This is a genomic window from Streptomyces sp. 8N616 (assembly GCF_052246385.1).
GTDB lineage: Bacteria > Actinomycetota > Actinomycetes > Streptomycetales > Streptomycetaceae > Streptomyces.
Map to the genome: position 1 here is coordinate 1 of NZ_JBQQBY010000017.1, position 178,365 is coordinate 178,365.

The window sequence follows — 178,365 nt, forward strand, 5'->3', positions numbered from 1 at the left end:
AACCCTCTGGGGTTGGGGACCCCCTGAGGGGGCCCCCCCCCCCTGGCGGCACGTTTCTTCAATTTCGGCTCAGCTGACGCGCGAGCGTCAGGCGTCTTCGTGCTGGACCGCCCTGCGGGCATCCGCGTCCAACACACCCCAGCTGATGAGCTGTTCGGTCAGCACCGAGGGCGACTGGTCGTAAATGACCGCGAGCGTACGCAGGTCGTCCTGGCGGATCGACAGCACCTTGCCGTTGTAGTCACCCCGCTGGCTCTGGATCGTCGCGGCATAGCGCTGCAGCGGACCCGCTTTCTCGGCCGGCACGTGGGCCAGCCGCTCCAGGTCCAGCACCAGCTTCGGCGGCGGCTCTGCCGCACCGCCGGGAGTGGTGCCCGGCAGCAGCTCCTGCACCGGGACGCCGTAGAAGTCCGCCAGCTCCGCGAGGCGCTGCACGGTCACCGCTCGGTCGCCACGCTCGTACGAGCCGACGACGACGGCCTTCCAGCGTCCCTGCGACTTCTCCTCGACGCCGTGAAGGGAAAGGCCCTGCTGGGTGCGGATGGCGCGAAGCTTGGCCCCGAGCTGTTTGGCGTATTCGCTGGACATATAGCTCCCCGGAAGAAGGCTGGTAACTCACTGTGAGGTTACGCAGCGTAATCTGACTTAGTCAAGCGGAACGGGTCCAGACCGGGGGTCCTCAGTGGTCAGGGGCGGTCCCGGGGGCGCTGCCGGGCACGCATGCGCCCCCTGGTACCGTGGGCGATGCACATCCCGACGTCCTTTAAGGTCCGTCCCGTGAGGCGGAGAAGGAGGTCCGTTTCGTATGGACGCATCCAGCCCCCGGGGTCCGGCTCACGCCCGCCCCGTTCTCGAGGCTCCCGACATCGACCGGGTCCTCACCCGCATCGCCCACGAGATCGTCGAGCGCGCCAAGGGCGCCGACGACGTGGTGCTTCTCGGCATCCCCACCCGCGGTGTCTTCCTGGCCCGCCGACTGGCCGCCAAGCTCGAGGAGATCACCGGCCGCCCCGCGCCCGTCGGCTCCCTCGACATCACCATGTACCGCGACGACCTGCGGCTGCGCCCCGCCCGTGCCCTCGCGCGGACGGACATCCCCGGCGACGGCGTCGACGGCCGCCTGGTCGTCCTGGTCGACGACGTGCTCTTCTCCGGCCGTACGATCCGCGCCGCGCTCGACGCGCTGGGCGACATCGGCCGCCCCCGCGCCGTACAGCTCGCGGTCCTCGTCGACCGCGGCCACCGCGAACTGCCCATCCGCGCCGACTACGTCGGCAAGAACCTCCCCACGTCGCTGCGGGAGACGGTGAAGGTCCAGCTGACCGAGGAGGACGGCCGCGACAGCGTGCTCCTCGGCGTACGCGAGACCGCCTCGGCCGTCGAGCAGTAGCGCCCCGTCCGCGGCCCCCGGTGACCCCGGGACCGTGCCCACGCGCGCCCACCCGCACACCTCACTCCCACCCACGGAGCCACCAGATGAAGCGCCACCTCATCTCGGCCGCCGACCTCTCGCGCGACGACGCCGTCCTGATCCTCGACACCGCCGAGGAGATGGCCAGGGTCGCCGACCGGCCGATCAAGAAGCTGCCGACCCTTCGCGGCCGCACGGTCGTCAACCTCTTCTTCGAGGACTCGACCCGCACCCGGATCTCCTTCGAGGCCGCCGCCAAGCGCCTCTCGGCCGACGTCATCAACTTCTCCGCCAAGGGGTCCTCGGTCTCCAAGGGCGAGTCGCTCAAGGACACCGCGCTGACCCTCGAGGCGATGGGCGCGGACGCCGTGGTCATCCGCCACTACGCCTCCGGGGCCCCGCACCGGCTCGCCACCTCCGGCTGGATCAACGGCTCGGTCGTCAACGCCGGTGACGGCACGCACGAGCACCCCACCCAGGCGCTGCTCGACGCGTTCACGATGCGCCGCCACCTCGCGGGCGCCCCCGACGGCGGCCCGACGCACCACCAGGGCCCCGGGGACGGCACGGGACGCGACCTCGCGGGCCGCCGTATCACCATCGTCGGCGACATCCTGCACAGCCGGGTCGCCCGCTCGAACGTCCACCTGCTGCACACCCTCGGCGCCGAGGTCACCCTCATCGCGCCGCCCACCCTGCTGCCGATCGGCGTCGAGACCTGGCCGTGCGAGGTGGGGTACGACCTGGACGCCGTCCTGCCGAAGTCCGATGCCGTGATGATGCTGCGCGTCCAGCGGGAGCGCATGAACGCCGCGTTCTTCCCCACCGAGCGCGAGTACGCCCGCCGGTACGGGCTCGACGGCGACCGGATGGCCCGTATGCCCGAGCACGCCGTGGTCATGCACCCCGGCCCGATGAACCGGGGCATGGAGATCACCGCCGAGGTGGCCGACTCGCCGCGCTGCACGGCCGTCGAGCAGGTCGCCAACGGCGTCAGCATCCGGATGGCCGTCCTCTACCTGCTGCTCGGCGGTGCCGAGCCGGCCCCCTCGACGACCTCCACCCCTTCGACCGCTCGCACCGAGGAGACCAAGCAAGCATGAGCAAGACCCTGATCCGCGGTGCGAAGATCCTCGGCGGCGAGCCGCAGGACGTCCTCATCACGGACGAGACCATCACGGCCGTCGCCCCCGCCCGCCGGGGCGACAGCGATCTGACCGTCTCGAGCGCCGAGGGCGCCACCGTCATCGAGGCGGAGGGCAAGATCCTGCTGCCCGGTCTCGTCGATCTCCACACCCACCTGCGCGAGCCCGGCCGCGAGGACTCCGAGACCGTCCTCACCGGCACCCGCGCCGCCGCCATCGGCGGCTTCACCGCCGTGCACGCCATGGCCAACACCTTCCCGGTCGCCGACACCGCGGGCGTCGTCGAGCAGGTCTGGCGGCTCGGCAGGAGCCACGGCTACTGCGACGTCCAGCCGGTCGGCGCCGTCACCGTCGGCCTGGAGGGCAAGAAGCTCGCCGAGCTCGGTGCCATGCACGACTCGGCCGCGGGCGTCCGCGTCTTCTCCGACGACGGCAAGTGCGTGGACGACGCCGTGATCATGCGGCGGGCGCTGGAGTACGTGAAGGCCTTCGACGGCGTCATCGCGCAGCACGCCCAGGAGCCCCGCCTCACCGAGGGCGCCCAGATGAACGAGGGCATCGTCTCCGCCGAGCTCGGCCTCGGCGGCTGGCCCGCGGTCGCCGAGGAGTCGATCATCTCCCGCGATGTGCTGCTGGCCGCTCACGTCGGCTCCCGCGTGCACATCTGCCACCTCTCCACCGCCGGTTCCGTCGAGATCGTCCGCTGGGCCAAGTCCAAGGGGTGGGACGTGACCGCCGAGGTCACCCCGCACCACCTGCTGCTCACCGACGAGCTCGTGCGGTCGTACAACCCCGTCTACAAGGTGAACCCGCCGCTGCGCACCGAGGCCGACGTCATGGCCCTGCGCGAGGCCCTCGCCGACGGCACGATCGACTGCGTCGCCACCGACCACGCCCCGCACCCGCACGAGGACAAGGACTGCGAGTGGGCCGCAGCGGCCATGGGCATGGTCGGCCTGGAGACCGCGCTCTCCGTCGTCCAGCAGACGATGGTCGATACCGGTCTCATCGACTGGGCCCAGGTCGCCGACCGGATGTCCTTCCGCCCGGCCGCCATCGGCCGCCTCGAGGGCCACGGGCGGCCCATCGCGACGGGCGAGCCCGCGAACCTGACACTCGTGGATCCGGCTTACCGTGGTGTCGTGGACCCCGCGGGCTTCGCCTCCCGCAGCCGCAACAGCCCGTACGAGGGACGCGAGCTGCCGGGGCGCGTCACCCACACCTTCCTGCGGGGCCGGGCGAAGGTCGTGGACGGGAAGCTGGCGTGACTCCTCTCATCAATCTTGCTGCCGGGCAGAGGTCCCAGGAGGTCACCGAGCTGGCCGCGCGCATCGGCTGGGTCGTGGGCCTGCTGCTCTTCATCGCGCTCCTGTACTGGCTGATGCGCGAGGGCTGGAAGTGGCGCGGCCTGCTGCAGTCCGACCTGCCGGAGCCGCACGCGGCGCCCGACGCACTGTCCGAGGCGAAGCTCTCCATGACCGGCCGATACCACGGTTCGACGACCGCGGGCCAGTGGCTCGATCGGATCGTCGCCCACGGCCTGGGCACCCGCAGCCGCGCCGAGCTGACGCTCACCGACGAGGGCCTGGCCGTCGTTCGCCCCGGCGCGCGGGACTTCTTCGTGCCCGCGGACGCGCTGCGCGGCGCCCGGCTCGACAAGGGCATCGCGGGCAAGGTCCTCACCGAGGGCGGCCTGCTGGTCATCACCTGGCAGCACGGCGAGAAGCTGATCGACTCCGGCTTCCGCTCCGACCGCTCGGCCGAGCACCCCGCCTGGGTCGAGGCCCTGAACCACCTGAACACCACGACGGAAGGCGCACGATGACGACCTCCACCCGGGGGGCCAGGACCCCCGCCGTACTCGTCCTGGAGGACGGCCGCACCTTCCGCGGCCGTGCCTACGGGGCCGTGGGGGAGACCTTCGGCGAGGCCGTCTTCTCCACCGGCATGACCGGCTACCAGGAGACCCTGACCGACCCGTCGTACCACCGCCAGGTCGTCGTCATGACCGCCCCCCACGTCGGCAACACCGGCGTCAACGACGAGGACCCCGAGTCCAAGCGCATCTGGGTCTCCGGTTACGTCGTACGCGACCCCGCGCGCGTGCCGTCCAACTGGCGCGCCGTCCGCAGCCTCGACGAGGAACTCACCGCCCAGGGCGTCGTCGGCATCAGCGGCATCGACACCCGGGCGCTCACCCGCCACCTGCGCGAGCGCGGCGCCATGCGCGTCGGCATCTTCTCCGGCCCTGCGTTGGTCGGCGCCTCCGGCGCGGGGATCGCCGACGAGGCCACGCTGCTCGCCAAGGTCCAGGCCTCGCCCCAGATGAAGGGCGCGGACCTGTGCGGCGAGGTCGCCACCCCCGAGGCGTACGTCGTCCCCGCCATCGGAGCCAAGAAGTTCACCGTCGCCGCCGTCGACCTCGGTATCAAGGGCATGACCCCGCACCGGATGGCCCAGCGCGGCATCGAGGTGCACGTGCTGCCCGCCTCGGCCACCGTCGACGACGTCTACGCGGTCCGGCCCGACGGCGTCTTCTTCTCCAACGGCCCCGGCGACCCGGCCACCGCCGGCCACCCGGTCTCGGTCATGCAGGGCGTGCTGGAGCGGAAGACCCCGCTCTTCGGCATCTGCTTCGGCAACCAGATCCTCGGCCGCGCGCTCGGCTTCGGCACCTACAAGCTGAAGTACGGCCACCGCGGCATCAACCAGCCGGTCCAGGACCGCACCACCGGCAAGGTCGAGGTCACCGCGCACAACCACGGCTTCGCCGTCGACGCTCCGCTCGACCGCGACTCCGACACGGCGTACGGGCGCGTCCAGGTCTCGCACGTCTGCCTCAACGACGGCGTGGTCGAGGGCCTCCAGTGCCTCGACGTCCCGGCGTTCAGCGTCCAGTACCACCCCGAAGCGGCCGCGGGTCCGCACGACGCCGCGTACCTGTTCGACCGCTTCGTCTCCCTGATGGAGGGCCAGCGTGCCTAAGCGCACCGACATCCAGTCCGTTCTGGTCATCGGGTCGGGACCGATCGTCATCGGCCAGGCCGCCGAGTTCGACTACTCCGGCACCCAGGCCTGCCGCATCCTGCGGGCCGAGGGCATGCGGGTCGTCCTGGTCAACTCCAACCCGGCCACGATCATGACCGACCCGGAGATCGCCGACGCCACGTACGTCGAGCCGATCACCCCGGATATCGTCGAGAAGATCATCGCCAAGGAGCGCCCCGACGCGCTGCTGCCCACTCTCGGCGGCCAGACCGCGCTCAACACCGCGATCTCCCTCCACGAGGCGGGCACCCTCGACAAGTACGGCGTCGAACTGATCGGCGCCAACGTCCAGGCCATCCACAAGGGCGAGGACCGCGACCAGTTCAAGGACGTCGTCGAGGCGGTCAACGCCAAGATCGGCCATGGCGAGTCCGCCCGCTCGGTCATCTGCCACTCCATGGACGAGGTTCTGGCGGGCGTGGAGCAGCTCGGCGGCTACCCCGTCGTCGTACGGCCCTCCTTCACCATGGGCGGCGCGGGCTCGGGCTTCGCGCACGACGAGGACGAGCTGCGCCGTATCGCAGGCCAGGGCCTGACCCTGTCTCCCACCACCGAGGTGCTCCTCGAGGAGTCGATCCTCGGCTGGAAGGAGTACGAGCTGGAGCTGATGCGCGACAAGCACGACAACGTCGTGGTCGTCTGCTCCATCGAGAACTTCGACCCGATGGGCGTGCACACCGGCGACTCGATCACCGTCGCCCCGGCGATGACGCTGACCGACCGCGAGTACCAGATCCTGCGGGACATCGGCATCGCGGTCATCCGCGAGGTCGGCGTGGACACCGGCGGCTGCAACATCCAGTTCGCGGTCAACCCCGAGGACGGCCGGGTCATCGTCATCGAGATGAATCCGCGCGTCTCCCGGTCCTCCGCCCTGGCGTCGAAGGCCACCGGCTTCCCGATCGCGAAGATCGCGGCCAAGCTCGCCGTCGGCTACACACTCGACGAGATCCCGAACGACATCACCCGGGAGACCCCGGCGTCCTTCGAGCCCACGCTCGACTACGTCGTCGTCAAGGTGCCGCGGTTCGCGTTCGAGAAGTTCCCGGCCGCCGACGCCACCCTCACCACCACCATGAAGTCGGTCGGCGAGGCCATGGCCATCGGCCGTAACTTCCCCGAGGCGCTGCAGAAGGCCCTGCGCTCGCTGGAGAAGAAGGGCAGCCAGTTCTCCTTCACCGGACACCCGGGCGACAAGGGCGAGTTGCTGAACGCCGCCCGCATCCCGACCGACGGCCGGATCAATACGGTCATGCAGGCCATCCGCGCCGGGGCCGAGCCCAAGGAGATCTTCGACGCCACGAAGATCGACCCGTGGTTCACCGACCAGCTCTTCCTCATCAAGGAGATCGCGGACGAGGTCGCTGCGGCCGACAAGCTCCACCCCGAGCTGCTGGCCGAGGCCAAGCGCTACGGCTTCTCCGACGCCCAGCTCGCGCAGATCCGGGACCTGCGCGAGGACGTCGTCCGCGAGGTCCGGCACGCCCTCGGCATCCGCCCCGTCTACAAGACGGTCGACACCTGTGCCGCCGAATTCGCCGCCCGGACCCCGTACTTCTACTCCTCCTACGACGAGGAGACCGAGGTCGCGGCGCGCGAGAAGCCCGCCGTGATCATCCTCGGCTCCGGCCCCAACCGCATCGGCCAGGGCATCGAGTTCGACTACTCCTGCGTCCACGCCTCCTTCGCGCTGCACGACGCGGGCTACGAGACCGTCATGGTCAACTGCAACCCGGAGACCGTCTCCACCGACTACGACACCTCCGACCGGCTCTACTTCGAGCCGCTCACGCTGGAGGACGTACTGGAGATCGTCCACGCGGAGGAGCAGGCAGGGCCGGTCGCGGGCGTCATCGTCCAGCTCGGCGGCCAGACCCCGCTCGGCCTCGCGCAGGCCCTCAAGGACAACGGCGTGCCGATCGTCGGCACCTCGCCCGAGGCCATCCACCTCGCCGAGGAGCGCGGCGCCTTCGGCCGCGTCCTGAAGGAGGCCGGCCTCCCCGCCCCCAAGCACGGCACCGCCTTCTCCTTCGCCGAGGCACGCGAGATCGCCGAGGAGATCGGCTACCCGGTGCTCGTGCGCCCGTCGTACGTGCTCGGCGGCCGCGGCATGGAGATCGTCTACGACGAGGAGTCGCTGGCCGCGTATCTGGAGCGGCACGCGGGCCTGATCTCCGAACACCCCGTCCTCGTCGACCGGTTCCTCGACGACGCCATCGAGATCGACATCGACGCGCTCTACGACGGCACCGAGCTCTACCTCGGCGGCGTCATGGAGCACATCGAGGAGGCCGGCATCCACTCCGGCGACTCGGCCTGCGCACTGCCCCCGATCACCCTCGGCGGCTTCGACATCAAGCGGCTCAGGGCCTCCACCGAGGCCATCGCGCGCGGTGTCGGCGTCCGTGGCCTGATCAACATCCAGTTCGCGATGGCCGGGGACATCCTCTACGTCCTGGAGGCCAACCCGCGCGCGTCCCGTACGGTCCCCTTCACCTCCAAGGCCACCGCCGTGCCGCTGGCGAAGGCCGCCGCCCGCATCTCGCTGGGCGCGACCATCGCCGAGCTGCGCGCCGAAGGCCTGCTGCCGGCGAGCGGCGACGGCGGCACGCTGCCGCTCGACGCACCGATCTCCGTCAAGGAGGCCGTGATGCCGTGGAGCCGCTTCCGGGACGCCTCCGGGCGCGGTGTGGACACCGTCCTCGGTCCCGAGATGCGCTCCACCGGCGAGGTCATGGGCATCGACTCGGTGTTCGGCACGGCGTACGCGAAGTCGCAGGCCGGGGCGTACGGCGCGCTGCCGACCAAGGGCCGCGCCTTCGTCTCCGTCGCCAACCGCGACAAGCGCTCGATGATCTTCCCGGCGCGCGAGCTGGTCGCGCACGGCTTCGAGCTGCTCGCCACCTCCGGCACCGCCGAGGTGCTCAAGCGCAACGGCATCAACGCGACGGTCGTGCGCAAGCAGAGCGAGGGCGAGGGGCCGCACGGCGAGAAGACCATCGTCCAGCTGATCCACGACGGCCAGGTGGACCTGATCGTCAATACCCCGTACGGCACCGGCGGCCGCCTCGACGGCTACGACATCCGTACGGCGGCGGTCGCGCGCGGCGTGCCCTGCCTGACGACGGTCCAGGCCCTGGCCGCGGCCGTCCAGGGCATCGAGGCGCTCAGCCGCGGCGATGTCGGCGTCCGCTCCCTCCAGGAGCACGCGGAACATCTCACCGCCGCACGCGAGGCGTAAGCCCCTCCCGCCCACTCGCTCCTGAAAGGGGCGGGTGGGCGGCCTCTGGACACCCCCTCACGCCCGCGGAAGGCCGTCTCCACCCATGTACTCCCTCCTGTTCCGACTGATCTTCCGGCGGATGGACCCCGAGCAGGCCCACCACCTGGCCTTCTCCTGGATCCGCCTCGCCGCCCGCACCCCGGTGCTGCGCAGCGCCGTACGGGCCGCGCTCGCGCCCCGCTACGCCGGGCTGCGGACCACCGCGCTCGGCCTCGGGCACGCCGGGCCCTTCGGGCTGGCCGCGGGCTTCGACAAGAACGCGCTCGGCATCGACGGTCTCGCGATGCTCGGTTTCAGCCACGTCGAGATCGGCACCGTCACGGCCCAGCCACAGCCCGGCAACCCCCGGAAGCGGCTATTCCGGCTGGTCCGGGACCGCGCGCTGATCAACCGGATGGGCTTCAACAACGAGGGCTCCGCGGCCGTCGCCGCCCGGCTGGGCAGGCGCAGGGAGATCTTCCCTGTGGTCGTCGGCGTCAACATCGGCAAGACCAAGGCCGTCCCCGAGGAGGAGGCCGTCGCCGACTACGTGACCTCGACCGAGCGACTCGCCGCCCGCGCCGACTACCTGGTCGTCAACGTCAGCTCCCCGAACACCCCCGGACTGCGGAGCCTCCAGGCCGTCGAGCACCTGCGCCCGCTGCTCTCCGCCGTCCGCGAGGCGGCGGACCGCACGGTCACCGACCGCCGCGTCCCGCTGCTCGTCAAGATCGCACCGGACCTCGCGGACGAGGACGTGGACGCCGTCGCCGATCTCGCGGTCGAGCTGGACCTCGACGGGATCATCGCCACCAACACCACCATCGCCCGCGACGGCCTCGGCCTGACCACGGACAAGGCCACGGTCGAGGAGATCGGAGCCGGAGGCCTGTCGGGCGCGCCCCTCAAGGCCCGCTCCCTGGAGGTGCTGCGCCGGCTCTACGCGCGCGTGGGCGACCGGATCACCCTCGTCGGCGTCGGCGGGATCGAGACCGCCGACGACGCCTGGCAGCGCATCCTCGCCGGCGCCACCCTGGTCCAGGGCTACAGCGGCTTCATCTACGAAGGCCCCCGGTGGTGCCGGAAGATCAACGCCGGGCTCGCGGACCGCCTCGCCCGCAGCCCGTACGCCACCCTCGCCGACGCCGTCGGAGCCGAGACCCGTAAGGCGGCCGCCTGATGATCGAGCTCGAGCCCTTCGGCGCCCGGCTGCGCCGGGCCATGGATACCCGCGGCCCGCTGTGCGTCGGCATCGACCCGCACGCCTCGCTGCTCACCGGCTGGGGCCTGAACGACGACGTCGCAGGCCTGGAGCGGTTCACGCGTACGGTCGTCGGCGCCCTCGCCGACCGCGTCGCGGTCCTCAAGCCGCAGTCCGCGTTCTTCGAGCGCTTCGGCTCGAAGGGCATCGCCGTGCTGGAGCGCGCCGTCGCCGACGCCCGCTCCGCCGGAGCCCTGGTGATCATGGACGCCAAGCGCGGCGACATCGGCTCGACCATGGGCGCGTACGCCGAGACGTACCTCCACAAGGACAGCCCGCTGTTCTCGGACGCCGTCACCCTCAGCCCGTACCTCGGCTTCGGCTCGCTGCGCCCGGCGCTGGACGCGGCCGTGATCAACGGCTGCGGGGTCTTCGTCCTCGCCCTCACCTCCAACCCGGAGGGGGCCGAGGTGCAGCGCGCCACGGCCGTGGGCGGCCAGTCCCTCGCCCAGGTGATGCTCGACCACATGGCGGCCGAGAACGCGGGCGCGGAGCCGCTCGGCTCGGTCGGCGCGGTCGTGGGCGCCACCTTGGGGGCCGCCCGTGCCGATCTCGCCATCAACGGTCCGCTGCTCGCCCCCGGCATCGGCGCCCAGGGCGCGACCCCGGCCGACCTCCCCGGCGTCTTCGGCTCGGCAGTCCGCAACGTGGTGCCGAGCGTCAGCCGCGGGGTACTGCGCAACGGGCCGGACGCGGCGGGGCTGCGGGAGGCCGCGGCCCGCTTCGCGGACGAGGTACGGGCGGCCGTATACGGGGGGTAACGCGCGCCGGTCGGCGGCCGCGCGGCGCTCCCGACTCGTCCCTGTTGAACAATTTCGTGCGAAACCGGGGGGTATTTGTCCCAATTGTCCCAGTCAAGCGAGGCTGACCAGGACTTTTCGTTCGTTCTCGCTGACTGGAGCGCCCTCGGCCGCTAGTCTCCGTCGCAGAGCGAACGTGCAAGCGCGTTGCTCGTTGCTCCGCAGGTGTGGGGCGACTAGGTTCCAACCGGTCCGTATCCGACAGTTCGACATCCGAGGTGACGTAGGCGTGGCTCTTCCGCCCCTTACCCCTGAACAGCGCGCAGCCGCGCTCGAAAAGGCCGCCGCGGCTCGCCGGGAGCGGGCCGAGGTCAAGAATCGACTCAAGCACTCCGGCGCCTCGCTGCATGAGGTCATCAAGCAGGGCCAGGAGAACGATGTCATCGGAAAGATGAAGGTCTCCGCCCTCCTCGAGTCCTTGCCCGGCGTCGGCAAGGTCCGTGCCAAGCAGATCATGGAGCGGCTCGGCATTTCCGAGAGCCGCCGCGTACGCGGCCTCGGGTCCAACCAGATCGCGTCGCTTGAGCGCGAGTTCGGCGGCGCCGCCTCCTGATGTTCTCGGGCACCCCCGGGAACCTGGATAATCGCTGCATGAGCGAACGTCCGCGGCTGACCGTGCTCTCCGGCCCCTCCGGGGTCGGGAAGAGCACGGTCGTCGCCCATCTGCGCAAGGTCCACCCCGAGGTCTGGCTCTCGGTCTCGGCCACCACCCGCAAGCCCCGCCCCGGGGAGCGGCACGGCGTCCACTACTTCTTCGTCGACGACGAAGAGTTCGACAAGCTCATCGCCAACGGCGAGCTGCTGGAGTGGGCCGAGTTCGCGGGGAACCGGTACGGGACGCCGCGACGAGCGGTCCTGGAGCACCTGGAGGCGGGCCAGCCCGTGCTGCTGGAGATCGACCTTCAGGGTGCACGGCTGGTCCGCGAGTCCATGCCGGATGCGCTGCTGGTCTTCCTCGCCCCGCCGGGCTGGGAAGAGCTGGTCCGCCGGCTCACCGGCCGCGGCACCGAGCCGCCGGAGGTCATCGAGCGCCGGCTGGAGGTCGCCAAGACCGAGCTCGCGGCCGAGCCGGAGTTCGATACGACCCTGGTCAACACCTCGGTCGAGGACGTGGCGCGCGAGCTGCTAGCCTTGATGCAGAGTAATTGATCTTTTCCACCCTTTCGGAAGGTAGAGCGTGTCCTCTTCCATCACCGCGCCCGAGGGCATCATCAACCCGCCGATCGACGAGCTGCTCGAGGCCACCGACTCGAAGTACAGCCTCGTGATCTACGCGGCCAAGCGCGCGCGTCAGATCAACGCCTACTACTCCCAGCTCGGCGAGGGCCTGCTTGAGTACGTGGGCCCGCTCGTGGACACGCATGTGCACGAGAAGCCGCTCTCGATCGCCCTACGCGAGATCAATGCGGGTCTGCTGACCTCGGAGGCCGTCGAGGGCCCGGCGCAGTAAGTAGCATTAATCTCGGCTTTTCCACAGGCCCGGCGGTACGTCCGCCGGGCCTGTGGTGTGTCATAGACGCATGAGTGAGGCGATGGAAAAGCCAAAGGTCGTGCTGGGGGTCAGCGGCGGGATCGCCGCGTACAAGGCGTGCGAGCTCCTGCGCCGCCTGACCGAGTCCGGGCATGACGTACGGGTCGTGCCGACCGCCTCCGCGCTGCAGTTCGTCGGCGAGGCCACCTGGTCCGCGCTCTCCGGCAACCCCGTCTCCACCGAGGTGTGGGAGTCCGTCCACGAGGTGCCCCACGTCAGGATCGGCCAGGCCGCCGACCTTGTCGTGGTCGCCCCGGCCACCGCCGACATGCTCGCCAAGGCCGCCCACGGCATTGCCGACGACCTGCTCACCAACACGCTCCTCACCGCCCGCTGTCCGGTGATCTTCGCCCCGGCCATGCACACCGAGATGTGGGAACACCCGGCCACTCAGGAGAACGTCGCTACGCTGCGCCGCCGCGGCTCGATAGTCATCGAGCCCGCCGTCGGCCGGCTCACGGGCGTCGACACCGGCAAGGGGCGGCTCCCCGAGCCCGGCGAGATCTTCGATGTCTGCCGCCGCGTCCTCGCCCGCGGGGCCACCGGCGCCGAGCAGGACATGGCGGGCCTCCATGTCGTCGTGAGCGCGGGCGGCACCCGCGAGCCGCTCGACCCCGTGCGCTTCATCGGCAACCGCTCGTCCGGCAAGCAGGGCTACGCCCTGGCCCGTACGGCCGTCGCGCGCGGCGCCCGCGTGACGCTGGTCGCCGCCAACACCACCGGACTGCCGGACCCGGCGGGCGTCGATGTCGTCCCGGTCGGGACGGCCGTCCAGCTGCGCGAGGCGGTGCTCAAGGCCGCGGCCGACGCGGACGCCGTCGTCATGGCCGCCGCCGTCGCCGACTTCCGGCCCGCGCGCTACGCCGAAGGCAAGATCAAGAAGCAGGAGGGCGTGGAGCCCGAGCCGATCGCCCTGGTGCGCAACCCGGACGTGCTCGCCGAGATCTCCGCCGACCGGGCGCGGGCAGGACAGGTGATCGTCGGCTTCGCCGCCGAGACCGACGACGTCCTGGCCAACGGCCGCGCCAAACTGGCCCGCAAGCGCTGCGACCTGCTGGTTGTCAACGAGGTGGGGGAGCGCAGGACCTTCGGCTCCGAGGAGAACGAGGCCGTCGTGCTCGGCGCCGACGGCAGCGAGACCCCGGTGCCCTTCGGGCCGAAGGAGGCCCTGGCCGATAGGGTCTGGGACCTGGTGAGGGCACGCACCAGCTGATGTCTTCGCTTCGCTCCCGGAACGCCCGATTCCGGCCGACACGCCCGACTCGCGCTAGGGGAACGGGCGGCGAATGTCCAGTGAACGGCCGGTGCGCCAGGTCACAAGGCTCCCACGAAGCGAGATGCCATGTTCGTTCGTCGAAGGTGACGGATAAACTGGTGCCGGATCCGCGTCGGGCGCAGCCCCCGCACGGGTCCGCCTATGATCAGCCATGATCAGTCAGCAGCCGCTGCAACCCCAGGGAGCGATGTGTCCCGCCGCCTCTTCACCTCGGAGTCTGTGACCGAGGGCCACCCCGACAAGATCGCTGACCAGATCAGCGACACGATTCTCGACGCGTTGCTCAAGGAGGACCCGACCTCCCGGGTCGCCGTGGAGACCTTGATCACCACGGGCCTTGTGCACGTGGCCGGCGAGGTGACGACCAAGGCCTACGCGCCGATCGCCACGCTCGTCCGGAACAAGATCCTCGAGATCGGCTACGACTCCTCGAAGAAGGGCTTCGACGGCGCTTCCTGTGGTGTGTCGGTGTCCATCGGCGCGCAGTCGCCGGACATCGCGCAGGGCGTCGATGCCGCGTACGAGCAGCGGGTCGAGGGCGACGACGACGAGCTGGACCGGCAGGGCGCGGGCGACCAGGGCCTGATGTTCGGCTACGCCTGCGACGAGACGCCCGAGCTGATGCCGCTGCCGATCTACCTGGCGCACCGGCTCTCCCGGCGGCTGTCGGAGGTCCGGAAGAACGGGACCATCCCGTACCTGCGCCCGGACGGCAAGACCCAGGTCACCATCGAGTACGACGGCGACAAGGCCGTGCGTCTCGACACCGTCGTGGTCTCCTCGCAGCACGCCTCGGACATCGACCTGGACTCGCTCCTGGCGCCCGACGTCCGCGAGTTCGTCGTGGAGCATGTGCTGGAGCAGCTGGTCGAGGACGGCATCAAGCTGGACACCAACGGCTACCGGCTGCTGGTGAACCCGACCGGCCGTTTCGAGATCGGCGGCCCGATGGGCGACGCGGGCCTCACCGGCCGGAAGATCATCATCGACACCTACGGCGGCATGGCCCGCCACGGCGGCGGTGCCTTCTCCGGCAAGGACCCGTCCAAGGTCGACCGCTCGGCGGCGTACGCGATGCGCTGGGTCGCGAAGAACGTCGTCGCGGCGGGCCTCGCCTCGCGCTGCGAGGTGCAGGTCGCGTACGCGATCGGCAAGGCCGAGCCCGTCGGCCTTTTCGTGGAGACCTTCGGCACCGCCAAGGTGGAGGTCGACAAGATCGAGCAGGCCATCAGCGAGGTCTTCGACCTGCGCCCGGCCGCGATCATCCGCGACCTGGACCTGCTCCGTCCGATCTACGCCCAGACCGCGGCGTACGGCCACTTCGGCCGCGAGCTCCCGGACTTCACCTGGGAGCGCGCGGACCGCGTGGACGCGCTGAAGGCGGCGGCCGGTCTGTAGGCCTGACCTGAACAGCGCTGCGGCCCCGGACCGGGAGACGGTCCGGGGCCGCAGCGCTGTCGTACCGGCCGCTACCACGGGAATCCCTGCGGTACGTACGGCACGTTGGCGACTGCCCGGGCCGCGCCCAGGGCCCGACGACGCCGGCTCCACTCACGCGGCGCCCCGACCGTTTCCCCGGATGAGTCCGATTCGTGCCTTGGGGCTCGCGCGGGCCGGCAGAGAGACACGGTGGTGTCCTCAGGCATCGGCAGCTCGGGCCGGGCTGAGGCAGGTGGTTCACCCGCCGAGTATCCGTTCGGTTTCTGCTTCTCTGGGGCGTCGTCGTGTCGGTCCCGTCTGGTAGGACGGTGGGTGTGAGCAGCGAGAAAGGGCGGCCGGAGCGGGATCCGGCGCATGGCGCCCCGGCGGCGGAACCGCACGGGGGCGAGCAGCTCGCGCTCATTCGCGAGACCGTGCGCAAGACGAAGGCGCCGCGGGCCAAACCGCGCACCTGGCGCGGTGCCGCGCTCGCCGAGGAGCGGCCGGTGGCGCGGGTGCTCGTCGACAAGGGCCTGATCCACCTCGACCAGTACTTCGACTACGCCGTCCCCGCCGCGATGGACGCCGAGGCGCAGCCCGGTGCCCGCGTCCGCGTCCGTTTCGGAGCCCGGGTCGTGAAGGGACGGCGCGAGGGCGGGGAGCTGCACGACGGGTTCATCGTGGAGCGCCTCGCGGAGAGCGACTACCGCGGCCTGCTGGCCCCCATCGCCCAGGTGCTCTCCCCCGAACCGGTGCTGAGCCCCGGCCTGCTGGCCCTGTGCCGCGCGGTCGCCGACCGGTACGCGGGGGCGCTCGCCGACGTCGTACAGCTGGCCGTCCCCCCGCGTCGCGTACGCCCCGAGGCCGAGGCCGCCGCCGAACCGCTGCCGCCGCCCCCGGCACCGGCCCCCGGGACGTGGTCGCGATATGCCAGCGGCCCCGGCTATCTCCAGGCTCTGGCGCGCGGCGACTCCCCGCGGGCGGTGTGGACCGCGCTGCCGGGGCCCCACTGGGCGGACGAGCTCGCGCGGGCCGCCGCGGCGGCGCTCGCCTCCGGGCGCGGCGCGCTCGTCGTCGTGCCGGACGGGCGTACGGCGGGGCGCGTCGACGCCGCGCTCACCGCACTGATCGGCGCCGGGCGTCATGTGCTGCTCACCGCCGACAGCGGCCCCGAGGAGCGCTACCGCAGATGGCTCGCGGTCAGCCGAGGCTCCGTGCGGGCCGTGGTCGGCACCCGGGCCGCCATGTTCGCCCCCGTGCGCGACCTGGGCCTCGCCGCCATCTGGGACGACGGGGACTCCAGCCACAGCGAGCAGCACGCCCCGCAGCCGCACGCGCGTGAGGTGCTGCTGCTGCGCGCCGCCCACGAGAAGGCCGCGTTCCTGCTCGGCGGTGTCGGCTGCACGGTCGAGGGCGCGCAGCTCGTCGAGACCGGCTGGGCGCTGCCGCTCGCGGCGCCGAGGGACCAGGTCCGCGCCGCGGCGCCCCTGATCCGTACGGTCGGCGATGCCGATCTGGCGCGCGACGAGGCCGCCCGCGCCGCCCGGCTGCCGACCCTGGCCTGGCAGGTGGTGCGGGAGGGCCTGCGTACGGGCCCGGTGCTGATCCAGGTGCCCCGGCGCGGGTACGTGCCGAGGCTGTCCTGTGAGCGGTGCCGGACCCCGGCCCGCTGTGGGCAGTGCGCCGGTCCGCTCGAGGCGGAGGAGGCGCAGGAGGGGCAGGACGGGGGCGGGCTGCGATGCGGGTGGTGCGGGCGTGCCGAGACGTCATGGCACTGCGCCGAGTGCGGGGGAGCGCGCCTGCGTGCACAGATCGTCGGTGCGCGGCGCACGGCCGAGGAGCTGGGCAGGGCCTTCCCCGCGGTTACGGTACGGACCTCGGGCCGCGACCACGTTCTGGACACCGTCCCGGACCGGCCCGCCCTGGTCGTCAGCACGCCGGGCGCGGAGCCGGTCGCCGAGGGCGGTTATGCCGCCGCGTTGCTGCTCGACGGCTGGGCCATGCTCGGCCGCCCCGACCTGCGGGCGGGAGAGGAGGCGCTGCGCCGCTGGCTGGGTGCGGCCTCACTCGTGCGCGGCCAGGAGGACGGGGGCACGGTGGTCGTCGTCGCTGAGCCGACGCTGCGGCCCGTACAGGCCCTGGTCCGCTGGGACCCGGCGGGCCATGCGATGCGGGAGCTCGCCGAGCGGGCCCAGCTGGGGTTCCCGCCGGTCTCCCGGATCGCGGCGGTGGCCGGGCGCCCCGAGGACGTTCAGGACCTGGTCACCTCGGCCGAACTCCCGGAGGGCACGGAGGTGTTGGGGCCTGTGCCGCTGCCGGTGACGGAGTCGGGCCGCCCGCGCCGCCCGGGGGATCCCCCGCCGGGGGAGAGCTGGGAACGCGCCCTGCTGCGCGTCCGGCCAGGCAGCGGCGCGGCCCTTGCGGCTGCCCTCAAGGCGGGCCAGGCTTCCCGCGCGGTCCGCCGCGAGGGCGACCCCGTCCGCGTCCGCATCGACCCACCGGATCTCGGCTGACGGTGGGGCGGCGCACCGGGGAAGACTCCCGGGTCCGGCCGCCAACCGCCCGTGGCAGCCCACTCGTTCGGGGCTGGGGGCGACATACGGACGCCGGGCCGGTCAGGCCTCGTCAGCCGTGCCGCGGACCAGGGAGGGCCGTGGGGCGGGGTTCTTCGCGGACGGGGGAGGGAGCGGGCCGCGGTGGCATCGAGCGGGCCGCGGGGACGGCGGGCTGTGGCGCGCCGTGCCGGATGCCGGACGGCGCCGGCGCGATCGGCACGGTGGGGCCGTCCGCCGTCGTACGGGCCGGGTTCTCGTTCTCGGGGCCGCTCTGCGCGGTCGCGCGGCGTGAGCCGTAACGGCGGTGCACCGCCTGCTTCGTCACCCCGAGCGCCGAGCCCACCGCGTCCCAGGAGAAGCCCAGTGAGCGGTCGAAGTCGACGGCCGCCGTGACCAGTGTCTCTACGCTGTCGCGCAGCTCCTGGGCGAGCCGCACCGTGGGCGCGGGCGCCCTCCCGTAGACGACGAAGCCCGCGGACGGGCCGGTGCGCCGCGGCCGGTAGACGTTGCCCAGCTGGGCGGTGAGCGTGCGCAGTGCGTCCACCTGCCGGCGGACCCGCTCGATGTCCCGCACCAGCAGGTGCAGGCTGGCCCGAGCCTGGGCGTCGTGGGTTGCGTGGTCGGCCATGAACAAGCCTCTCGAACCGGCGTTGAAAAGGAGCGGGCCGCGACTGCGGCCCGTGCGGTCAATCTCTCTTGACCGGACCAACGCGGGACCTGCCTTCGGGGTCACGGCCCCGGGAGCGTGGACCCGTGGCCGATGGGCGGACGGGAGTGGGTACGGCCTGGGCCGGGCGCGGGCCGTACCGCGGCAGGTTGGGCCCGGGGGCGAGCCCATAGACTGGTGCGCTCCGCACCCGGCCGAACCCGGCACCGGCTGCCCGGCCCGGCACCGGCCGAACCCGCCACCCTGCCACCGTCGTTCTCGCCTGAGAGGCAGCGCACCACCGATGAAGCTCGTCTTCGCCGGCACCCCCGAGGTCGCCGTACCCGCACTGGACGCCCTGATCGCCTCGGAGCGGCACGAGGTCGCGGCCGTCGTCACGCGGCCCGACGCGGCCGCGGGCCGCGGGCGCCGCCTCGTCGCCAGCCCCGTCGCGCAGCGCGCCGAGGAGGCCGGCATCGAGGTGCTCAAGCCCGCGAAGCCGCGCGACGAGGACTTCCTCGCCCGGCTCAGGGAGATCGCCCCGGACTGCTGCCCGGTCGTGGCCTACGGCGCGCTGCTGCCCAAGGAGGCGCTGGAGATCCCCGCCCGCGGCTGGGTGAACCTGCACTTCTCGCTGCTGCCCGCGTGGCGCGGCGCCGCGCCCGTGCAGCACGCCGTGCTGGCGGGCGACGAGGTGACCGGCGCCTCGACCTTCCGGATCGAGGAGGGGCTCGACACAGGACCGGTGTACGGGGTGGTCACCGAGCAGGTGCGGCCGACGGACACCAGCGGGGACCTGCTGACCCGGCTCGCCTTCGCGGGCGCGGGACTGCTGGCCGCGACGATGGACGGCATCGAGGACGGGACGCTCAAGGCGGTGCCGCAGCCCGCCGAGGGCGTCACGTACGCGTCGAAGATCAATGTCGAGGACGCCCTGATCCACTGGTCGGCGCCCGCGCTGCGGGTGGACCGGCTCGTCCGCGCCTGCGCCCCCGCGCCGGGTGCCTGGACGGTGTTCCGCGGGGAGCGGCTGAAGGTGATGTCGGTGGCGCTGCTGCCGGACCGTACGGACCTGGGGCCCGGCGAGCTCGCCGTCACCAAGAACGCGGTGTACGCCGGGACGGGCTCGCACGCGGCCGAGCTGCTGTGGGTGCAGCCGCAGGGCAAGAAGCCGATGCGGGCGGCCGACTGGGCGCGCGGTGTGCGCATCGCGGGCGGGGAGAGGCTGGGCGCATAGGCGTACGGGCCGCGCAGACACAGCAGCCGTCGCGCAGACGTAAGTCCCCAGAGTCACGGGAGACCGGGAACGCCTTGACCTCGACTCTTGTTGAGGTTCTAGGGTCCGTGTCGTGCCGGGAAGCCCACCGCGGCACACCGAGACTCTCGGAGGTGCCCGATGGACATGGAAGTCACCGCGTGGTCGTCGCTCCACCGGGCGACGTACGCCCAGGACGCCGACCGGCGCCCCTTCTCCCGCGCGACGCTCCGCCGCATCGGCGGCTTCGCCCGCCCGCACCGCGCCAAGCTGCTCTGGTTCCTGCTGCTCGGCATCGCGACGGCCATGCTCGCAGTCGCCACGCCCCTGCTCGCCGGCCGGGTCGTCGACGCGATCGTGGACCGCACCTCGAGCGGCGTCGTCATCGGGCTCGCCGCCCTCATCGCCGTCATCGCGCTGGCCGAGGCCGGACTCGGGCTCGTGACCCGCTGGCTGTCCGCCACCATCGGCGAAGGCCTGATCCTCGACCTGCGCACCGCGGTCTTCGACCACGTCCAGCGCATGCCGGTCGCCTTCTTCACGCGTACCCGCACCGGCGCTCTGGTCAGCCGCCTCAACAACGACGTCATCGGCGCGCAGCGGGCGTTCAGCGACACCCTCTCCGGCGTCGTCGGCAACTTCGTGACGCTGCTCCTCACGCTGATCGTGATGATCGGGATCTCCTGGCAGATCACCCTCCTCGCGCTGCTCCTGCTGCCCGTCTTCCTGCTGCCCGCCCGGCGGGTCGGCGGCCGGCTTGCGAAGCTGCGCCGCGAGGCCGCGAACCACAACGCCGCGATGAGCACCCAGATGACCGAGCGCTTCTCCGCGCCCGGAGCGACGCTGGTGAAGCTGTTCGGGCGCCCGGCCGACGAGTCGGCCGAGTTCGCCGCCCGGGCGGACCGCGTACGGGACATCGGGGTGCGTACGGCGATGGTCCAGGTCTCGTTCGTCACCGCGCTGACCCTGGTCTCCGCCCTGGCCCTCGCCCTCGTCTACGGGCTGGGCGGTTTCTACGCGCTGCGCGGCCGGCTCGACCCCGGCGCCGTCGTCGCGCTCGCGCTGCTGCTCACCCGCCTCTACGCGCCGCTGACCGCCCTGGCCGGAGCCCGCGTCGAGGTGATGAGCGCCCTGGTGAGCTTCGAGCGCGTCTTCGAGGTGCTGGACCTGGAGCCGCTCATCACCGAGAAGCCGGACGCCCGGCGGGTTCCGGACGGGCCGGTGTCCGTGGAGTTCGACCGGGTCAACTTCGGCTACCCGTCCGCCGACAAGGTCTCCCTCGCCTCCCTCGAGGAGGTGGCCCAGCTCGACACCCGGGGCGGGGCCGACGTCCTGCACGATGTGTCCTTCCGCGCCGAGCCGGGCCGCATGGTCGCCCTCGTCGGCTCCTCCGGCGCGGGCAAGTCGACCATCGCGCAGCTGGTGCCGCGGCTGTACGACGCCGACAGCGGCGCCGTACGCCTCTCCGGCGTGGACGTACGGGACCTGACCGCCGACTCGGTCCGCGAGACGCTCGGCATGGTGACCCAGGACGGACACCTCTTCCACGACTCGATCCGCGCGAACCTGCTGCTCGCGCGCCCCGGCTCAGGCGACGACGACCTCTGGGACGCCCTCCGCAGGGCCCGGCTCGACGGGCTCGTCGCGGCGCTGCCCGACGGCCTGGACACGGTCGTCGGCGAGCGCGGTTACCGCCTCTCCGGCGGCGAGCGCCAGCGGTTGACGATCGCCCGGCTGCTGCTGGCACGGCCGCGCGTGGTCATCCTCGACGAGGCCACCGCGCACCTGGACTCGACGTCCGAGGCGGCCGTCCAGGAGGCGCTGAGCGAGGCGCTCGACGGGCGCACCGCGGTGGTCATAGCCCACCGGCTGTCCACCGTGCGGGCCGCGGACCTCATCCTCGTCGTCGAGGACGGGCGGATAGTGGAGCGCGGTACGCACACCGATCTGCTGTCGGCGGGCGGCCGTTACGCGGAGCTGTACCGGACCCAGTTCGAGCAGCCGTCCCCGCAGCAGCCGGCGGCGGTCCGGGCCGCGCAGGCGACGTAGGCTGGTCGTCCCAGCCGCGAATCCGTTCAGCCGCGATCCATCTCCGGAGCACATTTCCCGTGACCGACCAGCACCGTCGTCGCCGTCCCGGCGCGCCCTACCGCCGCCCCAAGAAGGACCCGGTCCGCATCCTCGCCTTCGAGGCGCTGCGGGCCGTCGACGAGCGCGACGCGTACGCCAACCTCGTGCTGCCGCCGCTGCTGCGCAAGGCCCGGGAGGAGGAGGGCTTCGACGGCCGGGACGCGGCGCTCGCGACCGAGCTGGTGTACGGGACGCTCCGCCACCAGGGCACGTACGACGCGATCATCGCCGCGTGCGTGGACCGGCCGCTGCGCGAGGTCGACCCGCCGGTGCTGGACGTGCTCAGCCTGGGCGCGCACCAGCTGCTCGGCACCCGGATCCCGACGCACGCGGCGGTCTCGGCGACCGTCGAGCTCGCTCGGGTCGTACTCGGCGACGGGCGGGCGAAGTTCGTCAACGCCGTGCTGCGCAGGATCGCGGACGACGAGCTCGGCGGCTGGCTGGAGCGGGTCGCCCCGCCGTACGACGAGGACCCCGAGGACCACCTGGCCGTCGTCCACTCGCACCCGAGGTGGATCGTCTCCGCGCTGTGGGACGCGCTGGGCGGCGGCCGCGCCGGCATCGAGGACCTGCTGGAGGCGGACAACGAGCGGCCCGAGGTGACGCTCGTCGCCAGGCCTGGCCGGTCCACCACCGGCGAGTTGCTGGAGACGCTGGGGGAGGAGGCCGGGCTGCCGGGCCGCTGGTCGCCGTACGCCGTGCGGCTGGCGGAGGGCGGCGAGCCCGGGGCGCTCGACGCGGTCCGCGAGGGGCGTGCGGGCGTGCAGGACGAGGGCAGCCAGCTGGTCGCGCTCGCGCTCGCGAACGCTCCCCTGGACGGGCCCGACGCCCGCTGGCTCGACGGCTGCGCCGGGCCGGGCGGCAAGGCGGCGCTGCTCGGCGCGCTGGCGGCGGAGCGCGGCGCCGCGCTGCTCGCCTCGGAGAAGCAGCCGCACCGGGCGCGCCTCGTCGACCGGGCCCTCGCCGGGAACCCGGGCCCGTACCAGGTGATCGCCGCGGACGGCACCCGCCCGCCGTGGCGCCCCGGCGCCTTCGACCGGGCGCTGGTGGACGTGCCGTGCACCGGCCTCGGCGCCCTGCGGCGCCGCCCGGAGGCCCGGTGGCGGCGCCGCCCCGAGGACCTGGACGGCTTCGCGCCGCTGCAGCGCGCGCTGCTGCGCGAGGCGCTGAACGCCGTACGCGTCGGCGGGGTCGTCGGGTACGCGACCTGCTCGCCGCACCTGGCGGAGACGCGGACCGTGGTCGAGGACGTGCTGAAGGGGCGGGGCGGGGCCGCGGCCCCCGCGGAGTGGATCGACGCCCGGCCGCTGATGCCGGGGGTGCCCGCACTGGGCGACGGCCCGGACGTCCAGCTGTGGCCGCATCAGCACGGCACGGACGCGATGTATCTGGCCCTGTTGCGGCGTACGGGGTGACGCGGCGCCGGCGATATTTCGTGGAGGTGCGGCCGAGTTCGGCACCGCCGGCGCGCCGCCGTGGTTGAGCGCCGTTGCGGCGGACGATTTTTCCGCCCCGACGGCGAGAAGCCGGACGGCGTGTACCGGCGGTGCCGAACCGGCCGCAACCATGCGCTGCCTTAAGGCGTCCTCGCTGACGACCCGTTCTCGTCAGCGAGCCGGTGCGGCCACCACATGCGGGGTCCGATGTCCAGGAACAACGCGGTGACCAGCACGGACCGTACGACGAAGGTGTCCAGGAGCACGCCCAGCGCGACCGCGAAGCCGATTTCGGCGAAGCCCACCAGGGGCAGGGTGCCCAGCGCGGCGAAGGTGCCCGCCAGGACCAGGCCGGCCGACGTGATGACGGCGCCGGTCGCGGCGAGGGCGGTGAGCGCCCCGCGACGCGTGCCCTGCCTCCGGGCCTCCTCGCGGACCCGGCTGGACAGGAAGATGTTGTAGTCGATGCCCAGGGCGACCAGGAAGACGAAGACGAAGAGCGGGAAGGCGGTGTCCTCGCCCGCATAGTCGAACAGGTAGCGGAAGGCGAGCGCGCTGATGCCGAGCGCCGCCGCGTAGGACAGCACCACCGTCGCGATCAGGACCAGCGGGCCGATCACGGCCCGCAGCAGCAGGCCCAGGATGGCCAGCACCACGACCAGGACCAGCGGGAGCACCACCGCGTTGTCCCGGGTGGAAGCGGTTTCCGCGTCGAGCAGCGCTGCCGTGCCCCCGCCGACCTTGGCGTCCGCGTCCGGGACGGCGTGAGCCGCGTCCCGCACCCGCTCGACCGTGTCCTTCGCGGCCGCGCTGTCCGCGGGGGCGGTCATCGTCGCCTCGAACAGGACCCGGCCCTCGTGCTCGCGCGCGGTTCCCGGCGGAACGCCGATCGACTGCGGCACCACACCGGGCGTGGCCGCGACCGCCCGGCCGACCTGCTCGGCCCGGTCGGCGTTCGCGACGATCACCAGCGGATCGCCGCTGCCCGCGGGGAAGTACCGCGCCGAGACCTCCTGTCCCTTGATCGACTCCTGCTCCTCGGTGAACGCGTCCGTGTTGCTGATGCCCTCGGCACGCAGGGCGAGGATGCCGAGGGACAGCGCGGCCAGGATGACGGCGGTGACCGACCAGACGGCGCGCGGGCGGTGCGAGATGCGGTTGCCCGTACGGGCCCACAGCCCCCGCACGGTCGGCTCGGCGGACCCGTAGTACGGGGTGACCGGCCAGAAGAACCAGCGCCCGACGATCACCAGCAAGGCGGGGAACAGCGTGAGCATCGCGAGCACGGCGATCAGCACGCCGATCGCGCAGACCGGGCCGAGCCCGCTGGTCGAGTTCATCTCGGCGACGAGCAGCACGAGCATGCCCGCGCACACCGTGGCGCCGCTGGCGATGACGGCCGGGCCCGCCCGGTGCAGGGCCAGCGCCATCGCGTCGTGCCGGTCCTCGTGCCGGCGCAGCTCCTCGCGGTACCGGGCGACCAGCAGCAGGGCGTAGTCCGTCCCCGCGCCGAAGACGAGGACGGTGAGGATGCCCGCGCTCTGCCCGTTCACGGTCAGGTCGGCGTAGCGGGCCAGGAGATAGACGATCGCCTGGGCGCTCAGCAGGGACGCGACGGCGGAGACCACCGGCACCAGGAGAAGGGTGGGACTGCGGTACGTGATGAGCAGCGCCACGACCACCACGCCGAGGGCGGCGAGGAGCAGCGTCGAGTCGATGCCCTCGAAGACCTCGGCGAAGTCGGCGTTGGTGCCGGCGGGCCCCGTCACGTACACCTCGAGACCGCCACTGCCGCCACCGCCGCTGCCGACCGTCTCCCGGATGTCGTCGACCGCCTTGGACAGCCGCTCCCAGCCCTCCTCGTCGACGGTGACCGGCAGGTAGATCAGTGCGGCGCGGGGGTCTCCGGGGCGGTTGTAGAGGGGGCCGCGGGCCTCCTCACCGCGGATCCCGTGCGCGCTCAGGCCCTTCAGCTCCGCCGCGTCCTCGGCGATCGCCGCCTGGTCCGCGGCCGTGAGGCCGCTCTCCCGGGCGTAGATCACCACCGCGGGCATGGTCTCGGGCCGGAAGTCCTCGGACAGCCCCAGGACCTGCGTGGATTCGGCACTGCCGGGGAGCCAGGAGGTGGCGTCGTTGTCCTGGGCGCTGCTGAGCTTCTGGGCCAGCGGGGCGAGGGCGAAGATCGCGACCAGCCACAGCAGAAGGACGAGCCACTTGGAGCGACGGCCGCACACCAGCCATGCAACGCCCCGGGATCGTCCTTCCGACATGACGTCCGGCATCAAGGGCTCCCCGGATTGTGTCAACCACGCGTCCGTCAGCAGCCGTCGGCCATGGCAGGCTTAGTGCCATGGCCGTTCAGATCAACCCCAGTATCCTCTCCGCCGACTTCTCGCGCCTGGCGGAGGAGGCGCAAGCCGTCGAGGGCGCCGACTGGCTCCACGTCGATGTGATGGACAACCACTTCGTGCCCAACCTGACGCTCGGCGTGCCGGTCGTCGAGTCGCTGGCCCGCGCCGCGGACACACCGCTGGACTGCCACTTGATGATCGAGGACCCGGACCGCTGGGCCCCGGCGTACGTCGAGGCCGGGGCCGCTTCCGTCACCTTCCACATCGAGGCCGCCCATGCGCCCGTACGGCTGGCCCGCGAGATCCGGGCCAAGGGCGGCCGCGCCTCCATGGCGCTCAAGCCCGCCACCCCGATCGAGCCGTACGAGGACCTGCTGTCCGAGCTGGACATGGTGCTGATCATGACCGTCGAGCCCGGTTTCGGCGGGCAGGCGTTCCTCGACATCATGCTGCCGAAGATCCGCCGTACGCGTGAGCTGATCGCCAAGCACGGTCTGGAGATGTGGCTCCAGGTGGACGGCGGGGTCTCGGCGGAAACGATCGAGCGGTGCGCCGAGGCGGGAGCCGACGTCTTCGTCGCCGGCTCCGCTGTCTACGGCAAGGACGACCCGGCCGCTGCCGTGCGCGCCCTGCGTGCGCGGGCGCAGGAGACCATCGCCAGCGCCGCGTGGGCGTGCAACCACTGAACGTCAGCTCGGTGAACGCGGGGCGGCAAGGGCTGATCAACAACCGCCGGTTCTGACAGGATGAGCAGGAGGGCACCACCCGGCGGGGCCGGGGGTGCCGGCAAGTGCAGCAGTGAGGAGAGTGCGGTGTCTGCTAAGTCGGCGGGTCGGTCTGCCCTGCGGATGGGACCCGCTGAGCTGGTGCAGGCGGCGGCCATGGCCCGCCGCTTCTACCTCGAGGGCAAGTCCAAGATCCAGATTGCGGAGGAGTTCGGCGTCAGCCGCTTCAAGGTCGCGCGGGTCCTGGAGACCGCCCTCGAGCGCGACCTCGTACGCATCGAGATCCGCGTCCCCGCCGAGCTGGACGCGGAGCGCTCCGACGCGCTCCGCGCCCGCTACGGCCTGCGTCACGCGGTCGTCGTGGAGTCCCCCTCCGAGGCCGAGGCGGATGCGCCCGACCCCGAGAACCTCGGCGAGGTCGCCGCCGACCTGCTGGGCGAGCTGGTCGCCGAGGGCGATGTCCTGGGCCTGGCCTGGGGGCGGTCCACCATCCACATGGCCGCGGCCCTGGACCGGCTGCCGCCGTGCACCGTCGTCCAGCTCACCGGCGTGTACGACGCGGGCACCGCCGAGCGCGGCTCGGTCGAGGCCGTACGGCGGGCCGCCCAGGTCTCCGGCGGCGAGGCCCATCCCATCTACGCGCCGATGCTGCTGCCCGACACGGCCACCGCCGCGGCCCTGCGCGGCCAGACCGGGATCGCCCGCGCCTTCGAGTACTTCGACAAGGTCACGGTCGCCTGCGTCTCCATCGGCTCCTGGGAGGCGGGCATCTCCACGGTCTACGACATGCTCACCAAGGAGGAGCGGGAGCACTACGCCTCGCTGGGCGCCGCCGCCGAGATGTCCGCGCACCTCTTCGACGCGGAGGGGCGGCGCATCGGCCGCGACCTGGGGGAGCGGTGCATCACCGTCGAGGCCGACCGGCTTCGCCGGATCCCGGAGGTGGTGGCCATCGCGGGTGGCCACCGCAAGGCCCCCGCGATCGGCGCCGTGCTGCGCTCGGGTCTGGTCACCAGCCTGGTCACGGACACCGCGGCCGCGGACTACCTGCTGCACGAGACCAACCCCGGCCTGCGGCCGGCCCTGGACCGGGCGGACCCGGACGGCGCGTGAGGGCGCCGCCGAGGGGGAACACCTCGGCGACGCCCGCCAGGTCGCCGACTTCGCGGCAGCCGTACGAACTCACTGGAATCTTCCGTCAGTTCACCGGATGAGACCGGGCATCACCTCGCTCGCCGCGGGGGCAGGTGCTCGTTTTCGCTGCGCCGCGGGCGCGTGCGCGGGCATGCTGAATGCATGTCTCGTCACAGTGAGCAAGTGCCCGGTTACCGTACGATCAGGGTCGCCCCGCAGGATGCTCCGGTCGCGGCCCTCGCGGATGTTGAGGCGTGGCAGGCGCGCGACGCGTATCCGGAGATCTACTTCGCCGGTGGCCCGGTCTTCGGCGTGGCGCGGGAGCGCGAGGAGGGCGGCTGGGAGCTGCACCCGTACTTCTCCGGGCTCGCGCCGCAGGACGCCCGCGACAGCATGGGCCCCCACTTCCGGCGGCTGGCGCAGGAGGCGGAGCGGTCCGGGGACCAGGCGGCGCACGAGGAGTGCATGCGGGCGGCCGAGCGGATGGACTGGGAGGCCGTCGACGAGGTGACCGTCCGGGGCGACCGGTACCGGGTGGTCCGTGCGGAACCGTTCATCCGCATGGGACCGGCAGGGCCCGAGCCCCCGCGCCCGACGGATCCCGATCCGGGTGAGCCCGGACAGGCGCGTGAAGTCCCTGACCCCACGGCGGGTTTCGTGATCGATCCGATCACCGCCACGGGCATGTCGGAGGGAATCCTGAAACTTGAGTTGCTGTCCGGCGGCCGCAAGAAGGGCACCGTGCCGCCGGATGTGCGCGCCGACTCGCTGCGCGCCGCGGAGACGCACCCGGGAGGCGTGCTGCTGCCGGCCACGTTCATGACGGCCGAGTACCTGGACGGGCGCTGGCGGCCCGAATCGACCGTCAACTCGACCACGCCGCAGGCGGCCCGAGACGGGCTGGCGATGCGCCTGCGGGTCATGGCGCCGTGGAAGCTCAAGCTCGGAGCGGAGGAGCGCGCGGAGTACGCGAGGGCCGCGGATCGCCTCGACGAGGAGCGGGGCGACGAACTGGAGGTGGCGGGGCGGCGCTTCAGGGTGGTGCGGGTCGAGCGGCTGGTCCGGCTCGGGCCGGACGGCCCCGAGGGACCGCGCCCCTCCGATCCGGACCCGCAGCCGCCGGTCATGGTGCAGAACCAGCAGCTACGGGAGCAGGGGCTGCTGGAGGACGATGACGAGGACGGTCCTGCCGAACTCGACGAGGAGACCCAGGAGCTGGCCCGGCTGTTCCACGAGGAGGAACGCCGGCGCAACGCCCGCCGCGAGCGACGCTGAGCGGCCCGTCGCGGCGGCCTGCAGGCGCCCGGCACGATGCCGTTCCCCTGCCCCGCCCCTCCCCGAAACTGGGGGCTCTGCCCCAGACCCCGAGGCGTCGAGGGGCCCAGCCCCCTGGTAGCGCGCTGGGCTCCCAGCCCCGCACCCGAGGCTCCACCCCCCGAGGGGCCAGGCCGCCGGCCGCTGGTGACGGCTGGCGGCCCTCAGCAATCGCTGGCCCCACCCTGGGGCTGGCGCTTCGCCCCCGGCCTCCGGGGGTTCAGTGGGCGGAGCCCCCGGACCGGGGAGGTGCGGGGCAGAGGCGGACGCACCGGGGGGCCGTCCGCGGCTTGGGCGAAGACACAGGGGAAGCGCGTATCTCCTGGCGGAAGGCACAGAGCCGGGGCGCGGGTTCGCCAGGATCTGCTGCGATCGGGGACAATGACGTAGGAGCCGCAGCCGACCCGCGCTGGGTTCTGTGCTGACTCCCCACCCGCCGACAGCGTAAAATTGCAGGTGAGAGAGTTAGTATGCGTTTCCTCAACGATCAGAAGCCGCCGTACGACCTGACGTACGACGACGTGTTCATGGTGCCGAGCCGCTCCGCGGTCGGCTCCCGGCAGGAGGTCGATCTGTCCTCCCACGACGGGAGCGGCACGACCATCCCGCTCGTCGTGGCCAACATGACCGCGATCGCCGGCCGCCGCATGGCCGAGACGGTCGCCCGCCGGGGCGGCCTCGTGGTCATCCCGCAGGACATCCCACTGGACGTCGTCGCCGACGTCGTCGGCTGGGTCAAGCAGCGGCACCTCGTCCTCGACACCCCGATCGTGCTCGCGCCGCACGCGACCGTGGCCGACGCGCTGTCCCTGCTGCCCAAGCGGGCACACGGGGCGGGCGTCGTGGTCGAGGACGGCCGCCCGGTCGGCATCGTCACCGAGTCCGACCTGACCGGCGTGGACCGGTTCACGCAGCTGACCGAGGTCATGTCGAGGGAGCTGCTGCTCCTCGACGCGGACATCGACCCGCGCGAGGCCTTCAACCGCCTTGACGCCGCGCACCGCAAGATCGCCCCCGCGGTCGGCGAGGACGGCAGGCTCGTCGGCATCCTCAACCGCAAGGGCGCCCTTCGCGCCACCCTCTACACCCCGGCGACCGACGCGAACGGCAGGCTCCGTATCGCCGCCGCGGTCGGCATCAACGGCGATGTCGCGGGCCGCGCCAAGGCGCTGATCGAGGCCGGTGTGGACACGCTCGTCGTGGACACCGCGCACGGCCACCAGGAGTCGATGGTCAGCGCGCTGAAGGCGGTGCGCGGCATCGACCCGCAGGTTCCGGTCGTGGCGGGCAACGTCGTCGCCGCCGAGGGCGTACGCGACCTCATCGAGGCAGGCGCCGACATCGTCAAGGTCGGTGTCGGTCCCGGCGCCATGTGCACCACGCGGATGATGACCGGCGTCGGCCGGCCGCAGTTCTCCGCCGTTCTCGAATGCGCCGCGGAGGCGCGGAAGTTCGGCAAGCACGTGTGGGCCGACGGCGGCGTGCGGCACCCGCGCGACGTCGCCATGGCGCTGGCCGCGGGCGCGTCCAACGTCATGGTCGGCTCCTGGTTCGCGGGTACGTACGAGTCCCCCGGCGACCTCCAGCACACCGCCGACGGGAGGCCGTACAAGGAGAGCTACGGCATGGCGTCCGCGCGCGCGGTGCGCAACCGCACCTTCGACGACTCGGCGTACGACCGGGCGCGCAAGGGCCTGTTCGAGGAGGGCATCTCGACCTCGTGGATGTTCCTCGACCCGGCCCGCCCGGGCGTCGAGGACCTGATCGACTCGATCATCGCGGGCGTGCGCAGCTCCTGCACCTACGCGGGCGCAGCCTCTCTCGAGGAGTTTCACGAGCGGGCCATCATCGGCGTCCAGAGCGCCGCGGGCTACGCCGAGGGCCAGCCGCTGCACGCCAGCTGGCAGTGACGGGCGGCGGGTCGGCAGGAACGGTCCTGCGGTCCGCGCCGCCCCCGTCCCGCCCGCCCCGGTCGGCGGTCAGCGGGGGGCGACGCGGTCGGGCCGGGTCTGTCCACCCCATGGCCTGAACGGCATGGGGATACCCCATCCCTATCGCCCCGCGGAACGCATGCCCACACCGTGACCGGACGCCCGCGCGCGTGCCCCGCAGGCTCCTGACCAGGCCTCCTGACGCCAGAATTTGCTGATCCATGCGGTGACCTGCAACGATCTCCCGTGCCCGCAGCCTACGCGCAACGATGGTGCGTGGATGCGCAAGGTTCGTGCATTACGGGCCCATGCGCCCGGCTCGTAGGGTCGTGCGCTGAACGTGGAGTGGCGGAGACCGCTTGCTCGGCGGTCCCCCTCTCACCGGGCTCTTCTCCCATGCCCGCCGGGGGCGCCGATGGTCCCCGCCCCTGACAGGCATCGAAGAAGGAGCCCACCCAGTGTTGGACCACGGCGCAGCCCCACCGGCCGCAGACAGTCAGACACAGTCCCCCCGGCCGCCCGCCGGCGGGCTCGGTGCCCGTCTCATGCGGCGCAAGCCCGTCGAAAGGCTCGTCGCGGAAGGCGGCCACGGCCAGGGCGGCACCTTGCGCCGCACCCTCGGCATGTGGCAGCTGACGATGATCAGCATCGGTGCCACGCTGGGCACCGGCATCTTCGTCGTGCTCGGCGAGGCGGTGCCGGACGCGGGCCCCGCGGTCATGGTGTCGTTCGTGATAGCCGGTCTGACGGCGCTCTTCTCCGCCCTCTCGTACGCCGAGCTGGCCGGCACCATTCCGGTCTCCGGCTCCTCGTACTCCTACGCCTACGCCACCATGGGCGAGCTCGTCGCCTGGGTCTGCGGCTGGTGTCTGATCCTCGAGTACGGCGTGTCGGTCGCGGCCGTCGCCGTCGGCTGGGGCGAGTACCTCAACGAGCTCCTCGGCGGCACCATCGGCTTCACCATCCCCGACGCGCTGGCCGCGCCGCCCGGTGACGGCGGCCTGTTCAACCTGCCCGCGCTGCTGGTCGTGCTGCTCTCCATGGCCTTCCTGCTCGGCGGGGCCAAGGAGAGCGCCCGCGCCAACACGATCATGGTCGCGGTGAAGATCGGCGCGCTGCTGCTGTTCTGCGCCATCGCCTTCATGGGCATCAGGGCCGGGAACTACCAGCCGTTCATGCCGCTCGGCATGGCGGGCGTCAGCGCCGCGGGAGCGACCCTCTTCTTCTCCTACATCGGCTTCGATGCCGCCTCCACCGCAGGTGAGGAGGCCAAGAACCCCAAGCGCGACCTTCCGCGCGCGATCATGCTCTCGCTGCTCATCGTGACCGCCCTGTACGTCCTGGTGGCGGCCGTCGCCGTCGGCGCGCAGCCGTGGAAGAAGTTCGAGGGCTCCGACGCCGCCCTCGCCGGGATCATGAACAACGTGACGGGCCAGAGCTTCTGGGGCGTGCTGCTCGCCGCGGGCGCCGTCATCGCCATCGCCAGCGTCATCCTCACCGTGCTCTACGGCCAGACCCGGATCCTGTTCGCGATGTCCCGCGACGGCCTGGTGCCCAAGGTCTTCTCGAAGGTCCACTCGCGTTCCGGCACCCCGCGCGCCAACACCGTGATCGTCTCGCTCTTCTGCGGTGTGCTCGCGGCCGCGGTCCCGCTCGGCCAGCTCGCCGACGCCACCAGCATCGGCACGCTCTTCGCCTTCGCGCTGGTGAACATCGCGGTCATCGTGCTGCGCAGGACCCGCCCCGAGATGCCCCGCTCCTTCCGGGTGCCGCTCTCCCCGCTCCTGCCGGTCATCGGCTTCGGGCTCTGCGTGTGGATGATGGGCAGCCTCGACGTCATCACCTGGACGGTCTTCGGGGTCTGGATGGCCACCGGCCTTGTGATCTACTTCGGTTACGGCATGCGCCGCTCCCGCCTGGAAGCGGCACCCGCAGACGCCACCACGTCAGGCTCCGTAGAGAAGTGATCCACCCGCAGTGCGACTGAACGATCTCGACGAACGCATCGTCCACGCCCTCGCCGAGGACGCCCGCCGCTCCTACGCGGACATCGGCGCCGAGGTCGGCCTGTCCGCGCCCGCCGTCAAGCGGCGCGTGGACAGGCTCCGGGCGGAGGGAGCCATCACCGGCTTCACCGTCCGCGTCGACCCGGCGGCCCTCGGCTGGGAGACGGAGGGTTATATCGAGATGTACTGCCGCCACAACACCTCACCCGAGGACATCCGCCGCGGCCTGTCGCGCTACCCGGAGGTGGCGTCCGCGTCGACCGTGACCGGCGACGCGGACGCCATCGTCCAGATCTTCGCCGCCGACATGCGCCACTTCGAGCAGGTGCTGGAGCGGATCGCGGGCGAGCCGTTCGTGGAACGCACCAAGTCGGTGCTGGTCCTCTCCCCGCTGCTGCGCCGCTACAGCTCGGGCGCGCCGGGCTGACGGAGTGTGAACTCGCCTGTGGTCCATGGGAAGGAGGGCCGGCGGCGGGCCGCATGAACCCCTGGGGGATCCTTGGTGTTTCCCGGGGCCTCACTTGCAGGTCGTTGTTCGCCGACTCGGCATCTGCCAGCTTGGACTGGCAGGTGGCGTGAACAGTCTGCAGAAAGAGGTGGCGGGATGGACGGCGCGCTGTGGATGTACGCCGTGCTGGCACTCGCCACCGCGCTGCCGTTGCTGCCCAACTCCGCGATCCTGGCCGGCGCGGGAGCGCTGGCCGCCGTAGGCAGGCTCCAGCTGTCTCTCGTACTGCTCGTACCGCTGGCCGGCGCGATAGCCGGTGACCTGGCCGTGTACTGGGCCGGAACCCGGGCCCGCGGCCGTGTGCTGGGCTGGGTGGTACGCAACCCCAGGCGCCGCGCGGCGATGGGGTGGGCGGCGAGCCGCGTCGGGCGGCACGGTGTGCCGGCCGTGATAGCGATGCGCTTCGTGCCCAGCGGGCGCTTCGTGGGCGGGCTGACCACCGGCATCGTGGGCTTCGGCCGGCGCCGGTATCTGCTCGGTGCCGGCGTCGCCGAGCTGATCTTCGTCTCCTACACCGTCGGTCTCGGCTATACCGGCGGGCTCGTCGCCGCGAGCAGTGGATCCGCGCTGATCATCGGGCCCGGTGTCTCCCTGCTCGTCGCAGGCGTGGCGGCCGCGGCGCAGGGGATGTCCTGCAGGCGTGCCGCGCGTGTCCGGAGGGTGTCGGCGGCTGTGTGAGGCGGCCCAAGCCGCCTTACGGACGCTGCGGTTGAGGCAGCCGGCCCGACCAGATGCCGCAGGCCGGATCCGGCCCCGGCCGCCGCCCGGGCCCCGATCGCGACGGGCCTCGTGACGCTCGCTCCGCCGAGGTGGGAACCGGCCCCCGCTGCGGGCCGCTCAACGCTTCATTAGTTCTCGTCACCCTCGAATGAGGCACCCGCGCATGTTCCTGGGCATGTGCGGTGCGCTGTGGTGACGCCCGAGCTTACTGGCCGGACGTCGGAACCATGTGAGCCGGCCGGCCCGGGAAAGGGGTCGCTTTCCTGACCAACTCGCCCTGCGCTACGTGCTGTTCGCGGGGTGATGTACGTCATTTTCCTCCTACTTGCGAGTAACCTTCGGGGCTCCGACCACTAGCGTGCAGAGGCATCCTGTCCCTCTGCCCCCCGGGGAGACCATGCGCCGGCGACCTGGCCGAAGCACGATCCGCACCCGGATCGTCGCCCTCACCCTGATCCCGATCGTCGCACTGCTCACCCTCTGGGCCTCCGTGATGGTCTCGATGACCGGTGACCTGCGGGCGCTGATCCGGCTTCAGGAGGTGTACAAGCACTTCGGCAGCCCCGTGGACACCGCCGTCGGGGAGATCCAGGTCGAACGGCGCCTGGCCGCCGCGTATCTCGCATCCCCCGCCGCCACCGCCCGGGTCGCAGATCTGGCAGCCCAGCAGCGCTCCACCGACGACGCCGTACGGGCCATGCGTACCGCGGCGGAGGACTCCGAGCACCAGGACGACCTCTCCGGGGAGCAGCGCGGCGCCCTCGACGCGATGCTCGACGCCGCAGCTGAACTGCCCGCGCTGCGCGACAAGGTGATCGCCCGGAAGATCTCCTGGGACCGGGCCGTCGACGACTACACCGCCGTCATCGAGCCGACCTTCGCAGTCGGGTCGGCGCTGACCGCCCTCCAGGCGGGACACCTCGCGCGGGAGGCGCAGGTCGTCGTGGACCTCGTACGGGTCCGGGAGTTCGTGTCCCGGGAGGATGCGCTCGTCGCCGGGGCCAGGGCGGCCGGGGGATTCGAGGCGGCCCAGTACCGCGCTCTGACCGGCGCGATCGAGGACCGGCGGGTCTTCCAGCGGACGTACGTGCCGTCCCTCCCCGCCGACTCCCGCGCTCTCTTCCAGGACTTCGAGCGGGGCCGCGAGTACCGGGCGCTGACCGAGGGCGAGGACGCGCTGCTGAGCGCAGGGGCGAAGAGCGCGGGGAAGGCGGTCGCGGCGGACTCCTGGCGCACCACCATGGACCGGGCGGTCAAGCGCTACATGGTGCTGTGCACCGAGGCCGCCAGGAACTCGGCGGCCCGCGCCCGCGACTTCGCCCGGGGCGAGCTGCTCCGGTCGGGGATCGCGGGCGGCGTCGGCCTCGTCGCGGTCTGCGGCTCGGTCTGGCTCTCGGTCCGCGCAGGCCGGCGCATCTCCCGCAGGCTCGAGGAGCTGCGCGACGCCGCCGACCTGGCCACCCAGCAACTGCCCGAGGTGATGCGGCGGCTCAGCACCGGCGAGCCGGTGGACGTGGACGGGGCGGCTCCGCCGCTCGCGTACGGCGACGGCGACGGTGACGGTCACGGCGACGGCGACTCCCGGGGCTCGGCGGCACAGGACGAGATCGGCCAGGTCGGGCAGGCCCTCAACACCGCGCGCCGGGCGGCCGTGGAGGCGGCCGTGAAGCAGGCGGGCCTGCGCCGGGGCGTATTCGCCGTCCTCCTCAACATCGCCCGGCGCAACCAGGCGTTGGTGCACCGCCAGTTGAAGCTGGTGGACACCCTGGAGCGGCGCACCGACGACCCCGACGTCCTGGAGGACCTGTTCCGCATCGACCACCTGACGACGCGGATGCGGCGCCACGCCGAAGGCCTGATCATCCTCTCCGGCGCGACACCGGGCCGCCGCTGGCGCAACCCGGTGCCCGTGGTCGAGGTGGTCGGTTCGGCGGTCGGCGAGATCGAGGAGTACGCGCGCGTGGTCGTGCCACCGATGCCCGCCGTCGGCGTCACCGGCCAGGCGGTGGCGGACGTGGTGCATCTGATCGCCGAACTCGTCGAGAACGCCACCGCCTTCTCCCCGCCCCACACCCAGGTGACCATGCGGCCGGAGGAGATCAGGGGCGGCTTCGTGCTGCGGATCGACGACCGCGGTCTCGGCATGGCCCCCGCGGAGCTCGCGGAGGCCAACCGGACGCTCGCGCTCGAGGGGGACTTCGACCCGGCGCAGACCGAGCGGCTCGGCCTGTACGTCGTCGGGCGGCTCGCCGGCCGCCACGGCATCGAGGTGACCCTCACCCGGTCCCCGTACGGCGGCACGACGGCCGCCGTCCTGCTGCCGAGCGCGATCCTGGCCGAAGCCTCCCCCGCGGCCGAGGCGGCTCCCGCGGACGCCGGAACCCCCGCGCACGCCATGGGGTCCGCCCAGGCCGCGGCCCCCTCGAACGGGGGGACCGCCCACCGCGCGCCTGAACCACCCGGCCCTCCCGCACGTACGAAGAGGGTGCCGGAGGCACATGCGACGGGGGAGGAGGCGCGTACGAGTGAGCCGGAAGCGGAGACCACGGCGCCGAGCGAGGCGGGCGAACGGCCCGAGCTGCCCACCCGCGTGCGCCAGGCGAGCATCGCGCCCCAGCTGCGCACAGCCCACCCGGACCCGTCACCCGCACCCTCCGGTCGCGCCGCGGACGAGGGCCGCAACGGCCATGACGCCCACGGCGCCCACGAGGCCGAAGACGACGTCACGCCCGAGCGGATGGGCGCGATCTTCGGAGCGTTCCAGCGGGGTCTGGAGCGCGGCCGCCGCGTCGAGCCGCACGATCCGGACACCGACCACGACTCAGGGAGCGGACGATGACACGCGAGCACCGCACCGGCGGCGGCGCCCAGGAGCGGTCCGGCGCATTCGACTGGCTGCTCGAGGACCTGGTCGCCCGCACCGGCAACGTCCGGCAGGCGATCCTGCTGTCCGCGGACGGCCTCGCGACGAGTGCGTCCGAGGGCATGCGACAGAAGGACATCGATCACCTCGCCGCGGTCGCCGCGGGCTTCTACAGCCTCGCCAGGGGCATCGGCGAGCGGTTCGAGGCCGGTGGCGTGCGCCAGACCATGGTCATGCTCGACGACGCGTACCTCGTCGTCACCGAGGCGGGCGAGAGCAGCCGCCTGGCCGTGCTCGCCGATGCCGAGACGGACATCGGTCAGCTCGCCTACGAGATGTCGCTGCTGGTCAAGCGGGCGGGACGGCATATGGCCGCCGAGGCGCGCGCCGAAGCCGCGGGCGGATGACAGGGCACGACGACGAGGACGCGCACTGGTACGAGGACGAGTCAGGCCCGATGGTGCGCCCCTACACCGTCACCCACGGCCGCACCCGGTCCGCCACTGCACGTGACGTCGACCTGATGGCCTGGGTCACGGCCGTGGACGGCGCGGTGGACGCGGCCGACCCGCGGCGGGCCCTCGACCACGCCAGGACGGCCCTCCTCGATCTGATCCGCCGGGGCCCGCGCACCCTCGCCGAGCTCGCCGCCGGCGCCGACCTGCCGCTCACCGTCGTACGAGTCCTGCTCGGGGACCTGGTGGACGCCGGTCTCGCGCACGTCAGCCGCCCGCCCACCGCCGGGGGCCGTCCGGAACCCGAGCTGCTGCGCGAGGTCGTCGCCCGGCTGCGCGAGCTGTGAATCCACCCCCGGGACAACAATTCGCCGCAGGTGCCGGACATCGCGCAACACATCGCTCACCGGTGCGCAATGGACGCGCCTTGTCCGCCCGCGACCGCGGATCGTACCGTCGTGGAGACCCCGGAAATGCCCGCAACGTCCACCGCGAAGAGGTTCCATGGCGCCGCTGCGCACCGCGCTGTTCCAAGGCCCCGGCGGCGTCCCGCACTCCCGTGAGGACAGCCTCGCCGCGCTCGACGGGGCCGCCCGCAGGGCCGCCCGCGCCGGCGCAGTCCTGCTGCTCACCTCCGAGCTGTTCCTCACCGGCTACGCCGTCGGCAGCGCCCTGCCCGAGCTGGCGGAGACCGCGGAGGGGCCCGGCGCCCGGCGCGTCGCGGAGATCGCCGCCGAGCACGGCCTCGCCATCGCGTACGGCTACCCCGAGCGCGACGGCTGCGCCCTCCACAACTCGGCCCAGCTGATCGGCCCCGACGGCGCCCGCCTGGCGAACTACCGCAAGACCCACCTCTTCGGCGAGTTCGAGACGACCTACTTCACGCCCGGCGACGAGCCCGTCGTCCAGGCCGACGTGGACGGCGTCCGGATCGGGCTGCTGATCTGCTACGACGTGGAGTTCCCGGAGACCGTACGGGCCCACGCGCTGGCCGGCACCGAGCTGCTGCTGGTCCCCACAGCGCTCATGCGCCCGTACGAGATCGTCGCCGAGACCGTGCTTCCGGCCCGCGCCTGGGAGAGCCAGCTCTACATCGCGTACGCCAACCGCTGCGGCCCCGAAGGGGACTTCGACTTCACCGGGCTGAGCTGCCTCGCCGCGCCCGACGGGACCGCGCGCGCCCGTGCGGGCACCGCCGAGGACCTGGTCGTCGCCGACGCCGACCCCGACTTCCTCAAGGCCTCCCGCGCCGAGAACACCTACCTCGGCGACCGCAGGCCCGAGCTGTACGGCTCCCTCGTCTGAGCCTCCTCACTCCGCCGCACCGCCCGCATGTCCCGCAAGGAGAGCCAAGCCGATGACGTCCGTGCCCACCGCCGTCCATGACGAGCAGCACGCCGAGGCCCAGGAGCAGCCGCCGATCACCATGTTCGGCCCGGACTTCCCCTACGCCTACGACGACTACCTCGCCCACCCGGCCGGGCTCGGCTCGATACCCGCGACCGAGCACGGCACCGAGGTCGCGGTCATCGGCGGCGGCCTGTCCGGCATCATCGCCGCGTACGAACTGATGAAGATGGGCCTCAAGCCCGTCGTCTACGAGGCCGACAAGATCGGCGGCCGGCTCCGTACGGTCGGCTTCGAGGGCTGCGACGGGGATTTGACGGCCGAGATGGGCGCCATGCGCTTCCCGCCGTCCTCCACCGCCTTCCAGCACTACATCGACCTGGTCGGTCTGGAGACCACGCCCTTCCCCAACCCGCTGGCGCCCGGCACCCCTTCCACGGTGGTCGACCTCAAGGGCGAGTCGCACTACGCCCGCACGGTCGAGGACCTGCCCGAGGTCTACACCCAGGTCATGAACGCCTGGAACGCCTGTCTGGAGGAGGGCGCCGACTTCTCCGCGATGCAGCGCGCGCTGCGCGAGCGCGACGTCCCGAAGATCCGCGAGATCTGGTCGCAGCTGGTGGAGAAGCTGGACAACCAGACCTTCTACGGCTTCCTGTGCGACTCCCCGGCCTTCAAGTCCTTCAGACACCGGGAGATCTTCGGTCAGGTCGGCTTCGGCACCGGCGGCTGGGACACCGACTTTCCCAACTCCATCCTGGAGATCCTGCGCGTCGTCTACACCGGCGCGGACGACGACCACCGCGGCATCGTCGGCGGCAGCCAGCAGCTTCCGCTGCGGCTGTGGGAGCGGAAGCCGGAGAAGATCGTGCACTGGGCGCAGGGGACGTCGCTGGCCACGCTGCACGGCGGCGAGCCGCGCCCGGCGGTGACCCGGCTGCACCGCACCGCCGGCAACCGGATCACCGTCACCGACGCGAGCGGCGACATCCGTACGTACCGGGCGGCGGTCTTCACCGCGCAGAGCTGGATGCTGCTCAGCAAGATCGAGTGCGACGACGCGCTGTTCCCCATCGACCACTGGACGGCGATGGAGCGCACGCACTACATGGAGTCGTCCAAGCTGTTCGTGCCGGTCGACCGGCCGTTCTGGCTCGACAAGGACGAGGACACGGGCCGGGACGTGATGAGCATGACGCTCACCGACCGGATGACCCGCGGGACGTACCTCCTGGACAACGGGCCGGACAAGCCCGCCGTCATCTGCCTCTCGTACACGTGGTGCGACGACAGCCTCAAGTGGCTGCCGCTGAACGCGAACGAGCGGATGGAGGTCATGCTGAAGTCGCTGTCGGAGATCTATCCGAAGGTCGACATCCGCAAGCACATCATCGGCAACCCGGTCACCGTCTCCTGGGAGAACGAGCCCTACTTCATGGGCGCGTTCAAGGCGAACCTGCCGGGCCACTACCGCTACCAGCGCCGTCTGTTCACGCACTTCATGCAGGACCGGCTGCCCGAGGACAAGCGGGGCATCTTCCTCGCGGGCGACGACATCTCCTGGACCGCGGGCTGGGCGGAGGGCGCGGTGCAGACCGCGCTGAACGCGGTGTGGGGCGTGATGAACCACTTCGGCGGCAGCGCGGACGCGGCCAACCCGGGCCCGGGGGACGTGTACGAGAGCATCGCGCCCGTGGAGCTTCCCGAGGACTGAGCCCCCCGGAGCGCCTCGGCAGTGCCTTCTACGAGGATCTCAAGCGCGCCTGCGCGCTCAGCCCAGGGGCGTGAGCAGGAAGCGGCCGACCAGGCCGACCCCCTCGTCGATCCGCTCCGCGAACTCCCCGTACAGGTCGTCCGTATGCCGCAGACCCCACAGCACGCGGGACGCCGCCCACGCGGCGCTCCGTGCGCGGTCCAGGCTCCACGACCCCGCGAGGTGCGTGAGCGGATCGGCGACGTCCAGCAGATCGGGCCCCGGCATCAGGTCCTCGCGGATCCGCTCCTCCAGCGCGGCCAGCACATCGCCCACGCGCTCGAAGTCCGTCTCGAGCGAATCGGGGCCGCAGGCGAGGCTGCTGCAGGTGTCGACCAGGGCCAGCGCGAGATCGTGCCCGACATGGGCGTTGACGCCGGCCAGGGCGAACTGCAGCGGGCGTACGCCCGGGTGGCGGCGCTGCTGGAACAGCGGCCGCCAGCAGGCCGGGGGCCGCTGACCGGTCGCGGCGGCGTCGACGGCGGCGAGGTAGCGGGCGCCGAAGCGCACCGCCAGCTCGGAGGCGGCCTGCGGGTCCTTGAAGAAACCTTCCGACTCACGCCGGGTGATCTCCTCGGTGACGGCCAGGTAGACCCGGTTGAAGACCGCGACGCCGTCCTGCTCGGGCAGCGCGGCGCCGATCGCGCGCATCCGCTCCGCCACGTGGTGCAGGTCCGCCAGCGGAGTCGGGTGCCGAGTCGTCGTCATGCGCTCAGGGTGGCAGGGCACTTCGGAGAAGTACGGGGTGCAGCGCGCCGGATGACCGGAACGGCGTAATCGGATGCGTGGTGAAGCAAGGGGGGCGCGCGGAGCGCGCCCTCAGTCACTGCGGCCGGGACCGCTCCCGTAGGAGTAGCACGATCAGCGCGCCCGCCATCGCCGGCCCGGCGGAGACCGGCAGCGCCAGATCCGTGCCGTGCGCCAGATCCCCGCCGGACGACGTCGCGACGGCGATGGTGAGCGCGACCCCGGCCGCGGAACCGATGTACCGGCGGTGTGGTTGGCGCCCGAGCCCATCGCGGCACGTTCAGCAGGCACGCTCTCCACAGCGAGGCGGGGGAGCGCGGCCTTCAGCAGGCCGCTGCCGATGCCGGAGATCACCAGGCCGGGCAGCAGCCGCGGCCAGGAGCCCGCTGACACGGCGCCCAGCATCGCGAGCACGCCCGCGGCGGACAGGACGAAGCCGAGGGCGAGCTGATGGCGGGCCGAGATGCGGTTCGCCAGCCGCCTGACCTGGAGTGCCACCACGAATGCCGCGCCCGCCCAGAGGGAGAACGGCCAGGCCGTGCCGAGCGGGCAGCCACGCCACGTGCGGCACCGACCTGGGCGAGTACGAAGAGTGCCCGCGGTGCGCCGTCCCGGTGCCGCCGCAGGATGTGGAGATGCGTCCGGGGCCCGGCAGCCCGGCGAACCCCGGCCACCTCGTCAGCCGCGCGCTGCTGAAGCCGCACCGGCTGCTGGAGCCCCTGATGACCGAGGAGGCTCAACGGGCGGCCGCGGCACCAGAGGACGGCTGACCCGCGCTGCCGGGCCCGTCGGTCCGCCCCGTCACAGCGCTCCTGCCGCGCGGGCGGACCACACCGATGGATACAGCGGCCGGAAGCCCAGTTCGTCGGTGATGCGGGTGGTCGTCACCACGCCCTCCCACGGGTCCGCGAGCGGACGGTCCGCCATACCGTCCGGCACCGGCAGGCCGTTCAGGGCGTGCAGTTCGACCGCCGTGACGGGGGCGTCGTCGGCGATGTTGTACGCGCGTCCCGCGGACGACACGGCGGCGGGCGCGCGCAGCAGCCGCAGCAGGCCCCGCGCCACATCCGCGTGGTGCACCATGTGCAGCCGCTGATGCCCGGCCCAGCCGCCCGCCCACCGGATCGCCTGCGCCAGATGCGGGTCGCCTTCCCCGTAGACGAAGGCCAGCCGCCCGATCCGCACATCGAGACCCCGAGCCCTGCCCAGCTCCATCAGGCCCCGCTCGGCCTCCGCCTTCGACGCCGGATACGCGCCCCACATCGAGGAGCCCGGAAGCGGCTCGTCCCCTTCCACCGCGGGCCGCCCGCGCCCCGCCCCGTACACCAGGTTCGTGCTGACCTGAACGAAGCGGCCGGCGCCCGCCTCGGCCGCCGCCCGGCCCAGGAAGAGCGCCGCGTCCCGGTTCACGGCCCAGGCCTCCTCGTCCGGCACCCCGCGGAAGGCCGCCGCGACGTTCACCACCGCGTCCGCCCCGTCGACCGCCTTGCGGACATCGGCCTCCTCGCGCAGACCGCCCACCACCACCTGCGCGCCCCGCGCCGCGAACGGCTCGCCGCGCGCCGGGTCGCGGACCAGGACGCGTACGGCCTCCTCCCGGCCGAGCCACTGCAGCAGCCGCGGTACGAACCGCTGCCCCACCTGGCCCGTCGCCCCTGTCACCAGCACCGTCATCGCGCTCTCCTCACTCCTGCCCTGCCCCTCGCGCCCAGCCTGCGACCGTGCGGGACCCGGCGGGAGAGACCCGCCGATCCCGGGACCGGCAGTCCCTGGTTGCACGCCGCCAGCCCGGCGATCCTGAAGTCATGGACCGCACCGAACTCGCCGACTTCCTGCGCCGCAGCCGCGCCCGCCTCGCGCCGGGCGACGTCGGCCTGGCCGAGGGACCGCGGCGCCGTACGCCCGGACTGCGCCGAGAGGAGGTCGCGCACCTCGCCGGGATGTCCACCGACTACTACACGCGGCTCGAGCAGGGGCGCGGCCCGCGCCCGTCCCGGCAGATGCTGAGCGCCCTGGCCCGCGGCCTGCGGCTCACCGAGGACGAGCGCGACCACCTCTTCCTGCTGGCGGGGGAGGAGCCTCCGCGCGACCGGCGCGCGGGCGGGCACATACGCCCCGGGCTGCTGCTGGTGCTCGACCGGCTCGACGACACCCCGGCCCAGGTCGTCAGCGACTGCGGGGACGTCCTCGCGCAGAACGCCATGGCGAAGGCGCTGACCGGGGACGTCTCGTCCCGGCCCGCCGCGCAGCGGAACATCGTCCGCCGCTGGTTCATCGAGCCCGGCGCCCGCGCGTTGTTCCCACCGGAGGACCACGACGAGCTCGGCCGCTCGCAGGTGGCGAACCTCCGGTCCGTGCTCGCCGCCCGCCCCGACGACGCGCGGGTGACCGGCCTCGTGCTCGAACTCCGCGCGGCGAGCGAGGAGTTCGCGGCGCTCTGGGACGAGCACGAGGTCGCGGTGCGCCGCTCGGCGGTGAAGCGGTTCCGCCATCCCGTGGTCGGGCTGCTCGAACTGGACTGCGAGGTGCTGCTGAGCAGCGAGCACGACCAGCGGCTGATCATCTACACCGCCCGCCCCGGCAGCGAGTCGTACGAGCGGCTGCGCCTGCTGCGCGTAGTCGGCCTCCAGGACCTCGGCAGCCCCGCGTCCGCGCAAGAGCACTTCTGAGATCGGTGGGGCACTCGGCGGGCCGCAGACACGAGACGGCGGAAGGGGCCGGGGCGGGGTGGTCCCGGCAGGGGCGTAAAGCGTGATGTGTGGGCCGGCTTGCGACGGACCCGCAGAGGGCGAACAACCGTGCCGGCCCGTAAATCATGCAGCCCCAGAGGGGCCACCCCGCCCCGGCCCCGACCCACGCACCGCCGCCGCCGACCAGCCGCTTCGCACCCGGTTTTGCGAGCGCCTGCATGTCCCTGGCAATGCGGTGAAACCGGGCCTACGGTTGATATATGGGCAGTGTCGAGGAGCACGAGGGCTGGAGTTCCGCCAGCTTCACCTGCCCCGTGTGCAAGCAGCAGGTACCGGCGGTGGCGACGAAGCGCCGCAAGGTCTTCGGCGCGTACGTCCCGGTCTGGGAGCCGGGGCCGTGCGAGAACCCGGACTGCCCGCTGAACGCCGAACCGCCGAGCCCCGGATCGGACGACGAGCGCGAGGACGACGTCACGGACGGCCCGAAGGAGCCTCAGCGCGGCTAGCACCCTGCCCCGCCACGCCCGCCGCCGCGCTCCGCCCCGCCGAGCGCAGCACCCCCGCGCCCACCACAAGACCGAAGGCCAGCACCGTGACCAGGCCGAACGACGCCGTGAGCGAAGTGGCGTCGGCGATCGAGCCGATCGCGGAGGGGGCGATCAGGCCGGAGGTGTACGTGATGGTGGCGACCCCCGCGATCGACTGGCTCGGAGCGGGACCGCTCCGGCCCGCCGCGGCGAAGGCCAGCGGGACGACCACGGAGACGCCGAGACCGATGAGCGCGAAGCCGCCCATGGCCATCACGGGGTGCACGGCCGTCACGACCAGCACGCCGCCCGCCGTCGCGAAGACACCGCCCGCGCGCACGGTCCGTACCGGCCCGAAGCGCTCCACCACCGCGTCGCCCGCCAGCCGCGCCGCCGCCATCGTGCAGGCGAAGGCGGTGGTGGAAGCGGCGGCCAGGCCCGCGGATGTGCCGAGGGAGTCGCGCAGATAGACCGCAGACCAGTCCAGGCTCGCGCCCTCCGCGAAGACCGCGCAGAACCCGACCGCGCCGATGACCAGGGCGGACTTCGGCGGCAGCGCGAAGCGGGGCGGCGGGTGCTCGTCCGGAGCGCTGCGCAGGTCGAGCACGCCGTGGCAGGCGATCGCGCCGAGCGCGGTGAGGACGGCCGCCGCGATGGCCAGATGGGCGCGGGCGTCCAGATCGGCGTGGGCCGCGACCGTACCGGCCGCCGAGCCCGCCAGCGCGCCCGCGCTCCACATCCCGTGCAGCCCCGACATGATCGACCGGCCGAGCCGCTCCTCGATCTCGACCCCCAGCGCGTTCATCGCGACGTCCGACATACCGGCCGTGGCGCCGAAGACGAAGAGCGCACCGCACAGCGCGAGGAGGGTGGGGGAGAAGGCGGGCAGCGCGAGCGCGGCCGTCCAGAGCGCGAGCAGCCCGCGGAGCGCGGCCCGCGCGCCGAAGCGGTGGCTGATACGCCCCGCCAGCGGCATCGCCACGGACGCGCCGATCGCCGGGAAGGCGAGGGCGATGCCGAGCTCGCCTGCGCCGATGCCGGTGTGGTCCTGGATCCAGGGGATGCGGGTGGCGAAGTTGCCGGTGACCGCGCCGTGAACGGCGAAGACGGCGGCCACGGCCACGCGCGCCCGGCGCAGCCGCTGCTCGGAGAAGGCGCTCCCGCCCCCCGCTCTGCCCATGGCGCCCGTGCTCTCCATACAGCCAGTCCTCCCCGACAGCACCCCGGCCCGTCAAACCCGCAAACTATCAGGGACCCTGCCTGATAGATAGCAATCCACGGGGGACAGCATCTGAAAGGATCCCGGCGTGACACCGACACGCGTGCACCCGGCCGGCCGCACCGCCTCTCCGAGCACGGCCCGGGCCATCAACGACCGGCTGGCGCTGCGGCTGCTTCAGGAGGAGGGCCCGCTGACGGCCGGTCGGCTCAAGGTGCTGACGGGGCTGTCCCGGCCGACCGTCGCCGACCTGGTCGAACGGCTGCAGGGCGCCGGGCTGATCGCGGTGGTGGGCGAGGCGGGCGCGGAGCGCCGCGGCCCCAACGCCCGGCTGTACGGGATCGTCGCCGACCGCGCGTACCTGGCCGGAGTGGACGTCCGTACGCACGGGGTGGCCGTCTCGGTCGCCGACCTGCTCGGGCGCACGCTCGCCGAGGCGTCCCTGCCGGTCGACCCGGCGGGAGACAAGGCGCTGACGGTCGAGAGCGCGGCCGCCCTGCTGGAACGCACGGCGGCCGAAGCCGGGGCGCCGGAGCTGCACACGGTCGGCGTCGGCGCGCCCGGCCTCGTCGACCCCGCCACCGGAGCCCTCCGCGTCACCGGCACCCTGCCCGCCTGGCACGGCGAGCTCGTCGCAGTACTGCGCCGCCGGCTGGGCATCCCCGTGCTGCTGGAGAACGAGGTCAACCTCGCCGCCGTCGCAGAACAGCGGCTCGGTGCCGCCCGCGACCGCGACACCTTCGTGCTGCTGTGGCTGGGCCACGGCGTCGGCGCGGCCGTCGTACTCGATGGCCGCCTGCGCCGGGGCGCCTCGGGCGGCACCGGCGAGATCGGCTTCCTGCCGGTGCCCGGCACGGGCGGTCTGCCGAGCGCGACCGGGTGCGAAGGGGGGTTCCACTCACTGTCGGGCAGCGCGGCGGTGTGCGCGCTGGCACGCGAGTACGGGCTGGGGGCGGCCGCGCCGGGAAGCCGCGGGCCCGCCGCCGAGAACGGAGCCGGAGCAACGCCCCTGGCGGACACGTCAGTTGCGCCCGGTCCGTCCTCCGACGCCGCGGCGGCGGACGTCCCGACCGCGCCTTCGGCGCGCTCTTCCCACGCACCCGCCCTAGAAAGGCCGGGTGGCGATGGTGCGGACGACGATGCCTCGGCGGCAGCCGCGACCGTACGGGCCGCGAGGGTCGCGGGGGAGCGCGGCGAGGCTTTTCTCGATGCGCTGGCGGCCCGTATCGCCCTGGGCGCGGCCGCGGTTGCGGCCGTCCTCGACCCCGGCTGCGTGGTCCTCGGCGGCGAGACGGGCCGCGCGGGCGGCGATGACCTCGCGCGGCGGGTGGGTGAGCACCTCGTCCGGCTGTCCCCGCTGCCCACCGAGGTCCGAGCGGGCACGGTCGGCGGCGGCGGGGTCCTCCGCGGCGCGGTCCTGACCGCCATGGACGCGGCCCAGGACGCTCTGTTCACGACGGGCGGCTGGCCACCGACCGACGCGGGCGGCACCACCCCTTCGGGCACCTGAACACCCATGGCGTGGGCGAAGCAGCCGCGGGCCGGGGGGAGGCCGCGATGCGCGCCGTGATCGGGCCTTGCGGTCCCTGCGGCCTGAACGGCAGCGGGAGAGAGGGCTACCGCCGAGACGGCCGCGGCGGAGCAGCTCCTCGCCTTCATGGACGCGAGCGGGTTCGATGCGGTGGCGGACCCGTTCCGGACAGTGCGGCGAGCCGGGCGGCTCCGTCGCACCGGGTGACGTCCGTACTGCACCCTGTGAGGCAGCCCACAGGCCCCCGCCCGCATGGCCGCCGACCGGCCGTGGCAGACTGGACCCGTACCAGTGACGTCAGCGCACTCCGGGGTCGGTGAAACTCCGAACCGGCGGTTAAAGTCCGCGACCCGTCCGCATCCAGCGGCCGGTTGACCAGGTGAAACTCCTGGACCGACGGTTAAAGTCCGGATGGGAGGCAGTGCGCGGCGGGCAAGCACCGGTGCGCCGCCGCCCCGGCGGTCCGTCCGTTACCGCGGACAGTCCGTACGATCCGGCCTCGGCGTCCCCGATGCGCTGTTCCCGCTCATGTCATCTCGACAGCCCCGGAGTCCGTGCCCGAAGAGGCAGGAGGACCCGGTGGCCACCACCACGGCCGAAGCCGACGCGATGCGCCGCGCCGTCGCGCTCGCGGCCCGCGGTCTCGGATCCACCAGCCCCAACCCCGTTGTCGGGTGCGTGATCCTCGACGCCGCCGGACAGATTGCGGGCGAAGGCTGGCACCGGCGCGCCGGAGGCCCGCACGCCGAGATCGAGGCCCTGCGCGACGCGGGGGACCGAGCCCGCGGCGGCACCGCCGTCGTCACCCTCGAACCCTGCAACCACACCGGCCGTACGGGCCCCTGCGCCCAGGCGCTCATCGACGCCGGTACCGCCCGCGTCGTCTATGCCGTCGCCGACCCGCACGCCGTCGCGTCCGGTGGCGCCGCCACGCTCGCCGCGGCCGGGATCGACGTGGAGGGCGGGCTGCTCGCCGGCGAGGCCGAGGCGGGCAACATCGCCTGGCTCACCTCCGTACGCCGCGGCCGCCCCTTCGTGCTCTGGAAGTACGCCGCCACCCTCGACGGCCGGATCGCCGCCGCCGACGGCACCAGCCGCTGGATCTCCTCGCCGGAGTCCCGCGCCGATGTGCACCGGCTGCGCGCCCAGGCGGACGCGGTCGTCGTCGGCTCCGGCACCGCCCGCACCGACGACCCCCAACTCGGCGCCCGCGCCCGCGAGTCCGGCCTGCTGGACTCCGAGATCACACAGCCGCTGCGGGTCGTCGTCGACAGCAACGCCGCCGTCGTCAAGCCGGGCGCCCGCGTCCTCGACGGCACGGCACCGACCCTGATCGCCGTCGCCGAGGACGCCGACGCCACGCCCCTGGAAGGCCTCGCCCCGGTCGTACGGCTGCCGCGCGCGCCGCTCGGACGCCAGGGCCTGAGCATCCCCGCCCTCCTCGATGCCCTGCACGAGCGCGAGGTGCGCTCCGTGCTGCTGGAGGGCGGTCCCACCCTCGCCGGGGCGTTCTTCGCCGTGGGCGCCGTCGACCGGGTCGTCGGCTATATCGCCCCCGCACTGCTCGGCGCGGGCCCGGCGGCGCTCGCCGACGCCGGAATCAGCACGATCGCGCGGGCGTTGCGGCTCGACGTGACCGAAACCGCCCGGCTCGGCCCCGACCTGCGTATCACCGCCGTCCCCACCGCCCCTTCCTCCGAGGAGAGCTGACGTGTTCACCGGAATCGTCGAAGAACTGGGTGAGGTCGTCGCCATCGACGACCTCGGCGACGCCAGCCGCTTCCGACTGCGCGGCCCGATCGTCACCGAAGGTGCCAAGCACGGCGACTCGATCGCCGTCAACGGCGTCTGCCTCACCGTCGTCGACTCCGGCGGCGGCGAGTTCACCGCCGATGTGATGGCCGAGACCCTGAACCGCTCCAGCCTCGGCGCCCTCGCCCCCGGCTCCGGCGTCAACCTCGAACGCCCCATGGCGCTCGGCGGACGCCTCGGCGGCCACCTCGTCCAGGGCCACGTGGACGGCACCGGCACCATCGTCGAGCGCAAGCGCGCCGAGCACTGGGAGATCGTCAAGATCTCGCTGCCCGACGACCTGACCCGGTACGTCGTCGAGAAGGGCTCCATCACCGTCGACGGCATCAGCCTCACCGTGGTCGACGCCGGGCCCGACTACTTCACCGTCAGCCTGATCCCTACGACGCTCTCCCTCACCACTCTCGGCATCAAGGAGCCCGGCGACCCGGTCAACCTCGAAGTCGACGTGATCGCCAAGTACGTGGAGCGGATGCTCGCCACGGGCGAGGGCCCTGCCGCGAGCGCCGCCGCGGAGACCGCCAAGTGAGCGCCCTCGACTGGCTGAACGGACAGGCCTTCGAAGCCTTCGACCAGCGCGTCATCTGGTCCGACATGATCGGCAACACCATCGGCCTGATCGCCCTCGCGCTCGGCTGGCGCCGCTCCATATGGACCTGGCCCGCCCAGTTCCTCGCCGGTGTCATCCTCGTCGCCGCCTACGCGTCGGCGCAGCTCAGCGGAGGGGTCGGCAAGCAACTCCTGGTCATCGGCGTCGCGCTCTGGGGCTGGTTCCAGTGGCAGCGCGGCCGCCGCGACCAAGGCGGGGAGATCGCCGTACGGTTCGCCACCTGGCGGGAGCGCGGGGTGCTCGCCGCCGCCACCGCCGCGGGCACGCTGGCCGTCGGCGGCCTCTTCACCGCCATCCCCGAACTGTCCTGGAACCCCTGGCCCGACGCGTACATCTTCGTCGGCACCCTCGCCGCGATGGTCGCCCAGGCCCGCGGCCTCGTCGAGTTCTGGTTCGCCTGGATCCTCGTCGACCTCGTGGGCGTACCGCTCGCGTTCAGCAGCGGACTGGCCTTCTCCGGCCTCGTCTACGTCGTCTACTTCGTCCTCGTGCTGTGGGGCATGCGCGCCTGGTGGCTGCGTACGCGCAGCGCGGGGCCCGCCCTGGAAGGAGCAGCGGCATGACCGCACTGCAGAGCTGGTACGACGTCGGGGACGAGGAGGAGCTGCGGCTCGACCCCGTCGAACTCGCGATCGCCGAGATCGCCGCCGGGCGGCCCGTCGTCGTCGTGGACGACGAGAATCGCGAGAACGAGGGCGACCTCATCCTCGCGGCGGAGAAGGCCACCCCCGAGATCGTCGCCTTCATGATGAGCGAGTGCCGCGGCCTGATCTGCGCGCCCATGGAAGGCGACGACCTCGACCGGCTCGACCTGCCGCAGATGGTCGAGGAGAACACCGAGTCGATGCGGACCGCCTTCACCGTCTCCGTCGACGCCTCCGCCGAGCACGGCGTCTCCACCGGCATCTCGGCGGCCGACCGGGCCACCACCCTCCGCCTCCTGGCCGCGGGCACCGGGCCCGAACCCACCCGCGCGCCCGGCGACTTCGTACGCCCCGGCCACATCTTCCCGCTGCGTGCCCGCCCCGGCGGCGTGCTCGTCCGCAACGGTCACACCGAGGCCGGCGTCGACCTCGCCCGCCTCGCGGGCCTGCGCCCCGCCGCCGCGATCGTCGAAATCGCCGCCGAGGACGGCACCATGATGCGGCTGCCCGAGCTGGTCCCCTTCGCTCGCAAGCACGGCCTGGCGATCATCTCCATCGAGGACCTCATCGCGTACCGGAAGGCCGCGGAGCCGACCGTACGGCGTGAGGCCGAGACCCGGCTGCCGACCGAGTTCGGCGACTTCCGGGCGTACGGCTACCGCTCCACCGTCGACGGCGTCGAGCACATCGCCCTCGTCCAGGGCGAGATCGGCGACGGCGAGGACGTCCTGGTCCGGGTCCACTCCGAGTGCCTGACCGGCGACATCTTCCACTCGCTGCGCTGCGACTGCGGTCCGCAGCTGCACGCGTCCCTGGCGCGGGTCACCGCCGAGGGGCGTGGCGTGGTCATCTATCTGCGCGGGCACGAGGGGCGCGGCATCGGCCTGCTGTCCAAGCTGCGCGCGTACGAGCTGCAGGAGCGCGGCCGCGACACCCTCGACGCCAACCTCGAACTCGGCCTGCCCGCCGACGCCCGCGACTACGTGGCGGGCGCCCAGATGCTGGCCGACCTCGGCGTGCGCAGCCTGCGGCTGATGACCAACAACCCGGAGAAGAGCGAGGCCCTGATCCGGCACGGGCTGCGCGTCACGGGACGCGAGCCGATGCCCGTCAAGGCCGGCGAGCACAACCTGCGCTACCTGCGCACCAAGCGGGACCGGATGGGGCACGACCTGCCGTGGCTGGACGCCGAGCGCGTCTCGGCCTGCAGCAACCAGTGAACCCCCGGCAAGAACCGAACCACCAGCACAGAACAGCACCAAGGAGAGACGTGAGCGGTAAGGGCGCCCCAGAACTGACCGTGAAGAACTGCCGCGACCTGCGCGTGGCCGTGATCGCGGCGCAGTGGCACGAGAAGGTGATGGACGGCCTCGTCGACGGCGCCATGCGCAAGCTGCACGAGCTGGGCATCGACGAGCCGACGCTGCTGCGCGTGCCGGGCAGCTTCGAGCTGCCGGTCGTCGCCAAGGTCCTCGCCGGGCGCGGCTACGACGCGATCGTGGCCCTCGGCGTCGTCATCCGCGGCGGCACGCCGCACTTCGACTACGTCTGCGAGGGCGTCACCCAGGGCCTCACCCAGGTCTCGGTCGACACCGGTGTCCCCGTCGGCTTCGGCGTGCTGACCTGCGACAACGAGCAGCAGGCCCTCGACCGCGCCGGCCTGGAGGGCTCGACGGAGGACAAGGGCGACGAGGCGGCCACCGCCGCCGTCGCCACCGCGGCCCTGCTGCGCTCGGTGTCGGAGCCCTGGCGGTGAGCGCCCGGGCGGAGAGCGGGTCCCGCGACCCCGTAGGCTAGGGCCACCATGGCGAACAAGACTTTCGAGGAGCTCTTCGCCGAGCTCCAGCACAAGGCCGCCACCGGCGACCCCGGCACGTCCCGCACCGCCGAGCTGGTGGGCAAGGGCGTGCACACGATCGGCAAGAAGGTCGTCGAAGAGGCCGCCGAGGTGTGGATGGCCGCAGAGTACGAGGGAGCCGACCGTACCGCCGAGGAGATCTCCCAGCTGCTCTACCACCTTCAGGTGATGATGGTGGCCCGGGGGATCTCGCTCGACGACGTATACGCTCATCTCTGAGCGCCGCAAAGCGCCCGGGCTCGTACCGGTACCACCCCAGCACCCCGTCACCCGTACTGATCCGAAGGAATGTCACCCCATGCTGCGCATCGCCATCCCCAACAAGGGTTCACTGTCCGAGCCTGCGTCGGCGATGCTGCATGAGGCCGGATACAAGCAGCGCAAGGACCGCCGCGAACTCGTCCTCGTCGACGCGGAGAACGAGGTGGAGTTCTTCTTCCTCCGCCCCCGGGACATCGCCGTCTACGTCGGCTCCGGCCGGCTCGACATCGGCATCACGGGACGCGACCTGCTGCTCGACTCCGGCGCCGACGCCGAGGAGATCCTGCAGCTCGGCTTCGCCGGCTCCACCTTCCGCTACGCGACCCGGCCCGGCACCGCCACGGACGTCAAGGAGTTCGGCGGCATGACGGTCGCCACCTCCTTCTCGGGCCTGGTCACCCAGCACCTCGCCGACAACGGCGTCGACGCCTCCGTCGTCCGCCTGGACGGCGCGGTGGAGACCGCCATCAAGCTCGGCGTCGCCGAGATCATCGCCGATGTCGTCGAGACCGGCACCACCCTGCGCAACGCGGGTCTGGAGATCATCGGCGAGCCGATCCTGGAGTCCGAGGCCGTCGTCATCCGGCGCACCGGCGAGAGCGCGGACGACCCCAAGGTCCAGCAGTTCCTCCGCCGCATGCAGGGCGTCATGGTGGCCCGGCGGTACGTGATGATGGACTACGACATCCGCGTCGAGCACGTGGATCGAGCCGTCGCGCTCACCCCTGGCCTGGAGTCACCGACCGTCTCCCCGCTGCACCACGAAGGCTGGGTGGCCGTCCGCTCGATGGTCCCGTCCAAGGACGCACAGCGGATCATGGACGAGCTCTACGACCTCGGCGCCCGCGCGATCCTCACCACCGGCATCCACGCCTGCCGCCTCTGATGTCCGAGCCCTTGTCTCCGCTCGCCGGTCCCCCCGGCCTCCCCGCCCTGCCCGTCACCTTCCGGCCGACCCGCACCCGGGTCGTCCTGCTGACCACGGGCGCGGCGCTGTTCGCCGTGCTCACGGTCATCGCCGTGCTGCTGCCGTCGCTGAGCGGCGGGGAGCGGGCCGGCTTCGTCCTCACCGGGCTGCTGTTCTTCCTGGTCCTGCTCCTGCTCAGCCGCCCCAAGGTGGTGGCCGACGCGGGCGGCGTCACCGTGGTCAACCTGACCACCAAGCGCCGCCTGGAGTGGGCCGCGGTGCTCCGCGTAAACCTCCGCCCCGGCGACCCCTGGGTCCTCCTCGACCTGGCCGACGGCACCAGCCTCCCCGCCATGGGCATCCAGCCGGGCATCGCCAGGGCACAGGCCGTCAGCGACGCCCGTACGCTCCGTGCCCTCGCCGAGACGTACGGTACGGGGACGCCCGCCATGTGAGACCGATCGCCCGCTGCGGGAGCCCGGCGTCGGCCGGGTGTCTTCGCAGAGAAATCTCCAGTGATTACTCTTGTCGCGGCGGCGCCGAAGGCGCCGTCGCCCCGTACCGCGGAGCCGCGCGCAGCGCGGCTCGCGGGGCCACCCTGCTCATCGAGGAGTGACACCCTCCGCACATGGACGGATCGTCCTGTAGTACCTGCGCCGCCCCCTCCCACGAGGCGGCGGCATCATGACCATCCCGCTACTTTTGCTCGGCGCGGCCCTGCTGCTGATCCTCGCCAACGGCTTCTTCGTCGCGGCCGAGTTCGGCCTGGTGACCGTCGAGCGCCCCGAGGCCGAGCGCGCCGCCGCCGAGGGCGACCGCCGCGCCCGCACCGTGGTGAAGGCCCTGCGCGAGCTCTCCTTCCAGCTCTCCGGCACCCAGCTCGGCATCACCATCACCTCGCTGGTGGTCGGCATGCTGGCCGAGCCCGCCCTCGCCCACCTGCTGGCCGGGCCCTTCGCCGCCACCGGCCTCCCGGAGGGCGCCGTCCCCGGCGTCGCCGTGGTCGTCGGCATGCTCACCGCGTCCGCCGTCCAGATGGTGATCGGCGAGCTCGTGCCCAAGAACTGGGCGGTCTCCCGGCCGTTCCAGGTCGCCCGCTTCGTCGCCGGACCGCAGCACGCGTTCTCCCGCTTCTTCCGCCCGGTCATCGCGCTGCTCAACGCCGTCGCGAACCGGCTCGTACGGGCACTCGGCGTCGAGCCCACCGAGGAACTGGCCTCCGCCCGCACCCCCGACGAGCTCGTCTCCCTGGCGCGGCACTCCGCCCGCGCGGGCGCCCTCGAGCCGGACACCGCCGACCTGTTCGTACGCACCCTGTCACTCGGCGAGCTGACCGCGCAGCACGTGATGACCCCGCGGGTGCGGGTCAGCGCCCTGCAGTCCACCGCGACCGCCGAGGACGTCCTCAACCTCACCCGCGCCACAGGCCTGTCCCGCTTCCCCGTCTACCGGGAGCGGCTCGACGAGGTCGTCGGCATGGTCCACCTCAAGGACGCGCTCGCGGTCCCCGCACACGAGCGGCTCCGCACGCCCGTCGGCCGGGTCGCCGTACCCCCGCTGCTGGTCCCGGAGACCCTGCCCGTCCAGCCGCTGCTCGAGCAGCTGCGCAGCGAGCAGCCGATAGCCGTGGTCGTCGACGAGTACGGCGGCACGGCCGGGGTCGTCACCCTGGAGGACATCGTCGAGGAGCTCGTCGGCGAGGTGCGCGACGAGCACGACGGCGACGATCTGCCGCAGCTCGCCGCGGCCCACCCGGAGGACGGCCGCCCGGCCTGGGACGCCGACGGCAGCTGCCGGGTCGACGCCCTCCGCCGGATCGGGCTCGAGGCGCCCGAGGGTCCGTACGAGACGGTGGCCGGTCTGGTCGCCGATCTGCTGGGGCGCATCCCGGCGCCCGGCGACACCGCGGAACTGCCGGGCTGGCGGCTGCGGGTCCGGATGGTCGAGCACCACCGCGCCGAGCGGGTCCGTATCGTCCTGGCGGACAGCGCGATGGTGGCCGTCCGATGAGCGCGTTCCAGCTCCTCTTCGCCCTCCTCCTGGTGCTGGGCAACGGCCTCTTCGTGGGCGCCGAGTTCGCGCTGGTGTCCGTGCGCCGCAGCCAGATCGAGCCGCTCGCGGCCGAAGGCTCCTCCCGCGCCCGGACCGTCCTCCAGGGCCTGGAGAATCTGCCGCAGATGATGGCGGCCGCCCAGTTCGGCATCACCGTCTGCTCATTGACCCTCGGCGCGGTCGCCGAGCCGACCGTCGCGCACCTCCTGGAGCCGGTGTTCCACGCCGCGCACGTGCCCGGCGGGCTGATCCACCCGCTCGGGTACGCCATCGCGCTCGCCGTGGTGGTCTTCCTGCACCTCGTCGTCGGCGAGATGGTGCCGAAGAACCTCGCCATGGCCGCGCCCGAGAAGACCGCGCTGTGGCTCGGCCCGACCCTGGTCGGCTTCGCCCGGCTCTGCCGGCCGGTCACCGCGTTCTTCGGCGCCTGCGCCCGGTTGGTCCTCCGGGTCTTCCGGGTGGAGCCGAAGGACGAGGTGGAGGCGGTGTTCACCAGCGAGCAGCTGACCCACCTGCTGGAGGACTCCCGGCAGGCGGGCCTGCTCGACCCCGGCGAGCAGGAGCGGCTCGCCGACGCCCTCGAGCTGGGCAGCCGCCCGGTCACCGAGGTCCTGCTCGACCGCGCCGGTCTCGTCACCGTCGATGCGACGGTGACCCCGCGGCAGGTCGAGGAACTGACCGTGCGGACCGGCTACTCCCGCTTCCCGGTGGTCGCCTCGGGCGCGTTCATGGGCTATCTGCACGTGAAGGACGTCCTGGACCTGGAGGAGGCGGACCGGGCGGTGCCGCAGCGGGTGTGGCGGCCGATGACGACGCTGCGGGCGGAACTCCCGCTGGACGACGCGCTCACCGTGATGCGGCGGGCGGCCAGTCACCTTGCGCAGGTGGCGGACGCGTCGGGCCGGGTGCTCGGGCTCGTCGCCCTCGAGGACGTGCTGGAGATGCTCGTCGGCGAGGTCCGCGACCCGGCGCACCGGGCGGTGCCGGTCCGCCAGCGGCAGCCGGACATGGCTCCGGCCGCGGAGCCGGAGCCGGTGACGGTGAACTAAGACAAGGGTGTGGGCATGCGTTCCGCGGGGCGCATGCCCACAACGCGCGCGTCAGAGCGGGGGGTCCTGGTGGGGGCCGGGGTCCTTCGGGCCGCGGCCCGAGAGGACCTCCCCGTACGCCTGCATCAGATCCGGCAGCCGCAGCGTCGCGAGGTCCTCCCGGTTCGGCGTCCCCGCGTACCCGGACAGCCGCAGATCCCGGTACGCACAGCTCTTCTCGTACAGCGTGCGCAGAAAGCGCCCGTTGCCCAGCTCGTCGATCCACCCCTGGTCCACCACGTGCCCGCTGATGCTGCGCAGCTCGTCGACCGCCTCCTCGTCCCAGCAGTCGCCGTTCTCCGCCGCCAGCACCTCCCCGATCTTCGTCAGCTCCAGCGGGCGGTAGCTGGGGAAGTCGACCCGGGTGGTGAAGCGGGAGCTCAGTCCCGGATTGGTGGCGAGCAGCCGGTCCATGCCCTCGGGGTAGCCGGCGAGGATGACCACCAGCCGGTCACGGTTGTCCTCGGCCCGCTTCAGCAGTACCTGCAGCGCCTCGTCGCCGTACGCGTCGCCCTTGCTGTAACCGGTGTTGGAGAGGCTGTACGCCTCATCCACGAAGAGCACCCCGCCGAGCGCCGAGTCGATCAGTTCGTTGGCCTTCACCGCGGTCTGGCCGAGGAACTCGCCGACCAGGTCCGCGCGCTGCGCCTCGACCAGGTGGTCCCCGCCGAGCAGCCCGAGCGCGTAGAACACCCGGCCCAGGATCCGGGCCACCGTGGTCTTGCCCGTGCCCGAGGGGCCCGAGAAGACGAAGTGCCGCTTGGGCGGCTGCACCGGCAGGCCCTGCGAGGCGCGCAGCCGCGCCATCCGCAGCTGCGCCGACAGCGCCTTCACCTGGCGCTTCACCGGCTCGAGCCCGACCATCCGCTCCAGCTCCGCCAGCGCCTGCTGCAGCAGCACGGGGTCGGAGGGGCCCGCGGGCAGCGGGGGCTGCGAGGGCTGGACCGGGATGACCGCCTTCTCGCGTACGGCGCTGTCGGCGTCCACCGGGGCCGTACCGGGCAGCAGTTCGTCCGGGTCCCCAGGAATGGCGGGAAGCTCCCGGCCGTCGCCCGCACCGTCCGGCGAGAGCAGGTCGGGATCGGCCGTCGCGTCCAGCATGTCCTGCCCGATCCCGGCGATGGACACGGCGGCCAGGCCGCCCGGCTCGTCCAGGCCATCCCCCTCGGAGATCGCCGCGAGCCGGGCCGCGGTGTCCATGAAGGCCGGGTCGACCCGGTGCACGGCGCGGTAGAGCGGCAGTGCTGCGGCGCTCCGGCCGGTGCCCTCGTGGGCGCGGGCGAGCCAGTAGCGCAGCTCCTTGCGCTGCGGCTGCTCGCTGCGGCAGCGCATCAGGGCGGCCGAGAGCAGCGGTTCCGCCTGCCCGTACATCTCCAGGCGCACCCTGGCCATCCCGCCGAACAGGCCCGCCTCGATGCCCAGCAGCGGGTCGTTGAGCAGCGGCTCGGTATGCCGTACGAGCTGCTCCCAGTCCTTGACGAGATAGGCGCGGCAGGAGTGCAGGAAGCGGACCTGCGGGTCGGTGTCCACGGGCGGGCAGCCGGCCAGCGCCCGGTCCAGCTCGGGCACGTGCCGGCCGTCGAGCCAGTGCGAGGCGTGCGCGAGCAGCAGATCGCGCGAGCTCTCCAGGACGGGCTGGACCCACCAGCCCAGCCAGTACCAGGAGTTGAGTGCGCGGCGGTGGCGGGCGCGCTGCTCGCCGAAGCGGTCCCGGTGGCGGTACATCCGCAGCAGCGCGGTCGTGGTGTCGACGCGCAGCGCGTGCAGGCCGAGCCATCCGTCGGCCATGCCCGGGTCGAGCCGGACCGCGGTCCTGAACTCCTCCTCGGCCTGCGCGTACGCGCCCATGGTGTAGGCGTCGACGGCGCGCAGCCAGGCGAGATCGGCAGGGGCTTCCGAGCCCTGCGAGCCGATGTCCATCACGTCCCCCACCCACCCGTGCCCCCGTGACGCCGGGCGTCTGCCGGGCGGCGGCCATCCGGAACCGCCGCATTCTGGACGGGAGTTGCCGCGCCGCGCCTCCCGCAACGCATCGTACCTGCGACATCGTCGGTCGCCGAGGTGCGGCGCGCTGACGATCGTTGAAGGAGACGCTATCCGGTCAGCCACGAGCGGGGGAACGAAGGCGCGGAAAGGGCGGTGACCTAGGGTGAGCGAGCCTCCGTGCCAAGCGCCCGAAATGGGCTTCCTGTGTGGATCCCGGGCCGGGTCCCGGCAGTACGAAGCCCCCGATCACGGGGGAACAACCGGGGGCTTCGCATCTATGGGGCGGCCTTCGAAGACCGCACATTGAGAACGTAAGACCTGTATGGCCCCCAGGTCAAGCCGAGTTGAGTGAGGTGACCGGCGCGCCGGACAGGCGGCCCGGCGGGCTTTGCGGGCCATGCTCACCCAGGGTGAGGAATTGGGGCCCTCACGCGGTCGCAACAGGGCCCGTGAGCATCACGTAACCCTCATTTCTCTGCTGTACCAGGAGATTGGCGTACGGTCGCGAAGGGTCGGCGGCGAAATGCAGCCGTTCCGCTTCGGCCCAGCCGTCCCAGAATCCGGTGAGGTCCGGTCCGTCGCGCCGGCGGCCGCGTTCCCACGACGTGTGCTCCGGCACTTCCAGCCACAGCAGGCAGGCCAGGTGCGGACGCAGGGCGCGGCGTCCGGCACCGACACCCTCGACGAGGACGACCGGCGCGGGCCGGAGTTCCTCCTGGCGGGCGAAGCGGCGCCGCACCCAGTCGTACGTGCGGTAGCGGGCGGTACGGCCGAGGGAGAGCGGGGTCAGGACCTGCTCGCGGAACCGGTCGGTCCACGCGAACATCTCGTCGTGCGTCGCCAGATCGTCCAGGTGCACCACCGGCGCGCCGCCGAGTGCGGCGGACAGGCGCCCGGCGAAGGTGCTCTTGCCGGAGCCCGCGTGGCCGTCGACGGCGACCAGCCGCACCGGTCCGCACGACGGCGGCAGGGCGCGCAGCCGGCGGGCGAGCGCGTCGAGCGAGGCCGGGGGAGGGGCGGAGGGAGGTGTCGGCGTCGCAGGGTCCACGCGGCTCACCCTACGGTCCCTTCGGCGGACGCCGCGGGGCGCGTCCCTGGTCACGTCAGTGGTCTTCACCAATATTGGTTCGGCGACGCGCGGACTATCTCTGGCCGAAGCGCATCCGGACCGGAGATAGTTGAGCATCTGTCGTGCAACTGTCCCACTTGATGACGATGGGGGACCTACCGTCATGACCAGACCCACCCCACGGCGCACCGTGCTGGCCGCCGCGCTGGCGGCCGCGGCGGGCACCGCGTCCGCGTCGTCCGCGCACGCCGGCCCGCCTGCCGCCACCGGCTCCGGCACCGCTTCGGACTCCGGCACCGCTTCCGGTTCCGGAGGCTCCGGAAGTGCCGGAAGCACCGGATCGGGAAAGGGGGGCGCCCGCGTGGACTACCACGGCTGGACCACGTACACCGACTGGCGCTGCGGCACCGCCCGCGGCACCCGCGCCGAGGCGGGCTCCCGGGCCGGCCTTGTCATCGGGACCCCGGCCGGCCGTACCGACTACGCCGACCCCCACACCGGCAAGACCAAAACCTGGGAGTACGCGACCTGGACCGCCCCGGTCCGCAAGCTCGGCACGCCCGCGAGCGAGCTCGTCGCCTCCTGGAACGCCCGCACCCCGGCAGGCACCTGGCTCCAGGTCGAGCTCCTCGGCACGTACACGGACGGCAAGGACACGCCGGCGTACGTGCTCGGCCGCTGGGCCGCTGGCGACGCGGACATCAAGCGCACCTCGGTCGATGACCAGACCGACGGCAAGAGCACCATGTGGACCGACACGTTCTCCATCGACGACACCGCGAGCGGCCTGCGCCTCGCCTCGTACCGGCTGCGGCTCACTCTCTACCGCAAGCCCGGCAGCGACCTGACGCCCAAGGTGTGGCGGCTCGGCGCCATGGCCTCCGACGTCCCGGACCGCTTCGAGGTGCCCGCCTCGACGCCGGGTGAGGGCGCTGGGCGCGAGCTGAAGGTCCCGCGCTACTCGCAGAACACCCACGTCGGCCAGTACCCGGAGTACGACAACGGCGGCGAGGCCTGGTGCAGCCCCACCTCCTCGCAGATGGTCATCGAGTACTGGGGCCGCAAGCCCACGAAGGAGGATCTGGCCTGGGTCAACCCGGACTTCGCCGACCCGCAGGTCTGCCACGCGGCCCGCTTCACGTACGACTACCAGTACGAGGGCTGCGGCAACTGGCCCTTCAACTCCGCGTACGCCGCGACGTACAAGGACCTCCAGGGGATCATCACGCGGCTGGGGTCGCTGGGCGACGCCGAGAAGCTGATCGCCGCCGGAATCCCGGTGATAACGTCCCAGTCCTTCCTGGAGTCCGAACTCGACGGCGCGGGCTACGGCACGGCGGGTCACCTGATGTGCGTCATCGGCTTCACGGCGGACGGTGACGTCATCGCCAACGACCCGGCGAGCGCCAACAACGACGCGGTCCGCCGTGTCTACAAGCGACGGCAGTTCGAGAACATCTGGCTGCGGACGAAGCGCCACGACGCGAACGGGAAGGTGAGGAGCGGTACAGGGGGCGTCGCGTACCTGTACTGGCCGGCGAAGCCGACGCCGGGGCAGGCAAGGGTGCTGCGGGAGCTGGGGATTCGCTGAGCATCTGCACCCTGTAGATCATGCCTCCGGTCTTGTGCCGGATGGGAAGCCGCTCGATGCGCCGGGCTCCAGCCGCGGTCCCATTTCCTTCGGCAGGGCGGCGATCTCATCAAAGCCTGGAAGGCTCCTCTCATCCACCCGCATCACTGGGTTGTCGGGCCGACAGCGCAGGCTGCTTCCGCTGCCCGTCGCGCCGCACGTGGTGCTGACGCTGGCCGTACCGAGTCATGCCCCGCGGCTTGAACACCGACAGGGTCGCGGCAACAACCAGCACCAGGAGGGCCGCGCCGGCGTCAGCCACGAGTTGGATCCTCATCCCCGTCAGGTCGGCGCTGGACAGGGTCTTCCCGGCAGCGGCGCCTGCTACGTGGCTGACCACCTGCATGTGCACCAGCAGGAGGACGGTCGCGACGACGTTGATCAGCAGTTTGAACAGGATCCAGTAGTGCCGGAACAAGCCCCACGTGGTGCCCAGCGCCTGGATAAGCCCGGTGAGCAGCGAGGCGAAGCTCAACGGGACGAGAACGAACCAGCCGGTCACCTCCATCGCGACATACGCGCCACGGACCGTCTGAGGATCCTGGCCGGCCAGGCCGGCGATGGCGAGGGCGAGGAAAGCGGCGACCGCGCCGAGCCAGCCGACCGAGGAGGTGACATGCGCCGTGAGCGCGACCTTGCGGAGAGGCGGTGTCATGGTCATCGCCATCAGTGGCCGCCCATGCCGCCGCCGATGGTGTGCATGAGAACGAACGCCACGATCAGGGCTGCGATGAAGGCGACCCCGAACACCTTCACCCAGCGCGGTGCGCCGGTGGTCGATCCGCGGTCGGGTCCCACGCCGGTGCCGTCGTCGGTCGCGCCCTGGGGCTCCGGGTGGGGAGGTCGGACATCCATGTGAGTGATCTCCTCTGCCGCGCGCGGTTGCCGAGCTCTCTTGAAGGCCAGTGTTTGCGAGACACTCTGTCGCTGTCAACTCAGACTGTCGTGCTTCCGTCGCCACGTATAGTGGTGTGGTGCCGAAGCTGTGGAACGAGACGATCGAGGCGCACCGTAACGCCGTGCGCGACGCGATCATGGAGACGACTGGGGCCCTGGTGACCGAGCACGGGCTCACATCGGTGACGATGTCGCAGATCGCCGAGAAGGCCGGTATCGGACGAGCGACGTTGTACAAGTACTTCCCGGACGTCGAAGCGATCCTGGACGCCTGGCACCAGCGCCACGTCACCGGCCACCTCGAGCAACTCGCCCAGATCCGGGACCAACCCGGCGCCGCCGCCGAGCGGCTCCGAGCCGTGCTCGAGGCCTACGCGCTGATCTCCTACCACCGTGAGCACCACGGCGCAGAACTCTCGGCGCTCCTGCATCGAGGCGAGAACGTCGTCCGAGCCCAGCAGCAACTCCTCGAATTGATCAGGGACTTGCTGGCCGAAGTCGCAGAGACCGGCGAACTCCGGGACGACGTCGCGCCTGAAGAACTCGCGAGCTACTGCCTCCACGCCCTTACGGCAGCCGGCAGTCTGCGGTCCAAGGCCGCGGTCCAGCGGCTCGTCGTGGTCACGCTGGCCGGCTTGCGTCCCCCGCGCTGAGCCGTCACCGTGTTCGAGCGAGTCGGTACGGCATGCCCGCGGGGGCGCGGTACGGCATGCGGGGGGAGTCGTACGCGGCCGTTCCGGGTCTTCGCGGGGAAGGCCCGGAACGGCGTGGACGCACGGGAGGTGATCAGAGCCGGTCGACGATGCCCTGCATCTGCTTGACCTCTGCGGACTGGGTCTTCACGACGTCGCCCGCGAGCTTCTTGGCGGCGGCGTTGCGGCCGTTCTTCTGCTCGTCCTTCGCCATCTCGATCGCACCGTTGTGGTGCTCGATCATCATCTCCGCGAACTTGCGGTCGAAGTCCCTGCCCTTGGCGGCCATGAGGTCCTTCATGTCCTGCTCGGACATCATCCCGGGCTTATCGCCGTCACCGTGGCCCATGTCGCCGTGATCCATGCTGGGCGACTCCGGCTTGCCCCAGGACTTGAGCCAGGACTGCATCGTCTTGATCTCCGGGTCCTGGGCCTTCTCGATCTGCCCGGCCAGCGTCTTGACCTCTTGGTCGGACGCCCGGCCGTCGGCCCGCTGCGACATCTCCAGTGCCTGCTGGTGGTGCACGATCATCGACTGGGCGAAGGTCACGTCCGCGTCGTTGAATGCGCCCTTGGCCGGCGACGTGCCGGCTTCCTGCGAAGCGGAGGAGCTGCTGCCGTGATCCATGCCGGACATGTCATCTCCGCCGCCGCAGGCGGCGAGCACCAGGGCTCCAGCGGTGACGGCTCCCACCACCGCGATGCGGTGGTCAATTGGGCGGTGGAGGGCACGCTTGAAGGCGTTCATGTTCTGTGTACCTCGTGTATGTCGGTTCTGCGGGTGGATGCACAGGCGGCGTACGCGGGCAGCCCTCAAGGGGCCGCCCCGCGCAGGGAGAACGGCCTATATCCGCAGAATCGACAGTCGCGCGAGGTCGGGGGGATGTGGCGGCGGGGAATTGGGTCGTACGGCCGCAAGAGCCCTCGCGATGAGATGCGCGAGCCACTCGCGCCGACTGGCCAGTGCCGCGCGCAGCAGGGAGACCAGGGCCCAGGCGCCCAGGACTGCCAGGCACAGCGAGGCCATGTCCATGGCCATGCCCGGCCCATGCGGTGCGGAAGAGACGTCCACCGCCTTGGAGCCATGCACCTCGCCTTCCGCGACCGGGGGCGTGTCCATGGCTGCGACTGTGCCTGGTTCACCGGACATCGGATGCGCGCCGACGGCGTGCGCCGTTGCGGACATCTCCGAGCCGGGGGTGTCGCTGGGGTGACCGATGGTGTGCATCACGAATACGCCGAGTGCAGAGACCACGACAAGCAGGAGGCGTGCTGCCACGCTCCCTGCTCGCGTATGCCTGTGCACCGTCACCGTCACGCTGTACCTCCGCAACGACCATAACGGAAGCACGGGCAAGGGCTGCGCGCGGCTTCAGCCTCATGAGCGAGCCCCGCATCCGCTACGTACTAAGGGCATAGCGGAAGTCGGTAAGGCCGAGGTCTCGTGATGCAGCCCGCCGCGCCACCCACGCCGTCCGAAGCGCGCCGACCGGCGTGCGGTGATGCCGCGGGGGTCACTGAGACCGGGGAAGCCAGTGGGTTCCTTCGAGAGGTGGCAAGGCTATGGGTCTGATGCTGGGCTGGGCATTGGCGGTCGTTGCCGCCGTGGTGGCTGCGGCAAGTCTGGTTCGGCTGGCGTCGGCCGACGGCCTGGAGCGCTATGAGGCGGCCGCCGAGGGAACGATGGCCGCGGGCATGGCCGTCATGTCCGCACCTCCGACTGCTGGCGCATATGGGGAGCAGGGCATCTGGTGGGCCGCGGTTTTCGCGGCATTCGGACTTGGCGGAGTGGCTCTTTCCGCGCGCCATGCGGTCCGGGGCGGCGGTTGGCGGCATCTCCGCCGCCACGGCGTCCATCACGCGATCGGCAGCGTCGCCATGGTGCTGATGACCCTGGCTATGCCCGGAGCCACGTCGGGAGCCTCCTCCGGGCCGGCGCTTGCCCTGGCGGGTTCCTCTGCGCACGGCATGCACGGCATGGGGTCCATGCACGGATCCGGCATGGGGTCCATGCATGACATGCCGGGGACGGAAGGGATGCACGCTCACGGCATAGCGGGAGTCGCCGAATCATCAGGTGCCGTCCTCGCATGGCGCACGGCCTTCGGCCTTCTGGCTCTGTACTTCCTGGTGTCCACGGTCTTGGTCGTGCGGGCCCGTTTGCGAGGCGGTGGCCGACCGGTGCCTACGGCTGGTGGCAGGGGGCCCCGGCACCGTCGGCCCCGCCGGAGCCGCATGGGACTCTCCGCACCGAACGCCGCCCTCGCAGGACACGTCGGCATGGGCGGTTCCATGGCGACGATGCTGCTGATGATGGCTGCGTGACAGACCCGCAACCAAGGCTGGACGGGGCGCACTTCGCACATTGGTATCTCCGTTGGGGTGCGCTGCCAGATTGACGGGGGCGGAAGCCCTGGCGGCTTCGGGCCCGGGGCGCAGTGACGCGGGAATGTCCCGCGGTAGCCGGGCCCCCGGCTTCCGGTCACTGTGCGGGGCGGTGACCAGCCAATCCGACGATGCGGCGGCCGGGCCGGGGACGAGGATCGCGGTGGCCAGTCCGTACAACGGCAGTCCGGCGCAGCCCCGGCGCAAGTCGAAGAAGGACCAGGCCAGTACGCATTGTGGGGTGGCGGGAACGACGAGGCCGTCGGACTCATGGCAGAGCCACCATTTCTCGTGAGGCCGAGACATCCAGGACCGCTGCAATGACCCGTACGGGGTAGGGGCCCCTTATCCTGATATAGATACATGCGCACCTAGATGCTTGGCTGGGTTGGGGCGAGGGCGTTCCGTTCCCGGTGCGCACCCCAGAGCGCCGACGTCCTCGGCCGAAGGCGGCGGAGGTGCTCGCCGAGCGGTTCGCCGGGAGCCCATCATCATCCTGGCCCTCACCACGGTGTTCCCTGAGGGATCGCCGAGCGCCGGTCGGAGACGAGGTCCCGCCACCGGCCCTCACCACCAGCTGTCCACCCGACAGCTCTCCAGGGCTCACCTGTCCAAGGAGGAGTGACCGTGCATCACCACGCAGAACGTCATGGTGGAGGCGCGCCTCGTCGCGAGGTTCCTGATAAGGAGCGCAGCACAGTCGTTCTCGATGTGCGCGGTCTGGCGTGGGCGTCGCAGCAGAGCACTGTGGTCGCCGTCCTGGGGCGGCGGCCTGGCGTACTGGAGGTCGAGGTCAATCCGGTCGCGCAGGCGGCGACGGTGGTCTTCGACCCACGGCGTACGTCGCTTGCCGAGCTGCGCCGCTGGGTGGAGGAATGCGGCTACCACTGTGCGGGCCAGTCCGTGCCCTCTCATGTCTGCGACCCGATGGCCGAGCCGGACCCGGCCGCCGAAGTCGCCGGGGATCGGCACGCGCCTCACGGGCCTGCCGCGCGGGTGGTCGCTCCGGTCGCGTCGGCGGAACGCGCCGAGCACCTCGAGCAAGCCGCGCCCGAGGTCCCCGCCGAGGCCGAAGAGCAGCCGTCGCCGCACGAGCCGATGGGGCGCGGCCACGAGGCCATGTCCATGGCTGCGATGGTGACCGACATGCGCAACCGCTTCCTGGTGGCGCTGCTGTTCTCCATCCCCATCGTCATCTGGTCGCCGATCGGCGAGGACGTCCTCGGCATCGACGCCTCCGTCCCCTTCGGGCTGCGCCAGGACGTGTGGGCTCTCCTGCTGAGCCTGCCGGTGATCTTCTACTCGTGCTCGATCTTCTTCGACGGCGCCGTACGGGCCCTGCGCGCCCGCACCCTGGACATGATGGTGCTGGTCGCGGTAGCCGTCGGCTCCGGCTGGCTGTACTCCCTGATCATCACGCTCACCGGGGGCGGGGACGTCTTCTACGAGGCGGCCACTGTGCTGGCCTCGTTCGTGCTGCTGGGCCACTGGTTCGAGATGCGTGCCCGGGGCGGCGCCAACGACGCCATCCGCGCCCTGCTCGATCTCGCCCCGCCTCAGGCTCTCGTCGTACGAGACGGGGAGCCGGTCGAGGTGCCCACCGCCGAGGTCGTGGTCGGCGACCTGTTGCTGGTCCGCCCCGGAGCCAAGATCGCCGTCGACGGGATCGTGGAGGAGGGGGAGAGCGAGGTCGACGAGTCGATGGTCACCGGTGAGAGCCTGCCGGTGCACAAAGCCCCCGGGGCGCAGGTCGTCGGCGCGACCATCAACGCCAACGGCACGCTTCGCGTGCGCGCCACCAAGGTCGGCTCCGACACCGCGCTGGCACAGATCGTCCAACTCGTTCAGGAAGCCCAGAACTCCAAGGCCCCCGGTCAACGACTCGCCGACCGGGGCGCGTTCTGGCTGGTGTTCGTCGCCCTGGTCGGCGGCGCCGCGACGCTGGCGGTCTGGCTGCTGGCCACCAACCGCCCGCTGGGCACTGCCATGCTGTTCGCCATCACCGTCGTCGTCATCACCTGCCCGGACGCCCTGGGTTTGGCCACTCCCACGGCCATCATGGTGGGCACGGGACTGGGAGCCAGACGCGGCGTGCTGTTCAAGAACGCGGTCGCCCTCGAGGATTCCGCACGTATCCAGACCGTGATCATGGACAAGACCGGCACCCTGACCAAGGGCGAACCGGAAGTCACCGACGTGGTCACGGCACCTGCCATGGACGAGCGCGAGTTCCTGCGGCTGGTAGCGGCGGTCGAGCGCGAGTCCGAGCACCCGCTGGCCGAAGCCGTCGTACGGTACGCCGAGGCGCACGCCGTGGACAGAGTGAGCGCCCGGCACTTCGAGAACGTCCCCGGCCACGGCGCGATCGCCGTCGTCGACGGCCACCGGGTCGCGGTCGGCAACCGCAGACTGGCCGAGCGCGAAGGCATCGACCTCGGCCAACTGGCCGCTCGCCGTGAGGAGCTGGCCGCCACCGGCCGTACCGTCGTCATCGCCACCGTCGACGGACAACCGGCAGGCCTGATCGGCATCGCCGACGCGCCCCGCGAAACCTCGGCGACCGCCGTAACCGAACTCCACGCCCTCGGCGTCGAAGTGGTCATGCTCACCGGCGACAATCAGGCAACCGCCGAGCGCATCGCGGAACGCCTCGGAATCGACACCGTCATCGCCGAGGTTCTGCCCGCCGACAAGGCGGCCAAGGTGGCCGAACTGCAGAGCGGCGGCCGCAAAGTCGCCATGGTCGGCGACGGTGTCAACGACGCCCCGGCCCTCGCCCAGGCCGACCTCGGCATCGCCATCGGCGCCGGCACCGACGTCGCGATCGAGACCGCCGACCTCGTCCTGATGCGCTCCGACCCCCTCGATGTCCCCACAGCGCTGCGCATCGGCCGCGGCACCTTGCGCAAGATGCGGCAGAACCTCGGCTGGGCCATCGGCTACAACGCCATCGCCCTGCCCATTGCCGCGGGCGTCTTCGAACCCGCCTCCGGCCTGGTGCTGCGACCGGAGATCGCCGCCGTCTCCATGTCCGGGTCCAGCATCATCGTCGCCGTCAACGCCCTTGCTCTGAAAGGGCTACGCCTGCCGGGCGCGGCGCCGTCGCCCGCCGACCAGCCTCTCGCCCGAGCCCTGTGACTGGCCACGAGCACAGGCTTGAGCCTCACCCGGCTTCTTTGCGGGCAGCCGGGATGCGAGCCGGTGACCGGCGCCGAGCTGCTGAGCTGAGCTGATCGTCGAGGCCGGGGCCGGACCTGCGTTACCGCGCTGGCCGCTGCGCCTGCGATACCGCCTGGATGCCAAATACCTCTCCCGTTACCGAACTGGTCCCGGAGCCACACGCCCCTCCCGGAAGAACCTCTACCACCGTTTTCGGAGCGCCGATCGGATCGCGCATGGATGCGGGCGCGGTCAGCCGGAGGGGCGGGCGTTGGGGGTCTCGCCCGACCCTCCGGCGCGTAACCGTCCGTCAGGCCGTCGCGGGCTGTGCCTCACGCACAGGCGGTGCCAAGCGGCCGGTGCGGTGCAGCCCGTACAAGGCCGCGGCGCAGGCCAGGCCGAGCGTGAACAGCGCGATCCACGGGAGTGCGGACATGCCCGCCGCACGGGCGGCGTCGAGGGCCGCGCCGGTCAGCAGGTTCCCGAGCGTGATGCCGACACCGCAGATGGTGTTGTACAGCCCGTAGTGGGTGGCGACGAGGCGGTCACCCGACAGACGGACGATCATGTCCATCTCGAACGGGTAGGCGATCATCGTGCCCACGGCGAGCAGAAATGCCGCCAGTGTGGGCGGCACGGCTGCCAGCAGCCATAGGCCCGCTCCGCCGCCGGGGACGGGCACTGCCGTGGCCACCAGCATGGGCACGAACGCCACGCCCATGATCAGCAACCCCCAGGTGAGCGCCCGGCCCGGCTCCATCCGCGCCTTGCACCAGGCGGTCACCCTGGTCTGGCCGAGGATCGTGCTCAGCCCGGAGACGCCGAAGAGCGCTGCCATCGCGGCAGTGCCGAAGTCCCCCTCGCCGCCCACGCGCCGTACTTCAAGCGGCAGGGCCAGATAGACCTGGAACATCATGACGTAGGAGCCGATCATGGCCCCGGAGAACAGCAGGAACGGCCGGTTGGCCACGACGCCGCGCCACTGGGACAGCACGCTTTCCCGCTCGCCGTCCTTCCGCTCCTTCGCGTCGTCACCCCGGCGGGACGGGAGCGCCCGGATCTGCACGATGCTCAGCAGAGCGAAGATTCCGGCCGAGACCAGGCAGGTGACGCGGAAGTCGACGCCGGTCAACACCATGCCCACCAGCGGGCCGAGAAGGATTCCGGCCTGGTAGAAGACGTTGAACAGTGCGAACGCCTCGACCCGCCGCTCTCCTGCGTCCGCGGCGAGGTAGGCCCGGACGGCCGGGTTGAACAGCGCTCCGGCCAGTCCGGTCGCCGCGGACGCGGCCAGCAGGGCTGGCAGCGAATCGACGAGCCCCAGGGTCGCGAAACCGACGGTGCGCAGCACACACCCCGCGACGATCAACGGCTTGTAGCCGAGCCGGTCAGCCAGCGTGCCGCCGACGAGGAACATGCCCTGCTGGCTGAAGTTGCGCACGCCGAGCACGAGCCCGACGAGCCAGTCGGCCAGCCCGAGCGTTCCTGAGAGGTGTGCTGCCAGGTAGGGCATCAGCATGTAGAAGCCGAGGTTGATGGTGAACTGATTCACCATCAGCAGCTGGACGCTGCGGTCGTACGAGCGCACCTGCGCGACAGTCCCCTTCACCGGCCCTCCCTTTCCGGCACGTTGGACTGAGCGAGCTGCCCGACGGCGCCGCTCTCCACCGGCCCGTCGGATTCCGCTTTGGATTCAGCGAGCAGATCGACCACCTCGGCCTCCTCACAGGCGTCGGACAGGGTGAGTGGGTCGACGACGTTCTCGCACCGCGTCCAGCGGCTGACTTCTTTCTCGTCCAAGCGGCCGATCACCTCTGGTTCGAGGGCCGGTGGCGAGTCGAGGAGGCCTAAGGCGGCGCAGTAGTCGTCGTCGTAGACCGTGCCGAGATAGCGCTGAGGGCCGTCGGGGAAGATCGCTGCGATCTTCGTGTCCGCGGGCAGGGTACGGGCCAGCCATCCGGCGACTGCGGCGACCGCCCCTACGCTCCACCCACCGGTGGCGTAGTGGGATGTGGCGAGCCGGCGGCAGGTCCACACGGCCTCGGCCGGTGCGACCCAGTGGACCTCGCTGAAGTTCTCGTAGGCGACGTTGCGAGGGTAGATGCTCGAGCCCAGGCCGCGCATCAGCCGGGTACGGACGGGCTGCCCGAAGATGGTCGAGCCGATGGTGTCGACGCCGACGAGCTTCATCTCCGGGTAGAGGTACTGCAGGACGCGGGATACTCCGGCAGAGTGCCCGCCGGTTCCCACGCTGCACACCAGTACATCGATGGGGCCCAGTTCGGACGCAAGCTCCAGCGCCAGCGGGGTGTAGGCGGCCACGTTGTCGGGGTTGTTGTACTGGTCCGGGCACCACGAGCCGGGGTGCTGCTCCATGAGCTGGGCCACCCGGTCGCGGCGCGCCTGCTGCCAGCCGCCGGCGGGGTGGGGCTCCGAGACGACGTTGACCTGGGCCCCGTACGCAGTCAGCAGCCGGGTCATGGACAGTTCCAGACCGGGGTCGGTGACCAGGGTGACCGGGTGGTTGTAGACCATGCTCGCCAGGGCCAGGCCGAGGCCGAGGGTGCCGCTGGTGGATTCGATGATCCTGCCGCCCGGGCGGAGGTCGCCGCGGGCACGGGCTTGCTCGACCATGTGCAGACCGGGGCGGTCCTTGATCCCGCCGGGGTTGAAGCCCTCCAGCTTCGCCCAGAACCCACGACCAGCGGGGGCGAAGGGCTCGGAAATCCGGAGAACGGGGGTCTTGCCGACGAGCCCGGAAAGGGCAGAGCGGGCGGGGGGTGTGATGTCAGTGGTGGTATGCGAGTGCATCGATCCGCTCTCGTTCATTGGTGGCGTGACGGGAGCTCATCTCGCGTGCTGTCCCGCGGAGGACGGGGCAAGCGCCTCCGCCTCCGTGGCAGCGCGCGGCAGCCGCTGTCGCAGGGCCGCGAAAGCCCCGGTCTAGATCCGCCACCGACAGACGAGGGAGAGAGTGGACCGGCCTGAACGCCGTATCCGGGATCTGCCGGCGTCCGGCCGTGCTGCCTGCAGCGGAACGGCCGAGGCGGCGATCACTCCCGATGCCACTCCGGCCAAGGCCGCCTCGTCCGTGAACACATGCCTCCCTTGCGGCAGCACTTGGCCGACTGAGTACGCAGCGCAAGCAACGCCGGGGTGTGGATGCGGCCCGTGGGACATCTCCCGCTCGACGCCTTCTGCCGCAACCCGGAGGTGGCCGGACGACGCAGGCGTCCGGCCGTGCGTATGGCTGTCATGGTCATGTACGACAGAGCAAAGGAACGCCCACAGCAGCAGACCGCCCAGGACGAAGGCCATCAGCCGGAGCAGCCACGAAGCGTCGGCGGCGGAGCGGCCGATGTAAGGGCGAGAAAAGGGGTGGAACGGCATCGTCCCTCCGGGTAGCAGCCGCTTCCCGTGGTGGGGGAGAGGCGGCAGACAGAGATCAGCAAGTCCCAGGCAGGGACCGGGAAACAGATCCCGCTCAGCGCTCGGAAGCACGGCGTACGGGGTCTGGGTGCCGGGAACTGGCCGCACTTGGCCGACCCACCTGGCCGGCGGGGGCTGTCGATTCTCGGGAGACGGCGACCAGTCGGGGACGCCGGAATCTAGACCTGCTGAACTACCGAGTCTCTTGAACCCGTCAATGGAGGAACGCCCGACTCGGGCCGGGACGGGCCTGATTTCCCCACCGCGTCGGCGTGCGTGGGCGGTGCCCAACCCACGGTCGCCTGGCATGGAGCGTCCAGATCGGGGCCTTGCTGAGGCTGGCCGGACACGCATTCCTGAGCCGGATGGGAAGAGCCGTCACCATGGCGATCGTGGCGGTCGTCGGCTGCCGCGGCTTCGGGCGGCTCGTACGCGACAGCATCGCCGTGCCGCCGAGGTAGCCGGCGTCGCGACAGGTGACGGCCTCGCCGCGCAGCAATTTCGCAGAGGACTTGATTCCGGACTGGGCTTCGGTATCAGCATGATGGGCCGTGTGCGCGGATGCGAATGGCGCCTCGGGTGCCGAGAACGGGAGGGCGAGCAGGACGGCGGCGAGGACCACAAGCGCGGTCCGGGCCCTCGCACCTCGGAACATGCGCCGCTCCAGGAAGTTTGCTCCTCTTGTGCGTGCCAAGTGTTAGGAAGTGCTCTTGCGGTATCCGCCCTTCGGCGTCTCAGCTCTGATCAGCTCGTCGAAGGGCAAGTCCGAGGCCAGGACGGACACTCCACGGTCGCAGAGCCGGTCCGCGAGCACGACGAGCCGCAGAACCTCGGCTGGCCGGCACCGGGCGACGTTGGTGCTCCCCGGCATGGTTGCGGCCCGGCCGATCCTCAGCGTGTTGCGGTCCCGTTCTCCTGTGCGCTACTCCTCGCGTTGATGTACACGCACGGGTCAGTGGAGAGAGCGCCGCGGGCCATACGTACGCCCATGCGTCCACCTCGGTGGCCCTGGACTCTGAGGAGGCCGTTGTGGCCGGGCACAGCTACGACAGGCCCGACTCGCACTCCGGCCAGTGGCACGCCGATCGTCACGATGTCCCGGTGCCCGACAGCAGACTGCTGCGTTGCCCCGTGCGACGCTCCGGCGGTTCGGCCTCCGCACCAGCGAGGAGCCCGGGTCACGAAGACGGTCACCACCATTGAGCCGAGGGGCCCCGCTCGGTGAACACCCTCGGCGCCGCGGATGGTGCGTGCCGCTCTCTGCCTCCAGCAGTGAGGTGAGGGTTGCCCCGCCGTCATCGGGTCCGTGGATACCGCTGGCCGCACGACGGCCTTGGTGTCGCCGGTCCAGCCTCGAAGGCCGCGCGGTGGGCGCGGGCGAGAGAGGCGTACAGCGGGTCTCGGCGGGCCACGGTGGTGGCGTGTTGCGGCTGCGGCGGCGGCCAGGGCGTCGGAGGGCGCGGGGGCGATCGACGCCGCGTAGAGACTGCCGCTCCGCCGAGGACGACAGCTGGCCTCGGGGCGGCCCTGGGCTCTCCTCCCCGGCTACCCCCGACGGGGAGGAGGAGCCCAAGTGAGAACGACCCGCGCGGATAGGAGGTCGACTCCCCGGAGGCGTTCGTCGCGGGCCGGCATCACCTGCTTCTCCTCCGGACCGGTGGTCTTCTCCTCCGGACCGGTGGTCTTCTCCTCCGGACCGGTGGTCTTCTCCTCCGGACCGGTGGTCCTCGGCCTCCCGGCCCAGGGAGATCCAACCTGACGGCCCGCGCCCGGCCCTGGAGAGCTGGCAACCCGGGCAAGTGCGCGTCGCTGAGACTCTCGACCCGCGACCGGTCCTGGAACGCTCTGGCGGGCTGTGGACCGCCGTGGACCTCAGTGAGCCGTGCACCGTGCGCATTCGGGCGTGGACATGGACTGAATCACGCTGACGCGCCATGGCAAGTATTAACATACCGGACGTCTCGCGTTCCCCGTGTTCTGTATCAATGACCTGCGTGCGAGGGAGAAGCGCATGACCGAGACACAGTCCGCAAGGAATGGGAAAACCACGACCGGGTCGGCGAGTGCCCCGCACCGATTGCCTCGTCATCATTCCGGGGCCACGGCTGACCTTCGGCGTACCGGGATCAATCCGAATTTCTGGTACCCGGTCGCTGTATCGGGGAGCGTACCGAAGACCAAGACGTTCGCTGCCACGTTCGCGGGTGAGCGGATCGCGTTGTATCGCGGTGAGAGCGGCACGGTCTACGCATTGGAGGACCGGTGCGCCCACCGCCAGGTACCGCTGAGTATGGGCGTCGTGGAAGGTGAGGCGCTCCGCTGTTGCTATCACGCCTGGGCCTACCGCGGGAACGGCCGCATCTCGCAGATCCCATATCTCCCCAAGGGCGTCGACCGGCCGCCGCGCGGTGTGCGCGCCTATCCGATCCGCGAAGCCTACGGACTGGTGTTCGTCTTCCCGGGCGACCCGGAGAAGGCGGCCACGACACCGCTGCCCGAGTTGCCGGAGTTCGATTCCGTCAGGCATAAAACCATGACGTTTTCGCGCACCGTGCACTGCCACTACTCATTCATGCACGAGAATTTGCTCGATATGAACCACCAGTTCCTGCACCGGGGCATCCTCGGCAGGATCCAGCCCAAGCTCCTCGGGTACGACACCGGTCCGCAATCCGTAGAGGCCCGGTATCTGTTCACCCACGTCGGCGGGAAAAAGAACCGCGGCGCTGGTCTGCTCGCCGCCGGTGGTGCCGGGGGCGGCAAAAGGCCCGACCTCGTCACCATCCGTACCGAGTACCCCTACCAGACCCTCCAACTGGTCCCCGAAGACGCCGAACTCCCGGCGTTCTCCCTCTGGGCGGCCTACGTACCGGAGGACGTCGAGCAGCGCACCAATCACGCCTACGGTCTGCTCATGATTGAGAAGCCGCCGATCCCCGGCGCCCTGCACCTCGCCTGGCCGTTCATCCGGCGCTTCACCGAGCGGGTGTTCGCCGAGGACCGGATGGCGGTTGAAGCCGAGCAGCTGGCCTGGGACGAGCAGGGCGAGGACTGGAACCAAGAGGTCTTCCCACTGATCGTCGATGTCCGCGATGTGTTGCGCACCAACGGCGTCCCCATCCGTCCGGAATCCGCCCTGTGCGGCGCCGCCGCGTTCTGCAGCAACTCACCGCCGGCCAGCGCGGCACCACACGTCGAACCGAACCAGCCGGGCTGACCCGGCTGCACCACCGCCACCCTGCGATCCAGCCGGCTCACCGTACGATCCGTGGTCCGCTTCGGGGACCGCGACTCCGATCGAGTATGACGCGCGCCCAGCCGCTCGGCGGCCACCCGGCAGCCCTGGGAGCGTTGAACTGCATGCGCTGCACAGTGGGCCGTCGAGGCAGACACGGCCACCCTTCCCCTGCGTCAGACGTGCTGAGCGCAGCTTCACTGATGCTTCCTGGCAGCCAGTTACGTGACCTTGGAGATTCCCCGTACACTTAGGCTCACCTAAGTTCGCGATCACCACGATCTCCGTCACGTCGGAATGGATGCGATGTCAGCTGCCACAATCAGCAGCCCAAGAGGTGCTCTGATCAGCCGCCGCATCGGCTGGACGGTCGCGGCCGTCGTCGCGCTGCTGCTGGCGGTGCTGCTCAGCCTTGCTGTCGGTGCGCGCCAGATCGCCCCGAGCGAAGTCTTCGAGGCCTTGCTGTACGGCGGTACGAGCGAGGCTGCCGAGGTCGTACGGTCCCTGCGGGTGCCCCGGACCCTTATCGGCCTGATAGTCGGTGCGGCGCTCGCCCTGGCGGGCACGGTGATGCAGGGCATCACCCGCAACCCCATCGCCGACCCCGGTGTCCTCGGCATCAGCCAGGGCGCGGCGGCGGGCGTGGTGCTGGCGATCGCGTTCGCCGGGGTGCACACCCTCACCGGCTACGTGTGGTTCGCCTTCGTTGGAGCCGGAGTTGCGTCGGTGGCCGTCTATGCCGTCGCCTCCAGCGGGCGCGGCGGGGCGACCCCGGTGAAACTGGCCCTGGCCGGTGCCGCCATCAACGCACTGCTCATCTCGGTCATCCAGGGAATGTTGACGACGGACGCCGCCACGCTGGACGAGTTCCGCTTCTGGCAGGTCGGCTCGATCGCCGGGCGGGACGCGGTGGTTGCCGGTCAGATCTGGCCGTTCCTCGTCGTGGGTGCGGTACTGGCGCTGTCGGTGGCGCGAGGGCTGGACGCCCTGGCGCTGGGCGAGGACGTCGCCAAGGGGCTCGGGCAGAAGGTGGCGAACGTACGGATCGTGGGCGGCATCGGCGCGACGGTACTCACCGGCGTCGGGGTCTCGGCCGCCGGGCCGATCGCGTTCGTGGGCCTCGCGGTACCGCACATCGCGCGCGCAATCGTGGGCACCGATCACCGCTGGGTGCTGCCGATGGCGGCACTGCTCGGCCCCGTCATGCTGCTCGTGTCGGATGTCATCGGCCGGGTCGTCTTCCCGCCGAGCGAGGTTCCGGCGGGCGTGATGACGGCCCTGATCGGGGTGCCGTTCCTTATCGCCATGGTCCGCCGCAAGGCGGTGAGCGCATGACGGCCTCTCTTACCGGGCGCCCGGCGGCAGTACGCCCCGCCGGATACGGGCTCGTCAGGCGCGGACGTGGATCCTTCCTCGTCCATCGGCGCGCGGCAGTCGCCGCGTGTGCCCTCGCCGTGCTGACGGCGGCCGTGTCCTTCGCGTACCTGTGCCTCGGCGAGACCTCCGTCGCACCGGGCGAGGTCGTGAACGTGCTGGCCGGCCGGCCCTCGTGGGGCGAATTCCTCGTGCGCGAGCTCCGGCTGCCGCGGCTCGTCCTCGGGTTGATGGTCGGTGCCGCCTTCGGCGTCGGCGGCGCGCTGATCCAGACCGTCGCCCGCAACCCGCTCGCCAGCCCCGACATCATCGGCGTCTCCCAGGGCGCGAGCGCCCTGACCATCGGTGCGCTGACTTTCGGCATCGGCTCGTTCAGCATCCTGCCGTACTTCTCGGTCGCGGGCGGGGTGGCCGCCGCCACGCTCGTCTACCTCTTCGCCTGGCGCAGCGGGCTGCATGCGGCGCGGTTCGTACTCATCGGCATTGGCATCGCCATCGCACTGCGGTCCGTCACCCACCTTTTCATCACCAAGGGCGAGTATCTGGTCGCCCATCAGGCGCAGGTGTGGCTGACCGGCTCACTCAACGGGCGTGGCTGGGACGAGGCCACACCGCTCGGCTGGACGCTGCTCGCCCTGGTGCCCTGCGTGGTGTGGGCCGCGCGGGCGCAGCGCAGCGTCTCCTTCGACGACGACACCGCCACCGCGCTGGGCGTACCGCTGCAGCGAACCCGGTTCGGGCTGGCGCTGCTGGGCGTCTTCCTCGCGTCGGTGGCGACGGGCGCGGCCGGTCCGGTGGACTTCGTGGCGCTGCTCGCCCCGCAGATCGCCCGTCGGTTGACGGGCACGGCGCAGATCCCGCTGCTGTGCTCGGCGCTGCTCGGTGCGCTGATCGTGGTGGCCGCCGACTTGCCGGCGCGCCTGCTGTTCGCGCCGGTCGAGCTGCCCGTGGGAGTGCTGACCGCCGTCATCGGTGCCCCGTATCTGATCTGGCTGATCGTCCGCGGCCGTACTGGAGGAAGAGCGTGACCGAGAGCAGGCTCACAGCCCGCGACCTGACCCTGGCCTATGAGGAGCGCACGGTCGTGGAGGACCTCGACCTGGAGGTCCCGCACGGCCGGGTCAGCGTCATCGTCGGCCCGAACGCCTGCGGCAAATCAACGCTGTTGCGGGCGCTCGGACGGCTGCTCAGGCCCCGGCGCGGCTCGGTGCTGCTCGACGGTACGGAGTTGGGCCGCATACCCACCCGCACGATCGCGCAGTCCATCGGACTGCTTCCGCAAACCCCGGTCGCGCCGGAGGCGATCACGGTCGCCGATCTCGTCTCGCGCGGCCGCCAGCCGCACCAGCGCTGGTGGCAGCAGTGGTCGGAGGAGGACGAGCGGGCGGTCACCGACGCCATGGACCGCACCGATGTGACGGCGCTCGCCGAGCGGCCGGTTGACGAGCTGTCCGGCGGCCAGCGGCAGCGCGTGTGGATCGCCATGGCGCTCGCCCAGGAGACCGACCTGCTGCTCCTCGACGAGCCCACCACCTATCTGGACATCTCCCACCAAGTGGAGGTGCTGGACCTGGTGCGGCAGCTCAATCGCGAGCGCGGCCGGACGGTCGTCGCGGTGCTGCACGACCTCAACCAGGCGGCGCGTTACGCCGACCATCTCGTGGCGATGAAGGCGGGACGGATCGTTGCGCAGGGATGCCCCTCGCAGATCGTCACGGTGGATCTGGTACGCGACGTCTTCGGTCTCGAATCGGTCGTGGTTCCGGACCCGGTGACCGGCAGCCCGCTTGTCGTCCCCGGCAGCCCGTGGCAGGCGGACGCCCCTGCCCCTGCCGTCGCGGCCTCGGCAGAGGTGGGCTGAACTCTTCAGACGCCGGCCGTCGGTGCGGCACCGGTCTCCGCCAGGTCACCGCCGCCGGTGCCGCTCGGCGAGGACGACGGGGCGGGCTGGGCCGGCCGCGCCGTCCGACGGTCCGCCGGTTCCTTGCAGGGCGTCCTGGTGACTTACGAGGAGGCTTTCTCGCCTGCCTCGGCGCACGGCTCTGTTCCGCCGTCGCCTAGTCCGAGTTGTGATCCGCACAGGACTTGCCCCCACTCCCACATAAGGTTAGCTTTACCTAAGTTCACCCCCCGCGCTGAACTGTGCTCCCGTCAGGAAAGGCCTTCCACTCATGTCCCCATCCCTCAATCGCCGCGCCGGAGTCGTTGCCGTCGTTGCCGCCCTCGCCATCACGGCCACCGCATGCGGGTCCGGCAAGGACGACGCGAAGTCGTCCGCTGAGGGGGGCAAGCACACCGTCCAGACGGCCATGGGCAAGGTCAATGTCTTCGACAGCCCCAAGCGCGTGGTCGTCCTGGACACCGACGCCCTCGACTCGGCCATCACCCTCGGCGTCAAGCCGGTCGGTGCTGTCACGGCCGAGGCGGGCGCGCCGATGTCCACCTACCTCCCCAAGGACCAGATCAAGGGCATCAAGAACGTCGGCCTCATCATGGAGCCCAACCTCGAAGCGATCAGTGGGCTGAAGCCGGACCTGATTCTCAGCAGCAAGGAGCGCGACGAGAAGAGCTACAAGGAGCTGTCGAAGATCGCGCCGACCGTCTTCACCGAGACGACCGGTCCCGCATGGCGGGAGAACTTCGAGCTGCACGCCGACGCGCTCGGAAAGAAGGACGAGGCCAAGAAGGTCGTCGCCGACTACGAGAAGCACGTGGCCGAGGTGACCGACGCGCTCGGTGGCGCGGAGAAGGCAGAGAAGACCAAGGTCGGTTTCGTGCGCTTCGTCGAGGGTGCGGACACCCGCCTGTACATGAACGACACCTTCGTCGGCAGCATTCTCAAGGACCTGAAGGTCGGCCGCCCCGCCAACGTCGACAAGACCGGCTTCTCCCTCGACGTCAGCCCCGAGCGGATCGACGAGGGCAACTCCGACGTCATCTTCTACTCCACCTACGGTGACCCGAAGAAGGCCAAGGAGACCAGCATCACCGGCGGCAGCCTGTGGAAGAAGCTGGACGCCGTGAAGAACGGCAAGGCGTTCAAGGTCGACGACAACCTGTGGATGCTCGGCATCGGCTACACCGGAGCCGACCAGATCCTCGACGAGATGGACAAGCACCTCAAGTAACAGCGGTGCGAGACCGTACGACTGCGGCCCCGGTCACGGAACATCCGTGGCCGGGGCCGCAGTTGTATCGGTTGGTCCTGCGCATCGCAGGAGGACCTCAGGATGTCACAGGCGTTCGAAGCCGCGGACCCGCTCCCAGTCCGTGACCGCCGTCTCGAAAGCGGCCAGTTCGGTACGGGCGGCCTGCGCGTAGTGCCCGACGACCGCCTCGCCGAACACCTTGGCCGCGATCTCACTGTTCTCCCAGCGGTGCAGGGCCTCGGTGAGTGTGGTGGGCAGCCGCGGCACTGACGGATCGGCCAGGGCGTTGGCAGCGTGCGGCTCCGGCAGCGGCAGTCGGTTCTCGATGCCGTGCAGTCCGGCGGCCACCGCGGCCGCGACGGCGAGGTACGGATTGGCGTCGCCGCCGGGCACCCGGTGCTCGATGCGCAGCGAATGCCCCGAGCCCACGACGCGCACCGGGCAGGTGCGATTGTCCCGGCCCCAGGTGATACCGGTGGGCGCGAACGAACCCGGCTGGAGGCGCTTGTACGAGTTGATGTTCGGCGCCATCAGCAGCGCGAAGTCGGCGAGGCAGGCGAGCTGGCCTGCCACGAAGTGCCGCATGAGTTCCGACATGCCGTCGCCGGCCGCCGGATCGGCCAGCACCGCCGAGCCGTCGGTGCCGCGCAGCGACAGGTGGATGTGGCAGGAGTTGCCTTCGCCCTCGTCGTACTTGGGCATGAAGGTGAGTGCGACGCCCTCCTGCGCGGCGATCTGCTTGGCGCCGTTCTTGAAGACGACGTGATTGTCGCAGGTGGCCATCGCCTCGTCGTAGCGGAAGACGATCTCGTACTGCCCGGCGTGGCACTCGCCTCGGGCGGTCTCCATGGTGAGCCCGGCGCGCACCATCTCGCGGCGGATGCGGCGTACCACCGGCTCGATCTCGGCAAGCCCCTGGAGGGAGTAGTCGACGTTGTAGGCGGTGCCCGTTTCCAGGCCGTGGTAGCGGCGGTCCCATGCCTGACGGTACGACCCGCGGAAGATCAGGAACTCCAGCTCGGTGCCGGCGAACGCGGTCAGTCCGCGCTCGGCCAGCCGGTCGAGCTGGCCGCGCAGCACCTGGCGCGGGGCCACCTCGACGGGATCGCCGCCGGGCCATACGGCGTCGGCGAGGACCAGCGCGGTGCCCGGGTCCCAGGGGAGCGTGCGCAGCGTGGTCGCGTCGGGGCGCAGCTCGAAGTCGCCGAAGCCAATGTTCCAGGCGTCGATGGCATAGCCGGGTCCTGTGCCCATCTCGACGTCGGAGGCAAGGAGGTAGACGCAGGCGCCGAAACCGCCCCCTGACTCCGTCGGGGGGATCCCCAGCCCCACCACCTCGTCCAGGAAGTACGGCACGGACAGCCGACTGCCCTGGAGCCGCCCCTGGAGGTCCGGGACGCTGACGATCACTTCCTCGATGCGTCCGGCGCCGGCCTCGGCGCGCAGCCGTTCATACGGCGAGGTGTCCGGTGACGTGCTCACATCTGCTCCTGCGGAATGGCGGCGGTGGCGAGAGGATTGGAGAGGGTGCCGTGGACGACGTCGAAGCCCTCGTCCTTCTCGGCGCGGTCGTGGAAGCCCCCGCCGAGCAGCTGTTCACGGTTGAGCGCCACCCGGTCGAACTCCGGGGCGAGCAGGCCGAAGTCCTCGAAGCGCTGTGCCAGTTCTGGGAAGCGGGCGTGGTAGCGCTCGATCTCGGCCCGGACCATGGCCCAGAACTCCTCCTCCGGTACATCGAGGTGCTCGGCGACCAGAGGGGCGAAGAACCGGAAGTGGCCCGCAAAGATGGCGCTGAGCAGCGAGTGGGCCAGCTCGCCGGCGGGCCAGCGCAGCAGCAGTGCGTCGGCACGCTCGGAGAGGGCGGCGTACTCGGGGTGGCTGCCGGGCAGCAGGTTCACGTCCTCGGCAAAGTCCTTGACGGCAATGCCGATGGGGATGTCGGCGGCGTCGTAGAGGACGACAGTGTTCTCGCCGTGCGGGCAGTAGGCCACGCCGTACCGGTAGAGGTAGTGCAGCAGGCCGGGCAGCAGTGCGCGGAAGAAACGATCCAACCAGGCGCGGGGGTCGAGCCCGGACCTGTCGGCCAGCTCCCTGACCAGAGCGCGGCCGTCCGAGCCGACCTTGAGAAGCGCGGCCATGGTGCGGGCCTGCTCACCGTCCCGCAGCAGTGCTGCGACCGGCTCGCGCCAGACTGCGCCGAGGAGTTCGTGGTAGCGGTACGGGGCGTCCTTCACGGACTCGTACAGCGGGTGGTGCACAGCCACGCCCGCCACCTCGCCGAGCGGGTGGAAGCGCAACGCGTCGCGGAGGTACGGATCCGCGTCGCGGACGGCGTGCAGCCAGGCACTCACATCCGGGGCGGCCTCGGTCGGCTCGGTGGACAGGCCGCGCCAGACGAGGGTGTTGCGGATGAACAGCGGCACCTTCACATTGCGGCGGTGCGGATGGTCCAGGTTGGCCAGGGTGCGGATGGACTGCAGCGGCCGGTAGCGGTCCGGGCCCTCGCCGAGCAGCACGATCCGGCCGTCGGCGAGATAGGGGGCGAAGAGCGTCGCGACGGCCTCGTCCCAGTGAAAGGGGTGCACCGGCAGCCAGCAGAAGTCGGCCGTGTCGTAGCCGGTTTCGGCGCACGTCTCCTGGAGGGCGGCCGCGAACTGCTTGCGGGTGTCCTCGCCCAGCTCCTCGGCCAGGAGGGTGTCGGCGTCCAGGCCGGGAACGCCGGAGTAGGAGGCGAGGGTGGAGTGGACAGCGGCCCAGAGCAGGTGCACCGAACCGGCCGCCTCGGGGGCGTAGGCGGCGGCGTCGGAGGCGGAGAAGCCCAGCCGTCCCTTGTTGAGCAGCATGCAGGGGTGGCCGTCCTGATGGGCCTCGAGGTCGAGGTGGTCCAGGTCGGCGAGGTCGGCGGCGGGTAGGCTGCGGGCCATGACCTCCGCCTCGGCCCTTCGGGTGGCGGTGAGTTCGCGCAGGACCTCGGCCGTGGTGGGTCCGTCCCAGCCGAGAGCCGGGCGGGCGTCGAGCAGCAGTTGCTCGGGCCCGGCCCCGTCGCCGTCTCCGGAGGCGGGGTGCCGCCGCAGGGTGCCGGGTACGAGCCGCCAGGTGCCGAACGTGCCGCGCGTGGCCCGGAAGGTCCAGTGGACCCCGTCGGCGAGGTCCAGCCGGTACGCGTCCGGGGCACCGGCCGACAGGTCGGGCCCGGGGACGAGCAGCTCCTCGTAGGCGAACTCCTCGACAGCCTTGACGAGCAGCCGTCGGCCCGCCTGCGCCCAGGCGTCACGTGTGGTGCGGTTCATCGGTGGTTCTCCTCGGAGTACGCGGGGGAGCCATGGGAGGCGTGGGCTGCCAGGGCGGGCGCGGAAGACCTCGTTTCCGATGGCGTCGGAGCGGGTGCCGCGGGCGTCGCTGCTCCGGCCCCCGGCTCCGGCACGTCGGCACTCCGGTCAACCGACGCTCCCGGGGCGGCCGCACCCGGCCCGGTCTGCCTCGGGATGGCCGACGCGCTCCCCCCGGGTTCCGGGGCGGCGGAACCGGGTGCGCCGGATGCCGGCACTGCGCTCCGTGTCCACTTCAGGGACAGGACGGCGGCGCAGACCTGTACGGCCGCGGCGACGGCCAGCGGCAGCGCCAGGTCGACGGAGACCGCGGCCGTGGCGGCCAGCGGCGCGGCGAGCAGACCGGCGGAGCGGGCGGTCTCCACAGCGGTGAACGCCGGGCCCTTCGTGCCGGTCGCGCGGAACATCCGCAGCTCGACGGCGACCTGGCCGAGTCCGAGGCCGACGCCGTAGAGCAGTCGGCTGCCCACCAGTCCGGGCAGGGTATCGGCCAGCCAGGTCCAGGCCAGCCCGGCCGTGCCCACGGTCAGGGCCAGCGGCAGCAGCCGGTCTCCGAGCAGGTCGTAGAAGCGGCGCACCGCGGGCAGTACGGCCAGCGCGGAGACGCTCGGCAGAAAGAAGAGCACCGCGGACCCGACTGAGCCGCTGCCGAGGCTGTCGGAGAACTCGGTGAAGAAGGGCCGCGCCACGTTGACCGAGAAGTCGAACGCGACCCCGATCAGGGCGGCGTAGGCGAGCATCATGAACCATGAGGCGCGGCTCGAAGAACCTGCACCCGGGGCGGTGGCTGCGCCGGGCTCGGGAGGCGAGGGGGCCGATGCGCCATCGGCGACCGGGGTGTCGTCGTCAGCGGAGCCTTCGGGCTTCATGTCCGCGCGTCGGCCCAGGATGCGGTATGTGAGCACGGCCAGGGCCGTGTCAAGCACCGCGAACGCCGAAATACCGATGCGCGGCTCCGGCAGGGCGAGCACCCCGGCTCCCACCATCGTCGAGACCACGACCGACAGGTGGAAGACGATCACGAGGGAGCAGATTCCGGCCAGTCGCCCCTGCACACCCTCCGATTCATCGCCGTGCTCGGCGATGAACGCCGGATAGGCCAGCAGCAGTGCGCTGTTGGTCGCCACGATGAGGGTCGACAGCACCGTGTATGCGGCATAGCTGGGTGCCAGCCCGAGGAGCAGGTCGAGGACGGCGGACCCGCACAGCCCGGCCAGCACCAGCTTGTGGAGTGACCAGCGCCGGGCCGCCAGCCCCCACAGCGGGAGGGCGGCGAGCCCGACGATGCGGCAGATCCATATGTACAGCCCTGTCGCCTCCGGATCCTCGATACCGTACAGCCGCTCGAACAGCTGGGGGAGGAACGGCGTCAGAGCGGTTTCGGCGACGAGGTGGAGGCCGATCACGGATATCAGCACCGACTTGGCGTGCCGCGCCGACCCGCCCGCGGCCGATGCGCCGGCCTTCTCCGTGACCGTCATCGCGGCGTCCCCGCCCGGGCGGTGACAGCTGCGGACGGGACGGCCGGCGCGGGCTCGGTGGACTCCGGCGCCTGCGGTGCTCCGAAGGTCGTAAAGGCCTGCCGCGGAGCGACGGGCAGTACGGTGCGTCCGGCGACGGCGTTGAGGATGGTCGCTGCGCGCCAGGCGCCGAGGGTGAGGTCGGGGGCGCCGACGCCGTGCGTGTGCATCTCGGCGTTCTGGACGTAGAGCGTGCCGGAGACCCGGGGGTCCAGCGCGACGCGGTAGTCCCCGTCGATCTGATAGCGGCCCCTGTCGTCCCAGTCGACCAGGTCGTCCATCGTGTCCAGGAAGGCGGGGCGGGAGGCCGCGTAGCCGGTGGCGGCGACGACGGCGGAGGTACGGATCTCGAAGACCGACTCCTGCTGCTGATGCCGGCAGGTGAGCAGGTAGCCGTCGCCGTCGGCCGCCGCCGCGACGATCTCCACACCCGGCTGCAGGGCGGCGCGCGGCTCGCCACCGCCGATGGTGCGCTCGTACAGCTCGTCGTGGATCTCGCCCAGCGTCTCTTCGCTCACGCCCTTGTAGAGCTGCCACTGCTCGCGCACCAGCCGCTCGCGCGTGGCCTCCGGGAGGTGGCGGAAGTAGCGGATGTAGTCCGGTGTGAAGTGCTCCAGGCCGATCTTCGAGTACTCCATCGGCGCGAAGGCCGTGGTACGGGCCAGCCAGCGGACGTACGGACCGCCCTCGCCGTCGCCGTCCTGGTGGCGGAGCAGGTCGAGCACGACCTCGGCGCCGGACTGCCCCGAGCCGATGACCGTGACGTCACCGGCGGCGGCGAGCCGCGCGCGGTGGTTGCGGTAGTCGGCGCTGTGCAGCACGCGGCCGGCGTGGGTGTCGGCCAGCAACGGGCGCAGCGGCTCGGGAATGACCGGGTTGGTGCCCACGCCGAGCACGATCTGGCGGGCCAGCACGCGTGTCCGGGCGCCCGCCGCGGAGCGGTACACGACGGCGAAGGCGCCCGCGCCCTCGTCCCACTCCAGCGCGGTGACCTCGGCGTCGAAGCGGCAGGACGCCAGCCGCTCGGCGACCCAGCGGCAGTAGTGGTCGTACTCACGGCGCGGGATGTGGAAGCGCTCGGAGAAGAAGAACTTGAACATCCGCTCGTGGGAGCGGAGGTAGTTCAGGTACGACCACGGGCTGGTCGGGTCGGCCATCGTGACCAGGTCGGCGAGGAACGGCACCTGAAGCGTCGTTCCCTCCATCAGCAGGCCGGGGTGCCAGGAGAAGGCCGACTTGGCGTCGAGGAAGAGGGAACGGAAGCCGGGGACGCCGTCGGCCAGCGCGGCCAGGGACAGGTTGAACGGGCCGATTCCGACGCCGACCAGATCGTAGGGCAGGTTCTGGTCAGGGGAAGTCGAGGGGGCGGTCACCGCTGTGCCTCCGTGAGTGGGTTGGACAGATTGACGTAGACGGACTGGGTGTGGACGTCACCGACAAGTTCGTCGAGACCGTCCACGCAGGTCAGGTAGTTCCCCTTGCAGCGCAGCACGGGCGCGTCGAGCAGCAGGTCGAGCAGGCCTCTGGCCGCGGGCTCGGCCGTGCGCAGCCGCTCCAGTGCGCTGCGCAGCACGCGCAGCAGGCCGCCCTCGTCGGCGAGTCCGAGTGCGCCGAAGGCTCCGACGAGGCCGAGCAGGTTGTTGATACCGAGGTAGTAGGCGACCCGCTCGTCGACGAAGGTGTCGTCGAAGACCAGCTCGACGCCTTCGGTCGCGCCGGGTAGCAGCCGCTCGACGTCGGCGGCGCGGGAAGCGGCCAGGTAGTAGCCCTGGCTGTCGCGGTACCAGCCCGCGCAGGGCAGTCCGTCACCATCCAGCGCGACGAGGGTGTTCTGGTGGTGCGGCTCCAGGGCGATGCCGTACCGGGCCTGAAGCCGGATCAGGGGAACGGCCAGCACGTCCAGATAGCGGGTCAGCCAGCGCTCCGACGCCTCGGCGGTGGACACACCGAGAGCGCGGGCGGCCCGCTCGACGGCCGCGCACAGCAGGGCGCGGTGCCGGGGCGGGGTGCCGTCGCCGGGGCCGGTGCGCTCGGCCAGCAGACCGGCCACGCACAGGCCCTGGAGCCCCTCACGGTGGAACGGATTGTCGCGGATCGCTGTCTCCAGGCCGGTTTCCGGCCCGTCGGCGCCGACCGACACCCAGGCGAAGTCGCGCAGGATACCGAACTCGGGGTGCTCGGCCCGGAGCCAGTCCCCGGGGCCCGCGGCCAGCAGTTGTGCGGCCCGTACGCCGAGGCGCATCTCGCTGCGCAGGTTGTTCCGCCGGGAGTTGGTGATCCGCATGCCCAGCGACAGCTTCAGCATCACCTCGGCGTCCGGCCGTTGCACGGTCCGTACGGAGGAGGTGGGATACCAGGCCGGTCCGGCCGCGCCGAGCGGACGCAAGCGCCCGGCGTCGACGAGCGCGGCGACCTGGGGTCGGGACAGCACGTCGCGGGCCTGCCAGGGGTGGGCAGGCACCGGGACCATGCCGTCCGGCAGGTCCAGCCCGGCGGCGAGCGGGCGCAGCAGTTCGGCCGGGGTGCGGCCGTCCGCGCTCTCGCCGACGACGACGTCGGGGTGCGCGGCGAACCAGTGCAGCGGGAAGGAGCCGCGCAGCTCGGGTGAGTACGCGTCCAGTTCGGCGTCGGACGCCTCCTCGCGGCTCTTGGGCGCGGGATGGAAAGGGTGCCCCAGCAGCAGCGCCTGCTCGCTGTCCAGGAACGGCGTCGGACCCTGGGCATCTTCTTCGGCGCGCCGCCGGGCGATGTGCGTGGTGGTACGCCGGGCGGAGTTCAGCACCCGGGCGGCGGCGTCACCGCCGTGGTGCGGGAGCACCCCGCGGCCGAGCGTCGTCTCCCGGATCAGCGCCGCCGCCACCAGTGCCGCGTCGGCCGGGAGGCTGCCACCGTCCCCGGCGGTGACCAGGCGGGGGCCGCCGAAGCGGTGCCAGCCGGTGGCCGACCGGTATCGCACAGGCACCAGCAAGGTCAGTTGACTGGCCGACAGATTCAACAGGAGCGCCTGACCGGTCGCCGGGACCTCCGTACCGGTCTCGCGTACGTACGCGCGCAGCAGCGTCTCCATCGCCGCGGCGTCGCCCGCGCGGAGCGCGTCCGGGTCGTCGAGCGGATCCGGACCGCTGGTGGATGCCTGCGGCGCGGCCACGTCGGCGCCCTCGCGGGCGGCAAGGTCCGTGGCGGGGCGTTCGGCCGGCGGCAGTGCCACTTCCGTCAGCCGGTGATCGGAGGGCAGGTTCACCATGCGTCCTCCTCGGCCTGGCCCGCTGCGGCCACCGCGTGCAGCAGCCGCTCGACCTCGGCGAGGGTGGTATGCGGGTTGAGCAGCGTGAGCTTGAGGCGGACCCGGCCCGGGCCCTCGCCCGGGAGTTCGGTGCGGCCGACGACCGCCCGACCCTCGCGCAGCAGTCGGCGCCGCAGCGCCGCGTTCACCCGGTCGGTGTGCGCGGGGTCGGCGTCCTCGGGCAGGTATCGGAAGAGGAAGGCCGTCAGGACAGGCTCGGCGTGCAGCTCCAGGCGGGGATGCGCTCGTACCGCCTCGGCGCCGTCGCGCGCCAGGACGTGGCAGGCGTTGACGAGCCGGCCGAGGCCCTCGCGGCCCAGCGTGCGCAGCGTTACGGCGATCTTGAATGCGTCTGCGCGGCGCGTGGTGCGCAACGAGAGGCCCAGCAGGCTGGGATAGCCCGCCTCCTCGTCGTCCTGGGGGTTGAGGTACACCGCCCGCCGGGCGAGGGAGGCGTACGTCTCCGCCCGCCGGACGAGGAAGATGCCCGCGGCGACCGGCTGCCAGCCCAGTTTGTGCCAGTCCAGGGATATGGAGTCGGCCAGCGCGATGCCGTCCACCAGGTGGGCGAGTTCGTCGGAGAGCAGCGCGCCGCCGCCGTAGGCGGCGTCCACGTGCAGCCAGGCGCCGTATTCGGCGGCCAGCGCCGCGCAGGTGCGCAGGGGGTCGACCGCACCGGTGTCGGTGGTGCCGGCGGTGGCCACGACGGCCACCGGCCGCTCACCGCGCTCGACGCAGTCCCGCAGAACGGCGGCCAGGGCGTCCGGCTTCATCCGCAGCTCGTGGTCGACCGGGACGGGGATGACCGCGTCCTCGCCGAGACCGAGGAGGGCCGCCGACCGCTGCACCGAGAAGTGGGCGGTGGCGGAGGCGAAGATCCGCGGGCGTGGCCCGGCGCCTGGTACACCGCTCAGCTCGACCTGACGCCCCGCCGTCCGGCCGAGCACGCGGTCGCGGGCGAGCATCAGCCCCATGAGGTTGGACTCGGTGCCGCCGGAGGTGAGCACTCCGGCTGCCTCGGCCGGGTCGTAGCCCACCAGCTGCGCCAACTCCTGCAGCAGCAGGGTCTCCAGGGCGGTCGCGGCCGGCGCCTGGTCCCAGGAGTCCTGGGAAGGGTTGAGCGCGGAAACGGCAAGGTCGGCGGCGACGGCGACGGCCAGCGGCGGGCAGTGCAGATGGGCGGCGCAGGACGGGTCGGCGGGGTCGGCGCTGCCATGGGCCAGCAGTTCGGTCAGATGGTGCAGCGCGTCGTCACCGTCCGCCTCGGCGAACACCCGCGTGACCTCCGTGGCCAGCTCCTCGGGCGTCCCGGCGGGAAGCGGACCGCCCCGCCGCACAGCGCCCTTGGCAAGCGCCTCCAGCACGGCGTGCAGCAGCGGCTCGAGTGCGCCGGGTCCGCCGGGCCCGCCGGACAGCGCGGTCTTCCGGTTGCCGATCTCTGATGATGCGGCACTGCGCAGTAGTCCGGCCATCTCCTCATCGAGGGGATCCGGACCCGCGGAAGCGTGCTCCGGAGCGAGTCGCGTTCCGTGCCCGGCATGAGTGCCGTCGGCCTCCGTGTCGTACATATCGAGCGCAGCGCCGGAGCCGTCCGAGGCAGGAGCGCTCGTGCCGCCGGTCACCGCGGACACACCGGTGGCCGGCCGCAGTTCGTGGATCTTGCCCCTCATACCTGCACTCCCGTGAACTGCGATGCCGTCACCGCGGCGATGGCGTCGGTCAGCCGGTCCAGCACCGCTTCGACCTGCTCGTCGGTGATGACCAGCGGCGGCAGCAGCCGGACGGTCGAGTCGAAACGGCCGCCCAACTCCACGATGAGGCCGCGGTCGAGGCAGGCAGCCCGCACCTGCGCGGCCAGCTGCGGGGCGACCGGCCGGGCGCCGCACGCGTCCGGCGCGGTTCCGGGGTCGACCAGTTCGACCCCGATCATCAGGCCGCGGCCGCGGACGTCGCCGATCGTGGGCAGTTCGGCACGCAGGCCCTCCAGCCGCGCCGTCATCCGGGCGCCGACGGAGGCTGCTCGCTCGGCCAGGCCCTCGCGTGCGACGTACCGCAGGGTGGCGGTGCCGGTCGCCATGGCCAGGGTGTTGCCGCGGAACGTCCCCGTGTGGGCGCCGGGCAGCCAGCCGTCGTAGTCCTCGTGGTAGACAAGCACCGCCAGCGGCAGGCTGCCGCCGATCGCCTTCGACATCACCATCGCGTCCGGCACGACCCCGCTGTGCTCCACGGCCCAGAAGGCGCCGGTGCGCCCAACGCCGGTCTGCACCTCGTCGACGATCAGCGGTATCTCCCGCTCCGCCGTGATCCGCCGCATCTCGCGCATCCAGGCGTCCGGGGCCGGTACGGCGCCGCCCTCGCCCTGCACCGCCTCGAGGATCATCGCGGCGGGCGGTACGACACCGCCGTTGGGGTCGTCGAGCAGCCGCTCGGCGTACGACGCGGACAGCTCGGCGCCGCGCTCCCCGCCGATCCCGAACGGGCAGCGGTACGCGTACGGGTACGGCAGCCGGGTCACGTCCGCGGCGATGCCGGGCACCGGCTCCTTGGCGGCTACCCCACCCGATGCCGCCAGGGCGCCCGCGGTCATGCCGTGGTAGGCGCCGGTGAAGGCCAGCAGGCCCCTTCTCCCGGTGGCGGTCTGCATCAGCTTGAAGGCGGCTTCCACCGCGTCCGTGCCGGCGGGCCCGCAGAAGTGAATGCGGGCCTTGTCGGCGAAGCCGCTGGGCAGAGTGGCGAACAGGGCGTCGGTGAACTCGTCCTTCTCCGGGGTCGCGAGATCCAGGACGTGCAGCGGCGCCCCGCTGCTGACAATCCGCTGAATGGCCTCCAGCACCACGGGGTGGTTGTGGCCGAGGGCCAGGGTGCCGGCGCCGGACAGGCAGTCGAGGTAGTGGCGGCCGTCCGTGCCCTCGACCGTCATGCCTTGGGCACGGGCCGGGACGATCGGGAACGAGCGGGCGTACGTACGAGCCGAGGACTCCCGGGCGCGCTGACGCTCCAGTATGGCGTCCGCCTTCCCCGCGATGTGATCGAGGCCAGGGAGGGCGGTGGGGTGCACGGTCATGACTTACGGCTCCAGGGAGGGGAGGGGCACGAGGGCCGACGACGGGCAGGGAGGAGTCGGTGCGGCCCGGGCGCGGTGCGGCTCATGGGCCTTGCGCTTCAGAGCAGGACGCGGTCGGCGACGGGGTGGCCGAGGAAGTGGTGCATGGCGAACTCCCAGCCGTAGGAGCCCGCGTACGGGAAGACGACGAGGTCCCCGGCGCGAACCTGGTCCACCAGGACATCGCGCAGCAGGGTGTCCTCGGGCGTGCACAGCTCGCCGACGACCGTCACGCGCGCCCGCCCGGCGGCGGGGCGAGGACAGCCCTCGGGCCAGTCCTCGACGGGCAGTACCGCGACGTTGTGCACGATGTCCCAGGACGTGGGGAGTTGGAAGTGGTTGATGCCGCCGCGCAGCACCACGAACCACTCGCCGTATGACGTCTTCACGTCCGTCACCTCGGCGGCGTACCAGCCGCAGTCGGCGACCAGGAAACGGCCCGGCTCCAGCACGACCTTGACGCCTTCCGGGGGCTCGACCTGTGCGGCCAGCTCTCCGAAGCGGGCGATGTCGAAGGGCTTCTCGCCCTCGAAGGCGACGCCGATGCCGCCCCCGATGTCGACGTGCCGCAGGTTGATCCCGTTCTCCCGGGCGGTTCGCACGCTCCACTCCACGCACCAGCGCAGATATGCGGCATGTGCCTCGGCGTCGAGGTTGTTGGAAGCGGCGTGGATGTGGAACCCGACCAGGTCCAGGCCGGGTAGCCGCAGAGCGTCACGCAGCACGCCCGGGACATCGGGCTCGGCGACCCCGAACTGGGAGGGGACACCGCCCATGTGCAGCGATCCGGTGACCGGGATCGACGCGGGGTTGACGCGGAGGGCGACCCGGGCCCTCACGCCCTCGGCGACCGCGATCCGGCTGATGCGGTGGAGCTCGAGCAGGCTCTCCGCGTTGATCGCCTCGACTCCGGCCCGGACCAGGGCGGTCAGGACGGGGACGGACTTCGCGGGGCCGGCGGCGACCACCGGGGCCGGAGTGTCTCCGGCCGGCGGTTTGGCCGAAACGGCGAGTTCGAGCTCCGAGCGGGAGGCGACCTCGAACCCGTCGACGTGCGGGGCCAGAGCCTCGACGATCCCCCGGAAGGAGTTCGCCTTCACGGCGTAGTACACGGCCGCCCACTCCGGGAGCGCACTGCGCAGTTCGCGTGCGCGCTCGGCGGCGACCGCACCGTCGTACACGTAGGCCGACACCGGTGCCTCGGCCGGCGCGAGCTCCAGAAGGCGGCGGCGGACCGCCTCGGGGAGCACGTCCACGGGGTAGGCGGATCGCGGGGCTGCGGACGGCGGCAACTGAATGGACACGGCTCTGCCTCGGGTCGGGGGTGGTAGGGGGAAAAGGATTCTCAGCTGTGACCGAGGTGGCGCACGATCATCACGTGGGGCCGCCACCCGGGGTCCGGCTCCATCCGGCCGATGGGGCTGAACCCGAGCGCCGCCACTGCGGGCGCACCAGCAAGTCGCACACGGGGACTGTGCGTTCCGGGTATTCGCGGGTGAACTCGGCCTCGGGCGTGGGCGCGGGATCCTCCCGCCACGGCGAGTCGGCAGGCAGCGTGTAGCCGTGGACCAATCCGTAGACGTCCTCGTGGGCCCGCGCCCACCGCTTCGGATGCGCAGAGACAGCGGCTCCGTCGTTATGCTCGATCAGGAGTCCGGTCGGCGACGCAGTTGACGTCGGCGCGACTGCAGTGTTCGAACGAGACACGGCTTCCCCAGAGTACAGACGGACTGGCGGCTCACCCGGCCCGACCAGCAGCTTAGGTGAGGCTAACCTAATACCCTGCTCTTTCCAAGTGCGCCTGACTGTCTGTTCGGTCCTTTCAGGCCACAGGGTGGTCATGCCAACTTGACGCGCTCTGAGCAGCAGCAGGTGGAGTCGAACCCTCGCCGCAGGGCCGGGCATCCAGTCACCGCCGGGCGCCCGACCCCATCGCTCCCGACCTCATCGCTCCCGACCTCATCGCTCCCGGCCGCACCGAATCACGCTGCCCGGCCCCGCGTGAGCTCCTCCTGCAAGCGCCGATTACGGCGGCCAAAGAGCAGGGTCTCGCTACTGGCCGCAGTTGACGGCGAGACCGATGCCCGCGCCTCGATGCTGCGGTCTGCAGATGTGGATAGTTTCGACTATGGAGGCCGCACCATGCGAGATCTGATCGTCACGGAGAACATCACGCTCGATGGCGTCATCGACACGGCGGGTGGTTGGTTCAACCCGGTCGGCGGCGATGCCGGCGTCGATCAGTCCGATCTCATTGCCGCCTTGGGAGAGCAGATGGCTGCCGCCGATGCGTTTCTCGTGGGGCGGGTGACATTCGAGGAGATGCGCGGTTATTGGCCGTATCAGACGGACGACACGACGGGCGTGGCCGACTATCTCAACACGGTCCGCAAGTACGTGGTCTCCAGCACTCTGCAGAATCCTCGGTGGCAGAACACGACGGTGCTGCGGGGTGAGCTGAGGCAGGAGATCGAGTCGCTGAAGTCCCAGCCGGGCAAGGACATCGTCACAACGGGCAGCATGACACTGGTCCACGCGCTCATCGCCGCCGGGCTGGTCGATGAGTACCGATTGTTCGTGTATCCGGTCGTTCTCGGCCATGGCACGCGCTTGTTCACAGAAACGGTCGACGGCATGGGAACGCTGCGCATGGTCGAGACCAGGCTCTTCAACTCGGGCGTCGTGCTGCTCCGTTACCGGGTCGTGTAGCTCCGACAACGCGCCGACCGTCAGAGACCGTACTCGGCGTACGTCAGGTATGGCTCCGCCAGGCGTCGCTCGGCGCGGGGCCAACGACGTCATCCAGGGCAAACTGCCGAGGACTTCCTTCGGATGTCTTGGAGTCGGTGGTGGCGCGACCGTGGCTGTCGAGGCACACCGTGCCGGCCTTCCTCAGCTCCATTCCGGGCGTCGCAGCATCCGGTGGCGTCGCGCGACTCGTTCGAGTGAGTGGCGCGGCGGTAATGGGATCGCCGGCGATATCCGGCGCAGTACGGTGGCCGCTTCCGACGAGGTGGGAACCGGCTGCAGGATTTGCAGGCCGGCATGAGCTGCGTCTGGAGATCCTCGTACGTCGACTGATGAATCCGAGAGGACCGGGGTCTACTCATGAGTCCAGATATCGACTCCCGAGAGTCGGAGACGGCCGACTCGGGAGGCAGTCAGTTGAGGATCGCCGGCGGGCTCATGGTCGTGGGCCTCCTTCTGAATGTCATTTTGACGGTGATTCACCCGTCGGGAGAGGAAGACGACCACCAGGCGATCTTTACCGAGTACGCCGAAAGCGGCGCCTGGGTTGCGATTCATCTTGGCCAGTTCGTTGGCGTCCTCCTCGCGCTGGGTGGTCTACTTGTTCTTTACCGCGCCATGGGCGGTGCCGGCCGGGCTCCTCTGCCGGCGCATCTCGCGGCCGCGGCGACCGTTGCGACCGCTGCAATCTGGGCCGTTCTGCAGGGCCTCGACGGCGTGGGGCTGAAAGAGGCCGTCGATGCCTGGGACAGCGCGTCCGGGGCGGAGAAACCGATCCGCTTTGCCAATGCCGAGACTGTGCGCTGGCTCGAATGGGGGTTCCAGAGCTATTTCCGCGTCCTGCTCGGGTTGACCTTCGCGCTTTTTGGGACTGCGATTCTCGTTGGTCATCTGGTCGCCGGCTGGCTGGGCTGGGCGGCCGTTCTCGCGGGCCTCTTCTATGTGGCGACTGGGGTGGACGTGGGCTACAACGGTCTGGCGAGCGGGCTTCAGGATGCCCTGGGAATCGCCTCCTTGGTCGTCGTCTTGACCTTCGCCTTCGGGGTGCTCGCCACCGGAATGCGCGAGCGCGGCCGGCACCCGGCTTGAATCCGTCCAAGCGCCGGTGGTCGCCCGTGCACCTCATGGCGACCGTGCGCTCGAATGATTGAGGCGATCGCAGCGGGCGCCCCGCCGGCGAGGCGAATACCGTTCCCGGCGCTCCTGTGCTGCAGCATGCGCATCCCGGGGGTCGCGTCGGGGGTCGCATCGACGGCCGCCTGATCACCCACCGACAGATCCCGTCATGACGCCAGGAGCACTAGGACGCCTGCTCGCCCGCCCGCCACTCCGGGGCGAGCACCGACCAGACTTCCACGTCATGGCGCTTCCCCCGGTACGGGTAGCTCTCCCGCAGCACGCCGTCCTTCGTCATCCCCAGCCGCCGGGCCACGGCGATGCTGGCCTCGTTCGCCGCCCAGACCTGCCACTCCACGCGGTGGATCCCCCGTTCCTCGATGGCCCAATCGATGATCATCCGCCCTGCCCTGGTCACCAGCCCCTTGCCCACCGCCGAAGGCTCCAGCCAGCAGCCTGCCTCGGCGTTGCCGTGCTCGACGTCCATCGTCCGGAAGAGGACTCCGCCGACCAGCGTGCCGTCCGCCCGGATGCCGTAGATCCGCCCGGTGTCGGCAGCTGCCTTCTCCGCGTACGACTGGAGGAACGAGCGGCTCGACTCCAGGTCCGTGACGAGGTCCGGTAACCCGATGTGTTGCCCGATGAACTCCCGTCCTCGGTCCATGTGGGTCAGGAACTCCTCGGCCGGCCACGGCTCGAGCGGGCGCAGCTCCGCCCCGTCGTCGCCCCAGGGATACGCGTACATCGTTGCCCTCCACCGTCGAAACCGGCACACACTGCGGCGGGATTTTCCCACCGTGGGGTCATGGGCGTCTGCGGCGGGATGGCAGACGCCTCATGGCGGTAGGGCCTCTGAGCCCTCCTGAGGAGACGCGCTTGCGGATCGTGCGGTGTCTCGGCAGTAAGCGGGGATTCGACGGTGTCGGCAGCCCGTGACTGATCAGCTCCCACGCTTCACCCGCCCTCGGATCGCGAGTACTGCAAGGCCCAAGAGCACCGGCTCCGAGAGCCGTGACGCCATCTCGATGTATGTGCCCGCTGTCGTCAGGTCCTGGCCACTGGAGCGGAACACCACCGAATTGAGCGTGACGTTGAGGGCCTTCTCGAAACGCTTGCTGGTGAAGCGGTCGTCAGTCGGGTTTTCCGGGTCGGGTTTATCAATAATGGTCCTCCACTCGCTGTCGATCTTCTCCCGGGTGATCTCCTGCTTCGGGGGCTCGTCGGGCAGGCCGTAGCCCGCCATCAGCAGGATCGTGCTCATCATGGCGAGGGCCAGCCAGATGAGTGCCCGTGACGCCCGCAGACCGTAGCCTGACAAAAGCCAGTAGGCCTGTAATAGCCAGCGTTCGGCTCGGCGCCAACCGTTGCTATGGCGGCGCATCTCCATCTCGCCGTAGTAGAAGTCCGCTGCTCCTGGCTCGTCCTTTGCGTCTTCGCGTGCCTTGCGTAGTTGTCGGTAGGTCGTTGTGAGGGTGGCGAGCCCAGGAACCTGATGATGGTCCTGGGGAGGTTCTCCCCATCCAGCGCGGTGTGTTCTAGGACGGCTGGGAAGGGCTCGCCACTGACGTTCCTCTGCGATGACTTGGCGTTGAGTCCACCGGAATACGATTCCGCTGCCCCAGGTACTCCTGGGTGGTGTGGTAAATTCCCATCTTCCCTCGAAACGCAGCTGGTCCAAGTGGAATGCTTGGGAAAATTTGCACTCCGTCAGATTCATGTCGGTCAATGTCACCATTGCGCAGTCGACGCCACGTATTGAGGACAGCCTTGCCCCCGGAGTCCGTGTCGAGAGGGTGGATTCATCGACGGGCCAATTCAGGGACCTGAAGGGGGAAGGATAGGACGTGATCGCCAGAGGCTGGACGATGACTGCATCCGTGAGATCCATTGTGGCGTAGCGCAGGCGCAGTGCGGCAGTCGCTTCCCAACGGGTTCTGTTGCAGAGGATTCGAGTGGCAGCTATCTCGGCAACTGTCGGCGCGGCAAATGTGCTCGTCGACAGATTCACAGTTCCGGCGCAGACCAGAGGGCCTATGGTGACCGTGGGGCCGAAGCGGGTTCCCTCGAAAGTGACATCGCCGTCGAATGTCACAGACTCCAATTCAATGCCGGCCGCGAATTGGCAATCTCGGAAACTCGCCTCCCGGGCGAAGGTGGCGCCGTTGAACGCCACCCGTTCGGCGAAAGTGCCTTCTTCGAAAGCTGTGTTCTGGTAAAACTCCGCCAGGGCGAACTCGGCTTCCGCTTGGAACTCCGCAAACGAGAAATCGACGAACCGTATGAATTTTGTACCGATGAAAGTGGCGTCACCCTCGAAGGTCGCCCCGATGAAGTCGGCCGAGCCGTCGATGATCGCTTCGCAGAGATTCGCGTACCCGAATCGAGAGCTTTCTCCTTCGGATAGGGCGCCGAGGATTCTGTTGAGTAATTCCTTGGTGAGTGTGGTGCCGGGCAGCATGATGTGTGAGCCCGGTCGGAGTGCTGACAGATAGGCTGTTCTGACGACTTCATCAGCGTGGGTCAGGCACCTGCCGCTTTCACCGATTCTTATTCCTCGACAGCCGACACGGTCGGAGCTGGGATCGACCCCTAGCCCGCAGTACGGCCAGTCCGGAGCGCTGGGCGTGGTCATCCAGGGATGCCATCAGAGTCTGGCTGCGTTGTCAGTCGCACGTCAGTTTGCGGGACCCTGCATCCACGGGTCGGGGCCGGGGTCGCCGCCTTCGGCTCGTACGGTGAGCCGGTCCATGTAGTGGTTCCAGCCCTCCGCGTGGGGGGCGCGCGCCTGCGGAGGAAGGTCGCGGTGGACCAGGCGCAGCAGGGTGCCGTCGCCGTCGGGCTCGAGGTTGATCTCGACGGTGGTCGAGCCGGGCGGAACGGCCATGCCGCCGCCCTCCCAACCCCAGGTGAACACCACGCGTTTGGGCGGGTCGATCTCGAGGAAGCGGCCGGAGGCGTGGTTGTCACCGGTCACGTGCGTCCGGTACGGGCCGCCCGGCTCGAAGGCGAACTCGCCGTCCGCGCCCATCCAGGACAGCCAGCGATCGCGGTCGGTGAAGAAGGAGAACACCGTCTCGGGGCGGGCGGCGATCCGCCGCTCGACCGTCACCACGTCTGCACTCACGAGGCCGTTCCCTTCCGCTGCTCGGCTTGCCCGGCCTGGTCGGACTTCTCACCGTGCGCGCCCTGTTCCTGTCCGGCGTTCTCGCCGTTCTCGGCGTTCTCGGCGTTCTCGGCGTGTTCGGCATGTTCGGCCAGGTCGGCGAGGACGTCGAGCTTGCTGGTCCACATCGCCTGGAGGTAGTCGGCGAGCGGGCCCATTCCGTCGCGGTCCGCCCGGTAGAACCGCTTCCTGCCCTCCTGGCGGAGCGTAACCAGCCCGGCGTCCCTGAGCACCTTCAGGTGCTGCGAGACCGCACCGAAGGTGACGTCGAACCGTCCGGCGATCTCGCCCGCGGACAGCTCGGCCTCCCAGACCAGCCGCAGGATCTCGCGCCGTCTGGGCTCGGCGACCACTTGCACCGCTTCCATGCTCTCATTTTAGTCACCACTTGAGCTTGCCTTCTTGGTGCTCGATATTTTAGTCTTTACTTAAGCAACTGAGGGCCAGGGCGAGGGGGCGAAGGGCACCGACATGGCGGACATCGCGATGCAGCTGCACATCGAGGCCGGACCCGGCAAGCGGCTCGTCCTGGAGGGTGAGAACAGCCTCTGGACGGGCACCCAACAGGCGTACGAGGTGCTGTCCCGGCCGAGGGGACGTCATCGTGCGGTTCACCCACAGCGGCTTCCCTTCCGAAGACGACGCCTACCGCGACTTCACCTACGGCTGGGCGACGAAGTTCCTGAAGCTCAAGGCCTACGCCGAGACCGGCAGGCCCGCTCCGTTCTTCACCGGCTGTTGCCATTGGGAGAAGCGAACTCATGAACACCCCGCACAGCACTCTGCACACCGCCATCCGGGAATGCGCCGACGCGGTCGCCGCGACCGCCTCGGGTATCCGTGCCGATCAACTCGGCGACCGCACCCCGTGCGAAAAGTTCACCGTCGCCGAGCTCCTCGACCACCTGGGCGAGACGCTGGTTTCCTCCGCTCGTGCCGCGCGGAAGGAGCCGCAGCCCGCCGGGCCCGCTACCTCGGGCACGTCCCCGGCGGTCGTCGCCGAGTCCGCGAACAGAGCCGCGGAGGCCTGGAGCAACCCGGCCGCGTTCGAGGGCAGCACCGAGTTCGGCCCGGGAGAGATGCCCGCCGGCTTGGCCGCCACGATCACCCTTGAGGAACTCGCCATGCACGGCTGGGATCTCGCCCGCGCCACCGGCCGGGCCTTCGCCATCAGCGAGGATGCCGCACGGGTCGCGCTCGGCGCGGTCGGAGAGATCGCGGAGGGCGCCCGGGCCTCCGGGCTCTACGGCCCGCCCATACCCGTATCCGCCGATGCGCCCGCGTTCCACAGGGCGCTCGCAGCCAGCGGCAGGAATCCTGAATGGAGCGCCTGACCGCCTCAACGGGAAGCATCGGGAGGCGCCCTCGGGGAGAACGAGGCACCGGATGACGATCGACGAGACGGCAGAACGCCTCATCCCGCTTCCAGCCGAGCTGGTGGCGGGCTACGCGATGGACTGGCGCAACGACGCCGAGTGGACCCAGGGCATCCGCACGGCGGAACTGACCCGGGAAGCGGACGGGGGCGGGTTCGGAGTCGGCGCCGAGGTCACCCGCACCGCGTACTTCCTCGGCAAGCGCATCGACTATGTGCTGCGCGTGGCCGATTACGAACGCTCACGGCTGCTGGACATGGTCTCCGTGGCGGGCCCCATGCCCATGCACGTCACGTACACCTTCACCCCGCACCCGCGGGGCACGCTCGCGCGCATCCGCGTCCGGGGCGGCACAGGCGGCTACTACCGACTGGCTGCGCCGATCATGGCCCGCAAGGTCCGCTCATCCATCGCCAAGGACCTGCGCGACCTCGAGCACAGGCTGAGGGCACCGCGGTGAGACATGAGGGATGAGGTCTGTCATGGCATTCGACGAAGGACTGGCCGAGCGGATTCGCGATCGCCTGGGTGCGGATCCTGCCATCACCGAGAAGCGCATGTTCGGCGGTCTCGCCTTCCTCTGCCGCGGCAACATGGCCGTGGGCGTGCACGGCGGTGAACTCATCGTCCGCGTGGGGCGCGAGGGCGCCGACGCGGCCCTGGCCCGGCCCGGTGCGCGCGTCTTCGACATGACGGGTCGGCCGATGCGCGGCTGGATCATGGTGGACTCGTCGGCTCTCGCCGAGGAGGCCGTGCTCAGCGGCTGGATCGAGGAAGGGCATGCCTTCGCCGCGAGCCTGCCACCCAAGTGAGGCCGTGCCCCACCGCCGTCCCGGATGCCGGGCGACTGACCTCGTCTCACGCGCCACGCGCCGCCGTCGGCTGCGGAGTTCTGGCCGAGGGCGTGGGCGGGCGCCGTTCGACTGGCGCTCCTGCCGGACGACGGCCCCACCGGCGAATTCTCATCGGCCCGCCACGGCCGGGCTAAGGTCAGCAGACGTCCGGACCACCATCAACGGCGCGTCAGGTGCTGCGATGGTCGCGCCGGATGGTCGCCGTTGTGGTCAGCATCTGCGCGCTGGTGGGTGCGGTGCGGCTGGTCTGCCCTGCCACCACGGGTACGACCGGTGAGCCGGCCGGGGTCCAGCGCCAGCTGGCCTTCATACGCCCGGCGTTGGACGGCGGCCGGCGAGGAAGCGCAACAGCAGTTTCCGGAGGGGTACTTCTTCCTGCACCAAGCGCCGCCGTCCCACTCCGGTGCAGCCAACCGAGCCCGGCCGGTGACCGGGACCTTCGGGGGATGGTCGATGATCCGGTCGGCGGGTATGCGGGCCGGTGCGATGCCGACCGATCCCCCGAGTTGCTGGGCGGTCGGCAGCATGCCGGAGGCCGAACCGGTGGCCTCTGGGCCGGCTCCGGCGACTACCAGGGAGACTCTGCGTTCATCGCCGTCCCCTGAACACCAATGCGCGCAGGCTTAGAGCTGCCCCACGTCCGTGACCCGGACGACCGCGCGGCCCTCCTCGTCGGAGGCCGCGAGGTCGATCTCCGCGCTGATGCCCCAGTCGTGGTCGCCGCCCGGGTCGGCGAAGGTCTGCCGGACCCGCCACAGGCCGTGTTCCGGCTGCTCCTCGATCCGCAGCAGTTTCGGCCCGCGGGCGTCGGGTCCGGTGCCCAGGTCGTCGTACTCGTCCCAGTACGCGTCCATGGCATCCGCCCATGCGTTCTCGTCCCACCCGGATTCGGCGTCCATCTCGCCCAGTTCGCCGACCTTGTCGAGAGCCGCCAGCTCCACCCGCCGGAACATCGCGTTCCGTACCAGCACCCGGAAGGCACGGGCATTCGCGGTGACCGGCCTGACCTGGTCCGCCCGGTCCTGGGCCTCTTCCGCGGACTCCTCCTCCGGGTTGGCCAGCTGCTCCCACTCGTCGAGCAGGCTGGAGTCGACCTGGCGGACCATCTCGCCCAGCCAGGCGATCAGATCCTGGAAGTCGTCGGACTTCAGATCGTCGGGAACGGTGTGCTCCAGGGCCTTGTAGGCGCTCGCCAGATAGCGCAGCACGATGCCCTCGACCCGGGCGAGCTCGTAGAAGGAGACGAACTCGCTGAAGCTCATGGCCCGTTCGTACATGTCGCGGATGACCGACTTGGGGGAGAGCGGGTGGTCGCCGACCCACGGGTGGCTCTTGCGGTAAACGCCGTACGCGTGGAAGAGCAGCTCCTCCAGCGGCTGCGGATACGTCACGTCCTGCAGCCGCTCCATCCGTTCCTCGTACTCGACGCCCTCCGCCTTCATCGCGGCGACCGCCTCGCCCCGCGCCTTGTTCTGCTGCGCCGCGAGGATCTGCCGCGGGTCGTCGAGCGTGGACTCCACGACCGACACCATGTCCAGGGCGTACGACGGCGACTCGGGGTCCAGCAGCTCGAAGGCGGCGAGCGCGAAGGTCGACAGCGGCTGGTTGAGCGCGAAGTCCTGCTGCAGATCCACCGTCAGCCGTACGATCCGGCCTTCCGCGTCGGCCTCGTCCAGCCTCTCGACTACCCCGCCGTCCAGCAGCGAGCGGTAGATCGCGATGGCCCGCCGGATGTGCCGGAGCTGCGAGCGCCGGTCCTCGTGGTTGTCCTCCAGCAGTCGCCGCATCGCGTCGAAGGCGTTGCCCGGCCGGGCGATCACCGACAGCAGCATCGCGTGCGTGACGCGGAAGCGGGAGGTCAGCGGCTCGGGGTCGGAGGCGATCAGCTTCTCGAAGGTGTTCTGGCCCCAGTTGACGAAGCCCTCGGGCGCCTTCTTCCTGACCACCTTGCGGCGCTTCTTCGGGTCGTCGCCGGCCTTGGCGAGCGCCTTCTCGTTCTCGATGACGTGCTCGGGAGCCTGGGCCACGACGAAGCCCGCCGTGTCGAATCCCGCGCGCCCGGCACGGCCCGCGATCTGGTGGAACTCCCGGGCCCGCAGCGTCCGCACCCGGTTCCCGTCGTACTTCGTCAGCGCCGTGAACAGCACGGTGCGGATGGGCACGTTGACACCGACGCCGAGGGTGTCCGTGCCGCAGATGACCTTCAGCAGACCGGCCTGGGCGAGCCGTTCGACCAGTCGGCGGTACTTCGGCAGCATCCCGGCGTGGTGCACCCCGATGCCGTGCCGGACGTAACGCGAGAGATTCCGGCCGAACTTGGTGGTGAAGCGGAAGTTCCCGATCAGCGCGGCGATCTCGTCCTTCTCCTCACGCGAGCACATGTTGATGCTCATCAGCGCCTGCGCCCGCTCCACCGCCGCGGCCTGGGTGAAGTGCACGATGTAGACCGGCGCTTGGTGCGTCTGCAGCAGCTCGGTCAGGGTCTCGGTGAGCGGCGTCGTCCGGTACTCGTACGACAGGGGTACCGGCCGGGTGATGGACCGTACGACCGCGGTGGGGCGGCCGGTCCGGCGCGTGAGGTCCTTCTCGAACCGCGTCATGTCGCCGAGCGTCGCGGACATCAGGATGAACTGCGCCTGGGGCAGCTCCAGCAGCGGAATCTGCCAGGCCCAGCCGCGGTCCGGTTCGGCGTAGAAGTGGAACTCGTCCATCACGACCTGGCCGATGTCGGCGTCCCTGCCGTCCCGCAGCGCGATGGACGCCAGTACCTCGGCCGTGCAGCAGATCACGGGAGCGTCCGCGTTGACCGACGCGTCGCCGGTCAGCATGCCGACGTTCTCGGTGCCGAAGAGCTTGCACAGGTCGAAGAATTTCTCCGACACCAGCGCCTTGATCGGTGCGGTGTAGAAGGTCACCCGGTCGTTCGCGAGGGCGGTGAAGTGGGCGCCGGCCGCGACCAGGCTCTTGCCGGAGCCCGTCGGTGTCGACAGGACGACGTTCGCCCCGGAGACCACCTCGATCAGCGCCTCCTCCTGGGCGGGGTAGAGGGCGATGCCCCGCTCCTCGGCCCACGTCGAGAACGCTTCGAAGAGGGCATCGGGATCGGCGTCGTTCGGCAGATGATCGATGAGGGTCACGCCCTCCATACTGCCTGCCTCCTGCCCCGATCCGGGAACCGGCCGCTCAAGCGAAGATCGCGGGGCGGTACGCTGTGCCGCCAACTCGGCGTCACCGCACGACAATCGCACAACAACAAGGGGTGGGGAACGACCATGATGGGACCGGCGCACTCGCTGTCCGGGGCGGCCGCCTGGCTGGGGGTGGGCGCCGCGGCTGCCGCGGCCGGCCGTCCGATGCCCTGGCCCGTCCTCGTCGTCGGCGCCCTGATCTGCGCGGGCGCGGCGCTCGCCCCCGACCTCGATCACAAGTCGGCGACCATATCCCGTGCCTTCGGCCCCTTCTCGCGCGGCCTGTGCGAGGTGATCGACAAGATCTCGTACGCCGTCTACAAGGCCACCAAGATGCAGGGCGACCCGCGGCGTTCGGGGGGTCACCGCACGCTCACCCACACCTGGTTGTGGGCCGTACTCATCGGCGCGGGGACGGCGGTGCTGGCGATGACGGGCGGCCGCTGGGCGGTGCTCGCCATCCTCTTCGTGCACATGGTGCTGGCGGTCGAGGGCCTGCTGTGGCGGGCGGCCCGGGTCTCCAGCGACGTCCTCGTCTGGCTGCTCGGCGCGACCAGCGCCTGGATCCTCGCGGACATTCTGCACAAAGCGGGCAATGGCTCGGACTGGCTCTTCACCGCGCCGGGCCAGGAGTACCTGTGGCTCGGCCTGCCGATCGTGCTCGGCGCGATCGTGCACGACATCGGGGACGCCCTGACCGTCTCCGGCTGCCCGATCCTGTGGCCGATCCCGATGGGCCGCAAGCGCTGGTACCCGGTCGGCCCGCCCAAGGCGATGCGCTTCAGGGCGGGGAGCTGGGTGGAGCTGAAGGTCCTGATGCCCGTCTTCATGTTGCTCGGCGGGGCCGGCTGCCTGGGGGCGCTCGGCATCATCTGAAGCGCCGAATCCACACCTGCGGAGAGAGGGCCGGGAACGACAGCCGTTCCCGGCCCTCCGCGGTGTCTGTGGGTTTGTCCTGCGCAAACCGTTGACGCCATACCGCCCGGTCGGTACGTTCACTCGCACCTTACCCCGGGTTCCCCGCTCACCTTGTCGGCCGACAGCTTCATCCTTCCCCACGTCCCTTCCGAAGGGCGGCACCATGGACACATCCCCGACCACCGTTACCGCAGCCCCAACCTCCGCCGAGACCTCTCGCCGCCGGCGCACCGCCGGCGCGGCCGCCCTGGCCGCGGCCGTCGAGTGGTACGACTACTTCATCTTCGGCATCGCGGCTGCCCTGGTCCTCGGTGACCAGTTCTTCCCCTCCGCGAGCCCCGTCGCGGGCGTGCTGGCGGCCTTCGCGACGTTCGCCGTCGGCTTCATCGCCCGCCCCTTCGGCGGTGTCATCGCCGGCCACTTCGGTGACAAGCACGGCCGCAAGCCCATGCTCGTCCTCGCCCTCACGGTCATGGGCCTGGCCACCACCGCGATCGGCCTGCTGCCCTCGTACCAGACGATCGGCATCCTCGCGCCGGTCCTGCTGGTCCTCCTCCGCATCCTGCAGGGGATCGCCGTCGGCGCGCAGTGGGGCGGCGCGATGCTGATGGCCACCGAGTACGCTCCGCCGGGCAAGCGCGGTCTCTACGGCAGTCTCGTCCAGCTCGGCGTCCCCATCGGAGTCGTGACCGCCAACTTGGCCTTCCTCGTCTCCGGGTCCGCCACGGGCGGGGCCTTCGCCTCCTGGGGTTGGCGGCTGCCGTTCCTCGTCGGTGTCCTCGTCATCCTCCTCGCCTGGTACATCCACGCCCGCGTCGAGGAGACCCCGGAGTTCCGGGAGGCGGAACAGCGGCTGGCCGAGCAGGAGAAGGCACAGCAGACCGGGCGTTCCCCGCTGCGCGAGATACTCCGCAACCACCGGCGGACCGTGCTGCTCGCGGGCGGATCCTTCACCGTCAACACCGCGGCCTTCTACATCATGATCACCGGGGTGCTCGACTACACGACCCGCGAACTCGGCATGAACCGCAGCTCTGTGCTGGGTGTCTCCCTGCTGGTCAGCTGTTTCCAGCTGCTGATGATCCCTGCCGCCGCCGCGCTGTCGGACAAGATCGGGCGCATCAGGGTCTACGAGATCGGCGCAGTGGGCCTGCTGGTGTGGGCAATCCCGATGTTCCTGCTCATCGACACCGGCTCGCTCCTCAGCCTGGCCATCGCAACCTTCGTCTGCAGCGTCTTCCTCAGCATCATGTACGGGCCGCAAGCGGCGCTGTTCGCCGAGCTGTTCTCGGCGGAGATGCGCTACACCGGTGCCTCGCTGGGCTACCAGCTCGCCGCTGTCCTCGGCGGCGGGCTCGCGCCGTTCGTGATGGTGCTCCTGCTGGAGGGCACCGGCACCTCGATGTCGGTCTCCGGCTACATCATCGCCCTCGCGGTGATCGCCCTCGCATCCATCGCCGTCCTCAAGCGCCGCGCGAAGGAGGCGGACGCGTCAGGATGAGAAGCCCGGCGTACGGGTTCGGGCCCCATGGGGGGAGCCTGGACCCGTACGCCGTCCCCCCGTATCACCCGTGCCAGGAGCGCCAGAGCGCGGCGTACGCCCCGTCCGCCGCGACGAGCGCGTCATGGCTGCCGGACTCGCTGATCCGCCCGTCCTCCACGACCGCGATCACATCCGCGTCATGCGCGGTGTGCAGCCGGTGCGCGATCGCCACGACCGTACGGCCGTCGAGGACCCGGGCGAGCGACCGCTCCAGGTGCCGGGCCGCGCGCGGGTCGAGCAGCGAGGTCGCCTCGTCCAGCACCAGCGTGTGCGGGTCGGCCAGCACCAGGCGGGCCAGCGCGATCTGCTGCGCCTGCGCCGGCGTGAGCGCGAGGCCGCCCGAGCCGACCTCCGTGTCCAGGCCGTCTTCCAGCGCCCGCGCCCAGCCGTCCGCGTCGACCGCGGTCAGCGCCGCCCACAGCTCGGTGTCCTGCGCGCCCGTGCGAGCCAGCAGAAGGTTGTCCCGCAGCGAGCCCACGAAGACGTGGTGCTCCTGGTTGACCAGCGCCACATGCTCGCGCACTCGCTCCGCGGGCATCCGGGCCAGCTCCGCGCCGCCGAGGGTGACCTCGCCCGCCCGTGCCGCGTAGATACCCGCCAGCAGCCGGCCCAGGGTGGACTTGCCCGCGCCCGAGGGGCCCACCAGCGCCAGCCGCGTGCCCGGCCGGACATCGAGCGACACGCCGTGCAGGACGTCGGCGCCCGTGCGGTAGCCGAACCGCACCTCGTCGGCCCGGACGTGCCGGCCGTCGGGCGAGACCCGGCCGTCGGTGTCCCCGGCCTCGATCTCGCGCACCCCCACCAGGCGGGCCAGCGACACCTGTGCCACCTGGAGTTCGTCGTACCAGCGCAGGATCATCCCGACCGGCTCGACCAGCATCTGCGCGAGCAGGGCGCCCGTCGTCAGATCTCCGACCGTCATCCAGCCCTGCAGCGCGAACGCTCCGCCGATCATCAGCACCGAGCCGAGGATCAGCACGTGGGCGGCGTTGATCACCGGGAAGAGGACCGTGCGCAGCCACAGCGTGTAACGCTCCCAGGCCGTCCACTCGCGGATCCTCCGCTCCGACAAGGCGGTCCGGCGCCTGCCGAGCCGGTGCGCCTCGATGGTCCGCCCGGCGTCCACGGTCTCGGTGAGCGCCGCGGCCACCGCCGCGTAGCCCGCTGCCTCGGAGCGGTACGCGGCGGGGGCCCTGCGGAAGTACCAGCGGCAGCCGACGAGCAGCACCGGCACCGCGACCAGCACGGCCGGCGCGAGCGGCGGCGCCGCCACCCCGAGCGCGCCGAGCAGCAGACCGGCCCACACCACGCCGATGGCCAGCTGCGGCACGGCCTCCCGCATCGCGTTCGCCAGCCGGTCGATGTCGGTGGTGATCCGTGACAGCAGGTCGCCGGTCCCGGCCCGCTCCAGCACACCGGGCGGCAGCCCCACGGACCGTACGAGGAAGTCCTCGCGCAGATCCGCGAGCATCTCCTCGCCGAGCATCGCGCCGCGCAGCCGCACCAGCCGCACGAAGGCGGTCTGGACCGCGAGCGCCACCGCGAACAGCGCGACGGTGCGCTCCAGAGGGAGGTCCCGGGCCCCGTCCGCCAGGCGCTCCACGAGGCCGCCGAGCAGGTACGGGCCGGCCATCGACGCGATGACCGCGACCGCGTTCACCGTCACCAGCAGCGTGAAGGCACGTCGGTGCCGCCGCAGCAGCTCGCCCACGTAACGGCGCACCGTCGCGGGCGAGCCGACCGGCAGCGTCGCCGCCGTCTCCGGTGCCGCGGGGCCGTACGCCGGTGGCGCTACGCCGATCATGCCGACTCCTCGATTCCTGCCATGGGTGTCACGCCGGTCAATCCGGCCCGGCCGGCCTGCCGTTCGCGCTGTTCCTCGTCCGTCTCACGGGTGACGACAGCCCGGTAGGCGGCGTTGCCGCGCAGCAGCTCGCGGTGCAGGCCGACCGCGGCCACCTCGCCCTCGGGCACGAACGCCACCTGCTCGGCCCGGTCGAGCAGCAGCGGACTCGAGGCGAACACCACGGTCGTACGGCCCGCGCGGATGAGGCGCAGCCCGTCCGCGATCCGCGCCTCGGTGTGCGCGTCGACGGCGCTCGTCGGCTCGTCGAGCACCAGCACCTCCGGGTCGGCGACCAGCGAGCGCGCCAGCGCGAGACGCTGCCGCTGACCGCCGGACAGCGACCTCCCGCGCTCGGTGATCCGCGTCCGCATCGGGTCGCCCCCCTCTTCACGATCGTCTGCGGCACCGGCGGAGGACTGCACGAGCGCGTCCAGCACGTCGCCGCACTGGGCCGCGGCCAGCGCCTCGTCGCGCGACACCGCGCCGGACGACGGGATGTCGAGCAGCTCGGCCAAGGTCCCCGAGAGCAGCACCGGGTCCTTGTCCTGGACGAGCACCGCGGCCCGCGCCGCATCCAGCGGCACCTCGTCGAGCGCCACGCCGCCGAGCAGAGCCGAGGGCGCGCTCTCGCCGTCCGCCGGCAGCGGGGCGTGGCCGCCGAGCCGTTCGGCCAGCCGCCCGGCCGCGTCCGGATCGCCGCACACCACGACCGTCAGCCGTCCCGCGGGGGCCAGCAGCCCGCTCTCGGGGTCGTACAGGTCGCCGGTCAGCGGCTCCTGCGCACGGCCGGCCTTCTCGGTCGTGGTGCGCCGCAGGCCCAGCACCCGCGCGGCCCGCTTCGCCGAGGGCCGGGAGAAGGAGTACGCCATCGCGATCTCCTCGAGGTGCCGCAACGGGAACAGCAGAAAGGTGACCGCCCCGTAGACGGTGACCAGTTCGCCGACCGCGACCCGGCCGTCCAGGGCGAGCCCGGCGCCGTACCGCACCACGGCGATCAGCAGCAGACCCGGCAGCACCACCTGGACGGCGCTGATCAGCGACCACATCCTGGCGCTGCGCACCGCCGCCCTCCGCACCTCCTGCGAGGCCCGGCGGTAGCGGCTCAGAAACAGCTCCTCACCGCCGATGCCGCGCAGCACGCGCAGCCCCGCGACCGTGTCCGAGGCGAGCTCGGTGGCCCGGCCGGCCTTCGCCCGCTGCTCGTCGGCGCGGCGCGTGGCGCGCGGCAGCAATGGCAGTACGGCCAGCGCGAGCACCGGCACGCCGATGGCCACGACACCGCCCAGCGCGGGCTCGTACACCACCAGGGCCACGCAGACGGCCATGGTCGTGACGGCGGCCGCGGCGAAGCGCGAGAGGGCCTCGACGAGCCAGCCGATCCTCTCCACGTCGCCCGTCGACACCGCGGTGATCTCGCCTGCCGCGACCCGCCGGGTCAACGCGGCGCCCATCTCGGCCGTTTTGCGGGCGAGCAGCTGCTGTACGCGGGCCGCGGCGGTGATCCAGTTGGTGACGGCGCTGCGGTGCAGCATGGTGTCGCCGAGGGCGATCAGCGTGCCCAGCAGAGCGATCAGCCCTCCGGCCAGTGCGAGCCGCGCGCCGGAGCCGTCGACGACGGCCTGCACCGCGATGCCCACCGCGGCGGGGAGCAGGGCGACACCGGACATGTGCAGGGTCCCCCACAGCAGAGCCTTGAGCTGGCCGCCCAGCTGCTGCCTGCCCAGCCACACCAGAAAACGCAGGCCCGACCGGGCGTCCGGAACGCCTGGATCGGGATACGGAAGATCGCGAATCTGCATGACGTCCCAGGGACCGTTCTTGTCGATTTCGTCGCATTCCTTGCTGAGCCGTGCAAGGTTCGCGCCGCTCGACCGTCCGAATCAACCGATTTTTCTGGCCCACCGTCAGCGGGGCGTAACGGGATGGGACCATGGGGTCCATGCACATTTCGGGGACTTTGCGGGCAGCGGCCGTTGCCGCGGCGGGCATCGCGCTCCTCGCGGGCTGCGGCGGATCGGGCGGCGGCAGCGGCGGCGGGGAAGCACGTCACGATGACGCGGGCGCGCGGCACGGTACCCGGGGCGCACGACCCACTCCAGGCGCCGCGCCCGCCTCCGGCCTGAAGCGCATCCCGGACGTGGGGGAGCGGCTCCGCTCCCGGATCCCGGCGGCGTCGCGGCAGGTCCTCGCCGTGTACGGCCGGGACGCCGACTCCGCGGAGTCCACCGTCGTGCTGTGGACCCGGCGTGGCAACACCTGGGACCGTACGCACAGTTGGGCCGCGCACAACGGCAAGCGCGGCTGGACCACGGACCACCGCGAGGGCGACAAGCGCAGCCCCGTCGGCGTCTTCACGCTCTCGGACGCGGGCGGCGTCCTGCCGGACCCGGAGCCCGGCGCCGGGCTGCCGTACGACCAGTCGCCCGGATACGCGGCGCCGCACTACTGGCCCAGGACCCACTGGCACGACTTCGACTACGTCATCGCCATCGACTACAACCGCGTGAAGGGCACGTCGCCGAACGACCCGACCCGCCCGCAGGGCCAGTCCAAGGGCGGCAGCATCTGGCTGCACATGGACCACGGCAGCGGCACCTCGGGCTGCGTGAGCCTCCCCAAGTCCGCGATGGAGTACCTGCTCCGGACGCTGGAACCGGCCCAGCACCCGGTCGTGGTCATGGGCGACACGGCCCACCTCGGGGCCTGAACCGCGCCCGCCCGCGGGCCCGAAGCGCCTGGCTGCCGGCGCCTGAAACGCTCGGCCGCGGGCCGGCCCTGCAGCACGGCGCGCCTGGCTCCCCAGGCGACGGCGCTCAGCAGCGGGTGTCCGGCGCGCCCACCAGATCCGCGAGGAGCTCGCCGAGCACCTTGCGCTGATCCGCTGTCAGGGGGGCCAGAATGTCCTCCGCGGCGGCCCGGCGCGCCGTGCGCAGCGCCTTGAGCGCTCCCCGTCCCTGGTCGGTCAGCTCGATGCGCACCACCCGGCGGTTGACCGGATCGGGCACGCGGCGCACGGATCCGTTCGCCTCCAGCGCGTCCACCAGCGTCGTGACGGCCCGCGGCACGACCTCGAGCCGCTGGGCCAGATCGGCCATCCGCGGCGGCTCCGGAAAGTGGGTCACGGTGCGCAGCAGCCGGGACTGGGCCGGGGTCAGCCCGAGCGGCTCCAGATGCCGCTTCTGCGCGCGGTGCATCCGCCGGGTGAGCCGCAGCAGCTGCTCGGCGAGCGGACCATCGGTGTCGGGCCCGGACCTTTCGGGCCCGGACCTTTCGGGCCCGGACCTTTCGGGCCCGGACCTGTCTGGGCCGGACAGGTCGTGGCCGGAGCCGTCGTGGCCGGAACTGTCGTGGGAGGAGCGCATGTCCGCGAGAATAGCAGGACAGAGTTCATTGTGAATATAGGTAACAATGAGCTAGGCTCTCTTCGTCACTGCCGAACGAAGACGAATCCGCCCGTAGGAGCCCATGCATCCCGACGGACCCGACTGGACCCCACCGCCCCCCGACCCCGAACAGCCCGCGCAGGTGCGGCGGATCCTCCGGCTCTTCCGCCCCTACCGCGGCCGCCTCGCCGTCGTGGGGCTGCTGGTCGCCGCATCCTCGCTGGTCACCGTGGCCTCGCCGTTCATGCTGCGCGAGGTGCTCGACACCGCCATCCCCCAGGGCCGTACGGGGCTGCTGAGCCTGCTCGCCCTCGGCATGATCGCCGCCGCGGTGGTGAGCAGCATCTTCGGCGTCCTGCAAACCCTGATCTCGACCACCGTCGGCCAGCGCGTGATGCACGATCTGCGCACCGCGGTCTACGCCCGCCTGCAGCGCATGCCGCTGGCCTTCTTCACCCGCACCCGCACCGGCGAGGTGCAGTCCCGCATCGCCAACGACATCGGCGGCATGCAGGCCACCGTGACCTCCACCGCCACCTCGCTGGTCTCGAACCTCACCAGCGTGGTCGCCACCGTCGTCGCGATGCTCGCCCTCGACTGGCGGCTGACCGCCGTCTCGCTGGCCCTGCTGCCGCTGTTCGTCTGGATCAGCCGCAGGGTCGGCCGCGAGCGCAAGAAGATCACCTCGCAGCGGCAGAAGCAGATGGCCGCGATGGCCGCCATCGTCACCGAGTCGCTGTCCGTGAGCGGCATCCTGCTGGGCCGGACCATGGGCCGGGCCGAATCCCTGACCAAGGTATTCGCCGACGAGTCCGAGCGCCTCGTCGACCTCGAGGTGCGCTCCAACATGGCGGGGCGCTGGCGGATGTCCGTCATCGGCATCGTGATGGCCGCCATGCCCGCCGTCATCTACTGGGCCGCGGGGGTTGCGCTGCAACTGGGCGGCCCCGCCGTCTCGCTGGGCACCCTGGTCGCCTTCGTCTCCCTCCAGCAGGGCCTGTTCCGGCCCACGGTCAGTCTGCTGTCCACGGGCGTGCAGGTGCAGACCTCGCTCGCGCTCTTCCAGCGCATCTTCGAATACCTCGACCTCTCGGTGGACATCACCGAGCCCGCCGAGCCGGTGCGGCTGGAGAAGGTGCGCGGCGACGTCCGCTTCGAGGATGTGCACTTCTCCTACGACGCCGGTGCCGAGGCCCACGCGGGCGGTGCCGCGACACTCGGCGGCATCGACCTCGCCGTGCCTGCCGGCGGAAGCCTTGCCGTCGTCGGGACCACCGGTTCCGGGAAGACCACGCTCAGCTATCTGGTGCCCCGGCTCTACGACGTGACGAGCGGTCATGTCCGGCTGGACGGAGTGGACGTGCGGGACCTGGACTTCGACACGCTCGCCCGCACGGTCGGCGTCGTCTCCCAGGAGACGTATCTCTTCCACGCCTCTGTCGCCGACAACCTCCGCTTCGCCAAGCCCGATGCGACCGACGGCGAGATCGAGGCGGCGGCGAAGGCCGCGCAGATCCATGACCACATCGCGGGCCTGCCCGACGGGTACGACACCCTGGTCGGCGAGCGCGGCTACCGCTTCTCCGGCGGCGAGAAGCAGCGCCTGGCGATCGCCCGCACCATCCTGCGCGACCCGCCCGTCCTCATTCTCGACGAGGCCACCAGCGCCCTCGACACCCGTACCGAGCAGGCGGTGCAGCAGGCCATCGACGCCCTGTCCGAGGGCCGGACGACGATCACCATCGCCCACCGGCTCTCCACGGTCCGCGGGGCGGACCAGATCGTCGTGCTCGACGGCGGGCGCATCGCCGAGCGCGGGACGCACGAGGAACTGCTCGCCCTGGCTGGGCATTACGCGGCGCTCGTCCGCCGCGACGCGGAACTCGCCGACCAGGCGCGGGAACGGGAGCCCCTTCCGGAGCGCGACCCGGTGGGTGTCCTCGGCCAATGAGGTCCAGCGCGATGGCCTGGAATGCCGAGTGTCACGCGGGCACGGAAAGCGAGCCAGGCAAGGGAGGCACGTCAGGCACCGCAGTCCGCTCGTCGTACTCGAGCAATGCCTGGATCTCGCGGACCGCGGCGCGCCCGAAGCGGTTGGCGCCGATGGTGCTTGCCGACGGACCGTAGCCCACCAGGTGGACGCGCGGATCACGGACCGCCCGCGTGCCCTCGACACGGATGCCGCCGCCCGGCTCGCGCAGCCGCAACGGCGCCAGATGGCCGACCGCCGCCCGGAACCCGGTGGCCCACAGGATCGCGTCCGCCGCGACCGTACGGCCGTCCGCCCAGACCGCCCCCTCCGGAGTGATCCGCTCGAACATCGGCAGCCGGTCCAGCACACCGCGCTCCCGGGCCTGCCGCATCGCCTCGGTCATGGGCAGCCCGGTCACCGACACCACGCTCTGCGGCGGCAGCCCGCTCCGCACCCGCTCGTCGACCAGCGCGACGGCAGCCCGCCCGCGGTCCTCGTCGAACGGGCCCTCGCGGAAGGCCGGCGGGCGCCGAGTCACCCACGTGGTCTCCGCCGCCACCTCCGCGATCTCCATGAGGTGCTGTACGGCCGAGGTGCCGCCGCCGACGACGATCACACGCAGGCCCGCGAAGTCCTGCGGCTCCCGGTACTGGGCGGTGTGCAACTGCCGCCCGCGGAAGGTCTCCTGGCCGGGGTAGCGGGGCCAGAAGGGCCGGTCCCAGGTGCCCGTGGCATTGATCAGCGCGCGGGTGGCCCAGGATCCGGCCGAGGTCTCGACCAGCAGCCTGCCGCCCCCGCGCTCCCGTACCGCCCTGACGTCCACCGGCCTGCGCACCCGCAGACCGAAGGTGCGCTCGTACGAGTCGAAGTACGTGCCGATGACCTCCGCCGAGGGCCGGGTTTCGTCGGCCCCGGTCAGCTCCATGCCCGGTAGGGCGTGCATGCCGTGCACCCTGCCGTAGGTGAGCGTCGGCCAGCGGAACTGCCAGGCGCCGCCGGGCCGCGGCGAGTGGTCCAGGACCACGAAATCCCGGTCCGGCTCGTAACCGGTCCGCCGCAGGTGATACGCGCTGGACAGCCCCGCCTGCCCAGCCCCTATGACCACGACCTCGACGTCTCGCACCCCGCTGTCATTCACGCCTCTGCCAACTCGCCCGGAAGCGGGAATCTTCCCGTCCGACCCCGGGAGGCTTCAGCCCCACCGCCACCAGCAGCGGCCCCCACGCACAGTCAACGGCGTCCCGCCACGTGGACGCGTCTCCCCGTGCCTGGGCCAGGATGGAGGTATGTCCGATGCCTTCACCACCCGCATGATCGACGTCGCCACCGGATCCTCCGAGACGGTGCACGACCTGACCGCGGTCTGCGCGGACTTCCTGCGCGAGGCGGCGGGCGGCCGCGACGGGCTGCTCAACGTTTTCGTACCGCACGCAACCGCCGGCGTCGCCCTGATCGAGACCGGCGCGGGCAGCGACGACGACCTGCTGACCGCGCTCCACCAACTGCTGCCCGCCGACGACCGCTGGCAGCACCGGCACGGCAGTCCGGGGCACGGGCGGGACCACGTCCTGCCCGCGATCGTGCCGCCGCACGCGACGCTGCCGGTCGTCGGCGGACAGTTGCAACTCGGCACCTGGCAGTCCGTTTGCCTCGTGGATACGAACAGGGATAATCCCAACCGTCAGGTTCGCTTGTCGTTTATCGGGTAGCCCTGGTGCGGCCACGACTGTAGGGCCGATTTCCGGCCGCACCAAGTGAGAGGGTGCGGGGTCGACGACACCGTGGGGTGCGGGGCAGTTCCAGCTCCGTGACGGTTATGTGGCGACGGTCGGTGTGGATGTGAGGGAGACGGGACTGCTGTCGCCCTTGACGTACCGGCTCACCGTCTCGACCCCGGCGGAGAGGAACACCAGGTGCCGGTGCCCGCCGTGCTGGGTCACGAGGGCGCGGGTACGGTCCTCGCCGTCGGCGAGGGCGTCACGCATGTGGCGCCCGGCGACGGGGGGCGTCCTCAACTGGGCGCCGCCCTACGGCCGTTGCCACGCCTGCTCGCTCGGCGAGGTGTGGCTGTGCTCCGAGGCGCTGACCGGCGTGGGCGCCGTCTACGCGAAGAGGGCCGACGACGGCACCGACCTCCATCCCGGTCTGAACGTCGCCGCCTTCGCCGAGGAGACCGTCGTCGCCGCGGCCTGTGTGCTGCCGGCGCCCGCCGGGGTCCGGCTCACCGACGCGGCGCTGCTCGGATGCGCGGTGCTCACCGGATACGGCGCCGTCCACCACTCCGCGCGCGTCCGCGAAGGCGAGTCCGTCGCGGTGTTCGGCGTGGGCGGCGTGGGGTTGGCCACGCTGCAGGACGCCCGGATCGCCGGCGCGTCGAAGATCATCGCCGTCGACGTGTCGCCGGCGAAGGAGGAGCTCGCCCGCCGGGCGGGCGCAAGCGCAACCGACTATGTCCTGGCCTCCGACACCACCGCCCGCACGATCCGCGGGCTCACCGGCAGGCAGGGCGTGGACGTCGCCGTGGAGTGTGTGGGCCGCGCCGTGACCATCCGCACCGCATGGGAGTCCACCCGGCGCGGCTGCCACACCACCGTCGTCGGGATCGGCGGCAAGGACCAGCAGGTCGCGTTCAACGCGCTGGAGATCTTCCACTGGGGCCGCACGCTCTCCGGCTGCGTCTACGGCAATTCCGACCCCACCCAGGACCTGCCCGTCCTGGCCGACCACATCCGCTCGGGGCGTTTGGACCTCGGCGCCCTCGTCACCGAGCGCATCACACTCGACGGCATTTCGGCTGCCTTCGACAACATGATCGAGGCCAAGGGAGGCCGCGCGCTGATCGTCTTCTGAGTCCACGCGCCCAGCCCGCTCAGCCCAGGCTCTCCGAGCGGTGCCGTCCTGCGGTCGTCTCCGGCTCCGGCCCGGCGTCCCATGACGCCGGCCCACAGTGCTGGCCTGGCCCGAACTACCTGTACCGCACAGGTGAAAGATCTGCTGCACAACCCGTTGACGTACATACCGTCCGGTCAGTACGTTCCCCGCAATCGCGATGCCGCCCCCCCGTCGCCGCACCCACCGGAGTGTGCACCCATGGACACGGCGTCTTCCGCAGCATCCGCTCATCCCCTCCCCACCACGGCCGCGGCCGACAATGCAAGGAGACGGCGCAGGGTGGCCACGGCCGCCACCCTCGCCTCGGCCGTCGAGTGGTACGACTACTTCGTCTTCGGCATCGCCGCGGCGCTCGTCCTCGGCGAGCTCTACTTCCCCGCGGGCAGCCCCACCGTGGGGGTGCTGGCCTCCTTCGCGACGTTCGCCGTCGGCTTCCTGGCCCGCCCGCTCGGTGGCGTCATCGCCGGCCATCTCGGTGACAAGCGCGGAGGCAAACCGATGCTGGTGCTCGCGCTGGCCTTGATGGGCGTCGCCACGACGGGCATCGGGCTGCTCCCCACGTACGCCACGATCGGCATCGTGGCCCCCCTGCTGCTCGTCGTGTACCGCGTCATGCAGGGCATAGCCGTCGGTGCCCAGTGGGGCGGCGCGATGCTGCTCGCCACCGAGTACGCCCTCGAGGGGAAGCGCGGGCTCTACGGCAGTGTCGTCAAGCTCGGCGTTCCCATCGGCGTCGTGACCGCCAACTCGGTCTTCCTGCTGGCCGGCGCGTTCACCAGTGAAACCGCCTTCGTCGCCTGGGGCTGGCGCGTGCCGTTCCTCGTCGGCTTCTTTGTGCTGGGCCTTGCCTGGTACATCCACACCAGGGTCGAGGAGACCCCCGAGTTCCGAGCCGCCGAACGGGCCCTGGCCGAGAAGGAGAAGAGCGAGCAGAGCTCCCCGCTGCGGACCATCCTGCGCGGGCATCTCGGCACGGTGCTGGTCGGTACGACGGCGGCCAGTCGGCTCGCCGGGTCGGGTGCCCGACCCCGACCTGGCGATCATCTGTGCCCACGACCCGGCACCTTACGAAAAGAGATGTGCGCAGGCGTGTAACTGACGCCATGTTGGGCGCCGTACGCAGCGCGCCCACTCATGCTGGAACGGCCGACGGCCGTGTCGACCAGGTGCGTATGTCGGTTCCGGGTACACGTCGCCTGCAAGACGCCGACTGGCCCGGCGCGACCACGATGCGGGTGCGCGCTGGATGTCGCCAGTGAGGGCAGACTTCTGGGTCGCCTCCGTGACCCGGTGTTCCTCGATGCCCGCGGGCCAGTGTGTACCTCGAGTCGTGGGAGACCGAAATCGGGCTCGTGACTGTTCGTTGACGCGACCAGGTCCGCTACATAACTTGCCGGCCCCCAAGCGATTTAGTTCACCGGCCCCCAAGCAATTTAGTTCAACAGTGTAGTTGGACTAGCCAAGGAGACAGATGTCCACTCTCAGCAGTCTCGGCGCCGGGTTCGCCGCGTCGTGCGCCGTGGTCCTCAGTGCGGCCGCACCGGTCAGCGCGGCGCCCGCCGATGAGCCGGGCCCCTCCATCGGAGGAAAAGTTTCTCAGGCGGGTTGGTGGTGGAAGAGCAACGACGAGAACGAGGTCGATAAATCGGGCCTCGTCGCTCGCCCTGAGCCGACGTCGCCGAATGTGCCGGCCGGTGCGATGACCGTGGCGGCGGTCAATGGTGCGGAGGAGATGGTCGCGGCCATCGAGTTCGCGCTGAAGTACGGCCCGGGCGCGGATGTTACCTCGTTCGATGTGGTGCTGAGGGAATCGTCCGCCCCCGACTCGAACGTGAACTCCGACGGCAAGGGCGTCAAGGTCGTGGCGTGCCCTGTCACGGATGCGTTCTGGACCAAGGCCGAGGGTGGAAAGTGGTCGTCGCGGCCGGCTTACGACTGTGAACGCGCCGCTGTTGCCGGCAAACGCGGCAAGGACGGGCTCTGGCACTTCGACCTCACGTCGATCGCGCGGCTCTGGCTAGCGGAGGACAGTCAGCTACCCACCTCGATCGCCCTCGTGGAGCAGGTCGAGGCGCCGATGAGTTTCCAGGTGACCTGGGACGGGCCGTCGGACAAGGGCATCGGCATGAAGCTGGTGGCGACTGGGGGAGCGACATCCCAACCGCCGGCTGACACACCCGCGGGCAGCGGGACGACGGGCGATTCGGGCGCGGTCGACACAGGTGCCGGTACGGACTTTTCCGGGGAAGCACCGGCGGATGCGGGAACCATGCCAGATGCCGCCCCGGCGCCGGACGCCCAGGCGCCGGCCGCCACGGAAGCCCAGGACGTAGCCCGTAGTAGCGGGCCGCGGTCGCCGGTTGCGGCCACCCCGGTGACGCACGTGGGCTCAATGCTGGAGGACATCCCCGGCGGAGTTCTCTTCCTGATCCCGGTCGGGCTCGGGCTCGCCTATGCGGTGATGTTCGCGCTCGGCCCGAACGGTGAGCCGGTGCTGTCAGGTGCGCGTCACGGTGTGGGCCGCGCGCTCGACCAACTCCGGGCGATCAAGACGTATTTCAAGGAGGCGCAGTGATCCGGCGACGGTCGAGGCAGATCGGTATCGCAGCGGTGGCGCTGGCGTTTGGGGTGGTCTCGGGCTGCGGGCAGAAGCCGGGCGTGAGCGGGCTTTACGCCGGGCCGAATGGAGCGAGTGGACAGGGCACCGCTGCAGGTGCGGTCGGAGGGGTTGGTACGGACGGTCAGCCGGTTGACCCAGGCGCCGTGGACACCGGCGCGCCGGACGCGGGTGCGGGCGCCGGCACAGACGCCACCGGGACCGGGACCGGGACTGGGACCGGGACGGGCGCTGAGGGTAGCGGTGACAGGGGCGGCAGCGGTGGCGGTGGCGGTGGGCCGGTGCCGCCGGGAATCGGCGATCCCACGCCGCTGAAGCCGGGCGCGCCGATCAAGATCGGCGTACACGCACCGGTGACGGGCGCGGCGGCGATCCCCCAGAACTCGATCGCGCGCGCGGTGGGCGTGTACGCCGACTACGTCAACAAGAAGGGCGGGATCAACGGGCGGAAGCTCGTTGTCAGGCTCGAGAACGACAACTTCGACCCGTCGACTGCGGTAGCGAAGTGCAAGAGCTTCATCGAACAGAAGTACTTCCTGGTCATCGGTTCCGCCGGTGCCGACCAGATCGACGCCTGCGCGCGCTACGCGAACTCCCGGCAGTGGCCCTACATCTCGGGCGGTGTGCATGAGGCCAATCCGCGTCTCGGATCGCTGAACGCGCTGCGGACCTACTTCGCGGCCTACCTCACCTACGAGCAGCAGGCGCCGATGATCACACGTGAGATGAGGGCGGCCTTCTCCGGGAAGAAGGTCGGGCTGATCGTGGCGGAGAACGATAATTTGGACAACTATGCCAGGGCGCAGGGCAATTCGCTGAAGCAGGCGTTCGGAAGCAAACTCGTGCTGAACGAGCGCGCTCCGAAGAAGATCCAGTCCGAAGCAGCGTCGATCGCGGCGAAGATTTGCAACAGCGGTGCGAAGGCGGTCGTGTGGAACGCGAGCCCTGGCGGCCTGGTGAATGTATCCAAGGCGCTGACGTGCAGCGTGAAATTCTACGGTCCCGGGAACACGAGCGGGCTCAACCTGGTTGCCGCGGGTGGATGCCCGCAGATCGACGGCGCCCGATTCTTCTCGTCGTTCCCGCAATTGGACAGGATAGACTCGATCGACTCCGAGTTCCGGAAAGCGTATCGGGCGAAGAACGGCGGAGCTGATCCGGACGATATCGCAATCAATGCCTGGGGCCTCGAGAAGCTGGTCGGTCAGATGCTCCAGGCGGCCGGCAAGAACCTGAGCCACCGCACGTTCATGGCGACGCTCAACAGCGGCAAGACCTTCGACTCCGGGGTGTTCCCGGCGGCCAGGTTCGCACCGAACAAGAAGTTCGGTGGCAGCGCTATGTACCTGCTGGAAGCCGACTGTGGTTCGCGGCAGTACAAGACCCGGCCCGGGAGGTACAAGCCGTGAGCCAGGAGCTGGTCGTCGCCCTGGCCAATGGGTTGTTCCGGGGCAGTGTGTACGCGTTGGTAGCCCTGGGCATCGTGCTGGTGTACCGCGCGACCGGTGTGTTCAACTTCGCGCAGACGGAGTTCGGCACCACCGGCTTGTTCGCAGCCTTCGTGGCCGTGGAAATGTGGCACTGGGACTACGCGCTGGGCCTGCTGTTCGGCATGTCCGTGGCCGTCGTCATGGGGCTGGTGACGGAGCGAGTGGTGATCCGCCCGTTGCGGCACAGCTCGAAGGTGACGCTGCTGGTAGGTACCGCCGGTGTCGCGACGACCGCGATCGGCATCCAGTTCTGGCTCACCAACGAGCAGCCGATCCGGGAGATGCCGCCGATCGTCGAGGGCTCGATCGCCACGGTTCTGGGGGTCGCCATCACCTACCAGAAGGTGATCACGGTGCTGGTACTGATCGTGGTGGCGCTGGCGCTGGCGGCGTTCTTCCGGTCGCCGTCCGGGCTGGCGATCCAGGCCGCGCAGCAGGAGGCCACCGCCGCCGAGCTGGTGGGCATCAGCGTGCGCCGGGTGTCGATGATGACGTGGGGAATCGCCGCGGCCCTCGGTGGGCTGGCGGGGATCCTGTCGGGTCCCAACGACACCTTCACCGCGGCGTTCCTCACCTTCGGCGGCGGTGCGGCGCTGCTGCCTGGCCTCATGGCCGCGGTGCTCGCCGGGATGCGCAGCATGCCCGGGGCGCTGGCCGGCGGCCTTCTGGTGGGCTTCGTGGAGCAGTTGGGTGCGCTCAGCGCGCTGGCCGGCCTGCCCGGGCCGAAGGCGACGATCCTCTTCCTGTTCCTGCTGGTAGTCCTGCTGCTTCGCCCGGAGGGCCTGTTCACGCGAAAGGTGGTCGGCGTATGAGTGCGGTACAGGCATCGCCCGGCAAGGAGGCGTCCGCCGAGAGCACGCTCGTTCTGCCCAGCGTGGTGGGGGAGCCCGAGTCACGGTTCCGGCCGACCACCGCCGGGTGGTTCGCCCGCGGTGTGGCGTGGGCAGCCCTGGCGTGGTTCGTGTTCGCGGTCCCCGGCAACTTCCTGTCGCCCTTCGACCTCGATGGCGAGGACATCGGACATCTGATCACTGCTGCCGTGTTCGTGATCATCGGCCTCTCGCTCAACATCCTGATCGGATACACCGGCACCATCTCGCTCGGCCACCAGGCGTTCGTGGGAATCGGGGCGTTCATGGCGGCCTACATGGAGGTCGACCTGGGCATCGACTTCTGGTTTGCGGTGCCGATCGCGGCGATCGTGGGTGGCTTGCAGGCAGCGGTGCTCGGTGCGATCTCGCTGCGGCTCACCGGGTTGTACTTCGCGCTGGTCACCTTCGCCTATGGCGTGTTCACCGAGGAGAGCATCTTCGGAATCATCAGCTTCACGGGCGGTGACGCCGGCAAGGCGGTCACGCGGCCGATGGGGTTCCAGAGCCCCATGGCCTACTACTACCTGTGCCTCGGGTTCGTGGTCGTGGTGCTGTGGCTGGATTGGCGTTTGACCAGAACCAAGGGCGGACGGGCACTGCAGGCCCTGCGGGAGAACCCGAGGGTGGCGTCCTCCTATGGGATCAACGTCAAGGCCTACACGTTGCTCGCGTTCGTCACCTCGGGAGTGTTCGCGGCCGTGGCCGGAGCGCTGTTCGCGCACGGCAAGGACCTGATCGTCCCGCAAAACTTCGGCTTTGAGCTGGCGCTGTCGTTCATCTTGATGACCGTCGTGGGCGGCTTGCGGAACCGTGCGGGAGTAGTGATCGGCTCGGTGTTCTTCGCACTCATGGAGGGCGGCTGGCTGTTCAAGACCTGGCTGTTGGACTCCGTCGGCGTGGACTGGCTGATTGAGGACGGCATCGGGTTGCCGCTGAGCTTCGTACCCCATGTCCTCGGCCCCATCCTGCTGATCCTGACGCTGACCACCCACCCAGGCGGTATCGGGCAGCAGATCGCGCCGATCAAGGAATGGATGCTCGGCCGGAAATTCGACATCCACACCGGGAAGGTACGGGACGTGGAGGTCACCGATGTCCGTGCTTGAGGCCTGCGACGTCAGTATCAACTTCGGCGGCGTGAAGGCGCTGCAGCACATTGACCTGAAGGTTGGGGAGTGGGAGATCGTCGGCATCATCGGCCCGAATGGGGCCGGCAAGACGACGCTGTTCAACTGCATCACCGGGTTCTACAGCCCCACCAGTGGCAGTGTCCGCTACCGGGGCATGAACATCACCGGCAAGCCGGTGCACGAGCGCACCAAGCTCGGGATCGGCCGCACGTTCCAGAACGTCGGCCTGGTGAAGAACACCACCGTGCTGGAGAACCTGGTGACCGCCCAGCACCTGGAGACCGACTACGACCCCTTCGCCGGCATCCTCGGTGGACCGGCCACTTTCGCCGAGGAGCGCAGGCTCGCCGACCGGGCGCACCAGATCCTCGAGCTGATGAACCTCGAGGGAGTCGCGCAGGCCCGAGTGGCCGACCTGCCCTACGGCGTGCTCAAGAAGATAGAGATCGCCGCGGTGCTGGCCACCGACCCCGACCTGCTGCTTCTGGACGAGCCGGGTTCGGGCATGGGCCCGGAGGAAGCCCACCAGCTCGGCGACACGCTGCTCGAACTGCGCAAGGAGTTCGGCGTGACGATCGTGATGATCGACCACCATGTGCCGCTGGTCACCAGGGTGTCCGACTACGTCTACTGCCTTAACTTCGGCGAGGTGCTGACGGAAGGCAAACCGGACGAGGTGCGGCGGCATCCCGAGGTCGTGCGCGCCTACATGGGCGAGGACCCGGAGGAACCTGAGGCACCCACGGTCGCCGCGGCCGACGCGCCGGCCACCGAGCGGACGAGGGAGGAGTACGTCTGATGGCGCTGCTCGAAGTGCGCGACCTTGTGGTCGGCTACGACCAGTACCCGGTGCTGCACGGCGTCAGCTTCGACGTCGAGCAGGGCGAGTGCTGCGTGCTGCTCGGCCTCAACGGCGCGGGCAAGACCACCACGGTCACCACAGTCGCGGGGATGCTGCAGCCGCAGTCCGGATCCATCACCTTCGACGGCAAGGAGCTGCGCAAGGGCTCGCCGTCACAGCGGGTGGCCGGCGGCATCTCGCTCAGCCCGGAGGGCCGGCGGCTGTTCCCCCGGCTGACGGTGAGTCAGAACCTCAAGCTCGGCGCGTGGTCCCGCCGCCGCGACTCCAAGACGCTCAAGCGGCAGATGGACCTCGTGTTGGACTACTTCCCGCTCCTGGCCGAGCGGGAGAACCAGTTCGCCGGCACGCTGTCCGGCGGCGAGCAGCAGATGCTGGCGGTGGGGCGCGCGATGATGTCCCGCCCCAAGCTGCTCCTTATCGACGAAGCCTCGCTCGGCCTGTCGCCCACCGTGGCGCGAACGGTGTGGGAGGTCACCTCGCGGATCAAGGCCGACGGCACCACGGTGCTGATGGTGGAACAGAACGCCGGCGCGCTGCCGTTCGCGGACCGCGCGCTGATCATGGAAAAGGGAACGTTGGTGTACACCGGCGTGGGAGACGAGTTGCGGACCGTCAACCTGCGCGAGGCGTACCTCGGATCAAGTGCATAGGAGTACATGATGCAGATCAACTTCGGTCGGCTGGGCGGGCAGCTCGGTGTGCTGCTGTGCCTGATCGGTTTCGTCCTGATGTCCCTCGGCTGGAACGGCGCGGCGAGCTACAACTCCCTTCCGGCGCAGTTCCCCTACCTGATCTCCGGCGGCGTCATCGGCCTGGCGATCGTGGTGGTGGGCGCCGCGATGCTCATCGTGCAGAACCATCGGGTGGACCGGGTGCGTTTGGAGGCGGCGATCGACCGTCTCGCCGCCGCCGTAGACAAGCAAGGGCTCGGCGGTCCCGGCGCGCAGGGTCCGGGCTTCAGCGGCTATGTGGTGGCCGGTGCCGCGTCCTACCACCGCGTCGATTGCCAGCTGTCGGAGGCGCGGGACGAGGCCGAGCTGATCGGCATCGAGGCGGCGATCGATCGCGACCTCGCGCCCTGCCGGGTCTGCGCGCCGCCGCGCGTGGCGATACCCGCCCGGCAGGGTTGAGGCGGGCCCTGCCACCAGTGCGCAACACGAGAGCCTCGTGAGGAGAGACGCTGACGTGCTTCTGACCAAGTGGCCGCGGTTGCGGATCAAGATCACCCCCGCGGTGGCCGGGGCGGTCGCCGCGACCACCGCGGCGACCGGTGTGGCGGTGTACCAGGTCGCCCAGCCGGCCGAAGCCAGCCAGGTCTTCGCGGGAGCGGTTGACGGCGGAAGACCGCTGTACCCTGAGCCGCCACCGGTGGGCGCCCTGGAGCTGGAGCCCTCACCGGCTCCGTCGGCGACGCACGCCGACGAGCGTGATCGTACGGATCGGATGCGGCCGGTAGGGGCCGTCGCGATCCCTGCGCGGGTGCTGGCCGCCTACCGGAATGCGGTGGCCGTGCTGAACGAGCGGCGACCTGGTTGTGGGCTCAGATGGCCGCTGCTGGCGGCGATCGGCCGCGTGGAATCGGGTCACGCCCGCGGTGGCCGGGTCAATGCGGATGGCAGCACCATCACCCCCATCCTCGGCCCCCGACTGGACGGCGGGCCCGGTGTGGCGGCGATCCGCGATACGGACAACGGGGTCTATGACCGTGACACCGCATGGGACCACGCAGTCGGTCCTATGCAGTTCATTCCCTCGACGTGGCACCGTTGGGGAGCCGATGGCAACGGCGACGGCACCGCCGACCCGCACAACGTGGGCGACTCCGCGCTCGCGGCGGCCCACTACCTGTGCGCCGCGGGAGGAGACGTGAGCCGGGACGGCGGCCTGCGCCGAGCCGTGCTCGCGTACAACCACTCCGAGCAGTACCTGCACCTGGTGCTGGCGTGGATGCGCGTCTACGCGGGCGTCGCGGCGGCGGTCGCCCCCTCGCCGGCCACGCAACCGACGCACACTGCGCCGCCGGAACCGCGCCCCAGCGATGAGCCCTCACGGCGGGACAAGGAACCACCACGACAGCCTCCACGGCAGGGCAAGGAACCACCGCGACAGGAGAGCCCGTCCCCGAGCTCAGACGGACCACCTGAGCGGCATGGGCCGGACGAGCCCGCTCCGTCGGATCAGCCATCCGAGCCGGAGGTACCGGATCTGCCGCTGACCACTGATGAGTAGCCGGTATGGAGGCAACAGGCGGCGGAGCCGCGGGGCCGGCTGGCAAGAAGAGGGTGCCCGCTCTCCCCGGCCGCGTCGACGCCGAGTCGCTTTACGGTCGCTGCGCGAGCGGTGACCCGACCGGCTCGACCGGGCCAGAGAACAGCGGCCACGGGGCCGGCCCGGGACGAGTACGGGAAACCGCTACACCATCAAGAAGTAAGCCCCGCATGCAATGAGCGCGGGTCACCACCGAGACGGCCTACCTTGCCGACCCACATGTGCAGGTCGGGCTGGTCGCGGCCGACGGCGGCCCGCTCACCTGGCTCCTGCACACCAGCCTGCTCCTCGCTCAGGAGTAGGAACTCACGCCCACGCATCCCGGCCGAGCGCGCCGTCGCGATGGGGCTCGCCAACCATGTGGTGGCCGATCCTTTGGCCGGGGCCATGGCATGCGCGAAACGGATCGCGGGGCTGCCGCGGCAGGCGGCCGAAAGCACCACAACGACTATGCGGCCGCACGCCGTTGACAACCGGTCATGCCGGCGGTGCGGGTGCTGGTTCGTGATGAGAACGAACAACGGAAAGTGAGTTGCCCCGCAGGGCGACCGCCTGATGTGCCGGTAGCCGACCGAGTGCCCTGAGACGTTTGAGAGGTTGACCATGCAGAAACCCGGAAAACAGCAATCCAGTCATGACGACCGCCTCGGACGCCCGGTGACGTCGCTGTCCGATCCCCACGCGAAACGGCCGGAGCGCCACGTCCGCACGGTGCGTTGGAAGAAGTTGGCCAGAGCGCTGTCGACGATACTGGTGGTGCAGCATGTCGTACCTTCCTCGGCAGCTCTCGCTCCGGCCGCTGCTGAGGAGAGAGTCGTCACGGGCCCGGGTGCTGACGGGGGAAGCACCCCTCTCTATCCGGCTTACCCCGATCTCCTGTCACTTCCGGATCTGCCGAGTGTGACCGACAGCCCTGCCGTGCGGAACGGGAGAGGCCGGGGGCAGGAGCGGCCTGTTGTCCAGGGGATTCCGGTGACGGTCCAGGGGATTCCGGCGACGGTGCTGCAGGCCTATCAGCGGGCGGTGGACAACACCAGGGCATCGGAGCCGGGTTGCCACCTGCCGCTGCCGTTGCTGGCGGCGATCGGGAAGGTGGAGTCCGGGCATGCGCGGGGCGGTGATGTCGACGCGCAGGGCACCACTCGGACGCCGATTCTGGGACCGCGGTTGGACGGCAGTCCCGGTGTGGCGGCGATCGCCGACACGGATCACGGGGTCTACGACGACGACACCGTCTGGGACCGCGCGGTCGGATCCATGCAGTTCATCCCGTCCACCTGGCGCAGCTGGGCCGCCGACGGCAATGCCGACAGGAGGGCCGATCCGAACAACGTCTTCGACGCTTCGCTGGCCGCAGGCCGGTACCTGTGCGCGGCCGGCGATGATGTGGCCACACCGGAGGGGCTGCGCCGGGCCGTGCTCGCGTACAACCACTCAGAGTCCTATCTCAACCTGGTACTGGCCTGGATGCGCGCATATTCCGGCGGCCCCGTCGCGGTGCCCGACACACCGGGCTCGGACTCTGACACCGCACCGGATGCACCCCGCCACCACGCACGGCAACCGGAACCCACACCGCCGCCACGCAGGGCGGACAACACTCTGGAACGGGGGCGGCCCGCCGGCAACCAGCCCGCTCCGGCGCCATCCCCGGGCACGAGTACGCCGGGCGGTGACGGGGGCGGCGCCCCCGGTGGTGCCCCGCCTTCGTCGCCCAACGCACCGACCCTGCCGACTCCCGTCCCGACCCCGTCGGCACCTCCGTCGACTGTGCCAACCGTCAACACTGGGACCACCGGTTGATGTGTTGGGAAGTTGATGAGACGCCACCTGACCACCGCTTCCCGTTGCGCGTCTGCCCGCGCCTTGACCGCTGTGCCGGCGGGCTGCGGATTGCGCGACGGGAGCGGCACCAAGCACATCGAGGGTAGCGGGCCGAGTGAGATCGCGGTCGCGGCCCTGGCGGGCGAACCCTGAAGACGGGCACAGGCGGTCGGGGTGGGCGTGGCAGCGTTGATGGCCAGGAGCGTTCCACTGTCAAGTCGGCTAGGGGCGGGGTTGCGCCTAACGGAGGTTGGCGGATACGAACCGCGACAATCCGGACCGCCAGGTGCGGCTGACCTTCCTGGGCTGACCTTCCTGGGCTGACCTTTCCCGGGCCGGCCGTTCCAAGGGCCCACCCGGGGAAGGGGCGTATGAGAGAACGGCCGGGGCGGGAGGGTCGGTTCAGCGGGGATCCCGGCTCGCGGCCGTGACCCAGTCGAGGGCGGCACCGGCGTCGAACTCGCCCTGGCCACCGGCGAAGAGCAGCCCCGCGGTGCCGAACGCCGGGTCGGCAGCGGTCCCCGGCACGTACGGGATGGCGATGCAGCGCATCCCGGCGCGGTGCGCGGCCTCGGCCCCGGGCGGGGAGTCCTCGAGCACCACGCAGTCCGCCGGGTCTGCGGCCAGCCGCCGGGCCGCCTCCAGAAAGACATCGGGCTCCGGCTTGCCGCGCTCCACTTCCTCGGCGGACACGGCGACGTCCATCAGCGGGGCCAGACCGGTCGTGTCGAGCACCGCCTCGATCGCCGCGCGGGAGGACCCGGACGCCACCGCCGTACGGATCCCGGCCGCGCGGAGGGCGTCCACGAACTTCCGCATCTGCGGGAACACTTCGGTGGAGGCCGAGGCGAGCGCGAGGTAGTGGCGGTTCTTCCCGGCGAGGAGCTCGTCGACCGGCGCCTCGATGCCGTACTCGCGGCTCAGCACCTCGAGCGTCTCGCGCGTGCCGATTCCGATGAAGCGCTCGTGCTGTTCCCAGGTGAAGCCGGTGACGCCGTGCTCGGCGAGCACTCTGCGGCCCGCTTCGTAGTAGTTCGGCTCGCTGTCGACCAGCGTGCCGTCGAGGTCGAAGATCACGATGGGGGCGCGGAGAGTGCGGGGGGTGTGGGGAGAACGCATGCACCCAGCATGCAAGAGGGGGCGAGGCGGCAGAATCAGCGGGCCGGGGTGGAGGCCCGGCCCACCGCCTCGATGAGCGGCAGCATCCGGTGCGGTACGCGCTCGCGCAGCGCCACCTCCGTACGGGTCCGCACCACCCCCGGCAGCTGGATGAGCCGCTGGATGACGTCTTCCAGGTGCTCGTTGTCCCGCGCCACGACCCGCGTCATCAGGTCCCCGCCCCCGGTGATCGAGAACGCCTCGATGATCTCCGGCACTTCGGCGAGCGCGTCTCCGACATCGTCCAGGTGGCCCTGCGTGACTTCGATGTGCACGAACGCGAGGACCGGGTGGCCCAGCGCGGCGGGGGAGAGCCTGGGGCCGGAGCCGGTGATGACGCCGTCCCGCTCGAGCCGGTCGATCCTGGCTTGCAGGGTGCCCCGCGCGACGCCGAGGATACGGGCGTACTCGCGCGCGCTCGTGCGCGGCTGCTCCAGCAGGAGCCGCAGGATCCTGGCATCCAGCGCATCCACGGCTGCCATGGGCCGACGGCCTCCTCCTGGTCGGGGTATCCGGGCCTCGACCGTACCAATGGCTCGGCCTGCGGGGCGGTAGGTGAGCCACCGCTCCGTACGGCCCTCGCGGGCGGCGGATTCAGTCAGAGGGCCAGCACATGACCGGTGCGCGGGGCGGTCCGCCCCGACTGAACCTCGTGCCAGACCTTCTCCAGGGCCTCCGGGCCGTGGCCGTGGACGACGTCGACCCACCCCTCGACCACGGGTGCGAACCGCTGCCATGCGTCGGCGAAGCGGTGATCCAGCCCTTCGCGCCCCCAGTCGCCGATGCGCTTGCGCATCTGGTCGGGTGCGAAGAACATGCCCGGTCCCGTGTCGGCCAGTGTGCCGGCGGGGCCGGGCTGCTGGCTGGTGACGCCGACGACCACTTCGTGCACCAGGGCGTCGCCGAGGTGGGCGCGCAGCGCGGCGGTCAGGGCCTCGTCGCCGGCGAAGTCGGCGTACAGGGTGGGCACGGCCGGGGAGAGACGGGGCGCGTCCTCGTACGCCAGCACCCGGTCGTAGCAGCCCAGGCTCTCGGTAAAGGCCAGGTTGCGCCGGGACGTCAGGCCCACCACCTCGCACCCCTGCCCCCGGAGCAGGAAGGCGGCACCGTAGGCGGTCTTGCTCGACGCGGACGACAGGACGGCGGTGCGGGCTCCCAGCCAGGCGTTGTCGACGAGCCAGTCGGCCAGCATGAAGGAGGTCCAGAAGAGCGGGCGGTAGAGGATCTGGAGGTCCTCGCGGTCCGGCTCGTACGCGAGGTCGCCCGTGGTGAGGGCGTAGGCGTTGTAGGGCGAGGGCAGCGTCTTCCGGTGGGGGCTGGCGTCCCGGAAGCCGCGCTCGTCCACCCGCCCCGGGCGCACCAGCAGGTGGCTGCCGGACGGGTAATAGCCGTAGAGGCGGCTGCCCTGTTCGACGCCGTCGACCCGGGATGCGACGACCTCGGCGAAGCCCCAGAGCGGGACGATGCCCCAGCCTGGCCGGGCCGGGAAGAACTCCCAGTAGCGGAAGGAGTCGCCGAGCGCGGCGTAGGTGACGTTGTTGGCGGTGAGGCCGACCCGGTCGACGCGCAGCAGCGCCTCGCCGTCCTGGACCTCCGGGACCGGTGCGTCGACGAGTGCGGCATTCGACAGGTCATCGCGGGCTATGAGCAGGTTCCAGCCGCTGGGCGTGGCAGTGGTGTCCATGGCCCTGGAACGTACTTGAATCCGGATTCAGATTCAATACTGGGCTAAGATGCGGCCCATGTCCGCCCCCGACCACTCAGCCTCCGACCACGCCGCCCCCGACCACGTAGCCCACGAGTCCACGGCACCCCGGCGCACCCGGCGCGGGATCCGAACCAGGGATGCCCTCGTCACCGCAGCCCGGCGGATCTTCGAACGAGACGGTTACCTGGACGCCCGGATCGTCGACATCGCGGCCGAGGCCGGTGTCGCCACCGGCAGCTTCTACACGTACTTCGCCTCCAAGGACGACGTCTTCGCCGCCGTTCTGACGGAGCTGCAGGACGAGATGCTGCACGCGGGAGTCAGCGGCGGCAAGCGCGGGGAGCTGCGCCGCGGGGTGGAGGAAGCCAACCGCGCCTACCTGGAGTCGTACCGTCGCAACGCGGCGCTGATGGCCGCCATGGAGCAGGCCGCCGCCGTGGACCAGCGGTTCCTGAAGCTGCGGCTGCAGCGGTCCCAGGCGTTCATCGAGCGCAGCGCCGCAGCGATCACCCGCCTCCAGGAAGCCGGCCTGGCCGACCCCGCACTCGACCCGGCGGTCACCGCTCGGGCCCTCAGCGCCATGGTGAGCCGCATGGCGTACGTGACCTTCGCCGCCGATCAGCCCGTGCCCTTCGAGACGCTGGTGGAGACGCTCACCCGGCTCTGGATGAACGCCTTGCGCATGCCGCAGGATTAATCCTTTTCTGGGGTTGAGAACTCTTGCTACGTTCGGCCGTGACGCGATCCCGAACGGACAGGAGTGCTCGTGTCACGTACGAGGATCGCGTTGGTCACGGCCAGGCCGCACCCGGACGTCGGCGTCGACCGCGACTTGCCGCTGTTGCAGCAGGCACTCGACGCCGAAGGCGCTGACGCCGTCGCCGTCTGCTGGGACGACGCGGAAGCGGACTGGGAGGCATTCGATCTCGCGGTGGTCCGGTCCACGTGGGACTACAGCTGGCGGCCTGCGGAGTTCCTCGCCTGGGGCGACCGGTGCGGAAGCCTCACCTCGTTGGCCAACAGGCCGTCCGTCCTGCGCTGGAACGCGGACAAGCGTTACCTGGGGATGCTTGCCGACCTCGGTGTCCCGGTCGTGCCCACCCGCTACGTGTCGCCCGGGAGTCCGGCCGATCTGCCGCACAGCCATGAGTACGTGATCAAGCCGACGTCGGGCGCCGGAGCCAGGTTCGCCGCCCGTTACCGGCCCGAGGATCACGACGAGGCGCTGCGGCATCTTGAGCGCATGCAGGCCGAGGGTCTGACCGCGATGGTGCAGCCGTACATGCGCCGGATCGACACCACGGGTGAACGCGCCCTGATCTTCGTCGCGGGCAGGTTCCTGCACGCCGTCCGGAAGAACGCGGTGCTGTCCCCCGGGACTCCCTACGACCAGCGGAAGGTGCCCCATCCGGGGCTGCGGCCGTGGTCGCCCACGCGGGCCGAGCTGGCGGCGGCCGAACGGGCGCTGGCCGCCGTGCCCGGCAGTCGGGATCTGCTGTACGCCCGGGTGGACCTCGTCGAGGATGAGGACGGGAACCCCCAGGTCATGGAAGTCGAGCTGGTGGAGCCGAACCTGTTTCTGACGGTGCACCCGGGTTCGCTTCCCGCTGTCGCGGGCGCGATCGTCCGGACCGCCACGGATGCGCGGTAGGCGTTCAGTTGGTGGTGGGGCGGCCTGCCGCGAAAACGTGCTGGATTCGCCGGAGGGCGTCCAACTCGGTCAGGGGGTCGCCGTCGACGACGATGAGGTCGGCGCGCAGGCCGGGGGCCAGGGCACCGGTGTCGGTCAGCCCCATGGCACGGGCGGAGTTGGTGGTGGCCATGTCGAGGATTTCGGTGTGCTTGAAGCCGAGGGAGGCGAAGAATTCGAGCATGCCGACGTAGTCGCCGAACCCGGCTCCCGGCACGCCGGCGTCGGTGCCGGCGATGAACCGGACACCGGCCTCCCGCATATTCCGGATGACCTCGACCATGGCGTCGGCCCGTTCGGGGCCCAACTTTTCAAGGAAGAGCGGCCAGTTCCCCGAGACGCATCGACAGACGGCGATGTCGTTCTCGACCATCCGGCGGGTGATCTCCGGGTCGTAGACGGTGCTGTCGGCGGTGCGCCAGGAGCAGTGCTCGACCGTCCGGACACCGGCTTCCACGCAGTGGGCGATGGCGTCGGTACCGTGTGCGTGCGCGGCCACCCCCAGGCCATGGCGGGCGGCTTCCTCGACGATCAGGCGCAGTTGGGCGGGGGTGAACTGCGACTCCCACATGCGCGGCCCACTCGGGGTGAGGGCGCCACCCGAGGCCATCACCTTGATCAGGTCGGCTCCGGCAGCCGCGTTGCGGGCGATCTGTGCGCGGATGTCGTCGTCGGTGGTGACCTCGCCGCCGAGGAACCCGCAATGGCCACCGCGTGAGGTCAGCGGCGCGGTTGCGGAGAGGATACGCGGCCCGGCCGCCGTTCCGGACTCGATGGACGTACGCAACCTCACGGCGAGCGCGTCGCGGTCACCGAGATCCCGTACGGTCGTCACCCCGGCGTCCAGCATCTGCTCGGCGCGGCCCGCCATGGCGGCGGCGAGCTCGCCCGGGTCGGCCTGGGCCACCTCGCTGATCGGGTCCGGACCCGCGTCGAAGGCGAGGTGGACATGGCAGTCGATCAGCCCGGGCATGACGGTCGCCCCGGGACACCGCAACCGGGACGCCGACGCATCCACCGATGGGTCCAGCTCGGCCGCTGTGCCGACAGCGGTGATCATGCCGGCGTCCACGAGCACGGCACCGTCGTCGATCACCTGATCCGCGGGCCCGGTGATGACGCGGTCTGCGGTGATCAGAATCTTGTTCACGATTGCCTTTCGTGGAGGGCGTGGGATATGGCGATGAGTTCACGGGCGTCGGCGCCCAAGTCGTTGCCGGAGGGCAGCGCGATGCGGGCGGCGGACAACTCGGTGTCGGGGTCCTCGGTGGCCGGCTTCAGGGCGAGTGCCTCGGTGATGTGCCGGGCGAGTTGATCGGCCGGGCCGCGGGCGAGATCGACATCGGGCGCGACGCGTGTCAGGTACGGGCTCAGGCGCACCAGTCCGTCGCGGCATTCGATGAGCCGGCGATAGAACCGCTCGTCGGTACGGCGCAGCCGGAAGCGGTTCCACGCGGAACCGGCCGGTGCCCGGTTCAGGACGAGTTCCGGATAGGCGGCGGCGAGGGCTGTCCACAGGGGAGTGAGCTCGTGATACATGCGGCGGTGATGGACAACCGACCGCCAGCGTGTGATCAGTTGCACGCCGGCCGAATAGCAGATTCCGATCAGAACGATGCCCATGGACCAGTCGGTCATGGACCAGTTCACCGTATTGAACGCCTCATGCGATCCGGGCTCGTTGATGCGCAGACATACCCAGACCACTCGGTTGACCGACGTGATCGTCAGTCCGAACAGGCCGACTGCCATGGTCCGCAGACCGAGCGCCAGGTGCCGGGACGCCATGTGCGCGTAGCGCAGCGCCCACAGGCCCGATGTCAGATAGGCGTAGACGAAGTAGGCGTTGCCGATGACGTAGAACCCGGCGATGGCCGGCTTTGCCATGTCCGGAGTGCTCAGCGTGTGGGCGCGCATGTCCGCGGGTGTGGCGATCATGGCGATGACCAGAGCGATCAGGACACCGGCGAGCAGGCCGGTGTTGATCCGCAGGTGTCGCCGGTACTCGTCGTTCGCGCCACGTGTGGAGGAGACGAAGAACAGGATGAGCGCGTACAGGCCGGACATGAAGATTGCGTTGAACGCGACCTTGCCGACACCGGCTGCCGTGAACCCGTCCACCGCACGGTTGGCTTCGGGAAAGCTGAGGACTTCGCCGGCGAGCAGCAGGAGCAGACACGCGACCAGGATGCGCAGGACCCGGTCGTGGGGGGCGCGCGCCAAGTCGACGATCTTCCATACCGCCCCGACGATCAACATGACGACCACTGTTTCCTGGAACATCACATCCACCCCCAGCGGGGGTTCAGCGCGGAACGCAGCGGACCAAGGGCGGGATCCTCGGGTATGCGGGGGGTGACGTAGTCGATGACCACCGCCCACTCCTGGATGATCGTCGCGACCAGTTCGGCCTCGCGTTCGTAGTCCTCGGTGTAGCAGGTGCGACGAAAGCCCCGCGTGATCGAGTCGCGGGGGAAATCCGGTCCCATATCGGGAAGGTCTTCGTCCGCGTTTCCATCGTCGTGATGATCGGCGAGGATGTGGCCGATCTCGTGCAGGATGATGTGATCCTGATGAACGCGGGTCGTCTCCTCCTGATAGAAGATGCACTCCTCGCTCGGTCGGGACATCCACAACCCGAACGGTCCCGGGATCGGCAGCGCCCAGGGAATCAGCCGGATCGGTTTCCCTCGGTGTTCACCGAGCCTGCGGCATAACTCGTCCACCCGCAGCGGAGGTTGAATGTCGAGATGCCGCAGCAGGCGCTTGCAGTAGCGGCGGAGCTCGCGTTCGCGTACGGCCACGGTGTCCCTTCTCATGCCCCGGCGCCGGGACCTGGGGTGTCGTCCTGGTCGAAAATAGCGATCATCTTGAGCAGTTGCTTGCGCATCGCGGGCGTCATCGCGCCTGCCCGCATCGCGATCGTCCGCACCTGGTGATCGGCGAGCCGCTGCCGCAACAGTTCGTCCTCGGGGTCCTCCTGTGCGACCAGCCACTGCACCGTGATGGGCGGCGATCCCGGTTCGCGGTGGTCGTCGAAGAACTTCGCAAGTGCCTCGAGCACGCTCAACGTCGGGTTCGTGTGCGACCCGTTGCGGAGCATCGCCAGGTAACTCCGCGACAGCGTCGCCGGATGCGACGGGTCCGCGGTGACCGCCTTGGCCACTTCGGCGGTCGAGTACTCTCGCTTCCGGCCATGGGCATCGGTCCATCGCACGGTCGCGAACAGCGCGTTCAACCGCTCGGCCAGCGACCGCCCATGACTCCGGCCGTCGTCTGCCACTATGCCCACGCTCCCCGCACCGGATGGCCCCGTCGTGCCGCCACGATGCTACATCGGCCCCCCTGTGCCGTCTGTTGGACGGTAGCCAGGATGCCTTGACCCGATGCCCCAACAGGTGCCAATATCTTGGACACTTGGCCAGTGGCGGAAGCGACGTCTGAGGCATGAGATGGGCGTGTGGATCAGGCAGCTCAGGTTCGGCTGCACCGGTGTGGCCCACACCGATGAACAACTCCGGCGCTCCCAGGGCGGGCGGAGCCGCAGGATGGCCCCGCTGCTGTGGGCCTCGCCGGAGCGGGACGGAACGGGGGTTCGGCCCGCTCCGGCGGGACAGAAGGCGGGCACGCACTCAGAAGAGGGCGGGGCGTCGTCCTCGCTCAGGCTGCTCTGCATGCGGTCCAGCATCTGCGCTGCTCGAGGATGCGCTCGACGCGCTCCTCGATACGACGGTGTTCGTCGTGCATGAAGAAGCTCCTACTTCCGGTTCAGGTAGGCGAGGCCGGGGTGCTCGCTCGTGTAGGCGTCGAGGAGACGGCGGGCGACGGACACGGAGTCGACGAGGGGGTGCAGGGCGAAGGCCTTGACCGCGGTGGCGCGCGAGCCGCTCTCGGCGGCGGCCATGACCTCGCGCTCGACGGCCTTGACGCTGCACACGAGGCCGGTGGCGTGGTCCGGCAGGGGGGCCACGGAGGCGGGGTGGGCGCCGCCCGCGTCGACGAAGCAGGGCACCTCGATGACGGCATCCTTGTCCAGAAGCGACAGCGTGGTGCCATTGCGGACGTTGAGGATGAGCGTGGTGCGCTCGTTCCTGGCGATGGCTCGCATCAGGGCGAGGGCGACCTTCTCGTAGCCGCCGGACTCCAGGTCGCAGGCGTCACGCTCGCCGACGCCTGCGACCTCGCGGTTCTCCGCCATGTACGTGGCCTCGCGCTCGGCGCGGGTACGGTCCCAGGTCTCGAGGGCGGGGGCGTCCGCCCGCCGCATCTCCTCGTAGAAGCGTGCCTGCTGGTCGCGGAGGAAGGCGCCGCGGGTCTGCTTGGCCTCCTGGTAGGCGCGGACCGCTTCCCTGTTGAAGTAGTAGTAGTGCAGATACTCGTTGGGAATTGCGCCCAGCGACTGCAGCCAGTCGGGGCCGAACAGCCTCCCCTCCTCGAAGGAGCCGAGCAGGCCGGGGTGCCCGAGCAGGCGGGGGAGTTGGTCGCGGCCCGCGATGTGCAGGCCGCGCACCCAGCCGAGGTGATTGAGGCCGACGTAGTCGATCCACGCCTCGTCCGGATGCGCACCGAGCACGCGCGCGATGCGGCGGCCCAGGCCCACCGGCGAGTCGCAGATGCCGATGACGCGGTCGCCGATGTGGCGGGACATCGCCTCGGTGACCAGGCCGGCCGGGTTGGTGAAGTTGATGACCCAGGCGTCGGGGGCGAGACGGGCGACGCGCCGCGCGATGTCGACGGCTACCGGAACCGTGCGCAGACCGTACGCGATGCCGCCCGCGCCCACCGTCTCCTGGCCCAGGACGCCCTCGGCCAGGGCCACGCGCTCGTCGGCCGCCCGGCCTTCGAGGCCGCCGACGCGGATCGCGGAGAAGACGAAGTCGGCGCCGGTGAGGGCCTCGTCGAGGTCGGTGGTGACGGTGACGGCCGGGGCGCCCGGGTCGTCCCCGGCCTGCTCGGCGAGGACGCGGGCGACGGCGCCCAGCCGGCCGGCGTCCAGGTCGTGAAGGGTGACATGGGTGACGCGGCCCTCGGCGTGGTCGCCCAGCAGGGCCCCGTACACCAGCGGCACCCGGAAACCCCCGCCGCCGAGAATCGTGAGCCTCATACCTGAACCACCTCTACGCCGGCCTCTTCGAGTGCGGCGCAGGTGGCCGGGTCCGAAGGGGCGTTGGTCACCACCACGTCGAGTTCCTCGGGCCCGCAGACTCTGGCCATGCCGGTGCCGGGGAACTTCCCCGCGTCGGCGAGGAGCACCACCTTGTCGCTGGCCGCGATCATCGCCCGCTTGACCGGCACCTCGACCACCGTCATGTCCATGATCTGGCCGCTCGGGCGCACCCCACTGGTGCCCAGGAAGAGCCAGTCCGCATGCAGTTGACGGAGATTGTCCTCGGTGAGGAACCCGGCCAGGGAGCGGTACTCGCGTCTGACCATGCCGCCGAGGAGAACCAGTTCTATGCCGTGGTCGTCGGCCAGCTCCTCGTACACCACCAGATTGCTGGTGATCACGGTCAGTCGGCGGCCGTGCAGCTGCCGGGCGAGGCGGTACGCGGTGGTGCCGATGTCCAGCAGCACGGACTGGCCGTTCTCGATCATGGTCGCCGCCCGCACGGCTATCTCGTCCTTCTCGGTCACGCGTACCTCGGCGACCTCGGCGGAGGGCTGGTCGCCCTCCTCGATGACCGCGCCGCCGTGGACGCGGGAGAGGAGGCCCGCCTCCTCGAGCTTCAGCAGGTCGCGCCGCACGGTGGCGGCGCTGACGCCCAGTTGCTCGGAGAGGTCCGCGATGGCCGCGGGGCCGCCGGATCGCAGGGCGCGCAGGATCAGTTGATGTCGCCGCTCAGCCAGCACGCGATGAACACTACGCGGCAATCTCCATCACTTCTATGCTCGCTCTTGCTCAACTCTTGCCAAGTCCGCCCGCGGCGCACACGATCCTGTGCACGTTCTTGCAGACATATGAGCCGCACTACCCGCTGGTCCCCGGCACCTTTCGCTGGTCATGGGATTCACGTGCTGTGAGGGCGCCCGCCGGGAGCGGTACCGGTGGATCCAGCGGGAGCTCGGCACTGAGCCCCGGCTCGACTCCGTGGTCCGTTGGCCCGTTGGCCCCCTCAGCAAACGCGGCTACGGCAGCTGACTGGGCCAATGGCCCAGTGTTTCGAGCCTCACTTGAGTCATTGGGGCTAAGGATGCTCTCATGGAGCCTCAATGGCGCTGCGGATTCCGCGGCGCCTTTTCCATGCCGGGATGCCGAGGGGACGGGAAGCAGTGCTGAAGAGGGTGTTCGTGGCTCCGGATCCGGGGCGGCTGCGACTGCGCAGCGGCCTGCGGTCCGTCCTCGGCGTCGGGCTGGCGGTGGCCTTGTGCGGGCTGACCGGGCACACCCTGACGGCGGTCATCACCGGCGGGCTCGCCGCGCTCCTCGCCCTCTTCGCGGTCACGGACGCGACGGTCCGTGGCCAGGCCGTCACGACCGCTCTGCTGCCCGCGGTCGGCTTTCCGGTGCTCGCTCTGGCGGCCGTGCTGTACGACCAGCCGCCGGCGCGTGACGCGGCGTTCGTCGCCGTCGCCGCCGCGGGCGTGTACGCGCGTCGCTGGGGGCCGCGCGGCCACGCCCTGGGCGTCTTCGGGTTCATGACCTTCTTCGTGACGCAGTTCCTGCGTACGGTGCCCGAGCAACTGCCCGAGCTGTACTCCGCCGTCGTGCTCGCGTTGCTCGCCTCGTCGGCGGTCCGCTTCGCCATCTGGTGCTACGAGCGACGGCTGTCACCACCCGTCGTATCGTCCCTGCCCAACGGGTCGGGGCTTGCGCGGACGACCACCCGCCAGGCGGTCCAGGTGGCCGTCGCAGCTGCCTTCGCCCTGGCCGTCGGTCAGCTGCTCTCGCAGGACCGCTGGTACTGGGCCGTCGGCGCCGCCTGGTGGATCTTCGTGAACACCGACTCGCGCGGTGAGACGCTGGTCCGCGGTTTCCGCCGGGTCCTCGGTACGGTCGCCGGCATCGTCGTCGGCGTGATGGTCGTCGTCCCGCTGCACGGCGCGGTGGTGCCCGCCGCCGCCCTCATCGCCGTCTGTGTCTTCGTGATCTTCTACACGGCCCCAGTGTCGTATACGTGGATGATGCTGGCCGTGACGTTGATGGTCACGCTGCTGTACGGACTCCTCGGGGTGCTGGAACCGAGCCTGCTCGCGCTGCGTCTCGCCGAGACCGGTGTCGGTGCGATGGGCGCTGTGCTGGCCGTGCTGTTCGTGCTGCCCATCACGACACACGCCGCCACCCATGCCTGGATCCGGAGCGCTGTGCAGTGCGTGCACGACTGCACCACGGCCGCTGCGCGCCGGCTCGCCGGTGATGCGGAGGCCGACCCGGCGCCGCTCGCCGCCGAGCTTGAGCTGCTGCTCGGCCGGGCGCGGACGTCCCTCGGCCCTCTCGTCCACCCGCTCAGCCCGCTGCGCGCCCGCAAGGTCCGTGCGCGTCAGGTCCTGGAGCTGCTCGACGCCTGTGCCCGGGAGGTTCGCGGCCTCGCCTCAGTGGCGGCCGACCCGTACGCCTCCCACGATGCCCGGCTCGCCGCCGCCTGCTGGCGGGTCGAGGCCGCCGTACAGGCCCTGGTGGAGCCCGGTGGGGAGCCGGCGGGGCCGGTGCCTGACGAAGCCTACGCCGTACAGCGGCACGGGGGCGCCCAGGAGGCGGCCCTGAACCACCTCCACGGGTTGGAGAAGGCGCTCGCTGAACTCGCCGCACCCTTCCACAGCTCTCCGCGCGCCCCCATGGTCGGCTCCTGATACCGCGTATCGCGGCCGGGGAACGCTCACGTTCGTCCGTCAGGTCACATTCTCCGTCGTGGGGTGTCATGGAAGCAGACCCCCGAAACCGAGCCGACGCGTCCGGAGATCGACTCCCGGACGAGGGAGTGGGAGATGACCGTGACCTCAACCCTTCTGGTCACCGGCGGCACGGGCACGCTCGGGCGCATCGTCACGCCGCTCCTGCGGGATGCCGGCTGTGACGTACGGGTACTCAGCCGGCGCGGCCATGAGTCCGGGGACGGCATCGAGTTCGTGACCGGCGACCTGGCCACCGGCGAGGGCATCGATGCCGCAGTGGACGGGACCGAGACCGTCGTGCACTGCGCCGGCAGCGCCAAGGGCGACGAGGACAAGACCCGGAACCTGGTGCAAGCGGCGGCCGCGGTCGGTGTCCAACACCTGGTCTACATCTCGGTCGTCGGTGCCGAACGAATCCCGGTCATCAGCGGCGTCGACCGCGCCATGTTCGGCTACTTCGCGTCCAAGCGGGCCGCCGAGCGCATCGTGGCCGACTCCGGACTGCCGTGGACCACGCTGCGCGCCACCCAGTTCCACGACCTGATACTGACGACGGCGCGGCAGATGGCGAAGATGCCCGTGATACCGGCCCCGTCCGGCGTCCGATTCCAGCCGATCGATGCGGGCGAGGTGGCGACCCGGCTCGTCGAGCTCTCCCTCGGCAAGCCGTCCGGCTTCGTGCCCGACATCGCCGGGCCACGCGTGTACGAGATGAAAGAGCTCCTCCGCAGCTACCTGCGGGCCGCTCACCGAAACCGGCTGATCATGCCGGTCAGGCTCCCCGGCAAGGCCGCCAGGGCAGTCCGGGCCGGTGCCAACCTCGCCCCCGAACACGCCGTCGGCCACCGGACCTGGGAAGACTTCCTGGCCGAGCGGCTGCGCTGAACCCGCCGCGCAGCGGCGGCGCGGCGGTGGCGGATGCCGCCCTCCATCGGAGACAGGGGGATGGTCTAGACCTACTGCTACCGTCAGCTCGGCACGCGTAACAGCGGAACCGCCGTACCGCGGAAGGGGAGCACAGTGGGCAGCAGCAGAGCCGCACGGCCAGTACGGGCGTACATCGGGTCCTTCACCTCGGCCGGCGGTCACGGAATCACCACCGCGGCCGTCGACCCCGGCTCCGGCGCGCTCACCGTGCTGCACGTCACCGACGAGGTCGCCGATCCATCCTTCCTCGCCCTCGCGCCCCGCGCGGACCTGCTCTATGCGGTCAGCGAGACCGCGCACGGCGCCGCGGCGGCGCTGAGCCTCGCCGCCCACCCCGACCGCCGGGCCGTGCTGAGCGCCGCCGTGCCCGTACGCGGCCACGCCCCCACCCATCTCGCCGTCGCCGACGGCAATCTCCTCACCGCCAACTACGGCTCGGGCAGCGTGACCACGATCCCGCTCCGCCGCGACGGCACCCTCACAGGCCCCGGCCATGTCCTGCGGCACGAGGGCAGCGGCCCGCACCCGGAGCGGCAGAAGGAGCCGCACGCGCACGCCGTGCTGCCCGACCCCACGGGGCGCTGGGTCCTCTCCGTGGACCTGGGGACGGACTCGGTCCGCGTCTGCGCGCTGGACCCCGCGGGCAGCGCGCTGAACCTGCACCGCGAGGTGCCGCTACGGCCCGGCTCGGGACCGCGCCACCTCGCGTTCCACCCGCGGGGCGACCGCGCGTATGTGATCAACGAGTTGGCGCCGACCGTGACGGCCTGCCGCTGGGACGCGGAGGCGGGGGAGCTGGAGCCGCTCGGCGAGACGGCCGTCCTGCCGGACGGGGACGGCGCCGGCAGCTACCCGTCGGAGGTGGTGATCGCGCCGGACGGCCGCTTCGCCTGGGCCGCCAACCGCGGCCACGACTCCCTTGCGGTGCTCGCCCTCGACACCTCCGGCGACCGGGCGCGTCTCGTCGGCCAGGTGCCCTGCGGCGGCCACTGGCCGCGGCATCTGACCCTCGACCCGTCGGGGCGGCGCCTCTACGCGGCCAACGAACGGTCCGGCGACGTCACCTGGTTCGACGTGGATCCCGCGACAGGCCTCCCGCGCCGCGCGGGCTCTCTGGCCGCGCCTGCGGCGTCCTGCGTGGTGTTCGGCTGAGGAACCCACGACTCCGCCCGCCCCGACGCCTTGCGTGGGGACGGGCGGGAGGCAGCGCGTCAGCGGACCGGAGAGCCCTGGAGCTGCGGGTGCTGGATGCCCAGCGCCGTCGCGTACTTCGAGAGCACCAGCCTGCCGATCGTCGAGTACGCGCCGAGCGGTTCGGACGCGGCGCACTGGGCCTCGTCCGTGGCCGCCTTCAGCAGGCCGTCGGCGACCTCGGGGCCGATCAGGTACGGCGCGAGCGCCAGTTGAGCCGAGCCGGAGCCGCGCAGCTGCTCGGCGGTACGGGCGATGGCGCCGTCCACGTCCAGGGCGGCCGCCAGCACCGGCACGGCGAGCCGGGCGGCGAGCAGCATGCCCGTTATCCCCGCGGCCTGCACGGCCTCGTCGCCGCCGACCGTCGCGAGGATGATGCCGTCGGCCGCGGTGGCCACGGTGAACAGGCGGGCGCGGTCCGCGCGCGCGAGACCGGCCTCCGACAGCCGTACGTGCAGGGCCTCCGCGAGCAGCGGGTGCGGACCGAGCACGTCGGTCAGCTCGGCGGCGGTGCGGCTGTCCATCACGGCCTGGCGTATCCGGCGCATGAGCGCGCTGTCCGGGCCGGCCAGCAGGGGAACGACGACCGCCACCGGGCCGTCCTGCCGGGGCACCTCCGGAAGCGCGGCGGCCTCCTCCTCGGAGAGCTGCTCGCGGATCAGGGCGGCGCGCTGTGCCCGCTCGGCGCGCTCGGTGGCGGCCTGGGTCAGCACCGCTCCCAGCGACGGGAAGTCCTGGTCGTCACCGTCCACATAGCCGATGCGGGCCTCGAGCCCGGGCAGCTCGGAGCGCGCGATGCTCACGACCTCCTCGGCCAGGCTGCGAGTGTTGGAGCCGGGAGTGCCGGGCACGGCGAGGACCAGCGCGGGCGCACCCTCAGGAGCCGCGAGCGGCTCCGGTCTGCGGTGCCGCCCAGGCTGGCGGGGACGCGGCATTCGTACGGGCAGGCCGGTTTCGGGCCCTGTGGGGTGGCTCATGCGGCCGCATGTTAATGCCTTTGGGGGTCAACGCGTTCGGTCAGGGGGCAGCTGTGCGCCATCCGTCCCGTTTTTTCCGATGAACAAACGGTTGAACGGACAATTGTCAATCGTTCGCCCGATCCGGAGGCCCCGAATCCGGATGCGGCGGATGCGAGTGGTCCGGGTGCGACCGGTCCGGAAGCGGCACGTCCGGCAGATGCAGCAGCCGGGGGTCGGCAGGCAGCAGCAGATCGTCGGTGGCGAGGGCGGCAGCGATACGCAGTGCGCCGGCCAGCGGGTCTCCCGCGGCCGCGACCTGCCGCGCGTACGGCAGCTGCCGCGCCAACTCGTCGCGCAGCGGGGCCAGCAGCGGCTCGCCCAACCCGAACAGGCCGCCGGTGAGCGCCACTTCGCTGCCTTCGACGGCCGGGCAGACGGCCGCCGCCGACTCCGCGATGCCGCGCGCGGCATCCCGCAGAATGCCCGCCGCAACGGGGTCGTCAGCGGCGCAGCGGCCGACCTCCGGGGCGAACGACGCCAGCACGGCAGGCCGGTCGGGGCGCGGGTACAGCAGCCCCGGAAGCCCGGGTGCCGGGCCGAACACCGCCTCCAGCCTGGCCAGCAGCGCGGCCGACCCCCCGCTGCGGCCGTCGTACGCGCGCAGGGCGGCATCGAGACCGGCCCTGCCGATCCAGGCACCGCCGCCGCAGTCGCCGAGGAGATGGCCCCATCCGTCGGCTCGCCGCCACGCTCCGGGTTCGCCCGCCGCGCCGAGCGTCACGCCGAGGGCGATCATGCCGGTGCCCGCGGCCACCACGGCGCCGGGGCGCTGGCCCAGCGCCCCCGCGTACGCGGTCACCGCGTCGGCCGCGAGGGCCAGCCGCCGCACGCCGAGCGCCTCGGCCAGCGCCCCGGGGAGCGTGGCGCGCAGATCGTCGCCGAGGGTGGCCATGCCGGCGGCGCCGATGGCGACCGCCGCCACTCCGGAGGCTCCCGCCCGGCCGAGCAACGCCCGGGCGGCGGGCAGGAGTTGGTCCAGCAGATGCCCGGCATCGATGCCGGACGGGCCCGTACGCACCGGCTCGCGGGATACGACGGTGTCGACGGCTCTCGCATCCCCGGCGCGGGCGAGGCCGATCCGCAGGCCGGACCCGCCGGAGTCCGCCCCCAGCACCCACGCGGGCGCGGACCCGGCGGTCACGGCAGCTGCCAGTCCACCGGCTGCGCCCCCTGCCGTACGAGCAGGTCGTTGGCGCGGCTGAAGGGGCGGGAGCCGAAGAAGCCGCGGTCGGCGGACATGGGGGAGGGGTGCGAGGACTCGACCACCGGCAGTCCGCCGAGCAGCGGGCGGAGATTGCGGGCGTCCCGGCCCCACAGGATCGACACCATGGGCTTGCCGCGCGCGGCGAGCGCCCGGATGGCCTGCTCGGTGACGTCCTCCCAGCCCTTGCCCCGGTGGGCCGCGGGCTTGCGCGGGGCCGTGGTGAGCGCCCTGTTGAGCAGGAGCACCCCCTGCGAGGTCCACGGCGTGAGATCGCCGTTGGACGGCCTGGGCAGCCCGAGGTCGCTGTTCAGCTCCCGGAAGATGTTCTCCAGGCTCCCGGGCAGCGGGCGGACCTCCGGCGCCACCGAGAAGCTCAGGCCCACCGCATGGCCGGGCGTCGGGTACGGATCCTGACCGACGATCAGCACCCGTACATCGTCGAACGGCTGCTGGAAGGCGCGCAGCACATTCGGTCCTGCGGGCAGATAGGTCCGGCCCGCGGCGATCTCGGTACGCAGGAAGTCGCCCATCGCGGCGATCCGTTCGGCAACCGGCTCCAGGGCCTTGGCCCATCCCGGCTCGACGATTTCGTTCAACGGTCGTGCAGCCACGGGGCGTCACTCTACTGGTTCAGCAGTGGCTCAGCTGACCGCCTCCTCACGCGAAGTGACCGGACCGGTACGGCACCGGCATACGGGACCGGCATGGCACCGGTACGGCATCAGTATGGGCGGGGCTCAGGCGACCACGGCGGCCCGTACGCACAGCACATCCGGCAGGTGCGCGGCGATCAGCTGCCAGCTGTCCCCGTCGTCCGCGCTGGCGAAGAGCTCGCCGTTGCGGTTGCCGAAATACACCCCGGCAGGGTCGGCGTCGTCCGTGCAGAGCGCGTCCCGCAGTACCGTCCCGTAGTGCGCGCCCTCGGGAAGACCGGTGCCGAGCTCCTGCCAGCTCGCCCCCGCGTCCTCCGTGCGGTAGACGCGACATCGCCGCCCGGCGGGCACCCGGTCCTCGTCGGCGTTGAGCGGGAAGACGTAGGCCACATCGGCGCGGTGCGGGTGGGCGGCGACCGGGAAGCCGAAGTCGGAGGGCAGTCCCTCGCCGATCGACGTCCAGGTGGCCCCCGAGTCGTCGCTGCGGTAGACGCCCCAGTGGTTCTGCAGATACAGCCGGTCCGGGTCCCCGGCGTCCTGGGCGATCTTGTGCACACACTGCCCGAAGTCCGGGTACGGATCGGGCAGGAAGACCGCCTGCACACCGGAGTTGGACGGCGCCCAGCTCGCCCCGCCGTCCAGCGAGCGGTACACCCCGCCGGTGGAGACCGCGACCGTCACCGCGTCCGCGTCGCGCGGGTCGGTGATCACCGTGTGCACGGCGAGACCGCCGCCGCCCGGCTGCCACTTCTCCCGCGTCGGGTGGTCCCACAGCGGCCGGACGAGCTCGAAGGTCTCACCGCCGTCCTCGGAGCGGAAGAGCGCGCCGGGCTCCGTGCCCGCATAGACGACGCCGGGCGCCGCGGGCCCCGCGGGCTGCAACTGCCAGACGCGTTCGAGCGAGGCGCCGGTGTCCTTCGGGAACTTCACCGCCGGCTGCTGCGGCTCCTCCCACGTCTTCCCGAGGTCGTCGGAGTGGAACACCGAAGGCCCCCAGTGTGAGTTGGTCCCGCCGGCCAGCAGCCGGGGCGTGGTGCTTCTGGTGTCGATGCCGGCGGAGTAGACGGCCTCCGCGTTGAAGTACGGTCCTTCGAAGTCCCAGCCCCCGCCGCGCCGTCTGCCGACGAAGAGCCCTTTGCGTGTGCCTGCCGCGAGTAGTACGTCGGTCATCGCCGACCACCTCCGGGACGCCGTTGTCTCCATTACGGGCCAGTCTGCACCCGCCCACTGACAACGGCGCCCGGGTGTGCGTTCCCGCGCGGGTCAGGCGGCGCGGTGGTACTGCTGAGGGCTGCCGACCTCGCCGCCCAGCTCGCGCGCCGCATGCCGAGCGAAGTACGGGTTGCGCAGCAGCTCGCGGCCGAGCAGCACGGCGTCCGCCTGGCCGTCCTCGACGATCTTCTCCGCCTGCCGGGCCTCGGTGATCTCCCCGACCGCCGCGACCGGCAGGCCGGTCCCGGTCCTGACCCGCTCGGCGAACGGCACCTGGTAGCCGGGCCCGGTGGGGATCCGCACCCGCGGTGCGTTGCCGCCGCTGGAGACATCCAGCAGATCGACGCCGTGGGCGAGCAGGTCCGCCGCGAAGCGCACGGTGTCGTCGGCCGTCCAGCCCGTACGGTCGTCCTCCGCGTTCTCGGTCAGCCAGTCGGTGGCCGAGATCCGGAAGAAGACCGGCAGTTCCCCGGGCCACACCGCGCGCACCGCGTCCACGACCTCCAGGGCGAAGCGCGTCCGGTTCTCGTACGACCCGCCGTACGCGTCGGTGCGGTGATTGGTGTGCGGGGACAGGAACTCGCCGATCAGATAGCCGTGCGCGCCGTGCACCTCGACGACCTCGAATCCGGCCGCACGCGCCCGCCGCGCCGCGTCCGCGAACTGCCCCACGATCTCCGCGATCTGGCCGGTCGTCAGCTCATCCGGCACCGGGTGCCCGTCGTTGAAGGGCAGCGGGCTCGGGGCGACGGGCTGCCAGCCGTGCTCGCCGGGCCCGACGGGCGCGCCGCCGCGCCACGGCCGGTCGGTCGACGCCTTGCGCCCCGCATGCGCGATCTGGATGCCGGGCACCGTCCCCTGCCCCTTCAGGAAGGACGTGATCCGGCGGAACGCCTCGGTCTGCGTGTCGTTCCAGATCCCCAGGTCGGCGGGGCTGATCCGGCCCTCCGGGCTCACGGCCGTGGCCTCGACGAGGATCAGCCCGGTGCCGCCCGCGGCGCGCGAGGTGTAGTGCGAGAAGTGCCAGTCGTTAGCGACTCCTGTGTCCGGACCGGACACGTCGGCGGAGTACTGGCACATCGGGGCCATCCAGACCCGGTTGGGGATGGTCAGCGACCGCAGGGTGAAGGGCTCGAACAAGGCGCTCACGGCACGCTCCGTTTCGCGATGGGGAGGGTTGAGGATGCTTGAAGCGCTCGTACGATACCCATCGTAGTACGCCATGTGTCAAACTACGATGGCCATCGTACAATGGAGCTCCCGAGAGACGAGGAGCCGCCGTGACGACCGCGACCAGCGCAACGCCGGGCCGCACGCTGGATCATCCGGCGCGCGATCAGATCCGCCTCGAGGACGTGCTGCACGCGCTCGCGGACCCCATGCGGATGCGCGTCGTCCGCGAGCTGGCGGACGCCGAGGGCGAGCTCTCCTGCTCGGTCTTCGACCTGCCCGTCAGCAAGTCGACGACCACGCACCACTTCCGGGTGCTGCGCGAGAACGGGGTGATCAGGCAGGTCTACCAGGGGACGGCCAAGATGAACGGACTGCGCAGGGCCGACCTCGACGCGCTCTTCCCCGGCCTGCTCGACAGTGTCCTCGAGGCGGCCACCCGCCAGGCGGCCCGCCTCGGCGAGAACGAAGAACCGAGAAGGCAGAACTGAGTACCGAGGACTGAGTACCGAGTACTGAGAACTGAGGACTGAGGACGGAGAACTGAGAACTGCGGCCTGGGAACTCTGGACTGAGGGCTGAAGGGCCTCAGTCCTCGGCGTCCGCCGCGGCCAGCAGCCCCGCCCAGTCCGGGATCTTCACGACCGTACGGCCCAGCGACTGCCCCAGTGCCGCCTCCGCCGCCTCGATGGCCTGCCAGCCCGACCACTCCACCGGCTCCTGGCCCAGCCGCCGCAGCGCCTCCCGCGGATCCTCCGGAATCTGCCGCTCCGCCAGCGCCGCCGCATCGGCGAGCACGGCGGCCGCGGTCTGCTTCGCGCACGGCCGGTTGCTGCCGATCACCCCGGTCGGACCGCGCTTGATCCACCCGGCGACGTACTCGCCGGGCGAGGGCGCGCCGTCCCGCAGCACGCGTCCCTCCGCGTTCGGCACCGTCCCGCGCTCCGCGTCGAACGGCAGCCCGGGCAGCGGCACGCCCCGGTAGCCGACGGACCGCAGCACCAGCCCGGCGTCGATCTCCTCGTACTCGCCGGTCCCCGTCACCCCGCCGCGCCCGTCCGGCGCGGTGCGCTCGAACCGTACGCTCGCCACACGGTCGCCTCCCGGCCCCGCGAGCACGGCCACAGGGCGCAAGAAGAAGCGCAGATGGATGCGGCGCGTCCGGCCGAGGGGCGCCGCCCGCCGCTCCTCGGACTGGGCCGCCCAGCCCCGCAGCACCTCCACATTGCGCCGGTTCACCGCAGGAAGCCCCGAGGGATCGTGGAACGCCGGGTCGAGCGCCAGCTCCTCCGGCCGCACCACGACCTCCGCGCCCGCCAGGGCCCCGAGCTCCCGGAGCTCCTTGGTGGTGAACTTCGCCTGCGAGGGGCCGCGCCGCCCCACCATGTGCACCTCCTGGACACCGCTGTCCGCGAGCGCGCCGAGCGCCGCATGCGGCATGTCGGTCGGTGCCAGCTCCTCCGCTCCGCGCGCCAGGATCCGGGTCACGTCCACCGCCACGTTCCCCACCCCGATCACGACCGCCGAGCGGGCATCGAGCAGGAAGCCGTCCGCCGCGGCGTCCGGATGGGCGCTGTACCAGGCGACGAACTCGGTGGCCGAGTAGCTGCCCGGCAGGTTCTCGCCGGGCACGCCGAGGTGCCGGTCGGTCGCTGCGCCCACGCAGTAGACCACCGCGTGGTACAGCTCGCGCAGCCGCTCCGGGCCGAGACCGCCCTCGCCGACGCGCACATTGCCCAGGAAGCTGATGCCCGGGTGCTCCAGGACGGCGCGGAGGTTGTTCTGCAGCGACTTGATCTTCTCGTGGTCGGGCGCGACGCCGTAGCGCACGAGGCCGTACGGGCAGGGCAGCCGGTCGAGCACGTGCACGTGCACGTCCGGTACGGCCTGCTGCTCGACGAGCGACTGGGCGGTGTACACCCCGCTCGGTCCTGAACCGACGACGGCGACGCGAAGCACAGTGGCTCCTTTCCCGCAGAGTGTCTCCAGCATCGCACCGGTGCGGGCCCGGCGGGAGGTGCCCTGCCGCCGAGCCCTAGGACATCCCCCGCATGCGGTTGATCTCACTCGTCTGCTGTGCGATGACGTCGTTCGCCATCTCCTCGATGCGGATGTTGTCGCCGTCCGACAGCACCTCCGTGGCCATGCTCACCGCTCCCTGGTGATGGGTGATCATCAGCTTCAGGAAGAGCTCGTCGAAGGCGCCGCCCCGCGCCGCGCGGAGCTCGGCGAGCTGCTCGTCCGAGGCCATGCCGGGCATCGCCCCGTGGTCGTGCCCCGCGTGCTTCCCGGCCCCGCCGTGCTGCTTCAGCCAGCTCTCCATGGCCTTGGCCTCCGGACCCTGGGCCGCCGATATGCGATCGGCGAGCCGCTTCACCTTCTCCGTTCCCGCCCGCTCCGCGACGAGGGAAGTCATCGTCAACGCCTGCTTGTGGTGCAGGATCATCCGCTGCGCATAGGCGAAGTCGGCCGAGTTGGGGGTGTCGTCGCCGACGGCCTTCTCCGCCTCCTCCGGGGACAGCGTCTTCGCGGCCTCACCCGGCTTGCCCGGCGCCACCACTGACGGGCGGTCATCGCCCTGCGCGGCGGAGGCCTCCGTACCCGACTCGCAGGCGCCCAGGGCCAGTACGGCCGCGGCAGCTGCCGCAGCGGCGGTCAGCGCGCGGACGCGCGGTCTCGTACGGAAGTGATCCACAGCGACCTCCTGAGAAGTGCGGACCGGTCGGGCACTGTCGTAGCACGTCAGTGACCACAGATGATCGAAGTCCTTTATTACATGTTCACTGCCATCTGTTGTTGTGTACATGGGAGCAGCGATACTGCCGGGGTCCAAGAACCGTTCAACTCCGAACGGATACAAGGGAGGACGCAGTGACGTCGTTGCACAACCCACGCGCGCGGCGCAGACGCCTCGGCGTGGCGGCGGCCGCCTTCGGCCTGCTCGCCTCGTTCCTGGCGTCGACCCCTGCGGTCGCGACACCCGACCCAGGTGACGCGCCCACCAGGGAGCGAGTGAGCAAGACCGAGGCGGCCGACACCAGGGCCGCCATCGAGGACGGCGAGATACCCGCCGTGGACGAGGTCGTCACGAGCGACAACGTTTCCCACCTCGCCAACATCCCCAAGGACACGCTCCCGGGGACCAATTCCGACCTGGCGTTCCAGGGCAGGTACGCCTTCGCCGGCAACTACGACGGCTTCCGGATCTTCGACATCAGCAACCCCAGGGCCCCGAAGACGGTGAGCCAGGTGCTGTGTCCGGGATCGCAGAACGACATCACGGTCTCCGGCGACCTGCTCTTCCTCTCCACGGACTCCTCGCGAAGCGACAACTCCTGCAACAGCACCACGCAGCCCGCGACCGAGAAGTCCTCCTGGGAGGGCATGAAGATCTTCGACATCAGCGACAAGCGGAACCCCAAGTACGTCGCCGCTGTCGAGACCGCCTGCGGCTCGCACACCCACACGCTGGTGCCCGAGCGCCGCAACGTCTACATCTACGTCTCCTCGTACTCACCGAGTGAGACCTTCCCCGACTGCCAGCCGCCGCACGACGGCATCTCGGTCATCAAGGTGCCCCGGTACGCGCCCGAGAAGTCCGCGGTCGTGAACTTCCCGGTCCTCTTCCCGGACGGCGGCAACCCGGGTGCGCCCACCAACCCGGGCGTCTCCAAGACCACCGGCTGCCATGACATCACCGTGCTGCCTTCGAAGGACCTGGCCGCCGGTGCCTGCATGGGTGACGGCATTCTCTTCGACATCGAGGACCCGGCGCACCCGAAGGTCATCGACCGGGTGCAGGACAACGTCAACTTCGCCTTCTGGCACTCGGCCACCTTCAACCAGCGTGCCAACAAGGTCGTGTTCACCGATGAGCTCGGCGGTGGCGGGGCGGCGACGTGCAACGCCGCGATCGGCCCGAACCGCGGCGCCGACGGCATCTACGACATCACCGGCCAGGGGGACGAGCGCAAGCTCGTCTTCCGCAGCTACTACAAGATCCCGCGCTACCAGGCCGACACCGAGAACTGCGTCGCCCACAACGGCTCGCTGATCCCGGTGAAGGGCCGCGACATCATGGTCCAGGCGTGGTACCAGGGCGGCGTGTCCATCTGGGAGTTCACCGACTCGTCGGAGCCGAAGGAGATCGGCTACTTCGAGCGCGGCCCGATCTCCTCGGACACGCTGGTCGGCGGCGGATCGTGGTCGGCGTACTACTACAACGGCTACATCTACTCGAACGACATCGCCAAGGGCTTCGACGTCGTGCGGATCGACGACCGGCGGACCGACGGAGCCACGTGGGTCCGGCTCAAGGAGCTCAACGTCCAGACGCAGCCCGACTACCGCTGATCGGCCTGCTTCACCACGCGTACCTGCTTCACCGCGCGTACCGGCGTCCCGCCGGGCGGCTCTTCGCCCGGCGGGACGCCGAGCTCCCAGGGCAGCCCGTACCGCTGGAACAGCTCGGCGCGCAGCCGCGCCTGGGGCATCGGGGCGCCCGGGATGAGCAGCGCGAACACGGCGCCCATCAGCAGCGCGCGCAGCATGGGGTAGTCGGCGTCGGGGTCGGTCGAGCCGTAGCGGGCCACGGTGTCCTTCAGCAGCGAGGCGAGCCGCTGCTGCTCGGGGCCCTGGACGAAACCATCCGCGGTGAGGATGCCCGCCATGTGCGTGCGCATCAGCGTGGGCTGGTCGCGGGCGATACCCAGGATGGCGTCGATCGCGCGCGCCAGCCGCTCCTGCCCGTCGTCGGTTCGCGGCTCGCACTCCAGCGCGGCCTCCAGCGTCAGGTGCATGAGCCGGTGCACGGCCGCCTGCAGCAGCTGCCGCTTCCCCGGGAAGTAGTACGACACCAGGCCGCGGGCCGAGCCCGCCCGGTCGGCGATGTCACCGAGCGTCGTCGCCTCGTATCCGCGTTCCCCGACCAGGTCGACTGTCGCCTGCAGCAGCCGCTCGCGGGAACGTCGGCGCAACTCTTCATTGACCGATGCGCTGCGCGGGGACATTCTGTAACTCCTGCGTTGACTGGCTCAGAGCCAATATACTCAGCGGGTCTTCGGAGGCGGCCCTCATCAGGGGCCTGCTTTCCGGAGGTGCCGCCGCCTCGGGCGACGCGGGGGATCGTCCGAGGCGGCGGTCTCCCTGCCGGTACCGAGCGACATCGTTGTCAGACTAGCCCTGCTCATCCCCGCTCCCAGCTCCCAGGTCCAGCACCGGCCGCAGGGCGGCAGGCCGGACCCTGCCTGCTCGAGCGGAACAGCGTCCCGGAGAAGTCGAACAGCACGTTCTTGATCACCATGTCCGTGATCCTCTCCACGTCACCCCCGGCCCGACAAGGGCACATCGCGCCCCGGCCTGGCCGGTCCCCACCGGGTGCACGCGGCCGCCGCCAGCGCGGCGAGGGCCACCCCGAACAGCCAGCCCCCGAGCACGTCGGAAGGCCAGTGCACCCCCAGATACAGCCGTGTGAAGCCCACGCCGACGACCGAGGCCACCGCCACGGCCGCGGCGGCCCGCAGCCACCACCCCCGCAGCCCTGCGCGGAGCCCGAGCCACAGCAGCAGCGAGCAGGCCAGGGCCGCCGTCATCGCGTGGCCGGAGGGGAAGGCCGCGTAGTGGGCGGTGTCGACCGGGTCGGGCCATCGTGGGCGCTGCCGCCCGACCGCCGCTTTGAGGCCGTTCTGCACTCCGGTGGCGACCACGGCCGTCACCGCGACCCACGCGGCCGTCACCCAGTCGCCGCCCCACAGCAGGAGCAGCGCCGCCAGCGCGAGCAGAGCGCGCATCGTCCACGGATCCCACACCCAGTCCGTCAGCACCTCGTTCGCCCCGACCCAGCCGGGGTGGCCGACGGCCGAGCCGTGCAGGCCGTCGGCGACATCCCGGTCCCAGGTCAGCAGCGGTTGCCACGGGACGGCGACGAGCACCAGCACGAAGATTCCCAGCAGGCCGCAGACCGCCGCCGTCCACAGACAGCGGGCCGGTGAGCGCGGTGGTGGCGCATCCATGCGGAGATCCTCGCCGACTGCTGCGGCGGGTGCCCGTCCTAGCACGCGCGGCCCCTTCCCCGTACCGCTACCGCAGCACGCTGAGCGCGGGCACCAGGGCGACCAGCAGCGGCACCACGGGGACGCACGCCGCCGCGGCCGTCAGCTGCAGCCTGCGGGCCGGGGTGAGGCGGGGCGCCGCGGTCAGCAGCCGGTCCACCCGTCGCGGGACCTCGGCGTGCGGCGCGGGGCAGGGGCCGAACACCCCGCGGTCCTCGTTGAGTTCGACCAGGGCCAGCGCGATCGTCAGCCGCCCGAAGCGGCGCGAGGCCACGTCGTCCGCTGCCAGCTCGACGAGCCGGTGCATCTCATCGCGGAACGCCGCGAACACCGGCACCTGCGGAAACCCGGTCGCGAGCGCCGACGAGCAGTGCAGCAGCCAGTCGTGGCGGGCCCGCGCATGGCCCTGCTCGTGCGCCAGTACGGCGTCCAGCTGGCGACGGCCCAGACGCCGCAGCGCCGCGGTCGTGATGACCAGCCGGGGCGCCGGGCCCGGCAACCACCAGGCGCCCGGCCGCTCGCCCTCCAGGACGACGAGCCGGCCCTCGGTCTCCACCTCGCCGGGCAGCCGGGGGGAGCGCACCAGCAGCTCCGAGCGCTGCCGTCTGCGCTGGGCGCGCGCCGCCCGCACCTCGCGGGTGAGCATCGCCGCGGTCCACGCGGCCCCGCAGGCGAGTACGGCGGCCACCGTCCCGGCCCACGGGCCGTAGCCCTGCAGCGCGTACGCCTCGACGACGCCGCGTGGTGCGGGCGCGAACACATGCCCCCGTACGGCCTCCCAGGCCGCGGCCGCGCTCAGCGCCATCGCCAGCGCACAGCACAGCAGCACTGCCGCCACCGCGCACTGCCATACCCACAGGGCCAGCACGGGTTCACGGTCCGCCCACTCGGCGCGCGCCAGCAGGCGGGGGGCAACGGCCGCGGCGAGCCCGCCGAGGACGAGCAGCGCGAGCGGGAGCATCATGCCCGCCAGCCTACGAGCGGGTGGCTACCGGCAGGTATGGGCTCGACGGCGAAGTGACGCAGACCACGGAATCCGTAGGGCCTGGGCGGAGGCGCAGGTCCGGCGCGGGCGGTTCAGACGGTCAGGAGCGCGGGCGTTCAGGCGGTCGGGAACGCGGCCTGTCACGCGCTCGGGAGCGCTGCCGTTCAGACGGTCAGGAGCATGGCGAACATGCCCATGCCCATCGACACCCGGCACGCCGTCGCCAGCTCCGGGCGGTGGACCCAGCCCGGGCCCGCGGCGGCAGGTGCGGCAGGGGACACCGGGGACGGCGCCGCGGCGAGCGGCACGATCCCGACGCCCGTGCGCAGTACGTACACCGCGAAGTACGCGAGCAGAAGCCCCGTCAACACGGTTGCTCCAGCCGCCGGTTGAGCGGCCACCCCCTCCGCGTGATCCGCGTGTGCCGGCGCGAGCGCCATGTGGACCATCGCCAGCGAGCCCACGGCGTGGTGCAGATGATGGCGGTCACCGCGGGCGAGCAGCAGGGCGTGCAGCGCGGCCGCGGCGAACACGGCGGCGAACACCGGCGCGGCCCACGGCTGCGGCTTCAGTGTGGCGGCCGGTACCGCCATCGCCGCCATGCCGAGCCCCATGAGCGCCTCGCCGCCCGCGCCGCGCCGCTGCTCCCGGCCGCCCCCGCGCACCCGCATCCGCAGCAGGCAGAGCGCGCCCGCCGCGCCGCACAGCGCGACCGTCAGCCAGCCCACCAGCGGCGGTCCGTGCACAGCGCACCTCCCGGTACGGGACGGGTTCCGCCGGGAGGCTGCCCGCGCCGGCCGCCGGGCACGGGAGCGCACAGGTGCACATCAGGGAGCGCGTCGACGCCCCGGTGAGCCCCGCCCCGCCCCCGCAGCTGCCCGCGCGGCACTCCTCCTGTCACCGGTCAGGGGCGGTAGCGCATCGGGTGGTCCTCCGGGACTTCGACGACCGCGATCCGCACCCCGTCCGGGTCGGCGATCCACATCTCGACCAGCCCCCACGGCTCCTTGACCGGCGGGCGCAGGATCTCCACCCCGCGCTCCGCCAGTTCCTCGTGCGCGGCCGCCGCGTCCGCGACCTGCAGCCACAGCTGGAGTCCGGGGGCCGGCGGCACCTCGGAGCGCCCCGACACCTCGAGGAAGCCGCCGCCGAGGAAGTACACCGTCCCGCGCTCGGGCCCTGTCCCGAACTCGCGGAAGACGGCGAGTCCCAGCGCCTTCCCGTAGAAGGCCCGGGACCGTTCCGGATCGGTGGGCCGCAGAAGAACCCGGCTGCTCAATACGTGCACCATGACCGGGACCCTATGCAGTGGTGCACGCGATAAACCCGTACGACGGGGCTTGTTAGCCTCATGGTCCGCACGCAGCCGCTGCCCTGCGCAGCCGTACGAGAGGAGCCCGTGCGCCATGGACACCGCCCCGCCGCCCCCCGCCGCCGTCGAACCGATCTTCAGGGACGCCACCGACGCCGACATCCCGGCCCTCGTCGCGCTCATCGAGTCGGCGTACCGGGGCGACGCGAGCCGTACGGGGTGGACCACGGAGGCGGACATCCTCGACGGGCAGCGGACCGACCCCGCGGGGGTCGCCGCCGTGGTGAAGAGCCCGGACAGCCGGATGCTCGTCGTCGAGCAGGGCGGCGAGCTCGTCGCCTGCTGCCAGCTCGAACACCGCGGTGAGCACGCGTACTTCGGGATGTTCGCGGTGCGCCCCGAGCTGCAGGGCGCCGGGCTCGGCAAAGTGATCATCGCGGAGGCGGAGCGGACCGTGCGCGAGGGATGGGGGACGCGCGAGATGCACATGACGGTGATCTCGGCCCGCGAGGACCTCATCGCCTGGTACGAGCGCCGCGGCTACCGCCGTACCGGGCAGATGAGCCCGTTCCCGTACGGCGACGAGCGCTTCGGCATCCCGCGCCGCGACGACCTGCAGTTCGAGCTGCTGGTGAAGGAGCTCGCCTGACGGGGGAGGGCCAGGGGAGGGCCAGGAGGCGCGGCGGCCGTCCGGCGCGTCCGCGCCGGACGGCGACGCCTAGGCCGTGAAGCGGCAGGTGCGCTTGATCTCGGGGAAGTCGGTGGTCGCGCCGTCCAGGCCCAGGGCGCGGACCAGCCGCAGGTGATCCTGGGTGTTGACGACCCAGCCGACGACCTTCAGCCCGGCCGCGCGGGCCTGCTCCACGACCTCCAGGGTGAGCCGCCGGATGTTCAGGACGAGCATGCCCGCGCCCACCGCGACCGCGCGGTCGACGACATCCGTGCCGTACCGGCTCGCGACCAGGGCGGTACGCACCCCCGGCAGCAGCCGGTGGATCTCGGCGAGCGCCGCGTCGTGGAAGGAGATCACCTCGACCCGGTCCACCAGGTCGCGGCGGATCATGACCTCGGCCAGCGCGCGTGCCGCGGCGACGTCCTTGATCTCCGCCTGAAGCGGCGCCTTCACCGCGTCGAGGACCTCCTCGAACACCGGGACGCGCTCTCCGTCGCCCGCGTCCAGCTCGCGCAGCTCCGCGAGCGTGAAGTCGGCGATCGGTCCCGTGCCGTTGGTGGTCCGGTCCACTTCGGCGTCGTGCATCACCACGAGCGCGCCGTCCTTGCTGAGGTGGAGATCCAGCTCGATGACGTCCAGGCCCTCGTGGTCGGCGCGGACGAACGACCGAAGGGTGTTCTCCGGCTCGACGCCCATCAGTCCGCGGTGTCCGATGGTGAGAAATGTCAAGGATGTCTCCGTTCGGTGCGGGTCGACCGGCGGTGCCGCAGCCTAACGGCTCACACCGTTCCGCGGACCATGCCGCGCCAGAATCTCCCTGGCAGGAAAAAGGCCGGTGAAGGCGGGGGTGGGCAGGATAATTTTCGGCAACCCCGCTTGAGCGGGAGATCCTCGTATGGATACGGTGTCTTAACGCGAGGTTCTCCCGTGGAGGGTGAGTTATGACGGAAATTCTTGCGCAGGACCGCAGGGGCGGTGACGCCGGCTCCGCGGAGCGCGTGATCGACCACCCGGCCTGGCCTGCCCTCAAGGATGCCGTGGAGGAGATCCGGCCCTGGCAGTCCAAGGACGGTTCGATCGACTTCGGCGCCGAAGGCGCCCCCACCCGCGCCACGGTGGAGCTCGCCCTCGGTCGCGTCATATCCGCCGTCGAGGAGCTCTCCCCGCTGCTGTCGCACGACGCGGCCTATCACCGGGCGCTCGTCGCCGACCTGCGCCGCTGGGCCGACGGCGGCTTCGAGGTGCCCGACTTCCTCGACTCGCTGCTCGCCTTCCAGCCGGCGCAGGCGCGCGCCGACGGCCTCCAGCACCTCGTCGTCTTCCCGATGTACACCCAGAACGGCAACCCGGACCGTAACCTCGAGGCCGTGGTGCTGCGCGTCGTCTGGCCCGACTGGCTCGCCGAGCTGGAGCGCACCCGCTTCGACAACCCGCTCTTCCTCGGCATCACCTTCGAGGACTTCACCAGCGGCTACGACACCAACTCCGCGGTGCTCTTCCCGGAGACCATCGCCGTCCGCGAGGCCCCCGAGCGCTTCACCTGGGGCGCCATCTTCTGCGACCGCGAGGCCGCCCGCTTCCGCAAGGTCACCGAGGCGGCCGTGGACATCCTGCGCCTGGGCCTGCCCGAGGACGTCCGCGCGATGATCGGCGACCAGGCCCGCTGCCAGCAGGCATTCGTCCTCTGGGACATGATCCACGACCGCACCCACAGCCACGGCGACCTGCCGTTCGACCCCTTCATGATCAAGCAGCGCCAGCCGTTCTGGATGTACGGCCTGGAGGAGCTGCGCTGCGACCTCACCGCCTTCAAGGAGGCCGTGAAGCTGGAGGCCGAGGGGGTCGCGCAGGCCCGGGACGTGCAGTACGCGGTGATCTTCGACCGGATGTTCCGCTTCCCGGTCACCGGCGAGCGGGTCCGCAACTACGACGGCCTCGGCGGGCAGCTGCTCTTCGCCTACTTGCACCAGCACGACGTCGTACGCTGGACGGACAACACCCTGCACATCGACTGGGACCGCGCCCCGCAGGTCACCAACCAGCTCTGCGCCGAGATCGAGAAGCTGTACCGCGACGGCATCGACCGCCCCAAACTGGTCCACTGGTTCGCCGCGTACGAACTCGTCTCGGCCTACCTCGCCCCGCACCCGGGTTCCACCTGGGCCAAGGGCCCCGACGCGCTCGACCTGACGCAGCCGCCGCGCAAGCTCGTGGACGACGTGCTTCCGGACGAGTTTCCGCTCAGCATGTTCTACGAGGCGCTCGCCAAGAAGCTCAAGGGTGTGATCGCCTCCACCAAGGGCATCACTGCTCGGAGTGCCAGGAGCGCCGAGTCGATGAGCGCGGCGAAAGACGCATCAGTGGAGCCGACGCTTGCGGCGGGGGCCGCGTGAGCGAGGCCGGAGAGGCGGCGAGCATGACGAGCAACGGTACGGGGTCCCTCGACGGCGCGGTGATCGCGGTGGCCGGTGCGGCAGGGCCCGCGGGACGCGCGGCGCTGCTGCGCCTCGCGGAGGCGGGCGCGACCGTCGTCGCCTGCGACGCCGACCCCGCGCGGCTCGCCGAGGCCGTCGACGCGGCGCGCTACGCCCACGGCGGCGCTACTGTCACCGGCGAGACCGTCGACCTGCTCGACCTCGACGCGACCCGCCAGTGGGCGGACCGCACCGAGAAGGAGTTCGGCCGGGTCGACGGCCTGGTTCACCTCGTCGGCGGCTGGCGCGGCAGCAAGACTTTCGCCGACGCCCCGCTCGCCGACTGGGACCACCTGCACAACCTGCTGATCAGGACCGTGCAGCACACCTCGCTCGCCTTCCACGACGCCCTGCGGCGCGGCGGCCGCGGACGCTACGTCCTGATCAGCGCGGCCGGGGCCAGCAAGCCCACGGCCGGCAACGCCGCGTACGCCGCGGCCAAGGCCGCCGCCGAGGCCTGGACCCTCGCGCTCGCCGACGCCTTCAAGAAGGAGGGGGGCGAGAAGGGCCCGCAGGCGGCTGCTGCGATCCTGGTGGTGAAGGCGCTGGTGCACGACGCGATGCGCGCCGAGCGACCCAACGCGAAGTTCGCGGGCTTCACGGACGTCAAGGACCTGGCCGAGGCCATCGCCGGCGTCTGGGACCGGCCCGCCGAGGAAGTGAACGGACACCGCCTGTGGCTGACCCCGCAACCGTGACCACCGACGCCAAGCGGCGCCATGATCCCGAGCTGCGCGGTTTTGCCAGCGACAACTACGCGGGTGCGCACCCCGAGATACTGGCGGCGCTTGCGCTGGCCAACGGCGGTCACCAGATCTCGTACGGCGAGGACGAGTACACGCAAGCTCTGCAGCGCGTCATACGCAGCCACTTCGGGCAGACCGCGCAGGCGTTCCCGGTCTTCAACGGGACCGGCGCCAACGTCGTCGCACTGCAGTCGGTCACCGACCGTTGGGGCGCGGTGATCTGCGCCGACAGTGCGCACATCCACGTCGACGAGTGCGGGGCGCCCGAGCGCGTCGGCGGGCTCAAGCTGCTCCCCGTGCCGACGCCGGACGGCAAGCTCACGCCCGAGCTGATCGACCGGGAGGCGTACGGCTGGGACGACGAGCACCGTGCCATGCCGCAGGTCGTCTCGATCGCCCAGAGCACCGAGCTGGGCACCGTCTACACCCCCGACGAGATCCGGGCGATCTGCGAACACGCCCACCAGCGCGGCATGCTGGTGCACCTCGACGGGTCCCGGCTGGCCAACGCCGCGGCGTCGCTCGACCGGCCGATGCGGGCCTTCACCAACGCCGTCGGCGTCGACATCCTCTCCCTCGGCGGCACGAAGAACGGCATGGTGTTCGGTGAGGCCGTGGTCGTCATCAACCGGGACGCACCGCGGGCGATGAAGCATGTGCGCAAGCTCTCCATGCAGCTGCCCTCCAAGATGCGCTTCGTCTCCGTGCAGTTGGAGGCCCTGCTGGCCGGGGATCTGTGGCTCCGCAACGCCCGGCACGCCAACACCATGGCGCGGCGTCTCGCCGACGGCGTGGGCGGCGTGGGCGGCGTGGGCGGCGTGGAGATCGTCCACCCCGTGGAGTCCAACGCGGTCTTCGCGAAGCTGCCGCACGATGTCGCGGAGCGGCTGCAGAAGCGCTTCCGCTTCTACTTCTGGGACGAGGCGGCGGGCCTCGTCCGCTGGATGTGCTCCTTCGACACCACGGAGGCGGACGTGGACTCCTTCACGGCCGCCCTGGTCGAGGAGCTGGGAAGGCAGTAGGCCCGGGCTTCGCATAGGTATGCGCTCGGCCGTAAATCAATTGACCGTGGCCGAACGCCGCCCTACCGTCGTGACATGCAGCTGATCCAGGACACGCCTGATCTGTCCGCCTATCTGGCGGCCGACGAGGTCATCGACCACGAACACCCGCTGGTACGCGAGACGGCGGCCCGGCTGCGGACCGGAGCCCCGGACGCGCCCGCCTACGCCAGGGCCGCCTTCGAGTTCGTACGCGACGCCGTCCCGCACTCCGCCGACGCCGGGGACCCGCGCGTCACCTGGCGCGCCTCCGATGTCCTGCGGCTGCGCACCGGCATCTGCTGCGCCAAGGCCCACGCCCTCGCCGCCCTGCTGCGCGCCGAGTCCATCCCCACCGGACTCTGCTATCAGAGACTCGACATGGTGCACGGGCTCGTGGCGATCAAGCTGCCGGGGCGGGAGAGCTGGGCGCGCCAGGATCCACGCGGCAACAAGCCGGGCGTCGACGCCCAGTTCAGCCTGGACCGCGAGCAACTCGCCTGGCCCGTACGCCCCGGACTCGGCGAGGCCGATTACCCGACCGTCCATGCCGCGCCACACCCGGCCGTCCTGAACGCGCTGCGGCAGGCCACCGACCGGCCGCACCTGTGGCAGCTGCTCCCCACCGCGCTCTGAGCAGTTCAGCGTCGCTCGACGCGGCCGCCGGCCCTCTCGTTGTTGGTCGCTTCGGCCGGGGCCGGGGCCGTGCCGCCGAGGTGGGCCGGGATCCACCACGTGTCGTCCGGGCCCTTCGGGCGTACGGGATAGGCGCGCTGGCAGGCCTCGAGCAGCTCCTGGACCCGGCCCCGCACCCGGTCGGTGACGCTGAGCGCCGTCTCGGCCGGGTCCGCGGCGATCGGCTCGCCGACGCGCATCGTGATGGGGACGTGGTGGCGGCCGAGGTTGCGCGGACGGCCCTTGGTCCACAGCCGCTGGGTGCCCCACAGGGCCATCGGCAACAGCGGAACGCCCGCCTCCTGCGCCATGCGCGCAGCGCCCGACTTGAAGTTCTTCAGCGTGAACGACGGCGAGATGGTCGCCTCCGGGAACACGCCCACGATCTCGCCCGCGCGCAGCGCCTTGACCGCGTGCGCGTACGCGTGCTCGCCCTGCGCCCGGTCCACCGGTATGTGCTTCATCGCCCGCATCAGCGGACCGGAGATCCGGTGCCGGAAGACCGACTCCTTCGCCATGAAGCGCACCAGCCGCTTGGCCGGCCGGGCGGTCAGGCCGCAGAAGACGAAGTCCAGATAGCCGATGTGATTGCTCACCAGAACCGCGCCGCCCCGCTGCGGAACGTGCTCGGTGCCCTGGATGTCGAAGCGCAGGTCGAGCGCCTTGAACATGGTGCGGGCGAGACCGATGACCGGCGGATAGACGAGTTCTGCCATATCGGGGGGCCCTTCTGCGCGGCCTGGGGAGGGTTCTCCCGGCGAAGTTACGCGGCCGTAGGTAGGCCGCTGTGGCCGATCGTGCCTGATCGCACGTCCGTCGGCCAGACACCGCAGGCGCTTGTGCGGGAGATCCTCGTCACGTCGGTGCGCGGACCGGTGCCCCGGTACCGTCCGGCCTGACGCACCATCAACCCACGGCTCGGCGCAGCAAAAGGTACATTTCGCAGCCAAGGCAGTAGCCGAACGCCGCGTTGAGGAAGGCCGCCGCCAGGGCGCACGCGGTGGCCGCCAGGCCCAGCCACTCCGGACCGACGAGGTACCCGATGACGCCGACGACGGCGAAGAAGAGGCCGACGGCCTGGGCGAAGCGCGGCGGCGCCGGGTCCTCGAACTCGGTCGCCGGCCCGAGCTGCGGGCGCACCGCCGTCCGGAACAGCCAGCCGTACGGCGAGCTGCCCACGCCGGCCGCCGCCCCCGCCGCGAAGGCCAGCGCCTGCCACACCAGCAGCCACCCGCTGCCGGTGATGAGGACGGCGGCCAGGACGACCGTCGTCACCGCTGCCGCGAACCTCGGTCCTCGTGCGTCGATGCCCTTGCCCGCGCCCGTACCTGCGCCCGTACCCGTACCCGTGCCCTCGCTCATGGCGCCCAGCATGCCGCAGCGCAGGGGATTTGCCGCCACGGGAATTCTTGCGGTCGCGTGAACGCTGTCCCTGGGCGATGACCGGACTCATGGTGTGCGTGGTGGTGCTCGCGGTGGCGGGCGTCTTCGGTCTGCTGCACACGCGGCGCGGCGGGAGGCTGAAGGTGCGCGGTCGTGACGGCGAGGTGCGGCTCGGTGAGGACCTGCTGGGCGCGGAACTGGGGGAGCGTGCGACGCTCGTGCAGTTCTCCAGCGCCTTCTGCCAGCCGTGCCGGGCCACCCGTCGGATCCTCGCCGACGTCGCCGGAATGGTGGACGGCGTGACCCATGTCGAGGTCGACGCCGAGGCGCATCTGGATCTCGTACGGTCCCTGCACATTCTGCGCACGCCCACCGTGCTCGTGCTCGACGCGGACGGCCGGATCGTCCGCCGCGCTTCGGGTCAGCCGCGCAAGGCCGATGTCATCGCGGCCCTCGGCGAAGCCGTCGGACCGGCGGCGTGAGCGGCATGACCGGTGCGCGTGACCGGGCACGCGGCCGGCCGCGTGATGCATCTCCCATCGGCTTGACCGCACTTGACGTGGAGCTTTGTCGGTCGTCAGGCTGACGGCATGCGGTCGGGAATCCTTCTCTTCTGGCGGGTCCACGTTGACCTGGTCCGGCATGCGAGCGCGCGCTGTCCGGGTCACGACTGAGCAGCAACGTCTCCTCGCTCGGCCCGACCCAGAGAAGGACAACTCCATGACGGCCACGCACGATTTCGTTACGCCCAGGCTCGCCGCGGCACCACCCGCCGCCACCGACCTGCTGCGCTCCGCCTTCCGCCGCCACGCCGCCGGCGTCGCCGTGATCACCGCACACGGCACCCGCCCCGCCGGATTCACCGCGACCTCCCTCACCTCCGTCGCCGCGGAGCCGCCGCTGCTCTCCTTCGGCGTCGGCGCCGGCTCCTCCAGCTGGCCGGTGCTCGCCGACGCCGAGCACATCGGCGTCCACATCCTCGGCGAGCACCAACAGGAGCTGGCCGCCACCTTCGCGCGCAGCGGGGCCGATCGCTTCGCTCCGCCCACCCGATGGCGCACCGGACCGCACGGCGTGCCGGTACTCGACGGCGTACTGGCGTGGCTGGTCTGCCGCGTCGTGGCCCGGATACCCGCGGGGGACCACCGGGTGGTCCTCGGCGAAGTGCTCTTCGGTGACCCGGACGGCGCGGGCCGTCCGCTCCTTTACCACCAGGGGACCTTCGGTGCGCTCCGCGACTGAGGATGCGCAGGGGCAGCCTGCCCGGTTACGGAGCGTTGTCAATGTCACAGTCCAAAGCGCTTGCTTACCGGGGAAACGGCCACTGTACTGACAAGTAATAATTCGGGTCGGAGAGCAGGTCGGAGACAGGGCCGCCCCAACCGGGATCCGCCCCGAAGGGCGCCTATGCTGCCAACACAAGGCAGCTTCGAAATGACGATGCAAGTAGGAGAGCCGGCGTGAGCTTGAGGATCGTTGTCTGTGTGAAGTACGTGCCCGACGCCACCGGCGACCGGCACTTCGCCGAGGACCTGACCACCGACCGCGAAGCGGTCGACGGCCTGCTGTCCGAGCTCGACGAATACGCAGTCGAGCAGGCCCTCCAGATCGCCGATGACGCCGACGACGCGGAGATCACCGTGCTGACCGTCGGCCCGGAGGACGCGCGCGACGCGCTGCGCAAGGCGCTCTCCATGGGTGCGGACAAGGCCGTGCACGTCGAGGACGACGACCTGCACGGCACCGACGCGCTCGGCACCTCGCTCGTGCTCACCAAGGCCATCGAGCACATCGGCTACGACCTGGTGATCTGCGGTATGGCCTCCACCGACGGCACCATGGGCGTCCTCCCGGCGATCCTCGCCGAGCGCCTGGGCGTGCCGCAGGTGACGCTGCTCTCCGAGGTCTCCGTCGAGGACGGCAAGGTCAGCGGCCGCCGTGACGGTGACGCCGCGACCGAGCAGCTCGAGGCGTCGCTCCCGGCCGTCGTGTCCGTGACCGACCTGTCGGGCGAGGCCCGTTACCCGTCCTTCAAGGGCATCATGGCTGCCAAGAAGAAGCCGGTGGAGTCCCTGGACCTGTCGGACCTGGGTCTCGAGGCGGACGAGGTCGGCCTCGAGGGCGCCTGGACCAAGGTGGACGAGGCCGCGCAGCGCCCGGCCCGTACCGCCGGAACGATCGTCAAGGACGAGGGCGAGGGCGGCAAGCAGCTGGCCGAGTTCCTTGCGGGCCAGAAGTTCATCTAAGGCCTGAGCTTCGGCAATCACCTCAACCTCCCCCAGATCCTTCGCAATCGCAGGAGAGCAATCCCATGGCTGAAGTTCTCGTCTACGTCGACCACGTGGACGGCGCCGTCCGCAAGCCGACCCTCGAACTGCTGACGCTGGCCCGCCGGATCGGCGAGCCCGTCGCCGTCCACCTCGGCTCCGGTGCCGACACCGCCGCCCCGACCCTCGCCGAGTACGGCGCGGTGAAGGTCCTCGCCGCCGACGCGCCCGAGTTCACCGACTACCTCGTCGCGCCGAAGGTCGATGCGCTGCAGGCCGCGTACGACGCAGTGTCCCCGGCCGCCGTGCTCGTGCCGTCCTCGCCCGAGGGCAAGGAGATCGCCGCCCGCCTCGCGGTGCGCATCGGCTCCGGCATCATCACCGACGCCGTCGACCTGGAGGCCGGCGACGAGGGCCCGGTGGCCACCCAGTCGGTGTTCGCCGCCGCCTTCACCACCAAGTCCCGCGTCACCAAGGGCACCCCGGTCATCACCGTCAAGCCCAACTCGGCCGCGCCCGAGGCCGCTCAGGCCGCCGGCACCGTCGAGCAGCTCGCCGTGACCTTCGGCGAGAAGTCCACCGGTACCAAGGTCGTCTCCCGGACTCCGCGCGAGTCGACCGGCCGCCCCGAGCTGACCGAGGCCGCGATCGTGGTCTCCGGTGGCCGCGGCCTGAACGGCGCCGAGAACTTCTCGATCATCGAGGAGCTGGCCGACTCCCTCGGTGCGGCCGTCGGTGCCTCCCGCGCCGCCGTCGACGCCGGCTGGTACCCGCACACCCACCAGGTCGGCCAGACCGGTAAGTCCGTCTCGCCGCAGCTCTACCTCGCGGCGGGCATTTCCGGCGCGATCCAGCACCGCGCCGGTATGCAGACCTCGAAGACCATCGTGGCCATCAACAAGGACGCCGAGGCCCCGATCTTCGACCTGGTCGACTACGGCGTGGTCGGCGATCTCTTCCAGGTCGTCCCGCAGCTGACCGAGGAGGTCAAGTCCCGCAAGGGCTGACCCCAGCTGGAGCCGACCCGGTTCCGATCCGGTTCCGACCTGATTCCGGTCAGGTTCCGACCTGGTTCGTGAGGCCCCCGTACGCCGTGCGTGCGGGGGCCTCACGCGTTGCCCAGGAGGTGTTGACCTGCGGCAGAGCCGAAAGATAGCTTCGCTCTACGGATTGTTGATTCCGTAACGCGGAAAACGGAGGGTGTCGAATGGGGCAGCACGAGTCGGTGGCCACCAGCCTCGCGAGCGCGGTGCGCGAGGAGATCGGGGCTTCACTGGCCCGCGTGGACGCGGAACTCGCGCGCCGCTACCCCGGCGACCCGGGCAGCCGCCAGCCCGTGCACACCGTCTACGTCCCCGGTGACGTCTTCGCCGCCGGTACCGTGCGCTCCTGGGGCGACCAGGCCCTCGCCGCGCTCGACGAGCACGCCCCCGACGCCGCCTCCCTCGCCGCCGTCCTCGACCTGAGCGGCGACCTCGCAGGCCCGGTGTACGCGCGCGTGCGCGCCAAGCTCGAGCGCGAGCCCGTCGAGGACCTGCGCATCGACTTCGAGGACGGCTACGGCCCGCGCCCGGACGCCGAGGAGGACGCCGCCGCCGCGCGCGCCGCCCGCCTGGTCGCCGACGCGTACGCCGACGGCACCGCGCCTCCGTACATGGGCATCCGCATGAAGTGCATGGAGGCCGCCGTCCGCGACCGCGGCATCCGCACCCTCGACGTCTTCCTCACCGGCCTGATGGAGGCAGGCGGCCTGCCCGGCGGCCTCGTCCTCACCCTCCCCAAGGTCACCTACGCCGAGCAGGTCACCGCGATGGCCAGGCTCTGCGCGGAGTTCGAGAAGGCCCGCGGCCTGGAGCCGGGCCGGATCGGCTTCGAGATCCAGATCGAGACCACCCAGTCGATCCTCGGCCCCGACGGCCGGGCCACCGTCGCCCGCATGATCGACGCCGCCGGGGGGCGCGCGACCGGGCTGCACTACGGCACGTTCGACTACAGCGCCTCCTGCGGCGTCAGCGCCGCCTACCAGTCCATGGACCACCCGGCCGCCGACCACGCCAAGGCCGTCATGCAGGTCGCGGCCGCGGGCACCGGCGTACGGCTCTCCGACGGCTCCACCAACGTCCTCCCCGTCGGCCCAACTTCGCAGGTCCACGACGCCTGGAGGCTCCACCACCGCCTCGTACGCCGCTCCTTGGCCCGCGCCTATTACCAGGGCTGGGACATGCACCCCGGCCACCTGCCGACCCGGTACGCCGCCGTCTACGCCTTCTACCGCGAGGGACTCGAGCAGGCCGCGGCCCGGCTCGCCGCGTACGTGGGCCGGGCGGGCGGCGACGTCATGGACGAGCCCGCCACCGCCAAGGCCCTCAGCGGCTACCTGCTCCGAGGCATCGACTGCGGAGCCGTCGACGGCGACGAGGTCACGGGGCTCACCGGCCTCCACCGCGCCGATCTCGACCGGCTGGCCGGGCGGCCTGTCACGCCTTAGGGTCTGCACCGCCGTGATGGAGGCGAGGCGGTACGGGCGCCCAGCACGAGGCCGGGACGGCCACGCGTCCAGAGTGTTTCGCCCCGATATGATGCATTCTGTGATCACGCTCGGACGGCTGCGGGGCCGTCGTCCTCCTTACCGTGGCCGGTGGGAAGCTGCCCTGCTGGCACCGATGGTCCTTACCGTCGTCATCGCCGGCCTGGCGTTCTCCACGCCGAGGGAGATCGCCTTCAGCCGCCTCCTACCCGCCGCACCCGCCCTCGCCGCCGCGATGTGGCCCGTGCTCCCCACGATCCTGCTGGGGGCGCTCTGCCTGCTGGTCATGATCGGCCTCAGCTTCGTCTACACCGACCTGGGGACGCCGTACACAGCGGCCGCGATCGTCGCGGTCACCTTGGCGGCCGCATATGCGAGCCATATCCGACTCCAGCGGGAGGAAATGCTCTTCCACGTCCGGCTCGTCGCCGACGCAGCCCAGAAGGTGCTGCTGCGCCCTCTGCCGCCCCGCATCGAGGACGTCGAGATCGAGTCGCTGTATCTGGCGGCCCAAGAGCAAGCCCGGATCGGCGGCGATTTCTATGAGGCGGCTGACACACCGTACGGGGTCCGGCTGCTGATCGGCGACGTACGCGGCAAGGGCCTGTCCGCGGTGGGGGCGGCCTCGGCGGTGATCAGCTGCTTCAGGGAGGCCGCGTACGACGAGCCCGACCTGAGGGGCATCATCCATCGTCTGGAGACCAGCATCACCCGCTACAGCGCTGCGTTCCCCGCCCAGGACTTGCCGGAGCGCTTTGCCACCGCTCTTATCGCCGAGATCCCGCACGGCCGCGGCAACGTCAGACTTCTCAACTGCGGGCACCCCCCGCCGATGCTCGTGCACCGCGGGGAGATCCGCGCCCTGGAGCCCACCACCCCTTCGCCTCCCCTCAACCTTGCGATGCTCATCGGAGACCAGTACTGCGTCGACACCGTCGCGTTCGCCCCGGGCGACCAGCTGCTGCTCTACACCGACGGGGTAACGGAGACCCGGGACCGCACGGGCGAGTTCTTCCCGCTGCCGGACTGGATGCGGCGGCAAGGCCCGGCGCCGCCCGGCGAGCTGCTCGCCCGGCTTCACCGGGACCTGCTCCACTACAGCGGCGGAAGGCTCGACGACGACATCGCGGCCCTCGCGGTGCGGTGCCCGAACACCCGGACCCAGGAGCATCCCGCGTACGGCAACTCCTAGGACGGGCCCCTTCCGCGGCCCAACGGCCGGGGCCGGGACGCCTGGGCCGGGACGCCGGGGCTGGAAGGCCGGGGCTGGAACGCCGGGCTCCACCGGGGCACCGCCATGCGGCTCCAGCGCCGGGGCGCCGCAGCCGAGTCGCGGTGCTCTCGGGGGATGGGTGGCGGAGACACCGAACGAGCCGCCGCGTCCGACACGTAGGCTGTGCCCGGGAATTGGCGAAGCCGAAGGACAGGTCGAGGGACGGGGCAGCGGTGTCGACGGGGGAGCACGGACAGGACGGGGCGGGGCGGCTGCTCGCGGGGCGCTACCGCGTGGTGCGGCAGCTCGGCCGCGGCGGCATGGGCGTGGTCTGCCAGGCCGTCGACGAGGTGCTCGGCCGCGAGGTCGCGATCAAGGAGCTGCGCACCTACAGCGACGCAGGGGCCCGCGAACTCACCGATCTGCGGCTGCGGATGCAGCGCGAGGCCCGCGCGGCGGCCCGTATCAAGCACCCCGGCGTCGTCGCGGTCCACGACATCGCGGAGGACGAGGGGCGTCCGCTCATCGTCATGGAGCTCGTCGACGGCCCCTCGCTCGACGACGTCCTCCAGGAGCGCGGCGTGCTCGACCCCCTCGAGGCCGCCGCGATCGCCGCGAAGGTCATGGACGCACTCGACGCCGCCCACCGCGCGGGCGTCCTGCACCGCGACGTCAAGCCGGGCAATGTGCTGCTGGATCGCAGCGGCAGGGTCGTGCTCACCGACTTCGGCATCGCCACCATGGAGGACCCCGGCGACGGCGCCACGACGCGGCTCACGCAGAGCGGCGACATCGTCGGCTCGCTGGACTACCTGGCCCCGGAGCGTGCGCAGGGGCAGCTCCCCGGGCCCGCGTCCGACGTGTGGTCGCTCGGCGCGACGCTGTACGCGGCCGTGGAGGGCTCGTCGCCGTTCCGTCGTACGTCCACCTGGTCCACGCTCACCGCGATCGTCGTCGAGCCGCTGCCGGAACCGCAGCGCGCCGGGCCCCTTGCGCCGGTCCTGCGCGAGCTCCTGCACAAGGACCCTCAGGCGCGGCCGGACGCGCAGCGCGCCCGTGAACTGCTGGAGGCGGTCGCGGCGGGGAGGCCGTACGACGGTGGCGCCGGGCGTGATGCGGATACGACCGACCTCGGCGGCCCTGTGGCTCCGCGACCGGGGGCGGGCGGGGCCGCGGTGTCCCACGGCCCCGGCTTCGGCCCGGCACCCGGCTTCCCTGCGGAGCCCGGGGCCCCGCAGGGCGGCGCTGTGCCGGGCGAGGCTGCGCAGGGTGGACGCGGGCCGAGCGGGGCTGTGCCGGGCGGAGTTGTGCCGGGAGGACCCGGGCCGGGCGGGGCTGTGCCGTCGGGGCAGGCGATGCCGCCACCCGACGGTGGACCGTTGGTGACCGGCGGTCCGTCGGGGCGCGGCGGGGGCCGGCGCCGTGGCCGTACCGCCGTGGCCGCCGCGGTGGCGACCGTCGTGCTGGCCGGCGCCGGAGTGGCCGCCGCCGTTGTGCTGAACGGCTCGGGGGACTCCGACAAGGTGGCTTCCGGCAGCAGTTCACCCGCCGCCGGGGCCTCGGAGAAGGAACAGGACGACGAGGGCAAGGCCGCGGGCGAGAAGGCCGAGCGTGCGAAGTCCTCGGAGAAGCCGTCGAAGTCGCCGCCCGGTAGCGCGCCGGCGGGCGGCGTGGATGACGGGAAGGGCACCGGCGGCGGCACGACCGGCGGGGGCGACAGCGGTGGCTCCACGTCGACGAGCGGCGGCGGTTCCACCGGCGGCACCAGCACCGGCGGGAGCACCGGCACCAGCACCGGCACCAGCACCGGCGGAGGCGGCGAGGACCCGGCTCCGGCGCCGGTGTGCCACGGCATCGGCGCGGGCAAGTACAACTGCGAGGTCTGGCGTACCGCCAAGTCCTACGACGGAGCGGGCAACGAGGTCGGTCTGCTCAACGCGGGCACCAACTACTTCTACTGCCAGACGCAGGGGCGCAGGGAGACGTACGGCCAGTGGACCAACATCTGGTGGGCGAAGACCGACGACGACAGCGGCAACGCGGGCGTCTTCATCAGCGATGTCTACATCAAGGGCGGGGACAACGACCAGCCCGTCCCCGGCCTGCCGATCTGCTGAGCCACGCATGTCCTGCATGAGCCGCATGTCCCGCACGAGCCCTGTGATCCCTGTGATCCATGTGATCCCTATGAGACGCAAACGCGCGGGACGTTGGACGGATGACGGTGCGTCAGGCCGCGTCCGCGGGCGGTGGCAGTTCACCGGAGCCACGGGGGATCAGCCGGGTCGGCAGCAGGAACCTGGCCGGTTCGTCGGCCCCGCCTTCGAGCCGCCGGAAGAGCTGTTCGGCCGCCATACGCCCCAACTGGGCGGAATCCTGGGCGATGACGGTGACGGCGGGGGAGAGCAGATCGGCCAGCTCGAAGTCGTCGAAGCCCACCAGGGCGACCTGCCGCGGCCACCCATTGAGCACGCGCACGGCCGTGACCGTCACGCGGTTGTTCCCGCAGAAGAGCGCGGTGACCGGCGCCGGCCCGTCGAGCATCGCCAGGGCCGCGGACCGCACCCGCTGCGGCTCCGTGGAGCCGAGCGCCACCCAGGACTCGTCGACCGGCAGCCCGGCCGCGTCCATGGCGGCGCGGTAGCCGCGCAGCCGCTCGGACGCCGTGTGGATGCGCGGCTGGTCGCCGATGAAGCCGATCCTGCGGTGGCCGTGGGCTATGAGGTGAGCGACGCCGTCGCGGGCGCCGGTGAAGCTGTCGGTCAGCACCGCGTCGGCGTCGATCCGGCCTGCCGGGCGGTCCACGAAGACCGTGGCCACGCCCGCCGCGATCTCCGGCTCCAGGTAGCGGTGGTCGTCGCTGGCGGGCACGATCACCAGACCGTCCACCCGGCGGGCGCACAGGGCCAGCACCAGCTCCTGTTCGCGCCCCGCGTCCTCCGCGCTGGAGCCGTGGATCAGCAGGGCGCCGTGGGCCCGCGCGGTCTCCTCCACGGCGCGGCTCATCGGCCCGTAGAACGGGTCGGCGAGGTCCTCGAGGACCAGTCCGATGCTGGCTGTACGGCCCTTGCGCAGCACGCGGGCGCTGTCGTTGCGCCGGAAGCCGAGGGCTTCGATCGACTCCTGCACGCGGCGTACGGTGTCGGGCGTCACGCCTGGCTCGCCGTTCACCACCCGCGACACCGTCTTCAGGCCTACGCCCGCGCGTGCGGCGACGTCCTTCATGGTCGGCCTGGTGCCGTATCGGCGCTTGGTGCGAGGGGCGGTATCGGCCACGGTGGCGGGGTCCTGTTCGTCCATGGGCGGGTGCGCTACGAGCATAGAGCCTGGACAACGTTGTCAAAACCAGTGAGACTGAACCGCTGGAACCGCCGCCCACCAGGAGATACAACGCCGATGCAGAACGACCTCGTCGCCGCCCTCGACATCGGTGGTACCAAGATCGCTGGGGCGCTGGTCGACGGCGAGGGCCGTCTTCTCGTGCGGGCCCAGCGGCCCACTCCCGCGCGTGAGGACGGCGAGACCGTCATGGCAGCCGTGGCGGCGGTGCTCGGGGAACTGGCGGCGGACGCGCGGTGGGCGGCGGCGACCGCCGTCGGCATCGGCAGCGCCGGGCCCGTCGACGCCTCCGCCGGGACCGTCAGTCCGGTCAACGTGCCGGGGTGGCGGGACTACCCGCTGGTGGAGCGCGTACGAGAGGCGGCCGGGGGGTTGCCCGTCACCCTTGTGGGGGATGGGGTTGCGATGACCGCCGCCGAGCACTGGCAAGGTGCGGCGCGCGGCCGCGACAACGCGCTCTGCATGGTCGTGTCGACCGGTGTCGGGGGCGGGCTCGTGTTGGGCGGGCGGCTGCACCCGGGGCCCACGGGGAACGCCGGGCACATCGGGCACATCAGCGTGGACCTGGACGGGGATCCGTGCCCGTGCGGGGCGCGGGGGTGCGTCGAGCGCATAGCGAGTGGGCCGAACATCGCGCGGCGGGCGCTGGAGAGTGGGTGGCTGCCCGGGGCCGACGGTGACGCCACGGCGGCGGCGGTGGCGCGGGCGGCGCGGGCGGGTGACGCGGTGGCCCGGGCCTCCTTCGAGCGGGCGGCGCAGGCGCTGGCCGCGGGGATCGCGGCGACGGCGACGCTCGTCGAGATCGAGGTGGCGGTGGTCGGTGGGGGAGTGGCGGCGGCGGGGGACGTGCTGTTCGCGCCGCTGCGGCGGGCGCTGCGGGATTACGCGACGCTGTCGTTTGTGCGGGAGTTGAAGGTTGTGCCGGCTGAGACGGGGACGGACGCGGGGCTGATCGGGGCGGCGGCTGCGGCGAGGTCGCCGTCCGGCGCGGGGCGGTCTGCGGTTGTGGTTTCGCCTGCGGGGTCGTAGTGCGGGTTTGCGCCTCGTTGTCTGCGGGGGCGGGGCCGGGGCGGGGTGGTCCCTCTGGGGCTGCATGATTTACGGGCCGGCCTGGTAGTCGGTCATCTGCGGGCGGCCGCAAGCCGGCCTACACATCACGCTTTGCGCCCGCGGCGGGACCACCCCGCCCCGGCCCCTCCTGCCGTCTCGCGGCTGCGGGCTCCATGCCCGAAGGGCCCTATCGGCAGGTGAGTTCGGCGTCCGCCCAGTCCGCCCAGTCCGCGTGGTCCGAGTCGATGCCGTCGCCGGCATCCGTGATGACGAGGCGTACGACGCTTGCGTCTGTCACGTCGGCCGAGAGTGCTTGCGCGGGCCCTCGCCTGCCCTGCTCTCGCCGACGGTGGTGTCCGAGGTTCCTTCGAGGCCGAGTTCGGCGGCAGGTGGGTACGCGGCCCACTCGCTGTCGGTCGAGACGCGGACCAGGACCGTGCCGTGTGCGGGGACGGTCGCCGCGATCGTGCCGGCGGTGTTGTAGTCCTTGTGCTGCCACAGGTCGCGGACCTTGTACGCGTCGGCGGCGGGAAGGCCTGCTTCCTGGGCGGTGGTGGCGATGCGCTGGGCGCTGTCGGACTCGTTGAACAGCGCGATGGCGCGGCTGCCGTCGGCCATCTCCTTGACGACGACCCACCGTCCGTTCGAGGAGGAGAGGACCGTGCCTTGTCTGCCCAGGGGGTCCTGGTCGACGGCGATGACCTCGCGGTTGCCCAGGATGTCGAAAGTGGCGGTGTTGGCCTTGCGCAGGTCTGAGCCGATCAGGAGGGGGGCCGCCATGATCGACCACATCGAGAAGTGAGTGCGGTACTCGGTGTCGGTCATGCCGCCGTTGCCGACCTCGAGCATGTCCGGGTCGTTCCAGTTGCCCGGCTTGGCGTACGGAGCCAGCGGCAGGTTCTTCTTCATGATCGAAACCATGCTGGACCAGCTGTCGCTGATGTCGCCCGTGGTGCGCCAGAGGTGGCCGACGTCCTGGGCCCACTCCCACGGCTTGTTCTCGCCCCACTCGCAGATGCTGTAGACGACGGGCCTGCCGGTGGCCCTGAGGGCGTCGCGCATGGTCGTGTAGCGCTTCTTCGCGTCCACGCCCTGGTTGTTGCAGTTGTCGTACTTGAGGTAGTCGACGCCCCAGTCGGCGAACTGCTGGGCGTCGCTGTACTCGTGTCCGAGGCCGCCGGGGAAGCCCGCGGTGTTGCAGGTCTTGGTGCCCGCGCTGGTGTAGATGCCGAACTTCAGGCCCTTGGAGTGGACGTAGTCGGCCACGGCCTTGATGCCGTTGGGGAAGCGGACCGGGTCGGGGACGAGCTTGCCGTCGGCGTTGCGCTGGGGGAGGGCCCAGCAGTCGTCGAGGTTGACGTACTGGTACCCGGCGTCCTTGAGGCCCTTTTCGACGAAGATGTCCGCGATGGCCTTGACCATCGCCTCGTTGAACTCGGCCCGGCAGTGGGTGGAGTTCCAGTTGTTGAACCCCATGGGCGGGGTCAGGGCGAGCCCGTCGCCGGGGGCTGCCGGCTGGGCTGCGGCGGGAGCGGCGAGACCTGCCGCGCAGAGAAGCGCGGTGGTCAGGGCTCCGATCACTCTTCGGCTGGTCGTTCGGGCAGCTGAATGGCACATCGTTCCGGTCCTCCGTCTTCGCTCTATGTCATGTACTCGACACTAGAGCGTTTACGGTAGGCCGTGTTGAACTATGTTGGAAGAGATGCGGTAACGATTGGCGAATGGCGTGCCAAACCCCTTGACGGCCGGAACCCACCGGGGTGAGATCCGAGCACTCGCGTTCGGTTGTGTTGAGTTGCACCTCGAAGGAGAGGGACATGGCGCAGTCATCGTTCAGCGGTCCTGCCGTGGCAGGAGGTCGGATGTCCCGTCGGACCCTTTTGCGGGGTGCGGCCATCGGCGCGGGAGCCGTCGCGCTTCCCTCGGTGCTCGCGGCCTGTGGCAGCGGTCCGGGCGACGCCGGCACGATCAAGATGGGCTCCAACGCCTCGGACGCCGTGCCGAAGAAGGCCTTCGCCCAGGCCTTCGACGCGTACGAGAAGAAGTCGAAGAAGACGGTGAAGGTCAATACCGTCAATCACGAGGCGTTCCAGGAGAACATCAACCGGTATCTGCAGGGCACGCCGGACGACGTGTTCATGTGGTTCGCGGGCTACCGGATGCAGTTCTTCGCGAAGAGGGGGCTGCTGACCGAGATCAGTGATCTGTGGCAGGGATTCGACGGGTTTTCCGATGCGCTGAAGAAGCAGTCCACCGGGGAGGACGGCAAGCAGTACTTCGTGCCGTACTACTACTATCCGTGGGCCGTCTTCCACCGGAAGAGCGTCTTCGAGGAGCGCGGCTACGAGGTGCCGGAGACCTTCGACGAATACCGTGCCCTGGCGAAGCGGATGGAGAAGGACGGGCTGGTTCCGTTCGCGTTCGGGGACAAGGACGGGTGGCCCGCCATGGGCACCTTCGACTATCTCAACATGCGGGCCAACGGCTATGACTTCCACATATCGCTGATGAGCGGCGAGGAGTCGTGGACCGACCCCAAGGTGAAGAACGTCTTCGACCTGTGGCGCGGCCTCATGCCGTACCACCAGAAGGGCGCCAACGGCAGGACCTGGCAGGAGGCCGCCCAGGCGCTGCAGCAGAAGAAGGCGGGCATGACCGTCTTCGGACTGCCGCACCCGGGCCAGCAGTTCAGTGCCGCCGACCGCGAGGACCTCGACTTCTTCCCCTTCCCGGAAATCGACTCCGCGCACGGCCAGGACGCGGTCGAGGCGCCGATCGACGGGTTCCTGATGGCGAAGAAGGCCAGGAATGTCGAGGGGGGCAAGGATCTGCTGAAGTATCTGGCCTCGCCGGAGGCCGAGCTGATCTACCTCAAGAGCGACCCGAACAACATCGCGGTCAACGAGAGCGCGGACACCTCCTCGTACAACGCCCTGCAGAAGAAGGCCGTCGAGCTGGTCGCAGGGGCGAAGCAGATATCCCAGTTCATGGACCGCGACACACGGCCCGACTTCGCGTCGACCGTGATGATCCGGGCGATCCAGGAGTTCATCAACAACCCGAACGACATCGACGGCCTGGTGAACGACATCGAGCGGCAGAAGAAGGACATCTTCGCCGCCGAATAGCCGATCAGCCCGACCGATCGACGAGGAGTCACCTTCCGTGCCGTTTTCGACCGCGCGGCCCGCAGCACGCGCAGGACGGCGGGGCCCGCGCCGTTTCACCCGCCGCGACCTCGCCGTCCTCGGCGTGCTGCTGGGCATACCCGTCCTGCTCGACATCGCCCTGATCTGGGGCCCGACCTTCGCCTCCATCGGGCTGTCCTTCACCAGCTGGGACGGGCTCGGGGACATCGAATGGGTCGGGGGCAAGAACTACGAGACGCTCTTCACCGACTATCCGCAGTTCTGGCCCGCGGTCCGCAACAACCTGCTGTGGCTGGGCTTCCTGGGCCTCGTCGCCACGCCGCTCGGGCTGCTGCTCGCCGTCCTGATCGACAAGGGCGTCCGCTTCAGCCGCTTCTACCAGTCGACTCTCTATATGCCGGTGGTGCTGTCGCTCGCCATCGTCGGCTTCATCGCCCAGCTGGTCTTCTCCCGCGACCAGGGGGCACTCAACGCGCTGCTCGGCAACCAGAACAACCCGGTGGACTGGCTCGGCGACCCCGACCTCAACATCTGGATGGTCCTGCTGGCGGCGGGCTGGCGGCACACGGGCTACGTGATGATCCTGTATCTCGCCGGGCTCAAGTCGGTCGACGCGTCGCTCAAGGAGGCCGCGGCCATCGACGGCGCGAGCGAGACCCAGGCGTTCTTCCGGGTCGTGCTCCCCACCCTCCGGCCGGTGAACATCGTCGTCGGCGTCATCACCGTCATCGAGGCGCTGCGCGCCTTCGACATCGTCTACGCCATCAACCACGGCAGGAACGGCCTCGAGCTGCTCTCCGTCCTGGTCACCGACAACATCATCGGGGAGGCCAGCCGGATCGGCTTCGGCTCGGCCATCGCGGTCGTCCTGCTCACCGTCTCCCTGGGGTTCATCATCACGTACCTGGTCCAGGAGCTCCGAGGGGAGAAGAAGGGATGACCGTGGACACCGCACCCGCGCCCGCCGCCTCCTCCTCCGCACCGGCGGCTTCGCAACGTCCCCGCGGCCGGCGGCGTATCCGACCGGGGCGGCTCGGGCTGCACGCCTTTCTCATGGCCGTCTCGCTGGGCTTTCTCGCGCCGCTGCTGCTGGCCGTGTACGCGTCCCTGCGGCCGTACCAGGAGACCGCGGAGCACGGCTACTTCTCGCTGCCCCGCAGCCTGTCCTTCGACTACTACCGGCAGGCGTTCAGCGACTCCGGGATGAGCACGTACTTCGTCAACTCGCTCATCATCGCGGTCCCCGGCGTGCTGCTCGCGCTCTTTCTGGCCTCTTTCGTGGCCTTCGCGGTGGCGCGGCTGCGGATGCGCGGCGGCATCGTGCTGCTGATGCTCTTCACCGCGGGCAACCTGCTGCCCCAGCAGGTCATCGTCACGCCGCTGTACGTCCTCTTCAACCGCGTCCCGCTGCCCTACTGGATGTCCGAGTCGATGACGATGTACGACTCGTACTGGGCCGTGATCGCCGTCCAGGTCGGCTTCCAGCTGGGCTTCTGCGTCTTCGTCCTCGCCAACTTCATGCGCACGCTGCCGCAGGAGATCCTGGAGGCGGCGCGGGTCGACGGCGCCGGCGTGTGGACGCAGTACTGGCGCATCACCCTGCCGCTGTGCCGCCCCGCCCTGGCGGCCCTCGGGACCCTCCAGTTCACCTGGATGTACAACGACTTCCTGTGGGCGCTGGTCTTCATCTCCGACGGAGAGAAGCTGCCGATCACCTCGGCGCTCAACAACCTCCGCGGCCAGTTCTTCACCGACTACAACCTGCTGGCCGCAGGCTCGGTGATCGTCGCCCTGCCCACGATCCTCGTCTTCCTCATCCTCCAGCGGCACTTCATCGCGGGTCTGACGCTCGGTTCCAGCAAGGGCTGACGACCGGCCGGGCTGGCCATTCGCCGACCTTGCCACGGCCGGTTTCCGTGGCAAGGTGTAGCGGGCAGTCCACTGGGGGCTACCGAAGAGGGGGAACCGTGATCGTCTGGCTGAACGGTGCGTTCAGCGCGGGGAAGACCAGCGCGGCTCGTGAACTGACCGGTCTGATACCGGGCAGCACCCTGTACGAACCGGAAGTGACCGGCGGAAGTCTGCGGTATCTGCTCCCGCAGAAGCGGCTGGGCGAAGTCGGCGACTTCCAGGACCTGACCATCTGGAGACGGCTGGTGGTGGACACCGCGGCGGCGCTGCTGGCCGAGCTCGGGGGCACGCTCGTCGTCCCCATGACCCTGCTGCGGCAGGACTACCGCGACGAGATCTTCGGGCGCCTGGCCGCCCGCCGGATTCCCGTACGGCATGTGCTGTTGTCACCTGACGAAACGATCCTGCGCCAACGGATCGCGGCGCGCGAGGAGTTCGGGAGCGGCCGGGAGCGGAGCGCGAGCGTCCGGCGGTGGGCGCTGGACCACATCGCCCCGTACACCGCTGCGCTCTCCTGGCTCGCTGCCGACGCCCACGTCATCGACACGAGCCGGCTCACGCCGCGGCAGACCGCCGAGCAGATCGCCGAGGCCGTACGGAGCGGCGCAGCCGCGGCCTGCGAGATCGTGCAGACACCGGAACCCACGGGCGAGACCCTGGCCGCAGGGGTGCTCCTCTTCGACGAGCAGGACCGGGTGCTGCTGGTCGATCCCACCTACAAGCCGGGCTGGGAGTTTCCCGGAGGCGTCGTCGAACCCGGCGAGTCGCCCGCCAGGGCCGGGATGCGGGAGGTCGCCGAGGAGCTCGGCATCGAACTCGAGCGCGTGCCAGGCCTGCTCGTCGTCGACTGGGAGCCGCCCATACCCCCCGCCTTCGGCGGCCTGCGCCTCCTCTTCGACGGCGGGCGGCTCGGCGGCGGTCGCGCGGACCGGCTGCTGCTGCCGGGTTCGGAGCTGCGGGACTGCCGCTTCGTCAGCGAGGGCGAGGCGGCGGAACTGCTCCCCGCCGTCCGTTTCAAGCGCCTCCGCTGGGCGCTCCGCGCCCGCGAGCGCTCTACGGTCCTCAACCTGGAGGAGGGGGTTCCGGTGGGCTGACGAGGAGGGGGTTCCGTTGGGCTGACTCCTGTGCGGGCTCCGGCACGGGAGAGCAGTGCTAGACGATTAGTTCCGATGTGGCTCAGTGGTCGTAGGCGATCAGCGAGCGGGTGACGGGTGCGCCGATGGTGCGGTTGTGCCAGATCGCGCAGGTCATCGCCAGGATCCGCTGAGCCACGCGGACA

General features: G+C 71.1%; 154 protein-coding genes, 6 pseudogenes and 1 riboswitch. Of the genes and pseudogenes, 97 read left to right on the plus strand and 63 right to left on the minus strand.

The annotated features are described in order from the left end of the window. Positions 1 to 87: 87 nt before the first annotated feature. The gene (gene bldD / locus ACTWQC_RS17235) at positions 88 to 588 is read right to left on the minus strand and encodes a transcriptional regulator BldD (RefSeq protein ID WP_004948690.1); all 501 of its coding nucleotides are present in this window, start codon (positions 586 to 588) and stop codon (positions 88 to 90) included. Between the two features lie 217 nt (positions 589 to 805). Here bldD and pyrR point away from each other — a divergent pair, with 217 nt between their 5' ends. From pyrR to ACTWQC_RS17305, 14 genes are all read left to right on the plus strand, one after another. Then, positions 806 to 1,390, plus strand: coding sequence for a bifunctional pyr operon transcriptional regulator/uracil phosphoribosyltransferase PyrR (pyrR, locus tag ACTWQC_RS17240; protein WP_443316583.1), 585 nt, complete (start codon positions 806 to 808; stop codon positions 1,388 to 1,390). 86 nt (positions 1,391 to 1,476) lie between these two features. Continuing rightward, entirely contained in the window at positions 1,477 to 2,514 is a 1,038-nt protein-coding gene (locus ACTWQC_RS17245; RefSeq protein ID WP_443316584.1) for an aspartate carbamoyltransferase catalytic subunit, read from the plus strand. After that, positions 2,511 to 3,824, plus strand: coding sequence for a dihydroorotase (locus ACTWQC_RS17250; protein ID WP_443316585.1), 1,314 nt, complete (start codon positions 2,511 to 2,513; stop codon positions 3,822 to 3,824). The genes ACTWQC_RS17245 and ACTWQC_RS17250 overlap by 4 nt, the downstream gene beginning before the upstream one ends. Further along, on the plus strand, positions 3,821 to 4,381 hold the full coding sequence (locus tag ACTWQC_RS17255) for a PH-like domain-containing protein (protein ID WP_443316586.1): 561 nt from the start codon (positions 3,821 to 3,823) through the stop codon (positions 4,379 to 4,381). Before ACTWQC_RS17250 ends, ACTWQC_RS17255 begins: the two co-directional genes overlap by 4 nt. Further along, entirely contained in the window at positions 4,378 to 5,541 is a 1,164-nt protein-coding gene (gene carA / locus ACTWQC_RS17260; RefSeq protein WP_443316587.1) for a glutamine-hydrolyzing carbamoyl-phosphate synthase small subunit, read from the plus strand. Before ACTWQC_RS17255 ends, carA begins: the two co-directional genes overlap by 4 nt. Continuing rightward, positions 5,534 to 8,845, plus strand: coding sequence for a carbamoyl-phosphate synthase large subunit (carB, locus tag ACTWQC_RS17265; protein WP_443316588.1), 3,312 nt, complete (start codon positions 5,534 to 5,536; stop codon positions 8,843 to 8,845). The genes carA and carB overlap by 8 nt, the downstream gene beginning before the upstream one ends. 85 nt (positions 8,846 to 8,930) lie before the next feature. After that, on the plus strand, positions 8,931 to 10,046 hold the full coding sequence (locus ACTWQC_RS17270; protein ID WP_443316589.1) for a quinone-dependent dihydroorotate dehydrogenase: 1,116 nt from the start codon (positions 8,931 to 8,933) through the stop codon (positions 10,044 to 10,046). A gap of 2 nt (positions 10,047 to 10,048) precedes the next feature. Beyond that, complete coding sequence (gene pyrF, locus ACTWQC_RS17275; protein WP_443316722.1) at positions 10,049 to 10,888, plus strand: orotidine-5'-phosphate decarboxylase; 840 nt, start codon at positions 10,049 to 10,051, stop codon at positions 10,886 to 10,888. A 268-nt stretch (positions 10,889 to 11,156) separates the two neighbouring features. After that, on the plus strand, positions 11,157 to 11,480 hold the full coding sequence (locus tag ACTWQC_RS17280) for an integration host factor (RefSeq protein WP_055492888.1): 324 nt from the start codon (positions 11,157 to 11,159) through the stop codon (positions 11,478 to 11,480). Positions 11,481 to 11,518: 38 nt separating this feature from the next. Continuing rightward, positions 11,519 to 12,076 carry a guanylate kinase gene (gene gmk / locus ACTWQC_RS17285; RefSeq protein ID WP_443316590.1) on the plus strand — a complete coding sequence of 186 codons (558 nt, stop codon included), beginning with the start codon at positions 11,519 to 11,521 and terminating at the stop codon, positions 12,074 to 12,076. Positions 12,077 to 12,104: 28 nt separating this feature from the next. Continuing rightward, positions 12,105 to 12,377 (plus strand): DNA-directed RNA polymerase subunit omega, encoded by a 273-nt coding sequence (gene rpoZ, locus ACTWQC_RS17290; RefSeq protein ID WP_003982715.1) that lies wholly within the window; start codon positions 12,105 to 12,107, stop codon positions 12,375 to 12,377. A gap of 82 nt (positions 12,378 to 12,459) precedes the next feature. Continuing rightward, positions 12,460 to 13,671, plus strand: coding sequence for a bifunctional phosphopantothenoylcysteine decarboxylase/phosphopantothenate--cysteine ligase CoaBC (gene coaBC, locus ACTWQC_RS17295; protein ID WP_443316723.1), 1,212 nt, complete (start codon positions 12,460 to 12,462; stop codon positions 13,669 to 13,671). 252 nt (positions 13,672 to 13,923) lie between these two features. Then, the gene (metK, locus tag ACTWQC_RS17300) at positions 13,924 to 15,132 is read left to right on the plus strand and encodes a methionine adenosyltransferase (protein ID WP_443316591.1); all 1,209 of its coding nucleotides are present in this window, start codon (positions 13,924 to 13,926) and stop codon (positions 15,130 to 15,132) included. Between the two features lie 356 nt (positions 15,133 to 15,488). Beyond that, on the plus strand, positions 15,489 to 17,666 hold the full coding sequence (locus tag ACTWQC_RS17305) for a primosomal protein N' (protein WP_443316592.1): 2,178 nt from the start codon (positions 15,489 to 15,491) through the stop codon (positions 17,664 to 17,666). Between the two features lie 112 nt (positions 17,667 to 17,778). Here ACTWQC_RS17305 and ACTWQC_RS17310 read toward each other — a convergent pair whose 3' ends face one another. Next, positions 17,779 to 18,336 (minus strand): hypothetical protein, encoded by a 558-nt coding sequence (locus tag ACTWQC_RS17310; protein WP_443316593.1) that lies wholly within the window; start codon positions 18,334 to 18,336, stop codon positions 17,779 to 17,781. Positions 18,337 to 18,658: 322 nt separating this feature from the next. Here ACTWQC_RS17310 and fmt point away from each other — a divergent pair, with 322 nt between their 5' ends. The 3 genes from fmt (at position 18,659) to ACTWQC_RS17325 (ending at position 23,154) form a co-directional block, all read left to right on the plus strand. Continuing rightward, the gene (gene fmt, locus ACTWQC_RS17315; protein WP_443316594.1) at positions 18,659 to 19,591 is read left to right on the plus strand and encodes a methionyl-tRNA formyltransferase; all 933 of its coding nucleotides are present in this window, start codon (positions 18,659 to 18,661) and stop codon (positions 19,589 to 19,591) included. Between the two features lie 159 nt (positions 19,592 to 19,750). Beyond that, positions 19,751 to 21,658, plus strand: a complete 1,908-nt coding sequence (locus ACTWQC_RS17320) for an ABC transporter ATP-binding protein (protein WP_443316595.1) — start codon at positions 19,751 to 19,753, stop codon at positions 21,656 to 21,658. A 59-nt stretch (positions 21,659 to 21,717) separates the two neighbouring features. After that, positions 21,718 to 23,154 carry an RsmB/NOP family class I SAM-dependent RNA methyltransferase gene (locus ACTWQC_RS17325; protein ID WP_443316596.1) on the plus strand — a complete coding sequence of 479 codons (1,437 nt, stop codon included), beginning with the start codon at positions 21,718 to 21,720 and terminating at the stop codon, positions 23,152 to 23,154. Between the two features lie 161 nt (positions 23,155 to 23,315). On the opposite strand, the gene ACTWQC_RS17330 is transcribed toward ACTWQC_RS17325, so the two are convergent. Then, positions 23,316 to 25,445 carry an MMPL family transporter gene (locus ACTWQC_RS17330; protein ID WP_443316597.1) on the minus strand — a complete coding sequence of 710 codons (2,130 nt, stop codon included), beginning with the start codon at positions 25,443 to 25,445 and terminating at the stop codon, positions 23,316 to 23,318. 80 nt (positions 25,446 to 25,525) lie between these two features. Here ACTWQC_RS17330 and rpe point away from each other — a divergent pair, with 80 nt between their 5' ends. The 12 genes from rpe (at position 25,526) to ACTWQC_RS17390 (ending at position 40,243) form a co-directional block, all read left to right on the plus strand. Next, entirely contained in the window at positions 25,526 to 26,212 is a 687-nt protein-coding gene (gene rpe, locus ACTWQC_RS17335; RefSeq protein ID WP_443316598.1) for a ribulose-phosphate 3-epimerase, read from the plus strand. A gap of 162 nt (positions 26,213 to 26,374) precedes the next feature. Further along, the gene (locus ACTWQC_RS17340) at positions 26,375 to 27,364 is read left to right on the plus strand and encodes a sugar-binding transcriptional regulator (protein ID WP_443316599.1); all 990 of its coding nucleotides are present in this window, start codon (positions 26,375 to 26,377) and stop codon (positions 27,362 to 27,364) included. Positions 27,365 to 27,547: 183 nt separating this feature from the next. After that, on the plus strand, positions 27,548 to 28,660 hold the full coding sequence (locus tag ACTWQC_RS17345) for a DUF5954 family protein (protein ID WP_443316600.1): 1,113 nt from the start codon (positions 27,548 to 27,550) through the stop codon (positions 28,658 to 28,660). 509 nt (positions 28,661 to 29,169) lie between these two features. Then, positions 29,170 to 30,609: a GuaB1 family IMP dehydrogenase-related protein gene (locus ACTWQC_RS17350; RefSeq protein WP_443316601.1), complete on the plus strand. Its 1,440-nt coding sequence runs from the start codon at positions 29,170 to 29,172 to the stop codon at positions 30,607 to 30,609. Between the two features lie 479 nt (positions 30,610 to 31,088). Further along, positions 31,089 to 32,597: an amino acid permease gene (locus ACTWQC_RS17355; RefSeq protein ID WP_443316602.1), complete on the plus strand. Its 1,509-nt coding sequence runs from the start codon at positions 31,089 to 31,091 to the stop codon at positions 32,595 to 32,597. A gap of 10 nt (positions 32,598 to 32,607) precedes the next feature. Next, positions 32,608 to 33,063 (plus strand): Lrp/AsnC family transcriptional regulator, encoded by a 456-nt coding sequence (locus ACTWQC_RS17360; protein WP_443316603.1) that lies wholly within the window; start codon positions 32,608 to 32,610, stop codon positions 33,061 to 33,063. Between the two features lie 177 nt (positions 33,064 to 33,240). Then, positions 33,241 to 33,822 (plus strand): DedA family protein, encoded by a 582-nt coding sequence (locus ACTWQC_RS17365; RefSeq protein ID WP_443316604.1) that lies wholly within the window; start codon positions 33,241 to 33,243, stop codon positions 33,820 to 33,822. 439 nt (positions 33,823 to 34,261) lie between these two features. Continuing rightward, complete coding sequence (locus tag ACTWQC_RS17370; RefSeq protein WP_443316605.1) at positions 34,262 to 36,703, plus strand: nitrate- and nitrite sensing domain-containing protein; 2,442 nt, start codon at positions 34,262 to 34,264, stop codon at positions 36,701 to 36,703. Beyond that, positions 36,700 to 37,134: a roadblock/LC7 domain-containing protein gene (locus tag ACTWQC_RS17375; RefSeq protein WP_443316606.1), complete on the plus strand. Its 435-nt coding sequence runs from the start codon at positions 36,700 to 36,702 to the stop codon at positions 37,132 to 37,134. The genes ACTWQC_RS17370 and ACTWQC_RS17375 overlap by 4 nt, the downstream gene beginning before the upstream one ends. Further along, positions 37,131 to 37,529, plus strand: coding sequence for a DUF742 domain-containing protein (locus ACTWQC_RS17380; protein WP_443316607.1), 399 nt, complete (start codon positions 37,131 to 37,133; stop codon positions 37,527 to 37,529). Before ACTWQC_RS17375 ends, ACTWQC_RS17380 begins: the two co-directional genes overlap by 4 nt. Before the next feature lie 157 nt (positions 37,530 to 37,686). Then, the gene (locus tag ACTWQC_RS17385; protein ID WP_443316608.1) at positions 37,687 to 38,487 is read left to right on the plus strand and encodes a carbon-nitrogen hydrolase family protein; all 801 of its coding nucleotides are present in this window, start codon (positions 37,687 to 37,689) and stop codon (positions 38,485 to 38,487) included. A gap of 52 nt (positions 38,488 to 38,539) precedes the next feature. Then, on the plus strand, positions 38,540 to 40,243 hold the full coding sequence (locus ACTWQC_RS17390; protein ID WP_443316609.1) for a flavin monoamine oxidase family protein: 1,704 nt from the start codon (positions 38,540 to 38,542) through the stop codon (positions 40,241 to 40,243). 57 nt (positions 40,244 to 40,300) lie between these two features. On the opposite strand, the gene ACTWQC_RS17395 is transcribed toward ACTWQC_RS17390, so the two are convergent. Both ACTWQC_RS17395 and ACTWQC_RS17400 read right to left on the minus strand, forming a co-directional pair. After that, the gene (locus ACTWQC_RS17395) at positions 40,301 to 40,990 is read right to left on the minus strand and encodes a DUF5995 family protein (protein WP_443316610.1); all 690 of its coding nucleotides are present in this window, start codon (positions 40,988 to 40,990) and stop codon (positions 40,301 to 40,303) included. A gap of 115 nt (positions 40,991 to 41,105) precedes the next feature. Beyond that, positions 41,106 to 41,578 (minus strand): annotated as a pseudogene (locus ACTWQC_RS17400) (MFS transporter); the annotation flags it as partial. An 86-nt stretch (positions 41,579 to 41,664) separates the two neighbouring features. On the opposite strand from ACTWQC_RS17400, the gene ACTWQC_RS17405 reads away from it, so the two are divergent. Then, a complete protein-coding gene (locus ACTWQC_RS17405; RefSeq protein ID WP_443316611.1) occupies positions 41,665 to 41,799 on the plus strand; it encodes a hypothetical protein in 135 nt (44 codons plus the stop codon). Between the two features lie 31 nt (positions 41,800 to 41,830). On the opposite strand, the gene ACTWQC_RS17410 is transcribed toward ACTWQC_RS17405, so the two are convergent. Then, on the minus strand, positions 41,831 to 42,703 hold the full coding sequence (locus tag ACTWQC_RS17410; protein ID WP_443316612.1) for an NAD-dependent epimerase/dehydratase family protein: 873 nt from the start codon (positions 42,701 to 42,703) through the stop codon (positions 41,831 to 41,833). A 131-nt stretch (positions 42,704 to 42,834) separates the two neighbouring features. On the opposite strand from ACTWQC_RS17410, the gene ACTWQC_RS17415 reads away from it, so the two are divergent. Together ACTWQC_RS17415 and ACTWQC_RS17420 are read left to right on the plus strand one after the other, a co-directional pair. Continuing rightward, positions 42,835 to 43,698 carry a helix-turn-helix transcriptional regulator gene (locus ACTWQC_RS17415; protein WP_443316613.1) on the plus strand — a complete coding sequence of 288 codons (864 nt, stop codon included), beginning with the start codon at positions 42,835 to 42,837 and terminating at the stop codon, positions 43,696 to 43,698. A gap of 281 nt (positions 43,699 to 43,979) precedes the next feature. Further along, complete coding sequence (locus ACTWQC_RS17420; protein WP_443316614.1) at positions 43,980 to 44,225, plus strand: hypothetical protein; 246 nt, start codon at positions 43,980 to 43,982, stop codon at positions 44,223 to 44,225. On the opposite strand, the gene ACTWQC_RS17425 is transcribed toward ACTWQC_RS17420, so the two are convergent. Continuing rightward, positions 44,191 to 45,444 carry an MFS transporter gene (locus ACTWQC_RS17425; RefSeq protein ID WP_443316615.1) on the minus strand — a complete coding sequence of 418 codons (1,254 nt, stop codon included), beginning with the start codon at positions 45,442 to 45,444 and terminating at the stop codon, positions 44,191 to 44,193. The genes ACTWQC_RS17420 and ACTWQC_RS17425 overlap by 35 nt on opposite strands. Before the next feature lie 109 nt (positions 45,445 to 45,553). On the opposite strand from ACTWQC_RS17425, the gene ACTWQC_RS17430 reads away from it, so the two are divergent. The 11 genes from ACTWQC_RS17430 (at position 45,554) to ACTWQC_RS17480 (ending at position 56,189) form a co-directional block, all read left to right on the plus strand. Further along, on the plus strand, positions 45,554 to 46,975 hold the full coding sequence (locus tag ACTWQC_RS17430) for an ROK family transcriptional regulator (RefSeq protein WP_443316616.1): 1,422 nt from the start codon (positions 45,554 to 45,556) through the stop codon (positions 46,973 to 46,975). Between the two features lie 319 nt (positions 46,976 to 47,294). Then, positions 47,295 to 47,425, plus strand: a riboswitch (FMN riboswitch). A gap of 180 nt (positions 47,426 to 47,605) precedes the next feature. Beyond that, entirely contained in the window at positions 47,606 to 48,706 is a 1,101-nt protein-coding gene (gene ribD / locus ACTWQC_RS17435; protein ID WP_443316724.1) for a bifunctional diaminohydroxyphosphoribosylaminopyrimidine deaminase/5-amino-6-(5-phosphoribosylamino)uracil reductase RibD, read from the plus strand. 1 nt (position 48,707) lies between these two features. Continuing rightward, positions 48,708 to 49,337 carry a riboflavin synthase gene (locus tag ACTWQC_RS17440; RefSeq protein ID WP_443316617.1) on the plus strand — a complete coding sequence of 210 codons (630 nt, stop codon included), beginning with the start codon at positions 48,708 to 48,710 and terminating at the stop codon, positions 49,335 to 49,337. Further along, positions 49,334 to 49,981 (plus strand): nicotinamide mononucleotide transporter family protein, encoded by a 648-nt coding sequence (locus ACTWQC_RS17445; protein WP_443316618.1) that lies wholly within the window; start codon positions 49,334 to 49,336, stop codon positions 49,979 to 49,981. The genes ACTWQC_RS17440 and ACTWQC_RS17445 overlap by 4 nt, the downstream gene beginning before the upstream one ends. Further along, positions 49,978 to 51,282 carry a bifunctional 3,4-dihydroxy-2-butanone-4-phosphate synthase/GTP cyclohydrolase II gene (locus ACTWQC_RS17450; protein WP_443316619.1) on the plus strand — a complete coding sequence of 435 codons (1,305 nt, stop codon included), beginning with the start codon at positions 49,978 to 49,980 and terminating at the stop codon, positions 51,280 to 51,282. The genes ACTWQC_RS17445 and ACTWQC_RS17450 overlap by 4 nt, the downstream gene beginning before the upstream one ends. A gap of 50 nt (positions 51,283 to 51,332) precedes the next feature. Beyond that, the gene (ribH, locus tag ACTWQC_RS17455; protein WP_443316620.1) at positions 51,333 to 51,818 is read left to right on the plus strand and encodes a 6,7-dimethyl-8-ribityllumazine synthase; all 486 of its coding nucleotides are present in this window, start codon (positions 51,333 to 51,335) and stop codon (positions 51,816 to 51,818) included. A gap of 48 nt (positions 51,819 to 51,866) precedes the next feature. Continuing rightward, positions 51,867 to 52,139: a phosphoribosyl-ATP diphosphatase gene (locus ACTWQC_RS17460; protein WP_443316621.1), complete on the plus strand. Its 273-nt coding sequence runs from the start codon at positions 51,867 to 51,869 to the stop codon at positions 52,137 to 52,139. Positions 52,140 to 52,218: 79 nt separating this feature from the next. After that, the gene (gene hisG, locus ACTWQC_RS17465; RefSeq protein ID WP_443316622.1) at positions 52,219 to 53,067 is read left to right on the plus strand and encodes an ATP phosphoribosyltransferase; all 849 of its coding nucleotides are present in this window, start codon (positions 52,219 to 52,221) and stop codon (positions 53,065 to 53,067) included. After that, positions 53,067 to 53,543 (plus strand): PH domain-containing protein, encoded by a 477-nt coding sequence (locus tag ACTWQC_RS17470; RefSeq protein WP_443316623.1) that lies wholly within the window; start codon positions 53,067 to 53,069, stop codon positions 53,541 to 53,543. The genes hisG and ACTWQC_RS17470 overlap by 1 nt, the downstream gene beginning before the upstream one ends. A gap of 229 nt (positions 53,544 to 53,772) precedes the next feature. Beyond that, positions 53,773 to 55,098 (plus strand): hemolysin family protein, encoded by a 1,326-nt coding sequence (locus ACTWQC_RS17475; protein ID WP_443316624.1) that lies wholly within the window; start codon positions 53,773 to 53,775, stop codon positions 55,096 to 55,098. Further along, complete coding sequence (locus ACTWQC_RS17480; protein WP_443316625.1) at positions 55,095 to 56,189, plus strand: hemolysin family protein; 1,095 nt, start codon at positions 55,095 to 55,097, stop codon at positions 56,187 to 56,189. The genes ACTWQC_RS17475 and ACTWQC_RS17480 overlap by 4 nt, the downstream gene beginning before the upstream one ends. A 51-nt stretch (positions 56,190 to 56,240) precedes the next feature. Here ACTWQC_RS17480 and ACTWQC_RS17485 read toward each other — a convergent pair whose 3' ends face one another. Next, on the minus strand, positions 56,241 to 58,148 hold the full coding sequence (locus ACTWQC_RS17485) for an AAA family ATPase (RefSeq protein WP_443316725.1): 1,908 nt from the start codon (positions 58,146 to 58,148) through the stop codon (positions 56,241 to 56,243). A 493-nt stretch (positions 58,149 to 58,641) separates the two neighbouring features. Further along, a complete protein-coding gene (locus tag ACTWQC_RS17490; RefSeq protein WP_443316626.1) occupies positions 58,642 to 59,262 on the minus strand; it encodes a uridine kinase family protein in 621 nt (206 codons plus the stop codon). Positions 59,263 to 59,446: 184 nt separating this feature from the next. Between ACTWQC_RS17490 and ACTWQC_RS17495 the strand changes: the two genes are divergently transcribed. Then, the gene (locus ACTWQC_RS17495) at positions 59,447 to 60,874 is read left to right on the plus strand and encodes a peptidase C39 family protein (protein WP_443316627.1); all 1,428 of its coding nucleotides are present in this window, start codon (positions 59,447 to 59,449) and stop codon (positions 60,872 to 60,874) included. 130 nt (positions 60,875 to 61,004) lie between these two features. Here ACTWQC_RS17495 and ACTWQC_RS17500 read toward each other — a convergent pair whose 3' ends face one another. Together ACTWQC_RS17500 and ACTWQC_RS17505 are read right to left on the minus strand one after the other, a co-directional pair. Beyond that, positions 61,005 to 61,568 (minus strand): hypothetical protein, encoded by a 564-nt coding sequence (locus ACTWQC_RS17500; protein ID WP_443316628.1) that lies wholly within the window; start codon positions 61,566 to 61,568, stop codon positions 61,005 to 61,007. Positions 61,569 to 61,579: 11 nt separating this feature from the next. Beyond that, positions 61,580 to 61,768, minus strand: coding sequence for a hypothetical protein (locus tag ACTWQC_RS17505; RefSeq protein ID WP_443316629.1), 189 nt, complete (start codon positions 61,766 to 61,768; stop codon positions 61,580 to 61,582). A gap of 119 nt (positions 61,769 to 61,887) precedes the next feature. Between ACTWQC_RS17505 and ACTWQC_RS17510 the strand changes: the two genes are divergently transcribed. Further along, positions 61,888 to 62,463 carry a TetR/AcrR family transcriptional regulator gene (locus tag ACTWQC_RS17510; RefSeq protein WP_443316630.1) on the plus strand — a complete coding sequence of 192 codons (576 nt, stop codon included), beginning with the start codon at positions 61,888 to 61,890 and terminating at the stop codon, positions 62,461 to 62,463. 133 nt (positions 62,464 to 62,596) lie between these two features. Here the strand turns inward: ACTWQC_RS17510 and ACTWQC_RS17515 are convergent, their stop codons facing one another. After that, positions 62,597 to 63,250: a DUF305 domain-containing protein gene (locus ACTWQC_RS17515; protein WP_443316631.1), complete on the minus strand. Its 654-nt coding sequence runs from the start codon at positions 63,248 to 63,250 to the stop codon at positions 62,597 to 62,599. A 96-nt stretch (positions 63,251 to 63,346) separates the two neighbouring features. Further along, positions 63,347 to 63,781 carry a DUF6153 family protein gene (locus ACTWQC_RS17520; protein WP_443316632.1) on the minus strand — a complete coding sequence of 145 codons (435 nt, stop codon included), beginning with the start codon at positions 63,779 to 63,781 and terminating at the stop codon, positions 63,347 to 63,349. Between the two features lie 293 nt (positions 63,782 to 64,074). On the opposite strand from ACTWQC_RS17520, the gene ACTWQC_RS17525 reads away from it, so the two are divergent. Continuing rightward, on the plus strand, positions 64,075 to 64,827 hold the full coding sequence (locus ACTWQC_RS17525) for a DUF5134 domain-containing protein (protein WP_443316726.1): 753 nt from the start codon (positions 64,075 to 64,077) through the stop codon (positions 64,825 to 64,827). Between the two features lie 687 nt (positions 64,828 to 65,514). Beyond that, complete coding sequence (locus ACTWQC_RS17530) at positions 65,515 to 68,025, plus strand: heavy metal translocating P-type ATPase (RefSeq protein WP_443316633.1); 2,511 nt, start codon at positions 65,515 to 65,517, stop codon at positions 68,023 to 68,025. A gap of 331 nt (positions 68,026 to 68,356) precedes the next feature. Here ACTWQC_RS17530 and ACTWQC_RS17535 read toward each other — a convergent pair whose 3' ends face one another. The 3 genes and pseudogenes from ACTWQC_RS17535 to ACTWQC_RS17545 all read right to left on the minus strand — a co-directional run. Beyond that, complete coding sequence (locus ACTWQC_RS17535) at positions 68,357 to 69,655, minus strand: MFS transporter (protein ID WP_443316634.1); 1,299 nt, start codon at positions 69,653 to 69,655, stop codon at positions 68,357 to 68,359. Then, positions 69,652 to 70,857 carry a PLP-dependent cysteine synthase family protein gene (locus ACTWQC_RS17540; protein ID WP_443316635.1) on the minus strand — a complete coding sequence of 402 codons (1,206 nt, stop codon included), beginning with the start codon at positions 70,855 to 70,857 and terminating at the stop codon, positions 69,652 to 69,654. The genes ACTWQC_RS17535 and ACTWQC_RS17540 overlap by 4 nt, the downstream gene beginning before the upstream one ends. A gap of 1,327 nt (positions 70,858 to 72,184) precedes the next feature. Beyond that, positions 72,185 to 72,301, minus strand: a pseudogene (locus tag ACTWQC_RS17545) (cell division protein ZapE); the annotation flags it as partial. A 1,185-nt stretch (positions 72,302 to 73,486) separates the two neighbouring features. On the opposite strand from ACTWQC_RS17545, the gene ACTWQC_RS17550 reads away from it, so the two are divergent. From ACTWQC_RS17550 to ACTWQC_RS17570, 5 genes are all read left to right on the plus strand, one after another. Continuing rightward, complete coding sequence (locus ACTWQC_RS17550) at positions 73,487 to 74,692, plus strand: Rieske 2Fe-2S domain-containing protein (protein WP_443316636.1); 1,206 nt, start codon at positions 73,487 to 73,489, stop codon at positions 74,690 to 74,692. A gap of 324 nt (positions 74,693 to 75,016) precedes the next feature. Beyond that, a complete protein-coding gene (locus ACTWQC_RS17555; RefSeq protein ID WP_443316637.1) occupies positions 75,017 to 76,045 on the plus strand; it encodes a FecCD family ABC transporter permease in 1,029 nt (342 codons plus the stop codon). Beyond that, the gene (locus ACTWQC_RS17560; RefSeq protein ID WP_443316638.1) at positions 76,042 to 77,112 is read left to right on the plus strand and encodes a FecCD family ABC transporter permease; all 1,071 of its coding nucleotides are present in this window, start codon (positions 76,042 to 76,044) and stop codon (positions 77,110 to 77,112) included. Before ACTWQC_RS17555 ends, ACTWQC_RS17560 begins: the two co-directional genes overlap by 4 nt. Continuing rightward, the gene (locus tag ACTWQC_RS17565) at positions 77,109 to 77,945 is read left to right on the plus strand and encodes an ABC transporter ATP-binding protein (RefSeq protein ID WP_443316639.1); all 837 of its coding nucleotides are present in this window, start codon (positions 77,109 to 77,111) and stop codon (positions 77,943 to 77,945) included. The genes ACTWQC_RS17560 and ACTWQC_RS17565 overlap by 4 nt, the downstream gene beginning before the upstream one ends. Before the next feature lie 310 nt (positions 77,946 to 78,255). Then, a complete protein-coding gene (locus ACTWQC_RS17570) occupies positions 78,256 to 79,212 on the plus strand; it encodes an ABC transporter substrate-binding protein (RefSeq protein ID WP_443316640.1) in 957 nt (318 codons plus the stop codon). Between the two features lie 105 nt (positions 79,213 to 79,317). Here the strand turns inward: ACTWQC_RS17570 and ACTWQC_RS17575 are convergent, their stop codons facing one another. The 8 genes from ACTWQC_RS17575 to ACTWQC_RS17610 form a co-directional block, all read right to left on the minus strand. After that, the gene (locus tag ACTWQC_RS17575; protein WP_443316641.1) at positions 79,318 to 80,715 is read right to left on the minus strand and encodes a glutamine synthetase family protein; all 1,398 of its coding nucleotides are present in this window, start codon (positions 80,713 to 80,715) and stop codon (positions 79,318 to 79,320) included. Beyond that, complete coding sequence (locus ACTWQC_RS17580) at positions 80,712 to 82,523, minus strand: IucA/IucC family protein (protein ID WP_443316642.1); 1,812 nt, start codon at positions 82,521 to 82,523, stop codon at positions 80,712 to 80,714. The genes ACTWQC_RS17575 and ACTWQC_RS17580 overlap by 4 nt, the downstream gene beginning before the upstream one ends. Continuing rightward, positions 82,520 to 84,043, minus strand: coding sequence for a hypothetical protein (locus ACTWQC_RS17585; RefSeq protein WP_443316643.1), 1,524 nt, complete (start codon positions 84,041 to 84,043; stop codon positions 82,520 to 82,522). The genes ACTWQC_RS17580 and ACTWQC_RS17585 overlap by 4 nt, the downstream gene beginning before the upstream one ends. Further along, the gene (locus ACTWQC_RS17590; RefSeq protein ID WP_443316644.1) at positions 84,040 to 85,455 is read right to left on the minus strand and encodes a lysine N(6)-hydroxylase/L-ornithine N(5)-oxygenase family protein; all 1,416 of its coding nucleotides are present in this window, start codon (positions 85,453 to 85,455) and stop codon (positions 84,040 to 84,042) included. The genes ACTWQC_RS17585 and ACTWQC_RS17590 overlap by 4 nt, the downstream gene beginning before the upstream one ends. After that, entirely contained in the window at positions 85,452 to 87,326 is a 1,875-nt protein-coding gene (locus tag ACTWQC_RS17595) for an IucA/IucC family protein (protein ID WP_443316645.1), read from the minus strand. The genes ACTWQC_RS17590 and ACTWQC_RS17595 overlap by 4 nt, the downstream gene beginning before the upstream one ends. After that, positions 87,320 to 88,837, minus strand: coding sequence for a pyridoxal phosphate-dependent decarboxylase family protein (locus ACTWQC_RS17600; RefSeq protein WP_443316727.1), 1,518 nt, complete (start codon positions 88,835 to 88,837; stop codon positions 87,320 to 87,322). The genes ACTWQC_RS17595 and ACTWQC_RS17600 overlap by 7 nt, the downstream gene beginning before the upstream one ends. 194 nt (positions 88,838 to 89,031) lie before the next feature. After that, the gene (locus ACTWQC_RS17605; RefSeq protein ID WP_443316646.1) at positions 89,032 to 90,429 is read right to left on the minus strand and encodes a diaminobutyrate--2-oxoglutarate transaminase; all 1,398 of its coding nucleotides are present in this window, start codon (positions 90,427 to 90,429) and stop codon (positions 89,032 to 89,034) included. Positions 90,430 to 90,527: 98 nt separating this feature from the next. Further along, positions 90,528 to 91,724, minus strand: a complete 1,197-nt coding sequence (locus tag ACTWQC_RS17610) for a type III PLP-dependent enzyme (protein ID WP_443316647.1) — start codon at positions 91,722 to 91,724, stop codon at positions 90,528 to 90,530. 886 nt (positions 91,725 to 92,610) lie between these two features. Between ACTWQC_RS17610 and ACTWQC_RS17615 the strand changes: the two genes are divergently transcribed. After that, positions 92,611 to 93,177, plus strand: coding sequence for a dihydrofolate reductase family protein (locus tag ACTWQC_RS17615; protein WP_443316648.1), 567 nt, complete (start codon positions 92,611 to 92,613; stop codon positions 93,175 to 93,177). Positions 93,178 to 93,576: 399 nt separating this feature from the next. After that, a complete protein-coding gene (locus ACTWQC_RS17620) occupies positions 93,577 to 94,305 on the plus strand; it encodes a hypothetical protein (protein ID WP_443316649.1) in 729 nt (242 codons plus the stop codon). 211 nt (positions 94,306 to 94,516) lie between these two features. On the opposite strand, the gene ACTWQC_RS17625 is transcribed toward ACTWQC_RS17620, so the two are convergent. The 4 genes from ACTWQC_RS17625 to ACTWQC_RS17640 all read right to left on the minus strand — a co-directional run bounded on the left by ACTWQC_RS17625 (position 94,517) and on the right by ACTWQC_RS17640 (position 97,863). Further along, a complete protein-coding gene (locus tag ACTWQC_RS17625) occupies positions 94,517 to 95,077 on the minus strand; it encodes a GNAT family N-acetyltransferase (RefSeq protein WP_443316650.1) in 561 nt (186 codons plus the stop codon). Between the two features lie 195 nt (positions 95,078 to 95,272). Next, positions 95,273 to 96,964, minus strand: a complete 1,692-nt coding sequence (locus ACTWQC_RS17630) for a pentapeptide repeat-containing protein (protein WP_443316651.1) — start codon at positions 96,962 to 96,964, stop codon at positions 95,273 to 95,275. 42 nt (positions 96,965 to 97,006) lie between these two features. Further along, a complete protein-coding gene (locus ACTWQC_RS17635) occupies positions 97,007 to 97,456 on the minus strand; it encodes an SRPBCC family protein (protein ID WP_443316652.1) in 450 nt (149 codons plus the stop codon). Further along, on the minus strand, positions 97,453 to 97,863 hold the full coding sequence (locus ACTWQC_RS17640; RefSeq protein ID WP_443316653.1) for an ArsR/SmtB family transcription factor: 411 nt from the start codon (positions 97,861 to 97,863) through the stop codon (positions 97,453 to 97,455). The genes ACTWQC_RS17635 and ACTWQC_RS17640 overlap by 4 nt, the downstream gene beginning before the upstream one ends. 393 nt (positions 97,864 to 98,256) lie before the next feature. On the opposite strand from ACTWQC_RS17640, the gene ACTWQC_RS17645 reads away from it, so the two are divergent. From ACTWQC_RS17645 to ACTWQC_RS17655, 3 genes are read left to right on the plus strand one after another with little or no spacing between them, the layout of a single operon-like run. Next, entirely contained in the window at positions 98,257 to 98,829 is a 573-nt protein-coding gene (locus tag ACTWQC_RS17645; protein WP_443316654.1) for a TIGR03086 family metal-binding protein, read from the plus strand. A gap of 52 nt (positions 98,830 to 98,881) precedes the next feature. Further along, positions 98,882 to 99,331, plus strand: coding sequence for an SRPBCC family protein (locus ACTWQC_RS17650; RefSeq protein WP_443316655.1), 450 nt, complete (start codon positions 98,882 to 98,884; stop codon positions 99,329 to 99,331). A 22-nt stretch (positions 99,332 to 99,353) separates the two neighbouring features. After that, on the plus strand, positions 99,354 to 99,683 hold the full coding sequence (locus ACTWQC_RS17655) for a TfoX/Sxy family protein (protein ID WP_443316656.1): 330 nt from the start codon (positions 99,354 to 99,356) through the stop codon (positions 99,681 to 99,683). A 211-nt stretch (positions 99,684 to 99,894) separates the two neighbouring features. Here the strand turns inward: ACTWQC_RS17655 and ACTWQC_RS17660 are convergent, their stop codons facing one another. Both ACTWQC_RS17660 and ACTWQC_RS17665 read right to left on the minus strand, forming a co-directional pair. Further along, positions 99,895 to 100,035, minus strand: coding sequence for a hypothetical protein (locus ACTWQC_RS17660; protein WP_443316657.1), 141 nt, complete (start codon positions 100,033 to 100,035; stop codon positions 99,895 to 99,897). A gap of 313 nt (positions 100,036 to 100,348) precedes the next feature. After that, positions 100,349 to 102,862 (minus strand): DEAD/DEAH box helicase, encoded by a 2,514-nt coding sequence (locus ACTWQC_RS17665; RefSeq protein ID WP_443316728.1) that lies wholly within the window; start codon positions 102,860 to 102,862, stop codon positions 100,349 to 100,351. 135 nt (positions 102,863 to 102,997) lie between these two features. On the opposite strand from ACTWQC_RS17665, the gene ACTWQC_RS17670 reads away from it, so the two are divergent. Then, positions 102,998 to 103,789 carry a metal-dependent hydrolase gene (locus ACTWQC_RS17670; RefSeq protein ID WP_443316658.1) on the plus strand — a complete coding sequence of 264 codons (792 nt, stop codon included), beginning with the start codon at positions 102,998 to 103,000 and terminating at the stop codon, positions 103,787 to 103,789. Between the two features lie 205 nt (positions 103,790 to 103,994). Further along, entirely contained in the window at positions 103,995 to 105,332 is a 1,338-nt protein-coding gene (locus ACTWQC_RS17675) for an MFS transporter (RefSeq protein ID WP_443316659.1), read from the plus strand. A gap of 64 nt (positions 105,333 to 105,396) precedes the next feature. Here ACTWQC_RS17675 and ACTWQC_RS17680 read toward each other — a convergent pair whose 3' ends face one another. Next, positions 105,397 to 107,178, minus strand: a complete 1,782-nt coding sequence (locus ACTWQC_RS17680) for an ABC transporter ATP-binding protein (RefSeq protein WP_443316660.1) — start codon at positions 107,176 to 107,178, stop codon at positions 105,397 to 105,399. Beyond that, complete coding sequence (locus tag ACTWQC_RS17685) at positions 107,175 to 109,019, minus strand: ABC transporter transmembrane domain-containing protein (RefSeq protein WP_443316661.1); 1,845 nt, start codon at positions 109,017 to 109,019, stop codon at positions 107,175 to 107,177. Before ACTWQC_RS17685 ends, ACTWQC_RS17680 begins: the two co-directional genes overlap by 4 nt. 140 nt (positions 109,020 to 109,159) lie before the next feature. Here ACTWQC_RS17685 and ACTWQC_RS17690 point away from each other — a divergent pair, with 140 nt between their 5' ends. Continuing rightward, entirely contained in the window at positions 109,160 to 109,927 is a 768-nt protein-coding gene (locus tag ACTWQC_RS17690; RefSeq protein ID WP_443316662.1) for a L,D-transpeptidase family protein, read from the plus strand. 106 nt (positions 109,928 to 110,033) lie between these two features. Here ACTWQC_RS17690 and ACTWQC_RS17695 read toward each other — a convergent pair whose 3' ends face one another. Further along, positions 110,034 to 110,414: a MarR family winged helix-turn-helix transcriptional regulator gene (locus tag ACTWQC_RS17695; RefSeq protein ID WP_443316729.1), complete on the minus strand. Its 381-nt coding sequence runs from the start codon at positions 110,412 to 110,414 to the stop codon at positions 110,034 to 110,036. 271 nt (positions 110,415 to 110,685) lie between these two features. On the opposite strand from ACTWQC_RS17695, the gene ACTWQC_RS17700 reads away from it, so the two are divergent. Further along, positions 110,686 to 112,554 carry an ABC transporter ATP-binding protein gene (locus ACTWQC_RS17700; protein WP_443316663.1) on the plus strand — a complete coding sequence of 623 codons (1,869 nt, stop codon included), beginning with the start codon at positions 110,686 to 110,688 and terminating at the stop codon, positions 112,552 to 112,554. 31 nt (positions 112,555 to 112,585) lie between these two features. On the opposite strand, the gene ACTWQC_RS17705 is transcribed toward ACTWQC_RS17700, so the two are convergent. Then, complete coding sequence (locus ACTWQC_RS17705) at positions 112,586 to 113,698, minus strand: NAD(P)-binding domain-containing protein (RefSeq protein WP_443316664.1); 1,113 nt, start codon at positions 113,696 to 113,698, stop codon at positions 112,586 to 112,588. A gap of 163 nt (positions 113,699 to 113,861) precedes the next feature. Here ACTWQC_RS17705 and ACTWQC_RS17710 point away from each other — a divergent pair, with 163 nt between their 5' ends. Further along, positions 113,862 to 114,284, plus strand: a complete 423-nt coding sequence (locus ACTWQC_RS17710) for a YjbQ family protein (RefSeq protein ID WP_443316665.1) — start codon at positions 113,862 to 113,864, stop codon at positions 114,282 to 114,284. 105 nt (positions 114,285 to 114,389) lie between these two features. Here the strand turns inward: ACTWQC_RS17710 and ACTWQC_RS17715 are convergent, their stop codons facing one another. Beyond that, entirely contained in the window at positions 114,390 to 114,560 is a 171-nt protein-coding gene (locus ACTWQC_RS17715) for a hypothetical protein (protein WP_443316733.1), read from the minus strand. Here ACTWQC_RS17715 and ACTWQC_RS17720 point away from each other — a divergent pair. The 11 genes and pseudogenes from ACTWQC_RS17720 to ACTWQC_RS17770 form a co-directional block, all read left to right on the plus strand. Next, positions 114,486 to 115,425: pseudogene (locus ACTWQC_RS17720) on the plus strand (zinc-binding dehydrogenase); the annotation flags it as partial. The gene ACTWQC_RS17715 and the pseudogene ACTWQC_RS17720 sit on opposite strands and share 75 nt — an antisense overlap. 240 nt (positions 115,426 to 115,665) lie before the next feature. Then, positions 115,666 to 116,451 (plus strand): annotated as a pseudogene (locus ACTWQC_RS17725) (MFS transporter); the annotation flags it as partial. A 487-nt stretch (positions 116,452 to 116,938) separates the two neighbouring features. Then, positions 116,939 to 118,042, plus strand: coding sequence for a hypothetical protein (locus tag ACTWQC_RS17730; protein WP_443316666.1), 1,104 nt, complete (start codon positions 116,939 to 116,941; stop codon positions 118,040 to 118,042). A gap of 188 nt (positions 118,043 to 118,230) precedes the next feature. Beyond that, positions 118,231 to 119,493 (plus strand): ABC transporter substrate-binding protein, encoded by a 1,263-nt coding sequence (locus ACTWQC_RS17735; RefSeq protein WP_443316667.1) that lies wholly within the window; start codon positions 118,231 to 118,233, stop codon positions 119,491 to 119,493. Beyond that, positions 119,490 to 120,386: a branched-chain amino acid ABC transporter permease gene (locus ACTWQC_RS17740; RefSeq protein WP_443316668.1), complete on the plus strand. Its 897-nt coding sequence runs from the start codon at positions 119,490 to 119,492 to the stop codon at positions 120,384 to 120,386. Before ACTWQC_RS17735 ends, ACTWQC_RS17740 begins: the two co-directional genes overlap by 4 nt. Positions 120,387 to 120,508: 122 nt before the next feature. Further along, positions 120,509 to 121,552 (plus strand): branched-chain amino acid ABC transporter permease, encoded by a 1,044-nt coding sequence (locus ACTWQC_RS17745; RefSeq protein WP_443316669.1) that lies wholly within the window; start codon positions 120,509 to 120,511, stop codon positions 121,550 to 121,552. Next, a complete protein-coding gene (locus tag ACTWQC_RS17750; RefSeq protein WP_443316670.1) occupies positions 121,539 to 122,375 on the plus strand; it encodes an ABC transporter ATP-binding protein in 837 nt (278 codons plus the stop codon). Before ACTWQC_RS17745 ends, ACTWQC_RS17750 begins: the two co-directional genes overlap by 14 nt. After that, on the plus strand, positions 122,372 to 123,088 hold the full coding sequence (locus tag ACTWQC_RS17755; RefSeq protein ID WP_443316730.1) for an ABC transporter ATP-binding protein: 717 nt from the start codon (positions 122,372 to 122,374) through the stop codon (positions 123,086 to 123,088). Before ACTWQC_RS17750 ends, ACTWQC_RS17755 begins: the two co-directional genes overlap by 4 nt. Before the next feature lie 6 nt (positions 123,089 to 123,094). Next, a complete protein-coding gene (locus ACTWQC_RS17760; RefSeq protein ID WP_443316671.1) occupies positions 123,095 to 123,568 on the plus strand; it encodes a hypothetical protein in 474 nt (157 codons plus the stop codon). A gap of 55 nt (positions 123,569 to 123,623) precedes the next feature. Next, positions 123,624 to 124,667, plus strand: coding sequence for a lytic murein transglycosylase (locus ACTWQC_RS17765; protein ID WP_443316672.1), 1,044 nt, complete (start codon positions 123,624 to 123,626; stop codon positions 124,665 to 124,667). A 1,011-nt stretch (positions 124,668 to 125,678) separates the two neighbouring features. Continuing rightward, positions 125,679 to 126,509: a lytic transglycosylase domain-containing protein gene (locus ACTWQC_RS17770; protein ID WP_443316673.1), complete on the plus strand. Its 831-nt coding sequence runs from the start codon at positions 125,679 to 125,681 to the stop codon at positions 126,507 to 126,509. 423 nt (positions 126,510 to 126,932) lie between these two features. Here ACTWQC_RS17770 and ACTWQC_RS17775 read toward each other — a convergent pair whose 3' ends face one another. The 3 genes from ACTWQC_RS17775 to ACTWQC_RS17785 all read right to left on the minus strand — a co-directional run bounded on the left by ACTWQC_RS17775 (position 126,933) and on the right by ACTWQC_RS17785 (position 129,372). Next, a complete protein-coding gene (locus ACTWQC_RS17775; RefSeq protein WP_443316674.1) occupies positions 126,933 to 127,649 on the minus strand; it encodes an HAD family hydrolase in 717 nt (238 codons plus the stop codon). Positions 127,650 to 127,684: 35 nt separating this feature from the next. Further along, the gene (locus ACTWQC_RS17780; RefSeq protein ID WP_443316675.1) at positions 127,685 to 128,170 is read right to left on the minus strand and encodes an Lrp/AsnC family transcriptional regulator; all 486 of its coding nucleotides are present in this window, start codon (positions 128,168 to 128,170) and stop codon (positions 127,685 to 127,687) included. A 116-nt stretch (positions 128,171 to 128,286) separates the two neighbouring features. Next, on the minus strand, positions 128,287 to 129,372 hold the full coding sequence (locus tag ACTWQC_RS17785; RefSeq protein ID WP_443316676.1) for a DUF2855 family protein: 1,086 nt from the start codon (positions 129,370 to 129,372) through the stop codon (positions 128,287 to 128,289). Between the two features lie 58 nt (positions 129,373 to 129,430). Here ACTWQC_RS17785 and ACTWQC_RS17790 point away from each other — a divergent pair, with 58 nt between their 5' ends. Beyond that, complete coding sequence (locus ACTWQC_RS17790; RefSeq protein WP_443316677.1) at positions 129,431 to 130,093, plus strand: TetR/AcrR family transcriptional regulator; 663 nt, start codon at positions 129,431 to 129,433, stop codon at positions 130,091 to 130,093. 69 nt (positions 130,094 to 130,162) lie between these two features. Next, on the plus strand, positions 130,163 to 131,047 hold the full coding sequence (locus ACTWQC_RS17795) for an ATP-grasp domain-containing protein (RefSeq protein WP_443316678.1): 885 nt from the start codon (positions 130,163 to 130,165) through the stop codon (positions 131,045 to 131,047). Between the two features lie 4 nt (positions 131,048 to 131,051). Here ACTWQC_RS17795 and ACTWQC_RS17800 read toward each other — a convergent pair whose 3' ends face one another. The 6 genes from ACTWQC_RS17800 to ACTWQC_RS17825 form a co-directional block, all read right to left on the minus strand. Beyond that, on the minus strand, positions 131,052 to 132,236 hold the full coding sequence (locus ACTWQC_RS17800; protein WP_443316679.1) for an amidohydrolase family protein: 1,185 nt from the start codon (positions 132,234 to 132,236) through the stop codon (positions 131,052 to 131,054). Next, the gene (locus ACTWQC_RS17805; RefSeq protein ID WP_443316680.1) at positions 132,233 to 133,369 is read right to left on the minus strand and encodes an MAB_1171c family putative transporter; all 1,137 of its coding nucleotides are present in this window, start codon (positions 133,367 to 133,369) and stop codon (positions 132,233 to 132,235) included. Before ACTWQC_RS17805 ends, ACTWQC_RS17800 begins: the two co-directional genes overlap by 4 nt. After that, the gene (locus ACTWQC_RS17810) at positions 133,369 to 133,890 is read right to left on the minus strand and encodes a hypothetical protein (RefSeq protein WP_443316681.1); all 522 of its coding nucleotides are present in this window, start codon (positions 133,888 to 133,890) and stop codon (positions 133,369 to 133,371) included. The genes ACTWQC_RS17805 and ACTWQC_RS17810 overlap by 1 nt, the downstream gene beginning before the upstream one ends. 11 nt (positions 133,891 to 133,901) lie before the next feature. Then, entirely contained in the window at positions 133,902 to 134,369 is a 468-nt protein-coding gene (locus tag ACTWQC_RS17815) for a helix-turn-helix domain-containing protein (RefSeq protein ID WP_443316682.1), read from the minus strand. 474 nt (positions 134,370 to 134,843) lie between these two features. Beyond that, positions 134,844 to 136,190 carry a 6-phospho-beta-glucosidase gene (locus ACTWQC_RS17820; RefSeq protein WP_443316683.1) on the minus strand — a complete coding sequence of 449 codons (1,347 nt, stop codon included), beginning with the start codon at positions 136,188 to 136,190 and terminating at the stop codon, positions 134,844 to 134,846. Beyond that, the gene (locus tag ACTWQC_RS17825; RefSeq protein ID WP_443316684.1) at positions 136,187 to 136,957 is read right to left on the minus strand and encodes a DeoR/GlpR family DNA-binding transcription regulator; all 771 of its coding nucleotides are present in this window, start codon (positions 136,955 to 136,957) and stop codon (positions 136,187 to 136,189) included. The genes ACTWQC_RS17820 and ACTWQC_RS17825 overlap by 4 nt, the downstream gene beginning before the upstream one ends. Before the next feature lie 399 nt (positions 136,958 to 137,356). Between ACTWQC_RS17825 and ACTWQC_RS17830 the strand changes: the two genes are divergently transcribed. From ACTWQC_RS17830 to ACTWQC_RS17840, 3 genes are all read left to right on the plus strand, one after another. Continuing rightward, positions 137,357 to 138,874, plus strand: coding sequence for an FUSC family protein (locus tag ACTWQC_RS17830; protein WP_443316685.1), 1,518 nt, complete (start codon positions 137,357 to 137,359; stop codon positions 138,872 to 138,874). A 141-nt stretch (positions 138,875 to 139,015) separates the two neighbouring features. Beyond that, a complete protein-coding gene (locus tag ACTWQC_RS17835; protein WP_443316731.1) occupies positions 139,016 to 139,801 on the plus strand; it encodes an SDR family oxidoreductase in 786 nt (261 codons plus the stop codon). Between the two features lie 135 nt (positions 139,802 to 139,936). Further along, on the plus strand, positions 139,937 to 140,995 hold the full coding sequence (locus ACTWQC_RS17840; RefSeq protein ID WP_443316686.1) for a lactonase family protein: 1,059 nt from the start codon (positions 139,937 to 139,939) through the stop codon (positions 140,993 to 140,995). A 59-nt stretch (positions 140,996 to 141,054) separates the two neighbouring features. On the opposite strand, the gene ACTWQC_RS17845 is transcribed toward ACTWQC_RS17840, so the two are convergent. From ACTWQC_RS17845 to ACTWQC_RS17865, 5 genes are all read right to left on the minus strand, one after another. Beyond that, the gene (locus tag ACTWQC_RS17845; protein ID WP_443316687.1) at positions 141,055 to 142,011 is read right to left on the minus strand and encodes a sirohydrochlorin chelatase; all 957 of its coding nucleotides are present in this window, start codon (positions 142,009 to 142,011) and stop codon (positions 141,055 to 141,057) included. A 106-nt stretch (positions 142,012 to 142,117) separates the two neighbouring features. Next, a complete protein-coding gene (locus ACTWQC_RS17850; protein ID WP_443316688.1) occupies positions 142,118 to 143,194 on the minus strand; it encodes an N-acetylglucosamine kinase in 1,077 nt (358 codons plus the stop codon). Continuing rightward, complete coding sequence (locus ACTWQC_RS17855) at positions 143,191 to 143,868, minus strand: uracil-DNA glycosylase (protein WP_443316689.1); 678 nt, start codon at positions 143,866 to 143,868, stop codon at positions 143,191 to 143,193. The genes ACTWQC_RS17850 and ACTWQC_RS17855 overlap by 4 nt, the downstream gene beginning before the upstream one ends. Positions 143,869 to 143,994: 126 nt before the next feature. Then, positions 143,995 to 145,080 carry a WD40/YVTN/BNR-like repeat-containing protein gene (locus ACTWQC_RS17860; protein WP_443316690.1) on the minus strand — a complete coding sequence of 362 codons (1,086 nt, stop codon included), beginning with the start codon at positions 145,078 to 145,080 and terminating at the stop codon, positions 143,995 to 143,997. Positions 145,081 to 145,173: 93 nt separating this feature from the next. Further along, positions 145,174 to 146,271, minus strand: a complete 1,098-nt coding sequence (locus ACTWQC_RS17865) for an NADH:flavin oxidoreductase/NADH oxidase (RefSeq protein WP_443316691.1) — start codon at positions 146,269 to 146,271, stop codon at positions 145,174 to 145,176. Positions 146,272 to 146,402: 131 nt separating this feature from the next. Between ACTWQC_RS17865 and ACTWQC_RS17870 the strand changes: the two genes are divergently transcribed. Further along, positions 146,403 to 146,783, plus strand: coding sequence for an ArsR/SmtB family transcription factor (locus ACTWQC_RS17870; protein WP_443316692.1), 381 nt, complete (start codon positions 146,403 to 146,405; stop codon positions 146,781 to 146,783). 97 nt (positions 146,784 to 146,880) lie between these two features. On the opposite strand, the gene ACTWQC_RS17875 is transcribed toward ACTWQC_RS17870, so the two are convergent. Next, on the minus strand, positions 146,881 to 148,251 hold the full coding sequence (locus ACTWQC_RS17875) for an FAD-dependent oxidoreductase (RefSeq protein ID WP_443316693.1): 1,371 nt from the start codon (positions 148,249 to 148,251) through the stop codon (positions 146,881 to 146,883). A 76-nt stretch (positions 148,252 to 148,327) separates the two neighbouring features. Then, positions 148,328 to 148,987: a DUF305 domain-containing protein gene (locus ACTWQC_RS17880; protein ID WP_443316694.1), complete on the minus strand. Its 660-nt coding sequence runs from the start codon at positions 148,985 to 148,987 to the stop codon at positions 148,328 to 148,330. Between the two features lie 176 nt (positions 148,988 to 149,163). Between ACTWQC_RS17880 and ACTWQC_RS17885 the strand changes: the two genes are divergently transcribed. Next, positions 149,164 to 150,645, plus strand: a complete 1,482-nt coding sequence (locus ACTWQC_RS17885) for an LVIVD repeat-containing protein (RefSeq protein WP_443316695.1) — start codon at positions 149,164 to 149,166, stop codon at positions 150,643 to 150,645. Here the strand turns inward: ACTWQC_RS17885 and ACTWQC_RS17890 are convergent. From ACTWQC_RS17890 to ACTWQC_RS17910, 5 genes are all read right to left on the minus strand, one after another. Further along, on the minus strand, positions 150,636 to 151,301 hold the full coding sequence (locus tag ACTWQC_RS17890) for a TetR/AcrR family transcriptional regulator (RefSeq protein WP_443316696.1): 666 nt from the start codon (positions 151,299 to 151,301) through the stop codon (positions 150,636 to 150,638). The genes ACTWQC_RS17885 and ACTWQC_RS17890 overlap by 10 nt on opposite strands. Before the next feature lie 312 nt (positions 151,302 to 151,613). Then, the gene (locus ACTWQC_RS17895) at positions 151,614 to 152,303 is read right to left on the minus strand and encodes a phosphatase PAP2 family protein (protein ID WP_443316697.1); all 690 of its coding nucleotides are present in this window, start codon (positions 152,301 to 152,303) and stop codon (positions 151,614 to 151,616) included. 67 nt (positions 152,304 to 152,370) lie between these two features. After that, entirely contained in the window at positions 152,371 to 153,306 is a 936-nt protein-coding gene (locus ACTWQC_RS17900; RefSeq protein ID WP_443316698.1) for a M56 family metallopeptidase, read from the minus strand. Between the two features lie 185 nt (positions 153,307 to 153,491). Continuing rightward, positions 153,492 to 154,073, minus strand: a complete 582-nt coding sequence (locus ACTWQC_RS17905; RefSeq protein WP_443316699.1) for a DUF5134 domain-containing protein — start codon at positions 154,071 to 154,073, stop codon at positions 153,492 to 153,494. Positions 154,074 to 154,231: 158 nt separating this feature from the next. Next, on the minus strand, positions 154,232 to 154,618 hold the full coding sequence (locus tag ACTWQC_RS17910) for a VOC family protein (RefSeq protein WP_443316700.1): 387 nt from the start codon (positions 154,616 to 154,618) through the stop codon (positions 154,232 to 154,234). A gap of 115 nt (positions 154,619 to 154,733) precedes the next feature. On the opposite strand from ACTWQC_RS17910, the gene ACTWQC_RS17915 reads away from it, so the two are divergent. After that, positions 154,734 to 155,288, plus strand: a complete 555-nt coding sequence (locus ACTWQC_RS17915; protein WP_443316701.1) for a GNAT family N-acetyltransferase — start codon at positions 154,734 to 154,736, stop codon at positions 155,286 to 155,288. 69 nt (positions 155,289 to 155,357) lie between these two features. Here ACTWQC_RS17915 and ACTWQC_RS17920 read toward each other — a convergent pair whose 3' ends face one another. Further along, positions 155,358 to 156,041, minus strand: a complete 684-nt coding sequence (locus ACTWQC_RS17920) for a glycerophosphodiester phosphodiesterase (RefSeq protein ID WP_443316702.1) — start codon at positions 156,039 to 156,041, stop codon at positions 155,358 to 155,360. Between the two features lie 212 nt (positions 156,042 to 156,253). On the opposite strand from ACTWQC_RS17920, the gene ACTWQC_RS17925 reads away from it, so the two are divergent. From ACTWQC_RS17925 to ACTWQC_RS17940, 4 genes are all read left to right on the plus strand, one after another. Next, positions 156,254 to 157,705, plus strand: coding sequence for a DUF6421 family protein (locus ACTWQC_RS17925; protein WP_443316703.1), 1,452 nt, complete (start codon positions 156,254 to 156,256; stop codon positions 157,703 to 157,705). 23 nt (positions 157,706 to 157,728) lie between these two features. Beyond that, complete coding sequence (locus ACTWQC_RS17930; protein ID WP_443316704.1) at positions 157,729 to 158,484, plus strand: SDR family NAD(P)-dependent oxidoreductase; 756 nt, start codon at positions 157,729 to 157,731, stop codon at positions 158,482 to 158,484. Then, on the plus strand, positions 158,463 to 159,554 hold the full coding sequence (locus ACTWQC_RS17935; RefSeq protein ID WP_443316705.1) for a threonine aldolase family protein: 1,092 nt from the start codon (positions 158,463 to 158,465) through the stop codon (positions 159,552 to 159,554). The genes ACTWQC_RS17930 and ACTWQC_RS17935 overlap by 22 nt, the downstream gene beginning before the upstream one ends. Before the next feature lie 75 nt (positions 159,555 to 159,629). After that, the gene (locus ACTWQC_RS17940; RefSeq protein WP_443316706.1) at positions 159,630 to 160,208 is read left to right on the plus strand and encodes a transglutaminase domain-containing protein; all 579 of its coding nucleotides are present in this window, start codon (positions 159,630 to 159,632) and stop codon (positions 160,206 to 160,208) included. 5 nt (positions 160,209 to 160,213) lie between these two features. Here ACTWQC_RS17940 and ACTWQC_RS17945 read toward each other — a convergent pair whose 3' ends face one another. Continuing rightward, on the minus strand, positions 160,214 to 160,963 hold the full coding sequence (locus ACTWQC_RS17945; protein WP_443316707.1) for a lysophospholipid acyltransferase family protein: 750 nt from the start codon (positions 160,961 to 160,963) through the stop codon (positions 160,214 to 160,216). Between the two features lie 190 nt (positions 160,964 to 161,153). Further along, complete coding sequence (locus ACTWQC_RS17950; protein WP_443316708.1) at positions 161,154 to 161,609, minus strand: DUF4395 domain-containing protein; 456 nt, start codon at positions 161,607 to 161,609, stop codon at positions 161,154 to 161,156. Between the two features lie 77 nt (positions 161,610 to 161,686). On the opposite strand from ACTWQC_RS17950, the gene ACTWQC_RS17955 reads away from it, so the two are divergent. The 7 genes from ACTWQC_RS17955 (at position 161,687) to ACTWQC_RS17985 (ending at position 169,754) form a co-directional block, all read left to right on the plus strand. Next, complete coding sequence (locus ACTWQC_RS17955) at positions 161,687 to 162,112, plus strand: thioredoxin family protein (protein ID WP_443316709.1); 426 nt, start codon at positions 161,687 to 161,689, stop codon at positions 162,110 to 162,112. A 238-nt stretch (positions 162,113 to 162,350) separates the two neighbouring features. After that, the gene (locus ACTWQC_RS17960) at positions 162,351 to 162,872 is read left to right on the plus strand and encodes a flavin reductase family protein (protein WP_443316710.1); all 522 of its coding nucleotides are present in this window, start codon (positions 162,351 to 162,353) and stop codon (positions 162,870 to 162,872) included. A 218-nt stretch (positions 162,873 to 163,090) separates the two neighbouring features. Then, a complete protein-coding gene (locus ACTWQC_RS17965; protein ID WP_443316711.1) occupies positions 163,091 to 163,876 on the plus strand; it encodes an electron transfer flavoprotein subunit beta/FixA family protein in 786 nt (261 codons plus the stop codon). A 65-nt stretch (positions 163,877 to 163,941) separates the two neighbouring features. Next, the gene (locus tag ACTWQC_RS17970; protein WP_443316712.1) at positions 163,942 to 164,904 is read left to right on the plus strand and encodes an electron transfer flavoprotein subunit alpha/FixB family protein; all 963 of its coding nucleotides are present in this window, start codon (positions 163,942 to 163,944) and stop codon (positions 164,902 to 164,904) included. A gap of 200 nt (positions 164,905 to 165,104) precedes the next feature. Beyond that, a complete protein-coding gene (locus tag ACTWQC_RS17975; protein ID WP_443316713.1) occupies positions 165,105 to 166,385 on the plus strand; it encodes a DUF6986 family protein in 1,281 nt (426 codons plus the stop codon). Between the two features lie 175 nt (positions 166,386 to 166,560). After that, complete coding sequence (locus ACTWQC_RS17980; RefSeq protein ID WP_443316714.1) at positions 166,561 to 167,616, plus strand: PP2C family protein-serine/threonine phosphatase; 1,056 nt, start codon at positions 166,561 to 166,563, stop codon at positions 167,614 to 167,616. A gap of 254 nt (positions 167,617 to 167,870) precedes the next feature. Next, the gene (locus tag ACTWQC_RS17985) at positions 167,871 to 169,754 is read left to right on the plus strand and encodes a protein kinase domain-containing protein (RefSeq protein WP_443316715.1); all 1,884 of its coding nucleotides are present in this window, start codon (positions 167,871 to 167,873) and stop codon (positions 169,752 to 169,754) included. 112 nt (positions 169,755 to 169,866) lie between these two features. Here ACTWQC_RS17985 and ACTWQC_RS17990 read toward each other — a convergent pair whose 3' ends face one another. Then, on the minus strand, positions 169,867 to 170,913 hold the full coding sequence (locus ACTWQC_RS17990; RefSeq protein ID WP_443316732.1) for a LacI family DNA-binding transcriptional regulator: 1,047 nt from the start codon (positions 170,911 to 170,913) through the stop codon (positions 169,867 to 169,869). Between the two features lie 120 nt (positions 170,914 to 171,033). Here ACTWQC_RS17990 and ACTWQC_RS17995 point away from each other — a divergent pair, with 120 nt between their 5' ends. Beyond that, positions 171,034 to 172,005 carry an ROK family protein gene (locus tag ACTWQC_RS17995; RefSeq protein ID WP_443316716.1) on the plus strand — a complete coding sequence of 324 codons (972 nt, stop codon included), beginning with the start codon at positions 171,034 to 171,036 and terminating at the stop codon, positions 172,003 to 172,005. A gap of 208 nt (positions 172,006 to 172,213) precedes the next feature. Here ACTWQC_RS17995 and ACTWQC_RS18000 read toward each other — a convergent pair whose 3' ends face one another. Together ACTWQC_RS18000 and ACTWQC_RS18005 are read right to left on the minus strand one after the other, a co-directional pair. After that, complete coding sequence (locus tag ACTWQC_RS18000; protein ID WP_443316717.1) at positions 172,214 to 172,324, minus strand: NPCBM/NEW2 domain-containing protein; 111 nt, start codon at positions 172,322 to 172,324, stop codon at positions 172,214 to 172,216. A gap of 44 nt (positions 172,325 to 172,368) precedes the next feature. After that, positions 172,369 to 173,643 (minus strand): annotated as a pseudogene (locus ACTWQC_RS18005) (glycoside hydrolase family 27 protein); the annotation flags it as partial. A 245-nt stretch (positions 173,644 to 173,888) separates the two neighbouring features. On the opposite strand from ACTWQC_RS18005, the gene ACTWQC_RS18010 reads away from it, so the two are divergent. The 4 genes from ACTWQC_RS18010 (at position 173,889) to ACTWQC_RS18025 (ending at position 178,180) form a co-directional block, all read left to right on the plus strand. Continuing rightward, positions 173,889 to 175,154: an ABC transporter substrate-binding protein gene (locus tag ACTWQC_RS18010; RefSeq protein ID WP_443316718.1), complete on the plus strand. Its 1,266-nt coding sequence runs from the start codon at positions 173,889 to 173,891 to the stop codon at positions 175,152 to 175,154. A 37-nt stretch (positions 175,155 to 175,191) separates the two neighbouring features. Continuing rightward, a complete protein-coding gene (locus ACTWQC_RS18015) occupies positions 175,192 to 176,115 on the plus strand; it encodes a carbohydrate ABC transporter permease (RefSeq protein WP_443316719.1) in 924 nt (307 codons plus the stop codon). Then, entirely contained in the window at positions 176,112 to 177,044 is a 933-nt protein-coding gene (locus tag ACTWQC_RS18020; protein ID WP_443316720.1) for a carbohydrate ABC transporter permease, read from the plus strand. Before ACTWQC_RS18015 ends, ACTWQC_RS18020 begins: the two co-directional genes overlap by 4 nt. Before the next feature lie 98 nt (positions 177,045 to 177,142). Continuing rightward, positions 177,143 to 178,180 carry an NUDIX hydrolase gene (locus ACTWQC_RS18025; RefSeq protein ID WP_443316721.1) on the plus strand — a complete coding sequence of 346 codons (1,038 nt, stop codon included), beginning with the start codon at positions 177,143 to 177,145 and terminating at the stop codon, positions 178,178 to 178,180. An 82-nt stretch (positions 178,181 to 178,262) separates the two neighbouring features. On the opposite strand, the pseudogene ACTWQC_RS18030 reads toward ACTWQC_RS18025, so the two are convergent. Continuing rightward, positions 178,263 to 178,365, minus strand: a pseudogene (locus tag ACTWQC_RS18030) (IS982 family transposase); the annotation flags it as partial.

What these genes read in the sequence shown, in the direction of transcription:
- ACTWQC_RS17670 (WP_443316658.1), top strand. Translation starts at nt 102,998, where the DNA reads ATGATGGGACCGGCGCACTCGCTGTCCGGGGCGGCCGCCTGGCTGGGG.
- ACTWQC_RS17860 (WP_443316690.1), bottom strand. Translation starts at nt 145,080, where the DNA reads ATGACCGACGTACTACTCGCGGCAGGCACACGCAAAGGGCTCTTCGTC.
- ACTWQC_RS17555 (WP_443316637.1), top strand. Translation starts at nt 75,017, where the DNA reads ATGTCAGCTGCCACAATCAGCAGCCCAAGAGGTGCTCTGATCAGCCGC.
- ACTWQC_RS17995 (WP_443316716.1), top strand. Translation starts at nt 171,034, where the DNA reads ATGCAGAACGACCTCGTCGCCGCCCTCGACATCGGTGGTACCAAGATC.
- ACTWQC_RS17790 (WP_443316677.1), top strand. Translation starts at nt 129,431, where the DNA reads ATGTCCGCCCCCGACCACTCAGCCTCCGACCACGCCGCCCCCGACCAC.
- ACTWQC_RS17895 (WP_443316697.1), bottom strand. Translation starts at nt 152,303, where the DNA reads ATGGATGCGCCACCACCGCGCTCACCGGCCCGCTGTCTGTGGACGGCG.
- ACTWQC_RS17585 (WP_443316643.1), bottom strand. Translation starts at nt 84,043, where the DNA reads ATGACGGTCACGGAGAAGGCCGGCGCATCGGCCGCGGGCGGGTCGGCG.
- ACTWQC_RS17805 (WP_443316680.1), bottom strand. Translation starts at nt 133,369, where the DNA reads ATGTTCCAGGAAACAGTGGTCGTCATGTTGATCGTCGGGGCGGTATGG.
- ACTWQC_RS17940 (WP_443316706.1), top strand. Translation starts at nt 159,630, where the DNA reads ATGCAGCTGATCCAGGACACGCCTGATCTGTCCGCCTATCTGGCGGCC.
- ACTWQC_RS17410 (WP_443316612.1), bottom strand. Translation starts at nt 42,703, where the DNA reads ATGACGGTGCTGGTGACAGGGGCGACGGGCCAGGTGGGGCAGCGGTTC.
- hisG (WP_443316622.1), top strand. Translation starts at nt 52,219, where the DNA reads ATGCTGCGCATCGCCATCCCCAACAAGGGTTCACTGTCCGAGCCTGCG.
- ACTWQC_RS17925 (WP_443316703.1), top strand. Translation starts at nt 156,254, where the DNA reads ATGACGGAAATTCTTGCGCAGGACCGCAGGGGCGGTGACGCCGGCTCC.
- ACTWQC_RS17675 (WP_443316659.1), top strand. Translation starts at nt 103,995, where the DNA reads ATGGACACATCCCCGACCACCGTTACCGCAGCCCCAACCTCCGCCGAG.
- ACTWQC_RS17615 (WP_443316648.1), top strand. Translation starts at nt 92,611, where the DNA reads ATGCGAGATCTGATCGTCACGGAGAACATCACGCTCGATGGCGTCATC.
- ACTWQC_RS17625 (WP_443316650.1), bottom strand. Translation starts at nt 95,077, where the DNA reads ATGTACGCGTATCCCTGGGGCGACGACGGGGCGGAGCTGCGCCCGCTC.
- ACTWQC_RS17385 (WP_443316608.1), top strand. Translation starts at nt 37,687, where the DNA reads ATGGCGCCGCTGCGCACCGCGCTGTTCCAAGGCCCCGGCGGCGTCCCG.
- ACTWQC_RS17370 (WP_443316605.1), top strand. Translation starts at nt 34,262, where the DNA reads ATGCGCCGGCGACCTGGCCGAAGCACGATCCGCACCCGGATCGTCGCC.
- rpe (WP_443316598.1), top strand. Translation starts at nt 25,526, where the DNA reads ATGGCCGTTCAGATCAACCCCAGTATCCTCTCCGCCGACTTCTCGCGC.
- ACTWQC_RS17505 (WP_443316629.1), bottom strand. Translation starts at nt 61,768, where the DNA reads ATGGATGTCCGACCTCCCCACCCGGAGCCCCAGGGCGCGACCGACGAC.
- pyrR (WP_443316583.1), top strand. Translation starts at nt 806, where the DNA reads ATGGACGCATCCAGCCCCCGGGGTCCGGCTCACGCCCGCCCCGTTCTC.
- ACTWQC_RS17475 (WP_443316624.1), top strand. Translation starts at nt 53,773, where the DNA reads ATGACCATCCCGCTACTTTTGCTCGGCGCGGCCCTGCTGCTGATCCTC.
- ACTWQC_RS17515 (WP_443316631.1), bottom strand. Translation starts at nt 63,250, where the DNA reads ATGAACGCCTTCAAGCGTGCCCTCCACCGCCCAATTGACCACCGCATC.
- ACTWQC_RS17900 (WP_443316698.1), bottom strand. Translation starts at nt 153,306, where the DNA reads ATGATGCTCCCGCTCGCGCTGCTCGTCCTCGGCGGGCTCGCCGCGGCC.
- ACTWQC_RS17955 (WP_443316709.1), top strand. Translation starts at nt 161,687, where the DNA reads ATGACCGGACTCATGGTGTGCGTGGTGGTGCTCGCGGTGGCGGGCGTC.
- ACTWQC_RS17310 (WP_443316593.1), bottom strand. Translation starts at nt 18,336, where the DNA reads ATGGCCGACCACGCAACCCACGACGCCCAGGCTCGGGCCAGCCTGCAC.
- ACTWQC_RS17250 (WP_443316585.1), top strand. Translation starts at nt 2,511, where the DNA reads ATGAGCAAGACCCTGATCCGCGGTGCGAAGATCCTCGGCGGCGAGCCG.
- ACTWQC_RS17570 (WP_443316640.1), top strand. Translation starts at nt 78,256, where the DNA reads ATGTCCCCATCCCTCAATCGCCGCGCCGGAGTCGTTGCCGTCGTTGCC.
- ACTWQC_RS17500 (WP_443316628.1), bottom strand. Translation starts at nt 61,568, where the DNA reads ATGACACCGCCTCTCCGCAAGGTCGCGCTCACGGCGCATGTCACCTCC.
- ACTWQC_RS17340 (WP_443316599.1), top strand. Translation starts at nt 26,375, where the DNA reads ATGGGACCCGCTGAGCTGGTGCAGGCGGCGGCCATGGCCCGCCGCTTC.
- ACTWQC_RS17450 (WP_443316619.1), top strand. Translation starts at nt 49,978, where the DNA reads ATGACCGCACTGCAGAGCTGGTACGACGTCGGGGACGAGGAGGAGCTG.
- ACTWQC_RS17685 (WP_443316661.1), bottom strand. Translation starts at nt 109,019, where the DNA reads ATGCAGATTCGCGATCTTCCGTATCCCGATCCAGGCGTTCCGGACGCC.
- ACTWQC_RS17655 (WP_443316656.1), top strand. Translation starts at nt 99,354, where the DNA reads ATGGCATTCGACGAAGGACTGGCCGAGCGGATTCGCGATCGCCTGGGT.
- ACTWQC_RS17270 (WP_443316589.1), top strand. Translation starts at nt 8,931, where the DNA reads ATGTACTCCCTCCTGTTCCGACTGATCTTCCGGCGGATGGACCCCGAG.
- ACTWQC_RS17525 (WP_443316726.1), top strand. Translation starts at nt 64,075, where the DNA reads ATGCTGGGCTGGGCATTGGCGGTCGTTGCCGCCGTGGTGGCTGCGGCA.
- ACTWQC_RS17730 (WP_443316666.1), top strand. Translation starts at nt 116,939, where the DNA reads ATGTCCACTCTCAGCAGTCTCGGCGCCGGGTTCGCCGCGTCGTGCGCC.
- ACTWQC_RS17630 (WP_443316651.1), bottom strand. Translation starts at nt 96,964, where the DNA reads ATGACCACGCCCAGCGCTCCGGACTGGCCGTACTGCGGGCTAGGGGTC.
- coaBC (WP_443316723.1), top strand. Translation starts at nt 12,460, where the DNA reads ATGGAAAAGCCAAAGGTCGTGCTGGGGGTCAGCGGCGGGATCGCCGCG.
- ACTWQC_RS17650 (WP_443316655.1), top strand. Translation starts at nt 98,882, where the DNA reads ATGACGATCGACGAGACGGCAGAACGCCTCATCCCGCTTCCAGCCGAG.
- ACTWQC_RS17390 (WP_443316609.1), top strand. Translation starts at nt 38,540, where the DNA reads ATGACGTCCGTGCCCACCGCCGTCCATGACGAGCAGCACGCCGAGGCC.
- ACTWQC_RS17910 (WP_443316700.1), bottom strand. Translation starts at nt 154,618, where the DNA reads ATGGTGCACGTATTGAGCAGCCGGGTTCTTCTGCGGCCCACCGATCCG.
- ACTWQC_RS17845 (WP_443316687.1), bottom strand. Translation starts at nt 142,011, where the DNA reads ATGAGCCACCCCACAGGGCCCGAAACCGGCCTGCCCGTACGAATGCCG.
- ACTWQC_RS17680 (WP_443316660.1), bottom strand. Translation starts at nt 107,178, where the DNA reads ATGATCGGCGTAGCGCCACCGGCGTACGGCCCCGCGGCACCGGAGACG.
- ACTWQC_RS17480 (WP_443316625.1), top strand. Translation starts at nt 55,095, where the DNA reads ATGAGCGCGTTCCAGCTCCTCTTCGCCCTCCTCCTGGTGCTGGGCAAC.
- ACTWQC_RS17420 (WP_443316614.1), top strand. Translation starts at nt 43,980, where the DNA reads ATGGGCAGTGTCGAGGAGCACGAGGGCTGGAGTTCCGCCAGCTTCACC.
- ACTWQC_RS17550 (WP_443316636.1), top strand. Translation starts at nt 73,487, where the DNA reads ATGACCGAGACACAGTCCGCAAGGAATGGGAAAACCACGACCGGGTCG.
- ACTWQC_RS17495 (WP_443316627.1), top strand. Translation starts at nt 59,447, where the DNA reads ATGACCAGACCCACCCCACGGCGCACCGTGCTGGCCGCCGCGCTGGCG.
- ACTWQC_RS17560 (WP_443316638.1), top strand. Translation starts at nt 76,042, where the DNA reads ATGACGGCCTCTCTTACCGGGCGCCCGGCGGCAGTACGCCCCGCCGGA.
- ACTWQC_RS17395 (WP_443316610.1), bottom strand. Translation starts at nt 40,990, where the DNA reads ATGACGACGACTCGGCACCCGACTCCGCTGGCGGACCTGCACCACGTG.
- ACTWQC_RS17405 (WP_443316611.1), top strand. Translation starts at nt 41,665, where the DNA reads ATGCGTCCGGGGCCCGGCAGCCCGGCGAACCCCGGCCACCTCGTCAGC.
- ACTWQC_RS17775 (WP_443316674.1), bottom strand. Translation starts at nt 127,649, where the DNA reads ATGCGTTCTCCCCACACCCCCCGCACTCTCCGCGCCCCCATCGTGATC.
- ACTWQC_RS17345 (WP_443316600.1), top strand. Translation starts at nt 27,548, where the DNA reads ATGTCTCGTCACAGTGAGCAAGTGCCCGGTTACCGTACGATCAGGGTC.
- ACTWQC_RS17960 (WP_443316710.1), top strand. Translation starts at nt 162,351, where the DNA reads ATGACGGCCACGCACGATTTCGTTACGCCCAGGCTCGCCGCGGCACCA.
- ACTWQC_RS17980 (WP_443316714.1), top strand. Translation starts at nt 166,561, where the DNA reads ATGGTCCTTACCGTCGTCATCGCCGGCCTGGCGTTCTCCACGCCGAGG.
- ACTWQC_RS17930 (WP_443316704.1), top strand. Translation starts at nt 157,729, where the DNA reads ATGACGAGCAACGGTACGGGGTCCCTCGACGGCGCGGTGATCGCGGTG.
- ACTWQC_RS17945 (WP_443316707.1), bottom strand. Translation starts at nt 160,963, where the DNA reads ATGGCAGAACTCGTCTATCCGCCGGTCATCGGTCTCGCCCGCACCATG.
- ACTWQC_RS17540 (WP_443316635.1), bottom strand. Translation starts at nt 70,857, where the DNA reads ATGCACTCGCATACCACCACTGACATCACACCCCCCGCCCGCTCTGCC.
- ACTWQC_RS17890 (WP_443316696.1), bottom strand. Translation starts at nt 151,301, where the DNA reads ATGTCCCCGCGCAGCGCATCGGTCAATGAAGAGTTGCGCCGACGTTCC.
- ACTWQC_RS17580 (WP_443316642.1), bottom strand. Translation starts at nt 82,523, where the DNA reads ATGAACCGCACCACACGTGACGCCTGGGCGCAGGCGGGCCGACGGCTG.
- ACTWQC_RS17470 (WP_443316623.1), top strand. Translation starts at nt 53,067, where the DNA reads ATGTCCGAGCCCTTGTCTCCGCTCGCCGGTCCCCCCGGCCTCCCCGCC.
- ACTWQC_RS17640 (WP_443316653.1), bottom strand. Translation starts at nt 97,863, where the DNA reads ATGGAAGCGGTGCAAGTGGTCGCCGAGCCCAGACGGCGCGAGATCCTG.
- ACTWQC_RS17380 (WP_443316607.1), top strand. Translation starts at nt 37,131, where the DNA reads ATGACAGGGCACGACGACGAGGACGCGCACTGGTACGAGGACGAGTCA.
- ACTWQC_RS17375 (WP_443316606.1), top strand. Translation starts at nt 36,700, where the DNA reads ATGACACGCGAGCACCGCACCGGCGGCGGCGCCCAGGAGCGGTCCGGC.
- ACTWQC_RS17975 (WP_443316713.1), top strand. Translation starts at nt 165,105, where the DNA reads ATGGGGCAGCACGAGTCGGTGGCCACCAGCCTCGCGAGCGCGGTGCGC.
- ACTWQC_RS17785 (WP_443316676.1), bottom strand. Translation starts at nt 129,372, where the DNA reads ATGGACACCACTGCCACGCCCAGCGGCTGGAACCTGCTCATAGCCCGC.
- ACTWQC_RS17700 (WP_443316663.1), top strand. Translation starts at nt 110,686, where the DNA reads ATGCATCCCGACGGACCCGACTGGACCCCACCGCCCCCCGACCCCGAA.
- ACTWQC_RS17425 (WP_443316615.1), bottom strand. Translation starts at nt 45,444, where the DNA reads ATGGAGAGCACGGGCGCCATGGGCAGAGCGGGGGGCGGGAGCGCCTTC.
- ACTWQC_RS17780 (WP_443316675.1), bottom strand. Translation starts at nt 128,170, where the DNA reads ATGGCAGCCGTGGATGCGCTGGATGCCAGGATCCTGCGGCTCCTGCTG.
- ACTWQC_RS18020 (WP_443316720.1), top strand. Translation starts at nt 176,112, where the DNA reads ATGACCGTGGACACCGCACCCGCGCCCGCCGCCTCCTCCTCCGCACCG.
- ACTWQC_RS17600 (WP_443316727.1), bottom strand. Translation starts at nt 88,837, where the DNA reads ATGGCCGGACTACTGCGCAGTGCCGCATCATCAGAGATCGGCAACCGG.
- bldD (WP_004948690.1), bottom strand. Translation starts at nt 588, where the DNA reads ATGTCCAGCGAATACGCCAAACAGCTCGGGGCCAAGCTTCGCGCCATC.
- ACTWQC_RS17760 (WP_443316671.1), top strand. Translation starts at nt 123,095, where the DNA reads ATGATGCAGATCAACTTCGGTCGGCTGGGCGGGCAGCTCGGTGTGCTG.
- ACTWQC_RS17330 (WP_443316597.1), bottom strand. Translation starts at nt 25,445, where the DNA reads ATGTCGGAAGGACGATCCCGGGGCGTTGCATGGCTGGTGTGCGGCCGT.
- ribD (WP_443316724.1), top strand. Translation starts at nt 47,606, where the DNA reads ATGCGCCGCGCCGTCGCGCTCGCGGCCCGCGGTCTCGGATCCACCAGC.
- carA (WP_443316587.1), top strand. Translation starts at nt 4,378, where the DNA reads ATGACGACCTCCACCCGGGGGGCCAGGACCCCCGCCGTACTCGTCCTG.
- ACTWQC_RS17710 (WP_443316665.1), top strand. Translation starts at nt 113,862, where the DNA reads ATGTCCGATGCCTTCACCACCCGCATGATCGACGTCGCCACCGGATCC.
- gmk (WP_443316590.1), top strand. Translation starts at nt 11,519, where the DNA reads ATGAGCGAACGTCCGCGGCTGACCGTGCTCTCCGGCCCCTCCGGGGTC.
- ACTWQC_RS17820 (WP_443316683.1), bottom strand. Translation starts at nt 136,190, where the DNA reads ATGAGGCTCACGATTCTCGGCGGCGGGGGTTTCCGGGTGCCGCTGGTG.
- ACTWQC_RS17320 (WP_443316595.1), top strand. Translation starts at nt 19,751, where the DNA reads ATGGACATGGAAGTCACCGCGTGGTCGTCGCTCCACCGGGCGACGTAC.
- ACTWQC_RS17915 (WP_443316701.1), top strand. Translation starts at nt 154,734, where the DNA reads ATGGACACCGCCCCGCCGCCCCCCGCCGCCGTCGAACCGATCTTCAGG.
- fmt (WP_443316594.1), top strand. Translation starts at nt 18,659, where the DNA reads ATGAAGCTCGTCTTCGCCGGCACCCCCGAGGTCGCCGTACCCGCACTG.
- ACTWQC_RS17350 (WP_443316601.1), top strand. Translation starts at nt 29,170, where the DNA reads ATGCGTTTCCTCAACGATCAGAAGCCGCCGTACGACCTGACGTACGAC.
- ACTWQC_RS17415 (WP_443316613.1), top strand. Translation starts at nt 42,835, where the DNA reads ATGGACCGCACCGAACTCGCCGACTTCCTGCGCCGCAGCCGCGCCCGC.
- ACTWQC_RS17695 (WP_443316729.1), bottom strand. Translation starts at nt 110,414, where the DNA reads ATGCACCGCGCGCAGAAGCGGCATCTGGAGCCGCTCGGGCTGACCCCG.
- ACTWQC_RS17620 (WP_443316649.1), top strand. Translation starts at nt 93,577, where the DNA reads ATGAGTCCAGATATCGACTCCCGAGAGTCGGAGACGGCCGACTCGGGA.
- ACTWQC_RS17660 (WP_443316657.1), bottom strand. Translation starts at nt 100,035, where the DNA reads ATGAAGGCCAGCTGGCGCTGGACCCCGGCCGGCTCACCGGTCGTACCC.
- ACTWQC_RS17715 (WP_443316733.1), bottom strand. Translation starts at nt 114,560, where the DNA reads ATGCGTGACGCCCTCGCCGACGGCGAGGACCGTACCCGCGCCCTCGTG.
- ACTWQC_RS17365 (WP_443316604.1), top strand. Translation starts at nt 33,241, where the DNA reads ATGGACGGCGCGCTGTGGATGTACGCCGTGCTGGCACTCGCCACCGCG.
- ACTWQC_RS17595 (WP_443316645.1), bottom strand. Translation starts at nt 87,326, where the DNA reads ATGGTGAACCTGCCCTCCGATCACCGGCTGACGGAAGTGGCACTGCCG.
- ACTWQC_RS18010 (WP_443316718.1), top strand. Translation starts at nt 173,889, where the DNA reads ATGTCCCGTCGGACCCTTTTGCGGGGTGCGGCCATCGGCGCGGGAGCC.
- ACTWQC_RS17950 (WP_443316708.1), bottom strand. Translation starts at nt 161,609, where the DNA reads ATGAGCGAGGGCACGGGTACGGGTACGGGCGCAGGTACGGGCGCGGGC.
- ACTWQC_RS17245 (WP_443316584.1), top strand. Translation starts at nt 1,477, where the DNA reads ATGAAGCGCCACCTCATCTCGGCCGCCGACCTCTCGCGCGACGACGCC.
- ACTWQC_RS17690 (WP_443316662.1), top strand. Translation starts at nt 109,160, where the DNA reads ATGCACATTTCGGGGACTTTGCGGGCAGCGGCCGTTGCCGCGGCGGGC.
- ACTWQC_RS17750 (WP_443316670.1), top strand. Translation starts at nt 121,539, where the DNA reads ATGTCCGTGCTTGAGGCCTGCGACGTCAGTATCAACTTCGGCGGCGTG.
- ACTWQC_RS17645 (WP_443316654.1), top strand. Translation starts at nt 98,257, where the DNA reads ATGAACACCCCGCACAGCACTCTGCACACCGCCATCCGGGAATGCGCC.
- ACTWQC_RS17485 (WP_443316725.1), bottom strand. Translation starts at nt 58,148, where the DNA reads ATGGACATCGGCTCGCAGGGCTCGGAAGCCCCTGCCGATCTCGCCTGG.
- ACTWQC_RS17970 (WP_443316712.1), top strand. Translation starts at nt 163,942, where the DNA reads ATGGCTGAAGTTCTCGTCTACGTCGACCACGTGGACGGCGCCGTCCGC.
- ACTWQC_RS17460 (WP_443316621.1), top strand. Translation starts at nt 51,867, where the DNA reads ATGGCGAACAAGACTTTCGAGGAGCTCTTCGCCGAGCTCCAGCACAAG.
- ACTWQC_RS17605 (WP_443316646.1), bottom strand. Translation starts at nt 90,429, where the DNA reads ATGACCGTGCACCCCACCGCCCTCCCTGGCCTCGATCACATCGCGGGG.